The sequence below is a fragment of the Caloramator sp. mosi_1 genome (assembly GCF_028622835.1).
Classification (GTDB): Bacteria; Bacillota; Clostridia; order Clostridiales; family Caloramatoraceae; genus Thermobrachium.
The window spans coordinates 1,867,231-2,097,916 of record NZ_CP117677.1; the positions used below are offsets into that span (position 1 = coordinate 1,867,231).

At 31.2% G+C, this 230,686-nt stretch carries 233 protein-coding genes, 1 tRNA gene, 1 other RNA gene, 97 pseudogenes, 2 riboswitches and 2 other annotated features (2 of these 336 running past the window's edge); of the genes and pseudogenes, 208 read left to right on the plus strand and 124 right to left on the minus strand.

The window, feature by feature from the left end; genetic code table 11:
- From PL321_RS13225 to PL321_RS21560, 14 genes and pseudogenes are all read left to right on the plus strand, one after another.
- Window positions 1-483, plus strand: a pseudogene (locus PL321_RS13225) (flavodoxin family protein) (it extends 148 nt beyond the left edge of the window).
- 133 nt (window positions 484-616) lie between these two features.
- A pseudogene (locus PL321_RS13230) lies at window positions 617-1,242 on the plus strand (acetate uptake transporter).
- Window positions 1,243-1,799: 557 nt separating this feature from the next.
- The gene (locus tag PL321_RS13235; protein WP_273962354.1) at window positions 1,800-2,993 is read left to right on the plus strand and encodes a carboxylate--amine ligase; all 1,194 of its coding nucleotides are present in this window, start codon (window positions 1,800-1,802) and stop codon (window positions 2,991-2,993) included.
- 26 nt (window positions 2,994-3,019) lie between these two features.
- Window positions 3,020-3,328 (plus strand): Mur ligase domain-containing protein, encoded by a 309-nt coding sequence (locus PL321_RS13240; RefSeq protein WP_273962355.1) that lies wholly within the window; start codon window positions 3,020-3,022, stop codon window positions 3,326-3,328.
- Window positions 3,325-3,969 carry a Mur ligase family protein gene (locus tag PL321_RS13245; protein WP_273962356.1) on the plus strand — a complete coding sequence of 215 codons (645 nt, stop codon included), beginning with the start codon at window positions 3,325-3,327 and terminating at the stop codon, window positions 3,967-3,969. Before PL321_RS13240 ends, PL321_RS13245 begins: the two co-directional genes overlap by 4 nt.
- 82 nt (window positions 3,970-4,051) lie before the next feature.
- A complete protein-coding gene (locus tag PL321_RS13250) occupies window positions 4,052-4,546 on the plus strand; it encodes a glutamate ligase domain-containing protein (protein WP_443110790.1) in 495 nt (164 codons plus the stop codon).
- A 395-nt stretch (window positions 4,547-4,941) separates the two neighbouring features.
- Window positions 4,942-5,307, plus strand: a complete 366-nt coding sequence (locus tag PL321_RS13255) for an aspartate/glutamate racemase family protein (protein ID WP_273962358.1) — start codon at window positions 4,942-4,944, stop codon at window positions 5,305-5,307.
- A gap of 102 nt (window positions 5,308-5,409) precedes the next feature.
- Window positions 5,410-5,580 carry a Spo0E family sporulation regulatory protein-aspartic acid phosphatase gene (locus tag PL321_RS13260; protein WP_273962359.1) on the plus strand — a complete coding sequence of 57 codons (171 nt, stop codon included), beginning with the start codon at window positions 5,410-5,412 and terminating at the stop codon, window positions 5,578-5,580.
- An 8-nt stretch (window positions 5,581-5,588) separates the two neighbouring features.
- Window positions 5,589-5,903: an NUDIX domain-containing protein gene (locus PL321_RS13265; RefSeq protein WP_273962360.1), complete on the plus strand. Its 315-nt coding sequence runs from the start codon at window positions 5,589-5,591 to the stop codon at window positions 5,901-5,903.
- A gap of 817 nt (window positions 5,904-6,720) precedes the next feature.
- Window positions 6,721-7,263, plus strand: a complete 543-nt coding sequence (locus PL321_RS20175; RefSeq protein WP_337960829.1) for a hypothetical protein — start codon at window positions 6,721-6,723, stop codon at window positions 7,261-7,263.
- The gene (locus PL321_RS20180) at window positions 7,260-7,460 is read left to right on the plus strand and encodes a hypothetical protein (RefSeq protein ID WP_337960830.1); all 201 of its coding nucleotides are present in this window, start codon (window positions 7,260-7,262) and stop codon (window positions 7,458-7,460) included. The genes PL321_RS20175 and PL321_RS20180 overlap by 4 nt, the downstream gene beginning before the upstream one ends.
- On the plus strand, window positions 7,457-8,155 hold the full coding sequence (locus PL321_RS20185) for a hypothetical protein (protein WP_337961169.1): 699 nt from the start codon (window positions 7,457-7,459) through the stop codon (window positions 8,153-8,155). The genes PL321_RS20180 and PL321_RS20185 overlap by 4 nt, the downstream gene beginning before the upstream one ends.
- A 140-nt stretch (window positions 8,156-8,295) precedes the next feature.
- Window positions 8,296-8,644: pseudogene (locus PL321_RS13275) on the plus strand (ArsR/SmtB family transcription factor).
- Window positions 8,641-10,719 (plus strand): annotated as a pseudogene (locus PL321_RS21560) (heavy metal translocating P-type ATPase). The pseudogenes PL321_RS13275 and PL321_RS21560 overlap by 4 nt, the downstream one beginning before the upstream one ends.
- A 56-nt stretch (window positions 10,720-10,775) precedes the next feature.
- Here PL321_RS21560 and PL321_RS13285 read toward each other — a convergent pair.
- Window positions 10,776-12,234 (minus strand): annotated as a pseudogene (locus tag PL321_RS13285) (aminoacyl-histidine dipeptidase).
- A gap of 198 nt (window positions 12,235-12,432) precedes the next feature.
- Between PL321_RS13285 and PL321_RS13290 the strand changes: the two are divergent.
- The 7 genes and pseudogenes from PL321_RS13290 to PL321_RS13320 all read left to right on the plus strand — a co-directional run bounded on the left by PL321_RS13290 (window position 12,433) and on the right by PL321_RS13320 (window position 16,208).
- Complete coding sequence (locus PL321_RS13290; RefSeq protein WP_273962361.1) at window positions 12,433-12,690, plus strand: HPr family phosphocarrier protein; 258 nt, start codon at window positions 12,433-12,435, stop codon at window positions 12,688-12,690.
- Between the two features lie 47 nt (window positions 12,691-12,737).
- Window positions 12,738-13,453 (plus strand): annotated as a pseudogene (locus PL321_RS13295) (DeoR/GlpR family DNA-binding transcription regulator).
- Between the two features lie 14 nt (window positions 13,454-13,467).
- A complete protein-coding gene (locus PL321_RS13300) occupies window positions 13,468-13,923 on the plus strand; it encodes a 1-phosphofructokinase family hexose kinase (protein WP_273962362.1) in 456 nt (151 codons plus the stop codon).
- Entirely contained in the window at window positions 13,893-14,390 is a 498-nt protein-coding gene (locus tag PL321_RS13305) for a 1-phosphofructokinase family hexose kinase (RefSeq protein WP_273964562.1), read from the plus strand. Before PL321_RS13300 ends, PL321_RS13305 begins: the two co-directional genes overlap by 31 nt.
- Window positions 14,391-14,395: 5 nt before the next feature.
- Complete coding sequence (locus PL321_RS13310) at window positions 14,396-14,599, plus strand: PTS sugar transporter subunit IIA (protein ID WP_273962363.1); 204 nt, start codon at window positions 14,396-14,398, stop codon at window positions 14,597-14,599.
- Window positions 14,586-14,840, plus strand: a complete 255-nt coding sequence (locus PL321_RS13315; protein ID WP_273964563.1) for a PTS sugar transporter subunit IIA — start codon at window positions 14,586-14,588, stop codon at window positions 14,838-14,840. Before PL321_RS13310 ends, PL321_RS13315 begins: the two co-directional genes overlap by 14 nt.
- A 14-nt stretch (window positions 14,841-14,854) precedes the next feature.
- Window positions 14,855-16,208 (plus strand): annotated as a pseudogene (locus tag PL321_RS13320) (PTS fructose transporter subunit IIC).
- A 24-nt stretch (window positions 16,209-16,232) separates the two neighbouring features.
- Here PL321_RS13320 and PL321_RS13325 read toward each other — a convergent pair.
- Complete coding sequence (locus tag PL321_RS13325; protein WP_273962364.1) at window positions 16,233-16,388, minus strand: DUF1540 domain-containing protein; 156 nt, start codon at window positions 16,386-16,388, stop codon at window positions 16,233-16,235.
- A gap of 131 nt (window positions 16,389-16,519) precedes the next feature.
- Here PL321_RS13325 and PL321_RS21565 point away from each other — a divergent pair, with 131 nt between their 5' ends.
- The 23 genes and pseudogenes from PL321_RS21565 (at window position 16,520) to PL321_RS13430 (ending at window position 32,444) form a co-directional block, all read left to right on the plus strand.
- Entirely contained in the window at window positions 16,520-16,666 is a 147-nt protein-coding gene (locus tag PL321_RS21565; protein ID WP_443110661.1) for a hypothetical protein, read from the plus strand.
- Window positions 16,667-16,668: 2 nt separating this feature from the next.
- Window positions 16,669-17,154 carry a L,D-transpeptidase family protein gene (locus PL321_RS13330; RefSeq protein ID WP_443110791.1) on the plus strand — a complete coding sequence of 162 codons (486 nt, stop codon included), beginning with the start codon at window positions 16,669-16,671 and terminating at the stop codon, window positions 17,152-17,154.
- Window positions 17,155-17,313: 159 nt separating this feature from the next.
- A complete protein-coding gene (gene cdaA / locus PL321_RS13335) occupies window positions 17,314-18,156 on the plus strand; it encodes a diadenylate cyclase CdaA (protein WP_273962365.1) in 843 nt (280 codons plus the stop codon).
- On the plus strand, window positions 18,129-18,500 hold the full coding sequence (locus tag PL321_RS13340; protein WP_273962366.1) for a hypothetical protein: 372 nt from the start codon (window positions 18,129-18,131) through the stop codon (window positions 18,498-18,500). Before cdaA ends, PL321_RS13340 begins: the two co-directional genes overlap by 28 nt.
- A 44-nt stretch (window positions 18,501-18,544) precedes the next feature.
- The gene (locus PL321_RS13345; RefSeq protein WP_273964564.1) at window positions 18,545-18,859 is read left to right on the plus strand and encodes a CdaR family protein; all 315 of its coding nucleotides are present in this window, start codon (window positions 18,545-18,547) and stop codon (window positions 18,857-18,859) included.
- A gap of 26 nt (window positions 18,860-18,885) precedes the next feature.
- Window positions 18,886-19,023, plus strand: coding sequence for a hypothetical protein (locus tag PL321_RS13350; protein ID WP_273964565.1), 138 nt, complete (start codon window positions 18,886-18,888; stop codon window positions 19,021-19,023).
- On the plus strand, window positions 18,995-19,333 hold the full coding sequence (locus PL321_RS13355; protein ID WP_273962367.1) for a CdaR family protein: 339 nt from the start codon (window positions 18,995-18,997) through the stop codon (window positions 19,331-19,333). The genes PL321_RS13350 and PL321_RS13355 overlap by 29 nt, the downstream gene beginning before the upstream one ends.
- 12 nt (window positions 19,334-19,345) lie before the next feature.
- A pseudogene (locus PL321_RS13360) lies at window positions 19,346-20,946 on the plus strand (NAD(P)/FAD-dependent oxidoreductase).
- A gap of 140 nt (window positions 20,947-21,086) precedes the next feature.
- Window positions 21,087-22,165: pseudogene (buk, locus tag PL321_RS13365) on the plus strand (butyrate kinase).
- A pseudogene (gene ptb, locus PL321_RS13370) lies at window positions 22,162-23,062 on the plus strand (phosphate butyryltransferase). Before buk (PL321_RS13365) ends, ptb begins: the two co-directional pseudogenes overlap by 4 nt.
- 19 nt (window positions 23,063-23,081) lie before the next feature.
- A pseudogene (gene buk / locus PL321_RS13375) lies at window positions 23,082-24,144 on the plus strand (butyrate kinase).
- Window positions 24,145-24,155: 11 nt separating this feature from the next.
- A complete protein-coding gene (locus PL321_RS13380; protein WP_273962368.1) occupies window positions 24,156-24,836 on the plus strand; it encodes a nucleotide-binding protein in 681 nt (226 codons plus the stop codon).
- A 24-nt stretch (window positions 24,837-24,860) separates the two neighbouring features.
- The gene (locus PL321_RS13385) at window positions 24,861-25,070 is read left to right on the plus strand and encodes a 4Fe-4S binding protein (protein WP_018661041.1); all 210 of its coding nucleotides are present in this window, start codon (window positions 24,861-24,863) and stop codon (window positions 25,068-25,070) included.
- A 23-nt stretch (window positions 25,071-25,093) separates the two neighbouring features.
- Window positions 25,094-26,161, plus strand: a pseudogene (locus PL321_RS13390) (3-methyl-2-oxobutanoate dehydrogenase subunit VorB).
- Window positions 26,161-26,913: a thiamine pyrophosphate-dependent enzyme gene (locus tag PL321_RS13395; protein ID WP_273962369.1), complete on the plus strand. Its 753-nt coding sequence runs from the start codon at window positions 26,161-26,163 to the stop codon at window positions 26,911-26,913. The pseudogene PL321_RS13390 and the gene PL321_RS13395 overlap by 1 nt, the downstream one beginning before the upstream one ends.
- 1 nt (window position 26,914) lies before the next feature.
- Window positions 26,915-27,444: pseudogene (locus PL321_RS13400) on the plus strand (2-oxoacid:acceptor oxidoreductase family protein).
- A gap of 300 nt (window positions 27,445-27,744) precedes the next feature.
- Complete coding sequence (locus PL321_RS21570; RefSeq protein ID WP_443110716.1) at window positions 27,745-27,906, plus strand: transposase family protein; 162 nt, start codon at window positions 27,745-27,747, stop codon at window positions 27,904-27,906.
- Window positions 27,903-28,816, plus strand: a pseudogene (locus PL321_RS13410) (ISL3 family transposase). The gene PL321_RS21570 and the pseudogene PL321_RS13410 overlap by 4 nt, the downstream one beginning before the upstream one ends.
- A gap of 398 nt (window positions 28,817-29,214) precedes the next feature.
- Window positions 29,215-30,093, plus strand: coding sequence for an ABC transporter substrate-binding protein (locus PL321_RS13415; RefSeq protein ID WP_273964566.1), 879 nt, complete (start codon window positions 29,215-29,217; stop codon window positions 30,091-30,093).
- 155 nt (window positions 30,094-30,248) lie between these two features.
- Window positions 30,249-30,866 carry an ABC transporter ATP-binding protein gene (locus PL321_RS21575; RefSeq protein WP_443110662.1) on the plus strand — a complete coding sequence of 206 codons (618 nt, stop codon included), beginning with the start codon at window positions 30,249-30,251 and terminating at the stop codon, window positions 30,864-30,866.
- Window positions 30,863-31,066 (plus strand): hypothetical protein, encoded by a 204-nt coding sequence (locus tag PL321_RS21580; protein ID WP_443110663.1) that lies wholly within the window; start codon window positions 30,863-30,865, stop codon window positions 31,064-31,066. The genes PL321_RS21575 and PL321_RS21580 overlap by 4 nt, the downstream gene beginning before the upstream one ends.
- A 272-nt stretch (window positions 31,067-31,338) precedes the next feature.
- A complete protein-coding gene (locus PL321_RS13425) occupies window positions 31,339-31,782 on the plus strand; it encodes an ABC transporter permease (RefSeq protein ID WP_273962370.1) in 444 nt (147 codons plus the stop codon).
- A complete protein-coding gene (locus tag PL321_RS13430) occupies window positions 31,782-32,444 on the plus strand; it encodes an ABC transporter permease (RefSeq protein ID WP_273964567.1) in 663 nt (220 codons plus the stop codon). Before PL321_RS13425 ends, PL321_RS13430 begins: the two co-directional genes overlap by 1 nt.
- Before the next feature lie 106 nt (window positions 32,445-32,550).
- On the opposite strand, the gene PL321_RS13435 is transcribed toward PL321_RS13430, so the two are convergent.
- Window positions 32,551-33,624, minus strand: a complete 1,074-nt coding sequence (locus PL321_RS13435; RefSeq protein ID WP_273964333.1) for an ISL3 family transposase — start codon at window positions 33,622-33,624, stop codon at window positions 32,551-32,553.
- Between the two features lie 239 nt (window positions 33,625-33,863).
- Here PL321_RS13435 and PL321_RS13440 point away from each other — a divergent pair.
- From PL321_RS13440 to PL321_RS13455, 5 genes and pseudogenes are all read left to right on the plus strand, one after another.
- Window positions 33,864-34,390 (plus strand): annotated as a pseudogene (locus PL321_RS13440) (ABC transporter permease); the annotation flags it as partial.
- Window positions 34,391-34,405: 15 nt separating this feature from the next.
- Window positions 34,406-34,534 (plus strand): HAD hydrolase family protein, encoded by a 129-nt coding sequence (locus PL321_RS13445; RefSeq protein WP_273962371.1) that lies wholly within the window; start codon window positions 34,406-34,408, stop codon window positions 34,532-34,534.
- A complete protein-coding gene (locus PL321_RS21585; RefSeq protein WP_443110792.1) occupies window positions 34,507-34,650 on the plus strand; it encodes an HAD family hydrolase in 144 nt (47 codons plus the stop codon). Before PL321_RS13445 ends, PL321_RS21585 begins: the two co-directional genes overlap by 28 nt.
- 98 nt (window positions 34,651-34,748) lie before the next feature.
- Window positions 34,749-34,916, plus strand: a complete 168-nt coding sequence (locus PL321_RS13450; RefSeq protein ID WP_273962372.1) for a hypothetical protein — start codon at window positions 34,749-34,751, stop codon at window positions 34,914-34,916.
- Between the two features lie 14 nt (window positions 34,917-34,930).
- Complete coding sequence (locus tag PL321_RS13455) at window positions 34,931-35,152, plus strand: HAD family hydrolase (RefSeq protein ID WP_273962373.1); 222 nt, start codon at window positions 34,931-34,933, stop codon at window positions 35,150-35,152.
- Between the two features lie 308 nt (window positions 35,153-35,460).
- Here the strand turns inward: PL321_RS13455 and PL321_RS20205 are convergent, their stop codons facing one another.
- From PL321_RS20205 to PL321_RS13475, 5 genes and pseudogenes are all read right to left on the minus strand, one after another.
- Window positions 35,461-35,718, minus strand: coding sequence for a helix-turn-helix domain-containing protein (locus PL321_RS20205; protein WP_337960831.1), 258 nt, complete (start codon window positions 35,716-35,718; stop codon window positions 35,461-35,463).
- Window positions 35,719-36,029: 311 nt separating this feature from the next.
- On the minus strand, window positions 36,030-36,242 hold the full coding sequence (locus PL321_RS20210; protein ID WP_337960832.1) for a response regulator: 213 nt from the start codon (window positions 36,240-36,242) through the stop codon (window positions 36,030-36,032).
- Between the two features lies 1 nt (window position 36,243).
- Window positions 36,244-37,377, minus strand: a complete 1,134-nt coding sequence (locus PL321_RS13465; RefSeq protein WP_273962374.1) for a sensor histidine kinase — start codon at window positions 37,375-37,377, stop codon at window positions 36,244-36,246.
- Window positions 37,378-37,537: 160 nt separating this feature from the next.
- On the minus strand, window positions 37,538-37,666 hold the full coding sequence (locus PL321_RS13470) for a hypothetical protein (RefSeq protein WP_273962375.1): 129 nt from the start codon (window positions 37,664-37,666) through the stop codon (window positions 37,538-37,540).
- 561 nt (window positions 37,667-38,227) lie between these two features.
- Window positions 38,228-39,562: pseudogene (locus PL321_RS13475) on the minus strand (IS1380 family transposase).
- 325 nt (window positions 39,563-39,887) lie between these two features.
- On the opposite strand from PL321_RS13475, the pseudogene PL321_RS13480 reads away from it, so the two are divergent.
- Window positions 39,888-40,959 (plus strand): annotated as a pseudogene (locus PL321_RS13480) (ISL3 family transposase).
- A gap of 196 nt (window positions 40,960-41,155) precedes the next feature.
- Here PL321_RS13480 and glyA read toward each other — a convergent pair.
- From glyA to PL321_RS13520, 9 genes and pseudogenes are all read right to left on the minus strand, one after another.
- Window positions 41,156-42,333, minus strand: a pseudogene (gene glyA / locus PL321_RS13485) (serine hydroxymethyltransferase).
- 164 nt (window positions 42,334-42,497) lie between these two features.
- A pseudogene (locus tag PL321_RS13490) lies at window positions 42,498-42,760 on the minus strand (metal-sensitive transcriptional regulator).
- Window positions 42,714-43,519 (minus strand): annotated as a pseudogene (locus PL321_RS13495) (tRNA threonylcarbamoyladenosine dehydratase). Before PL321_RS13495 ends, PL321_RS13490 begins: the two co-directional pseudogenes overlap by 47 nt.
- A 21-nt stretch (window positions 43,520-43,540) precedes the next feature.
- A non-coding RNA gene (gene ssrS, locus PL321_RS13500) (6S RNA) lies at window positions 43,541-43,725 on the minus strand.
- Window positions 43,726-43,855: 130 nt separating this feature from the next.
- A pseudogene (gene aspS, locus PL321_RS13505) lies at window positions 43,856-45,641 on the minus strand (aspartate--tRNA ligase).
- Between the two features lie 16 nt (window positions 45,642-45,657).
- Window positions 45,658-46,902, minus strand: a pseudogene (hisS, locus tag PL321_RS13510) (histidine--tRNA ligase).
- A 47-nt stretch (window positions 46,903-46,949) separates the two neighbouring features.
- Window positions 46,950-47,156 (minus strand) — a binding site (T-box leader).
- A 149-nt stretch (window positions 47,157-47,305) separates the two neighbouring features.
- Window positions 47,306-47,952 (minus strand): annotated as a pseudogene (locus tag PL321_RS20220) (DNA recombination protein RmuC).
- A 20-nt stretch (window positions 47,953-47,972) separates the two neighbouring features.
- Window positions 47,973-48,557 (minus strand): hypothetical protein, encoded by a 585-nt coding sequence (locus PL321_RS20225; protein ID WP_337960833.1) that lies wholly within the window; start codon window positions 48,555-48,557, stop codon window positions 47,973-47,975.
- A 405-nt stretch (window positions 48,558-48,962) separates the two neighbouring features.
- Window positions 48,963-49,094, minus strand: coding sequence for a hypothetical protein (locus PL321_RS13520; RefSeq protein ID WP_273962376.1), 132 nt, complete (start codon window positions 49,092-49,094; stop codon window positions 48,963-48,965).
- Between the two features lie 141 nt (window positions 49,095-49,235).
- Here PL321_RS13520 and lgt point away from each other — a divergent pair.
- Window positions 49,236-49,997: pseudogene (gene lgt, locus PL321_RS13525) on the plus strand (prolipoprotein diacylglyceryl transferase).
- Window positions 49,998-50,090: 93 nt separating this feature from the next.
- Here the strand turns inward: lgt and PL321_RS13530 are convergent.
- The 33 genes and pseudogenes from PL321_RS13530 to PL321_RS13690 all read right to left on the minus strand — a co-directional run bounded on the left by PL321_RS13530 (window position 50,091) and on the right by PL321_RS13690 (window position 70,795).
- Window positions 50,091-50,264 (minus strand): hypothetical protein, encoded by a 174-nt coding sequence (locus PL321_RS13530; protein ID WP_273962377.1) that lies wholly within the window; start codon window positions 50,262-50,264, stop codon window positions 50,091-50,093.
- Window positions 50,261-50,821 (minus strand): radical SAM protein, encoded by a 561-nt coding sequence (locus PL321_RS13535; protein ID WP_273962378.1) that lies wholly within the window; start codon window positions 50,819-50,821, stop codon window positions 50,261-50,263. Before PL321_RS13535 ends, PL321_RS13530 begins: the two co-directional genes overlap by 4 nt.
- A 331-nt stretch (window positions 50,822-51,152) precedes the next feature.
- Window positions 51,153-51,356, minus strand: coding sequence for a hypothetical protein (locus tag PL321_RS13540; protein ID WP_273962379.1), 204 nt, complete (start codon window positions 51,354-51,356; stop codon window positions 51,153-51,155).
- 146 nt (window positions 51,357-51,502) lie between these two features.
- The gene (locus PL321_RS13545; RefSeq protein WP_273962380.1) at window positions 51,503-51,685 is read right to left on the minus strand and encodes a hypothetical protein; all 183 of its coding nucleotides are present in this window, start codon (window positions 51,683-51,685) and stop codon (window positions 51,503-51,505) included.
- Window positions 51,686-51,862: 177 nt separating this feature from the next.
- Complete coding sequence (locus PL321_RS13550) at window positions 51,863-52,162, minus strand: hypothetical protein (RefSeq protein WP_273962381.1); 300 nt, start codon at window positions 52,160-52,162, stop codon at window positions 51,863-51,865.
- Window positions 52,159-52,362, minus strand: a complete 204-nt coding sequence (locus tag PL321_RS13555) for an MBL fold metallo-hydrolase (RefSeq protein WP_273962382.1) — start codon at window positions 52,360-52,362, stop codon at window positions 52,159-52,161. Before PL321_RS13555 ends, PL321_RS13550 begins: the two co-directional genes overlap by 4 nt.
- A gap of 11 nt (window positions 52,363-52,373) precedes the next feature.
- Window positions 52,374-52,822, minus strand: a pseudogene (gene dtd, locus PL321_RS13560) (D-aminoacyl-tRNA deacylase).
- 10 nt (window positions 52,823-52,832) lie between these two features.
- A pseudogene (locus PL321_RS13565) lies at window positions 52,833-55,002 on the minus strand (RelA/SpoT family protein).
- A 106-nt stretch (window positions 55,003-55,108) separates the two neighbouring features.
- On the minus strand, window positions 55,109-55,627 hold the full coding sequence (locus tag PL321_RS13570; RefSeq protein WP_273962383.1) for an adenine phosphoribosyltransferase: 519 nt from the start codon (window positions 55,625-55,627) through the stop codon (window positions 55,109-55,111).
- Between the two features lie 2 nt (window positions 55,628-55,629).
- The gene (locus PL321_RS13575) at window positions 55,630-55,899 is read right to left on the minus strand and encodes a hypothetical protein (protein WP_273962384.1); all 270 of its coding nucleotides are present in this window, start codon (window positions 55,897-55,899) and stop codon (window positions 55,630-55,632) included.
- Window positions 55,900-55,907: 8 nt separating this feature from the next.
- Window positions 55,908-56,051: a hypothetical protein gene (locus tag PL321_RS13580; protein ID WP_273962385.1), complete on the minus strand. Its 144-nt coding sequence runs from the start codon at window positions 56,049-56,051 to the stop codon at window positions 55,908-55,910.
- Window positions 56,052-56,153: 102 nt separating this feature from the next.
- The gene (locus PL321_RS13585) at window positions 56,154-56,564 is read right to left on the minus strand and encodes a hypothetical protein (protein ID WP_273962386.1); all 411 of its coding nucleotides are present in this window, start codon (window positions 56,562-56,564) and stop codon (window positions 56,154-56,156) included.
- 38 nt (window positions 56,565-56,602) lie between these two features.
- The gene (gene recJ, locus PL321_RS13590) at window positions 56,603-57,778 is read right to left on the minus strand and encodes a single-stranded-DNA-specific exonuclease RecJ (protein WP_337961172.1); all 1,176 of its coding nucleotides are present in this window, start codon (window positions 57,776-57,778) and stop codon (window positions 56,603-56,605) included.
- On the minus strand, window positions 57,742-57,987 hold the full coding sequence (locus PL321_RS13595) for a hypothetical protein (protein ID WP_273962387.1): 246 nt from the start codon (window positions 57,985-57,987) through the stop codon (window positions 57,742-57,744). The genes recJ and PL321_RS13595 overlap by 37 nt, the downstream gene beginning before the upstream one ends.
- A 111-nt stretch (window positions 57,988-58,098) precedes the next feature.
- A complete protein-coding gene (locus PL321_RS13600) occupies window positions 58,099-58,332 on the minus strand; it encodes a hypothetical protein (RefSeq protein ID WP_337961173.1) in 234 nt (77 codons plus the stop codon).
- Window positions 58,281-58,961, minus strand: coding sequence for a protein translocase subunit SecF (gene secF / locus PL321_RS13605; RefSeq protein WP_273962388.1), 681 nt, complete (start codon window positions 58,959-58,961; stop codon window positions 58,281-58,283). Before secF ends, PL321_RS13600 begins: the two co-directional genes overlap by 52 nt.
- Window positions 58,876-60,213 (minus strand): protein translocase subunit SecD, encoded by a 1,338-nt coding sequence (gene secD / locus PL321_RS13610; protein WP_273962389.1) that lies wholly within the window; start codon window positions 60,211-60,213, stop codon window positions 58,876-58,878. Before secD ends, secF begins: the two co-directional genes overlap by 86 nt.
- An 18-nt stretch (window positions 60,214-60,231) precedes the next feature.
- Window positions 60,232-60,890, minus strand: a pseudogene (locus PL321_RS13615) (HD domain-containing protein).
- 99 nt (window positions 60,891-60,989) lie between these two features.
- Window positions 60,990-61,490, minus strand: a complete 501-nt coding sequence (locus PL321_RS13620; RefSeq protein WP_273962390.1) for a gamma carbonic anhydrase family protein — start codon at window positions 61,488-61,490, stop codon at window positions 60,990-60,992.
- Window positions 61,491-61,492: 2 nt separating this feature from the next.
- A pseudogene (scfB, locus tag PL321_RS13625) lies at window positions 61,493-62,826 on the minus strand (thioether cross-link-forming SCIFF peptide maturase).
- Between the two features lie 81 nt (window positions 62,827-62,907).
- Window positions 62,908-63,048 carry a six-cysteine ranthipeptide SCIFF gene (gene scfA, locus PL321_RS13630; protein WP_018662320.1) on the minus strand — a complete coding sequence of 47 codons (141 nt, stop codon included), beginning with the start codon at window positions 63,046-63,048 and terminating at the stop codon, window positions 62,908-62,910.
- 197 nt (window positions 63,049-63,245) lie between these two features.
- Window positions 63,246-63,560 carry a TIGR04086 family membrane protein gene (locus PL321_RS13635; protein ID WP_273962391.1) on the minus strand — a complete coding sequence of 105 codons (315 nt, stop codon included), beginning with the start codon at window positions 63,558-63,560 and terminating at the stop codon, window positions 63,246-63,248.
- 48 nt (window positions 63,561-63,608) lie between these two features.
- Entirely contained in the window at window positions 63,609-64,745 is a 1,137-nt protein-coding gene (tgt, locus tag PL321_RS13640; RefSeq protein WP_273962392.1) for a tRNA guanosine(34) transglycosylase Tgt, read from the minus strand.
- 10 nt (window positions 64,746-64,755) lie between these two features.
- Window positions 64,756-65,778, minus strand: a pseudogene (gene queA / locus PL321_RS13645) (tRNA preQ1(34) S-adenosylmethionine ribosyltransferase-isomerase QueA).
- A gap of 22 nt (window positions 65,779-65,800) precedes the next feature.
- Window positions 65,801-66,819 (minus strand): annotated as a pseudogene (gene ruvB, locus PL321_RS13650) (Holliday junction branch migration DNA helicase RuvB).
- A 10-nt stretch (window positions 66,820-66,829) separates the two neighbouring features.
- The gene (locus tag PL321_RS13655; RefSeq protein ID WP_273962393.1) at window positions 66,830-67,048 is read right to left on the minus strand and encodes a RuvA C-terminal domain-containing protein; all 219 of its coding nucleotides are present in this window, start codon (window positions 67,046-67,048) and stop codon (window positions 66,830-66,832) included.
- An 8-nt stretch (window positions 67,049-67,056) separates the two neighbouring features.
- Complete coding sequence (ruvA, locus tag PL321_RS13660) at window positions 67,057-67,428, minus strand: Holliday junction branch migration protein RuvA (protein WP_273962394.1); 372 nt, start codon at window positions 67,426-67,428, stop codon at window positions 67,057-67,059.
- 18 nt (window positions 67,429-67,446) lie between these two features.
- Window positions 67,447-67,931, minus strand: a pseudogene (gene ruvC / locus PL321_RS13665) (crossover junction endodeoxyribonuclease RuvC).
- 72 nt (window positions 67,932-68,003) lie between these two features.
- Complete coding sequence (locus PL321_RS13670) at window positions 68,004-68,492, minus strand: BofC C-terminal domain-containing protein (protein ID WP_273962395.1); 489 nt, start codon at window positions 68,490-68,492, stop codon at window positions 68,004-68,006.
- Window positions 68,493-68,633: 141 nt separating this feature from the next.
- A pseudogene (locus PL321_RS13675) lies at window positions 68,634-69,373 on the minus strand (YebC/PmpR family DNA-binding transcriptional regulator).
- 124 nt (window positions 69,374-69,497) lie between these two features.
- Window positions 69,498-69,665 (minus strand): CoA-binding protein, encoded by a 168-nt coding sequence (locus PL321_RS13680; protein WP_273962396.1) that lies wholly within the window; start codon window positions 69,663-69,665, stop codon window positions 69,498-69,500.
- A gap of 198 nt (window positions 69,666-69,863) precedes the next feature.
- Window positions 69,864-70,499, minus strand: a pseudogene (locus PL321_RS13685) (YigZ family protein); the annotation flags it as partial.
- Between the two features lie 98 nt (window positions 70,500-70,597).
- The gene (locus PL321_RS13690; RefSeq protein WP_273962397.1) at window positions 70,598-70,795 is read right to left on the minus strand and encodes a HEAT repeat domain-containing protein; all 198 of its coding nucleotides are present in this window, start codon (window positions 70,793-70,795) and stop codon (window positions 70,598-70,600) included.
- Between the two features lie 470 nt (window positions 70,796-71,265).
- Here PL321_RS13690 and PL321_RS13695 point away from each other — a divergent pair, with 470 nt between their 5' ends.
- Window positions 71,266-71,460: a DUF1858 domain-containing protein gene (locus PL321_RS13695; protein ID WP_273962398.1), complete on the plus strand. Its 195-nt coding sequence runs from the start codon at window positions 71,266-71,268 to the stop codon at window positions 71,458-71,460.
- 1 nt (window position 71,461) lies between these two features.
- Here the strand turns inward: PL321_RS13695 and PL321_RS13700 are convergent, their stop codons facing one another.
- From PL321_RS13700 to PL321_RS13740, 8 genes and pseudogenes are all read right to left on the minus strand, one after another.
- On the minus strand, window positions 71,462-72,595 hold the full coding sequence (locus PL321_RS13700) for an aminotransferase-like domain-containing protein (RefSeq protein WP_273962399.1): 1,134 nt from the start codon (window positions 72,593-72,595) through the stop codon (window positions 71,462-71,464).
- A 14-nt stretch (window positions 72,596-72,609) separates the two neighbouring features.
- Window positions 72,610-72,735: a hypothetical protein gene (locus tag PL321_RS13705; protein WP_273962400.1), complete on the minus strand. Its 126-nt coding sequence runs from the start codon at window positions 72,733-72,735 to the stop codon at window positions 72,610-72,612.
- A 35-nt stretch (window positions 72,736-72,770) separates the two neighbouring features.
- Entirely contained in the window at window positions 72,771-72,920 is a 150-nt protein-coding gene (locus PL321_RS13710; protein WP_273962401.1) for a hypothetical protein, read from the minus strand.
- Window positions 72,921-72,937: 17 nt separating this feature from the next.
- Window positions 72,938-73,580 (minus strand): annotated as a pseudogene (locus tag PL321_RS21590) (DegV family protein).
- The gene (locus tag PL321_RS13725) at window positions 73,538-73,771 is read right to left on the minus strand and encodes a DegV family protein (RefSeq protein ID WP_273962402.1); all 234 of its coding nucleotides are present in this window, start codon (window positions 73,769-73,771) and stop codon (window positions 73,538-73,540) included. Before PL321_RS13725 ends, PL321_RS21590 begins: the two are co-directional and overlap by 43 nt.
- Window positions 73,772-73,817: 46 nt before the next feature.
- A complete protein-coding gene (locus tag PL321_RS13730) occupies window positions 73,818-74,690 on the minus strand; it encodes a nucleotidyltransferase domain-containing protein (RefSeq protein WP_337961174.1) in 873 nt (290 codons plus the stop codon).
- A 451-nt stretch (window positions 74,691-75,141) separates the two neighbouring features.
- Window positions 75,142-75,447 (minus strand): hypothetical protein, encoded by a 306-nt coding sequence (locus tag PL321_RS13735; RefSeq protein WP_273962403.1) that lies wholly within the window; start codon window positions 75,445-75,447, stop codon window positions 75,142-75,144.
- 315 nt (window positions 75,448-75,762) lie between these two features.
- Window positions 75,763-76,431 (minus strand): hydrolase, encoded by a 669-nt coding sequence (locus tag PL321_RS13740; RefSeq protein WP_273962404.1) that lies wholly within the window; start codon window positions 76,429-76,431, stop codon window positions 75,763-75,765.
- A 107-nt stretch (window positions 76,432-76,538) separates the two neighbouring features.
- Here PL321_RS13740 and PL321_RS13745 point away from each other — a divergent pair, with 107 nt between their 5' ends.
- Both PL321_RS13745 and PL321_RS21595 read left to right on the plus strand, forming a co-directional pair.
- The gene (locus PL321_RS13745) at window positions 76,539-77,132 is read left to right on the plus strand and encodes an alkaline phosphatase family protein (RefSeq protein ID WP_273962405.1); all 594 of its coding nucleotides are present in this window, start codon (window positions 76,539-76,541) and stop codon (window positions 77,130-77,132) included.
- A gap of 56 nt (window positions 77,133-77,188) precedes the next feature.
- Window positions 77,189-77,551 carry a hypothetical protein gene (locus PL321_RS21595; protein WP_443110793.1) on the plus strand — a complete coding sequence of 121 codons (363 nt, stop codon included), beginning with the start codon at window positions 77,189-77,191 and terminating at the stop codon, window positions 77,549-77,551.
- A 109-nt stretch (window positions 77,552-77,660) separates the two neighbouring features.
- Here the strand turns inward: PL321_RS21595 and PL321_RS13750 are convergent.
- Both PL321_RS13750 and hflX read right to left on the minus strand, forming a co-directional pair.
- Window positions 77,661-77,735 (minus strand) — tRNA-Gln (locus PL321_RS13750).
- Between the two features lie 53 nt (window positions 77,736-77,788).
- Window positions 77,789-79,595: pseudogene (hflX, locus tag PL321_RS13755) on the minus strand (GTPase HflX).
- Between the two features lie 288 nt (window positions 79,596-79,883).
- On the opposite strand from hflX, the pseudogene hpt reads away from it, so the two are divergent.
- Window positions 79,884-80,389 (plus strand): annotated as a pseudogene (hpt, locus tag PL321_RS13760) (hypoxanthine phosphoribosyltransferase).
- Between the two features lie 18 nt (window positions 80,390-80,407).
- Here hpt and yunB read toward each other — a convergent pair.
- Together yunB and PL321_RS13770 are read right to left on the minus strand one after the other, a co-directional pair.
- Window positions 80,408-81,046 (minus strand): sporulation protein YunB, encoded by a 639-nt coding sequence (gene yunB, locus PL321_RS13765; protein ID WP_273962406.1) that lies wholly within the window; start codon window positions 81,044-81,046, stop codon window positions 80,408-80,410.
- Window positions 81,047-81,115: 69 nt separating this feature from the next.
- Window positions 81,116-82,536: pseudogene (locus tag PL321_RS13770) on the minus strand (glycosyltransferase family 2 protein).
- 314 nt (window positions 82,537-82,850) lie between these two features.
- Here PL321_RS13770 and PL321_RS13775 point away from each other — a divergent pair.
- The 4 genes and pseudogenes from PL321_RS13775 (at window position 82,851) to PL321_RS13790 (ending at window position 85,094) form a co-directional block, all read left to right on the plus strand.
- Window positions 82,851-83,476, plus strand: a pseudogene (locus PL321_RS13775) (transglycosylase domain-containing protein).
- 24 nt (window positions 83,477-83,500) lie between these two features.
- Window positions 83,501-83,704 carry a hypothetical protein gene (locus PL321_RS13780; RefSeq protein WP_273962407.1) on the plus strand — a complete coding sequence of 68 codons (204 nt, stop codon included), beginning with the start codon at window positions 83,501-83,503 and terminating at the stop codon, window positions 83,702-83,704.
- Entirely contained in the window at window positions 83,674-84,600 is a 927-nt protein-coding gene (locus PL321_RS13785; protein WP_273962408.1) for a transglycosylase domain-containing protein, read from the plus strand. Before PL321_RS13780 ends, PL321_RS13785 begins: the two co-directional genes overlap by 31 nt.
- 110 nt (window positions 84,601-84,710) lie before the next feature.
- Window positions 84,711-85,094 carry a hypothetical protein gene (locus tag PL321_RS13790; RefSeq protein ID WP_273962409.1) on the plus strand — a complete coding sequence of 128 codons (384 nt, stop codon included), beginning with the start codon at window positions 84,711-84,713 and terminating at the stop codon, window positions 85,092-85,094.
- A 49-nt stretch (window positions 85,095-85,143) separates the two neighbouring features.
- On the opposite strand, the gene PL321_RS13795 is transcribed toward PL321_RS13790, so the two are convergent.
- The 9 genes and pseudogenes from PL321_RS13795 to PL321_RS13835 form a co-directional block, all read right to left on the minus strand.
- Window positions 85,144-85,641, minus strand: a complete 498-nt coding sequence (locus PL321_RS13795; RefSeq protein WP_337961175.1) for a stage V sporulation protein AE — start codon at window positions 85,639-85,641, stop codon at window positions 85,144-85,146.
- Between the two features lie 84 nt (window positions 85,642-85,725).
- A pseudogene (spoVAE, locus tag PL321_RS13800) lies at window positions 85,726-86,081 on the minus strand (stage V sporulation protein AE).
- A gap of 12 nt (window positions 86,082-86,093) precedes the next feature.
- Window positions 86,094-87,099: pseudogene (gene spoVAD, locus PL321_RS13805) on the minus strand (stage V sporulation protein AD); the annotation flags it as partial.
- Window positions 87,100-87,114: 15 nt separating this feature from the next.
- A pseudogene (gene spoVAC / locus PL321_RS13810) lies at window positions 87,115-87,572 on the minus strand (stage V sporulation protein AC).
- 136 nt (window positions 87,573-87,708) lie between these two features.
- The gene (sigF, locus tag PL321_RS13815; protein WP_273962410.1) at window positions 87,709-88,539 is read right to left on the minus strand and encodes an RNA polymerase sporulation sigma factor SigF; all 831 of its coding nucleotides are present in this window, start codon (window positions 88,537-88,539) and stop codon (window positions 87,709-87,711) included.
- A gap of 15 nt (window positions 88,540-88,554) precedes the next feature.
- On the minus strand, window positions 88,555-88,980 hold the full coding sequence (gene spoIIAB, locus PL321_RS13820; RefSeq protein WP_273962411.1) for an anti-sigma F factor: 426 nt from the start codon (window positions 88,978-88,980) through the stop codon (window positions 88,555-88,557).
- A gap of 12 nt (window positions 88,981-88,992) precedes the next feature.
- Window positions 88,993-89,327, minus strand: a pseudogene (gene spoIIAA, locus PL321_RS13825) (anti-sigma F factor antagonist).
- 120 nt (window positions 89,328-89,447) lie between these two features.
- The gene (locus tag PL321_RS13830; RefSeq protein ID WP_273962412.1) at window positions 89,448-90,125 is read right to left on the minus strand and encodes a TMEM165/GDT1 family protein; all 678 of its coding nucleotides are present in this window, start codon (window positions 90,123-90,125) and stop codon (window positions 89,448-89,450) included.
- Window positions 90,126-90,329: 204 nt separating this feature from the next.
- Complete coding sequence (locus tag PL321_RS13835) at window positions 90,330-90,722, minus strand: secondary thiamine-phosphate synthase enzyme YjbQ (RefSeq protein WP_273962413.1); 393 nt, start codon at window positions 90,720-90,722, stop codon at window positions 90,330-90,332.
- A gap of 155 nt (window positions 90,723-90,877) precedes the next feature.
- Here PL321_RS13835 and speE point away from each other — a divergent pair.
- A pseudogene (gene speE, locus PL321_RS13840) lies at window positions 90,878-91,713 on the plus strand (polyamine aminopropyltransferase).
- Window positions 91,714-91,727: 14 nt separating this feature from the next.
- Here speE and PL321_RS13845 read toward each other — a convergent pair.
- The 15 genes and pseudogenes from PL321_RS13845 to PL321_RS13910 all read right to left on the minus strand — a co-directional run bounded on the left by PL321_RS13845 (window position 91,728) and on the right by PL321_RS13910 (window position 98,160).
- The gene (locus PL321_RS13845; RefSeq protein WP_273962414.1) at window positions 91,728-91,919 is read right to left on the minus strand and encodes a hypothetical protein; all 192 of its coding nucleotides are present in this window, start codon (window positions 91,917-91,919) and stop codon (window positions 91,728-91,730) included.
- Window positions 91,920-91,965: 46 nt separating this feature from the next.
- Window positions 91,966-92,202, minus strand: a complete 237-nt coding sequence (locus PL321_RS13850) for a hypothetical protein (protein ID WP_273962415.1) — start codon at window positions 92,200-92,202, stop codon at window positions 91,966-91,968.
- A 91-nt stretch (window positions 92,203-92,293) separates the two neighbouring features.
- Window positions 92,294-92,590, minus strand: a complete 297-nt coding sequence (locus tag PL321_RS13855; protein ID WP_337961176.1) for a nucleoside recognition domain-containing protein — start codon at window positions 92,588-92,590, stop codon at window positions 92,294-92,296.
- Between the two features lie 104 nt (window positions 92,591-92,694).
- On the minus strand, window positions 92,695-92,934 hold the full coding sequence (locus PL321_RS13860) for a hypothetical protein (RefSeq protein WP_273962416.1): 240 nt from the start codon (window positions 92,932-92,934) through the stop codon (window positions 92,695-92,697).
- 386 nt (window positions 92,935-93,320) lie between these two features.
- Entirely contained in the window at window positions 93,321-94,181 is an 861-nt protein-coding gene (dinB, locus tag PL321_RS13865) for a DNA polymerase IV (RefSeq protein ID WP_273962417.1), read from the minus strand.
- 145 nt (window positions 94,182-94,326) lie between these two features.
- Complete coding sequence (locus tag PL321_RS20240) at window positions 94,327-94,521, minus strand: SDR family oxidoreductase (protein ID WP_337960837.1); 195 nt, start codon at window positions 94,519-94,521, stop codon at window positions 94,327-94,329.
- Window positions 94,522-94,554: 33 nt separating this feature from the next.
- Entirely contained in the window at window positions 94,555-95,082 is a 528-nt protein-coding gene (locus PL321_RS13870) for an SDR family NAD(P)-dependent oxidoreductase (RefSeq protein WP_337960838.1), read from the minus strand.
- Window positions 95,083-95,151: 69 nt separating this feature from the next.
- Window positions 95,152-95,502 (minus strand): TaqI-like C-terminal specificity domain-containing protein, encoded by a 351-nt coding sequence (locus PL321_RS13875; protein WP_337961177.1) that lies wholly within the window; start codon window positions 95,500-95,502, stop codon window positions 95,152-95,154.
- A gap of 55 nt (window positions 95,503-95,557) precedes the next feature.
- Window positions 95,558-96,220: a hypothetical protein gene (locus tag PL321_RS13880; protein WP_273962418.1), complete on the minus strand. Its 663-nt coding sequence runs from the start codon at window positions 96,218-96,220 to the stop codon at window positions 95,558-95,560.
- Window positions 96,213-96,383 (minus strand): Eco57I restriction-modification methylase domain-containing protein, encoded by a 171-nt coding sequence (locus tag PL321_RS13885; RefSeq protein WP_273962419.1) that lies wholly within the window; start codon window positions 96,381-96,383, stop codon window positions 96,213-96,215. The genes PL321_RS13880 and PL321_RS13885 overlap by 8 nt, the downstream gene beginning before the upstream one ends.
- Window positions 96,365-96,538, minus strand: a complete 174-nt coding sequence (locus tag PL321_RS13890) for a hypothetical protein (RefSeq protein ID WP_273962420.1) — start codon at window positions 96,536-96,538, stop codon at window positions 96,365-96,367. The genes PL321_RS13885 and PL321_RS13890 overlap by 19 nt, the downstream gene beginning before the upstream one ends.
- Window positions 96,539-96,543: 5 nt before the next feature.
- A complete protein-coding gene (locus tag PL321_RS13895) occupies window positions 96,544-96,819 on the minus strand; it encodes an N-6 DNA methylase (RefSeq protein ID WP_273962421.1) in 276 nt (91 codons plus the stop codon).
- A gap of 13 nt (window positions 96,820-96,832) precedes the next feature.
- The gene (locus PL321_RS13900) at window positions 96,833-97,363 is read right to left on the minus strand and encodes a DUF445 family protein (RefSeq protein ID WP_273962422.1); all 531 of its coding nucleotides are present in this window, start codon (window positions 97,361-97,363) and stop codon (window positions 96,833-96,835) included.
- A gap of 53 nt (window positions 97,364-97,416) precedes the next feature.
- Entirely contained in the window at window positions 97,417-97,695 is a 279-nt protein-coding gene (locus tag PL321_RS13905) for a hypothetical protein (RefSeq protein ID WP_273962423.1), read from the minus strand.
- A gap of 73 nt (window positions 97,696-97,768) precedes the next feature.
- Window positions 97,769-98,160: pseudogene (locus PL321_RS13910) on the minus strand (DUF445 domain-containing protein).
- A gap of 110 nt (window positions 98,161-98,270) precedes the next feature.
- Between PL321_RS13910 and uvsE the strand changes: the two are divergent.
- From uvsE to PL321_RS13950, 7 genes and pseudogenes are all read left to right on the plus strand, one after another.
- Window positions 98,271-99,382: pseudogene (uvsE, locus tag PL321_RS13920) on the plus strand (UV DNA damage repair endonuclease UvsE).
- A complete protein-coding gene (locus PL321_RS13925; protein ID WP_273962424.1) occupies window positions 99,337-99,510 on the plus strand; it encodes a DUF1722 domain-containing protein in 174 nt (57 codons plus the stop codon). The pseudogene uvsE and the gene PL321_RS13925 overlap by 46 nt, the downstream one beginning before the upstream one ends.
- 172 nt (window positions 99,511-99,682) lie before the next feature.
- Window positions 99,683-99,847, plus strand: coding sequence for a hypothetical protein (locus PL321_RS13930; protein ID WP_273962425.1), 165 nt, complete (start codon window positions 99,683-99,685; stop codon window positions 99,845-99,847).
- Window positions 99,848-99,900: 53 nt separating this feature from the next.
- Window positions 99,901-100,416 carry an NAD(P)/FAD-dependent oxidoreductase gene (locus PL321_RS13935; RefSeq protein WP_273964577.1) on the plus strand — a complete coding sequence of 172 codons (516 nt, stop codon included), beginning with the start codon at window positions 99,901-99,903 and terminating at the stop codon, window positions 100,414-100,416.
- An 11-nt stretch (window positions 100,417-100,427) separates the two neighbouring features.
- Window positions 100,428-100,886, plus strand: coding sequence for an NAD(P)/FAD-dependent oxidoreductase (locus PL321_RS13940; protein ID WP_337961179.1), 459 nt, complete (start codon window positions 100,428-100,430; stop codon window positions 100,884-100,886).
- A gap of 105 nt (window positions 100,887-100,991) precedes the next feature.
- Entirely contained in the window at window positions 100,992-101,255 is a 264-nt protein-coding gene (locus PL321_RS13945) for a hypothetical protein (protein ID WP_273962426.1), read from the plus strand.
- Between the two features lie 248 nt (window positions 101,256-101,503).
- Window positions 101,504-101,791: a hypothetical protein gene (locus PL321_RS13950; RefSeq protein ID WP_273962427.1), complete on the plus strand. Its 288-nt coding sequence runs from the start codon at window positions 101,504-101,506 to the stop codon at window positions 101,789-101,791.
- An 11-nt stretch (window positions 101,792-101,802) separates the two neighbouring features.
- On the opposite strand, the gene PL321_RS13955 is transcribed toward PL321_RS13950, so the two are convergent.
- From PL321_RS13955 to PL321_RS14005, 11 genes and pseudogenes are all read right to left on the minus strand, one after another.
- Window positions 101,803-102,159 (minus strand): DUF1667 domain-containing protein, encoded by a 357-nt coding sequence (locus PL321_RS13955; protein ID WP_273962428.1) that lies wholly within the window; start codon window positions 102,157-102,159, stop codon window positions 101,803-101,805.
- The gene (locus tag PL321_RS13960) at window positions 102,156-103,418 is read right to left on the minus strand and encodes an NAD(P)/FAD-dependent oxidoreductase (RefSeq protein WP_273962429.1); all 1,263 of its coding nucleotides are present in this window, start codon (window positions 103,416-103,418) and stop codon (window positions 102,156-102,158) included. Before PL321_RS13960 ends, PL321_RS13955 begins: the two co-directional genes overlap by 4 nt.
- A gap of 14 nt (window positions 103,419-103,432) precedes the next feature.
- Window positions 103,433-104,855, minus strand: a pseudogene (locus PL321_RS13965) (NAD(P)/FAD-dependent oxidoreductase).
- 128 nt (window positions 104,856-104,983) lie between these two features.
- Window positions 104,984-106,477, minus strand: a pseudogene (glpK, locus tag PL321_RS13970) (glycerol kinase GlpK).
- 180 nt (window positions 106,478-106,657) lie between these two features.
- Complete coding sequence (locus PL321_RS13975) at window positions 106,658-106,897, minus strand: thioredoxin family protein (RefSeq protein WP_273962430.1); 240 nt, start codon at window positions 106,895-106,897, stop codon at window positions 106,658-106,660.
- A 192-nt stretch (window positions 106,898-107,089) separates the two neighbouring features.
- Window positions 107,090-108,083 (minus strand): annotated as a pseudogene (gene arsB / locus PL321_RS13980) (ACR3 family arsenite efflux transporter).
- A gap of 136 nt (window positions 108,084-108,219) precedes the next feature.
- The gene (locus PL321_RS13985; protein ID WP_273962431.1) at window positions 108,220-108,504 is read right to left on the minus strand and encodes an ArsR/SmtB family transcription factor; all 285 of its coding nucleotides are present in this window, start codon (window positions 108,502-108,504) and stop codon (window positions 108,220-108,222) included.
- Between the two features lie 9 nt (window positions 108,505-108,513).
- Entirely contained in the window at window positions 108,514-108,825 is a 312-nt protein-coding gene (locus PL321_RS13990; RefSeq protein WP_273962432.1) for a thioredoxin family protein, read from the minus strand.
- Between the two features lie 180 nt (window positions 108,826-109,005).
- A pseudogene (locus PL321_RS13995) lies at window positions 109,006-110,195 on the minus strand (aspartate kinase).
- A gap of 70 nt (window positions 110,196-110,265) precedes the next feature.
- Window positions 110,266-110,433, minus strand: a riboswitch (Lysine riboswitch).
- Window positions 110,434-110,547: 114 nt separating this feature from the next.
- The gene (locus PL321_RS14000) at window positions 110,548-110,742 is read right to left on the minus strand and encodes a hypothetical protein (RefSeq protein WP_273962433.1); all 195 of its coding nucleotides are present in this window, start codon (window positions 110,740-110,742) and stop codon (window positions 110,548-110,550) included.
- Window positions 110,743-110,978: 236 nt separating this feature from the next.
- Window positions 110,979-111,185 carry a hypothetical protein gene (locus tag PL321_RS14005; RefSeq protein ID WP_273962434.1) on the minus strand — a complete coding sequence of 69 codons (207 nt, stop codon included), beginning with the start codon at window positions 111,183-111,185 and terminating at the stop codon, window positions 110,979-110,981.
- Between PL321_RS14005 and PL321_RS14010 the strand changes: the two genes are divergently transcribed.
- The 3 genes and pseudogenes from PL321_RS14010 to tyrS all read left to right on the plus strand — a co-directional run bounded on the left by PL321_RS14010 (window position 111,109) and on the right by tyrS (window position 113,418).
- Window positions 111,109-111,519, plus strand: a complete 411-nt coding sequence (locus tag PL321_RS14010; RefSeq protein WP_273964579.1) for a cation diffusion facilitator family transporter — start codon at window positions 111,109-111,111, stop codon at window positions 111,517-111,519. The genes PL321_RS14005 and PL321_RS14010 overlap by 77 nt on opposite strands.
- A 339-nt stretch (window positions 111,520-111,858) precedes the next feature.
- Window positions 111,859-112,062: a hypothetical protein gene (locus tag PL321_RS14015; protein ID WP_273962435.1), complete on the plus strand. Its 204-nt coding sequence runs from the start codon at window positions 111,859-111,861 to the stop codon at window positions 112,060-112,062.
- 136 nt (window positions 112,063-112,198) lie between these two features.
- Window positions 112,199-113,418 (plus strand): annotated as a pseudogene (gene tyrS / locus PL321_RS14020) (tyrosine--tRNA ligase).
- A 29-nt stretch (window positions 113,419-113,447) separates the two neighbouring features.
- On the opposite strand, the gene PL321_RS14025 reads toward tyrS, so the two are convergent.
- Genes PL321_RS14025 through PL321_RS14035 form a run of 3 tightly spaced genes read right to left on the minus strand, consistent with a single transcriptional unit; the run spans window position 113,448 to window position 115,034 of the window.
- The gene (locus tag PL321_RS14025) at window positions 113,448-113,711 is read right to left on the minus strand and encodes an amidohydrolase family protein (RefSeq protein ID WP_273962436.1); all 264 of its coding nucleotides are present in this window, start codon (window positions 113,709-113,711) and stop codon (window positions 113,448-113,450) included.
- A complete protein-coding gene (locus PL321_RS14030) occupies window positions 113,678-114,217 on the minus strand; it encodes an amidohydrolase family protein (protein ID WP_273964580.1) in 540 nt (179 codons plus the stop codon). Before PL321_RS14030 ends, PL321_RS14025 begins: the two co-directional genes overlap by 34 nt.
- Complete coding sequence (locus PL321_RS14035) at window positions 114,201-115,034, minus strand: amidohydrolase family protein (RefSeq protein WP_273962437.1); 834 nt, start codon at window positions 115,032-115,034, stop codon at window positions 114,201-114,203. Before PL321_RS14035 ends, PL321_RS14030 begins: the two co-directional genes overlap by 17 nt.
- Window positions 115,035-115,157: 123 nt before the next feature.
- On the opposite strand from PL321_RS14035, the gene PL321_RS14040 reads away from it, so the two are divergent.
- The 3 genes from PL321_RS14040 to PL321_RS14050 are packed head-to-tail and all read left to right on the plus strand — an operon-like array spanning window position 115,158 to window position 116,328.
- Entirely contained in the window at window positions 115,158-115,349 is a 192-nt protein-coding gene (locus PL321_RS14040; RefSeq protein ID WP_273962438.1) for a hypothetical protein, read from the plus strand.
- Window positions 115,346-115,747, plus strand: coding sequence for a flavin monoamine oxidase family protein (locus PL321_RS14045; protein ID WP_273964581.1), 402 nt, complete (start codon window positions 115,346-115,348; stop codon window positions 115,745-115,747). The genes PL321_RS14040 and PL321_RS14045 overlap by 4 nt, the downstream gene beginning before the upstream one ends.
- Window positions 115,720-116,328 (plus strand): FAD-dependent oxidoreductase, encoded by a 609-nt coding sequence (locus tag PL321_RS14050; RefSeq protein WP_273962439.1) that lies wholly within the window; start codon window positions 115,720-115,722, stop codon window positions 116,326-116,328. The genes PL321_RS14045 and PL321_RS14050 overlap by 28 nt, the downstream gene beginning before the upstream one ends.
- A gap of 559 nt (window positions 116,329-116,887) precedes the next feature.
- On the opposite strand, the pseudogene PL321_RS21600 reads toward PL321_RS14050, so the two are convergent.
- From PL321_RS21600 to PL321_RS14120, 11 genes and pseudogenes are all read right to left on the minus strand, one after another.
- Window positions 116,888-117,729 (minus strand): annotated as a pseudogene (locus PL321_RS21600) (LTA synthase family protein).
- 26 nt (window positions 117,730-117,755) lie between these two features.
- A complete protein-coding gene (locus PL321_RS14065; RefSeq protein ID WP_273962440.1) occupies window positions 117,756-118,022 on the minus strand; it encodes a hypothetical protein in 267 nt (88 codons plus the stop codon).
- A gap of 62 nt (window positions 118,023-118,084) precedes the next feature.
- A complete protein-coding gene (locus PL321_RS14070) occupies window positions 118,085-118,477 on the minus strand; it encodes a hypothetical protein (RefSeq protein WP_273962441.1) in 393 nt (130 codons plus the stop codon).
- A 722-nt stretch (window positions 118,478-119,199) separates the two neighbouring features.
- Window positions 119,200-119,661: a 2-amino-4-hydroxy-6-hydroxymethyldihydropteridine diphosphokinase gene (gene folK / locus PL321_RS14075; RefSeq protein ID WP_273962442.1), complete on the minus strand. Its 462-nt coding sequence runs from the start codon at window positions 119,659-119,661 to the stop codon at window positions 119,200-119,202.
- A pseudogene (gene folP, locus PL321_RS21605) lies at window positions 119,658-120,492 on the minus strand (dihydropteroate synthase). The gene folK and the pseudogene folP overlap by 4 nt, the downstream one beginning before the upstream one ends.
- Entirely contained in the window at window positions 120,489-121,259 is a 771-nt protein-coding gene (gene folE2 / locus PL321_RS14095; protein WP_273962445.1) for a GTP cyclohydrolase FolE2, read from the minus strand. Before folE2 ends, folP begins: the two are co-directional and overlap by 4 nt.
- Before the next feature lie 47 nt (window positions 121,260-121,306).
- On the minus strand, window positions 121,307-121,615 hold the full coding sequence (gene queD, locus PL321_RS14100; RefSeq protein WP_273962446.1) for a 6-carboxytetrahydropterin synthase QueD: 309 nt from the start codon (window positions 121,613-121,615) through the stop codon (window positions 121,307-121,309).
- Between the two features lie 122 nt (window positions 121,616-121,737).
- Window positions 121,738-121,989, minus strand: a complete 252-nt coding sequence (locus tag PL321_RS14105; protein ID WP_273962447.1) for an amidohydrolase family protein — start codon at window positions 121,987-121,989, stop codon at window positions 121,738-121,740.
- A gap of 8 nt (window positions 121,990-121,997) precedes the next feature.
- Window positions 121,998-122,885, minus strand: coding sequence for an amidohydrolase (locus tag PL321_RS14110; RefSeq protein ID WP_273962448.1), 888 nt, complete (start codon window positions 122,883-122,885; stop codon window positions 121,998-122,000).
- A gap of 37 nt (window positions 122,886-122,922) precedes the next feature.
- A pseudogene (locus PL321_RS14115) lies at window positions 122,923-123,963 on the minus strand (PTS sugar transporter subunit IIC).
- A 76-nt stretch (window positions 123,964-124,039) separates the two neighbouring features.
- Window positions 124,040-124,138, minus strand: a riboswitch (glycine riboswitch).
- Window positions 124,139-124,304: 166 nt separating this feature from the next.
- Complete coding sequence (locus tag PL321_RS14120) at window positions 124,305-124,904, minus strand: NUDIX hydrolase (protein WP_273962449.1); 600 nt, start codon at window positions 124,902-124,904, stop codon at window positions 124,305-124,307.
- Window positions 124,905-125,111: 207 nt separating this feature from the next.
- Here PL321_RS14120 and PL321_RS14125 point away from each other — a divergent pair.
- A pseudogene (locus tag PL321_RS14125) lies at window positions 125,112-125,255 on the plus strand (zinc-ribbon domain-containing protein); the annotation flags it as partial.
- 106 nt (window positions 125,256-125,361) lie between these two features.
- On the opposite strand, the gene PL321_RS14130 reads toward PL321_RS14125, so the two are convergent.
- Window positions 125,362-125,802, minus strand: a complete 441-nt coding sequence (locus PL321_RS14130; RefSeq protein WP_273964584.1) for a M15 family metallopeptidase — start codon at window positions 125,800-125,802, stop codon at window positions 125,362-125,364.
- Window positions 125,803-125,963: 161 nt separating this feature from the next.
- On the opposite strand from PL321_RS14130, the pseudogene PL321_RS14135 reads away from it, so the two are divergent.
- Both PL321_RS14135 and PL321_RS14140 read left to right on the plus strand, forming a co-directional pair.
- Window positions 125,964-126,406: pseudogene (locus tag PL321_RS14135) on the plus strand (DMT family transporter).
- Window positions 126,407-126,477: 71 nt separating this feature from the next.
- The gene (locus tag PL321_RS14140) at window positions 126,478-127,431 is read left to right on the plus strand and encodes an NDP-sugar synthase (protein WP_273962450.1); all 954 of its coding nucleotides are present in this window, start codon (window positions 126,478-126,480) and stop codon (window positions 127,429-127,431) included.
- Window positions 127,432-127,500: 69 nt separating this feature from the next.
- Here the strand turns inward: PL321_RS14140 and PL321_RS14145 are convergent, their stop codons facing one another.
- Window positions 127,501-127,776, minus strand: coding sequence for a hypothetical protein (locus tag PL321_RS14145; protein ID WP_273962451.1), 276 nt, complete (start codon window positions 127,774-127,776; stop codon window positions 127,501-127,503).
- On the opposite strand from PL321_RS14145, the gene PL321_RS14150 reads away from it, so the two are divergent.
- From PL321_RS14150 to PL321_RS14205, 12 genes and pseudogenes are all read left to right on the plus strand, one after another.
- Complete coding sequence (locus PL321_RS14150; protein ID WP_273964585.1) at window positions 127,670-128,920, plus strand: hypothetical protein; 1,251 nt, start codon at window positions 127,670-127,672, stop codon at window positions 128,918-128,920. The genes PL321_RS14145 and PL321_RS14150 overlap by 107 nt on opposite strands.
- A 17-nt stretch (window positions 128,921-128,937) precedes the next feature.
- Window positions 128,938-129,900: a hypothetical protein gene (locus PL321_RS14155; protein WP_273962452.1), complete on the plus strand. Its 963-nt coding sequence runs from the start codon at window positions 128,938-128,940 to the stop codon at window positions 129,898-129,900.
- Window positions 129,900-130,331 (plus strand): hypothetical protein, encoded by a 432-nt coding sequence (locus tag PL321_RS14160; RefSeq protein ID WP_273962453.1) that lies wholly within the window; start codon window positions 129,900-129,902, stop codon window positions 130,329-130,331. Before PL321_RS14155 ends, PL321_RS14160 begins: the two co-directional genes overlap by 1 nt.
- A gap of 116 nt (window positions 130,332-130,447) precedes the next feature.
- The gene (locus tag PL321_RS14165; RefSeq protein ID WP_273962454.1) at window positions 130,448-131,464 is read left to right on the plus strand and encodes a hypothetical protein; all 1,017 of its coding nucleotides are present in this window, start codon (window positions 130,448-130,450) and stop codon (window positions 131,462-131,464) included.
- A gap of 221 nt (window positions 131,465-131,685) precedes the next feature.
- Window positions 131,686-132,405 carry a hypothetical protein gene (locus PL321_RS14170; RefSeq protein ID WP_273962455.1) on the plus strand — a complete coding sequence of 240 codons (720 nt, stop codon included), beginning with the start codon at window positions 131,686-131,688 and terminating at the stop codon, window positions 132,403-132,405.
- Between the two features lie 35 nt (window positions 132,406-132,440).
- Window positions 132,441-133,745, plus strand: coding sequence for a glucoamylase family protein (locus PL321_RS14175; RefSeq protein WP_273962456.1), 1,305 nt, complete (start codon window positions 132,441-132,443; stop codon window positions 133,743-133,745).
- A pseudogene (locus tag PL321_RS14180) lies at window positions 133,730-135,201 on the plus strand (hypothetical protein). Before PL321_RS14175 ends, PL321_RS14180 begins: the two are co-directional and overlap by 16 nt.
- Window positions 135,153-135,920: a hypothetical protein gene (locus tag PL321_RS14185; protein WP_273962457.1), complete on the plus strand. Its 768-nt coding sequence runs from the start codon at window positions 135,153-135,155 to the stop codon at window positions 135,918-135,920. The pseudogene PL321_RS14180 and the gene PL321_RS14185 overlap by 49 nt, the downstream one beginning before the upstream one ends.
- Window positions 135,875-136,870, plus strand: a complete 996-nt coding sequence (locus tag PL321_RS14190) for a GH36-type glycosyl hydrolase domain-containing protein (protein WP_273962458.1) — start codon at window positions 135,875-135,877, stop codon at window positions 136,868-136,870. The genes PL321_RS14185 and PL321_RS14190 overlap by 46 nt, the downstream gene beginning before the upstream one ends.
- A gap of 32 nt (window positions 136,871-136,902) precedes the next feature.
- Window positions 136,903-137,412 carry a GH36-type glycosyl hydrolase domain-containing protein gene (locus tag PL321_RS14195; RefSeq protein WP_273962459.1) on the plus strand — a complete coding sequence of 170 codons (510 nt, stop codon included), beginning with the start codon at window positions 136,903-136,905 and terminating at the stop codon, window positions 137,410-137,412.
- A gap of 102 nt (window positions 137,413-137,514) precedes the next feature.
- A complete protein-coding gene (locus tag PL321_RS14200) occupies window positions 137,515-138,159 on the plus strand; it encodes a deoxynucleoside kinase (protein ID WP_273962460.1) in 645 nt (214 codons plus the stop codon).
- Window positions 138,160-138,369: 210 nt separating this feature from the next.
- Entirely contained in the window at window positions 138,370-139,143 is a 774-nt protein-coding gene (locus PL321_RS14205) for a histidinol phosphate phosphatase (protein WP_337960841.1), read from the plus strand.
- A gap of 58 nt (window positions 139,144-139,201) precedes the next feature.
- On the opposite strand, the pseudogene PL321_RS14210 reads toward PL321_RS14205, so the two are convergent.
- Window positions 139,202-140,907: pseudogene (locus PL321_RS14210) on the minus strand (proline--tRNA ligase).
- A 16-nt stretch (window positions 140,908-140,923) separates the two neighbouring features.
- Window positions 140,924-141,607: pseudogene (locus PL321_RS14215) on the minus strand (DUF554 domain-containing protein).
- Window positions 141,608-141,968: 361 nt separating this feature from the next.
- Between PL321_RS14215 and PL321_RS21610 the strand changes: the two are divergent.
- Together PL321_RS21610 and PL321_RS14220 are read left to right on the plus strand one after the other, a co-directional pair.
- A complete protein-coding gene (locus PL321_RS21610) occupies window positions 141,969-142,130 on the plus strand; it encodes a transposase family protein (protein WP_443110794.1) in 162 nt (53 codons plus the stop codon).
- A complete protein-coding gene (locus PL321_RS14220; protein ID WP_337961182.1) occupies window positions 142,127-142,861 on the plus strand; it encodes a transposase in 735 nt (244 codons plus the stop codon). The genes PL321_RS21610 and PL321_RS14220 overlap by 4 nt, the downstream gene beginning before the upstream one ends.
- On the opposite strand, the pseudogene PL321_RS14225 reads toward PL321_RS14220, so the two are convergent.
- The 6 genes and pseudogenes from PL321_RS14225 to PL321_RS14250 all read right to left on the minus strand — a co-directional run bounded on the left by PL321_RS14225 (window position 142,817) and on the right by PL321_RS14250 (window position 150,745).
- A pseudogene (locus PL321_RS14225) lies at window positions 142,817-143,831 on the minus strand (EamA family transporter). The gene PL321_RS14220 and the pseudogene PL321_RS14225 sit on opposite strands and share 45 nt — an antisense overlap.
- Before the next feature lie 53 nt (window positions 143,832-143,884).
- Complete coding sequence (locus PL321_RS14230; protein WP_273962462.1) at window positions 143,885-144,166, minus strand: metal-sensing transcriptional repressor; 282 nt, start codon at window positions 144,164-144,166, stop codon at window positions 143,885-143,887.
- Between the two features lie 641 nt (window positions 144,167-144,807).
- Window positions 144,808-146,637 carry a glutamine--fructose-6-phosphate transaminase (isomerizing) gene (gene glmS, locus PL321_RS14235; protein WP_273962463.1) on the minus strand — a complete coding sequence of 610 codons (1,830 nt, stop codon included), beginning with the start codon at window positions 146,635-146,637 and terminating at the stop codon, window positions 144,808-144,810.
- A 312-nt stretch (window positions 146,638-146,949) separates the two neighbouring features.
- Window positions 146,950-148,295: pseudogene (glmM, locus tag PL321_RS14240) on the minus strand (phosphoglucosamine mutase).
- A gap of 294 nt (window positions 148,296-148,589) precedes the next feature.
- Window positions 148,590-150,228 (minus strand): annotated as a pseudogene (locus PL321_RS14245) (carbon starvation CstA family protein).
- A complete protein-coding gene (locus PL321_RS14250; RefSeq protein WP_273962464.1) occupies window positions 150,134-150,745 on the minus strand; it encodes a hypothetical protein in 612 nt (203 codons plus the stop codon). Before PL321_RS14250 ends, PL321_RS14245 begins: the two are co-directional and overlap by 95 nt.
- 161 nt (window positions 150,746-150,906) lie before the next feature.
- Here PL321_RS14250 and PL321_RS14255 point away from each other — a divergent pair.
- From PL321_RS14255 to PL321_RS14465, 49 genes and pseudogenes are all read left to right on the plus strand, one after another.
- A pseudogene (locus PL321_RS14255) lies at window positions 150,907-152,285 on the plus strand (IS1380 family transposase).
- Window positions 152,286-152,568: 283 nt separating this feature from the next.
- Window positions 152,569-152,838, plus strand: a complete 270-nt coding sequence (locus PL321_RS14260; RefSeq protein WP_273962465.1) for a PAS domain S-box protein — start codon at window positions 152,569-152,571, stop codon at window positions 152,836-152,838.
- 265 nt (window positions 152,839-153,103) lie between these two features.
- Window positions 153,104-153,576, plus strand: a pseudogene (locus tag PL321_RS14265) (sigma 54-interacting transcriptional regulator); the annotation flags it as partial.
- An 85-nt stretch (window positions 153,577-153,661) separates the two neighbouring features.
- Window positions 153,662-153,829: a hypothetical protein gene (locus tag PL321_RS14270; protein WP_443110795.1), complete on the plus strand. Its 168-nt coding sequence runs from the start codon at window positions 153,662-153,664 to the stop codon at window positions 153,827-153,829.
- Between the two features lie 32 nt (window positions 153,830-153,861).
- Entirely contained in the window at window positions 153,862-153,945 is an 84-nt protein-coding gene (locus tag PL321_RS14275) for a hypothetical protein (protein ID WP_273964587.1), read from the plus strand.
- A 468-nt stretch (window positions 153,946-154,413) separates the two neighbouring features.
- Window positions 154,414-155,451: a 2,4-diaminopentanoate dehydrogenase gene (gene ord / locus PL321_RS14280; protein ID WP_273962467.1), complete on the plus strand. Its 1,038-nt coding sequence runs from the start codon at window positions 154,414-154,416 to the stop codon at window positions 155,449-155,451.
- A 52-nt stretch (window positions 155,452-155,503) separates the two neighbouring features.
- Window positions 155,504-155,763, plus strand: a pseudogene (gene ortA / locus PL321_RS14285) (2-amino-4-oxopentanoate thiolase subunit OrtA).
- Between the two features lie 121 nt (window positions 155,764-155,884).
- A pseudogene (locus PL321_RS21615) lies at window positions 155,885-156,327 on the plus strand (pyridoxal-phosphate dependent enzyme).
- On the plus strand, window positions 156,324-156,848 hold the full coding sequence (locus PL321_RS20260; RefSeq protein ID WP_337960844.1) for a pyridoxal-phosphate dependent enzyme: 525 nt from the start codon (window positions 156,324-156,326) through the stop codon (window positions 156,846-156,848). Before PL321_RS21615 ends, PL321_RS20260 begins: the two are co-directional and overlap by 4 nt.
- Window positions 156,830-157,180, plus strand: coding sequence for a hypothetical protein (locus PL321_RS20265; RefSeq protein ID WP_337960845.1), 351 nt, complete (start codon window positions 156,830-156,832; stop codon window positions 157,178-157,180). The genes PL321_RS20260 and PL321_RS20265 overlap by 19 nt, the downstream gene beginning before the upstream one ends.
- A 15-nt stretch (window positions 157,181-157,195) precedes the next feature.
- Entirely contained in the window at window positions 157,196-157,300 is a 105-nt protein-coding gene (oraS, locus tag PL321_RS20270) for a D-ornithine 4,5-aminomutase subunit OraS (RefSeq protein ID WP_337960846.1), read from the plus strand.
- Window positions 157,265-157,551 (plus strand): annotated as a pseudogene (locus PL321_RS14295) (ornithine aminomutase subunit alpha); the annotation flags it as partial. The gene oraS and the pseudogene PL321_RS14295, both read left to right, overlap by 36 nt.
- An 11-nt stretch (window positions 157,552-157,562) precedes the next feature.
- Window positions 157,563-157,778 (plus strand): hypothetical protein, encoded by a 216-nt coding sequence (locus tag PL321_RS20275; protein WP_337960847.1) that lies wholly within the window; start codon window positions 157,563-157,565, stop codon window positions 157,776-157,778.
- Window positions 157,779-157,816: 38 nt separating this feature from the next.
- Window positions 157,817-158,667: pseudogene (locus tag PL321_RS20285) on the plus strand (lysine 5,6-aminomutase subunit alpha TIM-barrel domain-containing protein).
- A gap of 41 nt (window positions 158,668-158,708) precedes the next feature.
- Window positions 158,709-159,758 (plus strand): OAM dimerization domain-containing protein, encoded by a 1,050-nt coding sequence (locus PL321_RS20290; RefSeq protein WP_337960849.1) that lies wholly within the window; start codon window positions 158,709-158,711, stop codon window positions 159,756-159,758.
- Window positions 159,748-159,978 (plus strand): glutamate mutase L, encoded by a 231-nt coding sequence (locus PL321_RS20295; protein WP_337960850.1) that lies wholly within the window; start codon window positions 159,748-159,750, stop codon window positions 159,976-159,978. Before PL321_RS20290 ends, PL321_RS20295 begins: the two co-directional genes overlap by 11 nt.
- A 29-nt stretch (window positions 159,979-160,007) precedes the next feature.
- A pseudogene (locus PL321_RS14305) lies at window positions 160,008-161,092 on the plus strand (glutamate mutase L).
- A gap of 11 nt (window positions 161,093-161,103) precedes the next feature.
- Window positions 161,104-162,158: pseudogene (orr, locus tag PL321_RS14310) on the plus strand (ornithine racemase Orr).
- Between the two features lie 340 nt (window positions 162,159-162,498).
- A complete protein-coding gene (locus tag PL321_RS14315) occupies window positions 162,499-163,536 on the plus strand; it encodes a S41 family peptidase (RefSeq protein ID WP_273962468.1) in 1,038 nt (345 codons plus the stop codon).
- A gap of 63 nt (window positions 163,537-163,599) precedes the next feature.
- Window positions 163,600-164,865 (plus strand): PDZ domain-containing protein, encoded by a 1,266-nt coding sequence (locus PL321_RS14320; protein ID WP_273962469.1) that lies wholly within the window; start codon window positions 163,600-163,602, stop codon window positions 164,863-164,865.
- A 103-nt stretch (window positions 164,866-164,968) separates the two neighbouring features.
- Window positions 164,969-165,859 (plus strand): annotated as a pseudogene (locus PL321_RS14325) (MFS transporter).
- A gap of 14 nt (window positions 165,860-165,873) precedes the next feature.
- Window positions 165,874-166,182, plus strand: coding sequence for an MFS transporter (locus tag PL321_RS14330; RefSeq protein ID WP_273962470.1), 309 nt, complete (start codon window positions 165,874-165,876; stop codon window positions 166,180-166,182).
- 373 nt (window positions 166,183-166,555) lie between these two features.
- Window positions 166,556-166,840, plus strand: a complete 285-nt coding sequence (locus tag PL321_RS14335; RefSeq protein ID WP_273962471.1) for a hypothetical protein — start codon at window positions 166,556-166,558, stop codon at window positions 166,838-166,840.
- 71 nt (window positions 166,841-166,911) lie between these two features.
- Window positions 166,912-167,604 carry a hypothetical protein gene (locus PL321_RS14340; protein ID WP_273962472.1) on the plus strand — a complete coding sequence of 231 codons (693 nt, stop codon included), beginning with the start codon at window positions 166,912-166,914 and terminating at the stop codon, window positions 167,602-167,604.
- Window positions 167,605-167,767: 163 nt separating this feature from the next.
- Window positions 167,768-168,049 carry an ATPase gene (locus PL321_RS14345; protein ID WP_273962473.1) on the plus strand — a complete coding sequence of 94 codons (282 nt, stop codon included), beginning with the start codon at window positions 167,768-167,770 and terminating at the stop codon, window positions 168,047-168,049.
- A gap of 513 nt (window positions 168,050-168,562) precedes the next feature.
- A pseudogene (locus tag PL321_RS14350) lies at window positions 168,563-169,005 on the plus strand (type I restriction-modification system subunit M N-terminal domain-containing protein).
- Window positions 168,987-169,769 carry an HsdM family class I SAM-dependent methyltransferase gene (locus PL321_RS14355; RefSeq protein ID WP_273962474.1) on the plus strand — a complete coding sequence of 261 codons (783 nt, stop codon included), beginning with the start codon at window positions 168,987-168,989 and terminating at the stop codon, window positions 169,767-169,769. The pseudogene PL321_RS14350 and the gene PL321_RS14355 overlap by 19 nt, the downstream one beginning before the upstream one ends.
- A gap of 17 nt (window positions 169,770-169,786) precedes the next feature.
- The gene (locus PL321_RS14360) at window positions 169,787-170,077 is read left to right on the plus strand and encodes an N-6 DNA methylase (protein WP_273964588.1); all 291 of its coding nucleotides are present in this window, start codon (window positions 169,787-169,789) and stop codon (window positions 170,075-170,077) included.
- 14 nt (window positions 170,078-170,091) lie between these two features.
- On the plus strand, window positions 170,092-170,262 hold the full coding sequence (locus PL321_RS14365) for a restriction endonuclease subunit S (RefSeq protein WP_273962475.1): 171 nt from the start codon (window positions 170,092-170,094) through the stop codon (window positions 170,260-170,262).
- A complete protein-coding gene (locus PL321_RS14370; RefSeq protein ID WP_273962476.1) occupies window positions 170,241-170,678 on the plus strand; it encodes a restriction endonuclease subunit S in 438 nt (145 codons plus the stop codon). Before PL321_RS14365 ends, PL321_RS14370 begins: the two co-directional genes overlap by 22 nt.
- 73 nt (window positions 170,679-170,751) lie before the next feature.
- A complete protein-coding gene (locus PL321_RS14375; RefSeq protein WP_273962477.1) occupies window positions 170,752-170,877 on the plus strand; it encodes a hypothetical protein in 126 nt (41 codons plus the stop codon).
- Between the two features lie 142 nt (window positions 170,878-171,019).
- Window positions 171,020-171,307, plus strand: a pseudogene (locus tag PL321_RS14380) (restriction endonuclease subunit S); the annotation flags it as partial.
- Window positions 171,308-171,342: 35 nt separating this feature from the next.
- The gene (locus PL321_RS14385; protein WP_273964589.1) at window positions 171,343-171,894 is read left to right on the plus strand and encodes a DUF6155 family protein; all 552 of its coding nucleotides are present in this window, start codon (window positions 171,343-171,345) and stop codon (window positions 171,892-171,894) included.
- 20 nt (window positions 171,895-171,914) lie between these two features.
- Entirely contained in the window at window positions 171,915-172,082 is a 168-nt protein-coding gene (locus PL321_RS14390; protein WP_273962478.1) for a hypothetical protein, read from the plus strand.
- Window positions 172,079-172,276 (plus strand): hypothetical protein, encoded by a 198-nt coding sequence (locus tag PL321_RS14395; RefSeq protein WP_273962479.1) that lies wholly within the window; start codon window positions 172,079-172,081, stop codon window positions 172,274-172,276. Before PL321_RS14390 ends, PL321_RS14395 begins: the two co-directional genes overlap by 4 nt.
- A 35-nt stretch (window positions 172,277-172,311) precedes the next feature.
- Entirely contained in the window at window positions 172,312-172,422 is a 111-nt protein-coding gene (locus tag PL321_RS14400) for a type I restriction endonuclease (RefSeq protein WP_273964590.1), read from the plus strand.
- A gap of 123 nt (window positions 172,423-172,545) precedes the next feature.
- Window positions 172,546-172,800 carry a hypothetical protein gene (locus PL321_RS14405; protein ID WP_273962480.1) on the plus strand — a complete coding sequence of 85 codons (255 nt, stop codon included), beginning with the start codon at window positions 172,546-172,548 and terminating at the stop codon, window positions 172,798-172,800.
- Window positions 172,797-173,003 (plus strand): DEAD/DEAH box helicase family protein, encoded by a 207-nt coding sequence (locus PL321_RS14410; protein WP_273962481.1) that lies wholly within the window; start codon window positions 172,797-172,799, stop codon window positions 173,001-173,003. The genes PL321_RS14405 and PL321_RS14410 overlap by 4 nt, the downstream gene beginning before the upstream one ends.
- Before the next feature lie 88 nt (window positions 173,004-173,091).
- Window positions 173,092-173,865: a DEAD/DEAH box helicase family protein gene (locus PL321_RS14415; protein ID WP_273962482.1), complete on the plus strand. Its 774-nt coding sequence runs from the start codon at window positions 173,092-173,094 to the stop codon at window positions 173,863-173,865.
- A 5-nt stretch (window positions 173,866-173,870) separates the two neighbouring features.
- Complete coding sequence (locus tag PL321_RS14420) at window positions 173,871-174,083, plus strand: type I restriction enzyme subunit R domain-containing protein (RefSeq protein ID WP_273962483.1); 213 nt, start codon at window positions 173,871-173,873, stop codon at window positions 174,081-174,083.
- A 228-nt stretch (window positions 174,084-174,311) separates the two neighbouring features.
- Window positions 174,312-174,623 (plus strand): hypothetical protein, encoded by a 312-nt coding sequence (locus PL321_RS14425; RefSeq protein WP_273962484.1) that lies wholly within the window; start codon window positions 174,312-174,314, stop codon window positions 174,621-174,623.
- Window positions 174,624-174,885: 262 nt separating this feature from the next.
- Window positions 174,886-175,080, plus strand: coding sequence for a hypothetical protein (locus tag PL321_RS14430; RefSeq protein WP_273962485.1), 195 nt, complete (start codon window positions 174,886-174,888; stop codon window positions 175,078-175,080).
- A gap of 9 nt (window positions 175,081-175,089) precedes the next feature.
- Window positions 175,090-175,284, plus strand: a complete 195-nt coding sequence (locus PL321_RS14435) for a hypothetical protein (RefSeq protein WP_273962486.1) — start codon at window positions 175,090-175,092, stop codon at window positions 175,282-175,284.
- Window positions 175,263-175,331, plus strand: a pseudogene (locus PL321_RS14440) (hypothetical protein); the annotation flags it as partial. The gene PL321_RS14435 and the pseudogene PL321_RS14440, both read left to right, overlap by 22 nt.
- Window positions 175,332-175,610: 279 nt before the next feature.
- Window positions 175,611-175,799: a M48 metallopeptidase family protein gene (locus PL321_RS14445; RefSeq protein ID WP_337961185.1), complete on the plus strand. Its 189-nt coding sequence runs from the start codon at window positions 175,611-175,613 to the stop codon at window positions 175,797-175,799.
- 31 nt (window positions 175,800-175,830) lie between these two features.
- Window positions 175,831-176,163 carry a DUF262 domain-containing protein gene (locus PL321_RS14450; RefSeq protein WP_273962488.1) on the plus strand — a complete coding sequence of 111 codons (333 nt, stop codon included), beginning with the start codon at window positions 175,831-175,833 and terminating at the stop codon, window positions 176,161-176,163.
- A gap of 28 nt (window positions 176,164-176,191) precedes the next feature.
- Window positions 176,192-176,623, plus strand: a complete 432-nt coding sequence (locus tag PL321_RS14455; protein WP_273962489.1) for a hypothetical protein — start codon at window positions 176,192-176,194, stop codon at window positions 176,621-176,623.
- Complete coding sequence (locus tag PL321_RS14460; RefSeq protein ID WP_273962490.1) at window positions 176,610-176,813, plus strand: hypothetical protein; 204 nt, start codon at window positions 176,610-176,612, stop codon at window positions 176,811-176,813. The genes PL321_RS14455 and PL321_RS14460 overlap by 14 nt, the downstream gene beginning before the upstream one ends.
- Before the next feature lie 259 nt (window positions 176,814-177,072).
- The gene (locus tag PL321_RS14465) at window positions 177,073-177,621 is read left to right on the plus strand and encodes a hypothetical protein (protein ID WP_273962491.1); all 549 of its coding nucleotides are present in this window, start codon (window positions 177,073-177,075) and stop codon (window positions 177,619-177,621) included.
- Between the two features lie 238 nt (window positions 177,622-177,859).
- Here PL321_RS14465 and PL321_RS14470 read toward each other — a convergent pair whose 3' ends face one another.
- On the minus strand, window positions 177,860-178,165 hold the full coding sequence (locus PL321_RS14470; protein WP_273962492.1) for a helix-turn-helix domain-containing protein: 306 nt from the start codon (window positions 178,163-178,165) through the stop codon (window positions 177,860-177,862).
- 174 nt (window positions 178,166-178,339) lie between these two features.
- On the opposite strand from PL321_RS14470, the gene PL321_RS14475 reads away from it, so the two are divergent.
- From PL321_RS14475 to PL321_RS14595, 24 genes and pseudogenes are all read left to right on the plus strand, one after another.
- The gene (locus PL321_RS14475; RefSeq protein WP_273962493.1) at window positions 178,340-178,498 is read left to right on the plus strand and encodes a hypothetical protein; all 159 of its coding nucleotides are present in this window, start codon (window positions 178,340-178,342) and stop codon (window positions 178,496-178,498) included.
- A gap of 54 nt (window positions 178,499-178,552) precedes the next feature.
- Window positions 178,553-178,930: a recombinase family protein gene (locus PL321_RS14480; protein WP_273962494.1), complete on the plus strand. Its 378-nt coding sequence runs from the start codon at window positions 178,553-178,555 to the stop codon at window positions 178,928-178,930.
- Window positions 178,931-179,108: 178 nt separating this feature from the next.
- Window positions 179,109-179,357 carry a recombinase family protein gene (locus PL321_RS14485; protein WP_273964592.1) on the plus strand — a complete coding sequence of 83 codons (249 nt, stop codon included), beginning with the start codon at window positions 179,109-179,111 and terminating at the stop codon, window positions 179,355-179,357.
- Window positions 179,358-179,377: 20 nt separating this feature from the next.
- Window positions 179,378-179,458, plus strand: a complete 81-nt coding sequence (locus tag PL321_RS14490) for a recombinase family protein (RefSeq protein ID WP_273964593.1) — start codon at window positions 179,378-179,380, stop codon at window positions 179,456-179,458.
- A gap of 5 nt (window positions 179,459-179,463) precedes the next feature.
- Window positions 179,464-179,889 carry a zinc ribbon domain-containing protein gene (locus PL321_RS14495; protein ID WP_273962495.1) on the plus strand — a complete coding sequence of 142 codons (426 nt, stop codon included), beginning with the start codon at window positions 179,464-179,466 and terminating at the stop codon, window positions 179,887-179,889.
- Complete coding sequence (locus tag PL321_RS14500) at window positions 179,889-180,098, plus strand: DUF4368 domain-containing protein (protein WP_273962496.1); 210 nt, start codon at window positions 179,889-179,891, stop codon at window positions 180,096-180,098. The genes PL321_RS14495 and PL321_RS14500 overlap by 1 nt, the downstream gene beginning before the upstream one ends.
- A gap of 63 nt (window positions 180,099-180,161) precedes the next feature.
- Entirely contained in the window at window positions 180,162-180,926 is a 765-nt protein-coding gene (locus PL321_RS14505; protein WP_273962497.1) for a hypothetical protein, read from the plus strand.
- A 209-nt stretch (window positions 180,927-181,135) separates the two neighbouring features.
- Window positions 181,136-183,081 (plus strand): annotated as a pseudogene (gene uvrB / locus PL321_RS14510) (excinuclease ABC subunit UvrB).
- A gap of 67 nt (window positions 183,082-183,148) precedes the next feature.
- Window positions 183,149-186,044, plus strand: a pseudogene (gene uvrA, locus PL321_RS14515) (excinuclease ABC subunit UvrA).
- 54 nt (window positions 186,045-186,098) lie between these two features.
- A complete protein-coding gene (locus PL321_RS14520; RefSeq protein WP_273962498.1) occupies window positions 186,099-186,281 on the plus strand; it encodes a hypothetical protein in 183 nt (60 codons plus the stop codon).
- Between the two features lie 222 nt (window positions 186,282-186,503).
- Entirely contained in the window at window positions 186,504-187,703 is a 1,200-nt protein-coding gene (locus PL321_RS14525; RefSeq protein ID WP_273962499.1) for a tetratricopeptide repeat protein, read from the plus strand.
- 23 nt (window positions 187,704-187,726) lie between these two features.
- Window positions 187,727-188,347, plus strand: a complete 621-nt coding sequence (locus tag PL321_RS14530; protein WP_273962500.1) for a GGDEF domain-containing protein — start codon at window positions 187,727-187,729, stop codon at window positions 188,345-188,347.
- Entirely contained in the window at window positions 188,344-188,514 is a 171-nt protein-coding gene (locus PL321_RS14535; RefSeq protein WP_273962501.1) for a hypothetical protein, read from the plus strand. Before PL321_RS14530 ends, PL321_RS14535 begins: the two co-directional genes overlap by 4 nt.
- Window positions 188,515-188,643: 129 nt before the next feature.
- Window positions 188,644-189,063 (plus strand): FHA domain-containing protein, encoded by a 420-nt coding sequence (locus PL321_RS14540; protein ID WP_273962502.1) that lies wholly within the window; start codon window positions 188,644-188,646, stop codon window positions 189,061-189,063.
- Between the two features lie 29 nt (window positions 189,064-189,092).
- Window positions 189,093-190,286 (plus strand): annotated as a pseudogene (locus tag PL321_RS21620) (FtsW/RodA/SpoVE family cell cycle protein).
- A gap of 444 nt (window positions 190,287-190,730) precedes the next feature.
- Complete coding sequence (locus PL321_RS21625; protein WP_443110796.1) at window positions 190,731-190,889, plus strand: penicillin-binding transpeptidase domain-containing protein; 159 nt, start codon at window positions 190,731-190,733, stop codon at window positions 190,887-190,889.
- A 5-nt stretch (window positions 190,890-190,894) separates the two neighbouring features.
- A pseudogene (locus PL321_RS14560) lies at window positions 190,895-191,707 on the plus strand (penicillin-binding transpeptidase domain-containing protein); the annotation flags it as partial.
- A 72-nt stretch (window positions 191,708-191,779) separates the two neighbouring features.
- The gene (locus PL321_RS14565) at window positions 191,780-192,316 is read left to right on the plus strand and encodes a metal-dependent hydrolase (protein ID WP_273962505.1); all 537 of its coding nucleotides are present in this window, start codon (window positions 191,780-191,782) and stop codon (window positions 192,314-192,316) included.
- Window positions 192,317-192,403: 87 nt separating this feature from the next.
- A pseudogene (gene uvrC / locus PL321_RS14570) lies at window positions 192,404-194,249 on the plus strand (excinuclease ABC subunit UvrC).
- A 56-nt stretch (window positions 194,250-194,305) separates the two neighbouring features.
- A pseudogene (locus tag PL321_RS14575) lies at window positions 194,306-195,020 on the plus strand (phosphatase).
- A 207-nt stretch (window positions 195,021-195,227) separates the two neighbouring features.
- Window positions 195,228-196,140, plus strand: a pseudogene (gene murB / locus PL321_RS14580) (UDP-N-acetylmuramate dehydrogenase).
- A 125-nt stretch (window positions 196,141-196,265) separates the two neighbouring features.
- A complete protein-coding gene (locus PL321_RS14585; protein WP_273962506.1) occupies window positions 196,266-196,430 on the plus strand; it encodes a hypothetical protein in 165 nt (54 codons plus the stop codon).
- 91 nt (window positions 196,431-196,521) lie between these two features.
- Window positions 196,522-197,025 carry a pyridoxal phosphate-dependent aminotransferase gene (locus PL321_RS14590; RefSeq protein WP_273962507.1) on the plus strand — a complete coding sequence of 168 codons (504 nt, stop codon included), beginning with the start codon at window positions 196,522-196,524 and terminating at the stop codon, window positions 197,023-197,025.
- Between the two features lie 11 nt (window positions 197,026-197,036).
- Complete coding sequence (locus PL321_RS14595) at window positions 197,037-197,237, plus strand: aminotransferase class I/II-fold pyridoxal phosphate-dependent enzyme (RefSeq protein ID WP_273964597.1); 201 nt, start codon at window positions 197,037-197,039, stop codon at window positions 197,235-197,237.
- Between the two features lie 12 nt (window positions 197,238-197,249).
- Here PL321_RS14595 and gltS read toward each other — a convergent pair.
- A pseudogene (gene gltS / locus PL321_RS14600) lies at window positions 197,250-198,433 on the minus strand (sodium/glutamate symporter).
- Between the two features lie 356 nt (window positions 198,434-198,789).
- Between gltS and PL321_RS14605 the strand changes: the two are divergent.
- Window positions 198,790-198,990: a 4Fe-4S binding protein gene (locus PL321_RS14605; RefSeq protein ID WP_273962508.1), complete on the plus strand. Its 201-nt coding sequence runs from the start codon at window positions 198,790-198,792 to the stop codon at window positions 198,988-198,990.
- 85 nt (window positions 198,991-199,075) lie between these two features.
- Here the strand turns inward: PL321_RS14605 and PL321_RS14610 are convergent, their stop codons facing one another.
- Entirely contained in the window at window positions 199,076-199,840 is a 765-nt protein-coding gene (locus tag PL321_RS14610; RefSeq protein ID WP_273962509.1) for a putative ABC transporter permease, read from the minus strand.
- 216 nt (window positions 199,841-200,056) lie between these two features.
- Between PL321_RS14610 and PL321_RS14615 the strand changes: the two are divergent.
- From PL321_RS14615 to PL321_RS14785, 44 genes and pseudogenes are all read left to right on the plus strand, one after another.
- Window positions 200,057-201,249 (plus strand): annotated as a pseudogene (locus tag PL321_RS14615) (replication-associated recombination protein A).
- 138 nt (window positions 201,250-201,387) lie between these two features.
- On the plus strand, window positions 201,388-201,831 hold the full coding sequence (locus tag PL321_RS14620) for an RrF2 family transcriptional regulator (protein WP_273962510.1): 444 nt from the start codon (window positions 201,388-201,390) through the stop codon (window positions 201,829-201,831).
- Between the two features lie 2 nt (window positions 201,832-201,833).
- Window positions 201,834-203,019: pseudogene (gene nifS, locus PL321_RS14625) on the plus strand (cysteine desulfurase NifS).
- A 2-nt stretch (window positions 203,020-203,021) separates the two neighbouring features.
- Window positions 203,022-203,444 (plus strand): Fe-S cluster assembly scaffold protein NifU, encoded by a 423-nt coding sequence (gene nifU / locus PL321_RS14630; RefSeq protein ID WP_273962511.1) that lies wholly within the window; start codon window positions 203,022-203,024, stop codon window positions 203,442-203,444.
- Between the two features lie 15 nt (window positions 203,445-203,459).
- Window positions 203,460-204,528, plus strand: a pseudogene (mnmA, locus tag PL321_RS14635) (tRNA 2-thiouridine(34) synthase MnmA).
- A 95-nt stretch (window positions 204,529-204,623) separates the two neighbouring features.
- The gene (locus PL321_RS14640) at window positions 204,624-204,884 is read left to right on the plus strand and encodes a PRC-barrel domain-containing protein (protein ID WP_273962513.1); all 261 of its coding nucleotides are present in this window, start codon (window positions 204,624-204,626) and stop codon (window positions 204,882-204,884) included.
- A 20-nt stretch (window positions 204,885-204,904) separates the two neighbouring features.
- Window positions 204,905-205,135 carry a hypothetical protein gene (locus PL321_RS21630; RefSeq protein WP_443110797.1) on the plus strand — a complete coding sequence of 77 codons (231 nt, stop codon included), beginning with the start codon at window positions 204,905-204,907 and terminating at the stop codon, window positions 205,133-205,135.
- Window positions 205,136-205,600: 465 nt separating this feature from the next.
- A pseudogene (locus tag PL321_RS21635) lies at window positions 205,601-206,100 on the plus strand (AI-2E family transporter).
- A gap of 35 nt (window positions 206,101-206,135) precedes the next feature.
- Window positions 206,136-206,340: a binding site (T-box leader), on the plus strand.
- 80 nt (window positions 206,341-206,420) lie between these two features.
- Window positions 206,421-209,054, plus strand: a pseudogene (alaS, locus tag PL321_RS14645) (alanine--tRNA ligase).
- A gap of 42 nt (window positions 209,055-209,096) precedes the next feature.
- Window positions 209,097-209,351, plus strand: coding sequence for an IreB family regulatory phosphoprotein (locus PL321_RS14650; RefSeq protein ID WP_027308317.1), 255 nt, complete (start codon window positions 209,097-209,099; stop codon window positions 209,349-209,351).
- A gap of 53 nt (window positions 209,352-209,404) precedes the next feature.
- Window positions 209,405-210,351 (plus strand): annotated as a pseudogene (locus PL321_RS21640) (aldo/keto reductase).
- A 9-nt stretch (window positions 210,352-210,360) separates the two neighbouring features.
- Window positions 210,361-210,772, plus strand: a pseudogene (gene ruvX, locus PL321_RS14660) (Holliday junction resolvase RuvX).
- Between the two features lie 64 nt (window positions 210,773-210,836).
- On the plus strand, window positions 210,837-211,115 hold the full coding sequence (locus PL321_RS14665; protein ID WP_273962514.1) for a DUF1292 domain-containing protein: 279 nt from the start codon (window positions 210,837-210,839) through the stop codon (window positions 211,113-211,115).
- A gap of 85 nt (window positions 211,116-211,200) precedes the next feature.
- Entirely contained in the window at window positions 211,201-211,404 is a 204-nt protein-coding gene (locus tag PL321_RS21645) for a hypothetical protein (protein WP_443110798.1), read from the plus strand.
- Entirely contained in the window at window positions 211,400-211,774 is a 375-nt protein-coding gene (locus tag PL321_RS14670) for a DNA/RNA nuclease SfsA (RefSeq protein ID WP_273964599.1), read from the plus strand. The genes PL321_RS21645 and PL321_RS14670 overlap by 5 nt, the downstream gene beginning before the upstream one ends.
- Before the next feature lie 229 nt (window positions 211,775-212,003).
- Window positions 212,004-212,150, plus strand: a complete 147-nt coding sequence (locus PL321_RS20315) for a FeoA domain-containing protein (protein ID WP_337960855.1) — start codon at window positions 212,004-212,006, stop codon at window positions 212,148-212,150.
- Window positions 212,151-212,259: 109 nt separating this feature from the next.
- The gene (locus PL321_RS20320; RefSeq protein ID WP_337960856.1) at window positions 212,260-212,658 is read left to right on the plus strand and encodes a FeoB small GTPase domain-containing protein; all 399 of its coding nucleotides are present in this window, start codon (window positions 212,260-212,262) and stop codon (window positions 212,656-212,658) included.
- A gap of 47 nt (window positions 212,659-212,705) precedes the next feature.
- A complete protein-coding gene (locus PL321_RS20325; RefSeq protein WP_337960857.1) occupies window positions 212,706-212,900 on the plus strand; it encodes a hypothetical protein in 195 nt (64 codons plus the stop codon).
- Between the two features lie 86 nt (window positions 212,901-212,986).
- Complete coding sequence (locus tag PL321_RS20330; RefSeq protein ID WP_337960858.1) at window positions 212,987-213,352, plus strand: nucleoside recognition domain-containing protein; 366 nt, start codon at window positions 212,987-212,989, stop codon at window positions 213,350-213,352.
- 11 nt (window positions 213,353-213,363) lie between these two features.
- Window positions 213,364-213,603, plus strand: coding sequence for a hypothetical protein (locus PL321_RS20335; RefSeq protein WP_337960859.1), 240 nt, complete (start codon window positions 213,364-213,366; stop codon window positions 213,601-213,603).
- The gene (locus PL321_RS20340; protein WP_337960860.1) at window positions 213,603-213,986 is read left to right on the plus strand and encodes a nucleoside recognition domain-containing protein; all 384 of its coding nucleotides are present in this window, start codon (window positions 213,603-213,605) and stop codon (window positions 213,984-213,986) included. Before PL321_RS20335 ends, PL321_RS20340 begins: the two co-directional genes overlap by 1 nt.
- A 458-nt stretch (window positions 213,987-214,444) precedes the next feature.
- A pseudogene (locus tag PL321_RS14685) lies at window positions 214,445-214,896 on the plus strand (Fur family transcriptional regulator).
- 230 nt (window positions 214,897-215,126) lie between these two features.
- Window positions 215,127-216,727 (plus strand): annotated as a pseudogene (locus tag PL321_RS14690) (ribonuclease J).
- 17 nt (window positions 216,728-216,744) lie between these two features.
- Window positions 216,745-216,861 (plus strand): YlbF family regulator, encoded by a 117-nt coding sequence (locus PL321_RS14695; protein ID WP_273962515.1) that lies wholly within the window; start codon window positions 216,745-216,747, stop codon window positions 216,859-216,861.
- A 16-nt stretch (window positions 216,862-216,877) separates the two neighbouring features.
- Window positions 216,878-217,084, plus strand: a pseudogene (locus tag PL321_RS14700) (YlbF family regulator); the annotation flags it as partial.
- A gap of 13 nt (window positions 217,085-217,097) precedes the next feature.
- Complete coding sequence (locus PL321_RS14705; protein ID WP_273962516.1) at window positions 217,098-217,607, plus strand: QueT transporter family protein; 510 nt, start codon at window positions 217,098-217,100, stop codon at window positions 217,605-217,607.
- A 45-nt stretch (window positions 217,608-217,652) separates the two neighbouring features.
- Window positions 217,653-219,508, plus strand: a pseudogene (gene typA / locus PL321_RS14710) (translational GTPase TypA).
- Complete coding sequence (locus tag PL321_RS14715) at window positions 219,487-219,720, plus strand: hypothetical protein (protein ID WP_273962517.1); 234 nt, start codon at window positions 219,487-219,489, stop codon at window positions 219,718-219,720. Before typA ends, PL321_RS14715 begins: the two are co-directional and overlap by 22 nt.
- Entirely contained in the window at window positions 219,663-220,472 is an 810-nt protein-coding gene (mltG, locus tag PL321_RS14720; RefSeq protein WP_273962518.1) for an endolytic transglycosylase MltG, read from the plus strand. Before PL321_RS14715 ends, mltG begins: the two co-directional genes overlap by 58 nt.
- Before the next feature lie 48 nt (window positions 220,473-220,520).
- Window positions 220,521-221,179, plus strand: a pseudogene (locus PL321_RS14725) (O-methyltransferase).
- A complete protein-coding gene (locus PL321_RS14730; protein ID WP_273962519.1) occupies window positions 221,176-222,399 on the plus strand; it encodes a peptidase U32 family protein in 1,224 nt (407 codons plus the stop codon). The pseudogene PL321_RS14725 and the gene PL321_RS14730 overlap by 4 nt, the downstream one beginning before the upstream one ends.
- 1 nt (window position 222,400) lies before the next feature.
- Window positions 222,401-223,035: pseudogene (gene udk, locus PL321_RS14735) on the plus strand (uridine kinase).
- Window positions 223,036-223,213: 178 nt separating this feature from the next.
- A complete protein-coding gene (locus PL321_RS21650) occupies window positions 223,214-223,372 on the plus strand; it encodes a hypothetical protein (RefSeq protein WP_443110665.1) in 159 nt (52 codons plus the stop codon).
- A 32-nt stretch (window positions 223,373-223,404) separates the two neighbouring features.
- A complete protein-coding gene (locus PL321_RS21655) occupies window positions 223,405-223,644 on the plus strand; it encodes a sigma factor (protein ID WP_443110799.1) in 240 nt (79 codons plus the stop codon).
- Entirely contained in the window at window positions 223,644-223,877 is a 234-nt protein-coding gene (locus PL321_RS21660; protein WP_443110666.1) for a sigma factor-like helix-turn-helix DNA-binding protein, read from the plus strand. The genes PL321_RS21655 and PL321_RS21660 overlap by 1 nt, the downstream gene beginning before the upstream one ends.
- 132 nt (window positions 223,878-224,009) lie before the next feature.
- Window positions 224,010-224,471: a YqeG family HAD IIIA-type phosphatase gene (locus tag PL321_RS14745; RefSeq protein WP_337961187.1), complete on the plus strand. Its 462-nt coding sequence runs from the start codon at window positions 224,010-224,012 to the stop codon at window positions 224,469-224,471.
- A gap of 135 nt (window positions 224,472-224,606) precedes the next feature.
- Window positions 224,607-226,252 (plus strand): annotated as a pseudogene (locus PL321_RS14750) (GspE/PulE family protein).
- Window positions 226,253-226,273: 21 nt separating this feature from the next.
- A pseudogene (locus PL321_RS14755) lies at window positions 226,274-227,328 on the plus strand (type IV pilus twitching motility protein PilT).
- 21 nt (window positions 227,329-227,349) lie between these two features.
- Window positions 227,350-228,537: a type II secretion system F family protein gene (locus tag PL321_RS14760; RefSeq protein ID WP_273962521.1), complete on the plus strand. Its 1,188-nt coding sequence runs from the start codon at window positions 227,350-227,352 to the stop codon at window positions 228,535-228,537.
- A gap of 63 nt (window positions 228,538-228,600) precedes the next feature.
- A complete protein-coding gene (locus PL321_RS14765) occupies window positions 228,601-228,981 on the plus strand; it encodes a prepilin-type N-terminal cleavage/methylation domain-containing protein (RefSeq protein ID WP_273962522.1) in 381 nt (126 codons plus the stop codon).
- A gap of 74 nt (window positions 228,982-229,055) precedes the next feature.
- Window positions 229,056-229,813, plus strand: a pseudogene (locus PL321_RS14770) (prepilin peptidase).
- Window positions 229,792-230,112: a prepilin-type N-terminal cleavage/methylation domain-containing protein gene (locus tag PL321_RS14775; RefSeq protein WP_273962523.1), complete on the plus strand. Its 321-nt coding sequence runs from the start codon at window positions 229,792-229,794 to the stop codon at window positions 230,110-230,112. Before PL321_RS14770 ends, PL321_RS14775 begins: the two are co-directional and overlap by 22 nt.
- Before the next feature lie 178 nt (window positions 230,113-230,290).
- A complete protein-coding gene (locus PL321_RS14780; protein WP_273962524.1) occupies window positions 230,291-230,515 on the plus strand; it encodes a type II secretion system protein in 225 nt (74 codons plus the stop codon).
- A gap of 17 nt (window positions 230,516-230,532) precedes the next feature.
- A protein-coding gene (locus PL321_RS14785) for a hypothetical protein (RefSeq protein ID WP_273962525.1) crosses the window boundary here: on the plus strand, window positions 230,533-230,686 show its 5' portion. Its footprint extends 11 nt past the window's final position; 154 of the gene's 165 nt are visible here — the first part of the coding sequence; its start codon is at window positions 230,533-230,535; the stop codon falls past the right edge of the window.

Consider the following 230,686-nt stretch of genomic DNA (forward strand, 5'->3'; position numbering starts at 1 on the left):
GTGGGATGTGTTATAAAAATAAAAATGAAAAATGTATTATAGATGATGAAGTTAACGAATGGATTCAAAAATGAAACAGGCAGATGGAATAATACTTGGCTCCCCAGTACATTATTCTTCGATATCTGCTACAATGAAAGCTTTTTAGATAGAGCTTTTTATGTTGCTTCAGCAAATGGAGGATTTTTAAGACACAAGGTTGGAGCAGCAATTGTTGCTGTTAGACGTTCAGGTGGAGTAGCTACATTTAACCAATTAAATAATTATATAAACTATGCAGAAATGATTATACCGTCATCAAATTATTGGAATGTAATTCACGGAACAAAACCTGGTGAGGCTTTGCAGGATGAAGAGGGTGTACAAATAATGAGGGTTTTAGGAAAAAATATGGCCTATACATTAAGACTAATAGAAAATGGTAAAGGGAAAGTTGAAGTGCCAGAAAAAGAAAAGAAGATATACACTAATTTCATAAGATAGGTTAAAAAGTGGCATCTATTTTAAAGATGCCACTTTTTAATTAAATTTAATATTAGTGAATCTAAATAGTTGTTGAACATAAATGTTATCCGTGGTAGAATTATGTCGTATTTTGTTAAAAAGGAGGATTGTTATGAATAGTAATCAAACACAAAATGTAAAAATTGCTGTTTCAGAACCAGCTGGCTTAGGTTTATTTGGACTTGCTATGGTTACATTAGTAGCTTCATCACAAAAACTTGGTTGGACAGAAGGATTATCATTTGTTATTCCTTGGGCAATATTTTTAGGAGCCTTTGCACAACTTTATGCTTGTTTAATTGATACAAAGAGAAATAATATTTTTGGTGCAACGGCCTTCGGAGGATATGCATTTTTCTGGTTTGCTGTTGCAATGTCTTGGCTTATAAAGTTGGGCTTTTTGGACAAAGCTTAGCACAAAATGTTGATGGAAAACAATTAGGATTTGCATTTTTAGGATATTTAATATTTACAATGTATATGACAATAGGTTCTATCGAAACCAATAAAGTGCTATTATTCATATTTATTTTTATAGACTTTTTATTTATAGGACTTACTTTAAACGCCTTTGGAATTGCAGCAGAGTTTTCACATAAACTTGCTGCTTGGTCAGAGCTTATTATATCATTACTTGCATTCTATGGTTCTGCAGCAACAGTTTTAAATCATCATTTTGGACGTGAATTTTTACCAACAGGCAAACCATTAGGAATATTTAAGAAAAATTCTTTATAATGAGTATGATTTATAGAAAATTACAGTTTAATATCCATTTAAAAATATTTTAATCTAATTTATGGTTTAAGTCGACCACTTCTATAAGTGGAGGCAGTTCACATTAAATACAATAAAGTAGAATTAAAGAATCCTTTACAAATGAAAGTAGAGGATTCTTTTTCATTCATTTTATAGAAATACTATTTACACTTGATTTTATTTTTGTATAAATATTTATTGTAATAATCTACAATCAAGCTTAATAATATGTTATAATACCCTTAAAAAAGGTTATATTTTAAATATCAGGGGAGTAAAAATGGAAGGTGATAGAATTAAGAAATTTGAAGAGTTTTTACGAGTTCCTTTAGGGATGGGAAAACAGTAAGTGAATTGAGGTTATCTTCTGAAGAAGTAGAATTTATAAAAAAGATATCCAAACGTTACTGTTTCTAAGTTAAGTGGGTTTGAAAATAATAAAGAAAAAAATTGGTATATTGTAAAATTAGGATTATAATTTTTATATTTATGCAATTCAAGATTTTAAAAAATTTCATTAGAAAGTAGGTTGAAATATGGAACATAAGAATAAAGCAGTTGTACTTGGTGCAAATTATTATATTGGACTTAGTGTGATAAGATGTCTTGGAAGTGAAGGAGTTAAGGTTGCAGCAGTTGATTATTCCAAAAAGGGTACATATGGATTTTACTCAAAGTATTGCTCAGAAATATTAATAGGACCTCATTACAAGGAACAGCCAAAGGAGTTTCTTGAATTTTTAATAGATTATGCAAAGAAGCAGGAACATCCTCCTGTTTTATTTCCTTGTGCAGACCCATACGTAGAGTTTGTTGATGAACACTTAGATGTTTTAAGACAATATTTTTTAATTCATAAAATAGAACAAGGTCTATACACAAAGTTGATGAATAAAGGTACCCTTAGAGACTTAGCATTAGAACACGGTGTAAGGGTTCCTGAGACTATAAGCGTGGATGAAGAAAACTTCATCCAAAAGGTAGAGGAACAAATAAAGTATCCCTGTTTAGTAAAACCTGTTGATTCCCATACCTTTGTTGCTAAGTTTAGAAGAAAGCTATTTAAAGTTTACAATAGAGAAGAATTGCTATCTTGTGTTCAAATGGCAAAGGATGCAAAGACTGAAGTTATAATTCAAAGGATAATAAAGGGTTTTGATGATTGTATGCATACTTTTGATGCCTATTTAAATCAGGATTCAAAGGTAACTCATTGGGTTACTTGTCAAAAGATGCGTCAATATCCTATAAACTATGGTGCTTCAGTTTACACTAAACAAAAATATGTACCAGAACTTTATGATATTGGAGCAAAATTTTTAGAAGGAGTTAAGTTTAAGGGTTTTGCTGAAATTGAATTTAAAAAGGATGAAGAGACTGGCAATTTTTATTTAATAGAAGTAAATGTTAGAACAACAAATCTAAATAATCTTTTATATAAAGTTGGAATCAATATGCCATATATAGCCTATAGAGATCTAACAGGTAATCCACTTCCACCAGATGCTGTTACAAAGGATACAGAAAGAGCCTTTTGGTATGCATATGAAGATATATTGGCTATAAAAGAATATATACGTACTAAACAATTAACATTATCACAGGTTATTAGGTCATTTTTTAGACCAAAGGCCTATGCAATATGGGATATTAGTGACCCAAAGCCATTCTTTGTGTTTTTAAATTCTAAAATATCAAGGATTTTTGATAAAATATTTAAAAGAGGTTAAGAATTATTGTTTGAGAGGAGAGAAAAATGGTTAAATTACACGATTTAATAAAATGCCTTGATGAATTTGAAATAATAAATGACAACAATGTTGATATTGAGGGAGTTGCTTATAATTCTAAACAAGTTCAATACGGTGATTTATTTGTATGCATAAAGGGTTATAAGACAGATGGACATAAATACATTTTAGATGCTGTTACAAATGGAGCGGTTGCAATAGTAGTTGAAGAGTTTCAAGAGGGATGGAAAATACCTCAAATTAAAGTAAAGAACAGCAGAGTAGCCTTATCAAGATTAAGTGACTACTTTTATAATAGACCTTCTAAAAAATGAAGGTTATAGGTGTTACTGCAACTAATGGTAAGACAAGTACTACATTTATGACTAATGCTGTCTTAGAAGGAAATGGTTTTAAAACAGGTTTAATTGGTACTGTTGCTGTAAAGTATGGAGATACTCTAATACCTGCAAGTTTAACAACTCCAGAATCCTTAGACCTACATAGATACTTTAATAAGATGTATAAAGAAGGCGTTACTCACGTAACTATGGAAGTGTCTTCATCAGCACTTGATTTAAAACGTGTAAATGATGTGGACTTTGATATAGTTGTTTTTAATAATGTAAGTAGAGAACACATTGATCTTCACGGTTCCTTTGAGGAATACTTTAGAGTAAAATCAAGCTTAATTACAAATGCAAAGGAAAATCAGTTTGCTATACTTAACTTAGATTGTCCCTATGTTGCCTCACTTGTTGACAAAACTAAGGCAAAGGTAATAACCTATGGAGTTGAAAATGCAAATGGACATTTATGGTGTAAAAACCTTGATCTTTCAACAGGAAGAGCAAAGTTTACAGTAGAAATAAAAAAGAGTTTAGAGGCGAAGATATTTTATATACTCCAACATCCTTTGATGTTGAACTTAAAACACCTGGATATCATTCAGTTTACAATGCAATGGTTGCAATAACAGTTGGGTTAATTTGTGGTGTTCCGATAGAAGTTATTAAGGATTCTCTTTTGAAATTTGGGGAGTAGAAAGACGATTTGAAATAATATATGAAGAGGACTTTAAAATTATAGATGATCATTTTGCAAATCCAGGTAACATTGATGTAACTTTAGAAACACTACAAAAGATGAAGTATAATAACCTAAAATTAGTTTATGCTATAAGGGGTAATAGAGGCCCTATAGTAAACAGAGAAAATGCAGAAACTATAGTAAAATGGGCAGATAAGATTGGTTTAAAGGAGATAATTGCAACCTTAAGCAGATCACATACAACTGAAAAAGATAGAGTAAAAGAGGAAGAAGTAAAGGTATTTAAGGAAGTTATGCAAAATGCAGGTATAAATGTTGTTATATACGATGAATTATATGATGCAATAAAGAAGGCAATAAGAGAAGTAGGCAAAGATGATGTGATTCTTCTTGCTGGTTGTCAAGGAATGGATTATGGAGCAAAGGTTGCCCTTGAGATTATAAGGGAATTAAATCCTGATATAGATACAAAAAGCTATTTAAACCACTACAAAATAGAGTAGCAGGTGTATAAAATACGCAGTTAAGAAAGAAGGGAAAATAGATGAATGATAAGGTTATAGGAATAATCGGAGGAATGGGACCAGAAGCTACTGCAGATTTGTTTATGAAGATTATACAAAAACAAAGGTAGAAAAGGACCAAGATCACTTTAGAGTTATTATAGACAACAATCCAAAAATACCAGATAGAACAAAGGCTATTTTGTATGGTGGAGAAAGTCCTGTTGAGGAGCTTATAAAAACTGCAAAAATTTAGAAAAAGCTGGAGTTGATGTTGCGTGTATTCCTTGTATGACATCCCATTATTTTATAGATGAAGTTCAAAAGAGCGTTAAATATCCAATTATAATGCCTTTGATGTTGTTAGAAGACATATATTTAAGCATCACAAAAATGTGAAAAACATAGGAGTCTTAGCTACTACTGGTACAGTTAAAACAGGTATATTCCAAAGACATCTTGAATTTGCCAACGTAATATACCCTTCTTCACAAGTCCAAGAGGAGAAGGTTATGGAGGCAATATATGGGGAAATGGGTATAAAAAGAGGCGTAAAAAATGAAATACCTTTAAATTTATTAAGAGATGCTTCAAATCATTTAATTTCAGCAGGAGCAGAACTAATAATACTTGGTTGTACAGAGATAGGGTTGGTTTTAAAACAGGAACACGTAGAAGTTCCTGTGATTGACCCAATGGATGTTTTAGCCTGTGAACTTGTAAGTGCCACCCAGGTGAAATGTGACATTAACCAATTATAACCAAACAAAAGTATTACACAAACAATTAAAAAACGACAACATATTGTAGCAACAATCCCCATCTTAATTGTGATAAAATACAATTGAGATGGGGTGATTTGTATGGACAGAAGTAGACTAATGAAGGAAGTAGAAAAATTAAATCGAATGGTAGAAAATACAGAATGTAATAAATTGCAAAATAATGAACTTATAAAGCAAAGTCAAGTTGTCGATAAACTAATAGTGGCATATATGAAGCAAATACATAACAAAATAAACATTATAAAGTAGGTGAATATATGAAGCACCATAGGGCAGTAGCAGTATATATTTTAAATTCTAAAAATCAGATTTTATTGCTGTATCACAAGAAACTAAATAAATATCTTCCGCCAGGAGGACACGTTGAGGAAGGAGAATTAACTCATATTGCAGCAGAAAGAGAAGCTTATGAAGAGGCAGGTGTAAACATAGATTTTTATTATGTCAAAAATGAACTTGGAGATGAAAGAGCAAACCCTCTCCCAACTCCTCTTTTAGTACAACTTGAAGATATAGGGGATCATTACCACGAGGACTTTGTATATTTGGCACGAGCAAAAATGATAGGGTAATAAATAATGAAGGTCACGAGGACATTGGGTGGTTTTGCTTTGAGGAGGCACTAAAATTAGATTTGTTTGAAAATGTTAGAAAGCAAATTATGTATATCAAAAATATAATCAGTAAAAAGGGTTGAGTTTTGAATATGTTTTAATAATTTAAGACATTTTGTGTACAGAACTATCTAAAGTATCAAGAGGATATAAATACTCTCTTCAGGCTGTTGAAAAAGTGAATATAAGATAAGCCCCTTGAATGATTTCTTTGGCATTCCTTCATTTCGCTAAGCAAGTCTAAGCTTTTCTTTGTTTGAAAAAGTCCTACCCTCGCGATGCCCTCGTCCTTGAGGGCTGCTCGGCACATCGTGTGCCGAATTACGGACTTTTTCAAAGTCGAAAAGCAAGACTTGCTAAAGCTTATGAAAAGCCTACCGAAATCATTTCAAGGGGTAATTTCATAACCATAGCATCTTTTATGTTTGTCAACAATCTGAAGAGAATATAAATACTCCCTTGATATTTTTTATTGTATGTAAAGATTATATAATCATAGATGTTACATATATTAGAAGTTAAATACAAATAAACTAATCTTATGATATTAATGGTTATTTATGGATAATAATATAAATGATTTATTATCCAATTCCAAGTACAAATCATTAGTAACATAAAAATATTTTGGCATTCATTTTGCATATATTAAAATAAGAAAATTAAGGGGGATTTATATGTCACAAAACCTACAGGTTGAAACTTCGACTGTAAAGAATAAGACGGTAAAGGTACCACATACCTATGTAATTATTTTTATGGTTGTGCTACTTGCTTGGCTTCTTACTTTTTAGTTCCTGTTGGGAAATTTGAGACTCAAGAAGTAACATACAAACAGGGAGAAAAGGAAAAGAAAAAGACGGTAGTTAAAGCAGACAGTTTCCAATATGAAGTTGATGAATCAGGAAATGTAGTAAGAAAGCCAGCAAAGCTTTGGGGAACAGAGGATACCGGTGGTTATGGTATGTTAAACTATGTATTTGAAGGTCTTGTAACAGGAGATAAATGGGGTTCAGCAGTAGGTATAGTAGCATTTATACTTGTTATAGGTGGTGTTTTTGGAATTATATTAAGAACAGGTGCAGTAGACTCAGGAATTATGTCAATGATAAAGGTTACAAAAGGAAAAGAGTTCCTTATAATACCAGTTCTCTTTGTTTTGTTCTCATTAGGTGGAGCAGTATTTGGAATGGGTGAAGAGACTATTCCATTTGCAATGATAGTGGTACCTCTTGTAATTGCTTTAGGATACGATGCAGTTGTTGGTGTACTTATAACATATGTAGCAAGTCAAATTGATTTGCAACTTCTTGGATGAATCCATTTAGCCTTGCTGTTGCACAAGGTGTTTCTGGAGTTCCTGTATTCTCAGGTGCAACCTTTAGAATAGTTATGTGGTTTGTATTTACATTAGCAGGATTAGTTTATACAATGATATATGCTAATAAGGTTAAGAGAAATCCAGAGTATTCTGTATCAAAGGAAGCAAATGAATACTTCAAAAAGAGGCAATAAAAGAAGAAGGAAAGCACGAATTCAATTTAGGACATAAGCTTGTTCTTTTGACAATATTATTAGGAATAATTTGGGTTGTATGGGGTGTAACAAAGAAGGGTTACTATATACCAGAGATAGCATCTCAATTCTTTGTTATGGGACTTGTTGCAGGTATAATAGGTGTTGTATTCAAACTAAATAATATGAAGGTAGATGATATCGCATCATCCTTCCAAAGGGGAGCAGCAGACTTAGTTGGTGCAGCACTTGTTGTTGGTATGGCAAAGGGAATACTAATAATTCTTGGTGGTTCTGATCCATCAACCCCAACTGTATTAAATACAATTTTAAATGGAATGGGTAAAACGGTAGGACAAATAGGTGGAGGATTTGCAGCTTGGTTTATGTATCTATTCCAATCAATATTTAACTTCTTTGTTGTTTCAGGTTCAGGTCAAGCAGCTTTGACAATGCCAATAATGGCACCTCTTTCAGATCTTGTTGGAGTATCAAGACAAACTGCGGTACTTGCCTTCCAACTTGGTGATGGATTAACAAATGTAATTGTACCAACATCAGCTTGTTTAATGGGTGTTTTAGGAGTAGCAAGAATAGATTGGGGTAAATGGGCAAAATGGCAAATTAAAATGCAAGGTTTCTTATTCTTGCTTGGAACAATATTTATAATAATTGCACATATTATAGGATTCTAATAGAGTGTTATTAAATAAGTTAACAAAAGGTATACTTGCCTTTTGTTAACTTATTTTTGTTGCATTTTTACTTATTAGTCATATAATAATATATGAACAATTATTCATATATTCAAGTGAGGTGGTTAGATGGATAAAAAATAGATACGTGTTCCTGTAATGTAATACACGAAGAAGTAGTTAATAAAGTTAAAGAACAAATGCCAGAAGAAGAAGTACTTTTGATTTAGCAGAGTTTTTAAGGTTTTTGGTGATAGCACAAGAATAAAAATAATGTATGCACTTTTTGAACACGAAATGTGTGTATGTGATATTGCAGCTTTACTTAATATGACTCAATCGGCGGTATCGCATCAGCTTAGGGTATTAAAACAGGCAAGACTTGTTAAGTATAGAAAAGAAGGAAAGGTTGTTTATTATTCCCTTGATGATGAACATATAAAGGACATCGTTAAAGAGGGTCTTGAGCATATAAATGAAGGGAGATGAGGTGTTTGAAGTATCAATTTTATTTAGATGGGTTAGGCTGTGCAAACTGTGCGGCTAAGATGGAAAAAGAATAAAAGAAATTAAAGGAGTAGAATTTGCAACTATTGACTTTGTTAATAAAAAACTTGTTATTGTAACAGAGAATTTAGATACTGTATCAAAAGAAGCAGAGAATATTATAAAGAGCATTGAATCCCACGTAAATATGGTAAGTCTAAATGAAGCTAATAACGAAATTGAAGAACAAAAGGAACTTAAGACACCATTTATTAAGTATTTAATTGGAGTAGGACTTTTTATAGTTATGCTTTTTACTAAAAATATAAATATAAAATTTGGTGTTGCTTTATTTTCATATATTTTAATTGGAGGAGATATTGTTTATAAAGCTTTTAAAAATGTTATTAAAGGACAAATTTTTGATGAGAACTTTTTAATGACAGTTGCAACGTTTGGAGCCTTCTTAATAGGTGAATATCCTGAGGCAATTTCTGTTATGTTATTTTATAAAATAGGTGAAACTTTACAGGATATGGCTGTTGATAAATCAAGAAAATCAATAAAAAACTTATTAAAGCTTAAGGCTGAATTTGCAAATCTATTAAAGGACAACAATACTATTATGGTAAAGCCTGAGGAATTAAACGTAGGTGATATTATAGTTGTAAAACCAGGAGAAAGAATACCTGTAGATGGGATAGTATTAGAAGGTGTAAGTTCTATTGATACATCAGCATTAACGGGAGAAGCGATGCCAGTTTTTGTTGAAGGGGAAAGGAAGTTTTATCAGGAAGTATAAACATAGATGGTATATTAAAGGTTAAGGTAACAAAAACCTATAAAGATTCTACAGTAAAAAGAATATTAGATTTAGTCGAAAATGCAGCTTCTAATAAAGCAAAAACAGAAAACTTTATAACTAAGTTTGCAAGATATTATACTCCAATAGTTGTTGGTTTATCATTTTTATTAGCAGTACTTCCTCCGGTTTTAGGTTATGGTAATTTTAGAGATTGGATTTACAGAGCGTTAATATTTTTAGTTGTATCTTGCCCCTGTGCACTTGTAATATCAATTCCGCTTAGTTTCTTTAGTGGAATAGGGCTTGCATCTAAATGCGGAATCTTAATTAAAGGAAGTAATTATATTGAAGCACTTTGCGAGCTTGATACAGTTGTTTTTGATAAGACAGGAACTTTAACTTCAGGAAATTTTAAAGTATCTGATATTGTACCAATGAATGCATTTAAAAAGAAGATATACTAAAATATGCAGCATATGTTGAAGCCTTTTCTAATCATCCAATTGCTGCCTCTATAGTAAAGGAATTTGGCGAAGAAATTGATAAATCGAAAGTAAGTGATTTAAAGGAAATAGCAGGTCAAGGAATAACTGCAACAGTAGAGGATAAAAAGATAATAGCGGGGAACTCAAAACTACTTGAATCAAATGGAATAGAAACTCCAAAGGAATTAAAAGGTACAGTTGTTTTTGTTGCCGTCAACGGACTTTTAGCAGGATATATAACTATTTCAGATACAATAAAAAATACAAGTAAACAAGTTGTAGAACAATTAAAGAGTTTAAATATAAATTCAGTAATGTTAACAGGTGATAATAAAGTGGCAGCAGAAGAAACTGCAATACAAATTGGTATAAATGAGTTCTATTATGGACTTCTGCCACAGGATAAAGTAGAAAAATTTAACCAAATTAGACAGCGAACTAATGGAAGGGTTGCCTTTGTAGGAGATGGAATAAATGATGCTCCAGTTCTTAAGCTTTCAGATGTGGGTATTGCAATGGGGGCATTAGGTCAGGATGCTGCGATTGAAGCAGCAGATGTAATAATAACAACCGATGAAATAGAAAAAGTTTACGAAGCAATTGCAATTTCAAAGACTACAAGAAGAGTAGTTGTCCAAAACATTGTTTTAGCCCTTTCTATAAAAATAATGGTATTAATTATGGCTTCAGCAGGCCTATCTAATATGTGGGAGGCTGTTTTTGCAGATGTTGGAGTTGCACTACTTGCAGTATTAAATTCCCGAAGAATATTAAAAATCAAAAGGTAAAGTTTGTAAAATACCCCATAAAGTATAGTTAAAACTTTATGGGGTATAATTTTTATCTATTTAATTTCCTTTAGAACTGCAAGTAGATAGTCCCACATTCTCTTTACAGAAGATATACTTATATGTTCATCTGGAGTATGAACATCATATAAATTTGGACCAAAGGATATCATATCAACATCTTCTCCAAGTTTTTCTTTAAATAGACCACATTCAACTCCAGCGTGTATTGCAACTATTTCAGCATCCTTATCAAACATCTTCTTGTATACATCCATAAATAGCTGTCTTAGTTTTGAATCAGGGTCATATTGCCATTCAGGATAATCAGAATCGGCTATAAGTTCTGCACCTATAACTTCGGCAACTTTTTAGCTTGATTTAGTATATTGTATTTTAAACTTCTAACTGAACTTCTAACTGCAGATTGGAAAAGAACTTCATCACCCTTTGTTTCTACAACACCAAGGTTTGTTGAGCTTTCAACAAGTCCTTCTATTGCCATACTCATAGTTTGTATTCCGTTTGGAATTAAAACAAGTGATGCAATTACCTTTTTCTTTGTTTCTTCATCAAAACATTTTGCAATACTATTTTCAAGCTTAGTGATAAATACATTTACATTTGCATCTGAACTTCTTAGCTCGTTTTTAAGAGTTTTATCCCATTCATTTATCTTATCTTGAAGTTTTTGAAGGTCAGTTGCATTTATTAAAATAGTAGCATCACATTCTCTTGGAATGGCATTCATTTTAGAACCGCCATTTACTTCAACTAAATCAAAACAAATAGTAGCTAAAAGGTCATCTAAAATTCTTCCCATTATTTTGTTTGCATTTCCTCTTCCTTTGTCTATTTCCATTCCAGAGTGTCCGCCTTTTAGGCCTCTTATACTAATTGTATAAGCAGCTTTATTTTTATCAGCATCTACAAAATTAGCCTTAACTTTATGAGTCGTTCTAACACCACCTGCACAGCTAACAAGAAGTTTACCTTCTTCTTCTGAGTCTATATTTATCAACATTTTTCCTTTAAGATTGCTTCCATCAAGTGCCATTGCACCACCCATACCTGTTTCTTCTTCAACAGTTAGCAATACTTCAATTGGTGGGTGTGGGATATCCTTTGATGCAAGAATTGCAAGTGCATAGGCCATCGCAATGCCATTGTCTGCACCAAGAGTTGTTCCATTTGCATATATGTAATCGCCCTCTAATCTAAGTTGTATTGGGTCCTCTTCAAAATTATGTCTTGTGTCCTTATTCTTTTCACAAACCATATCCATATGACCTTGTATAATTACAGTTGGAGCATTTTCATATCCCTGTGTGCCAGGCTTTTTATTATTACATTAAGTGCTTTATCTTGAATAACCTCAAGGTTATGTTTTTTAGCAAAATCAACAAGATAATCACTTATAGCCTTTTCATTTCCTGAACCTCTTGGAATTTTGGATATTTCTTCGAAATAATCAAATACTAATTGTGGTTCTAATCCTCTTAAAACGTCAACCATTTTATTACCTCCCTATAGGTTTTATTACATAAATATTATATGAAAATAAAATATATTAATCAATCTTATTATTTAGAAAAATTATAAAAATATATTGACTTAAAAATTCAGATAATTTATAATAAAATCAAACATAAACGAACACAAACAAATATAAAATAATATTAAAACAAACACAAATGCACAAGAGGTGTTGAAATGAAAACAATAGAATATACGTTTAGGAGCGATATGGCACTACACGCAAGACCAACAACAATGATAATAGGGGAGGCAAATAAATTTAAATCAGATATAAAAATAGAAAAGGGTAATATAGTTGTTAATGCTAAGAGTTTAATAAGCGTTTTAAGTCTTGTAGTAAATAAAGGAGATACTATAAAGATAGTGGTAGACGGACCAGATGAAGAGGAGGCAGTTTTAGCGTTAAAAAATATACTAACAAATTTAGAATGATAGGTGATTTTATGTTTGCAGAAGAAAGAAAAGCCAAAATACTTGAAATGATAAATTCGGGTAATAGCGTTAGAGTTTCAGAACTTTCCAGGCTATTTAATGTATCTGAGGCAACAATAAGAAGAGATTTGATTGAACTTGAACAGGCTGGTTGTATTGTAAGAACTCACGGAGGGGCTGTATCAAGTACAAGTACAAATTTTGAGCCTTCCTTTAGGGAAAAGCAGGATAAATTTTTAAAGGAAAAGGAATTAATTGCTAAAAAGGCAGCCTCGCTTATAAAGGATGGAGATACAGTTACTATTGATTCGGGAACTACTACTCAATTTATTTCAAAATACATTAATGCTAAGAATGTAACAGTTGTTACAAACTCTGTTAATCTTGCGGATGAGCTATCTGACAGGGAGGATATAGAGGTAATAGTAACAGGCGGACTTCTTAGAACAAAAACAAAGGCAATGGTAGGACCAGTTGCTGAGGATACATTAAAACAACTTAAGGTTGATAAGCTTTTTTAGGTGCAAATGGAATTTCCATAAAGTCAGGTGTAACTACTCCAAATATTGTTGAAGCTAACACAAAAAGAACAATGATAGAAGGTGCCAAAGAGGTATTCTTGTTAATAGATAGTTCTAAATTTGATGAGGTTAATTTTTCGCTAATATGCCCAGTTTCAAAGATAGATTACATTATAACAGATAAACTACCAAAGGACTATGAAAGATATGAACATTTAGGAATAAAATTCATATTAGCATAAGAAGGTGATAGATAGTGATTTATACAGTAACATTAAATCCAGCAATTGATAAAACCATTGTACTTGATAAACTTTCCTTAGGACAAGTCAACAGAAGCATATATTCAAGAGATGATATTGGTGGAAAAGGTATAAATGTTGCAAAGGTCATAAAAAATTTAGGGCATAATGTATGTGCTTTAGGATTTATAGGGAAAGAAAATAGTGATTATATATATAGAAAGTTAAATAAATGTGGCCTTTGTCATGATTTTATTGAGGTGGATGGCGAAACAAGAACAAATATTAAGATTGTTGAAAGGGAAGAGGGAATTTTTACAGATATAAATCAATGTGGTTTTAGTGTAGATAATTTAGATTTAGAAAAACTTATAAAAAGCTTAAAAATAAAGTTGATGAGGATGATGTTGTTGTACTTTCTGGAAGTCTACCAAAGGGAATTGGTAATGATGTATACAAAATTATCATAGAGCAACTAAAGGAAAAAAACGCAAAAGTAATACTTGATGCAGAAGGACAAGCACTGAAATATGGAATTGAGTCACTACCATATTTAATTAAACCTAATATAAATGAGCTAAAAACAATTGTTGATTGTAGTGAAAATTTAGAAGACATAAAGGAGGCAGTTAGGGAATTTGTAGAAAAGGGAATAATAGTTGCAGTATCGATGGGTGAAAATGGAGCACTGTTATTTTCTAAGGAACAATGTCTATATTCAAAACCTATAAAAATAAATGTTAAAAGTACTGTTGGTGCAGGAGATTCAATGGTTGCAGCTTTTGCAATAGGTATTCACGAAAATATGTCTATAGAGGATACCTTTAGGCTTTCAATTGCATCTTCAACTGCAAAGGTGACCAAAGAAGGTAGCCAAGCACCAGACAGAAAAGAAATTTTAAAATATATAGAAGAAGTAGAAATACAGAGGAGGTAGCAATAATGGAACTACAAAAGATTTTATCATCAGAAAGAGTAGAATTTGATCTAAAATCAAAATCTAAAATGGAGGTAATAGAAGAACTAATAGACATTTTATATAAAGACGGAAAAATAACAGATAAAGATAAATTTAAAGGGGTGGTGATAAAAGAGAAGAGGAATTTACAACTGGAATTGGAATGGGGTTGCAATACCTCACGGTAAGTCAGAGTGTGTAACAGAACCAGCCTTAGTTTTTGGTTTGTCTAAAGAAGGTATTGATTACGATTCGATGGACGGAAAACCGGCACATATATTCTTTTTAATTGCAGTACCTAATAATGCAAACAATGAACATTTGACAATTTTAAGTATGCTTTCAAGAAAGTTAATGTATGAAGACGTAAGAAATAAACTTATAAATTCAAAATGTTATGAAGATGTAATAAATGCATTTAAAGATTGATGGGGGAAGTAAATATGAAAATTTTAGCAGTAACATCCTGTCCAACAGGAATTGCCCATACCTATATGGCTGCTGAAGCATTAAAGATAGCAGCAAAAGAATTAAATGTTGACATTAAAATAGAAACAAGAGGTTCTGTAGGTGTTGAAAACGAAATAACTGAAAAAGATGTAAAAGAAGCACACGCAGTTATAATCGCTGCGGATACAAAAATAGATAAAACTAAATTTAATGGTCTTCCAATGATTGAAGTTTCAGTTAAGGATGCAATAAAGGATGCAAAGGGATTAATTGAATCTGCTATGAAGCTTGAAAAGAAGAATAATTATGTTGATAAAGTATTTGAAGCAAAGAGAGAGGAAAAGAAAAAATAACAGGTGCATATAAACATTTAATGACTGGTGTATCATTTATGATTCCTTTTGTAGTTGCGGGTGGTATATTAATAGCCCTATCCTTTGCTTTTGGTATAAAAGCCTTTGAGCAAAAGGGAACACTTGCAGCAGCATTAATGGATATAGGTGGTGGAGGAGCATTTTCACTTATTGTTCCAATATTAGCGGGATATATAGCATATTCAATTGCAGATAGACCAGGTCTTGTACCAGGTATGATAGGTGGTGTTCTTTCAAGTAAACTTGGGGCAGGCTTTTTAGGTGGTATTATTGCAGGTTTTGCAGCAGGTTATGTTGTTGAATTTTTAAAGAAAACTATTAAATTACCTAAAACTATGGAGGGCCTAATGCCAGTTTTAGTACTTCCTTTACTATCAACATTGATAGTTGGTCTTGGTATGATTTATGTTGTAGGTACTCCTGTTGCTTCAATAAACAAGGCAATGGAGGGCTGGCTAAATAGTTTAAGTGGAGGAAGTGCAATTACTCTTGGAATAGTATTAGGACTTATGATGGCCTTCGATATGGGTGGCCCAGTAAATAAAGCAGCATACACCTTTGCAGTTGGTACATTAGCAGCAGGACAACCTTCAACTGTTATGGCAGCAGTTATGGCTGCTGGTATGGTTCCACCACTTGGAGTATTTTTAGCAACGAGAATAGCAAAAATAAATTTACAACAGATGAAATAGAGGCAGGTAAAGCAGCGTTTTTCCTTGGAATATCATTCATAACTGAAGGTGCTATACCATTTGCAGCAGCAGATCCTTTAAGAGTTATACCTTCAATTATGATAGGTTCAGCAGTAACAGGAGCCCTTTCAATGGCGTTTAAGTGTACACTTGCTGTTCCACACGGAGGAATCTTTGTACTTCCAATACCAAATGCAGTTGGTGGATTACTGTTATATACAGTTTCAATAGTTATTGGTACTATAGTATCTGGTGTAATGATAGCAACTCTTAAGAAATAAAAATGGGACCCATCGGTCCCATTTTTATTTGCATTCAAAACTTCCACAGTCAGTTGCTTCTTTATCCTTTGCGGGATTGTGGTGATTTACAATTTGTATTGAATTAAGTGTGCAGTAGTTTTGAGTTCCAGCGTGGTGTTTACAGTCGCTAACTGTACAAGAAATGTTTTTGTTTAACATATAGATACCTCCTTTGAAACGCCATAGGTTTTATTATTACAGGTTTATTTTTAGTTAAATACTAATAAAATATTCATTATTTTTTGTTATTTTTCATATTTTATAACTAAGTGATTGTGTGGAGGGAGAAGATGAAAAGGAGGTATATTGCACTTTTTATAATTATACTTATGTGTATTATAGTTGCAGTTGGTGGAACGTTAATATTTGTAAGAAGTGATAGTGTTTTTAAGAGAACAAAAATTCAAATTCAAGGTATTATATTTTTGTTGATATAACAATAAATAAACTTTATCTATATAAAGATAATGAACTTGTAAAAACATATCCTATAGCTTCAGGCCGTCCAAATACACCTTCACCTATAGGTGTTTGGAAAATTATAAATAAGGATACTTGGGGTGAAGGATTTGGAGGGAGATGGATGGGTTTTAATGTTCCTTGGGGAAAATATGGTATACACGGTACGAACGAGCCTTGGTCAATTGGACACGATGAATCAGAAGGGTGTATAAGAATGTATAATAAAGACGTTAAAGAACTATATAAAATAGTTCCAATAGGTACAACTGTTAGAATATATGGAGGACCATATGGTCCCTTTGGAGAAGGATTTAGAATTTTAAGGCCGGGAGATAGAGGTTCTGATGTTTATGAGGTACAAAGAATTTTAAAGGAGAAGGGATATTTTAAAGGGTATGTTAATGGAATTTATGGTGAGGATATGAAACAGGCTGTGTTTAATTTTCAAAAAAGAATGGCCTAAAAATGAGTAATGAAATTGGTTATAGTTTTTATGAAAAATTAGGTATTAAGCTAATGGATTGAAGGGCATGCTTTTTATATGCATGCCTAAATTAATTATTCACATAGGATAATTTTGTATTATAATTAGTATATAAATACTTTTAAGGGGTTGTCTGCTATGTTTGATTTAAACAGTATGATTTCAATTATTAAACACATAACAGTCTTAAATGTAATTGACATTTTGATTGTAGCCTATATATTTTACAAGTTGTTTTCGCTAATTAGAAAAACAAGAGCTGAACAATTAGTTAAGGGCCTTGTATTTATACTTTTAGTTATGAAGGCCAGTGAAATATTAGGACTTATAACTCTTCATTGGCTAATTCAAAATACATTAACAGTAGGTTTGATTGCACTTATAATCATTTTTCAACCTGAACTTAGAAAGGCTCTTGAACATCTTGGAAGAAGTAAAATACTAAATAGAAGGATTTTTGATAGCGACGAGGAAGTGGAAAAAGTAGTAAATGAAATTGTAATTGCAGCAGATAATCTTTCAAAGAGTAAAACAGGTGCACTAATTGTGATAGAACAGGATACAGGTCTTAATGATTATGTAGAAAGTGGTACAGTCATTGATGGCATAGTGTCATCACAACTATTAGAAAATATATTTGTTGAAAATACGCCTCTTCACGATGGGGCAGTGATTATTAGAAAAGATAGAATTATAGCAGCCTCTTGTGTATTGCCGCTTACAGAACAGTTTGTATCAAAGGAGCTTGGTACAAGACATAGGGCAGCAATTGGTATTACAGAAACCTGTGATGCATTGGCAGTTGTTGTATCGGAAGAGACAGGTATAATTTCAATATCAATTAATGGTAAACTTGTTAGGGGTTATAATGCAGAGAGGTTAAAAAAGGTTTTATATGGAGTATTGAAGAAAAATATTGAAATAGATACAACTTTATTTAAGAGGGTGAAAGTATGGCTGTCAAAGATAAACAGCAAATAATGGCCGTAACGGCTTCTATTTTTATAGCTTTTATACTTTGGCTTTATGTTATGGGGGAGAAAAATCCAGTTTTAGTTAGAACAATCGAGGATATACCGGTTACGCTTTATAATACAGAAAATGTAGTACGCTCTAATTTAGTTATGTTACCTGAACAGAACTTTACAATAAACCTTACTATAAAGGGAAGAGCACTTGATGTTTTTAAAGTTACTAAGGATGATTTTAAGGTAGAGGCTGATATGGGAGGATATTTAAAAAGGGGCGACAACAATATTCCAGTTGAGATAAAAGAAAGCCCCAAGGTATTGAAGTTGTCAGTGAAGGCATTTTCCCGTATATAAGGGTAAAACTTGATAATCTTGTTACAAAAGCTTTTCCTGTTAATATTAATATAACGGGGATACCAAAACAAGGGTATGACAATTTAGAACCAGTTGTTAAACCATCTGAAGTATTAGTAATTGGGCCTGAGGAATATATAAATAAGGTTGCTTATGTTGAGGGGCAGGTGGATGTAACTGGTGCATTTTCAGATATAAATAATTCAATAGTAATAAAACCCTTTGACAGAGAAAGAAAGCAAGTATCATATTTAGAAACAGATCCAAGATATGTTGATGTGTTTGTAAGCATAAAATCTGCAAAGGAAGTTCCTATAAAGGTAGTTACAAAAACAATTTACCAAAGGGAAAGGTTATAAAGTCAATTAATTTAGCTGAACCTAAGATATATATATTGGGTGAATCAAATATTTTAAATAATATAAAGGAAATAGAAACAAAACCTATAGAATTACAAGACATCTATCAAACTACAATAAAACAGGTGGAACTTGATGTGCCAAAGGGAATTTTTGAAAAATAAAGAAAAAAGTATACAAGTTGAATTAGTTGTAGAAAATGTTATACAAAAGGAAATAAAAGTTCCTATAAATATGCAAAATCAAAATGGGGAATATATATATAATATTGATTTTGATGATGTAACTTTATTAATAAGAGGAATTGAAAGTCAAATTAATCAAATAGATTTAAAACAATTTATAGCTACAGTAGATGTTGCAGGACTGACAGAAGGAGAACACGTTATTCCTGTCAGAGTTTCAAAACCAGAAAATTTTGAATTAGTAGTTATTGAACCAGAAAAAATAAAAGTAAAAATAAGCAAAAGATAATGGAGGTATTTTATGACAATAAGAGTAAACAATATTAGAATATCATTAGATGATAGCTTAGATAGGGTTTTAGATATGGCCTGCAAGATGGCACAGGTTAGTAAAAAGGATATTTGGGACTACAAAATACTAAAAGAGTCTATTGATGCCAGAAGAAAAAACAAGATAGATTTAGTATATCAAGTTGAGTTTAAATGCAATAATGAGTCAAGGGTAGTAGCAAGGGCAAATTCAAAGGATGTTTTATTAGATAGTACAAATATTGATGAAAATTTTAACTTTGGTAATGAAAAACTATCAAAGAGACCAATAATAGTTGGAACAGGACCGGCAGGGCTTTTTGCCGGTCTTGTTTTGGCAAAAACGGTTACAGACCAATTATTTTGGAAAGAGGTTCAAGTGTTGAAAAAGAACTAAAGATATACAAAATTTCTGGAATACAGGAGAATTAAACTTAGAGAGCAATGTACAGTTTGGTGAGGGTGGAGCAGGAACCTTTTCAGATGGTAAATTAACGACAAGAATTAAAGATACAAGAATAACCTATGTGCTTGAGGAGTTTGTAGAGGCGGGAGCTCCACCAGAAATAATGTATTCAGGAAAGCCCCATATAGGAACTGATATACTTCAAACAGTAGTAAAGAATATTAGGGAAAAAATTAAGTCATTTGGAGGAGAAGTTAAATTTGATTCAAAGGTAACAGATATTAAGGTTAAGGACAATAAAATTCAGAGTGTTGTTGTCAACAATGAATATGAAATAGAAAGCGATGTTGTTATATTTGCAATAGGACATAGTGCAAGGGATACCTATGAAATGCTTTTAAATAGAGGAGTAGAATTTGAACAAAAACCCTTTGCTATTGGCGTAAGAATAGAACATCTACAAAGTATGATAGATGAAAATCAATATGGTAAATTTGCAAAACATCCAAGGCTTAAAGCTGCAGATTATAGGCTAACATACACAAGTAAAATCAATGGAAGACCTTGTTATAGCTTTTGTATGTGCCCAGGAGGGACAGTTGTTGCAGCAGCATCAGAGGAAAATAGACTTGTAACGAATGGGATGAGTGAATATAAAAGAGATAGGGATAATGCAAATAGTGCAATAGTTGTTGGGGTAGGTTCAGAAGATTTTTCAAGTTCTCATCCACTTGCTGGAATGGAGTTTCAAAGGTATTATGAACATCTTGCATATAAAGTTGGTGGAGGAGGATATATAGCACCTATACAACTTGTTGGGGATTTTTAAAGGATGAGGTTTCAAAAAGCTTGGTAAAGTAAAACCAAGTTATACAAGAGGGTATAACTTTGCAAATATCAGTGATTGTTTGCCCAGCTATGTTGTTAGTGTATTAAGGGAGGCACTATTGGATTTTGATAAAAAAATAAAGGGATTTGCAAGTTATGATGCAGTTTTAACAGGAATTGAAACAAGAACTTCAGCTCCAGTTAAAATTATAAGAATGGAAAATTTCGAATCAAGTACAATAAAAGGCCTTTATCCTTCAGGTGAAGGAGCTGGATATGCTGGTGGTATAATGTCTGCAGCTGTTGATGGAATAAAAACAGCTGAAAAAATAATGCAAAAATATGCTCCAATTGAATAAAAAGGTATGCTAATTTGTTAAATATGCATAATAAATTTTAAATATTTTTGTTGCAAACATAGGGTAATATACTGTAAAATAAGAATAGATAAAGTATTTAGAAAATTATAAGTTAAATATCAAATAGGGGTGGAGTTTTTATGAGGGGATTAATTCTTGCAATAAATCCAGGGTCAACATCCACAAAAATTGCAGTATTTGAAAAAGAAATGAAATTAAAACAAACAAATATTACACACGATGCAACAGAACTTGCAAAATATGAAAAAATTGCAGATCAATTTGACTATAGAAAAAACAAATTTTGGAATACCTTGATAAGGAAGGCTTTAAGATAGAAGAGTTTGATTGTGTAGTGGGACGTGGTGGACTTTTAAGACCTATGCCATCTGGTACATATAGGGTTACAGAAAAAATGATTGAAGACTTGAAGATAGGATTTCAAGGGGAACACGCTTCAAATTTAGGGGTATTATTTCAAAGTCAATAGCAGATGAGATAGAAAAGGAAGCTTATATAGTTGACCCTGTTGCAGTTGATGAATTTGAGGATATAGCAAGGATTTCAGGTATACCAGAAATAAAAGAAGATCACTTGTTCACGCTTTGAATATCAAAGCTGTATCAAGAAGGGTTGCAAAGGATTTAGGAAAGTCCTTGGATGAATGTAATTTTATTGTAGCACATTTAGGAGGAGGAATATCCGTAGCACCTTTAAAAAAGGTAAAATAGTTGACGTAAATAATGCAAATGAAAGTGGACCGTTTTCACCTGAAAGGTGCGGACAAGTGCCTGTTGGTGATTTAGTTAGACTTGCATTTTCAGGGAAATACACTCAAAAGGAAATGAAAAAGAAGATGGTAGGTCAGGCAGGCCTTGTGGGTTATTTGGGGACAAATGATGCACGAGTTGTTGAAGAAATGATTAAAAATGGGGATAAAAAGGCAAAACTAATATTTGAGGCAATGTGTTATCAAATAGCAAAAGAAATTGGTGCTGTAAGTACAGTTTTATTTGGAAAAGTCGACAAGATTATACTTACAGGAGGGCTTGCATATTCAGAAAGACTTGTAAACTATGTAACAGAAATGGTTAAGTTTATTGCAGATGTTGTTGTTATTCCAGGAGAAGATGAAATGCAGGCCTTAGCAGAGGGTGCCTATAGAGTTTTAGTAGGTGAAGAAAAGGCTAAAATATATGAAGAAGAGGTGGGAATATGATAAGAACCTTTGATGAAATTTTAAACAAAGTAAAATGTGGAGATAGAAAAAGATAGCTGTTGCAGTTGCACAGGATGAACCTGTGTTAGAGGCAGTAAGAGATGCAAAGGCTATGGGACTTGCAGATGCTGTTTTAGTAGGTGATAGAGAAAAAATTCAAGAAATAGCAAATACATTGGGAATTAACTTAGATGACTTTGAAGTTATTGATGAAAAGGACAACTCAAAGGCTGCAATGAAGGCGGTTGAGCTTGTTTCTACTAAAAAGGCAGATATGTTAATGAAGGGACTAATAGATACAGCGACTTTCTTGAGAGCTGTTCTTGATAAAGAAAAGGGTTTAAGAACAGGAAGAGTTTTATCCCACGTTGCTGTTTTTGAAGTTCCAGCACTTCAGAGAATTCTTCTTGTTACAGATGCTGCAATGAATATAGCTCCAGATTTAAATACCAAAAACAAATATTAGAAAATGCTGTAAAGGTAGCTCACGCAATTGGAATAGAAGTTCCAAAGGTTGCTCCTGTATGTGCAGTTGAAGTTGTAAACCCAGATATGCAACCAACTCTTGATGCGGCTGCTCTTTCAAAAATGAATGACAGAGGACAAATAAAAGGATGCATAGTAGATGGACCACTTGCAATAGATAATGCTCTATCAGAGGAGGCTGCAAAACATAAGGGAATTAAGAGTCCAGTTGCAGGTAACGCAGATATTATTCTTGTTCCAAATATTGAAACAGGAAATGTTATGTATAAGACTTTAACATATACTGCTAATGCAAAGAACGGAGGTATACTTGTTGGAGCAGCAGCACCAGTAATTTTAACTTCAAGAGCCGATAGCAATGAAAGTAAGCTTTATTCAATAGCTCTTGCGTGTCTTGTTGCGTGCCTATAATTTAAAAGGAGGATGTACTATGTTTAGAATGCTAATTATAAATCCAGGTTCTACATCAACTAAAATAGCAGTTTATGATGATTTAAATCCTGTATTTGTAGAGACACTAAGACATTCAGCAGAAGAGTTAGCTCCTTATTCAACAATATTTGATCAATATGAATTTAGAAAAAATGTAATTATAAAGGCTGTTGAAGATAAAGGAATTGAGTTGAGTACATTAAATGCGGTAGTTGGACGTGGTGGATTATTAAAACCAATAGAAGGTGGTACATATTCAGTTAACGAAAAGATGCTTGAGGATTTAAAAATAGGCGTTCAAGGACAGCACGCTTCTAATCTTGGTGGAGTGATAGCTTTTGAAATAGCAAAAATATAATATACCATCCTTCATAGTAGATCCTGTTGTGGTAGATGAGATGCAAGATGTTGCAAGAATATCAGGTATGCCAGAAATAGAGAGAAAGAGCATATTCCACGCATTAAACCAAAAGGCTGTTGCAAAAAGATATGCAAAGGAAAAGGGCGTAAAATATGAAGATTTAAATTTAATAGTCGCTCATATGGGTGGTGGGATTTCAGTTGGAGCCCACAAAAAGGAAGAGTTGTTGATGTAAACAACGCTTTAGATGGTGAAGGACCTTTCTCACCAGAAAGATCTGGAGGACTTCCTGTTGGAGATCTTGTTAAGATGTGCTTTTCAGGTAAGTACACACAAGATGAAATAAAAAGAAAATTACAGGTAAAGGCGGACTTGTTGCTTATCTTGGAACAAATGATGGAAGAGAAGTAAAAAGATGATGGATGAAGGCAATAAGGAAGCAGAACTTATATATAAGGCTATGGCATATCAAGTTGCAAAGGAAATAGGCAGCTGTGCTGCAGTATTGAAGGGAGAGGTAGATGCCATCATATTAACAGGAGGACTTGCATACGGAGAAGAATATGTAAGTTGGATTAAAGAAAGAATAAGTTTCATTGCACCTGTTGTTGTATACCCAGGTGAGGATGAAATGTTAGCTTTAGCAGAAGGTGGACTTAGAGTATTAAAGGGAGAAGAAGCAGCTAAGGAATATAAATAGGATGTGATTATATGGAGTCAAGAATAAGAATATTTACAGGACACTTTGGAAGTGGTAAAACAGAAATTTCAATAAATTATGCAATTAAACTTAGGGATGAAGGGAAAAAGGTATGTATAGCAGACCTTGATATAGTAAATCCATATTTTTGCACAAGGGATGAAAAGGAATACTTAGAAAGTTTGGGGATAAGAGTTATAGCAACCCCTAAGGAAATGGCTAATGCTGAACTTGGAACAATTCCTCTCGAAACATTGTCAGTGTTTAATGACAAAAGCTATGATGTAGTTTTAGATGTAGGTGGAGATGACCAAGGGGCGGTTGCCCTTGGTCAATACAATAGATACTTTAAGATGGAAGAATATGATATGTACTTTGTAATTAATACTACAAGGCCCTTTACTAAAGATGTTGAGGGGATTTTAGAGTATATAAGGGACATAGAAGCTGCATCAAGGCTTAAAGTAAAGTACTTAATTAATAATTCTAACTTGTCCTATGAGAACAAGGATAGAAGATATTTTAAATGGTCAGAATATTGTGGAAGAGGTATCAAAAGAATTAATATACCAATTAGATATACAGTTGTTAGAGAAGATTTAGCAGACCAAGTAAAGGATAAAATTTCTAATGAGATATTCCCAATCAAGATATTTATGCTTCCACCTTGGAGAAAATATCTTGATGAATAAATAATAAAAAATAGGAGGTAGAATATGGGAAAGGTAACTTTTAGAGAAGAAAGATGCAAAGGCTGTGGACTTTGTATCGAAGTTTGCCCAGTAAAAATAATTGAATTTGATGAAAAACTAAACACTAAGGGGTATCACCCAGCAACTGTAAAGGGAGATAATATGCAAAAGTGTATTGCTTGTGCATCTTGTGCAAGAATTTGTCCAGATGTAGTAATAAAGGTTGAAAAATAAAGGGTTTAAGGAGGTAAGCTTAGATGGCTGATAAAGTTTTAATGAAGGGAAATGAAGCAATAGGTGAAGCTGCCATTCACGCAGGATGCCAATGTTTTTGGATATCCTATAACACCACAAACTGAAGTTGCAGCTTATATGTCAAGAAGAATGCCAAAGGTAGGAAGAGTATTCCTACAAGCAGAAAGTGAAGTAGCAGCAATCAATATGGTTTATGGTGCTGCAGGTGCAGGAGTTAGGGTTATGACTTCTTCATCAAGCCCTGGTATAAGCTTAAAGGCAGAAGGTATTTCATATATAGCAGGTGCAGAACTTCCTTGTGTAATTATAAATATAGTTCGTGGAGGTCCAGGACTTGGAGGTATACAACCAGCACAATCAGACTACTTCCAAGCAACAAAGGGTGGTGGACACGGAGACTACAGATTAGTAGTATTTGCTCCAGCATCAGTTCAAGAGATGGTTGACCTTGTTCAAGATGCCTTTGATGTTGCGGATAAGTATAGAAACCCAGTAATGGTAATGGGAGATGGTATGCTTGGACAAATGATGGAACCTGTTGAATTTAAAGAAAGACCAAAAAGGAACTTCCAGAGAAAACTTGGGCAGCAAATGGTTTAAAGGGTAGAGAAAAGCATAATGTTATAAATTCACTTTTCCTAAAGCCAGAAGAACTTGAAGCTCATAACAATAAACTTCAAGAAAAATACAAAGAAATAGAAAAGAATGAAGTAAGATATGAATTATATAACTGTGATGAAGAAATGGACCTTGTAATTGTATCTTATGGTACATTATCAAGAATATGTAAGAATGCAATTAAGATGCTAAAGAAGGAAGGTATAAATGTTGGTTTAATTAGACCAATAACATTATGGCCATATCCAACTGAAGCATTTGATAAAGTTATAGATAAAACAAAGAATGGATTTATATCTGTTGAAATGAGCTGTGGACAAATGCTTGAAGATGTTCAACTTGCCGTAAGTGGTAGAAAGCCAGTTCACTTCTATGGTAGAAGTGGTGGTATGGTTCCAACTCCAGCAGAAATAGCTAACAAGATAAAGGGAATTGTAGGAGGTGCTAAATAATGACAGTAGTATTTGATAGACCAAAGGCATTACTTGATGTGCCAACTCACTATTGTCCAGGATGTACTCACGGTGTTATTCATAGATTAGTTGCAGAAGTAATTGATGAACTTGGAATACTTGATAAAACAATAGGTGTTGCACCTGTTGGTTGTTCAGTTCTTGCATACGATTATTTTGCTTGTGATATGTATGAAGCAGCACACGGTAGAGCACCAGCTGTTGCAACAGGAATAAAAAGAGCAGTACCAGATAGCGTTGTATTTACATACCAAGGAGATGGTGACCTTGCAGCTATAGGTACAGCAGAAATAGTTCACGCAGCTGCAAGAGGAGAAAGAATTACAACAATATTTGTAAATAACGCTATATATGGTATGACTGGTGGACAAATGGCACCTACTACACTTCCAGGTCAAGTTACTGAAACTTCACCCTATGGAAGAGATGTAAAGACTGCAGGATACCCAATTAGAATTTCAGAAATGATTTCAACTTTAGACGGTGCAGTATATGTTGAAAGAGTTTCGGTTGATAGCGTTCCAAATATAATAAAAGCTAAAAAGGCTATTAAGAAGGCATTTGAAATACAACTTCAAGGTTTAGGATTCTCCCTTGTAGAAGTATTATCAATATGTCCAACAAACTGGGGATTATCACCTAATGAATCTGTAAAATGGCTAAGAGACAATATGATTCCATACTATCCACTTGGAGTTAAGAAGGATGCAACTACAGGGGAGGTGAAGTAATATGGCAAATCAAGAAATTATTTTTGCAGGATTTGGAGGACAAGGAATTCTTTCAATGGGTAAATTCTTAGCATATGCAGGACTTGAAGAAAATCTAAATGTTTCTTGGTTCCCATCCTATGGACCAGAAATGCGTGGAGGTACTTCAAACTGTTCAGTTATACTTTCAGATGAACCAGTAGGTTCACCACTTGTTGTTGATGCAACAACAGTAGTTGTTATGAATAGACCATCCCTTGATAAATTTGAAAGTCACGTTGTAAAGGGTGGTTTACTAATAATAGATAGTGACCTTGTAAACAGAGAACCAGAAAGAACAGATATAGAAATTATAAAGATACCTGCTCAAAAGATAGCAGAGGAAGTTGGTTCAAAAAGATTGCTAATATGGTTCTACTTGGAGCACTTGTTGAAAAGACAAAGATAGTTAAGATGGAGTCACTTCTTAAAGCTCTAAAGGAACACGGAAAAGAACAATTCTATGAACTTAATAAAAAGGCTCTTGAAAGAGGAGCAGAGTTTGGAAGATAAAGAAGGCTGCATTTTGCGGCCTTCTTTATCTTTATTTAGGTCAAAATTTTGGATATTTTTATAGGTTCTATAATAAATGTTGGGGCGTAGACCCAGCATATTTTTTACAAAAAATATGTGCACCTGATTAGACACCTGGTAAAATTAAAATAACCAAACAAAAACCTTACCTGAAAGGAGGCATCCATCAAGTGCACACTAATAATTCTATCAAAAATTTATTAGGTTTTAAAGATGTTATTATAAAAAGATTATTCATAATGACACGTACATTGAGATATACTTAGAAACTAAGAAAAAATTTGTACTTGCCCTAATTGTAATTCCAAAGTTACAAGAGTTCACGATTATAGAATTCAGCGTATTAAAGACATACCCTTATTCTTTAAACATACTTTTATCATTCTTAAAAAACGTAGATATCGTTGTAATGCCTGCGGCAAAAATTTTATGAACATATAGAATTTTTACCTCGTTATCATAGAATAACTAATAGATTAGCTATGTTTGTAATTTATGAATTATCTAATGAATATAGTATGACATCAGTTGCTAGAAAAACTAATCTATCTATCGATACTATAAAACGTATTTTTGATAATGTATCTTACTCTTCTCCTACTAATTTACCTAAAATAATATCTATAGATGAATTTAAAGGTAACTCTGGTGGTTCTAAATATCATTGTGCAATAGTCGATCCTGTTAATCATAAAATACTAGACATTATTAAAGATAGAAAAGAGCATATTCTTATAGATTATTTTAGAAAAATTAAAAATCGCGATAGCGTTACACACTTTATTTGTGATATGTGGCAACCCTATATTGATTTAGCTAAAACTTATTTCAAAAATGCTGTAATTGTTATAGATAAATTTCACTATATTAGACAAGTCATATGGGCAGTAGAAGCGGTAAGAAAACGTATCCAAAGAGAACTATCAATTAAATTAAGAAAATACTTTAAAAGAAGTAAAAGCTTATTTTAAAAAGATATGGCTTACTTGATACAGATTCAAAGTTAGCTTTACAAGTTATGTTTTCTTATAATAGTGAATTAGCAATTGCCCACACTTTAAAGGAAAAGTTATTGAGTATTATTGATGCTTCACCTTCTTCTAACGAAGCTCGTGTCCTCTTAAAAGATTGGATTAAACTTGCACAAAATAGTGGTATCAATGAATTGAAAAGATGTGCAAATACCTATATCAGATATTTTAATGAGATTTGTAATTCTTTTGATATTCCTTATACAAATGCTTGTATAGAAGGATTTAATAATAAAATCAAAGTTATTAAAAGAATAGCCTTCGGCTATAGAAATTTTGATAGATTCAGGAATAGAATTCTTCATTGTTGTAATAAATAATCTGTTAAATATTGTATTTTAGGAAATCCAACTATCGTTGGTCTTTTTGTCGTGCAATTTTTTAAGGGTAAACTCCCCTCATCCTATCTATCTTGCTAAAATCATTATCAAATAAGAAAGGACAGGCATTCTAATCTAATGCCCGCCCCAACTATTGACAAAGAGCCTTTTTATAGTATATTGGATTGTTCAGAAAATTCAAACTTGTTAATATAAAATTAAGAAAAATAAAAAGGGGAGTTAAAAGTGAAACGTATTTTGAGTTTAGCTGTAAGTGTTTTAATGGTGGCTTCATTAGCATCTTGTTCTAACTCAAAGACACAGACAACAAGTAGTACAGATAATACATCAAAAAAGTTGTAATTTATTGTCCACATCCAGTAGAGTTTATAAACCCAATTGTTGCAGAATTTGAGAAGAGTACAGGTATAACTGCAGAAGTAGTTACAGCTGGAACAGGAGAACTTTTAAAGAGAATTGAAGCTGAAAAGGACAATCCATTAGGGGACGTTTTATGGGGAGGTTCATTATCTACAGTAAAACCAAAGAAGGATTTATTCCAAGAATATAAGAGTAAAAATGAAGACTCAGTATTTGATGATTGTAAAAATTCAGAGGGAATGATTACAAGGTTTACAATGATACCAAGTGTTATTATGATAAATAAAAATTTAATTGGAAACATTAAAATTGAAGGATATCAAGATTTACTAAATCCAGCATTAAAGGGTAAGATTGCATTTGCAGATCCATCTAAATCTTCTTCATCTTTTGAACACCTTGTAAATATGCTCTATGCAATGGGACAAGGAGACCCAAATAAGGGATGGGATTATGTTGGACAACTTTGTAAGAATTTAGATGGTAAACTTTTAAGTGGTTCATCAGCAGTATACAAGGGAGTAGCAGATGGCGAATACACAGTAGGTCTTACATTTGAAGAAGCAGCTGCAAAATATGTAAAAGATGGAGCTCCAGTTGAAGTTATATATATGAAGGAGGGAGTAATAGCAAAACCTGATACTGTACAAATAATAAAAGGAGCAAAGAATTTAGAAAATGCAAAGAAGTTTATAGACTTTGTAACAAGTAAAGAAGCTCAAACTTTAATTGCTAATCAGTTATGTAGGCGTTCAGTAAGAAAGGATGTTCCAGCAGCATCAGGACTAAAAGCTTTAAATGAAATGAATTTAATTAAGGATGATGAAGCAACTGTAAATAAGAGTAAACAAGAATGGTTAGATAAGTTTAAAGATATTTTTACAAGTAGTAAATAGTACTATAAGGGCCTGCGACATTTGTTGTGGGCCTAATTATTAAAGGGGTATAGATGTGAGTGTTGCGATTAAAATTGAAAATGTTGTAAAAAGTATGAGAAAATTACGGTTATTCCTAATTTATCTTTAGAAATTAAAAATGGTGAATTTTTACCTTGCTTGGACCATCAGGATGCGGAAAAACAACACTATTAAGAATGATAGCAGGTTTTAATACAATAGATGGAGGTTATATAAAGTTTGACAATGAGATAATTAATGAGATACCTGCATATAAAAGGAATATAGGTATGGTATTTCAAAATTATGCTATTTTTCCACATTTGACAGTTAAAGAAAATGTTGAATATGGATTGAAGCTTAGGAAAATATCTAAAACTGAAAGCGAAAAAAGAGTTGAAGAGATATTAAAGACTGTTAAGATGTATGATTATAAAGATAGACTTCCTGATAAATTATCAGGTGGTCAACAACAAAGGGTTGCTCTTGCACGTGCTATAGTTATACGTCCAAATGTTCTGTTAATGGATGAGCCCCTTTCAAATTTAGATGCAAAATTAAGAATTGAGATGAGAAGTGTTATAAGAGATATTCAAAAACATATAGGGATAACAACTGTATATGTAACCCACGATCAGGAAGAAGCACTTGCAATTTCAGATAGAATAGCTGTAATGAAGGAGGGGTTGTTCAACAGGTTGGTACACCTTGTGAAATATATAAAAGGCCTACAAATACATTCGTTGCAACCTTTATTGGTAGTTCAAATTTGATTAAAGCAAAAGTAAAGATAGAAAAAGGTGATAAATATATAGTATTTAATGATGAATATAGTTTAAAAGTGAATAATTTAAATAGCAATGTTAAGGATGGTCAAAATGTTGTTGTATCAGTAAGACCAGAGGAATTTAAAGTATCAAATAAGGGACTTAAAGTAAAAATTTTAAAAGGAACATTTTTGGTAAGTTTATAAATTATGAATTTAAATTATGTAATGGAATTTTATTTGACGAAAATAGTGTTTGTGAATTTGTTCAGGATATTTCAGGTATGAATAAATTTCTAAAAGAAGATGAAACAGTCTTTTTAGATGTAGATTCAGAAAGAATAAATGTTTTTAGCGAAGATGGTAGCGTAAATTTGGTGGAGGATGTGAGTTACAATGAATAAAAAATTAAGTTTGATTTTTGGAATATAGTTACTGTTGTTATATTAGTTATATTTGTACTATTTTTAATATATCCATTGACAACTCTTTTTGTTGATGCATTTAAGGAACCTTTAACATCTAAATTTACTGTAGATAACTTTAGAAAGTTTTTTAGTAAAAAGTATTATTACCAAGCATTGATTAATAGTATCATTTCTGCTTTAAGTGTTACAGTATTATCAATTGCTATAGGTCTTCCTATTGCATATCTTATGACTGCATATAAAATAAAGGGTAAAAAGCTACTTGAAGTTTTAATAATAATATCAATGCTTTCTCCACCTTTAATTGGTGCTTATTCTTGGGTTTTGTTATGTGGTCGAAGTGGTGTTATAACTAAGTTTTTTAAACAATATTTGGGAGTTAATATACCTACAATATATGGATATGCGGGGATCCTTTTAGTACTAACTTTGAAGCTTTATCCATTTATTTACTTGTATGTATCTGGTGCTTTAAAAAAATCGACTCGTCTTTAATTGAAGCTGCAGAAAGTTTAGGAACAAAACCATCAAGAAAACTTGTTTTTGTTATAATTCCATTAATACTACCTACATTACTTGCAGGAGCACTTCTGGTTTTTATGAATGCAATTGCTGATTTTGGAACACCTGTTTTAATTGGAGAGGGTTATAATGTTATGCCAACTTTGATTTATTCTGAATTTATAAGTGAAGTTGGTGGCCAAGCAAATTTTGCTGCTGCAATGGCAACAGTTATGGTATTTATAACTTCGCTTATGTTTTTGCTGCAGAGATATATCATAAATAAGAAATCCTATATTATGAGTTCTCTTCGACCAATTCAGGTAGGAAACCTGAAGGGTATATCAAATAATTTAGCACATATATTTATCTACATTATTGTAATTTTATCGATTATACCTCAACTAACAGTAATATACACATCATTTTTAAATACAAAGGGTGCTATGTTCTTAAATGAATTTTCTCTAAAGAGTTATAAAACTGTTTTCAGTAGACTTGGTAAGTCCATTACTAATACCTATATCTATGGATTGATTGCTATTTTTATAATAATTCTTATTGGTATGCTAACAGCCTATATTTCAACAAGAAGAGGCTCTTTGTCAATAGTTGGGGCGGGCATTAGATTAGAATGCCTGTCCTTTCTTATTTGATAATGATTTTAGCAAGATAGATAGGATGAGGGAGTTTACCCTTAAAAAATTGCACGACAAAAAGACCAACGATAGTTGGATTTCCTAAAATACAATATTTAACAGATTATTTATTACAACAATGAAGAATTCTATTCCTGAATCTATCAAAATTTCTATAGCCGAAGGCTATTCTTTTAATAACTTTGATTTTATTATTAAATCCTTCTATACAAGCATTTGTATAAGGAATATCAAAAGAATTACAAATCTCATTAAAATATCTGATATAGGTATTTGCACATCTTTTCAATTCATTGATACCACTATTTTGTGCAAGTTTAATCCAATCTTTTAAGAGGACACGAGCTTCGTTAGAAGAAGGTGAAGCATCAATAATACTCAATAACTTTTCCTTTAAAGTGTGGGCAATTGCTAATTCACTATTATAAGAAAACATAACTTGTAAAGCTAACTTTGAATCTGTATCAAGTAAGCCATATCTTTTTAAAATAAGCTTTTTACTTCTTTTAAAGTATTTTCTTAATTTAATTGATAGTTCTCTTTGGATACGTTTTCTTACCGCTTCTACTGCCCATATGACTTGTCTAATATAGTGAAATTTATCTATAACAATTACAGCATTTTTGAAATAAGTTTTAGCTAAATCAATATAGGGTTGCCACATATCACAAATAAAGTGTGTAACGCTATCGCGATTTTTAATTTTTCTAAAATAATCTATAAGAATATGCTCTTTTCTATCTTTAATAATGTCTAGTATTTTATGATTAACAGGATCGACTATTGCACAATGATATTTAGAACCACCAGAGTTACCTTTAAATTCATCTATAGATATTATTTTAGGTAAATTAGTAGGAGAAGAGTAAGATACATTATCAAAAATACGTTTTATAGTATCGATAGATAGATTAGTTTTTCTAGCAACTGATGTCATACTATATTCATTAGATAATTCATAAATTACAAACATAGCTAATCTATTAGTTATTCTATGATAACGAGGTAAAAATTCTATATGTTCATAAAATTTTTTGCCGCAGGCATTACAACGATATCTACGTTTTTTAAGAATGATAAAAGTATGTTTAAAGAATAAGGGTATGTCTTTAATACGCTGAATTCTATAATCGTGAACTCTTGTAACTTTGGAATTACAATTAGGGCAAGTACAAATTTTTTCTTAGTTTCTAAGTATATCTCAATGTACGTGTCATTATGAATAATCTTTTTATAATAACATCTTTAAAACCTAATAAATTTTTGATAGAATTATTAGTGTGCACTTGATGGATGCCTCCTTTCAGGTAAGGTTTTTGTTTGGTTATTTTAATTTTACCAGGTGTCTAATCAGGTGCACATATTTTTTGTAAAAAATATGCTGGGTCTACGCCCCAACATTTATTATAGAACCCAAGAAGAAAAAGTACAATTACTACTATTATAGATACTGTGACAATGTTCCCATATATAATACCAGGTTCTGTGTTAGGAATTACACTTTTACTTGCATTCAATAAAGGGGCTATCATTTTGAGTGGCACAGCAACTATTATTATAATTGCTTTTGTAATAAGAAGACTGCCCTATACATTAAGGTCAAGTGCCGCTATACTGTATCAGATAAGTCCAAGTATAGAAGAGGCATCGATAAGTCTTGGTTGTTCTCCTGTTAAAACCTTTTTAAAGTTACAGCAAAAATGATGTTACCTGGGGTTCTTTCGGGAGCTATCTTGAGCTGGATTACAGTAATTAATGAACTTAGTGCATCTGTTATTTTATATACTTCAAATACAAGAACGATGTCGGTAACAATATATACAGAAGTTGTAAGGGCAAGTTACGGTACAGCAGCAGCACTTTCGACAATATTGACTGCAACAACCGTTGTTTCATTGATTATATTTTTTAAGCTAACTGGAAGCAAGAATATTACTGTATAGTTGGGAGGAAAAATTATGAATTTTAGTGGCATTTTAGTTGTATCAGATATGGATGGAACGTTGATGGATTCAAACAAAAATATCTCAAAAAGAATATTGAAACACTACAATATTTTATTAATAATGGAGGATTATTTACAGTAGCTACTGGTAGAACAGAATTAAACATAAAACCTTTTTTAAAGGAGTTACCGATAAATTGTCCTGCAATTTTATATAATGGTGCCGCAATTTATGATTTAAAAAAGAAAAATTTATAAGGTATTCCTATTTAGATAACAGTATTTTATCTTATTTAATTAGAGATATTATAAGGGAGTACAATGAAATATGTATTCAAATTTTTACAGCAGGAAAGATGTATATTGTAACAGGAGATAAATATATTGATCCCTATGTTATTAACGAAAAACAGCCATATGAGTTAGCTGATGTTATGGAAATAGTTAATAAGAATTGGTTAAAAGTTATTTTTAATGGAGAAAATAAAATTCTTAAATCAATATTACAAAAATTGAGAATTTAATCCCTAAAAACAAGTTGAATTATATGTTCTCAACAGACAGATATCTTGAAATTTTATCCTATGGTGTTTCTAAAGGTAGTGCTTTAAGAGAATTAGTTAAGTTATTAAATATTAAAGAAAATAAAGTTGTTGCAATTGGAGATTATTGTAATGATATAGAAATGATAAAAGTAGCATTTTTAGGTGTGGCAACTAAAAATGCACATAGTGAATTAAAAGAGCAGCCAGATGCATAACAGTTAGCAATGATGATAATGCAGTGGCAACTTTAATAAATGAGATTATACCAGAGTTTATTAGTGTGTAATAAAAAGTTTTTATAAACAGTTAAAAGTTTGTAAATCAGTAATGGCTATAGGGCTTATAAACTAACTTTATAAAAAATTAAAACATAAAAGGTGTTTAGATTTAAAAGGTGCCCCTTTAAAGGATTTGAAAAAGGAATACATTATAAGCTTACACCTGTTTAAGCTATATAATATATGCAGAAGAAATCCTTAAAGGGGTTAATTTATATAGATTTTTTAACAGGCTCAATAAATTTTTATTTACTATGTAGCTTTTTATCTTCTTGTTTTATAAATTCCGTTGGAGAAATACTAAGGTACTTTTTAAATGTATTAAAAAAGTTTTTATAGTCCCCAAATCCAACTATATCTGAAACTTCATATAGTCTATATTTTCCTGATAATAATAAATCAATGGATTTTTTAATTCGGTATTGATTTAATATGTCCATAAATGTTTGTTGTGTTATGGATTTAAATTTTCTACTTAAATAACTTGGGCTAATACCCAGCATATCAGATATACTTTCAAGAGATATCTTTTTATCATAGTTATTTTTTATGTATAATAAAGTTTGATTTACATAATAATTATCTTTACTGTTGATTATATATGTATCTATATCAATGACGTTTTGATTGTTAGAAAGTATTTTATATTTTATATCTTTTTTAATTTCAACTTTGATTTTGTTTATTGTGCTTATTAATTCTTCTTCATCTATTGGTTTTAATAGATATTCATAAACTTTAAGAGAAATTGCTTGTCTTGCATATTCGAATTCAGAATAACTTGTTAATATTATACTATAAAAGAAAGTCTCTTCTATTGCTTTTTTAGCATTTCTATTCCATCCATAATAGGCATTTTTATATCAGTAATTACTATATCAGGTTTTTGACTTCTTATTATGTTAAGTCCCTCTAATCCATTAGAAGCTGTTCCGACAATTGTACAGTCAATAGAAAGCCAGTCTACAGTTAATAGTAGTCCATTTCTAATTATATCTTCATCTTCAACTATTATAACCTTAAACATACTAACACTCCTCTTCATAAGTTAAAGGTAAACTTATTGTAACCTTAGTTCCAACATTTTCAATGCTATCTATTTTAACACCATATTCAGCCCCATATAAGAGTTGAATTCTTCTATGTACGTTATAAATTCCTAAGTGATTGCCTTGACTTTGATTATTTTTTAATATCTCATTTAATTCAGATAGTCTGCTTTTACTTATACCAACTCCATTATCTTCAATGGTTATTATTAAATTATCAACTACCTTTTTGATTGTGATTTTAACTAAAAGTACATTTTCTCCTTTATATCCGTGTTCAACACAATTTTCTATTATAGGTTGAAATATAAGCTTTGGCACTATGCAATTAATTATGTTATTTTCAACATCTATTGTATAATCAAATTTTTCTTTAAAACGAGATTTAATTATTTCTAAATAATTTTTTGTATAATTTAATTCGTTTGATAAATTAGTTTTTGATGAATTGATATCAATACTATATCTTAAAAGTCTTGATAAGTTTAAAATCATTTTTACAGCTTCTTGTGAATCTATTTTTATCATATATTTTATTACTTCGAGGGTATTAAAAAGAAAATGAGGGTTAAATTGTGATTCTAATTGCTTTATTTCAGATATTATGCTATGTTTAGCTTCTTCTTTGTTAAGTTCGATTAAATTTTTTATATCATCAAGCATTTTGTTATATGCTTCTGATATTGTTTTAAACTCAATGTTTGTTTTTATGTCAAGTCTGGTTTCAAGATTACCATTTTGTACATTTTCCAGTGCCTTTAAAATTTTATCTAAATCTTTGGTTTTATTTTTAGAAACCTTTGATGAGGAATACATTAAAAAAATTACCAGTATGATTATAAATACGATAAGAAGTATACCAATAATTTTAAAAACAGTTATCATATTAGCTAAAGAACTAACTGTATATACTGTAAATAAATTATTATAAATATTACTTTGAGAAATATAATAATAACTTTTCAAATGCTTAGTAAAACCACTATTACTTTTTATATATTTTTCAAGCTTTCCTTGTTTTGTTATTGGTAATGTATTTGTTGTAAAAAGAACATTACCGTATTGATCTGTTAGAGTGGTTATTAGAGAGTAATCGGATAAGAAGTGTTTCATAAGTGAGTCAGTACATATATCAAAGGTTAAAAAGCCAATTTTTTGTTATTTTCTTTTATTACTGTTCCTATTGTTATTGTATTTTGAAAATTAATAGAATCATCGATGTTGCATTCAATTAAAAAAATGTCTTCATTTGTTTCTAAACGTGATAAAATACCTAAGTTGTATATGCTTTTTCTATATAGGAGGGTATCTTACTTGTATTAGATATTATAATATTTTTATGTTCATCAAAAACATAAAAATATGTTTTTATACCAGTAGAGTTTATATATTTATATAACATTTGATAAGTTTCAACAGTGGGTTTTTTAGATTTTATGTCATTTAATAATAGAGGACTTTTAGAGGCTATGTTTAGGTATTGCTCATAACTTTTAAAAAAGTTATATAAATGATCTGAGACTAATTTGTTTTCAGTTAGGTTATAAGTTGATGTATTACTGATGAATATTGAAATTGATATAAAGTATGTTAAAAAGTTAAAGCTATTATAGGTAGAATGGTATATAACATAAAAGTTTTTTTATGTCATATTTAAAACTGTTCTTATATTGCAATTCTATCCCCCTTATTATTATAGCATTTTTAAAATGAAGGATATAATATTTTACAATGTTAATTTAAGAAATAAATAAAGTGGTTTTAGAAGGAAGTAATAAATTTATATAGAACTTGAATTCGGCAAGTAAATTTTAAAAAAGTTTCTACTTGCCATTTTTGTTTTCTTTATGAATAAATTTACATTTATTATGATATTTTATACCGTTAGGTCTTTTTTGAGTATACTTAATAAACCCAAATAACATTTGGATTTTTAAGGGAATTTATTGTTTTTATTTTACTATTAAGTATAAACTGTTATCATTTTTCTACTAAAAATATGTATTTGTTTTTGAATATGAGTAATGATTTTTTCTAATAAGCAATTATTTGAAAAACTTAAATATCTATAATATTTGCTGCCGCAAACATTACCACAAACTCTATAAAATATTCTTCTTAATGTACTAATTTCATGATGTTGTACTTCCTTAGGCATGATTGCTTGTTTAAACCAGTTATGAATGTTATATGCTATCATTTTTATTAAAAGGTACAATTCATTGCATTTATGATTTACTAAACTATTTTCGCTAAAGGCATAGCCTTCTTTTATTTCATCTATATTATTTTCAACATCACATCGTTGATTATAATCTTGAAATATTTCTTCAGGTGTTAAATAATTTATATTTGTTACTATTGCTTGATATTTATATTTACATTCTTCGAACATTAACTGATTCATATTTTTTGGAATAATTTTTTCTCTTATAATCACAAATCTTCTTGCTCTTTGCCATTTAGGCAATGGAACTGTAATTTCTGTAACAGATAAAGTAGAACTTATATCGTGCCATATATAATCCTTTGGATTATTATTTATAAAATCTATTATCATTTTAACAGTAGAATACATTTTACATTTAACAACATATTCTATTCCATTATCTTCAAAATATAAAAAGTTTTCTTCATCAAAAACCTCTATCAAGTCTAACTCTTTTAAGAATATATCTTGAAGGAAGCTGGTTTACACAACTCTTAAAGAAATCTAAAAATTTATAATTACTATGGTGTCTACCATTTTCAAGAGTAATGTTAAGTAATTCATCAGTTCCTGAAATAAACCCAACTTTTTCTTTAAATGATGGTCTTCCATTGTACCTTGGATTATATCCTATTCCTGATTTTTCTTGATTACCAAAGATAGTTATAACAGTATCATCAATATTAATACAAACCTCGCGTACATCTTCAGTTGAAGACTTTAAGTCAAGTATTTTTTATTTATAGTTCTTAATTCTTCTAAAGTTTCTGTTGGTAAAGCTTTTAAGAGATCTCTACATACTTTTTCACTGGGTAATTTATCTACACCTTTAAACTTTTTATATCCTTCATCATTTCTTAATGTTTCAATGTGCATAAATCTTGAGAAACCAAGAATATTTGCATCAATCATGTATTCTATAATTTCTGCAGTATTAAAAGTAGAATTAGCGGCCTTCTTATAGGTTACGCCTTTTTCTAAAATAGTTGGTAATCCTATTATTTGTTTAAAGGATTCCACATAAGAAAAAGTTGCTACAGAAGTAACTTTGGTATCATTAAATTTTGCTTTCATGTTCAAAAATCTAATTTTCTTCTTTAAATTTTTTGATTTTGTTGTAAACTATCCATAGAAATCACCCTTTTGTGTTTTAGTTTTGCAATTATATTTTAACACTTAAAAGGGATGATTTCTTTTAATTTTTTGAACAAAAATCCTTTAATTCCAATGTCTTTCGGCATTACTTGCCGAATACAAGTTAAAATAACCAAACAAAAACCTTACCTGAAAGGAGGCATCCATCAAGTGCACACTAATAATTCTATCAAAAATTTATTAGGTTTTAAAGATGTTATTATAAAAAGATTATTCATAATGACACGTACATTGAGATATACTTAGAAACTAAGAAAAAATTTGTACTTGCCCTAATTGTAATTCCAAAGTTACAAGAGTTCACGATTATAGAATTCAGCGTATTAAAGACATACCCTTATTCTTTAAACATACTTTTATCATTCTTAAAAAACGTAGATATCGTTGTAATGCCTGCGGCAAAAAATTTTATGAACATATAGAATTTTTACCTCGTTATCATAGAATAACTAATAGATTAGCTATGTTTGTAATTTATGAATTATCTAATGAATATAGTATGACATCAGTTGCTAGAAAAACTAATCTATCTATCGATACTATAAAACGTATTTTTGATAATGTATCTTACTCTTCTCCTACTAATTTACCTAAAATAATATCTATAGATGAATTTAAAGGTAACTCTGGTGGTTCTAAATATCATTGTGCAATAGTCGATCCTGTTAATCATAAAATACTAGACATTATTAAAGATAGAAAAGAGCATATTCTTATAGATTATTTTAGAAAAATTAAAAATCGCGATAGCGTTACACACTTTATTTGTGATATGTGGCAACCCTATATTGATTTAGCTAAAACTTATTTCAAAAATGCTGTAATTGTTATAGATAAATTTCACTATATTAGACAAGTCATATGGGCAGTAGAAGCGGTAAGAAAACGTATCCAAAGAGAACTATCAATTAAATTAAGAAAATACTTTAAAAGAAGTAAAAGCTTATTTTAAAAGATATGGCTTACTTGATACAGATTCAAAGTTAGCTTTACAAGTTATGTTTTCTTATAATAGTGAATTAGCAATTGCCCACACTTTAAAGGAAAAGTTATTGAGTATTATTGATGCTTCACCTTCTTCTAACGAAGCTCGTGTCCTCTTAAAAGATTGGATTAAACTTGCACAAAATAGTGGTATCAATGAATTGAAAAGATGTGCAAATACCTATATCAGATATTTTAATGAGATTTGTAATTCTTTTGATATTCCTTATACAAATGCTTGTATAGAAGGATTTAATAATAAAATCAAAGTTATTAAAAGAATAGCCTTCGGCTATAGAAATTTTGATAGATTCAGGAATAGAATTCTTCATTGTTGTAATAAATAATCTGTTAAATATTGTATTTTAGGAAATCCAACTATCGTTGGTCTTTTTGTCGTGCAATTTTTTAAGGGTAAACTCCCCTCATCCTATCTATCTTGCTAAAATCATTATCAAATAAGAAAGGACAGGCATTCTAATCTAATGCCCGCCCCAACTATTGACAAAGAGCCAATAATTAATGGGCCTTAGAGCCCATTAATTATTTTTGTGAATAAAGTGGAAACTTATCGCAAAGAGCTTTTACTCTTTCCTTTGCTGGTGTTATTCCCTTTTCTCTATTTTCTATAGTCCAAGCTATTATATCAGCAATTGCAATCATTTCCTCTTTTCCAAAACCTCTTGTTGTTACTGCTGGAGTACCAATTCTTATACCACTTGTAACCATAGGTCCTTGTGGATCAAAAGGTATGGTATTTTTATTTACTGTTATACCTACTTCATCAAGAAGGTGTTCAGCCTCTTTACCAGTTATATTTTTGTTTCTTAAATCAACAAGCATTAAATGATTATCTGTTCCACCAGAAACCAAATTAAATCCTCTATCCATTAATGCTTTAGCAAGGTGTTTAGCATTTTCAACAACCTTTTTTGATATTCTTTAAACTCATCGCTCATTGCTTCCTTAAAACATACAGCCTTTGCTGCAATAACGTGTTCGAGTGGTCCTCCTTGAATTCCAGGAAATATTGTTTTGTCTATAATCTTTGCATATTCTTCTTTACAAAGTATAGCACCACCTCTTGGGCCACGTAATGTCTTGTGGGTTGTTGTTGTAACAAAATCTGCATACTCTACAGGGTTTGGATGAAGTCCTGCTGCCACAAGTCCTGCAATATGTGCCATATCCACCATCATATATGCACCAATCTCATCACATATCTCTCTTATCCTCTTAAAGTCAATTATCCTTGGATATGCACTAGCACCTGCTACAACCATCTTTGGTTTTTCCTTATGTGCTATTTTTCTTAGTTCTTCATAGTCTATGTATCCATCTTCATTTACACCATAGGATATAAAATTAAATAACTTACCCGAAAAATTTACAGAGCTACCGTGGGTCAAATGTCCACCGTGTGCTAAATTCATACCTAATACTTTGTCTCCTACTTCAAGCACAGATAGATAAACCGCCATATTTGCTTGTGAGCCTGAGTGTGGCTGAACATTTGCGTGTTCTGCACCAAATAATTTTTTCAATCTTTCTCTTGCTAAATCTTCAACCACATCAACATATTCACATCCACCATAGTACCTTTTTCCAGGGTAACCTTCAGCATATTTATTAGTAAGCTGAGAACCTTGTGCCTCCATAACAGCCTTACTTGTAAAATTTTCTGATGCTATAAGTTCAATTTTATTTTGCTGCCTTTCCATTTCCTTTAAAATAGCCTCATATATCTCAGGGTCTACTTTTTAACTTGTTCTAAACTCATTATACCCTCTCCTTTAAAATATCTTCTATAATAAATTATAGAATTATTAGACTATTTTTACAAGAATGAATTAAATCTAATATACTATTTACCTTAATCTGTAATTTATTTTATAAATTTAACAATTGTATCTATAAGGTCCTCTCTTCCTGTTCTGAAACACTATCTTCTGAAGCCTTTAAAATACAAGACTTTGAGTAGTTTTCCAAAACAAGTGCACCTACTTTACTTATAGCTGCTCTAACTGCCGCAACCTGTACTAAAATATCTCTGCAGTCAGCATTGTTTTCTATCATCTTTTCAATTCCTTTTACTTGACCTTCAATTCTCCTTAGTCTTTTTACTAAATCTTCCTTTGTACAATTCATTTTTTACCCCCTTAATAATATCTTTTATTACCTCACCTGCAATTATAAGTCCAACAACCGATGGAACAAAGGATATGCTACCAGGTATTTGTCTTCTTGCACTGCAAGTCCTTTGAGCCGTTGGAGGACATATACAGTTTGTTTTACAAGAATGTTCACTGTTATTATTTATTTTTATAGGAGCTTCCTTTGAATAAACAACCTTTAAATCCTTAACCCCTCGCTTTTTTAGTTCAGTACGCATAACCTTTGCAAGAGGACAAACAGAAGTTTTGTATATATCTGCTACTTCAAATTTAGTTGGATCTAATTTGTTTCCCGCCCCCATACTACTAATAATTGGTATATTTTTTCTTTGCACCTTACAACCAAATCAATTTTAGATGATACAGTATCTATAGCATCTATTACATAATCATAATCATCTTTCAAGAGCTCTTCTGCTGTATCTTTATTATAAAACATTTTATATGTAATTACTTCACACTTTGGATTTATATCCTTAATTCTTTCTGCCATAACCTCAACCTTTGGTTTTCCAACTGTTTTAGTTGTTGCGTGTATTTGTCTATTAATATTAGTTAAACACACATCATCATCATCTACTAAAACTAAACAGCCTATTCCACTTCTTGCAAGTGCTTCAACTGCAAAGGAACCTACCCCTCCTACTCCAAACACCGCAACCTTACTGTTTCTCAGCATTTCTAAGGCTTCCTGTCCAATTAAAAGTTCTGTTCTTGAAAATGGTCCTAACATTTTTTACCTCCTTAGACGTAAGAAAAACCCACCGTATCGGTTGATGGACAGATTGAACCTGCTCTCAGCAGGTGGGTGTCCTCCCTAAAGATTCACGCTTCCTGCTACTATTGTGCAGGCCTGCAATCCACTTTAGGAGACCGGACTCCCTTTGTATTGATGTTGGCTCAATACTTAATCCATCTTAACGAATACGGCAGGCTATATTCAATTAGATTACTTGTATTATACAACAGAAATTTTGTTTTGTAAACTTTATTACTACCTCATCGGTATATTTAATATATCATTTTATCTTAACTTCATCAATCCACACTTTTAGGTTGTGTTGCATTTTTATCTTTCATTTTCTATTATTTGTATACCCAGCTCATCTAATTGTTTTTTATCAACTACATTTGGTGCATTTGATAAAGGGCAAGCTGCATTTTGGTTCTTTGGGAATGCTATAACATCCTTTATATTTTCAGTACCTGCAAGGAACATTATTAATCTGTCAAATCCGTATGCTATTCCACCGTGTGGAGGAGGCCCGAATTTGAAGGCTTCAAGTAAAAATCCAAATCTATCCCAAGCATCCTCCATTGTAAATCCTAAAGCCTTAAACATTCTCTCTTGAGTTTAGTGTCGTGGATTCTTATACTTCCTCCTCCAATTTCTTCACCATTTAATACAATATCATAGGCCTTTGCTCTTACACTTCCCGGATCCTTTTCCAAAAGCTCAATATCCTCATCCATAGGTGACGTAAATGGATGGTGTACTGCTACATATCTTCCCTCTTCCTCGTCATATTCAAGTAGTGGAAACTCTGTAACCCATAGGAACTTATATTCTTTATTTTCTGGACCTATAAGACCAAGCTTTCTTGCAAGTTCAAGTCTTAGGGCACCTAATGAAGCAAAAACAACCTTTGGTTTATCAGCAACTATTAATATTAAGTCTCCATCCTTTGCTTCAGTCTTTTCTATTATTGCATTTATTTCTTCTTCCTTTAGGAACTTTGCAATTTGTGATTTTATCTCTCCGTCCTTAAGTGCTATCCAAGCAAGACCCTTTGCACCATAAGTCTTAACAAATTCAGTTAATCTATCTATCTCTTTTCTTCCAAAATCGGCACAACCTTCAGCATTTATCGCCCTTACATTACCACCTGCTAAAACAGTATCCTTAAATACCTTAAACTCTGAATCCTTAACAATGTCTGTTAAATCCTTTAGCTCCATACCAAATCTAATATCTGGTTTGTCTGAACCATATCTTTCCATAGCCTCTTTGTATGGCATTCTTATAAATGGAACTTCTATATCAATTCCCTTAACTTCTTTAAATAGTCTTTGTATAAATTTTTCATTTATTGATATAACATCATCTACATCAACAAAGGACATCTCAATATCTATTTGAGTAAATTCTGGCTGTCTATTAGCTCTTAAGTCTTCATCTCTAAAACATCTTACTATCTGAAAATATCTGTCATATCCTGAAATCATAAGTAATTGCTTAAATATTTGTGGTGATTGAGGAAGTGCATAAAACTTTCCTGGAAAATTTCTACTTGGAACTAAGTAGTCTCTTGCACCTTCTGGAGTACTTTTTGTTAAATATGGAGTTTCTATTTCTAAGAATCCATTTTCATCAAAAAGTCACGTACTACCTTTGCTGCCTTATGTCTTATCATTAGATTTCTTTGTAAATCCGGTCTTCTTAAGTCCAAATATCTATATTTTAATCTTATTGCTTCTGATGCATCAAGATTTTCCTTTATATATATTGGTGGGGTTTCTGATTCTGAAAGAATCTTTAATGCTTCTGCCTTTATCTCTACTTTACCAGTTGGCATATTTAAATTTGGAGATTCTCTTAATACAACTTCTCCTGTTACTGCAAGAACATACTCACTTCTTATAGAATGTGCCTTTTCAAAGGCTTCTTTATTTATTTCGTCACCAAATACAACCTGAACAATCCCTGTTCTATCTCTTAAGTCTACAAATATTAGTCCACCTAAATCTCTTCTTCTTTGAACCCATCCCATTACTGTTACTTTGCTTCCCACTTTGTCTTCTGTTACTTCTCCACACATACAGGTTCTCTTTAAGCCATTTAATGCTTCTGCCATTTTTTACCCTCCTTAATTATAAATTAAACTTAATTTCCTCTATGGAAGTTTCTTTTTCTTCGCCAGTTGCCATATTTTTGATTTTAACTATTCCTTTATCTAATTCATCATCACCAATTATAATTACATAATTTGCACCTATCTTGTTTGCATATTTCATTTGAGCTTTTAAACTTCTGTTCATCAAGTCCTTTTCTACACTTATGCCCTCTCTCCTCAAGTCAAAAGCTATCTTTGATGATGCCTTTTTGCTCTTTCACCTAAACTTGCAATATATATTAAATTAGGTTTTATATTTGGTATCTCGATTCCCTTTGATTCAAGCATAAGTATCAATCTTTCAATACCAAGGCCAAATCCAACTGCTGGTGTTTTTGATCCACCTATTTCTTCAATTAAATTGTCATATCTTCCGCCACCACAAACTGTACTCTTTGCACCTATGTCCTCTGATATTATTTCAAAAACTGTTTTTGTATAATAATCTAATCCTCTAACTATATATGGGTCAACAACATAATTTATTTTTAGTGCATCTAATTCTGATTTTAAATCTTCAAAGTGAGTCTTACATTCATCACATATATAGTCAATTACAACAGGTGCACCTTCTGCAATTTTTTGCAGGTATCGTTTTTACAATCAAGTACTCTTAATGGATTTCTTTCATATCTTTCTTTGCAAGTTGGACAGAGATTATTAAAGTTCTCCTTTAAATATTCCTTAAGAGCATTGTTATAATTTGGTCTACAATTTGGACATCCAATGTTATTAATATTGACTGTTAAATCCATTAGTCCAAGGTTATTGAAAAACGTAAATGCAAGTGATATTACCTCTGCATCTGCTGATGCATCACCAGAACCAAACAGTTCAACACCAAATTGATGGTGTTCCCTTAATCTTCCCTTTTGTACCTGTTCATATCTAAATACTGGTGTTATATAAAAAAGCTTTGTAGGTTGTACTTCTGAGTAAAGGCCATTCTCTAAAAGGCTCTTGCTGCTGGGGCAGTTCCTTCTGGTTTTAATGTTATACTTCTTCCTGCCTTATCTAAGAATGTGTACATTTCCTTTTGGAAGATATCTGTAGTCTCTCCAACTCCTCTTTGAACAAGTTCTGTATGTTCAAAGGTTGGTGTTCTTATTTCTGAAAATCCAAAATAAGAACAGACTTCCCTGACCTTTTGTTCTATGTACTGCCACTTATGAACATCCTTAGGTAAAACGTCTCTTGTTCCCTTTGGTGCCTTTGTTAACAACATAATATCCCTCCTTAAATCTTTTTATCAAAGAAACCGTCCCTAAAGCAAGGGACGGGTATTATTCCCGCGGTGCCACCCTAATTGGCATAGCCCACTTAACTCTTTAACGCCGACAGCGTGTATCCCTACTTAATTCAGGTACAAACTCCAGGGTGTCCTTCATCTCCCTTAACTTTAAAACTGCTCTCAATCTAAGGCAGTTTCTCCCTGTAAAGTGTTTGGAAACTACTCCTCCCCTTCATAGTATTTAAATATAAATTTTAGATTAATTATACAAATTCAGATATAAACTGTCAAGTGATATACTTTATTTTACACCTTAATTGAATGATTTTTTATTTTTCATCATCCTCTATTAAAATTCTTTCACTTTCTTCTATAGGCAGTTCCTGAACCGTCTTTAGCTTTTTTCAATTGTCTTTGTCCTCTTTGCTGCTGTTTCAATAGTATTGCTTGCCTCCTGCAATTTCTTTTGCGTCTTTTCTAATATATCTCCAAACTTTGTAAACTCTGTTTTTACAGCCCCAAGTAGTGCCCAAACTTCACTTGACCTTTTTCAATTGCTAAGGTTCTAAATCCCATTTGAAGGCTATTTAAAAGAGCCGAAATAGTTGTTGGCCCTGTTATTATAACCTTATATTCCCTCTGCAATGTTTCGATCAATCCAACATTTCTAATTACCTCTGCAAATAAGCTTTCAGTTGGAAGAAACATTATTGCAAAATCTGTGGTATTAGGTGGATCAATATATTTTTCATATATGTTCTTTGCTTCTTGTTTTATTCTATTTTCAAGTTGTTTTCTTGCAGATTCAACACCTTCTTTGTTGCCCTCTTCCTGAGCATCAAGAAGCCTCTGATAGTCCTCCTGCGGAAATTTTGCATCTATCGGAAGATAAACACATCTATTAAAATCGTCTTTGCCTGGTAATTTTACAGCAAATTCTACTCTATCTGAGCTACCCTTTTTAGTTACAACATTTTCATCATATTGTTCCTTTGTTAGTATTTCTGAAATAATATTGGCAAGTTGAACTTCTCCCCATATACCTCTTGTTTTTACATTAGTTAATGCCCTTTTAGATCGTTTACTCCTGTAGTTAAACTTTGGATTTCTCCAAGCTGCTTATAGAGGGCTTCAAGTCTTTCACTTATATTTTGAAAGGATTGAGACAATCTATTTTCTAATGTTGAATGAAGCTTTTCATCAACTGTCCTTCTCATCTCCTCCAGTTTAATGTTATTATCATTTTGTATCTGCGTTAGTTTTTCCTCTACACTCTGTCTTATTCTATCAAGACCATCTTGATTTTTCTTTAAAAAATCAATTAGCTGATTACTTACAACTTCAATCTGTTTATTTTGCATATTACCTATGTTTGTTATCTGTGTATTTAAACTATCTGTTAGGCTTTTTATGCTTTGTGCTATTTCTATTCTGTTTTGACTTGAATTTTTATTTAATTCTTCTCTATTTCTAAGCATCTCATCCTTTATAATGTTATTTACTCTATCTTCTAAGGATTGTGATAAATTTCTTAAAGGCTTTTCTAAATCTACAGAATTTTTTGTTTTAGAATGATGATTATCTGCAACACTACTATTGCTATTAATAAAATTACAATTACTGTATCCATAAAACCATCCCCTCATACATTTTGTCATTAAAGTAAATAAGGTGCCATAACTATAATTATATTATAGCACCATAAAAACTAAAACTATAAACTTATTTTACCTTAAAATAATCAGGCTGTTGAAAAAGTCAATATAAGATAAGCCCCTTGAAGGATTTCCTTGGCATTCCTTCATTTCGCTAAGCAAGTCTAAGCTTTTCTTTGTTTGAAAAGTCCTACCCTCGCGATGCCCTCATCCTTGAGGGCCGCTCGGCTCGGCACATCGTGTACCGAATTACGGACCTTTTTCAAAGTCGAAAAGCAACACTTGCTAAAGCTTATGAAATATGCCTATTTGAAATCCTTTCAAGGGGCAATTTCATAATCAGAGCATCTTTTATGTTTGTCAACAATCTGCTTATTTTACCTTAAAATAATGCTATTATTTATTTTTGTTTATATAAATATCTAATGCCTTTATGGCCTTTAATAATAATTGAATAGTAAGAACAGAAATAACAATACCAAGCACAAACATTACTATCCAAATTATTAATCCCCTCATCAAATACATTACAAAATCACCTCCAACCCTATTTTTATTATAGAGTATTAAGTCAAAAGTGTAAATTAAACTTATACAATAAAATTTTTATTCTTCCTTTTAGTGAAATATGTGATAAAATAAAAATATCATCAATAAGGAGTGATGCGATTGAATCCAATAGCCTTTTACATTTTTGGAGTTGCTATAAGATGGTACGGCATTTTAATAGCCTTAGGAATGCTTATAGCTTTTGTTGTTGCTAAAATTAATTCAAAGTATTTAAATGTTAATTACGAACAATTTGTAGATTGTGCTTTAGTATCTCTTCCCTTTGGAATAATTGGTGCACGCCTATACTATGTAATATTCAATTACAGTTTGTATATAAAAATCCAATAGAAATTCTAAACATAAGACAGGGTGGACTTGCTATCCACGGAGGAATAATATTTGGAATACTTGCTGCTTACATATATTCAAAGAAAAAGAGAATTAACCTGTTAACCTACCTTGATTTAGCTGCACCTTCAATTGTTCTTGCACAATCTGTAGGTAGGTGGGGTAACTTTTTAATCAAGAAGCCCACGGCAGTGAGGTATCTAAAGAATTTATAAGCAAGTTCCCTGAATTTATTCAAAGGGAATGCTTATTGAAGGAAAATACTATCACCCAACCTTTCTATATGAATCTCTATGGAATCTTATAATTTTTATAATTTTAATCCTTTTTGTAAGAAATGTTATAACAAAACGTGGAAACATATTCTTTTTATATGTTCTTTTGTATTCTATCGGAAGATATTTTATAGAAGGATTAAGAACAGACAGCCTAATGATAGGTCCTTTTAGAACAGCACAATTAGTCAGCATTATTGGAATTGTAGTTTCAATTGTTTTTATAATTTTAAATAAAAATAGTGAACTGTACTAATTTTGTTTAATTTTTACATACTTTAATTTAAAAACCAAAGGCAAAATAAACGACATCCATAACCTAAAAACTTAGTTATGAATGTCGTTTATTTTATGTATCACTTAATGCCTTTAACTTTTTATAGATCATCTCATCGATTCTACTAATATATTCCCTAACATCCTTTACATTTGCCACTCTTTCTATTCTATTTTCATCTTCATAAACAATCTTTGTAATAGCATCTGCACCTAAGGATATTATAGAAATATTTTCCGCAATCATTTGTATGTTATATATACATTCTTTTCCCTTTTACTGTATCCTACATTTTCTAACGGACTCACCATATTCTTCTGTCTATACATATAGTAAGGAATCATCCCAATTTCTCTACAGCATTGAGAAGCATAGTTATACATTGATACTGCACTATCTGTTTTACTTTTATAATCTATCTCATTTAATATTGATGCCCTCTTTATTGCCATAGTATGTATTGTAATGCTTTCAGGCGAAAGCTTTTTAAGTTCTGACATAGTTTTGTCTATAGAACTTAAATCTTCATCAGGCAGCCCTATTATAATATCCATATTTATATTATCAAATCCTATATCACGTGCCATATAAAATTTATCTATAATATCTTTTGTTGTGTGTCTTCTTCCAATTTTGACAAGCGTCTCCTCATTCATTGTCTGTGGATTTATGCTAATCCTTGTCACACCATAGCTTTTAAGTATCTTCAGTTTCTGTCTATTAATTGAATCTGGTCTTCCTGCCTCAAAGGTAAATTCCCTAATAGAATGTAGGTTTACATAACCTTCTAACCTGTTAAGCAACCTATCTATCTGTTCAGCTGTTAAAGATGAGGGCGTACCCCTCCAAAATATAAAGTATCGATTGATATATTATTATTCTTCAAATATCCTAAGACTGCATCAAATTCCCTAATAAGTGCATCTACATATTTTTCTGCTAAATTTTCATTTCCATATATTGAATTAGATGCAAAGGAACAGTATACACATCTTGTTGGACAAAATGGAATGCCAACATATAAGCTAACCGCATTTTTATTTTTATCTAAAAATCTTGCTTCGTTTTCTGCAACCTCTATGGTTAAATTAGCCTTGTCCTTGCTTAAAAGATAGTACTCTATTAAATACTTTTTTATTTCTTCAGAAGTATACCCTCTTTTTTAAGTTCGTGTACTATCTTTGTTGGTCTTATTCCAACCAATATTCCCCAGGGAATATTTTTATTAAAATATCTACTAAGTGCCCTAAGAGCAGTTCTTTTTAAGGAGTTTTTTATTGATTTTATATCATTTTTATCTATACAATCTTTTTCAATAATTTCTCCTATTTTAAACAAAACCTTGTCTTCATCTAAAATACTTATTATATCATAATTGTCTTGGCAAAATTCTATTTCTTCCTTTTCATAAAAAGATTCAGTATTTGAAATACTTCATACCTGTAATCGTGTCCTATAAGTCCTACTCTTATCATCCTATACACCTACAAATACTTTTTAGTCTCCTGTCTTAGTCTTTTTACAAACTTTTCACTAACTTTAAGCTCTTTTGCTATATCTCTATCAGTATAGCCATTTTCCATCATCTCTGAATATCTTTCATAGTCTAATTCATCAAGTGGGTTAACATAGGATTCTGAATAACCATTTACTCTCTTTTTCTTCATATTAACCTCTCCTTTTATAAATTCAAATACATTGTTCCCACTTTGATGTCCATATATTCAAATTATCTTAAAAAGGGTTAAACCTTTTTTCAAGTCCAATAGTTGTATATATTCCGTGTCCTGGATAAACCTTTATCTTATCATCTAAAACAAGTAGATTTTCTTTAATTGAATTTATTAGCTCCTCTCTATCTCCCTTTGGAAAATCAGTTCTTCCAATAGAACCCCTAAAAGTGCATCTCCAGTAAATACAGAATCATTTACTAATACTGAAATTCCTCCTGGTGTATGTCCTGGAGTTTCTAATATCTTAAGTTCTAAATCTCCAACCTTTAATATATCTTTGTGTTTAACATATAAATCAACATCAAATAGTTTCATATTTGAGTATATTGGTATTAGCTCAATTGTACCACCATTAATTAAATAACTATCCTTTTCGTGGGCAACTACTAAAGCTCCCGTCTCATCCTTCAATTTTTTACCCCAGCTATATGATCAGCGTGCCCGTGAGTTAAAATTATATATTTTAAACTGAAATTCATAGACTTTATATCTTCTATAAGTTCTGTTGTGTCTCCACCTGGGTCAACACAAAATGCTTCATTTGTTTTATCATCAATAACTAAATAACAATTAGTCTGAAAATATCCCATTTCATATGTTTTAACTATCATTTAAATCACTCCTAAAAGTTTTTCTTGCTGTCTAAAAGTAATGTTACTGGGCCATCATTCTCAAGTCTTACCTTCATATATGCTTGAAACTGCCCTTTTTCTACTTTTTTAATATATTTTTACATTCCTCTACAAAATTTAGATACATCTTTTCTGCATAGTCAGGTTTTGCAGCCATCATATAATTTGGTCTTCTTCCCTTTCTACAGTCCCCATAGAGTGTAAATTGAGAAACAACTAATAGTTCACCGTCAACATCCACAAGGGACAAATTCATCTTGCCCTCTTCATCATCAAATATTCTTAAATTACAAACCTTTTCTGCTAAGTATTTTATATCTTCTTCTGTATCTAATTCTTCTACTCCTAACAGTACTAATATACCCCTATCAATATTTCCTACAATATTACCCTCTACTTCAACACTTGCGTTATTTACTCTTTGGACAACAGCTCTCATATAATCACCCCTAATTTCTATTTCTATAAACATCTAATACACCAGACAATTTTCTAAAATCTCTCATTATCTTTTCAAGCTGTTCTGTATTTAAAACTTCTAAAGATAGATGTATTGTTGCTGTATTTTTTCTGCTTGTTCTGGCGTTTATTGCTTTAACTGAAACCTTTGAATTTACAATTGTATTTGTAATATCTGCAAGAAGTCCTGTTCTATCTGTTGCCTCAATTTGTATATCTGCAACAAAGGAGGATGTATGTTCTCCAGTCCATCTTGCTTCAATAACTCTTTCTGGTTCAGCTTCAGATAAGTGTTTAAAATTTGTACAATCCATTCTATGAATAGAAACTCCTCTACCCTTTGTTATAAAACCTACAATTTCATCTCCTGGTACAGGGTTGCAACACTTTGCAAATCGTACTAATAAATCCTTTTCTCCATTTACCTCTATTCCCTGCTTTACACCTTCTCGTCTTCTTTCACTTTTTGTTTGTTTCTTTTGCTCAAATTCAATAGTATTTTTAGCTTCTTCCTTGTCCTTATCCTTAAACAGTTCTTCTTTTATTTTTCCTACAACAAGTGAAGCTGAAAGAGCACCGCTGCCTATTGTAGCATAAAGGTCGTCTAACTGAGCATAGTTAAACCTTTTTAAAACAACGTCTATTATGTCAGACTTCATTGCATCTGCATAAGATATTTTCTGTCTCCTAAGTTCTTTTTCTATTAATTCTTTTCCCTTTTCAATGTTCTCTTCTTTATAAATTCTCTTAAAATACTGTTTGATTTTATTTTTTGCCTGTGAACTTTTTGCTATATTTAACCAATCCCTGCTGGGTCCCTTAGATGTACTTGATGTAATTATTTCTACTATATCACCAGTTTTTAACTTATAATCAAGCGGAACCATCTTACCATTTACCTTAGCTCCCACACATTTATTGCCTATATCTGTATGTATTCTATAGGCAAAATCTATCGGCGTAGAATCAATTGGTAAATCAATTACTGTTCCTTTTGGCGTAAACACAAACACTTCATCAGAAAATAAATCTATTTTTACAGTCTCCATAAATTCCTTTGCATCACTTGTTTGTTTCTGGAATTCGATAATTTCCCTCAACCACTTTAATCTGTCTCCTAAATCATCGCTGTTTATACCCTCTTTGTATTTCCAGTGAGCTGCGATACCGTATTCAGCAGTCCTATGCATTTCCCAGGTTCTTATCTGAATTTCAAAGGGCTGGCCACCAGGGCCTATAACTGTTGTATGCAGCGACTGATACATATTTGGTTTTGGCATTGCAATATAATCTTTAAACCTTCCTGGTATTGGTTTCCATAAAGTATGAACAATTCCAAGGGCTGCATAACAATCCCTGACTGTATCAACTATAACTCTAACTGCTAATAGGTCAAATATTTGATCAAAGGTTTTATTCTTAAATACCATCTTTCTGTAAATGCTATAAAAATGTTTTGGACGACCTTCTATATCGGCAACTATTCCTGATTGTGATAATTTATTTTTTAATATATCTATTATTTCGTTTAATTCCTTTTCACGTTCTACTCTCTTTTTTGAACTTTATTAACCAAATCATAATATTCATCTGGTTTTAGATACCTTAAACATAAATCCTCAAGTTCCCACTTTATTTTAGAGATACCTAATCTGTGGGCAAGCGGTGCAAATATATCTAAAGTCTCTTGGGCCTTTTCCTTTTGCTTGTGTGGTGGAAGATATTTTAATGTTCTCATATTATGAAGTCTATCTGCAAGTTTAATAAGAATAACCCTAACATCATTTGCCATTGCTACAAGCATCTTTCTAATATTTTCTGCCTGCTGTTCTTCCTTAGATTTATATTCTATCTTACCAAGTTTGGTAACACCTTCAACTAAAAATGCAATCTGAGGGTTAAACATATTTTTTATATCTTCATAAGTATATTCAGTATCTTCAACCACATCGTGTAAAAGAGCAGCACAAATAGTATCAGTATCAAGCCCAAGTTCTATAGTAATTAATGCAACTTCTACTGGATGCATTAAATAAGGCTCCCCTGACTCCCTATATTGGTCTTTATGTGCCTTTTCAGCCAAATAGTAAGCTCTCTTTATTAAATCTATATCAACGTCTAATTTTTGTTTTTTATTTTATCAACAATTACATCAAGCATAGTCGCCCTCACTTCTCTTGTTTATAATATAAGGCTGGTATACATACCAGCCATACTTTTTAATAATTATATATCAAATTTAGTTTATTTGCAATTTTTTTCGACATTAAAATTCATATTTTATAAGTGACTCAACGTTATATTTTGCAAGCTTTTCTCTACCGTTTAATCCTGTCAATTCAATTAAGAAACACATTCCAACTACTTCGCCACCTAATTGTTCAACTAAATTTGCAACTGATGCAATTGTCCCACCTGTAGCAAGTAAATCATCAACAATTAGAACCCTTTGTCCTGGTTTTATTGCGTCCTTATGTATTTCTAAACAGTCACTTCCATATTCTAAATCGTATTCGTATTTAAGTGTATCTGCTGGAAGCTTACCAGGCTTTCTTACTGGAACAAAACCAACACCTAATCCATATGCAACAGGTGTCCCAAAAACAAAGCCTCTTGCTTCAGGTCCAACAACTAAATCTATATTCTTATCCTTAGCATATTCAATCATTTTATCTACTGCATACTTAAATGCTTCTCCATCCTTTAATAGTGTTGTAACATCCTTGAAACTTATACCTTTCTTTGGAAAATCTTCTATTATTCTTATTTTTTCTACTAAATTCATTTTTATACCTCCCATTTAAAATTATTGAATAAGTTTTTTAACTCCTGAATTTTCCTGCTATAGTCTTCAAGTTCTATAGATTCTAAATCAGCCTTAAATTTAATTAACTTTAACAAATCATTTTTTATAAATACCTTGGCAACTTCACTATTTTTTAAAGTCATAATAATCTTGTACATCTGATAGGGATTAACATTATAATTTACAGATAATTCATCAACAGTGCCTATAATTTCATTATATAATAAATCACTATATACTTTAAATAGCATTTCTTTATTTATTTTAATATCTTCAAAAATTCATCTATTAAAACAAGTGTTTCCTCTTCATAAAAATTATATACTTTCTTTGCACTATTTAAAACCCTTTCATATTCATATGTGCCTGGCAAGAAATCATATATAAGTACCTCTGAATTCATAAAATCTATTTCATCTATATTAGGACAAACAATGATTTGTGCATCATAACCATCGTTTTTGAAAAATTAACTTTGTAGAAATCCAAAAATATTTTAGTTCATCTAAGGATTTTTAGAGGAAACCAGAATATATCCCTTTTTAAAATAAACAAATTCCTTTAGGAAGTTTTCATTCTTAGGAATGAAATTTATACCACCAGCAAAATTAGATGCTGTCTTATTATTATCAACAAATTTTAAATATCTATAATAATTACTCTTAAAATACTCTGTTACCCATTTAGAATGAGGCCTTACTGCTTTTATTAATAATTGAAGATTTTTAGTATTATTCCATTCGTTAATATCCAGATTAAAAACTACATCTATATTTTCCCATTCCTTGTCTTTTAACTCTTCATACCCATTAAAGTATACACCATCATAGGTTATGCTATCTTTATCCAATAATAGTTTTAGATGTTTATTATTGCTTCCTACAGCCCTTTTAGAAACTACCTTTAAATTTTCCATATAAAATACCGGTGATGGATTACCAAAACCGTAGGGCTCTAATTTTTTATTTCCTCTGCTGTCTCAAAGGTTATATCTTCAGTAGTCATCTCTAAATCAATATATAACTTTGGTAAGAACATCTCAACGTCCATCTCTTTTGCATATTCATTAAGTCTTTCTATGAGCTCATTAATCTTTGACTTTTCTATTGTTAAACCTGCCGCTAATTCGTGTCCTCCAAATTTGACTAATATATCTTCACATTTTAACAGATTTTCAAATAGATTAAATCCTTCTATACTTCTACCTGAGCCTTTACAAAAACCTTCCTTATCTTCACAAAGTAGAATTACTGGTCTATGAAAACGTTCTACCAATCTTGATGCAACTATTCCAACGACACCAACGTGCCAAAATGGTGAGGAAAGAACAATTACTCTATCGTTTGATAAATCAAAATTATTTTGTATCATAATTAAAGCTTCGTTTAATATTTCTTCTTCTATCTTTTGTCGACTTCTATTTTCTTGGTCAAGATATTTTGCAATTTGCATTGCTTTATCCTCATCAGTTGTTGTAAATAGTTCAACTGCTATTCTTGCATCACTTAATCTTCCAACTGCATTAATTCTTGGTGCAATTTGAAAGGCTATGCTATATGATGTAACATCTGTTATACCAGCTACATTCTTTAATGCCTTTATGCCACATTTTTCACTGTTTTGTAGCTTTTTAAGACCTTGACTTACAATAATCCTATTTTCTCCTGTAATTTCAACAATATCTGCAATTGTACCTATTGCACATATATCTAAAAGTTCTTCAAATCCAGACAAATTATACTTCATCCAAAGTGCTTGAACTAATTTAAAGGCAACTCCGCATCCAGCTAAATTTTTATTTGGATATGTACAGTCGTGTCTTTTAGGATTAATAACATATGTATCTGGTATTATCTCCTTACACTCGTGATGATCAGTAATTATAATATCCATTCCAAGTTCCCTTGCATACTTAACTTCTTCTACTGCAGTAATTCCACAGTCAACAGTTATAATTAAATCTGTTGCAAGCTGTTTAATGTAATCTATTGCATCTTTATTTATTCCATATCCTTCGTTTAATCTATCAGGAATATAAAAGGACACATCTACCCCTAATTTTCTTAAGGCTCTTATAAGTATTGATGTACTGGTTATACCGTCAACATCATAGTCTCCGTATATAACAATCTTTTCTCCCTTTTTATTGCAGTATCAATTCTTTCAACTGCCCTATCCATATCCTTCAATAGATATGGATTTAAAAGGTTTTCTATTTTAGGGTTTAAAAAATCAAGAGCCTCTTTGGATAGACTTATTCCTCTTGAATTCAATAGAGCGTTAATTATTCTGTTTTTGTGAAGATTCTGGTTAACGTGTTCTACTTTTTTATAACCCACTTCTTCATAACACTTTTCCCCTCATTTTAGTTGAAACATATATATTATAAATTAGATATGAAACTATTTCAATGGGGGAAAGAAAAAATAGTCAGGATAAACCTGACTGTTTTATGCCATTTTCTTTTCATTCCATATATACCAAATTGGGCTTGCTATAAAAATTGATGAATATGTTCCACTTAATATACCAACAATAAGTGGAAGAGCAAATTCTTTTATTGAAGATACACCAAGAATATAAAGTGCAGTTATAGTAAATAGAGTTGTTAAAACTGTATTTATAGATCTTGTTATTGATTGAGATATACTTGCATTAACAAGTTCTCTTCTACTACTATAAATACCTTTTTACTGTTTTCTCTTATTCTGTCAAAAACAACTATTGTATCATTTATAGAATAACCTAACACCGTAAGAATAGCAGCTATAAAACTACTATTTACAGGAATTTGTAAGAATACATAAATAGCTATAGTTATTAAAAGGTCGTGCACTAAGGCAATTACTGCTGCTACACCAAACTTAAATTCAAATCTTAATGATATATATATAAGCATTAATGCAACTGCCACTATTGATGAATATATTGCATTTTTTCTTAATTCTTTTCCTATTGATGGACCTATTCTGTCTGTATATCTTGGCTTTTCTTCCTTTAGGTTTAATGATTCTTTTATTTCTTTATAAAGCTTTGGAATTTGTTCATCTGTTATAGCATTCCCTCTTATGTTTACTTCATCAGTACCTACCTTTTGCACCTGAGCTGATGGATCGTACTTTGCAGATATTTTTCTTATCTCTTCTAAAGTACTATTATCTGGTTCTTTATCCATTTTTACTACAACTACAGTTCCGCCTTTAAAATCTATACCTAAATTTAGACCCTTAAAGGCCCACATTAACATTCCAACAATTATTATTGAAAGTGATATAGAAATCCAAACTTTTGATCTCTCTACTACCTTTATCATCTAAATCCCTCCCCTTATGCTCCATACATTTTTTGTTGTCTATCCAATTTGAATTAACAAAGTTTTTCAATAGGAACTTTGTTACAGTAATTGCTGTAAATAGTGAACATACTACACCTGTCACAAGGGTAAGGGCAAAACCTTTAACTTGACCTGCACCAAGCCACATTAAAACTAAACCTGCAATAATTGTTGTTATGTTTGAATCTAATATTGATGGTAATGCTCTGCTAAAACCTGCATCAACTGCAGTTCTTAATGATCTTCCAAGTTTTAATTCTTCCTTTATTCTTTCAAATATTAAAACGTTAGCATCAACAGCCATACCTATTGATAGTAATAAACCTGCAATACCTGGTAAAGTAAGTGTTGCTTTTAAAACAGTCGTAAATATAAGCATTGTAAGCATTATATAAACTGTAAGTGCAAGGTCTGCAATTATTCCTGGAATTCTGTAGTATATTGCCATAAATATCATTACTAATAATATACCTATTACGGCTGCCTTTTTACTTGTTGGAATTGCATCTGCACCAAGTGAAGGTCCTATTGTTTTTACTGTAGCAGGAACAAGTTCTACAGGCAGTGCTCCTGACTTGATTATTCCTGCAAGTCTCTTTGCCTCTTCAATATCTTTACTTCCTTCTATTATTGCCTCTCCTGTTGTTATTACACTCTTAACAACTGGGGCTGATACAAGCTCATCATCCATATAGATTGATATAACTTGACCTACGTATTTTTCTGTTGCTTCTGCAAACTTCTTTGTTCCCTTTTCATTTAACTTTAGCTGTACAACAGGTTGATTTGTTTGTTGATTAACACCAACTGTCGCATCCTTTATATCTTCTCCTGTTATAACTACATCATTATTTGGGCCTTTAAATGTCAATTTACCTGTTTTTCCTATTTGCTTAAGTGCATTTTCTGCATCATATACACCTGGAATTTCTATTCTTATTCTATTTTGTTGTGTTATTGTTACAACTGATTCATTTACACCTAATGCATTAACTCTTAACTCAATTAGTTCTTTTGTTCTTTCTATAGTTTCCTTTGAAACATTATCTCCCTTTATTTCCTCTTCAATATAGACTCCACCTTTAAGATCAAGTCCTAATTTTGTTATTTCTCCTATTGAACTTATCTTATAATCACCTACTATAAGTCCTGATGATAGTATGTAGGCAAAAAGAACAATCAACACAGCTGAAATTAAAAACTTTAATCTGCTTTTTGTCTTTACTTGCATTTAGAATCCCCTTTCAGATTACAACAATCTTGCATCATTAATTACAAGTTGAAAGTTTGTGTTTAAGAATGCAGCAGCCTTTCTACACATCATCATTCTGGCTAAGAAAATCTCAAAATACTCCATAACAGGACATATTTCTATATTTATCTTAAGATTTAATCTTATAATTCTTTCATCTTTAATAATTTCAACCTCTGACTTTTCTGCTGCATAGTTAACTCTGTCGTGTATATCAAATGTAGCAAATTCCTTATTTCTCACCCTCCCTCTATGTACGTCTGTTTTATCTGCTATAATTAGTGCAGCCGCAATATCATTTACAGGATGACCATACTCTTCTTCGTGATTACCTATTGCCGATGCAATATATGCAATTTCATTATAGTCCATTCCCATTTCCTTTAAAATTCTCATTGCAAGAATTGCACCGGTTTGTCCGTGATCGTGTCTGCTTACCACATTACCAATGTCGTGCAAAAACCTGCAATTGCTGCAAGTTCAACTTCTCTATCTGAATATCCTAATTTTTTTAAGATATTCGAAGCAATGTTAGATACTATTGTCGAATGTCTTAAACTATGTTCGGTAAAGCCCATTGAACCTAAAAATTTGTCACCCTGTTCCATATAGGTCTTAACTTCTTCATTATTTTTTACATCAATTAATGTAACCATAGCTCCACCTCTTATATTTATTCTACGTAAAATTTAAAATTCCTGCTAATTTTAGTAAAAGAATTTTAAATTATAAAAGGGATAGACCCCCTTTTATTCTTACTTATAGTCTTGAGCAAGGTTCATATAATTTATTGCTGACTGCTTTATATGTTCAACCTCTTCTTCAGTAAGCTGTCTTACAACCTTTGCTGGAGTTCCCATTACCAAACTTTTAGGAGGTATTTCTTTCCCTTGAGTAACTACTGAACCTGCTGCTACTATTGAGTCTTCACCAATAATTGCACCATTTAATATAACTGCTCCCATACCTATAAGGCATCTATCCTTTACCTGTGCACCGTGAACTATTGCATTATGTCCTATAGTTACATAGTCACCAATTATAGTTGGGGCATTTTTATCCGAATGAAGTACACATCCGTCCTGTATATTAACACATTTTCCTATAGAGATTTTATTTATATCTCCTCTTAGAACCGCCCTATACCATATACTACTTCCTTCTTTTACTTCAACATCACCAATAACATCTGCCGATTCTGCTACAAATACATCCTGTGCAATTTTAGGAAGTTTTTCAAAATAGTTTCTTATCATAATTATTCCTCCATAAGTTTAGCTTTTATAGCTATTGCACATTCAACTCTCTTCTTCATCATTTGGCATCCAAGTTCGTATGGAACGTGTATATCTTTATTAAAGCTGTAGTTGTTTGCTTGACATCCTCCAGAACAATAAAATCTCGCCCAACATTCCATACATTTAGGCTTATTATATATATGTCCATTTTTAAAGGTTTTTATTAGTTCTTTATTTGATATTCCATCAAATACATTACCTAACTTAAATTCTTCATTTCCAACAAACTGATGGCAAGGATATATATCTCCATCTGGAGTTACTGCAACATACTCATATCCTGCACCACAACCAGAAATTCTTTTATATACACAAGGACCTCCATTAACATCTATGTTGAAATGATAGAATTTAAATCCTTTTCCTTGTTTTTGTCTATTAACTATTTCATCTGCCAATTTATCGTATTGTTCAAATATTGTATCTAAATCCTCTTCTCTTAAAGAAAGGGGTGCTTGTCTTCAAGAACAACAGGTTCGATTGATATTTCCTTAAAGCCTTCGTCTGCAAGCATCATAACATCATTATAAAAATCTAAGTTTTCTCTTGTAAAGGTACCTCTTACATAATATTGTTTTCCATCTTTTCTCTTCTCTACCATTGCCTTTATCTTGGGTAAAATGTCGTCAAAGGTTCCTGTACCATCATATCTTATTCTAATATTATCATTAACTTCCTTTCTTCCATCTATACTTAAAACTACATTGCCCATATTTTCATCTATAAAATCCATTATTTCATCATTTAACAATGTAGCATTTGTAGTTATAGTAAATCTTATGTTTTTCCCTGTTTCCTTTTCTCTTTTTCTTGCATATTCAACGATTTCTTTTACAGTCTTAAAATTCATCAGGGGTTCTCCACCAAACAAATCAATTTCTACGTTTTTTCTTGGGCCTGCATTTTCTATAACAAAATCTACCGCTCTTTTACCTACTTCTGGTGACATAAGCTTTCTTTCACCTTTATAATCTCCCTCTGAAGCAAAGCAGTATTTACATTTTAAATTACAGTCGTGTGCTATATTTAAACACATAGCTTTTATATAGGATGGTCCATTATCATTCAATATTATATTTTTATATGGATCTTCTGTATATAATAATCCTTCTTCCTCTAACTGCATTATTTCATCATATGCTTCCTTTATTTGTTCCTTTGAATATTTATTTTGTAAATTTATTATGATTTCATCTAAAGTATTTGATTTATAGTGATCTAATACATCATAAACTATATCATCTACAACGTGAATTGCTCCACTATTTACGTCTATTACTATATTCATTCCCATTTGTCTAAATTTGTGTAATTTCAACGTTTTTTCCTCCTTATATTATAGTTAAAAAGCAGTAACATAAGTTACTGCTACAGATTATCTATTCTCGCATTCAAGGTTTGCAACTGTACAAGAAGTTTTACAAGCTGATTGGCATGAGTTTGCACACTCTTTGCATCCTGGTTTTGCTATGCTGTTCTTAAGAGCACCCATGTTTATTGTCTTTATATGCTTCATGTCTACTCCTCCTTTTATTATGCTTTACACTTTTATGATTATAACACAATAAAATACTATACTCAAGAGTAAAAAGTATTTTGTGCATAAATTGTTAATATTAGCTTGGCTAAACATATTTTATTTATCTGTCTGACAATATTATACCAATAAGCCCTGAAAAATACCAATAGCTAAAGACATAATTAACATTATTATTAATCCTTTAAAATGAATATTTCCTTTTGTACAAACAAAGATACCATCCCAACTACAACCATATAAAGTATTCCAATTACTCCTCCGTGTAAATATCCCTTTGTCTTAATCTTAAAACATCCATATAAAGATGCATAAACAATACTAAGTACTGTTATTATGAAAGTTACTGTATCAATATGTTTGGGATCTAAATTAGAATAATGGAATACAATAGCTGTAATTAAAAGCAATAGAATTGATAAAATAATTCCCCTTATAATTGATTTTAAATAAATCATTGTAATGTTTTCTTTTATATCTTGCTTTGACATTAAACCACCCCCATATTAATTATATGAGGGTAGTTTTATTATTTATGATTAAAATGTCCACTTACCTTCGTTATATCCATACTTTTCAAAGAATTCCTCTTTAAAATCAAGAAGCCTATCCTCCATAATTGCCTGTCTTACATCTTCCATAAGCTTTAACAAGAATCTTAAATTATGTATTGTTGTTAATCTTGCACCAAGTATTTCTTTTGCCTTAAACAAATGTCTTATATATGCTCTTGAATAATTTCTACAAGCATAACAATCGCATTCTTCATCTAATGGTCTAAAATCCTCTGCATATTCTGCATTTCTTACAACAAGCTTACCCTTACTTGTAAATACAGTTCCGTTTCTTGCAATTCTTGTTGGCAGAACACAATCAAACATATCTACTCCTCTTATAACACCCTCTAATAGAGCATCTGGACTTCCTACACCCATAAGGTATCTTGGCTTATTTTCTGGAAGCAGATGAACTGTCCAATCAAGAACCTCATACATTATATCCTTTGGTTCTCCAATACTTAGTCCTCCAACAGCATATCCAGGGAAATCTAATTTTATCATTTCTCTTACACTTTCTTCTCTTAAATCTCTATACATTCCACCTTGTATTATTCCAAATAAAGCTTGCTTTTCAGTATTATTGTGAGCCTTCAGACATCTTTCTGCCCATCTTATAGTTCTGTAAAGTGAATTTTTAGCATAATCATAATCACAAGGATAAGGCAGACACTCGTCAAAGGCCATAATAATATCAGCCCCTAATGCATTTTCAATCTCTATTGCCTTTTCTGGTGAAATAAAATGTTTTGATCCATCAATATGAGATCTAAAGGTAACACCTTCTTCTGTTATATCCCTTAGCTGGCTTAAGCTAAATACTTGAAATCCTCCACTATCTGTAAGTATTGGTCTATCCCAGTTCATAAATTTATGTAGTCCGCCAGCTTTTTCAACCAATTTTTCACCAGGCCTCATATAAAGATGATATGTATTACTTAAAATTATTTGTGCTCCTATCTCCTTTAATTCCTCTGGAGTCATTGTTTTTACTGTAGCTTGCGTTCCTACAGGCATAAATATAGGTGTCTCAATAACTCCGTGTGGTGTATGTAATCTTCCTAATCTTGCTCCAGACTGTTTACAAGTTTTAATAAGTTCATATCTTATTGCTCCCATATTTCTCCTCCTACTTTATAAACATTGCATCTCCAAAACTAAAGAATCTGTATTTTTCTTTAACTGCAGTATTATAGGCATTTAATATGTTTTTGCGGCCTGCCAATGCACTTACAAGCATAATAAGTGTTGATTCTGGTAAATGGAAGTTAGTTATAAGAGCATCTACACATTTAAATGTGTAACCAGGATAAATAAAAATATCAGTCCAACCGCTTTGTGGCTTTATTAATCCATTTTCATCAGCTGCCGTCTCTAACGTTCTACAGGATGTAGTTCCTACTGCGATTATTCTTTTTCCATTCTTTTTTGTAGTATTTATAATTTGTGCATTTTCATCATCAATCATATAAAATTCAGAATGCATTTTATGCTCTAATATATTTTCCACCTTAACTGGCCTGAAGGTTCCAAGTCCTACGTGTAAGGTTAAATATGCAATTTTAACGCCTTTATTCTTTATTTTTTCTAAAAGTTCGTGTGTAAAATGCAACCCAGCAGTTGGTGCCGCAGCCGAACCCTCAACCTTTGAATAAACGGTTTGATATCTTTCCCTATCCTTAAGTTCTGCCTTTATATAAGGCGGAAGTGGCATATTTCCTAATCTATCAAGTATTTGTTCAAAAATACCGTCATATTTAAACTCTATAATTCTTCCACCTGATTCGGTATTTTCTAAGACCTCACAGCGTAATTCTCCATCACCAAAAACAAACTTTGAGCCAATTTTTGCTTTTTCCCTGGTTTTACTAACGTTTCCCATTTATCCTTATCTATTCTTTTAAAAGAACAAATTCTACGTTTGCCCCTGTATCTTCCTTTACTCCAAACAATCTTGCTGGAATTACTCTACTATTATTTAAAACTAAGCAGTCACCTTCATTTAAAAAATCTATAATATCTCTAAAAATTCTATGCTCAATCTCACCTGTTTTTTATCTAAAACCATTAGCCTTGACATATCTCTTGGCTCAATTGGTGTTTGTGCAATAAGTTCCTCTGGCAAATCAAAATAAAAGTCCTTTACATTCATCAAATCACCTCTAAATATAAAGTTAGTAATTAGTACAATTATTATTCATCATTTTTTGTATATTTAAGTGTTTGTATGCTGCTTCTGTGGCTATTCTTCCCCTTGGGGTTCTGCTTATAAAACCAATCTGTAATAAATAGGGCTCATATACATCCTCTATAGTATCGCTTGATTCGCCTATGCAGTAGGATAACGTTTCAAGCCCAACTGGTCCTCCACCAAATTTATTTATTATTGTTAAAAGCATCTTCCTATCTAAATTATCTAAACCTAATGAATCTACATCTAACATATCTAATGCCTTAACGGCAATTTCATAATTTATAACACCATCACCTTTAACCTCTGCAAAATCTCTAACCCTCTTTAATAATCTATTTGCTATTCTTGGTGTTCCTCTTGATCTTTTTGCTATTTCAGCTGCTCCCTCTAAAGTAATTTCAGTTTTTAATATCTTTGAGGAACGCATAATTATTTGTGTTAAATCCTCAACATTGTAATACTCAAGCCTGCATATTACCCCAAATCTATCTCTAAGCGGTGAAGTAAGCATACCTGCCCTTGTTGTTGCACCAATTAATGTAAACCTTGGTAAATCAATTCTTATTGAACGAGCACTGGGCCCCTTTCCAATTATTATATCAAGTGCAAAATCCTCCATAGCAGGATATAATATTTCTTCTACACTCCTATTTATTCTATGTATTTCATCAATAAAAGCACATCATTCTCACCTAAATTGGTAAGAATAGCTGCCAAGTCTCCCGCCTTTTCTATTGCAGGTCCAGACGTAATTCTAAGCCCTGCTCCCATCTCATTTGCAATTATTGCAGCAAGAGTTGTCTTACCTAATCCTGGAGGACCATATAATAATACGTGATCTAAGGATTCTCTTCTATTTTTAGCCGCCTTTATAAAAATGTCAAGTTTTTCTTTAACTTCACTTTGTCCTATATACTCACTCAATGTTTTAGGTCTTAAACTTCCCTCAATATCTATATCTTCATATTTAAGGTTTGAAGCTACTATTCTATCCTCCAACTATATTCACCTAACCTTTCATTAACACCTTAAGCGAAAGCTTTATTATTTCCTCAATTGAATTAGCTTGATTTAATACCTTTGAAACTGCATAAAAAGCCTCTTTTCTTGAATAACCTAAGGCCATAAGTGCACCAATTGCCTCATTTTCATCCAGACCGCTTAAATTTATAGGTTCCTCATCCTGGTCTCTTTGTGTTAAATCAACATCTTTAAACTTATCCTTCAACTCTAAAATTATTCTTTGAGCAGTTTTTTACCTACTCCCTGTGCCTTTACAATCATTTTTTCATTGTTTGTAACTACTGCTAAAATAAAATCAGAAGCAGTAACTGTTGATAAAATTGAAATTGCAGCCTTTGGTCCTACTCCAGATACCGAAATTAGCATTTTAAATATATTCAATTCTTCTTTATTTAAAAAACCAAAGAGTACATTTTCGTCCTCTTTAATTTGCTGATAGGTATATATTTTAACTTTTTCCATTTTGTTATGTAGTTTTTGAATGTCTCTATTGGTCATACAAATTTTATACCCGATATCATTGCAATCTAAAACAACTCCATCCTCAAGAATTTCATCTATCATTCCCTTTATGTAGTATATCATATATTTCACCTCATCTCATTATAAAAAATTGCTCATATTGTTTGTATGTGCGTGACAAATTGCAATAGCAAGTGCATCTGCAACATCATCTGGTTTTGGTATTTCCTTTAAATTTAATAATATCTTTACCATCTGTTGTATTTGCTTTTTATCAGCTCGTCCATATCCTACAACTGCTTGTTTAACCTGAAGAGGAGTATATTCGTAAATAGGTATTTTATTTTTTGTGCTGCTAAAACAGCCACTCCTCTTGCTTGCCCTACAACAATTGCTGTTTTTGCGTTTTGATTAAAAAATAGTTCTTCTAAAGCAAATGCATCTGGTCTATAAGTATTTATTATTTCATTTAGCTCATCATATATTATTTCAAGCCTTTGAGGCACAGTATTCTTTGTTGTAGTAGTAATTGCTCTATATTCTAAAACATTAAATTTATTTTGTTTATGTTCTATAATACCTATTCCAACAATTGCAATACCTGGATCTACACCTAATATTATCATATAATCCTCCTGTACGAAAATTTGTTCGAATTTGATTATAGCAGAAAAAAGAGGATGCAAAGTCTTTGCATCCTATGAATCTAAATCTTCAAGTATAAAGTCCTCCATCTCCTCATAAGTTCGTTTTATTACTCCTCTTTTCAAATCTTCTTGCTCCTGTTGAGGCAAGCTTTCTATATTTATTTCTGTTTCTTCCTTTAACTTTAAATTTCCATATTCATCTGTTTGATAGATATATACCTTTCCTTCGTTTGCAAGTGCTATAAAAACATTTGGTGGCCAAGTATTATCAATATTCTTAGAAATAACAACCCTTTCTGAAGTAAAATATTCAACATTATATCCTTGTCGTCTAAAATAGTTTTCTGCATATTCCTTGTTAGCACCAAGTAGTTCTTCATTAGGAACAATTATTTCTTCAAGAGAAAAATAACCTGCCTTTGTATAAACATCCTTTTTTATAATCTTTGTCTTTTCATTTATTATATTTTCAGGCAATTGAAGGGTTGTTTTTGCGACAACATTATCCTTCTTGGTTTGTTTTTCAACATACCTTTGCATTGTGTAATAACCTGTAAAAAACTTGCTATAGATAATAATATAATAGCTATGAATATGTAAACTCTTCTATAAAGCATAATATCCCTCCTTAGAGGGATATTATAACCAATAACATACTATTTTATTCATATTTATCCAAAATTATTCTCCCCATCCTTCAGGGAACTCTGCATTGTGCCATACATTTTGAACATCGTCATTTTCTTCAAGCTTATCAAGCATTTTTTCAAACTTTTCTGCAGCTTCTCCACTTATGCTTGCATATGTTGTTGGAACCATTGACACTTCCGCTGATGCAAATTCTATTCCATTCTTTTCCAATGCTTCTCTTACAGTAGAGAAATCCTCTGGAGATGTTAATATTTCATAAACATCTTCCTCTGATGAAAAGTCTTCTGCACCAGAATCAAGTGCCATCATCATTAGTTCATCTTCATCAATATCTTCCTTCTTCTCCACTATAAGTACTCCCTTCTTTTCAAATAAGAAGGAAACACACCCTGTTGTACCTAAATTTCCACCATACTTTTCAAATGTATGTCTTACTTCACTTGCTGTTCTATTTCTGTTGTCAGTAAGTGCCTGCACAATAACTGCAACACCGTTTGGACCATATCCTTCGTAAACTATCTCCTCATAGTTTACATTTCCTAATTCTCCTGAAGCTTTTTTATGGCTCTTTCTATATTATCCATAGGCATATTATTTGCCTTAGCCTTTGCTATTGCATCTCTTAGTCTTGAATTTGCTTCAGGATTTGCTCCACCTTCCTTAACTGCAACAGCTATTTCTTTTCCCAGCTTTGTAAATATTTTGGCTCTTATTGCATCTTGTTTACCTTTTCTATGCTTTATGTTAGCCCATTTTGAATGACCAGCCATTTTCTTTGCCCCCTTAACTTAAAATCCGAATATATATTTTACCACGTTAGTTACATATTTTCAAGATATGAGGGCTCTAAGGTGAACTGCCACCATTTATAAAATAGTTGACTACTATGGCAAATTAAAATTCAACCAAAACACATTTACTATGAACAACTTGCATTCCATAATTCTTTGCCTTTTCAATTACCTCAAAGCTTTCAGCACCTGGCTGAAACCAAACATATTTAATTCCAACTTCCGCTGCCTCGTCAATATATTTTTCACCTCTTACAGGATTTATAACCATATTTATAGCCTCTGGACTTTCTGGTAAATCCTTAAGAGAAACATAGGTTTTTGTCCATCAACTTCCTTTCCAGAAGGATCTACTGGATAAACATCATATCCTTTGTTCTTTAAAAATTATATATCTTGTAAGCAAATTTTTCTTTATTTGAAACACTTCCTATTACAGCCCAAATCTTTTTATTTTTAAATTCATCTATCATACTGGCACCTCCATAATCTTACCCTCTTCATCAATAAAGCAGGTAACACCTTCTTCTTTTAATTTTATTATATCATTACCATTAAACATTTCAATCAAATCTTGTCGAATTTTCTGAAATTCATTGTTAAATGCCATTATTTCTAAAGTTACTATTTCAGTAAACTCTGTATTTTTTATTATTATATTTCTTTTACTTAAGTAGTTACTTAGTTTCCCATATTTATCATAATCACAAGCAATTTCAAATACCACTGCTTCTGATTCCCTAACTTTACCTGCTGCATCCACACCCTGCTTGCAGGATGCCCCATAGGCTCTTACAAGTCCACCAGCACCTAAGAGAATTCCACCAAAATATCGCGTTACGACAACTGCAACATTATTCAAATTTTCTCTCTTTAAAACCTCAAGCACTGGCGGCCCTGCAGTACCCTGTGGTTCTCCATCATCAGAATATCTCATTGAAATTCCATTGTTAGTGATATAGGCATAAACATTGTGGGTTGCATCCTTATATTTTGTTTTTATTTCATTTATAAAGCTCATTGCTTCATCTTCATTTAAAACCCTTTTTATGTTACAGATAAAAATAGAACGTCTTTCCTCCATCTCTACTTCTACTTGTCTTTTTACCGTAAAAAATCCTTAGCCATTACAATTACTCCCTTCAATTTCCTTTATAGCTGTCTCTGCTGCTTTTATAACATATTCCTTTTCATTTTTATCCTTCAATATATTTTGTAAATATTTGACTGACTTTTACTTTTTATTTTTCCAAGTGCCTTTATTGCATATTGTTTAACCTGAGGTCTTTTATCTGTCAGAACAGAAATCAAGGCGTCCTCTGATTCCTTAGCCTCTATTTTACCTAAGGATGAACAACATATTCTTTTTATATTACCATCGGTGCATTTTAAAAAGGTCATAATAGACTGAATAGCTCTTTTGGATTTCAATTCTCCAAGTAACCATATAAGGAAAAGACATTCATCTCTTGTGACTGAAAAAGATTTTCAATAGCATACTTTTCAATAGCCCTTCTTTTTCATCATCTAACTCCTCAAGAAGAAGAACTCTTTCTTTTTATTACACTTAAATAAGTTGTTAATTATCTTCTGTGGATTTTCGCCTAATTCCTGTGTTCTATATTTAATTCTACATTCTATTATTTGTCTTTCAACTGTAATTTTATCAATCCCCTGATTTTTGATATGACATTAATACTTTTTCCTTCTTTATAAAGAAGATAGCTAATATCAGCATCACTTAATAAATCAATATTATCCCAAGATAAATTCTTCATAATATCACCTAATTTTACATAAACATATTTGTAATTATCAATTTAATATGATAATATATTTAAAGAAATTTATCAATGTTGGAGGTGTAAACAATGATAACTAAGGATATGGGAATAATAGAAATAGTTAACAAGTATCCTGAAACAGCTGATGTATTCTTCAAGTATGGAATGCACTGCTTAGGTTGTATGGCTGCAAGATTCGAAACCCTTGAACAAGGTGCTCTTGCTCACGGTATCGATGTTGAAGCTATGGTAAAGGACTTAAATGAAGCAATAAAGAAGTAATTTAATACATAAAAAGTGCCAAGAACTTTGTTTCAAGGCACTTTTTATTATATAAATTTAAAAATATTACCTTTTTACATTTAAAATAAACTTCCTTCATTTTCTCTATTGCAAACTTCAATTCTTCCTTACTACAAGTACCAAAACTCATCCTAAAGTAATTGGTATTTATATCATCTAAATAAAATGCACTGCCTGGTGCAATTGTTATCCCTTCATCCTTTAATAGACTTGCATATATAGATGAATCCATATCAATTTTGCACCACAGGTTTATACCTCCATTAGGTTCTACAAAATCTATAAAATTAGCATTTTCTTTAATGTATTTAACTACAAAATCGTATTTATCTTTATATTTACCTATTAAAAAGTTTATATGTTTATGCCATAATCTTTTTCTTAAATATAAATCGAAGGCCCTCTGCATAAGGCCAGAAGTTGATATATCTGTTGAATACTTTACACTTTGTATATCCATACTCATATTATTAGGAGATATTATGTATCCCAATCTTATACCAGGCATAAAAATCTTTGAAAAACTTTTTAAATAGATAACTCTATTGTTTTTGTCAATAGATTTTATGGGAAGGGTACTTTCTCCATAAAACCTTAATTCAGACATATAATCATCTTCAATTATATAAAAACCATATTTGTTTGCTAAATAAATAAGATTGAGTTTTGTATCCTCTGAGTATGTATAGCCAGTAGGGTTTTGAAAATTTGTCATTATGTATAACAATTTTATTTTATTCTTTTTAGCAACATCCTCTAAAATACCTAAATTAATCCCATCTTGCTCAATTGGTACTTCTATAACATTGGCTCCTCTTGACCTGAACACAGCAACAGCTCCAGTATAAGTTGGGCATTCGACAACAACATTATCACCAAACTTTAAAAGGGTTTTTGAAATAATATCTATACCCTGCTGTGCTCCAGATATAATACTTATATCGTTTATATTTGCTTCTATCCCCATCTCCTTTGAATATTCACGCAAACTCTCTCTAAGGGGAAGATATCCCTTGGGTTCTTGATATGTAAAGGCAAACCCACCATCTCTATCTAATACCTCATTTATAACATTTTTAAATTCTTCTACAGGAAAATAGTTTGGATTTGGCATTGAATTGGATAGATTTACCTTTGTATCTTCATTTTTTTATATTCTATTTTTGTATGAGTTTCTTGTTTTGAAATTTTATTGCCTCTAACAAAGGTTCCACTTCCAACCTTTGAATAAACTAAACCTTCCTGTTCAAGCATTCTATAAGCATTAACAATTGTAACATTATTAACTCCTATACTTTTGAAAGTTCCCTTATAGATGGAAGTTTTTCATCTGCCTTTAAAGTTCCTATCTCTATTAATTTTTTAAATTCCTCAAAAACCTGTACATATAGAGGTTCTACGCTATTTTTATTTACCGATATAGGATAGTGCTTCTTCATATAATCCCTCTACTTTCTTAAAAGAAAACTGATGTTGTCCCTTCTCCAACGTGGCTTCCTATTGCTGCACCGATTTCATATATTACAAATTCCTTAATGTTAAACTCCTTTTGTATTTCATCCCTAAGTTGCATACAAAAATCAATATTGTTAGAAAAGTTCATACCTATTACTTGGTTTTCTAAGTCGTATCCTCTTTCCTTCATTGTTTCAATAACCTTTTTAATTATACCCTTCTCCCCCTTACCTTATCATAAGGGATTATGTATCCATCACTAAATTGTAGAATTGGCTTTACATTCAAAAGAGTTCCAATTGCCGCCTGTGCTGTTGAAATTCTTCCTCCTCTTTTAACATATCAAGATTTCCAACCGCAAAAATATGTTCCATTCTATCCCTCATATATATTACCCTGTCTACAATCTCCTGCAATGTTTTACCTTGTTTAACCATTAAAGCTGCTTCTCTTACGATTAAACCTAAACCAACAGAGGCTCCCTTTGAATCAATAACTGTAATGTCCTCGGTTTCAAGCATATCCTTTGCAATGCACGCTGATTGATACGTACCACTTAATCTTGAAGAAAATGCTATATATAGAATATGATATCCCTTTTCTAAATACTCTTTAAAAGCTTCAACAAATCTTGAAGGAGGTATCTGAGATGTTTTAGGTAAATCCTTTTAGTCCTTAACTTTTCATAAAACTCCTTTGTTGTAATTGTAACTCTATCTTCATATATTTCATCCCCAAAGGCTACAGTCATAGGTATCATTTCAACATCTAATTCCTTTAGATAATCCAAGTCCAAATCACAGGCACTATCTGCAAATATTTTTATACTTTTCATAATATTACCTCCTGTTTATTAGTAACAAGTATTATTATACATCAACCTATGCTGTATATACAATCTCATCTATTAGGTATTCTTCACCATAAGTTGTATATTTTCTTGTTATCTCATTAATTATTCCTTTTTCAGCCAACTTGTTTAGAACCTTACTTAAGTCTCCATCAATTTGCTTAAATAGTGGTAAACTCCTTATTTCTTGAACAGATAAAGGTCTTTGTGTTGTTTTTAAAACTTCTATAATTGGAGTACATAAAACTTCTATATTATCTTCAATAAAATCTTCCGCCATCCTTAAAACTTTTTCTACTCTTTGTTTAATATCTCCGCCTTCTGTCAATTCATCAAACATATCCTTAACTGATAAGTCCATATTCACTGCAAAGGATAGTATATCTTTATCTGTCATATGTCCCTTTACACTCATTAAAAGACGGGCATAATATTTTATAAGGTCTACACACCATTGATAGGCTGTTTCATATTTATGTGTTATTAAGTATTTATTTACGTAATGAATTGAATTTAACAGATTTGATAGTATTTCTATATTTCTTATATTTCTTTCTCTATCTGTATAAAATTTTATTTCATTTAATACCATCATTAATTCATTATCTAAGCAAAACAATATCTTTCCACTAAAAACCGCTTTATGGAAAGTTCCACCCTTTAAATAATTGTTGTACTCTTCTATAAATATATCCCTTGATACATATTGAATATTAATCTTTATATTTGCATACCTTGTTTGTATTATTTCATTCTTATTTTGTTCCTTTGTAATAACGAAAAAGTCAATATCCGATTTCTCCCATATATCACCATTTACCAAGCTCCCATATATCATCGCACACAATATATTTGAGTTTGACTTTAACTTTTTTCTACACTTAAATACGCCTCTTGATATAATCTTATGTTCATCACTCCACCCCCAACTTTAATAGTTTAAACTAAAAAATTTTATATAATTATAGCAAAAAAATAGAAACAAACAATTTATTCTTTAACTTTATCTACTTTAACTATAATAGTTTTATTACAACCTTCACAAAAACAATAGTGATTGCAATATATATCCTTTGCTTCCTCTAATGTTTTTGTTCAAGATTTAAAGCATAATCATCATAATAATATTCAACCTTATCCAATATCTTCATAGGTTTTTGCAACTTGGACATATAGCCACATAATCAATAATACCATTGCATACTGGACATACAAACATTTTATCATCTCCTAAATCTTTTGATTCGAATTAACCCAACTATGAATATTACAATAGAAGCCAAACCTAATGATGTAAATACAGGGCTAAAAAGTACTTTACTTTAAAATAAACATAGGGAAAAGTAAAAAATCCTTTAGCCCAAAATTTTCTTTTTACCAATGGCAAGAGTGTATTTTCCACCCTTTGTAGTAGAATATACCGCAATTATATACTTACCACTTTTGTTTATAATACCATTTATAGATTGTGCCTTAATATATTTTGTCTGAGTAAACTTCTCATAAAACTCATTGTTGTAGTCCTTAGGGTATACAACATTTATTACTCCATAACCTTTAGGAACATTAAAAGGCACGTCGTGTTTTACTGAAAATTCTTTGCTTATTATTGCAAAATTAGGTTCAAACCCTATATTCTTTTTTATTTTGGGAACAAGCATTTCTATATAAAAGTTTTCCCCTTCCTTCCCTTCAAATTCATAAAAATCTACATCATTTTTATCATCAAGTGAAACATAGATAGCATATGAAATGGTATGATTATCAATTGTTATTGGAGATGTAATTGTTGTATCCCTTTTTTCAAATATTGGTTTATGGGCTGTTACTATTGTTATTGTGCTAAATATTAATAAAAAGAGTAATACACATATTTTCTTTTCATTTTTTACTCCTCCTTTCCTTTAATTAAATATATTCATTATTTTATTTTTTATACAACATTAAATAAAAAACACCATACTGGTGTTTTTTATTTAAAAAGTCTCTCTATATCTATCCATTATCTTACCAAAAATTTCAACAGTTGTAGGTGGAGTATATGATATAGCATTTGCTCCTGCAAGTATAGTTTCTCTTATTGTTTCTTCTGTCGGTCCACCTGTTGCAATTATTGGTACAGTTGGGAACTGTTCTCTTATTCTTCTTACAATGTTTGCAGTATTCTTTGCACCTGAAACATTAAATATAGTTGCACCTGCCTCAAGTCTTTCCTTAAAGTTTTCCCTTTCTGAGACTACAGTAACAACAATAGGTATGTCTATAGTTTCTCTCATCAATTTTATTGTTTCATTTGAAGTTGGTGCATTAACAACAACTCCTATTGCACCTTGAAATTCAGCGTCAAGGGCTAAATTGACAACTCTTTTACCTGTTGTTATTCCTCCACCTACACCGCAAAACACAGGAACATCAGCCGACTGCATTATTGCGTGAGTAATTACAGGCTGTGGAGTAAAGGGATAAACAGCAATAACAGCATCTGCATTTGTATTTCTTATTATTGCAACATCGGTTGTAAAAACCAATGATTTTATTCTTTTCCCAAAAATAACTATACCACTTGCTTCTCTAATAACTGGAGGAACTTCAATCAAATGACTTCTTAACGAACCCTTAATTTCAGGTATAAATTTACCATTCATTATAATACCTCCCTTTTTAAATATCTTAAGCAAATAAGCCTTTAAATCTATAAAATAAAATATTTACTTTTACAAAAATTAATATTAAACAAACAGGAGATGATTTTATGCCTAACAATATAAAATTAACTTTATTATTATATATATTAATAATAAATTCTACAATATCTTTGTTTAAATATACCTTTTATGATATAACATCAAATTCAAAACCTACTAATAAAAAAGTTTGTTTAATTATTGTAGACGGTCTAAGATTAGATGCTATTAGCAATATGCCTTTTGTCGAAGGGTTAATAAAAAATAATAATGCTCAATTTACTGTTTCTATTTCTGACAAACCAACCTTATCAAGGGCTGGCTATATGCGAATTTTAACTGGTGCTCCTACCAACATTAGTGGTATTTCATCAAATAATCAACATATGCCTTCACCAATATTATCTGTATCGGATTTAGCAATAAAACAAAACCTAAAAACTGCTCTCTGTGGATATTTTTGGATAGATGAACTTTTCCCCTTTACATTTTACTATAAAAGAACATATTTTATTAGAGATGGTACTACCTTCCAAGATGCAATTTATTTAATTAAGAGTTATAGACCTGATTTTTTAATAGTTCACCCTATGTCAGTAGATAATTCTGGACATTCTTATGGAGGGAATTCTATACAATATAGAGAAACTTCAAAAAGATAGACTCTGATATATATAATCTATATACACTATTAAATACAAATAATTATGATATTATAATAACCTCTGACCACGGACATCAAAATTTTGGAGGACACACTAATTATGAAGAAAATACATTTCTAACTCCTTTTATTTTTATAAGCAACAACACCAAACTAAAATTACCAAAGTATATAAAACAAATAGATATTGCACCTACCCTATGCGATTTATTAGGAATTCCTAAAACTATATATATGACAGGAAATTCTCTTATTGAAAATGACAATATATTTCCAATAAGAAAAGCACACATTATAAACCCTATGCTCTCCTTTGAATACAATTTAAATTTATCCCTTTTTATAACAAATATACTACTTACAGTTCAACTTATCATTTATTTTTATTTTATTCATTTACTAAAACTTAAATTTTAATAAAAATATATCGAACTTTCAGATAATTAATTAATTAAATTTTACCATATAAATAATAAAAAAGGTAGAGATTTTCATAAAATTAACAATCTCTACCCAAATTTCTAAATGGCTGCCGAGGTAGGACTCGAACCCACACGTGCCTGATCCAGAGTCAGGTGCCTTACCATTTGGCGACTCGGCATTAACCTTACATAAATTATTATATATAAGATTTGTAAATTTTTCAATATGCAACTAATCAATTTGTAAATATTTCTTATATCTATTAATTATATCCTCTGTGGCCTCTACTAATATCTCAATCCCCTCTTCTTTGTATTCCTCTCTTTTAATACAATTTAAAGAATGTAGTTCTGATACAATTCTTGCATCTTTATAAGGTACAAGTATTGTTTCTTGAATAATAGAAGAAAATATTCTTTTCTCTACTTCTTTTAAAAACAAATCTAAATTAATCTCCTTAAGTGCCGAAATTTCAACAGTGTTTTGATATTTTGCCTTAATTGCACATAAATTTTCTTCCTTAGCAGCATCTATTTTATTGATAGCTAAAATCATTTCTTTATTTTGTGCTCCAATTTCCTTTAAAACTCTATTTACTGTTTCTATTTGAACCATTGCGTTTTCATTTGAACCATCAACCACGTGAACTATTAAATCACTTTCCACAACCTCTTCAAGTGTTGATTTAAAGGCTTCAACTAAATCGTGAGGAAGTTTTCTAATAAAACCTACAGTATCTGAAAAAAGTACATCTCTGCCACTTGGTAATGTAATAATTCTTGTTGTTGTATCAAGTGTTGCAAAAAGCATATTTGCTTCAAGAACCTTCTCTTTGTCTTTTCCATAAAGCTCACAAAGTTTATTTCTTAGCGTCGACTTTCCAACATTTGTGTAACCAACAAAGGCAACAACAGGTATTTCATTTTGTTTTCTTCTTTCTCTTTGAACACTTCTTATTTTTTTAACTCTTTCTAATTCGTTTTCTAAGTCGTAAATTCTTTCACGTATATGTCTTTTATCTATCTCCAATTTTTTCTCTCCTGGGCCTCTTGTTCCAATTCCACCACCGGTTCTCGATAAAACGTGACCTAACCCTATAAGTCTTGGTAATCTGTATTTTAACTGTGCAAGTTCAACCTGAAGTTTTCCCTCCATTGATTTTGCACGCTGTGCAAATATATCTAATATCAATGTTGTTCTATCTATGACTTTACAGCCAATAACCTCTTCAAGATTTCTTGTCTGAACTCCATTTAATTCATCATCAAATATAATAGTATCTGCCATTAAACTTTGTCTTAGAAGTGCTATTTCCCTTGCTTTACCAGAACCTATATAATAGGCTGGATCTATTTTAGCTTTATTTTGAATAACCTTATGAACAACGAAAGCTCCAGCAGTCTCTGCAAGTTCCTGCAATTCATCTAATGATTCTTCAACAGAATATCCGTCTTCTGATCTACAGCCCACCAAAATTACCCTTTCTTTTTCACTCTTTTGTACTTCGTGAGCTATATTTTCTATTTGTTTTCTATTTCATTTACAATATCTGAAAAACGTATATTTTCCATATCTTCTATACTATATGGTCCTTCCACAAAGGCCTCATTTTTTATCAACCCATCCTCTACCTTTAAATAGCCAAAGGAAAAACTTTTGGGGTTTCCATCTACTACGGCAACTGCTACCATTGTATCAAATTTCATTTCAATTAAAGCTGTAACATCAGGTACTGATAATCTTGAATCATCTGATAAATGAGTATGTATGCAACGTATTCCGTTTAACCCTCTTTCGCTTCTTTTTCGCTCATAAACTCAAGTGGTGCAGTAAAATTATCACCTACTAAAACATTTACTATTTTCCCTCTTCTATTTATGTATACTGCCACTTCACGACCTATTGCTTGTGATATTTCACAAACTATTTCCAAAATATTGGATGAAATTAAAATATCTTTTTCACAATTTAATTCATATAGTTCCTCAAGTCTATTTATATATTGTTTCTTTAAACCTTCTGTGTTTCCATATATCATATAATCATCCCCTTTTAAGATGTACTAAGTATTAATTATATCATCAACCCTTTAACCTCTCAAGATATAACAAATTTGTTGTTCATAAGTGTTTCTTCATAATCAGAGCTTCTTTAATGTTTGTAAGCAATCAATAAAAATTTATTATTTTTGCATAATAATAAAAACATTATAGATTAGTCTGATTAAATTTTACCCTTGAATTCTTGACTTTTTTAAACAATATTTTATATTATCTTTAATATACAAATTTAATGGAGGGAAAGTGATGGAAAATAAAAGGAAAACATATTAATAACAGCAGATGAAATTCAATCAAAGGTTGCTGAACTTGGTGCTATTATTTCAAATGATTATAAAGATAAAAAACTTTATGTTCTATCACTACTTAGAGGAAGTTTTATTTTCACTGCCGATTTAGTAAGACACATATCAGTTCCTGTTAAAATAGGATTTATGACCACATCAAGCTATGGACATAGTGAAGAATCATCAGGAAATGTTAAAGTAGTACACGAAATTGCAGATAATATAGAAGGCTTTGATGTTCTTGTTGTTGATGACATTGTGGATACTGGTATAACAATGAAGTTTGTTATGGAATATCTAAAAAATATAATCCTGCAAGTATCAAATCCTGTGTTCTCTTAGATAAGCCAGAAAGAAGAAAAGTTGAATTAACGCCTGATTATAAATGCTTTACGATTCCTGACGTTTTTGTAGTAGGATATGGTCTAAACTATGGAGATTATTATAGAAATAAACCATATATATTCAATTGGGAAAATAAATAAGTCTGCAATTTTGCAGACTTATTTTGTTATATCCTTCATAAAATCTAAATTTGCATAGGTCTCTGGAACTTTACCTACTATTATACTTTCTGATATTGGTACACTTGTAATAACTGATACATTGTTTCTTGCAAAGGGTACAATAACTTGAACGCTTGCCTTAATATCAAGATATATAATATGTCGTGTTTGGTTTATTCCTGCTGCTTGAAATTCTGATCTATAATTTGTATTAACTGAACCTACAGGTTTCATTTTAAAGGGAATTTTAGGTCCGTAGTTTGCAAGAATGTCATTTTTTAAAACTACTCCTAATGGTATTGAACCCTTTCTTCCTTCAATATTTCTTATCCTATCCTGAACAGAAAGTGAAATTTCAGAACCTATCCTATTAAGTTCAACTGAATTTGCCTGTATCATAACTATATTCCCATCTTTATCTGTTTTTACTGTTATAATGTCATCATAGGATATTTTGTTTTTAAACTCAGTTCTTATAGTTTCATTTATTGTTTCAAGAGCAATAGCCCTTGCCTCTGCATCACAATATGCTAAAACTATTGGTTTTAATGCCCTATCTAAAAAATAGATATTTATAAGAAATAAAATAAATAATATTAATAATATTAAAGATACCCTTTTAAAAAACTTCATCATTTCCTCCTAAATTCATTTCTATTAAAATTTATGTATATAATATAAAAAAGAAGTTGCAATCGCAACTTCTTATGCAGCTGTTGAACCATCAATTCCTTCTATTTCATTAATACTGATTTGTCTTGTATGTTTAGTATGGCTCCATTCTTTTTGTTTTTATCTATTATACCTTGTACTGTTATTGGTATCCAAGTTATTGTATAAATACCATACAACAAATACCATACATACACCTTAAATCCTTTGAGTCCTTCAACACTTAATATAGCAGCTGACACTATACCTATATACGCTAAATTTAATAATGATATTTTTATTATGTTATCTCCTCTTGTAATTACTCTATCCATTAAAAATACATTTAGTGAATAAAGTCCTAAAAACGCCAACATCTTTTTAGATAGCTTTCTTTCAAGTGCCATTACAATTGGTGTAAACATAAATTGAAATACACTAAACAGCTTCCATACTATCGGTGTAAATAAATACTGAATTATAAATATATTTAATCCCTTCTCTGAATGAGTTTGTAAATAAGTTAGTATCAAAGACATACCTAATAAAAGAATTATAAAAGGTTGAACTGTGTATAGTGCACAGTCAAAGGCAACAAAATCTTTATCTTTAATTGCCTTTTTCATAAGTTTAGTAAAGTACCTTGTTGCTACATCTGCAAATCCCTGCATCCATCTTTTTCTCTGGTTCCAAGATTGTTTTAAAGTCAAAGGTTTTTCATCATATATAACAGCAGTATGTGCCCATCCAACCTTATATCCATTTAAAACAAGTTTGCAGGTAAACTCTAAGTCTTCTGTTAAACAAGTTGCTCCCCAACCAAATCTCTTAAGAAGTTCTGTGTCTACACAAAATCCTGTTCCACCTATTTGATTAGAAAGTCCTAATTTCCATCTTGCAGCTTGGAAAAGTCTATTTGCACTCCAGAAGGCTATTGAATATGAATGTGTAATCCAAGAGTCATTTGGATTTTTACTATCTATATATCCTTGAACAACCTTATATCCTGAAACAAGTTTTTTATTCATTTCCTTTAAGAAGTTTCTTGAAGCTAAGTTATCTGCATCAAATACAACTACCGCATCATATTTTTTATCCATTTCAAATATATTGTTAAACATCCACTCAAGTGCATATCCCTTACCACGTTTTGTAGAATCAAACCTCTCAAACACCTGAGCCCCGTGTTCCCTGGCTATTTTTGCTGTATTGTCTGTACAATTATCTGCTATTACAAAAATATCGTATAGCTCCTTTGGATAATCTAAATTTTTTAAACTCTCCACTATTTGTGCTATAACCATCTCTTCATTATGGGCTGCTACTATTAATGCAAAGGACTTTTGTGGCTCTACCTCATTATTATCTTCCTTTTTTAGCCTTAACCCATAAAAGGAGATTATCATATAGTATGATGAAATTATAAAAACTATTATTTGAAACACAAACGTTGCATTAAAAATAAATTCCTTCATTGTCGACTCCTCCAATTATTTTGCTTTAATTCAATATCACTCTAAAATTAGGTTTAACAATTAATATTGTTATTATTCTTAGCACCTATTAGATTATAATGCTATTTATCTTTTAAATAAAGGCACTTAAAATATTATTAATAATTCTTTTACATTTAAAAAAACATCAATATGTTTATATTGTAGAATTAAATATTGTATAATGATATAATGTAAGTAAGTTGACTCTAAAGGAGGTTTACTATGGCTAAAAAGAAACGAAAAAAGGAAGCATTCTAAAGAATATATTGTTAATTTTTATTATTGTAGCTCTTATGTTAAGTGCAGCTGCAATAGGAGCTGTAATTAAAATAGTTAGTGAAGTACCTGAAATCGACGTTAATATACTTGATAATTTAAAACAATCTATTGAGTTTTATGATAAGGATGGAAATCCTATTGCTAACTGGCATAGTGGTGAAAACAGAAAGATAGTATCAATTAAACAAATACCTAAACATTTACAATATGCTTATGTTTCTATCGAAGATGAGCGTTTTTTTAAACACCACGGAATAGATGTAAAAGAATTTTTGGAGCAATGTTAGCAAATTTAAAGTCAAAGTCAAAATCGCAGGGTGGTTCAACCATTACTCAACAGCTGGTTAGAAATTATGCTTTAACACAAAAGAAAAGCTACGTAAGAAAAATACAAGAGATGTATCTTGCAGTTCAAATTGAAAGAAAACTGAGTAAAGACCAGATTTTAGAGGCATATTTAAATACAATATACCTTGGTCCTAATATATATGGAGTTCAGGAAGCTTCAAGGTATTACTTTGATAAGGATGTAGAAGATGTTACAATTGCTGAAGCTGCTTTTATTGCAGCAATAACACAAAATCCAGGTATCTATAACCCATATAGTAAAAAAATAAAGAAAATCCTGATAACTATTTAAGCCGTCAAAAACTGTATTAAAAAGATGTATGAAAATGGCTATATTTCTAATGAAGAATATCAAAATGCTTTAAATGAAGACATTGTATCAAGTTTAAATAAAGAAAAAACAAAACTAACCAGTAACTATTCAAAATACCATTGGTTTATAGAAGCTGCATTAGATGAAATAGCTGAAGACTTTGCAAAAAGTATGATATGGATGAAAAGGATGCGAAACAAAAACTAAAAAACGGCGGATACAAGGTTTATTTAACAATTGACACTCGACTTCAAGAAAAGGCTCAAGAAATAATAAATAATGAAAAATTTTATAAAAACATACCTGTAAAAATAGACAAACAAAAACTAAAAGAAAATGAAAATGCAAAACCAAATCCTCAAGCTGCTGCGGTTATAATGGATTTAAATGGAGAGGTTAGAGCTTTAATTGGTGGCCGTGGACTTAGTGCTGGTTCCTTTAACTATGCAGCAGGTGAAAACGCAAAAATGCCTCCAGGTTCTTCAATTAAACCATTAACAGTTTACACACCTGCTATAGAAAATAAAATTATAACACCTTCAACAATAATAAATGATTCGAGAGATGATGAAGAAGCTATTGAAATTTATAATGCTACTGGAAAAAATTGGTTTCCGAATAACTATGATAATAAATGCGTTGGGCCTGTAACTGTAAGATATGCACTTGAACAATCTAAAAATACAATTGCAACTAAAATACTATATAGGCTCGGAAAAGATATTAGCTTTAATTATGCAACTAAAAAATTTGGATTAACTACACTTGTTAAGGATGATAAAAGCTACGCTACTCTTGCACTGGGCCAATTAACCTATGGAGCAAGGCCTATCGAAATGGCAGCTGCCTATACTGCCTTTGCAAACAATGGAATAATTTCCTCTCCTATTTTATATACAAAGGTTGAAGATAGAAACGGTAATGTTATACTTGAAAAGGAAGCAGTGCAAAGACGAGCTATATCCCAAGATACTGCCTTTGTAATGAATCAGTTACTTCAAAGTGTTGTTAAAAATGGTCTTGCTAAAAGTGCAGATTTAGGTGCTATGCCAACAGGTGGAAAAACAGGTACAACCGAAAAAATCTGGATGGATGGTTTGTAGGATTTACACCCTATTATAGTTGTGCTGTATGGGTAGGTTCAACAAGGGAGCCTGAAGTTAGCTATATTAAAGTATCAAGTGCAAACGTAACTCCTATATGGAAGGCTATTATGCTTGAGGCCCACAGAGGTCTTCCTATTAAACAGTTCAACAGACCAGATAACGTTGTTGAGGCTGTTATTTGTGCTCAAAGCGGAAAGCTTGCTACAGAAACTTGCCCAAACAAATACGTTGAATATTATTTAAGTGGAACGGAACCTACTGAATATTGTGATATACATTTATCACCAATTCCTGTACCTAATGATGAACAAAATAATGATGGTATAAATGATGAGAATAATAATGAAAATATAAATAATGAAGGTTCAAATAATGAAAATACAGAACAAAATACTCAAGACCAACAAGGTCAAACATATAATCAAGGCGGTAACCAAGAAAATAATAATAACAATAATAATGCAAATACAACTCCTCCGCCTACACGATAGTATTAAATTTACTCCAAAAGCTAAAGAAACCTTACGGTTTCTTTAGCTTTTACATCCTCTTTGAATCAGCTCTATCACTTCTTCTTATAATCTCTTCCATAGCCTTTGTTATAATAGGTGCCCCTATTTCAACATTGTCAAATCCATCCATTTTACCTATGTCTCCAACCCCAATTATTATAGGAGCTCTTTTATCATTTAATACATCTACCGTATCTCCTTTAACTATTTTATCCTCTTTTGCAAGTCCACTTTTGTCTACACCCTTTTTAACTATATTTCCGTTTCTGTCTATTGAATAATCAACCTTTATTCCTCTTACACCATTTGTATTAGATGCTACAGCAATAACACCTAATACATCTACTTCTCCACAATTTAGTATATATTCCATCGCCTCTTCTCCATCACCCTTATGGGTATCGCCTCTATCATCTACCATAACAACTACAGGATCATACTTTGCCTGTTTTATATATTCTACAATTTCTCTACCCGATATGGGTGTTGGATTTCCTGCTGACCTTGATATACATCTACCACCTATATTTTTGCAGCAGCCTCTACTGCCCTCTGTGCAACCAAATCTCCGTCTGTCACAATAATAACCTTCTTTTTCAAAGTATCACTCCTAACTTTTAGCCTTTGGATTAAATATTATTGCCATTAAATATCCAAAAATATGGCTGCTGCTATACCTGCAGAGGTTGCTTTTATTCCTCCTGTAAATGCACCTATTAAACCATATTTTTCAACTTCCTTAATAGTTCCCTTTGCAAGAGAGTATCCAAAACCAGGCAGTGGTACTGTAGCACCAGCCTTACCGTATTCAACTATAGGTTCATATATGCCTATGGCTCCAAGTATTACTCCAGCTGTAACAAAACTTACCAATATCCTTGCTGGAGTTAAACTTGTTTTATCCATTAATATTTGTCCTATTAAGCATATTGTTCCTCCAACTATAAATGCCCTTAAATAATCCATCTTACACTCCCTTTCTATTGCAACAGCGTGTGCAATACCAGGAATTGATTCACCCTGCATTGTACTTGTTGGACTCAAAAGTGCACCTGTTGAAATTAATAGTATTCTATTCAAATTCCCTCTACAATCTGTTTATAAAGGTATCCACAAAATACAATAGCAGAACAACCACATCCACTTCCGCCTGAGTGTACATCCTGTTGTGTTAAATCAAACACCTTTACACCACAGTCAGAGTAGTTTGTACTCATATCAAACCCCTGCTTTTTAACTATTTCTAAAGTAAGTTCCATTCCTACTTTTCCTAAGTCTCCAGTTATAATCAAATCATAATCCCTATTTGTTCTGCCTGTATCCTTAAAATGTCTTAAAATAGTATCAGCTGCTGCTGGTGCCATAGCTGCTCCCATATTATTTGCATCCTTTATTCCAAAATCTACAACTCTTCCTGTTGTAACGTGGGTAATAAAGGGTCCATTACCTTTACTTGATATAACAGCAGCTCCTGCACCTGTAACAGTCCATTGGGATGTAGGAGGCCTTTGATTTCCGTGTTCTAATGGAAACCTAAATTGCCTTTCTGCAGAACAAAAGTGACTTGAGGTTGAAGCTATTACATAATCTGCATAACCTCCATCTACTGCCATAGATGCAAGGCTCATTGACTCTGTAAGGGTCGAACACGCACCATAAAGCCCAAAAATGGAATTTTATAATCTCTTGCCGCAAGACTGGAGGCCATAAGCTGATTAAGTAAATCACCAGCAAATATATAATCTATGTCCTTTTCGTCTATTTTTAGCTTTTCTAAAGCTAATCTAACTGCCTCCTTCTGCATTTTACTTTCTGCCTTTTCCCAAGTTTCTTCACCAAATAAATCATCATCTAAAATAACGTCATAATAATCTCTAAGTGGTCCTTCTCCCTCCTTTGGCCCTGCAATTGCTGCTGTTGATATAATAGATGGAGGATTTTTAAAGGCAATAGTTTGCTCTCCTATTCTCTTATTTTCCCCCATAATTTCATCTCCTCCTTATTTAAACAAATTTATTATGTAGTATATAATTCCTACTATTACAGAACTTGAAATGCCGTACACCAAAACAGGCCCTGCAATAACAAACATTTTTGCACCAACGCCAAAGACAAACCCTTCTCTTTTAAACTCCATAGCTGGTGCAACAATTGAGTTTGAAAATCCTGTTATAGGAACTATTGAACCTGCCCCTGCAAACTTTCCAATATTATCGTAAACACCAATTCCTGTTAAAAATGCACCTAAAAAACCATTATAGTAGCTACATAATATCCTACATCCTCTTTAGGAATTCCAATACCAATAAAAAGTTCATAACAAATTGACCTATAACGCAAATAAATCCTCCTACAACAAAGGCTGCCAAGCAATCCTTTACAAAATTTGAACTTGGAGCACTTTTTTGACCATATCCTGAAATTCTTTTTCAATCTTTCTTCGTTTGTATGTTCCATAAAATCACCTGCCATCCTTTATGTTTTCACCTTGTCCTCTTAATGCTGCCATCATATTAAAGGATGTGTTATTATAATCAAATCGATGTTCTTTATCCTCAGGTTGTTTAAAATTAATAACGTCTACTTTTTTGCCTTATAATACATTCTCTACACCTCCATTAATATTTTCTCCAAAAGTTATAAAATTAAAACAAAAGGCAATGGAATATAGCTTATTCCATTGCCTTTTTAAATAGGTTAAAACTCTTTTTTCAATTCTTGAAACCTGAACCTGTGATATACCTAATATTTCAGCAATTTGACTTTGAGTTAAATCCTTAAAATACCTTAAAAAGATTACCTGCCTATCTCTTGGTTCTAAATTTTGTATAAGTTCCTTTAATGCCACTTTGTCAACTATATCTTCACCATAGTCCTTATCTTCACTCACTCTATCTATCAAAAGAACCGCTGCACCATCATCTTGGTGTACTGTATCATATAGGTATTCAGGTGAATTCATACTATCCATACTGAGTATAACTTCTTCTGTTGTTATACTCAGCTCATTTGCAATCTCTTCAATTGTAGCTTCTCTCCCATACTCTTTTGCTAACTTATCCTTTGCCAATTTAACTTTTCTTGCAGTTTCCTTCACACTTCTACTTACCTTTATTATACCGTCATCACGCATAAACCTTTTTATTTCACCGAGTATCATAGGTACAGCATATGTAGAAAACTTTACATCATAGGAAATATCAAACTTTTTAATAGCCTTTATTAGACCTATACATCCAATCTGAAATAAATCCTCATATTCATATCCTCTATTTAAAAATCTTTTTACTATACTTGTTACAAGTCCAATATTACTCTTTACTAACTTTTCCTCCGCCTCTTTATCCCCTGCTTGGCTTTTTAATATGAGCTCCCTAAAGTCCTCTTGAGAATTAACTTTTACATCCTCCAAACCCTCTTTCATATTTTCCCCCATACATCAGGCCGATTTAAAAGTTTTTGTCATAATTACTTTAGTTCCCTTCCCAGGTTCCGAATGCACTTCTACACTGTCCATAAATGTTTCCATAACCGTAAAGCCCATACCTGACCTTTCAAGCTCAGGCCTTGAAGTATAAAGAGGCTGCCTTGCAAGTTCAACATTTTCAATTCCTTTACCATTGTCTTCAACTTCTATAACCAATTTATTATCTTCTATTTTACATCTTAAAGTTACAATACCCTCTGTATCCTCATAACCGTGAATTATCGCATTGGTAACAGCCTCAGATACTGCTGTTTTTACATCTGAAAGCTCCTCTAAAGTAGGGTCAAGCTGTGATGCAAAAGCTGCTACTACAACTCTTGCAAAGGACTCATTAACTGATTTACTTGGGAATTCAAGTTTCATTTCATTTCTAAACATAATATCCCCCCATCATAGATTTAAAAGAGCCTCTTTTGTTGTTTCAAACTCACGTAAAATTTTAAACAAACCACTCAATTCAAATATCTTTTTATCTGAGGCTTTAAATTTACAACAGCTACCTTTCCATCATAGTCCTTTAATTTTTTATATCTTCCAATTATAACCCCTATGCCTGAACTATCCATAAAATTAACCCCTGAAAAATCAAATATTAATTTATTAATGCCAAGCTCTTCAATTTTATTATCAATTTTTATTCTTGCCCCTTCTGCTGAGTGGTGGTCAAGCTCACCGTGCATCTCAACAATCAAGCAACCTTCTTCAACATTAAATTTAAGTTGCATACCCATCCCCCAAAAATTGATTATTTTTAATTTATAGGCATCAAACCTTTCTATACACCATTTTCCACTTTGTTTAAGTTGCTTATCTATATAATTCTACAGAAGATAAATTTTTCCTTCTTAAACCAGATTACTTTTCTTTTTTCTTCTAAAACCTATTAAGTAAACAAGTAAAATTAAAATAGCATAAAAAATAATCTGATATAACGCTGTTAAATATTTAGCTGGTAAAGCTTCATAAAGGGTTAATACACCAAAAACAATAAATATAACAGCTGCTCCTAACTTTATAAACTTTTCAGGAAGATATTTAGAGATTAGCGTTCCTCCCACTATTCCTAAAGTATCTGCCACCATCATCCCTAAGCTGGCACCTATAAGAACTAATATCGGTGCCTTTTCCTGTGCTGCAAAGGTTAAAGTCATTATCTGAGTTTTATCTCCAAGTTCTGCCAAGAAAAATGTTGTTGCAACTGTTATAATTGGACCGAATCTATCCTCCTTCAAGCTACAAGCTTCTTCTTCAATATTCTCTTCTTCCTCTTTCTCCTTTAATCCCCAAAGTCCAAAACCTATAAATAAAAGGGCTGCTGCTAATTTTACATACTCAAATTTAATATAACTTCCAAGGTATGTTCCAACAAGCACAGCAAGAGCATTTAAAAGTAATATTGCTGTAAATACACCAGCAATAACCTGCTTAAGTTTATATTTGCTTGCACAGGCCATTGCAAGGAGTTGGGTTTTATCTCCCATCTCTGCTACAAGTACAAATAAAAATGCTTTAAGTAATGCCATAAACATTCCTCCTTCTTTTTTTATTTTATACAAAATTAAAGACCTTTAACACAATGCAAAGCATTGTGTTAAAGGTCTCACTTGACAAACGTCCGATAAAGCCAGGCCAAAGGCCAGTATGTTGACTTTATCAACCCAAAATGGGCAGCTACTCCCTTTACCACTCATATTATATAATATATTCTTTAATAGATATTGTCAACACTATCCATTCAATATTTTTACATAAAATTTTCTTGTTCTTGGTCCATCAAACTCACAGAAATATACTCCCTGCCAAGTACCAAGTTTCAAATTACCATCTTCAACAATTATACTACAGGAAGAACCCATAAGTGATGCCTTAATATGTGCGTGGGAATTACCCTCTATATGCCAATAATCACCCTTAATAGGATATACCTTATCAAGCGTAACTAACATATCTCTAACAACATCCGGATCTGCATTCTCATTTATTGTTACACCTGCAGTTGTATGAGGAACAAATACAACTGCCAATCCATTCTTTACACCACTTTTACTTACAGCCTCCCTAATAAAACTGGTTATGTTAATAAACTCCTCCATCTTTGATGTTTTTAAACTAAATTCCATAAGGACACCTCCGAATATTTTACTATATTTTACATAACATATTTGTGTATATTAATTGTACTATATTTTTTTGATATGAATATTGTAATTAATCCTAATTAATGCTAAAATGCTATTTGTATCTAAAATCCCAAAAGGAGGCGATTTTAATGGCAATGGATATGTGGCTTAAAGAAATGCAGCTTGAGGGCGAAGGCGTAGCTATGTCCTACAAAATCAAAGAAACTCTACTTAGAAAACAAACTCAATATCAAGATATGGCTATAGTTGATTCAGAAGTATTTGGAAGAATGCTTATACTTGACGGTATAGTTCAAACAACTGTTAAAGACGAATTTGTTTATCACGAAATGATTTCACACATCCCACTATTTACACACCCAAATCCAAAAAGGTTCTTGTTGTTGGTGGTGGAGACGGTGGTGCAATAAGAGAAATACTAAAGCATAAGTCTGTAGAAAAGGCTGTTCTTTGCGAAATAGATAAGGACGTTGTTGATGCTTGTAAAAAGTATCTTCCAGAAATAAGCTGTGCACTTGACGACCCAAGATGTGAAGTATTTATAGGCGATGGAATAAAATACGTTAAAGAGCACAAAAATGAATTTGATGTAATTATAGTTGACTCAACTGACCCATTCAGCATTGCTGAAGGTCTGTTTGGTGGAAACTTCTATAAGGATATATATGAAGCCCTAACAGAGGATGGAATATTTGTTGCTCAAACAGAAACTCCATTCTTCTTACCTGATACAGTAAGAAAGGTATTTAGTGACGCAAAGGCTATATTCCCTGTTACTAAGCTATTTATGGCTGCAATTCCAACTTATCCAGGTGGATATTGGAGCTTTACAGTAGGTTCAAAGAAATATGATCCAACTCAAGTAGATATTACTAAAATTCCAGAGATGGATACTAAATACTATACTCCTGAAATACATAAAGCTTGCTTTGTACTTCCAAAATACATAAAAGAAGTTATAGGAGAATAGAAATAGCAGGTTTTCTAACCTGCTATTTCTTTATTCATAATTCTTTTAGCCGTAGTTGATTTTTCAAATACAAAACCAAAAATATATGTTATTATAAAGGCTGCAACTAAACGAACAATAAATATAATCCATCCATTGGCACCTATTTGAACAAATATAAGCGTATCCTCTATAATTGCGTGACACGCTCCTAAAAATACCGCCACAAGATACATATCCTTTTTGTTATATTTCCCTCTTCTGCAGCATCTATTATAAGTCCTGCACCATATACCAAACCAAAAAAAGACCTGAAAATAGGGGTAAAATTGTGGTTTCTGATACCTTTAAAAGCCGTGTCAGCGGTTTAAATATGCCGCAAATTTTACTTAATAGGTTTAACTCCTTTATTATTTCAATTGCTATCATAAGAGGAATCACTATCTTAATAACTGTCCACATTGATGACATACTTCCTAAAAAGGCTTCTTTCAAAATATCAATAATCAAAAACTCACCTCTTATAAAATAATATTCAATACAATCCCTGCTATGAACGCAAGTATTTGTCTTAATACTACCATAAATGTAGCAGATACACCTATTTTTTACATAGGGCAGTTTCTAAAAATAGGCTATGGGAAAAGCAAAGCATAACTGATATAATTGTTATCTCCTTTGGAGTTAAGCTTAAGGCTAAAATAGCTCCTATTCCTGCGTATAAATTAATTGCATTCCCAACAACAAATGGTAATGCTGCCTCGCCTGGAAGTCCAACTAAATGCATAATTGGTTTAAACACAATTGCAATATAATTTATTATAGGAGTGTATTTTATAAACGTAACTATAAAATATATAGGAACTAATATTTTACCTATTTTTAATGTTGTTTCTATACCTTTTTTGCTCCCCTTATTGTTCCTGCCTTTATCGCCTCTATCATACCTTCACCCCCTCTAAGTTAATTATAATTATTACTTTTAGTTTTGTTAACTATTTTTTAGAATTTTTCTAAAAACCATATATTTCCTTCTATATCCCACCTAAGTTCTAAAGGCTCTTCTCTGCCTTCAATAGAGCATAAAAATATATAACAATCCCTTAGGTATCTACGTTCCTTATTAATACTTATTACCCTATTTACTTTAAACACACCCATACTACACATTATCATAATAGGATTCATTATAGTATCTTGAAACAATACTAAAACATTTGCCTTTTCTCGTAAAAGCTTCATATTCGGCCACCACCTTTATTAAAGGAGTTCATCGGTATCCACTCATCCTTGTCTAAGACCCTTATCATCTTATTACTATCATTTTGCATTGTTATAGCCCGAAAAACAGAGTATTTACCATATTTTTCTCTTATTGTATCTAAACACATATCTAATTTTTCTCTCTTTTTCTTTGACTCATCTTTAAATAAACTTATTTGTTCAAACTTTTGTTTTTCCCTAAGACCTGTTACCCTAACTCCAAGAAGCCTTATTTTACTTCTTCTATCCCAATTTTTAAGAATAACTCAACTGCATACCTATGTATATCAATTGTTGTATCTATATACTCATTTATCTTATGCCTTCTTACCACTGTTTCAAAATTACTATTTCTAAATATTACTTCAACTACATTCCCTTCTGAATCCCATTTTTCTTAATCTCATACCTACGCTTTCTGCCAAAACCATAAACACTTCTGATACTTCATTAATATCAACTAAATCCTTAGGTGTTGTTATGGAATTACCTACTCCCTTTATACAATCATAATTACTCTCTACCTTTGAAAAATCAATTCCATTTGCATAATTCCAATAATATCTTCCAACCTTTCCAAACCTATTTGTCAAAAGTGTTAAAGGAGTATTTGCCAGATCACCTATTGTAAAAATACCTAAATCATTTAGCCTCTTTTTCATCCTTCTTCCAACACCAAACAGTTCCTCAACAGGCATAGGCCAAATAACTTTCTGTACATCCTCCTCATCAATTATACTTGTTGCATCAGGCTTTTTTAAATCCGAAGCCATCTTTGCCATAAGTTTACAGTATGAAACTCCAACACTTGCTGTAATATTGAGTTCTTCTCTTATTCTTCTTCTTATTAAATCAGCTATCTCTACACCATCACCAAATAGTCCTCCACATCCTGATACATCAAGCCAGGCCTCATCTATACTAAAAACTTCAACATCTGGTGTGAAACTTCTTAAGATGTCCATAACACGATTAGAATATTCTACATATTTTCTAAAATTGGGTTTAACTAAAATCAAATCCTTACACAATTTAAGTGAATCCCCTATTGTCATACCTGTTTTTACTCCGTATTTTCTTGCCTCATAGGAGGCTGTAAGTATTATTCCTGTCCTCTTTTCTTTATCTCCAGCAACTGCAATAGGCCTTCCTTGTAGGCTCTTATCCTCTGCCTGTTCGACAGAAGCATAAAAAGCATTTAAGTCTACGTGTAAAATATTTCTCACAACACCGCCTCCCGAACATTTGTTCGTATATTATATTATACTACTTTTATCAAAAATCAAACAAAAAAAGTGCCACCCAAGTGAAATGTGACATTTCCATATTATAGGCAATGACACACCAACTTGTTAGCACATCTCCATTCTTTTAAACATATATCATCTTTCTGGTCATTCCACCATCCACAATGAAGTTCGCACCTGTTATAAAGGAATTTTTATCATCTATCAAAAATAAAATCATAGATGCAATGTCATCAACATTTCCAACTCTTCCTGCGGGATGCTGTTTATTATCTAATTCACTTAAAATAGGCGTTTTTCTTTCTCCTTCTTTTTCCATTCACTAACCTCTATCCATCCAGGACTTATACAATTAACCCTTACATCTGGTCCTAAGCTTATAGCAAGTGAATGTGTTAATGCAAAAATTCCCCTTTGAAGCAGAATATGCCTCAGTATCTCTCTCTGACATAAACGCTCTTGTAGAAGCTATATTAACTATAGAACCTTTATTCAATTTAAGATATGGTGCACAATATTTAGAACATAAAAATGCACCTGTTAAATTTATAGAAATCACTCTATTCCATTCCTCAAGGCTTAATTCTGTAATTGGTTTATTTATAGATATTGCTGCATTATTTACAAGTACATCTACTCCTCCGTATATATTAATTGTTTCGTTTACTAAATTTTTTACATCCTCTTCTTTTGATACATCACAATGAATAAACTTTATATCCCCTAATTTCTTTAGTTCTTCTTCTGTTTCTTTTCCTGCCTCTTTATCAATTTCAGCAATTACAACATTATAATTTTCCATAAGAAACCTTTTTGCTGTACCCTTCCCTATACCTTGTCCTCCTCCTGTTATGATAACAGTTTTCTTACCATTCTTCATAGAATTCACCTCTAACTTTTTTAAATAAGACTATATAAATTAATTCCATATTATGGTTCAGTTCACCTTTCACCTGGGTGGCACTCCAAAATGCCTGCACAATATGTTGTCTATAGTTTCTATCTTCTCTTTAACATCCATACTGCTCTTTACAACATCCTCAACTTCCTTAATATAGTTTGGAATCTTTAGCTTTAAAATCTTATTAGGATAGTATTCATAGAGGTCATCCCCCAACTTTTTTGCCATTGTCTTAATATAAAATTCATATATAGAACTATTTAATACCCCAACAATGAATTCATAGGAGAAAATATCTTTAAACATATCATTTATTTTTAAGCTATATACATCTGCACTGTAGAAACTTCCTTCATCTATAGCAAACCTATTTGAATTTGATTTATAGGGATATATTATTTTTTCCCCTCAAAATCCTCTCTGTTTCTACCCCACTGTAGTTCAAACCACCTTCTTACTCCCTTTTACATTCTCTTCTTTGACAAAGCCTCTCTTTATACCTTGATATATACTCTATTGCATTTTTATATTCCTCTTCATTTTTTATCATATCACTATAGATTATAAACTCATCGGTAGAGTCTACTTTAAATTTATCTATATGGCTACTTTTAATCCACCTTCTAATAACCTTTTTCTCTATGTTGTATTTTTCTATATCTTCTTTACTTAAAATGAAGGCCTTATCACAACCTGTTATTATTCCTTGAAAACTGCTGCATATTGTTCCAAGCTCTACTCCCTTTATTTTATTTAATATATTTAATCCCTCTTCATCTAAAAAATCCATCCATCTTTTTAAGATTACTTTTATCAACTTTAAAAAGAAATGATATTTCTTTTCACCCCTTTTTATATCATCAAAAACCTTCTGCCCCATATTCTTTGCATCTTGGTTCAGTCTAAAATAATTTATGCTATCATAAGCAGAAGATTTTACAAAACTTAAAATTATATTGTCTACCCCCACACCCTTTATAAACCTTACTCCATAAAAATCCAATATGAACTCTATAGAACCATATTTTAATATGTATTCCCTTATACCTTCACCATAAAGTGCCTCAAGCATATATCTTGAAGTAAAAATACAAGCCTTCCATCTTCTTTTAAACAATCAACTGATTTTTTATAAAACAATAGCTTAAATCTGCTTTATCTGAAAAAACATCTGCATATTTTCCCTTCAATCTTGCCCTATAATCCTTATCTATCATTTTATGTCCAACATAGGGAGGATTTCCTATTATATATTCATAACTTAAACTATCTTCAAACAAAAATCCTTTTTAATTATATTCTTTGGAACAATTCCACTTAATCTATAAAGTTCAAGGCTTGTAATCATAACTGCATTTTCATCTATGTCATATCCGTATAATGAGTTTATTATATTATCTTTGCTAAATCCCTTTTCTAATAGGGCATTATACATCCCTATTAGAAAATATCCCCTCCACAGGAGGGGTCTAATATTTTAATATCTGTTAAGTTTTCAATTTTATGTGATAAATCCTTTGCAATAAAATCTACTATTTCCTTAGGAGTATAGAAGCTTCCCGTTGTTTTTCGTTCCTCTTTGTTTTTAATCCTTTCATAAAATTCTCCAATATATCCATCTATCGACCATTTATCTATAAACTTAAATACTTTATCCTCTCCATTTAAAATTGTTTCATAGGTATCCTTTAAATCATCCAAAAATTCCCTTAACATAATCTCCTCCATACTATAGTGCTTGAAGTAGTGGTGATATTATACCCATAATCGCACCTAAAAGAGCACCAAGCCAAGTAATTGCAGAAAGTTCTTTACTTGCCACCTCTAATATAATCTTTTCTGCAAAAGCAACATCGAAGCTGTTTATTCTATCCTCAACAAGCTTTGAAACATCAATTAAACCTATTATCTTCGATGCTTTATCCTTAATAAATTCCTCAAACACTTCATCTAATGCATTAAATATAGAATTAAGTTCACCTTCTTCTACGTTATTTAATAGTCTTGATAATTCCATATTAACAAAACCGTCTACAGCGTATGAAACAATAGAATTTACAACCTTATGCACCTCATCTTTGTAAACTATCTTTGACAATTCATCTTCTATATCAATCCCACAAAGTAAATCCCTTGCATAATCACTAAACATATTAGAAAGCTTATCTGCAATATCCCTCTTTGAGTCTTCTGAAAAGGACATAAAAACATCATTAACCTTTGTTTCCATTAATCTTTCATAAAGAGCAATTACCGTCATTGCTATATCGTGATGATTTTCCTCACTGCTTACATATTCCTGTATAGAAGATATTATTTTTTCCCTATAAGTTCAGAACTTAAAAACATCATCGCAAATTTACCTAATGTATTTTCCACCATTTTTGATGCAGAATGGGATATTTTCTCCTTAACACTATCCTTAGAAAGAACCTCTATAAGTCCCTTTGCAATTTTATCCTTATTTGAATATATATATATCTTTATTGAACCATCTATTGAACTTGGTATTACTTCCCTTAAGGTTTGATTGTTGTCTGATGCTTTATCTATAATATCATTAATTTTAGCCTTTACATCTAAACTATTCAATATTGATAACAATACATCCCTTAATTCTATTTGTTCGTTTATAACCTGAAGTATATTTTTATTTTGCTTTTTATTAATTCAATAACATACTCTGAAAAACTTCTTTTATACTATCAATAAATTTATCTCTTTTATCTCCTAATATACCAATTAAATCATAAATTGTACTTGAAGAATTTTTTAGAGAATAAAATTTAATTTTCAACCATTCTACAACCTGCTCCTTAACTTGATTGCTACAAAGAGCATCTACAAACACATCTGTTGATAAAAGATGTGTCCCTACTGCCTCTCCTACACTTTTTGCTATTCTATCCTTCTCCTTCGGTATAAGCCCCGGCGTAAAGGGAATCTTAATACCAAATATTCTTTTTCATAATGAGGTCTAAAAAGCATTTTTATAGCAAGATAGTTGGTTATGTATCCTATCAGGGCACCTACAACCATTGGAACTAAAAACTTCATTTTATCAACTCCCTCCTTTACACATAATTAATTATACCAAGTAGTCAAATAATATCAATACAACTATTCTATATTTTATGATAAAATTCTACTAAGAAGGGAGGCATACTATGAAAATAGGATATGCGTGTATTACTCTTGGAGTTAAATATAGAACCAATAGAGGGTTTGTTATTAAAAATTTTTCAAAAGAAAAACTATACGAAGCCATTGAACAAAACCTTATAGATTTACTTAAAATACTTGAATACAACGTTTCAAAGGGAATCTATCTCTATAGAATAAGCTCCGACATAATTCCCTTTGGTGGGCACGAGATAAATACATATACTTGGAATGTGGATTTTAAGGATATACTATTTAAGATAGGTACATATATAAAAAATAATAACATAAGAGTATCTATGCATCCTGGACAATATACAATAATAAATTCACCAGATAATTCAATTGTAGAAAACTCCATCAGAGAAATAGAATATCATACACGCTTTTTAGATAGCCTTGAACTTGATTATACCCACAAGGTTGTTTTACATATTGGAGGCGTATATAAAGATAAAAATTCTGCGTTAGATAGATTTTGTATTAATTTCAATAAACTTAGCTCATCATCTAAAAAAGACTTGTAATAGAAAACGATGAAAAAAACTTTAATATAGATGAAGTCTTAGAAATATCAAATAGAATTAAAGTGCCTGTTGTATTTGACGTACTTCATCATAGTATAAACCCTACTAATGATGATATTAAAACAATATTGGAAAAATGCTCAAATACTTGGAAACAAGAAGATGGACCAATGAAATTACATTATTCAGACCAATCTCCTACAAAGCAAAAAGGAGCCCATTCTGATTATGTATATATTGAAAACTTTTTAGAGTTTTATAAAATAGCAAATAATTTTGACTGTGATATTATGCTTGAAACAAAGGATAAGGATATATCTGCCATAAAATGCATAAACACAGTCTTTCCTACAAAGAAATCAGTAATGTATGATGAATGGGCAAAGTATAAATACGTTGTTATGGAAAAGGATTATGCCCTTTATAAAAAATGTAGTAGCATAATAAATTCCGCTGAAGGTAATATGTTTGAATTCTATAAAACCATAGATTATGCTTTATCCCTCTCCTTTAATGAAGGTGCAATAAAAACACACTTCAACACGTGTGGGGATACTTTAAGGATAGAGCAACAGATAAAGAGTTTGTAAAATTCCATCAGCTTTTATCCTCTAAAGATTACTCAAAGGCTAAGATGTTCTTAAATAAACTTGCAGAAAAATATAAACAGGAATATCTTTTAAACTCATACTATTTTGTTATCAACACTTTAATGTAAGCTACTAAAAAATATAATTTAATTAGCCACTTGAAAAATTTTTCTGTTATTTTATTAAGTTGCAATTTCATAAACAGAGAATCTTTTATGTTTATAAACAATCTTACTCTAAATTAGGTTAAATGAATAATTTAGTATGATAGGTATAAAAATATAGGAGAAGGGAGTTGATATGATGAAGCTCGTCTCCTATAATCCTATCTGGACTAATAAAAATTCTATTATAAACAAATATACATACCTTAGTAAAAATGAAGAATGTGATATTTTAATTATAGGTGCAGGAATTACAGGAGCTATTTTAAGCTATTATCTTTCTTTTTTAGGCAAAAAATAATACTTGTTGATAAAAACATAATAGGATATGGAAGCACAAGTGCATCTACTTCAATTCTTCAATATGAAGTTGACTTCGATATATTAGAGCTTGAGAAGAAAATAGGAGTAGTAAATGCTCTAAAGGCCTATAAGGCAAATGAGTCTGCTGTTTATGAAATTGAAAGAATTATAAAAACACTAAAGGATAAATGTGACTTTACAAGAAGAGAAAGCCTATATTATACGCAGGATAAAACAAAAATACAAAGGTTTAAAGAAGAATATAAAATACGCAAAGCCGTTGACTTTGACATTGAATTTTTAGACAAAAACTCTACTAAAGATAAGTTTTCCTTCCCAATTGAAGCAGCAATATATTCAAAGTGCGGCGGTGCAGAAATTGACCCCTATAGGTTTGCCCACGAGCTTATAAAGGATAGCCAAACAAGAGGTCTTATTGTATTTGAAAATACAGCTATTTTGAAATATCAACATAAAGACAATAAAGTAATTCTTTATACAGACAAACATAAAAAGATAACTGCACAAAAGGTAGTTGTTGCAACAGGATATCAGGCAAAAAATTAATAAAACAGAATATAGTTACCCTAAATACAAGTTTTACAATCGCAACAAAACCTGTTAAAAGCTTTGATGGTTGGTACAATAGGTGCATAATCAGAAATGATTGTACACCCTATAACTACCTTAGAACAACGCAGGACAATAGAATTATAATAGGCGGAGAAGATATAGCACTAAATAATCCTCCATATATCATAGCTAAAAACAAATATGAAAGGCTTGAGGAAAAACTACGACAGATGTTCCCTAACATAGATTTTGAAGTAGAATTTAGATTCCACGGTCTCTTTGGAGACACAAAAGATGGCCTTCCTTATATAGGTCAACATCCAAAATTTAAAAACTTTTATTTTGCATTAGGTTACGGCTCAAATGGGATACTGTATTCAATAATTGCTGGTCAAATAATAAGAGATATGATTGCAGAAGGAAAAGTGCATCCAGATATAAATTTATATAGTTTTATGAGATAGCATAAAAGCTATCTCTTTTATATATGTTAATAAAACTTTACTCACAACTTTAATATTTACTGCATCAAATAAATTAGATAAGTATACAGAAGGGGGTAAAGTGGTATGACAAATATAAACTGGCCTTGTGATTTTTACGATTCTAAGCTTTCAGTTGTATCAACTAATATAACAACAGCTATAGTAAATGGACAAGTGAAAGGATATCTTACTGGCTTTAGATATGGAGAAAGAAATAATATAAGCTTAACACAAATGCAAACATTAGACGATGGTTCAAGTCCACCACAGGGTCCAACTGGTGCAAGAGTTGTATCAACAAGCAATTTTGATAGAATAGATGGAACTGGTGCCAAAAAGTTAGGGTAATTTATTTAGATGAAGAGTGGAACTTAAAATCAGAAACTGTTGAACTTAATGGTACAACTCCCGTTAATTTAAACGCACAGGACATCTATCATATAGAAAACTTTTATGTTATTGATGTTGGTCTAAATGGTTGTTCTTCTGGAACTATAACACTTCAAAATCCTTCAGGAACAATAACCTTTGCAACTATAAATGCTGGATTTAATCAAAGCTTTAGAGCTGTAGCACACGTACCAAAGGGATACACAATGCTTGTAAATGAACTTATGGTTTCTTGTAATGGTGGTTACTGTAAATTTTATCTATGTGTATACAAAAATTTTGAACACATAAACGAAGGAAAAAATGTTCTATTTATTGCAGATGTAATAGGTATAACCAATATAAACTCTAGTCAACACTACTTTGTACCTGTAGTAGTTACTGAAAAACATTCTGTTAAAATAACAGCTATTGCTGGAAAAAATGGGGTTAGTGGGCAGGGAAGATTTTGTTTCTACCTTCAACCTAAAGCTATTAAAGAAAACTTTTATTAAAAATGGAGCCGTTAGGCTCCATTTATCTTGGCTGTTGCAACTACATTGGCACCTGTTCCTAAAACATTCTCTATAATAACATCCCCAATTTGAATGGGTGCTACAGCCTTTATCTTATTTATCTCCTTCATTATTTCAAATATCATATCCTTTGGAATCTCTCTATCTGTTTTAACTGACACAAGAGGTTTATCTCCACCCTCAACTTTTACAGTTGAAGTTATTATTCTTTTAGGATTTGTTATTTCATTTTTAGCATATTCTTCTCCTCTTTTGCATTTATTTCCAGACACCTTTATATTTTCTCCAACTTCAACCTCAAGCTGACATCCTAAGGGGCAGCTTATACAAGTCATCTTTTTAATCATTTTGCCACCTCCTCTAAAGCAAATACCAGTTCACAGGATTTTACTTCCCTTAAAACATCCTTTGAAAGTTTAACACTTTCCATCTCTCCTGGTGAAACGTGATTTCTTCTAACTTTATAGATAATTTTATCTCCATCTCTTACAACCAAATCAACATTATGATATACATCGTTTACCCTCATATAAAAGTTTACTTTATCCTTAACATTTTGGGGATTTATTCTATTTGGAACTACATATCTAATACCAAAACCTGTTTTTGTGAAAAATCCTTTTTCATTCTTGATATATTCTCCCTTAATATACTTTGCAGCACCATAACCTGCAAGAAAGCTTTCTTCTGTAACATAATCTACTAAATCGTGGACGTGAACAACATTTCCACAGGCAAAAATTCCATCCACACTTGTTTCCATTAGTTCATTTACATAGGCTCCAGAGGTTACAGAATTTAAATTTATATTTGCCTCTCTTGATAGTTCATTTTCTGGTATTAATCCTACAGATAATAAAAGGGTATCACACTCAATATATTGTTCTGTTCCCTCAATCGGTCTTCTATTTTCATCTACCTTTGCAATTGTAACTCCTTCTAACCTTTCCCTTCCGTGTATTCTTGTAACTGTGTGGTTAAATAAAAGGGGTATGTCAAAGTCTTCGAGGCACTGAACAATATTCCTCTTAAGTCCAGTTGAATAGGGCATAAGTTCTACAACCATCTTAACTTCAGCACCCTCAAGGGTCATTCTTCTTGCCATTATAAGCCCAATATCTCCCGAACCTAAAATTACAACCTTTTTACCAACCATATAGCCTTCCATATTTACAAACCTTTGGGCTGCACCTGCAGTAAAGACTCCAGCCGGCCTACTTCCTGGTATATTTAAGGCTCCTCTCGTCCTTTCTCTACATCCCATTGCAAGTATAACTGCCTTTGCATCAATTTCAATAATTCCGTCCTTTGGGTTTAATGCAGTTATATGCTTATTTTCTGATAAATGTAATACCATTGTATCTAATTTATACTCAATTCCCAACTTTTCAACCTCATCTATAAATCTTTGAGCGTATTCTGGTCCTGTAAGCTGTTCTTTAAATATATGAAGTCCAAAGCCATTGTGTATACACTGCTGAAGTATACCTCCAAGTCTTTTATCCCTCTCTAATATTAAAATATCATCTATTCCATTCTTCTTTGCCTCAATTGCTGCTGCAAGACCTGCAGGTCCACCGCCTATTACAACCAAATCCCTCTTCATTTTTTCTCCTCCCATCACTTTGTCTTACCAGTTAAAATAAAGCTGCCTTCATCTGACTTTTTAACTTCAGTCGGAGGTATATTAAGTTCCCTTGCAAGTATTTCAACAACTCTTGGCATACAGAAACCTCCCTGGCATCTTCCCATACCTGCTCTTACCCTTCTCTTAACTCCATCTACACTTCTTGCCCCAAGGGGTCTTCTTATCGCACTAACTATATCTCCTTCTGTTATGTGCTCACATCTACAAATTATTCTTCCATAAATTGGATTTATCTTTAATACCTCTCTCTTTTCATTCTCTGACATATTTATAAAAAGTTTTGTATTTTCCCTTGTTGATATAAAATTCTTCTTTTTAATTAGTCTAAGTCCTCTTCTTCAAGAAGTGATACTACATAGGGAGCAATTGCTACTGATGCTGTAAGTCCTGGCGATTCTATTCCTGCTGCATTTACTGCATTTTTGTAGGTATATTTATTATAAAATCTCTCTTATCAGGTGTTGCTCTTATACCTGTAAAGGAGGTTATTATATCCCTTGGATTTAAACCCTTTACACTCCTGCTTCCACCCCTTAATATCTCTTCAAGTCCTTCTTTTGTTGTTGAAACATCATCCTTTTTATCCATCTCAACTGCATTTGGGCCAACAAATAGATTGCCGTGTACTGTTGGAGATACTAATATACCTTTTCCCTTGTTTGTAGGTGTTTGAAATATTGTCCTTGTAACCATTCCTCCAACTAATTTATCAAATAAACAATATTCTCCTCTTCTTGGTATTATCCTAAACCGTTCTCCTCCAAGCATATCATTTATGTCATCTGCAAAAAGACCTGCTGCATTGACTAAATATCTTGATTCTACTTTTCCCTTACTTGTTTCTATTGTAAATACTTCCTTATCCTTGTAAACCCTAAAAACTTTAGTTGAAAGCATAAATTCTACACCATTTTGATTTGCATTTTCTGCAAGAGCAATAGCAAGCTCAAAGGGCGATACAATTGCTCCAGTTTTTGCATAAAGAGCACCTACTACATTTCTTTGAATGTTTGGTTCTAATGATAAAACCTTATTTTTATCTATTACCTCAAGTTCTCTGACCCCATTTATTAGTCCTCTTTTATAAAGCATCTCTATATGCTTCAAATCCTCATCATTAAAAGCAAGCACAAGTGAACCATTTCTCTTATAAGGCACATCTAATTCCCTACATATATCTTCGTACATCTCACTCCCTAAAACATTAAATTTTGCCTTTAAGGTACCTTCCTTAGCATCATAACCTGCGTGTACTATTCCACTATTTGCCTTGGTAGAACCATTTGCTATATCACTACTTTTTTCTATGACTACTACCTTCAAATCGTATCTTGATAATTCCCTTGCTATACTTGTGCCAATTATTCCAGCACCAATTACTGCAACATCATACATAAAATAACCCCCTCTTAAAAATTAAGCCACAAAAACAGGACCACCTTTGTGGCCTATTTTTGTGGCTCTCATTTCTCGCCAAAATATTCTATTATTTATATTTTATCACATTATTATTCAAAAATCAATTACTCTTCCTTATCCCATTCTAATGCTCTCTTTACTGCCTTATGCCATCCCTTAATAAGTTTAATTCTCTTTTCTTCTTCCATACTTGGTTTAAACTTTCTATCTACAGCCCAGTTGCTAATTATTTCTTCTTTATTTTCCCAGTATCCAACTGCTAATCCCGCAAGGTATGCAGCACCTAAAGCTGTTGTTTCTATAACCTTTGGTCTATAAACATCAACATTTAAAATGTCCGATTGGAATTGCATTAAAAAGTTATTTGCAACTGCACCTCCATCTACTTTAAGTGCTGAAAGATTTATTCCTGAATCATCTTCCATAGCCTTAAGAACATCCATTGTTTGGTATGCCATAGATTCAAGGGCTGCCCTTATAATGTGCTCCTTTTTACTCCTCTTGTCAATCCTACGATACTTCCTCTTGCATACATATCCCAATATGGTGCACCCATACCAACAAATGCAGGAACAACATAAACTCCATTTGAATCTTCCACAGAGGTTGCATACTCTTCGCTTTCTGCTGCTGATTTTATCATCCTTAACTCATCTCTCAGCCACTGAATTACTGCACCTGCTATAAATATACTTCCTTCCAGCGCATATTCAACCTTTCCATCTACACCCCAAGCTATTGTGGTTAAAAGTCCATTCTTTGACTTTACAGGCTTTTCACCAGTATTCATAAGCATAAAACATCCTGTACCATAAGTATTTTTAGCCATTCCTTCTCTATAGCATCCCTGACCAAATAGTGCAGCCTGCTGATCACCTGCATCACCTGCTATTGGAATTTCTCCCCTATTACATCAACAGTTGTATAACCATATACACAGCTTGATGGTTTAACCTCTGGAAGCATTGATTTAGGAATGTTTAATATCTCAAGTATCTCATCATCCCATTTCAATTCATATATGTTATATAGCATTGTTCTTGAGGCATTTGAATAGTCGGTGGTATGCACCCTTCCACCTGTTAAATTCCATATTAGCCAAGTGTCAATGTTACCAAATAGAAGTTCTCCTCTTTCTGCCTTTTCCCTTGCACCCTCAACATTATCAAGTATCCATTTTATCTTTGTTCCTGAAAAATACGCATCAACTACAAGTCCCGTCTTATTTCTTATTATTTCTGCATATCCTTTATTTCTTAAATCATCGCATATGTCTGCTGTTCTTCTACACTGCCATACTATTGCATTGTATATTGGCTTTCCTGTTTTTTGTCCCAAACAACTGTAGTCTCTCTTTGATTAGTAATTCCGATTGCCGCAATATCCTGGGCAGTAAGTCCTGCCTTTGCTAAGGCTTCATTTGCAACACCTATTTGAGTTGCCCAAATTTCCATTGCATTATGCTCAACCCAACCAGCCTTTGGATATATTTGTGTAAATTCCTTTTGAGCAACAGATATAATTTGTCCACCCTTATCAAATATTATTGCTCTTGAACTTGTTGTACCTTGGTCAAGTGCTAAAATATACTTTGACATTTTAATATCCCCTCATTCATAAAAAGTAAAATATACATAAGATATTCAAAAGCCACAACACCCATTTTTGTGTTGTGGCTCTCTACACTCTGCCTATGTTTATTTTAACAGATATCAATAAGATATTTCAATATTTTTTGAAAAGTTAATATATTAACATATTTTATATCGAATAGTTTTTTACATCTCGTCCTTTATATAGCTCTTAATTTCCTCAACAGTACAAACCTTACCAAACATCTTGACCTTTTCATTTATTACTATTGCAGGAGTTCTCATAACACCATACTTCATAATTTCTTTAAAATCTTCAACCTTTATAACTTCTGCCTCTACTCCAAGTTCCTTTACAGCTTCTTTTGCATTTGCCTCAAGCTTTTTACAGTTTGCACAACCTGAACCAAGTATCTTAATTTGCATAAAAGCATCTCCCTTCAATAATATTATAACTATATTATAAAATAATTAATTAATTACGTCAACTTATATGAGTTTCATTATTAAACATACGCAATATAAAAAGCCCTTAGAAGAGGCATATCTAAAAGTTATGCACAAATACTTCTAAGAGCTTTAATCCAAAGCTAATATTCAGTTTTTATTTATTATAACTTATTTTGCAAACCAACTTCTTGTATTATTTGCAATCCTAACAAGTGTTAACATTATTGGAACCTCAGTTAAAACACCTACAACTGTTGCAAGAGCAGCCCCTGATTTTAAACCAAATAGCGATATTGCAACTGCAACAGCAAGTTCAAAGAAATTACTTGCACCAATTAATGAAGCAGGTGCTGCAATGTTATGTGGAAGTTTCCAAATCTTTGCCCACACATAGGCAAATCCAAATATAAAGAAAGTTTGAATTGTAAGTGGTACTGCAATTAATATAATGTGGAATGGATTATTTATTATTATTTCTCCTTGGAAAGAGAATATAATAACAAGTGTTAAAAGAAGTCCTACTATTGTTACATTATTAAATTTCTTTAAAAATACATTTTCAAAATAATCAATTCCCTTGTTCTTGATAACACTTCTTCTTGTTAGATAACCAAATGTAAGTGGAATAACTACAAATAAAATAGTTGATAGGAAAAGTGTATTATATGGAACTTTAACATTGCTTACACCAAGTAAAAATGCAACAATTGGTGTAAATGCAATAAGAATTATTAAATCATTTACAGCAACTTGTACAAGTGTATATCCTGCATCTCCATCTGTTAAATAACTCCAGACAAATACCATTGCTGTACAAGGTGCTGCACCAAGAAGAACAGCTCCAGCTATATATTCAGTTGCAAGATTATCCGGAATAAAGCTATTGAATACTATTTTGATAAAAAGTAAGCAAATAAATACATAGTAAATGGCTTTATTAGCCAGTTTGTTACACAAGTAACTATAAGTCCCTTTGGTTTTTAGTAGCATTAACTACGCTTGAAAAATCAATTTTTAGCATCATAGGATAAATCATAAGCCAAATCAAAATTGCAACAGGTATTGAAACATTTGCATACTCAAATTTACTTAATGTTTTTGGTATTATAGGAATGTATTTTCCTATTAGAATACCAACAATTATACATAGAGCAACCCAAATAGATAAATATCTTTCAAAAAACCTAAACCCTTTTTCTTTTCCATTTCATTACCTCCTTTAAAATTTTAATTTACCTTCCTTTAAATCTTCACAGGACATACCACTCATAATATATTTATTTAGGTTTTTTTATCTTCTAATAATATATCATATTTGTTAAAATTTTGTCTAAGTGTTTCATACAAACTTTGATATTTTTTATAAAATCCGAGTTTATAAAATAATATACATATTGTCCCTTTTTATAGCTCTTTAAAATATCAGCAGATGAAAGCTTATTTAAGTGTCGAGAGGCATTGGACTGGTTGAGTCCAAGAAGTGCCTCTATTTCACAAACACAAAGTTCCTTAACCATAAGAAGATTTATTATTCTTAATCTTGTTTCATCTGATAATGCCTTTAATATATTTACAATTTCCATAGGTTTCACCTAAAAATGTTTTTGTATTATTTGCTTAAGTTCTTCTTTGTTTTTAAATCCAATGATTTTTTCTGCAACTTCACCATTTTTGAGAATAAGTGTAGTTGGTACACTCATTACCTTAAACTTTCTTGCAACTGACATATTTTCCTGTGCGTTTATTGTATAAAAATTAATATTATCAAACTCCTGTGCTACTTCTTCAAGTACAGGTTTTAATTGAACACATACAGGACAAGTTGTTGTATAAAGCTCTAAAACTCCTGTTATACTATTCTCCATTCCTTCAAAATTTACTTTATTAATTTCCTGTAATTTCATAATATCACCTTCCATATAAAGTATATGATTCTTTAATCATATAATAATACTTTTATACATTTTTTCAATAAAAAATCATATATATTTGTTAACTTTAAGTTAAATTAACAAATAAAATTACAAATATTCCTGTTTAATAAAAAAACTATAGAAAGTTTTCTTTCTATAGTATCTGCATTATCATAGATTAAATTCCTTTGCTACAAGTTCCACAGCCTTTAATTTATCTTCCCTATTTATAGTACAGGTAATTCTTATCTCTGACGTAGTAATCATTTTAACCTGTATATTATTCTCCTTAAAAACTTTAAAAAGCCTTGCTGCAACACCTGATGTGTTCTTCATTCCAATTCCTACAATAGAAAATTTAGTTATATTCTCATCTATAAGAGGTTTCTTAAATGTATATAATCTAATAACCTTTAAACATTCATTTAAATCTGCCTTTGGTATAGTAAAGGATATATTTACACTTCCGTTTTGTGGTGCAGTCTGACTTATCATATCTACATTTATATTTCTTAAGGCTATTGACTCAAATATACTTGAAAGAACACAGATATCATATTCTATATCAAGTAGAGTTATTGATACATCTTCGTCTGAAACCGCAAGCCCTGTAACTGGTTTTGTTTCCATATTTTCTACCTCCCTTATATATGTTCCCTTTATATCACTACAGCTTAATCCAACATAAATAGGTATATTAAACTTTTGAGCAAGTTCTACAGACCTTGAATGCATTACCTGTGCACCAAGACTTGATAGCTCAAGCATCTCCTCATAGCTTATATTTTCTATCTTTTTGCGTTTTTATAAAGGCGTGGATCTACACTATATATTCCATCAACATCTGTATATATCTCACACTCTGCATCTAATTTAACTGCAAGTGCTACAGCAGTTGTATCTGAACCTCCTCGCCCTAATGTTGTAATGTCCCCATAATCCGTTACTCCCTGAAACCCAGCTACAACAACTATTTTGCCTAATTCCAATGCATTTTTTATTGGAGCTATGTTGATGTCTTCAATTAATGATTTTCCATATACACCATTTGTTCTTAATTGAATTTGAAAAGCATTAAAGGATATTGCGTCATATCCTAAATCCTTTATAGCCATTGCTAATAGTGAACTTGAAATCATTTCACCCGTTGCAAGCAGTGCATCCAACTCTCTTTTATCTGGTGTTTTGGAAATTTTATTTGCAAGTTCAATTAAGTCATCTGTAGTATCTCCCATAGCTGAAATTACAACAACTACTTGATTCCCTTTATTTTTCTTATCAATTACACATTCTGCAACTTTTTTTATCTTTTCAGTTGTAGCTACTGAACTTCCACCATATTTTTGTACAACTATTGCCATTAACCACTCCTCCTTTATAAAAAATAAAAGCAGCAAGGTTTGTTCAAGCTGCTTTTGCATACCCAAACAAAACCTTTGTAGCTCTCCACCTTAAGGTGACAGCTGAGTGCATATTCTGCAAACAGCCAGGCAAATAGCTCGGCGACTATTCCCTTCGGCCTAAAGCCCCTTTCCTAAAGTATCTTTGCTTGCCAAGCTCCACTTTAGTACTCTTGACTTAGGCACCTCTACACAAGGCATTGTTGTTTTTTATTTAACTTTATTGGGAATATATTACCACAAATATTTATGCGATTCAACTGTATATTTATTAATTTTCCGAAATAAATTAAGAGGGGTATACCCCTCTTAATCACTGTTGCCTTAGTGTATTTGCAATGTTTTGGCAAGCATTTAATGTATTTTGTAGACTTTGAATTTGTTGCTCAATTTGAGCTTTGGTATTTTGATTTTCTACTGTTGTTGCTGCCTGTCTTAAGCTGTTTAGTGTATTTTGTAGATTTTGTACACTTTCTTCTACATTTTGTCTTGCATTCTTTTGTAACATACCTAATACCTCCATTTTAATTTTTTCACAGTAATATTTTTACCTATAATCTAACTAAAATTCGTGGAAATTTGTTGATATTTATTATAAATTAAATTATAATTACAATAATTAACATTTAACATAATTCAATAATACTCAATTAAATTAGTTTAATACTATACATTAACACTCTCATTTCTATTTTTTAAAATTAGGTTAAAATATATCTATACTCTAAAAAAGGAGACGAAAAGCTATGACACGAAGGCTAATTGAAGCGTATTTAAAAATAAAACAGATAGAAAATATGTTGGATATCTATCAGGTGGAGTAGGTATTTTCATCAATATACTTCTTTTTATATTTAAATTTATAGTTGGTACGATTAGTGGAAGTATTGCAATAACAGCTGATGCCTTTAACAATTTATCAGATGTAGGCTCCTCTGTAGTAACAATCATTGGTTTTATGATAGCTGACAAACCTGCTGACAAGGAACATCCCTTTGGACACGGTAGAGGTGAATACATCGCAGGCCTTATTGTATCTATACTTGTACTATTAGTTGGGTTTGAGTTTTTAAAATCCTCCTTCGAAAAAGTTTTACATCCTTCTCCACTTACCTTCAACGTTTACACTATTATAATTCTTGCTGTTTCTATAATAATAAAGCTTTGGCTTGGTTATTTTAACAAAGTTTTATCACAGGTATCTTCATCAGGTGCAATAAATGCAACATCCTTTGACAGCTTTAGTGATGTGATAATAACATCTACGGTTCTAATTAGTTTTTAGTTGCTAAATTTTTTAATATAACTATTGATGGTTATATAGGATTAATAGTTTCGCTTTTTATACTCTATGCTGGGTATAGCCTTATAAAAGAAACAATAAGCCCTCTTCTTGGTGAAGCTGCTGACCCAGAGCTTGTAAAAAAATAGTTGAAAATGTAAAATCCTATGAAGGTATAATTGGCGTTCACGATCTTATTGTTCATACATATGGTGCTCAAAAACAATTGCATCTCTTCACGCAGAAATTGATTATAGAACTGATATATTAGAGGCACACGAGTTAATTGATAAAATTGAAAATGAGGTATCTAAAAAATTAAATATTGTTTTAATACTGCATATGGATCCTGTTGTTCTTGATAACAAAGAATTAGAAATAATAAGATTTAAAATTAAAGACGTACTTTCTAAATATGACTATATACTTGATATTCACGACATTAGATTGGTTGATGGAAAGCATAAAAAGAATATAATATTTGATGTTGTATTTTCAAATGATGTTAAAAAGGATGAAATAAATAAAAAGTATTTGAAATCATAAATGATTTAAGCAAAGTTCTTACTAACTATGAAATAATTATTCACGTCGATAATATCTATGCAGATTTTTAATTTTATTTGAAATTATACTTCTACTTTGGTAAAATATATGCAAGCTTATTTTAAGGAGGGTTTTAATAATGTCAGCTTTTGATGTGCTAATGGAACGTGGCTTTATTGAACAGCTTACCCACGAAGATGAAATAAAAGAATTATTAGAAAAAGAAAAGATAACATTCTATATTGGTTTTGACCCAACTGCAGATAGTCTTCACGTAGGTCACTTTATCGCTTTGATGGCAATGGCTCATATGCAAAGAGCAGGACATAGACCAATTGCCCTAATTGGTGGCGGTACTGCTATGATTGGAGACCCGAGCGGTAAAACTGATATGAGAAAAATGTTAACAAAGGAAGAAATACAATATAACTCAGAATGTCTGAAAAAACAAATGGAAAGATTTATTGATTTTTCTGATGGAAAGGCTATAATGGTTAACAACGCTGATTGGCTTTGGAATTTAAATTACATTGAATTTTTAAGAGATGTAGGTGTACATTTTTCAGTAAATAAAATGCTTACTGCAGAATGTTTTAAACTTAGAATGGAAAAGGGATTATCCTTCCTTGAATTTAACTATATGTTAATGCAGGCATATGATTTCTTAGAACTACATAAAAGGTTTGGATGTGTAATGGAACTTGGCGGAAATGACCAGTGGTCCAATATACTTGCTGGTGCAGACCTAATTAGAAGAAAAGAAGGAAAACCAGCCTATGGATTAACTTTTAAACTTTTAACTAACAGCGAAGGAAAGAAGATGGGCAAAACTGAAAAGGGAGCATTATGGCTTGACGCAAATAAAACAACTCCATTTGAGTTCTATCAATACTGGAGAAACGTAAACGATGCAGACGTTGAAAAATGCCTTGCTCTTTTAACCTTCCTCCCAATGGATGAGGTTAGAAGATTAGGTGCACTTAAGGATAAAGAAATAAATGAAGCAAAAAGGTACTTGCCTACGAAGTAACAAAGCTTGTCCACGGTGAAGAAGAAGCTAAAAAGGCTGAACAAGCAGCAATAGCACTATTTGAATCTGGTGGAGATTTAAGTAATGCTCCAACCTTTGAAATGCCATCTAATCTATTAGGTCAAAAGGTTATTGATGTATTAGTAGAAATTAAGGCTATACCTTCTAAGAGCGAAGGAAGAAGACTTATACAACAAGGCGGTTTATATATAAACAATGAAAAAGTTTCAGATATGGATTTTGTAATAGATTCATCTCTATTTAAAGATGGAGAAATGCTTGTAAGAAAAGGTAAAAAGACCTTCTATAGAGTTGTACTTGTTTAAAGATAAATATAGGGACTAGTAATTATTTACTAGTCCCTTTTATATACTACTTCACCATCTATAACAGTCATATAAACTTCAACATCCTTAATCTTTAGGGAGTCAATATTAAATATATCCTCCTCAAGAACTACAAAATCTGCATATTTACCCTTCTCTAAAGTTCCATAAACATCTTCTATATAGTTTGCATAGGCTGAATTTTTGGTATAACATTCTACAGCCTGTTTCACAGTTACCCTTTCCTGAATATTTAAATTTAATTTATTAACCGAACAGTATATACCAAGCATTGGTTCAAAGCCTTTAAAAAGGTTCCGTCCTTCTTTTGCACATACTCTGCACCAAAGGGAGTATCACTATTAAATATTGTTGTTATGCCCTTATCAATAAATGTTCTATATCTATAAGTATCCCTTATTCTTCTAAAACCAAGTCTTGTCAAGGTTAAATTACTTTCTAAGTTAAATATAGGCTGAAAGGATGCTATAAGGTTTAACCTTTTAAATCTTTCTATATCTTCCTCCTTTATTATCTGAATATGTTCAACCCTATTTCTGACTTTATTATTTGGATAAATCTTATATACCCTTTCATATATATCTAAAAACTTTTTCATTGCTAAATCCCCAATAATATGAACAGCTATTGGAATATCATTCTTTAGGGATTTTTCGATAATATTATATATTTCTTCATCACTTAAATTTTGACATCCATAGTTATTTGTATCATCTTCATAGGGTTCACTTAGTAAAGCCGTCCTTGAACCAAAGCTGCCATCAACAAAATACTTTATAGGACCTTTTTAAGCTTTTTGTCTCAGAAAGTTTTATAAATTCATCATACTCCTTAGAATTACCTAAACTTCCTGCTATAATTCTAACCTTTATTTTTCCTTCACTTTGAAGTCTTTTATAAGTGTTATAATATCTTGGGTATTGAGTCATAATGTCGTTTACTAATGTAACTCCATTTTTTATAAGCTCACTATCTACTCTAAGTAACGCTATTTCGTAATATATGTCGGGCATCATTTCCATTATCTTTCCTACTATCTCAAATACCCAACTTTCATAAAATAAACCTGTTAAACCAAACTCATCCTTTCCAACTGTTTCCGATTCAATTACCTTCTCATCATCTTTAAGATTAAGTACCTCTAATGCCTTGGTATTAAGTATGAGGGAGTGTCCATCCTGCCTTATTAAACATACTGGCTTATCACTAACTACTTTATCAATATCATATCTATGGGGCATAATACCGCCAAATACTATTTCACTCCAACCTGATCCCATAATCCAAGAATCTTGTTCTTTTGATTTACTAAAGGAATACAATGCGTGCTCAAAATCCTCTCTATTTTTCACATTTTTAAAATCCATTTCAACCATACTTCTTGCAGCCTCTATAAGGTGCATATGACTTTCTATAAAGCCAGGCAAAACTGCTCTACCATTTAAATCAATAATATCGCAGTTTGAAAATTTTTCTATTAAGTTTTGATTTGATAATTCAACTATTTTTCCATCTTCTATATACATAGATGAAAAGATACTGTCGTTTTCATCCATTGTATATATTTTAGCATTGGTTATTAAAATTCCTGACATACTCACTCCCCTTACCTATATAGTTCTATAACAAAACATTACTTCCTTTCAACTTAAATTAATTTAACATTTTATTTTAAAATCGTTCATATAAATTATTAAAAGCATTATAGGTGGTTATTTATGCAACAAACAATACCTCTTCACACTATTAATCCTACTGATGAAGAAAGGTATAAGATGCTAAAATTTCTACTAAAGCTTGATAATAGAGTAGGTGACTTTGATGAAATTATAAAACTTATGTCTCCTCCTGAAGATATCGAAACTATATGTTCTAAGCTTCAGGGAAAGGCATCAAAGTCGCTGTTATAGGTGCTGGCTGTGCAGGACTTTGTGCCAGCTATGAATTAAACAAAATTGGGTGTGATATTACAATATTTGAAGCTTCTAAACGAATAGGAGGTAGAATAAAAACACATTATTTTGATAAAGAATCAAATCAATATGCTGAACTTGGTGCAATGCGTATAGGTATTTCCCACGAAACTGTATGGCACTATATTAAAAAATTTAAACTAAAAACACGACCCTTTATAAGCAAAAGCTACTCGTCCCTCTTTTATATACGTGGAAGTTACGCTTTAAACGAACCAAGCGGAAAAAGTGTTATGGATAATATTTACCCCAAGTTCAAACTTTCTAAACTTGAAAAAAACTCCCTCCAAACAAGCTTATTTTACAAATGTATAACAAATACTTTTATAACCTAACCTCAAATGAAAAAACTGAATTAATTAAAATAAAACAAAACTACTCCCATAAAATAAGAGAAATTCAAAACTTATCCTTAAGACAGGCATATGAAAATACAAACCTGTCACAGGATGCCATATCTATGATTAGCTATCTTTCATCCCTTGAAGCCGATTTACTACACATTAGCTTGTTTGAGATATTAGGTGAGCTTTATACCGTTGACTTTGCTTATAACTATACTATAGAAGGTGGTATGACAAACCTCCCACTTGCCTTTTATAACCAACTCATCTCTTCAGATGGACCTGGTAAGGTGCAATTTAAATTTGGGCATTTAGTAAACTCAATTATAAAATCTCCATATAGAGATAAAATTATACTTGAAGTATCTGATCTAAATGATAAAAATGTTTATTATAAAGAATTTGATTATGTAGTATGCTGTATACCCTTTTCGAGTCTAAGGAGAATAAAAATATCACCTAATTTCTCTACACTTAAGATGCAGGCAATAAATGAATTAAATTATGAAATAGGTCAAAAACCTTTTTATATCTTAAAGAGCGTTTTTGGGAGAAAGATGAAAGCAATCTAATCTTAGGAACCACTTTAACAGATTTAATCACAATCTCTACCCTCTATGGTACCGACCATATAGAGGCTGTCCCAAATAGACTTTTTGAATATAAACTCACCGAAAATACTTCCTATAAAACACCTGGAGTTCTTCTTGCATCATATAATTGGCATCAAAATGCTCTTCGTTTAGGTAATCAACCCGACTTAATAAGAATTAAGGAAGTTTCAAGCTGTATTGAAACTATCCATAAGCTTCCTAGAAATTATATAGAGGATAACATTATTGATTATTCCACAATACTATGGTCAAATATTCCATTTATTTGGGGTGGTGTAGCCCTATTGACACCAGGCCAAAAAGAGTTATTCCTTTATGAAGCAACTTTACCTGAAATGAATAACAGAGTATTTTTGCAGGCGAACACGTTTCTACAAAACACGGATGGCAACAAGGTTCATATCAATCTGCAATGCTTTGTGCCAACAATATTGCAAAATTGATAAGGCAGAGAGATTAATTCTCTGCCTTAAAATGTTTTTTAAAATAGCTTTAACCTTAACTGAAGCTAAAAGGTTTACTTTATTTCTTCTAATTTTTGTATTAAATCATATTCTATTATACTATCTGAATACTTTAAAAATCTGTAAGCTCTCTCAAATTTGTCCAAATAATCCTCTTTGTTTAATTTCTTTCCTGTTTTTCTATCAACAACCTTATCAGCAAAATTTAAATAAGCTACATCATCTGCTATCCACGTTCCATTTCTTAATACAACAAAGCCTTCCTGTGTATTTAAAACATCTCTACCAAGTGTATATTTAACATCTATACCAAATAAATTGGCTAAAGTTGGATAAAAATCATATTGTCCCGTTACCTCTTTTATATGTCCCTTTATCTGTTCTTTTGGAAAGTGTATCATTGCAACTATCTTTTGTGCCTCTTGCCATTCAATTTCCGATATATTCTCTCTACCATAGAGTAGTTTTCCCATAATATCCTTCTTATCATATGGTATAGCATAATGGTCACCATAAAAAACAACTACAGAATTATCCCATAGCCCCTCTTTTTTAGCATATCTATAAAATCACCTATTGCTTCATCGGTATACTTAGCAGATTTTATATAATCTCCTATTATAGTTCCTTCAAATTCACCTGTATTTATTATATTATTTAGTCTATTTTGCGAGTCTTTATATGGGTAATGGCTGGATAAAGTAATTAAAAAAGAATAAAATGGCTTATCATACTCCTTCATCTTTGCTACTGCCTGTTTAAAGAAGGATTTATCACTTAACCCAAGTCCTTGAATGTCATCAATATTGAATGTATTTTCATTTTCATATATATCAAAACCTAAACTTTTATACATATTGACCCTATTCCAAAAGCCCGGTCTATTTGCGTGCATAACTGATGTAAAATATCCTATTTCCTTTATTTTTCAGGCAAAGCTTCATAATTATTACCTGCATATTGATAATATACTGCACCTTCCCTGATTGGAAGAAGGGAATTATTCATCAAAAACTCTGCATCAGACGTACCGCCATAGGCCGTTTGATAAAAACAATTATCAAATACTAAACTTTCTTTAGCAAGTTTGTTTAAATTAGGTGTTATCTCTATTCCATCAATTTTTTTATTTAATAAAAATCCTTGAAAAGCTTCAAGTTGAACTACAATTAAGTTTTTACCCTTCATACTTCCATAATACTTAGTTCCCTTTGATAGATTCTTTTCTTGAATCCATTTATTTATTTCATTTATTTCCTGTTCAGATATATTTCCTTTTTTAATACATTCGAAGTTATATACCTATAGAAATCAACTGCGTGAAAGTTAACATTACCTATTCTTCTAACAATATATTTTTTATCGTACATTGTTCTTGTTATTCCTGGTTGTTCCTTTTCAAGTGCCTTAACACTTGTGACAGAAAAAATCAACCCCAATGCTAATATAGATGCAAATTTTATAGTTTTTAAAGTAAACTTTGGTTTTTTACTATCTAATAAATTCTTGTATTTTATATATATTATAGAAAAAATAATTACGTCTATAAAAAATAAAAGGTCCTTTAATTTTATAAGAGATGTCACGCTATCTTTAACCTCAGCAGCTAATCTTGCTTGTTTAATTAATGCAACTGAAGTCACATCACAAAAATACCTATTATAAACAACATCTGTAAATAATATTAAACTTATAATAAAATCAACTATAATAAAACACTTTACTCTTTTGTTTTGTCTTATGAAGCTAAAAATAGATGCAATTATTAATGCTGACCCAAAACAACCTATGATTAAACTGTTTTTTGAAAATCAATTAAATTTAAAACATAATTAAAGGCTACCAGTTTAGAAAAAACAACTATTATAAAAATCAAAATATCCAAATCTTTAAATAACTTTTTCTTATCATAAAATCACTCCATTATTTTTTTGCACAACAATTAATATAATACTTTTAAAACCCTTTATAAATAGTTTTTGCATTATTAATAAAATATTAATAATGTTACTATATTAAGCCAAATTTAAATTCAGCACAAAAAAGAATCACGTTTAAAAAACGTCAGATTGTTGACAAACATAAAAGATGCTCTGATTGTGAAACTGCCCCTTGAAAGGATTTCAAATTGGCATATTTCATAAGCTTTAGCAAGTGCATCTTTAGACTTTGAAAAAGTCCGTAATTCGGCACACGATGTGCCGAGCCGAGCGGCCCTCAAGGATGAGGGCATCGCGAGGGTAGGACTTTTTCAAACAAAGAAAAGCTTAGACTTGCTTAGCTAAATGAAGGAATGCCAAGGGAATCCTTCAAGGGGCCAGACATATTATAGCTTTTTCAACAGCCTCACGTTTAAAAAAGTGATTTATTTTTCTTTTAACATTGCATACAGTTCTCTAACACTTTTATTTATAATAGGATGAACATAATCAGGATCTATGTCACATAAAGGCTTTAAAACAAATTCCCTATTATGCATATCTGGATGTGGAACCTTTAAATCTTCTTCGCTGTATATATCATCATTAAAGAAAATTATATCTAAATCAATTGTTCTTGGTCCCCACCTTATTATTCTCTCTCTTCCTAACTTCTTTTCTATATCCAATAACCTTTCTAATGTTTCTCTGCAGGTTAACTCAGTTTCTACTAAAATTACTCCATTTATAAATGGAGGCTGTTCCTTATATCCATAGGGCTCAGTTTCATAAATCTCTGATTTTTTTATTATTTTCATATCATTTTTTTCTATAAGCTCAAATGCTTTGCTAACAGTTTCATATCTATCTCCTATATTACTTCCAAAGGCAATAAATACCCTATTCATTTTAATGCCTCCATCATCATAATTGCTCTTTTATTTTCTAATACATCGTGAACCCTAATAATATCAACATTTTTCATACTTGCATAGCAGGTAACTGCAATTGTTCCTTCAAGTCTTTCCTCTGGTGGTACATTCCCAAGTGCAACACCAATACTTGATTTTCTGGATACTGCAAGAAGTATTGGAACTTCTAAGTCATTAAAATAATCAATGTGTTTTATAAGCTCTATATTGTGTTCATAGGTTTTACCAAACCCTATGCCTGGGTCAATTATAATCTTATCCTTTGAGATTCCATTTTTATTTGCATATTCTATTCTTTCTATAAAATAATTTTTTACTTCTTTTAATACATCTTTATACTGAGGATTTTGTTGCATATCCTTAGGAGTTCCTTTAATGTGCATTATAATTATCGGCACATTATACTCCTTTACAACCTTTGCCATATCATTATCAAAGGTCATACCGCTTATGTCATTTATTATATCTGCTCCAACCTCAATTGCCTTTTTGCAGTTTCTGCTCTATATGTATCAACCGAAATTAATATCTGTTTATTTTCTTTTCTTATAGCCTCAATAACTGGTATTACTCTATTTATTTCTTCCTCTACTCCAACAGGTTCAGAACCTGGTCTTGTTGATTCTCCCCTACATCTATTATATCTGCACCGCTTTTTATCATTTCCATAGCTCTTTTTACTGCTTGTTCTACTCCACTTACCCTTGAATTTGAATAAAATGAATCTGGTGTTGCATTGAGTATTCCCATTATCTTCATTCTATCGAATTCATATACTCTACCGTCCCTTAGTGTTATATACCTCATTCCATCATCCCCTTTTCTGTATAAGCAAAGGCGTTATGATTATGTATACTTTCAATGCTTTCTACACATACACTGTACCACTTTATTTCTTTTATTCCTTCTAATCTAATTGCAACTTCCCTTGCTACATCCTCAACAAATCTTGGGTTTAAATATGCCTTTTCTGTAACCCATTTTTCGTCCTTTCTCTTTAAAAGTGAAAATACAGGTGTACTCGCACTCTCTTCAGCAACATTTACAATATCCTCAATCCATATCATTTTATCTGTTTTAATCTTTATATCAACTGTTGCCCTTTGATTGTGTGCTCCAAATTCGCTTATCTCCTTTGAACAAGGACATAATGTTGTAACTGGTACCTTAACCTCTAATATAAAATCAAACTCACTATTTTTCGTTGCCTCAAAAGCACATTGAACATCATAGGGAGATTCTATCTGAGTCACCGGAGAAGGTTTTGAAATGAAATAATCAAATTCCATTCTACAATGAGCAACCTGTGCATCTAATTTTTCCTTTAAATCAGTTAACATTGCTTCAATGTCCTTTGGTGACACAGACTTAAGCTCTTTAATAACTTCCACAAACCTACTCATATGAGTTCCTCTTTGAAAATGTGGCAAGTCAACAGATAATGCTACCTTAGCTATAGTGTTTTGTGTTCCGTTTCTTTTATCTTTTACAACTACTGGCCACTTTAAATTATTTATTCCAACGTGCTTTAATGGTATATTTCTAAAATCTCTTTCATTTTGTACATCCTTCATAAACTACCTCCTGTAAACTATACCACTTGTCTTTGTTTCCCAAACTTCTACTTCATATAATCTGCAGTTATCTCTTTTAATACATCGTACAGCTCATCCCAGACATATACTGCAATATTTTCAGCAGTGGGTTGTTCTATTATCTCATTAAGATATGTATGATCAAACTTATCAATAACTCTTTCCTTTACTATTCTTTTCAATTCAACAAAATCAAAAACCATTCCTTCACTGTCTGGCTCACCCTCTAATTTAACTACAAGTTTATACGTATGTCCGTGTAGTCTTTCGCATTTTCCGTGATAATGTATTAAATTATGTGCTGCATCAAATTCAAATTCCTTTATAAGAATCATACCTTCACTCCATTCTTAAGATTTTATCAAGATTATAGCACAAAGAACAACATTTCTCAATTCAACATATTAGCAAATATAATTTTAAAAGTCCCCTATTTTAATAGAGGACTTTCTCGTATCTATAAACAATTCTCTCCATCAATATAAACCTTTTCAACCTTAGCTCTTAAATCAAAGGGATGATGACTCCAGATTACAATATCAGCATCTTTACCTTTCTTTATACTTCCAACCCTATCATCAATCCCTAAAATCTTTGCTGGGTTTATAGTAAGCATCTCTAATAATTTTTGTTCGTCAGCACCATACCTTAGAGCAACTCCTGCGTGGATATTAGCATTTTCTAATGGTATAACCGGATGATCACACATTATTGCTGTTAATATATTTTTTCACTAAGTATCCTAACTGATTCATAGGTTTTATCCTTTAGTTCTAATTTCGTTCTAAAACCAAACAAAGGACCTATAACCAGCGGTATATCATTTTCCTTAATATAATCAGCTATTTTATAGCCTTCTGTTGCGTGTTCTAATACAAGTTTAAATCCAAACTCCTTTGCTATTCTTATTGCTGTTAATATGTCATCCCTTCTATGGCAGTGTATTCTTGCAGGTATTTCACCCTTTAGAACTCTCTCTCCTATTTCTAATTTAATATCCCTATCAATAAACTCTTTATTTTCCTTTTCACATTGTTTCTTTTTATTTATATAATCTTGTACCTTTATAAAATATCCTCTAATTAGTGCTGCTGTTCCCAGCCTTGTTGAAGGAGTTTGATTTTTACTGCTGTATACCCTCTTTGGATTTTCCCCCAATGCCATCTTTAAACCTGCAGGCTCCTTTAATATCATTTTATCAACTATGTTTCCCTTTAGTTTTAAAATTGCACCTTGGCCTCCTATTGCATTTGCACTCCCAGGAAGTATCATAACAGTTGTTACTCCACCCTCTAAGGCTCTTTTAATTGCAACATCATCAGGATTAAAGGCATCTATTGCCCTAACTTCAGGTGTTAATGGATTTGTTGCTTCGTTACCATCCTGATAACCTGCCCCTACTCCTTCCTCAAATAGTCCTATATGACTATGTGCATCAATAAATCCAGGAAGTATATATTTCCCTTCGGCATCTATAACAGTTGTATCTTTCTCCTCAATACTTTCTGCAACATCTATAATTTTACCATTTTCAATCAATATATCTCCCTTAAAGGGTTTTCCCTCAATAGGATAAAGAAAACCAGATTTAATAAGTATTTTCAAAATTACCACCCCTTCTTTTATTATACATCAATCCCTATTAACTAACACTAAGTTTTTGTTCTTTTTCTCCTTGTTTTATCTTTTTCTTTAATTTATTATATACAATAATAATTTGTGTTCCTATTAAACCTCCAATTACCCCACCTACCGCTCCAAAGAATAAAGAAAGTAAAACTTTAGTAGCAGGATTAAAGGCAAAAGGTGCAAGCATACCTGGAATTGGAGATGCTGTACCTGGAGCATTATTAACTATTTTAAAATATGCTGCCCCAATACCAGCAAGCCCTCCACCTATAAAATCAGACAAATATATAGCAAAAGCATTTTTGGTAACAAGATCCGCCTGTGTAAGTGGTTCCAACATTACTGCTATTAAATTACCTCTATCTCCTATTTTAAATCTTTTAAATACAACTCCATTAGTAAAGGAGCCTCCAAAACAAGCTATGGCTGATATTCCCATAGCAAGCCCCTTTAAATTTAACATAGCTGTTAATGCCATTGAACTAAGTGGAGATGTACATATTATTTTAATTATTCCACCAAGCAACATACCCATTAGATATGGTGATTGTTCGGATGCTAACTTTATAACTTCTCCAATAGCTGATAGCGTATTACTTACAACAGGCTGAGTAATAACCCCTATAATTCTTGAAAAGGGAGCAATTATGATAGCTCCAAGAATTATTTCTAATCCACTTGGGATTTTTTCTTCTAATTTTTTGAAAAGAGTCCTACTATATATCCAGCAACAAAACCAGATAATATTGGCAGTTTATAACATACTGCACCAGCAACAACAGCATAAATAGGATTTACTCCCATATTAATTGAGAACTAAAATAGCTGCAATTGGCCCTCCCATACTTCCTGCTGCTTCTCCAACTTCTCCTAAAAATTTAATTCCTATAAAATCTCCAAGTATATATTTAAATATTGCTTCAATGAAAAATGTGGCTACTGCTGCTCCTGCAAGTCCAGACATTGCATTTTCACCCTTAGGTGCCTTAAATGTAAATAATGAAAATGCTGTAAGCACTAACATTAGTAAAAATATTCCCTTAATAATAGTCATAACAAACCCTCCTTAAATTTTTATGTAAAAATTAATAAATAACAAAGGACAAGGGAAAAGAAGCACGATAAAAAGCTTCTCTTCCCCTGTCCTTTATCTGAAAGCTTCTTGCAAAACAAAAGTTTGCAAGTTACTCCTTCGATGCCTAAATTTAGGTCTCTCCAGGGTTGTGTCCAGCTATTGTACATAACCTGAAAGTTTCAGAGTATCTCGAGAAAAATACTCCTTGCTCCTTCGGTCACCAAAAATTGATGTCTCCAATAGCCTTCATTCACCAATATTAAGTTCTACTATTATGATATGCTATATATGTTGAATTTTCAATATTTGTATAATTTAAATTATTTAAACATTTGCTTAATAAAATTGTAAATTATTTTTGCGGTAATTCCCCAAATAATTCTGCCACTATATTCATAAAAATAGATGGGACTTCTGTATGATAAGAGTCTATTATTCATCTTTTTGTACTTAATCTCTTTTTCAAAATTGGCTTTTATTATTGCAAAGTACATATCTGGAGTATTTTCTTTAAAATATTTTATTGGAACCTGAAAGATTTCTTCAACCTCGTCCGTTGATAAGTTAAAATTTAATTCTTTTAAAAATACAGTAAATACATAAATAATCCTTCCGTGATATGTCACTAACGTATCGAACTGACCAATATATTCAAAGCTGTCTTCACTAATTCCTAATTCTTCCATTAACTCCCTAAGAGCAGCTTCCTTTGGGCTTTCTCCTTCTTCCACTTTACCTCCTGGCAATGATATGTCACCAGGCTGAAATTTCAATTTATGAGACCTAACCTCAAATAATATTTTATATTCACCGTCATAGACAATTGGAATTACGACCGAATATGTTTTATATTCTTCATCTTGTCCCATTATTTTTACTTCTCTCTCCTTAAATAAATCCTTTAAAAAATCTATGTCCATTTAAAAACTTCCTCCTATTAAACTTAATTTTTTTAAATTTTATGTATAATTTTAAAATATACGATTCATAATATTATTGTCAAATATAATTATAAATGTTATAATTATCTAAGAAAAAGATTTAACCATCAAGACCCACTGCCCTATAAATTGGTAGGGTTGTGTCTTTGAGTCGTTAAATCCTATCATTTATAGGAGGTGTATTCAATGGCTGATAAGACACTTGTTTGCCAAGACTGTGGCAAGGAGTTCGTTTTCACAGAAGGCGAACAAAAATTTTATGCAGAAAAAGGCTTTGAAAACGAACCAAAGAGATGTCCAGAATGCAGAAAGACAAGAAAGCAACAAAAAGAAGCTTTGAAAGAAGATAAAGGAGAGTTTACTCTCCTTTTCTTTATTTTATATATAAATTTCATTGCAGTACTTTTCTATATACCTTTTTCTACATCCTAATTTTTTATAATATATCATATTTTTCAAATTCTTCATCATTAAAGTGCCACCATTCGCTTTTTATTCTTCTAAATCCATTCTTTATCATTGCTTCTGCTAAAAGTTCCCTATTTTTAATAGATTCAATTGAACAGCAATTATAATTTATTTTAGCCCTTTCAGAAAAATCATCAAAATCCGAAGGCATTTCCAAATCATTTCCTTTCAAATCTACCAATGTTAAATCAACTGCAGCTCCTCTATTGTGAATTGACCCTCTCCAGGGTGGTGCAATAAAATCTTCATCTTTAACAAATTCCCACATTATTTTCTGAACAGACAATGGTCTGTATGCATCCCAAACCTTAAGTTTAAAACCTAAATTTAATAAATATTCATTAGCTCTAATTAATTTTTTAGCAGTACCATATCTTAATAAGCATCTATTATCTTCATAAAATTTTATTTTAAAAAATTTCTATCTGTCGCATATCTGATATCAATTAATATTTTATCTGTTAGCATTGAAACATCAATTAAATCATAATCACAAAACATATAACCACCTCTTAAATTATTATAAATAAATTACAAATCATTGGGAATAATATATTTTGAGGTGACGTTATGCAAAACAATTTAATTGGTATAGTTTTTTCAATATTAGCAGGCTTTTTAATGAGCATACAAGGTGTATTTAACACACGATGCAGCGAAAAAATAGGCCTTTGGGAAACAAATATTGTAGTACAGATAACAGGATTTATTTTTACGCTTATTATACTTCTAATTGTAGGAAATGGAGATTTTAAAAAATTACACAGGTCAATAAGCTCTACTTGCTTGGTGGTGTTATTGGCGTTCTCATTATTTATTTTGTAATGAGGGGTATATCTGAACTTAGTCCAACATATTCAGTCTCTACAATACTTATTGCTCAACTTGTAACAGCTGCCGCAATAGACTTTTTCGGACTTTTTGGTACAGACAAAGTACCCTTTCATTATACTAAGATTTTCGGAGTTATTCTAATGGTAGCAGGAATAATAATTTTTAAATTAAAGGGGTAATGAATAATTTACCCCTTTAATTTAAAAACTAATATATAGACATTATTTTACAAAACTGCGAGGTGACTTTAATGAAAGCTGTAATAATGGCTGGTGGTGAAGGAACAAGACTTAGACCACTAACTTGTCATATACCTAAGCCTATGGTGCCTATAGCAAATACACCAGTAATGGAACATATTATAAACCTTCTTAAACAACATAATATAAATGAAATCGCTGCTACATTGTACTATATGCCAAACATTATCGTTGACTATTTCCAAGATGGCTCAAAATTTGGAGTAAACCTTCAGTATTTTATAGAAGAAACTCCTCTTGGTACTGGAGGTAGTGTTTTAAATACAGATACATTTTTAGATGGAACATTTATAGTAATAAGTGGTGATGCATATACAACCATAGACTTAACTAAAGCTGTTGAATATCATAAATCAAAAAATTCAAAGGCTACACTTATACTTAAAAAACAAAATATACCTATAGAATATGGAATAGTTATTACAGATAAAGAAGGAAGAATAGTTAGATTTTTAGAAAAGCCATCCTGGGGAGAAGTTTTTAGTGATACAGTAAATACAGGTATTTATATACTTGAACCTGAAGTGTTTAATTACTATAAGAAAGGAGAAAATTTTGATTTTAGTAAAGACCTTTTTCCAAGACTTCTCAAGGATAATATACCTATGTATGGATACATAACAGATGAATATTGGTGTGATATAGGAGATATAAACTCCTATAGACAGACAAACTTTGATGTTATAGAAAACTTTTCATCTAATAAATATACAAAAATAAAAGATGGAGTATATATAGGTCAAAATACATTTATACCTGAAGGAGTTGTATTAAAAGCTCCCTGTATAATAGGCGACAATACATATGTTTCAGAAGGTTGTAAAATCGACTCTTATACTATAATAGGTAATAACTGCCATATTGATGCCTTTTCTTCTTTAAAAGAAGTATACTTTGGAATAATATTAAGTTGGGTAAATCTATTGAATGTCGAGGTAGCATAATATGTGATTTTACTAAAATACAGGATTCAGTACACATATATGAAGCAACAGTAATTGGAAAAGATACACTTATTGAAAAAATTCAACCATAAAACCTGGTATAAAAATTTGGCCTGAAAAATTAATTCCATCATCTTCTATTGTAAATAGAAATATAATTTGGGGAACTAAACCACAAAGGATTAAATTCACTGAAAACGGTATTGAAGGTGAATTTAATATAGAAATAACACCAGAAATTGCATCTTTAATTGGTTCTGCCTTTGCTTCAACTTGTAAAAAACATTTACCAATATTAATTTGTACAAATGGTTCCAGATCATCTGTTGCAATTAAACAATCCATAGTTGCTGGAATAATTGCTTCAGGATATAAAGTTTTAGATTTAGACCACGAGCCATTAAATGTACTAAGATATGCAGTTAGATTTTATAAAGGCAGTGCAGGAATATATATATCATCTAAAAATACTGATAACTTGATAAACATACAATTTATAAATGAATTTGGAGCAAATATTGATAGAAAATCTGAAAAGAAAATAGACCAAATATTTGTTCGTGAGGATTTTCAAAGATGTAGTGCATACAACATAGGTAGTATTATAAATATTAAAAACTTTTATGAGTTATATATACAAAACTGTTTAAACAATATTAAAGATATAGAAAAAATAAGAGTAAAAGCTCCAAAAATACTTATTTCTTCTTTAGACGAAAGAGGTGCCCTCATCACTTCACTCCTATTAGAATCAATCGGTTGTAAAGTATCTATGGATTACAACATAAACAAATTTTCAAATATAGAAGGTTACATAAACTATTTTTCAGAACAAGTTAAAAGTGGTTTTTTATTTGGAGTAATAATCAACAATAGCTGTGAAAACTTTATTTTATTTGATGAAAATGGAGTATTAGTTAAGCAAGACATATATAAACTTTTGACTTATTTAATTTCAATTAAATACGGAGAAAATGAATTAATCGTTCCATATACAACATCCTATGCTGTTGAAGACATAGCTAATAAATATAAGGTTAAGGTTTCAAGAGTAAAATCAAATAATGCTGAAATATTGAATCAAATGCTAAGTAAAACTGATAATCTCTATTTAAATGTTCAATACATATTGAACTTCGATGCTATTTTATCTACTGCATATATTACAGCATTTTTAATTAATAACAATATCACTTTAAGTGAAGCCATTAATACTTTACCAAAATTTTACACAAAACAGCACGAACTAAAATGTGCATTTTCAGATAGGGGAAGAATTATAAGACAGATAATTGAACAAAACAAACAAAACAACTTAGAACTCTATGAAGGAGTAAAACTTATTACAGAAAAAGGATATGCAATAATCCTACCCGATGACCACAAGCCAATACTTAAAATATACATTGAGGGATACAATCAAGAATTTGCAGACGATATTGCTGATAATGTAATTAACAAATTGAATAGAATGCTCAAAAATCCATAATGGAAAGGAGCGATAGTGTGGCTTTATATCTTGACAAAACTCAACCACTATCCACAAAGGGAGGAACATTGTCCTCAGATGAACTTAATAGACACGCAACTGATATTGCTAAAGAGCATAAAATAACTGCAAATCACAATGATATACTTTTAACAAGACTAAACAATAATTTCAAAAATATAACCGATGTTTACAAATACTTTTATGAGAAATCTAATAATAATGTTCCTATTTGTTCCGCTTCAGAATGGCTTTTAGATAATTATTACATAATAGAAGAACAATATAAAATACTAACACACCAACTGGACAAAAATTTTTTCAAGCAACTTATGTATTTAAAAAATAGTATTTTTAAAGGATTACCCAGAATATTTGCAGTTTGTTATGAATTAATAAGTCATACCGATGGAAGATTAGACAAAGAAAACTTAACGGCTTTTATTGAGTCTTATCAAAAAGTAGCACCACTAACTATGCAGGAGCTTTGGTGCCTTGAACCAATTTTAAAGCTTTCTCTATTAGAGTATATATCTTCATTGTGCATCAAACTTTACACTATTCAAAATACCTGGGATAAGGTTCTTAGTTTTAATAATCTTGATGGCGACGAAATAGCCAAAATTGTACAAGAACATCTTGAAAATATGGAAAGTATTGATTATCACTTTTTAGAAAGAGTTTTTGTTTACATAAAGAAATCTAACAAAACATATGAAAATATAATGAATATTATAAATGATAAGTTATTTGAGTACGACATAACAGTTGATGATGTTATACACCACGAACATCAAGAACAAGCAAAACTACAAATGTCAATTGGTAATTCAATAAGTAGCCTAAGATTTGTTATTGCACTAAATTTTGAAGATTTATTTGAAGAATTATCCTATGTTGAAAGAATATTAAGACAAGACCCTTCAGGTTTTTATTCTAAACAGGATTTTGAAACCAGAAGTTACTACCGTAAAAAATAATGCAGATTTCAAAGAAATATAATCTTGCTGAAACCTTTATTGCAAAAACTGCCCTTGAATGCTGTGAAAATGGAAATGATAATATTAAACATAAACACATAGGTTACTACTTAATAGATGAAGGTTTAAAAGAATTATTGGATAGATTAGGTAAATCAGAGAAAACAACAAAACTTAGCTTAACCTCCTATGTGCTCCCGATTTTTTCTTTATCGTTACTAATATCTATTTTATATTTAAAGTTTGCATACAACAACTCACCTATAGGTTTTGAAAACTTATTTTTAATAATAACACTCTTAATAACAATACCAATTGCATTAAATCTTTCCATTAACATTGTAAATAGATATGTTTTAAATAACATTGAAACAAGTTTTTACCAAAAATCGATTTTTCTGAAGGGATACCAGCGGATTGTAAAACAGTAATAATAGTTCCAACCCTTATACCAAATGTTAAAAGGGTTAAGGAACTTATAAAAAATCTTGAAATTACGTATGTGTCTAATAATAGCAAAAATATATATTTTGTCCTACTCGGAGATTTGAAGGATAGTGATAAAGAGGTTGAAGAAACTGACAAAGAAATAATTGATACTGCTGTTCAACTTATAAATAGCCTCAAAGAAAAATATAAAGAAAATAAATTTTTATTTCTCTGTAGAAAAAGAGTATATAATACCTCTCAAAATAGGTATATGGGATATGAAAGAAAAAGAGGAGCAATATGTGAATTTAACAGGTTAATAAGAGGTTTTAAAGATACAACCTTTGATGTTGTTGCTGGTGATATTGAAAGTATTATGGATTCAAAATATGTAATAACTCTTGATGCAGATACAAAACTTCCAATTAATGCTGCACAGAAACTTATTGGAACTATATATCATCCTCTTAATAGAGCCTTTGTTGATCACGAAAGAAATGTTGTTATAGAAGGCTATGGTTTGATTCAACCAAGAATAGGAATTGATATAGAAAGTAGTATTAAATCCAAATTTACTCGCATATATGCCTCTGAGGGTGGTATTGATACTTATAGTGGTGCAATATCAGATGTATATATGGATTTGTTTAAAGAAGGTATATTTACTGGAAAAGGAATATACGACGTAGATGCCTTTATGGAAACACTGGATACATCTATTCCAGAAAACACATTATTAAGCCACGATTTAATCGAAGGAAGCTACCTTAGAGTAGGACTTGCAACAGATATTGAGCTTATTGATGGTTTCCCACAAAAATTTAACTCATACATATTAAGAATGCATAGATGGATAAGGGGAGATTGGCAAACAATTCTATGGCTAAATAGATTTATAAGAAACGCCTATGGTAATAAGGTTTTAAACCCTATAAACTCAGTATCAAAATGGAAAATATTTGATAACCTAAGAAGAAGCTTGCTCCCCATCAACTACATTTTATATATTATTACATCTTTATATCTTTTGGTAATGAATCTGTTTATTTTATTTTACTTGTACTATTTGATATATTCCTTCCAGTTGTATTCAACTCCTTTGATTACATTAAACTTAAATACTACAAAAATATAAATAGAAGATTAAATAATAACATTATATATGGATTTAAAAACATTTTATGTCAATCAATATTAACAATTATCTTTTTACCCTACGTCGCATATATATCACTTGATGCTGTTTTAAAAACAATTTATAGGGTATTTATATCACATAAAAACCTGCTTGAATGGGTTACTGCTGCAGATGTAGAAAGAAATACTAAAAACACTTTAGAAAGTTATACTAAAACAATGTTTCCTTCTGCTGCAGTTTTAAGTTTAATTACAATACTTAGCATATTATTTAATACTTATAACACAACAATTGCTTTACCTTTTGCAATACTTTGGTTAATTTCACCTATTGTTGCCTTTAAAATCAGTCAACCTGATGATAAACCAATATACAAAGCACCTGATGAAGACATTGAATTAATAAGGAAGATTGCTATAAAAACCTGGAAGTTCTATGAAGATATATTTAATGAAGAAAATAACTACTTACCTGTAGATAATATTCAAGAAGTTCCAACAAATAAAGTAGCACATAGAACTTCTCCAACAAATATAGGATTTTTGATTTTATCTATGTGCAGTGCTGTTGACCTTGGATATATATCTTTAAAGAAATTTGCCTATATGTTAGATAAAACAATGTCTACTTTAGAAAAGCTTGATAAATGGAATGGACACCTATACAACTGGTACGATACAAGAACACTGCAGGTGCTTCATCCTAAATATGTTTCAACAGTAGACAGTGGAAACCTTGTTGCATACCTTATGGTTGCATCCTCTTCAATTGAAGAGTTTTTAAATAAAAACCCTATGTCCTTTGATTTTTATAATGGATTAAAGGATATACTCTATTACTACGATTACAACAGTGAAATATCTGAGGATTTAGATATTTTTACTCTATTAAACGAACTAAATAAAAACGTTAAAGAAAAAATCTATTATCCTCTATAAATGATTTTGTTGAATATACTAAAATCTACCCAAGCTTGATAAACACAAACAAACTTGAATTTTTAAATCACAAAAATGAATATGAAAAATTATTAAATCTTATTGAAGATATTAAAAGAGCAAAACTTATTGATTTACCAAAACTTTATAAAAATATTTCATATGAAATAACAACATTAAAAGACAAAATCAGTAATATTGAATATGAAATACTTAAACTACTTGATGATGAGATAAAAGTATGTATAGAGGATATAGATACTTTAACAAACTCATTATTTAATTTAAAGAATAGACTAAATGAATTTGTTAATAACACTAAATTTACTCCTTTATACGATAAAAAACGTGGTCTGTTTTCTATCGGATTTGATATAGATAATAATAGGCTTACTAATTCCTACTATGACCTACTTGCATCAGAAGCAAGAATAGCAAGTTATCTTGCAGTAATAAACCGTGAAGTTCCAGTTAGCCATTGGTTTAAACTTGGAAGGTCACTTACAGAAATTGAAGGTTATCTAAGTTTAGTTTCTTGGACTGGAACTATGTTTGAATATTTTATGCCTGCCATAATTATGAAAAATTACACAAATAGCTTAATCGATGAAACTTATAAAACTGTAATAAGAGCTCAAATAAATTATGGTAGGGATAGAAAAGTTCCTTGGGGAACTTCAGAATCAGGATTCTATGGTTTTGATATATTACTCAATTTCCAATATAAAGCCTTTGGTGTACCAGCCCTTGGTTTAAAACGTGGTTTATCTAAAGATATGGTTATATCACCCTACTCTACTATACTTGTTCTACCCTTTAAACCACGTGTTGCCATAGAAAATATAAAGGAACTTATGAAATATAATCTTTTAGGCAAATACGGATTATATGAAGCAATAGATTTTACACCGGATAGAACAGATAAAGCCTCAAACTATGGTATAGTTCAAAGCTTTATGGCACACCACCAAGGTATGATACTTACATCTATAAACAATTATTTGAACAAAAATATTTTAATTGAAAGATTCCACTCTAATCCTAAAGTAATCTCTGGTGAGTTTTTATTACAAGAAAAAATACCTGTTAGAACAATAATAACTAAGAATATTAAAGAAGAAATAAAGCCACTTGAAAAACCTCAATTTATGCACGTAGATTTTTCTAAAAAACTTGGTATACCAGAAACCTTAGTACCTAACTGTCACTTAATAACAAACGGAGACCTTTCAGCAATGATCAGTGACTATGGGTGTAACTTCATAAAATATAAAGACGTATATTTAAATCGTTGGAGAGACAGCTTAACAAACAAAAATATGGATTGTTTATTTATTTAAGAGATGTAAATGAAAACATCGTATGGTCAAATACTATTGAACCTACTTCAAAAATACCTGATAGATATGAAGTAGTATTTAATGATGATAAAGTAAAAATTTCAAGAACTGACAAGGATATCGAAACAACAACAGAAGTATGTATAAGTGCTGAAGATAATTGCCAAGTAGAAAAAATTATTATAAGCAACTTATCAGACAGCGAAAAAATAATTGAATTAACAAGCTATATGGAGATTACACTATCTGGCTTAATGGCAGATATAGCACACCCAACCTTTAACAATTTATTTATTAGAACTGAATATTTAGAACAATATAATAGCATTATTGCCTCAAGAAGACCAAGAGAACACGGTAAAAAACAGTTTGGGCGTTCCATACACTGTGTACAGAAGAATTCTCAGAAAATATTGAGATTGAAACCGACCGTTCTAAATTCATTGGAAGAGGAAACTCTCTTTTAAATCCAAAAGCATTAAATATGCCTCTTTCAAATACAACTGGTGCTGTATTAGATCCTATATTTAGCATTAGAAAAAGAGTTGTTTTAAAACCAAATTCTTCTGTTACACTTGCATATATAACTGGGATAGCCGATAGTAAAGAACAGTGCATAGAGCTATGTCAAAAGTACTCAGAATTCTACAACATTGACAGGAGCTTTAGTTCTGCATACCTAAGAGCACAAATGGAGGATAAATATCTATCTTTAACATTAAATGAAAAGGAGATTTTCTCTGAAATATTAAATCACATACTTTTTGTAACAGATATAAGAAGAAAGTATTCAGAAAATATAAAAAACAATTATAAAGGTCAATCTTCTCTCTGGGCATATGGAATTTCTGGAGATTTACCAGTAATGCTTGTAAAAGTAAGTAAATCTGACTACTTAGACATTGTTGAAACATTAGTAAAATGCCACGAATATTTTAGAGTCAGAGGTCTTCTAACCGACCTTGTAATTTTAGTAAAAGAAGAAGGTGGCTACCTACAGCCTCTTCAATCTCAAATAAGAGATTTAATCAGATATAACAACAATTTAGATAAGCTTGATAGGTTTGGTGGAATATTTATAAGAAGCATAAATACGATGCCAAAGGAAGATATAGACCTTTTGTATTCTGTTGCAAGAGTATCTTTAGATGCAGATATTGGCAACATACAAAAGCAACTAAGTTTAGAAGAAAGCTCAATAAACTTAGTAAAACTTAATAAGATTAATAGGGCTTATGATTTTAAGGAATTACCTATTTATAACGAACCACTACAAATATTCAATGGTTACGGTGGGTTTACTACAAATGGACGTGAGTATGTAATTAAGTTAAACGACAATATATACACTCCTATGCCTTGGATAAATGTTGTAGCAAACAATAGATTTGGGTTTATTTCAAGTGAATGTGGAGGGGATATATTTTCTCTGAAAATAGCCGAGAAAATAAGTTAACTCCTTGGAGTAATGACCCTGTAATTGACCCTATATACGAAACCATTTTTATACGTGATGACGAAACAGGCGATATATTTACTGTGACCCCAAAACCCATAAGACACCAAAGTGAATATGTTATCACCTATGGAACAGGATATGTAAGATATAAGCATCAGCATAATGGATTAATCGGTGAACTAAACTGTTTTGTTCCAAAGGATGATATGTTAAAGATTTCTTTGCTTAATTTAAAAAATACAAGCAATACAAGGCGAAAACTATCTATATTCTACTACATAAAACCTGTTATGGGGGTAACTAACTTTTTAACTAATCAATTTATTGTAAGCCAATTTGATAGTAAGCTTAACTCATTTATATTTAAAAATAGTTACAACACAGATTTTCCAAATAGATTGATGTTTATTACATCTTCAGAAAAAATAGTAAGCTATACTGGTAATTTAAACGAATTTCTCCAGGATGAAAATAGACTTGATACTCCAGAAGGACTAAATTATGAAACCTTAAGCAACACCGTAGGTGCTGGATTTAATCCTTGTTCTATTGTTCAAATAAAACTTACTATCGAAGAAAATCAAGAAAAAGAGATATCCTTACTTTTAGGTAGTTGCTTAAACTATGAAGATTTAAATAATATCATTGAAAATTATAAAGATGTTGGCAATTGCAGAAAAAACTTAATGAAGCTATATCTATGTGGAATAAACTAATGGATACTATAAAAATTACGACTCCAAGCAAACCCTTTAACATACTAATGAACACTTGGCTACTGTATCAAACATTGTGCTGTAGAATTTGGGCAAGGTCAGCCTTCTATCAATCTGGTGGTGCATACGGCTTTAGAGATCAGCTTCAAGATGTTTTAAGCTTTATAAACATTAAACCTGAAATAGCTAAATCACAAATCATACTACACTGTGCACATCAATTTATTGAAGGTGATGTGCAGCACTGGTGGCATCCTGGAAGCCACGATAAAGGTATTAGAACCAAATTTTCAGATGATTTACTATGGCTTCCTTACGTTACAGCAGAATATATATATAAGACTGGTGATTACGATATTTTAAACATTGAGGTTAACTATCTTGAGGATGAACCACTTGATGAGAAGACAGACGAAAGATACGGCATTCCAAGGACATCAGAAATAAAGGGAAGCGTTTATGAACACTGCATTAAGGCAATAGAAAGGGGCTTAAAATACGGTGAACGCGGTATACCTCTAATGGGATGCGGAGATTGGAATGACGGAATGAATACAGTTGGAAACAAAGGAAAAGGAGAAAGTGTTTGGCTTGGGTGGTTTTTAATCGATATATTAAATAGGTTCATACCTATTTGTGAAAAGTTAAATGATTTTGATAGAGCTACAAAATACAAAGAGCATATGAAAAAGATATTAAATTCAATCGAAGAAAATGCTTGGGACGGAGAATGGTATAGACGTGCATATTTCGATGATGGAACTCCTTTAGGCTCAAGCATAAATCAAGAGTGCAAAATTGATTCACTTGCACAATCTTGGTCCTTAATTTCAAATGCTGGAGACAAAGAAAGAGCACTTAAAGCAATGGATGCAGTTGAAAAATATCTCGTATCCTATGATGATGCTTTGATAAAACTTTTACACCAGCCTTTGATAAAAGTGATTTAAACCCAGGCTATATTAAAGGCTATGTCCCTGGAGTGCGTGAAAACGGAGGTCAATATACTCACGCTGCCACTTGGGTTATTCTTGCTTATACAAAGCTTGGTTTAGGTGATAAAGCATTTAAACTATTTGATATGATTAACCCTATAAACCATACTACTACTCAACTTGAATGTTCAAAATATAAAGTAGAACCCTATGTTATGGCAGCAGATGTATATGCCGTTGAACCCCATATTGGACGTGGTGGATGGACTTGGTATACTGGTTCTTCTGGTTGGATGTATAAAGTAGGTCTTGAGGGTATACTGGGCTTTAATAAGCTAAGCGATAGAATTATTATAAATCCTTGTATACCTAAATCCTGGAAAGAATACACCATATCCTACACCTATAACGATACTATATATAACATAAAAGTTATTAATAATAATGGAAAATGTACAGGTATTGAAAAAATTGAGCTTGATGGAGAGACTCTAAAAGAAAAGTATATTCCTCTGTTTAATGATAATAAAGAACACAAAATCATTGTTTATATGTAAGGGGCAAATGCCCCTTAATTTTGTAAAATTCTACCCCTTGAAATATGTATATTGTTTAATTTATACTATATAAGACTGACTAAATTTAAAGGGGAGAATAATATGTTTTATCAACAGGCCCTCAGCAAGATAGACAAAGGAGGATTTTGGAATATGTTAGTAATAGATGGAGTTGTAGGTGCAGGAAAAACTACCTTGATGAATATATTAAAGTCTGAAGGATTTATACCCTTTGAAGAACCAGTATATAACAATCCAATTCTTGAAAAATTCTACTATGATAGACATAGATACAGTTTCCCTCTTCAAATTTTCTTTTTAAACAAAAGATTTAAGCATATTAAGGAAGCAAGTCTTATTGAAAATGCTGTTATGGATAGAAGCATTTATGGAGATGTAATATTTGCAAAGATGTTAATGGAAAGTGGAGAGATGTCAAAGGAAGAATTTGATCTTTACATAGAGCTATTCGAAAATATGCTTGAACATTGTCATCCTCCTAAACTAATGGTTTATTTAGAAATATCAGTAGATGAAGCTATTAGAAGAATAAATCTAAGAGGAAGAGAATATGAAAAGGTTGTTGAAAGAGCTTATTGGGAAAGACTAAATAAAAATTATCAAGAGTATTTTGAGCAATATTCTATTTCACCTATTCTTAAAATAAATGTAGACAAGCTTGATTTTGAAAATAATTTAAAAGATAGGGAGTACATTATAAACTTAATAAAGGAGAATTTAAGATAAGCTGAGGATTCCTCAACTTATGATGTTTAAAAAGCTATAATATGCTGTGCCCCTTGAAGGATTTCCTTGGCATTCCTTCAAGGGGCAATTCAGTAATTAGAGCACCTTTTATGTTATCAACAATCTGATCTGTGCAATCCTCAGTTTTTTAATTTTTAGAGAAATATGGTATAATAGAATTGTTGTATTACATTTTAGGGGTTAATTAATATGATTTTTGACTGTCATATACACTCAACATTTTCAACAGATTCCAATATGAAAATAGAAGAAGCATTACAAAGGGCAAAGGATTTTGGAATGGGACTTATCGTAACAGACCATATGGATATTAATTATCCTATAGAGGGAAGCTTTATATTTGACTGCAATAAATACTTTTTAGAATATGAAAAATATCGTTCAAGTGACTTTTTAATTGGAATTGAACTTGGACTTAGAGATGATTGTACTTTTAAAAATAAAGATTTGGTTGAAAAATATTCATTCGATTATGTAATAGGTTCAATTCACGTAGTTGATGGAGTTGATATATTCCAACCAAGTTTTTACGAAAACAGAACAAAATCTGAGTCATACCTTCATTATTTAAATTTTATGTATAAATGTATCAAAGACTGCGACTTTATTGATAGTTTAGGACATATAAATTATGTAACACGCTATGCAAGATATAAAGATTCTGAATTATACTATAATGATTTTAAAGAAATCATAGATGAAATTTTAAAGGTTATTGCACATCGTGAAAAGGCCATAGAAATAAATACAAGAAGACTCGAAAATAAAACAGTTGCAATTAATATGCTTGAAATTTTAAAAAGGTTTAAAGAACTTGGTGGAAAATACATTACTATTGGTTCTGATGCCCATAATATTGAATCAATAGGTGCAAATTTTGATATAGCAATTGAAATAGCTAATGAATCCGATTTGGATATAGTTTATTTTAAAAACAGACAACCAATAGTTTGTAAATACTAAAAACTTCTTAATAAAGATAACGCCTTAACTTCAGGTCAAACCCCTAAAACTAAGGCGTTTAATTATTATCTTTTTCAACTGCCTCTATTACTCTATCTATTACTTCCTCCAGCTTAATATCATATACTTCAGATGAACTTCTTAATTTAAATTCAACAATTCCATCCTTAATCTTCTTTCCAACGGTTATTCTAACAGGAATACCTATAAGGTCAGCATCATTGAATTTCACTCCTGCTCTTTCATCTCTATCATCTATTAATACCTCTATTCCCATATTTAAAAGCTTATTATATATTTCCTCTGCAACTTTGACCTGCTCCTCATCCTTCATAACAACAGGAACAACTATAACTTTATAAGGTGCTATCTCCATAGGCCAAATTATACCCTTTTCATCGTGGTTTTGTTCGATTACAGCAGCCATTGTTCTATTTATTCCTATTCCATAACACCCCATAATAATAGGCTTCTCTTCTCCTTTTCATCTATAAATGTTGCTCTCATTTTCTCTGAATATTTAGTTCCAAGTTTAAAAATATGTCCAACCTCTATACCTCTATCTATCGTGATTTCTCCTCCACATTTTGGACATCTGTCCTTAACAGTTATATTTCTAAAATCTCCAACAGTTCCTTCAAAATCTCTGCCATAGTTTACATTAATAAGGTGATAATCTGTTTCATTTGCTCCTACAATAATATTTTTAGTATTTTTAACTTCATAGTCAATTAATAATTCATCCACTTTAATTCCAACTGGTCCAGCAAAACCTACATTAGCACCTGTAACCCTTTTTACTGTCTCTTCATCTGCCATTTCTAAATTTGTACATTTTAAATAATTAATAACCTTTGTTTCGTTTACATCCCTATCTCCTCTAACCATAACAGCAACTACTTTATCATCTGCTCTATAGATTAATGTTTTAGCAAACTTATCAGAGGTTGTATTGAAAAACTTTATTAATTCCTCTATTGTTCTTGAATGAGGAGTTTCAACCTTTTCAACCTCTTTTAATTCCTCATTGTTTTCTAACTTTATATCAAAGGTCGGTGCCTTTTCTATATTTGCTGCATAATCACAGAAAGTACAAAATACAACTTCTGCTTCGCCTATATCTGATTTTACCATAAACTCCATTGAACCTGTTCCACCCATTGCACCTGTATCTGCCTCAACAGCCTTAAATTCAAGTCCACACCTTTTAAATATTCTATTATATGCCCTATACATCTTATTAAAGGCTTCATCAAGTCCTTCAAAAGTTGTATCGAAGCTGTATGCATCCTTCATTATAAATTCCCTACTTCTTATTACTCCAAATCTTGGTCTTCTTTCATCTCTATATTTTGTTTGAATTTGATAAAGGTTTAAGGGCATATCTTTGTAGGATTTAATTTCACTTCTTATTAAATCTGTAAAAATTTCCTCGTGCGTTGGTCCTAAACAAAATTCTCTATCATTCCTATCTTTTAGTTTAAACATCTCGGGACCAAATACATCCCATCTTCCTGACTCTTTCCACAATTCCGAAGGTAAAAGAGCAGAACACAATATCTCCTGTGCTCCTTCTTTATTCATTTCCTGCCTTACTATCTCCTCTATTTTTCTTATTACTCTAAGTCCAAGAGGTAAATAATTATATACACCTGATGCTAATTTTCTTATAAGAGCTGCTCTTAACATCAATTGGTGGCTTACTATCTCCGCTTCCGATGGCACTTCTCTTAAGGTTGGTATAAACAGCTTACTTATTCTCATTTTTATCCTCCTCTATTTATATTAAAAACAATTGATATAATATTGGTATAAAAACTGCTGGCAAAAGATTTGCTACTTTTATCTTTGTAATATTCAACATATTTAAACCCAAACCTATTATAAGCAAACTTCCAATTGAAGTCATATTTGAAATAACAGATTCTAATAATATTCCCTTTAAAAAAGTTGCACAAATTGTTATTAAACCTTGATAAACGAAAACCGCAACAGATGAAAAAATAACTCCAATTCCTAAAGTTGACGAAAATATAATTGAACTTACTCCATCCAATATTGATTTAGCGTAAAGCATTTGGTGATTACCTGTTAAACCGCTTTCTAATGAACCAACAATAGCCATAGAACCTACACAAAAAGTAGACTTGATGCAACAAAACCTTGGGAAATCCTACTTTCTTTTTCCTTAAACTTGGATTCTATTTTATCTCCAAGTGCTGCTATTGTCCTATCAATATCAATTAATTCTCCAATAACCCCACCTATAACAATACTTAAAATTATTAAAAGTGAATTATTTCCCTTTAGTGTACCTGAAAAACCGATATACAATACACATAGTGCAAGCCCCTTCATAACTGTTTCCTTTATTTTATCAGGAATTCCCTTTTATATAAATTCCTACCAAGCTACCAACAATAATTGCAATTGCATTTACTATAGTACCCCATAAACTTTTCATTTTATCCCTCCTAAAAGTAATATACATACAAATAAAAAGCTCTATTATATTAATGGTAATTATACCATAGTTTATCATAACAAACTACTATCCTTTTTAAACTAATAGCTACAATACAAAAAAGGGTTCTATAATAAATGTTGGGGCGTAGACCCAGCATATTTTTTACAAAAAATATGTGCACCTGATTAGACACCTGGTAAAATTAAAATAACCAAACAAAAACCTTACCTGAAAGGAGGCATCCATCAAGTGCACACTAATAATTCTATCAAAAATTTATTAGGTTTTAAAGATGTTATTATAAAAAGATTATTCATAATGACACGTACATTGAGATATACTTAGAAACTAAGAAAAAATTTGTACTTGCCCTAATTGTAATTCCAAAGTTACAAGAGTTCACGATTATAGAATTCAGCGTATTAAAGACATACCCTTATTCTTTAAACATACTTTTATCATTCTTAAAAAACGTATATATCGTTGTAATGCCTGCGGCAAAAATTTTATGAACATATAGAATTTTTACCTCGTTATCATAGAATAACTAATAGATTAGCTATGTTTGTAATTAATGAATTATCTAATGAATATAGTATGACATCAGTTGCTAGAAAAACTAATCTATCTATCGATACTATAAAACGTATTTTTGATAATGTATCTTACTCTTCTCCTACTAATTTACCTAAAATAATATCTATAGATGAATTTAAAGGTAACTCTGGTGGTTCTAAATATCATTGTGCAATAGTCGATCCTGTTAATCATAAAATACTAGACATTATTAAAGATAGAAAAGAGCATATTCTTATAGATTATTTTAGAAAAATTAAAAATCGCGATAGCGTTACACACTTTATTTGTGATATGTGGCAACCCTATATTGATTTAGCTAAAACTTATTTCAAAAATGCTGTAATTGTTATAGATAAATTTCACTATATTAGACAAGTCATATGGGCAGTAGAAGCGGTAAGAAAACGTATCCAAAGAGAACTATCAATTAAATTAAGAAAATACTTTAAAAGAAGTAAAAAGCTTATTTTAAAAAGATATGGCTTACTTGATACAGATTCAAAGTTAGCTTTACAAGTTATGTTTTCTTATAATAGTGAATTAGCAATTGCCCACACTTTAAAGGAAAAGTTATTGAGTATTATTGATGCTTCACCTTCTTCTAACGAAGCTCGTGTCCTCTTTAGTTTAATGAGCATGACTATGATGAATATCTTGAGTGTGTCTATGTGAATGGGTGCATTCTTCATGAGTATGAATGTGAGTATGTCTACCGATAATAGTTTCATTATGGCTATGATTATGATGACCATCATTATGACTATGGCTATGCTCATGAGTTATTACAGTATGATGATGCTTATGATTGTGTTCTTCTGTGGACGCAAAATACATACCTGCAATCATAATAAATAATGCAATAATAAATGAGGATGTTGGTAGTTCTCTAAAAATTATCAGTGATAACCCTACGCCAATAAATGGAGATACTGCGTAATAAGCACTTGTCTTTGCTGCTCCTAAGTATCTTTGGGCATAAATATAAAAGAATATACTTAAGCCATAAGCAAAAATCCTAATATTAAGGCTACTATTAGATAAGATATATTATTTATTTTTTCTCCTAATGTCAGTGCAATTAGTAAAGAACCTATTCCAGAACCAAATCCTTTTATTATAACAACTTGTATTGGGTCTTTTAAAGATAATTTTCTTGTGCAGTTATTTTCAAGTCCCCAACAGATAGTTGCCAGCAATACAAAAATAGAACCAAATGAAAATGAAAAACTACTTATGTCTTCTACAGACAAAATCATACTTGACACAGTAATCAAAATTATAGCACTCCATAGTCTTTTACTTATGGGTTCCTTAAATACTTTTAAAGCGATTAAAGATGTAGTAACAATTTCAAAATTATTAAGTAATGAAACATTAGCAGCAGATGTCATTGTAAGTCCAATAATTAAAAAATAGGTGCTGCAATATCTAACATAACCATGCCAATAGTATATGGAAGTTCTTGTTTTGTAAATCTTGGCTCAGTCTTTTCCTTATATTTCTTATGTTTAATTAGGTCAGCAATAGACATTCCTAACCCTGCACCAAGATATAGAAAAGATGCCATTAATGTAGGTGGTATTTCCTTTAACAAAAGTTTGGATACAGGTGAACTAATAGCGTATAATGCTGCTGCCAGTATAGCAAAAAAATTGCTTTATATTGTTTATCTTCCATTCTAAATACCTCCCAAATCTATTTTATAAACTGTTCTATGGCTTTATTTAAATCCTCTATTACCTTTTTATCTCCAGTTTCTACTGCATTTACTACGCAGTTATTGATATGTTCCTGTAAAATAATTTTTCCTATATTATTAACGGCAGATTTTACTGCTGCAATTTGAATAAGAACCTCACTACATTCTCTTCCATCCTCTACCATTTTCTTAACAGATTCTAAATGCCCTATTGCTCTAGATAATCTATTAATAACTGCTTTAGTATTTTCATGATTTTGCTTATGTACTTCATTCATATACAATCCTCCCATAAATATCCCACATGGGGGTTATAAAAATTATATCATTATTTCATTCAGATTTCAATATTATTATTAAACTCTTAATGACATCTATGATGATATTTACTATCTATGTTTTTGAGAATAAGGTTCATGGGCTAAGGTTAAAGATTTTATTCCACCTTTTAAGTTGTTATATCAATATTATCTTCAATATAGTAGTCAATACCTCTCTCAATTCCTTTAAATAAAATCAGTAGTTTCAAATTTCTAAGCAATATATCGCTCTAATCAAAACTCTAATGAAAAATCTAATCCCTTAACCCTTCCCCCAAAAATAAAAAACTCCGCAGTAAAACAGGAGTTATACCGCATATACTGCGAGGTTTTTGAATTTATTATTCAGATGTAACTTAACTTTATTATCTATTTGACACGACTTTATTATTTTCAACACAAGTTTTTTATCTCTGACACAACTTTTTTATTTTTCCCCTTATACCTTACCCCTTTACCCTACTCATCCTAAAACAAAATCATGGCTCCAATAAGACTTTCTGCCCTATTTTCACCATGACTTTTAATACAACTTTTTATTCGTGACACGAGTTTTTGGGGTATATACCACCTTGGCTAATCCAAAGTGGAACTTTTTATTATTCAACTGTTACTGATTTTGCTAAGTTTCTTGGTTTATCTACGTCACAACCTCTTTCAACTGCTGCATAGTATGATAGAAGTTGTAATGGTATTACTGATAAAACTGGTGCAAGTAGAGGAAGCGTCTTTGGTACATAAACTGCTTGGTCAACTACCTTTAGAATATCTTCGTGTCCATCAAAGGCAATTCCTAACACCTTTGCTCCTCTTGTTACGACTTCCTTAATATTGCTTACCATCTTGTCGTATAAGTCTTCTTGTGTTGCAAGTGCTATAACTGGAACTCCCTTGTCTATTAAAGCAATTGGTCCGTGTTTTAATTCACCTGCAGCATAAGCCTCTGCGTGAATATATGATATTTCCTTTATCTTTAATGCACCTTCAAGTGCTACTGCAAAATCAAGCCCACGTCCAAGATAGAATATATCCTTGTGGTTATAGTTCTTTGCAGCAAACTTTTGTATTTCTTCCTTTCTCTTTAAAACCTCTTCAGCCTTTTCAGGAAGATTTAACAGTTCATCTCTTATCACTCTATATTCTTCAACTGACATTCTGCCATTTAGTCTTGCAAGGTATAGTGCAACTATATAAATTGCAATTAGTTGAGTCACATAAGCTTTTGTTGAAGCAACTGCAATTTCTGGTCCTGCCCAAGTGTAAAGAATGTCATCTGCTTCTCTTGCAACTGAACTTCCAACAACATTTGTTATAGCTATAACTCTTGCTCCCCTATTCTTTGCTTCTCTAAGTGCTGCAAGTGTATCTGCAGTTTCACCAGATTGTGATATAACCATCATAAGTGTTCTTTCATTTAAAATTGGATCTCTATATCTAAACTCAGATGCAATATCAACTTCAACTGGAATTCTTGCAAGCTTTTCTATTACATATTTTCCAACAAGTCCTGCGTGATATGCTGTACCACAGGCTACTATATAAATCTTATCTATATTCTTTAGGTCTTCTGCAGTAAGCTTTATATCATCTAAAACTATCTCATCAGAATTATGAGCTATTCTTCTTGTTAGCGTATCTCTTATCGCCTTTGGTTGTTCGTGGATTTCCTTAATCATAAAGTGTTCATATCCACCCTTTTCAGCAGCTTCTGCATCCCAAGTAACGTGGAATATTTCCTTTTGAATTGGCAGACCTTCCTTTGTCATTATTTCAACTTTATCTCTTGTTAAAACAACTATTTCTTTATCATTTAATAGATATACATCCCTTGTATATGCTAAAATCGCTGGTATATCTGAAGCAATAAAGTTTTCGCCTTCACCAAGTCCTACTATAAGTGGGCTGTCCTTTCTTACTGCTACCATCTTATCAGGCTCAAAGCTACATACAACTCCAAGAGCATAGGAACCTTCTATCTTATCAAGTGCCTTCATTACAGCCTTTACAATATCTCCCTCATAGAAATAGTCAATAAGGTGTGGAACAACCTCAGTATCAGTTTCTGATTTAAACTCATATCCTAAAGTTTGAAGCCATTCTCTAAGCTCAAGATAGTTTTCAATAATTCCATTGTGAACTACACCTATTGTCATATCCTTGTTGTAATGTGGGTGTGAATTTACATCTGATGGTTCTCCGTGAGTTGCCCATCTTGTATGGCCTATTCCTATTGTACCTTCAATTGGATTTTGATTTAGTTTATCTTCAAGATTTTTTAGTCTTCCTTTACACTTTTCTATATTAATTCCCTTTTCATTTATAATAGCAACACCTGCTGAATCATATCCTCTATATTCAAGTTTTGATAAACACTCAACTAAGAGTGGCGCCGCTTGTCTTTTACCAATATATCCTACTATTCCACACATATTTAGTCTCCTTCCATTAAGTTATAATACATTGACCTGGCCCCTTTGTCCCTAAAATTGCTTTTAGGTTTTGTCTGGCCGTTTTCGGTGGTCAGCCGCAGGGCATCCGCCGATAACTCGATAAACCCTGTCCTCGTCAACTTGCACTGTGCAAGTCCCGGCGCTTTATATTATTAAAAAATATTATTTATACTTTTCCTCACCTCCTTTTAGATTTCAAAAACTGCCTCAAAAGAGGCAGTTTTAATTTCATTATACATAATTTATTAAATAAGTAAAATGTTTTTTCATTTAATTAACAATTTATTTAAATTATTTACTTCTCTCTTCTATAAGTTTTGCTAAGTTCTTTGCAAGCATATCAATTTCCTCTTGATTTTCACCCTCAAGCATCACTCTAACAAGAGGTTCTGTTCCAGATGGTCTAATTAAAACTCTTCCTCTTCCCTCAAGGGCCTTTTCTAATTTTTGAATTTCATTAAGTATAACCTCATCTTCAGTATATGCATATTTCTTTTCATTTGTCACCTTTGCATTAACTAACACCTGTGGAAGCTCCTTCATAATTGAAGCAAGTTCTGACATCTTTTTTCCACTCTTTTTAGTGTTGTAGCTATTTTTAATGCTGTTACAAGTCCATCCCCTGTTGTATTATAATCAAGGAATATTATATGACCAGACTGTTCTCCACCAATTTTATAACCACCCTTTATCATCTCTTCTAAAACATATCTATCTCCAACCTTTGTCTTTATTGTCTTTATACCTTCCCTATTACAAGCAATATCAAGTCCCATATTACTCATAACAGTAACTACAAGGGTATCCTTGTCAAGTTTACCTTGCTTTTTCATTTCACTTGCTATAATTGTCATTATAAAATCACCATTTATAATATTTCCCTTTTCATCTACAGCAAGGCATCTATCTGCATCTCCGTCAAAGGCAAGTCCTAAATCACATCCCATTTTTACAGTAAACTCTTTAAGTTCATTCATATGTGTAGAACCGCAATTTTTATTAATATTTTTTCCATCTGGGTTGTTATGTATTACAAAAACCTCTGCACCTAATTCTCTAAATACCTTAGGTGCTATATAGTAGGATGCTCCTTCTGCACAATCTAAAGCAACTTTTATACCATCAAGTCTTATTCCTGCAACTTCCTTTAAAAATTCTACATAATATTCAACTGCATCTTCTCTATGTTCTCTTACACCTAAATCTTCTCCTATTGGTGAAGGTACGTCTAAGAGACCATTATTTATTATCTCTTCTATCTTATCCTCAACTTCATCTGGAAGCTTATATCCATCTTTATTAAAGAACTTTATACCATTGTATTCAACTGGGTTGTGGGATGCTGAAATTACAACCCCTGCATCTGCACCAAGTTTTCTTGTTAAATATGCAACTGCTGGAGTTGGAACAACACCAACACAAATAGCGTGGGCACCAACTGACATTATCCCTGCAACAAGTGCACTTTCAAGCATATCACCTGATATTCTTGTATCCTTACCAACTATTATAGTAGGCTTGTGGGCCCCTTCTGTTAAAACAAAGGCTCCAGCTCTTCCTAATTTATATGCAAGTTCTGCAGTAAGTTCTGTATTTGCAATGCCTCTTACTCCATCTGTACCAAACATTCTTCCCATAGTTATCCTCCCAACCTGTATTAAATTGTAACCTTAACTATAATATCATATTATCATACATTGTAAAAGAGGAAAATTTCATTAGTTAGTTTTACATTTTTTAATGGTATAGTAATAATCACCATTTTATAGAATACCTGTATATTACATCTTAAGGGTAGGACTTTTTAAAACAAAGAAAAAATGATGAATGTTAAAGGAATCCTTAAAAGGTAAATTCAATAGGATAATTGAATTTACCTTTTTAAAAGTCTGTGCCGTGGCTTATAACCACGGCACACATTAATTAATTCTTTATGCCTTTACATCAGTTCCCTTTGATGTTTTAGCTCCACTTAAAACCCTGTATGTTTCTACTATTAGCTCAATTGCAAATATAAATAGCAATATAGCAATTACAAACAATACATAGTTTTTAGCTTTAAAGAAGTTTACTGTTAACAATACAAGTGCAGTTAAAGTCACCGCAAACATAAATATCATTGGAATTATAGTCATTATATTCTTCTTCTTATTTCTTGCAAGCCAAGCTGTAACAGCAAGAAGTGCAAGTGCTGAAAGTAGTTGGTTTGCTGTTCCAAATATTGGCCATATCTTTTGGTAACCAAACATTAATAAAAGTGCTGATATTAAAACAGTTAAAAGAGTTGATATATACATATTATTGAGCTTAGATTCTTTACCAAATACTGTTTCAACATATTCTTGGAAAATATATCTTCCAAGTCTTGTAGCTGTATCTAAGCTTGTTAATGCAAAGGCTGTAAATGCAAGAGTTATAAATACTTTACCAACTTCAAATGGAATACCTATTTTACTCATAAATGTTGCAACACCTGATGCAAATATAGCAGCTGGTGCTCCTTCTGCCTTAGCAACATATGCAACAGAAATTAATGCGATTATAGCAAGAAAACCTTCTATTAGCATTGCACCATATCCAACAAGGGGTGCATCGCTTTCATTATCTATTTGCTTTGCAGATGTTCCTGAACTTACAAGTGAATGGAACCCAGAAATTGCACCACAGGCAACTGTAACAAAAAGTATTGGGAATAGGTATTGAACACCTGCCTTTGTTGTTACAGTAAATCCTTTAAAGGCTTCAAGTTGAAGACTTGGCCTCATTACAAGTATTCCTAAGAATCCACCAATTAGCATTGCATAAAGTAGGAATGAATTTAGATAATCTCTTGGTTGAAGAAGTAGCCATACTGGAAGTGTTGATGCTAAAAGATGTATATTAAAAGTACAACATACCAAGCTTTTTTAGAAAGAGCAATAAATGGGAACTTATAACCTATATATATTGCCAAGAAAATAAGTATAACACCTACTACAGTTGATACAGCTAAATTATATCCTTTTCTATAAACTAAGAATCCAAATAAAATCGCTAACACTATAAATAGTACCGACGATGTTCCAGCTGCTGGACCTGCTTGGAATCCGCTAATCTCTGGATTATATGCAAAGGCTGAAGCTACAATATCTGTAAATGCAGCTACAACAAGTATTAATGTAAGCCAAGCAAAGGTATTAAATAGCTTTTTACCCTTTTACCTACATTAACTTCAATTATTTCTCCTATTGATTTTCCACCGTGTCTTATTGATGCAAGTAGTGAACCAAAATCGTGTACTGCACCAAAGAAAATACTTCCTATTACAATCCACAAAAATACTGGAAGCCATCCAAACATTGCTGCTTGAATTGGTCCTGCAATTGGTCCAGCACCAGCAATTGAAGCAAAGTGGTGTCCTAAAAGTACCTTTGAATTGGTTGGAACATAATCTACATTGTCAAAATTTGTGTGGGATGGTGTAGGTCTCTTTGGGTCAATTCCCCACTGCTTTGTAAGATAAGCACCGTAGGTCACATAGGCTACTAAGAAAACTATGATGCCAATAAAAATGAGCCACAATGAATTCATAAAACCCCTCCTTTTTTATTTTAAGGTGTAATTTGATACACCTTTTTAACCCTTTACCCTCCCTGTTACATATAATATCTTGTCCATTCAAATTAACTGCCAACAGCCTTGTATCAAACCAACCCCTGATTCCAAATAAGAATGTTTTTGAATGTTTAAACTTTATTAATTTATCAATTGAATTACTTTTTACTTCATCAAATAAAATAATACCATTTAAATATGTAGACATATGATTCTTGGTTGGCTTTACAAACTCCTTTGATGTTTCCTTTAAAAAATTAATAAAATTTTCAGCTATGTATTCATCTAAACAGCTATAATATTTTACAAAAACATATTCATAATTTTCAAAGCTATCAATAATATCCTTCTTCGTTAAAAAGGTTCTACCATTTAAACTATAATGTTTAGCAAACATATCAAGTTCTAATCCTAATATCTCTTTGTTATATTCTATTTCAAAATGTCTTTCAAATTTCTTTGCTAATAAACTAATATACTGAATTTTATTCAAAAAATCCCCCTACTTTTTATATATTTATTTCTATCTTGTATTCGGCAAGTAATGCCGAAAGACATTGGAATTAAAGGATTTTTGTTCAAAAATTAAAAGAAATCATCCCTTTTAAGTGTTAAAATATAATTGCAAAACTAAAACACAAAAGGGTGATTTCTATGGATAGTTTACAACAAAATCAAAAAAATTTAAAGAAGAAAATTAGATTTTTGAACATGAAAGCAAAATTTAATGATACCAAAGTTACTTCTGTAGCAACTTTTTCTTATGTGGAATCCTTTAAACAAATAATAGGATTACCAACTATTTTAGAAAAAGGCGTAACCTATAAGAAGGCCGCTAATTCTACTTTTAATACTGCAGAAATTATAGAATACATGATTGATGCAAATATTCTTGGTTTCTCAAGATTTATGCACATTGAAACATTAAGAAATGATGAAGGATATAAAAAGTTTAAAGGTGTAGATAAATTACCCAGTGAAAAAGTATGTAGAGATCTCTTAAAAGCTTTACCAACAGAAACTTTAGAAGAATTAAGAACTATAAATAAAAAAATACTTGACTTAAAGTCTTCAACTGAAGATGTACGCGAGGTTTGTATTAATATTGATGATACTGTTATAACTATCTTTGGTAATCAAGAAAAATCAGGAATAGGATATAATCCAAGGTACAATGGAAGACCATCATTTAAAGAAAAAGTTGGGTTTATTTCAGGAACTGATGAATTACTTAACATTACTCTTGAAAATGGTAGACACCATAGTAATTATAAATTTTTAGATTTCTTTAAGAGTTGTGTAAACCAGCTTCCTTCAAGATATATTCTTAAAAGAGTTAGACTTGATAGAGGTTTTTTGATGAAGAAAACTTTTTATATTTTGAAGATAATGGAATAGAATATGTTGTTAAATGTAAAATGTATTCTACTGTTAAAATGATAATAGATTTTATAAATAATAATCCAAAGGATTATATATGGCACGATATAAGTTCTACTTTATCTGTTACAGAAATTACAGTTCCATTGCCTAAATGGCAAAGAGCAAGAAGATTTGTGATTATAAGAGAAAAAATTATTCCAAAAAATATGAATCAGTTAATGTTCGAAGAATGTAAATATAAATATCAAGCAATAGTAACAAATATAAATTATTTAACACCTGAAGAAATATTTCAAGATTATAATCAACGATGTGATGTTGAAAATAATATAGATGAAATAAAAGAAGGCTATGCCTTTAGCGAAAATAGTTTAGTAAATCATAAATGCAATGAATTGTACCTTTTAATAAAAATGATAGCATATAACATTCATAACTGGTTTAAACAAGCAATCATGCCTAAGGAAGTACAACATCATGAAATTAGTACATTAAGAAGAATATTTTATAGAGTTTGTGGTAATGTTTGCGGCAGCAAATATTATAGATATTTAAGTTTTTCAAATAATTGCTTATTAGAAAAAATCATTACTCATATTCAAAAACAAATACATATTTTTAGTAGAAAAATGATAACAGTTTATACTTAATAGTAAAATAAAAACAATAAATTCCCTTAAAAATCCAAATGTTATTTGGGTTTATTAAGTATACTCAAAAAAGACCTAACGGTATAAAATATCATAATAAATGTAAATTTATTCATAAAGAAAACAAAAATGGCAAGTAGAAACTTTTTTAAAATTTACTTGCCGAATTCAAGTTTAATTTTACCAGGTGTCTAATCAGGTGCACATATTTTTTGTAAAAAATATGCTGGGTCTACGCCCCAACATTTATTATAGAACCTAATTATTTAGATAGGGGATTTAAATGAATTTTGAGCAAAAACTGCTTGAGATTATTTTAAGCAATATTGATGAGGGGATTCACGTTGTAGATAGTGAAGGAAATACAGTAATATATAATAAAGCTATGGAGCAGATTGAAGGGTTAAATTCAAGTGAAGTTATAGGAAAAAATTTAAAGGACCTTTTCCCAAATTTAAATGAAACAACAAGTACGCTATTATCAGCATTAAAAACAGGACAACCTGCCCTTGAAAGATATCAAACATATCTTAATAAAAGGGGTACAATATAACTACAGTAAACACAACTTTCCCAATCATCTGTGAAGATAAAATATGTGGAGCAGTAGAGATATCTAAAAATTTTACTAAGATAAAAGAACTATATGATAGAATACTTGAGCTTAAAAATAGTCAACAGGAAAAAAAGGATAATTATAATTTTGACGATATTATAGGTGCAAGTCCAGATTTTTTGAAAACTATCGAACTTGCTAAAAAGCAAGCAGAAGTAACTCTACTGTTTTAATCATTGGAGAAACAGGTACAGGCAAAGAGGTTATAGCAAGATGTATACATTACGCAAGCTCAAGAAATAAAGAACCATTTATAGCTGTAAACTGTGCTGCACTTCCTGAGAGCTTGCTTGAAGGTATATTATTTGGTACAGTAAAGGGAGTTTTACAGGAGCAATTAACAGACCAGGATTATTTGAACAGGCAAATGGAGGAACACTTCTTTTAGATGAAATAAATTCAATGCCTATAAATTTACAAGCAAAGTTATTGAGGGTTTTGCAGGAGGGATACATAAGACGAATAGGAGATGTCAAGGATATTCCAATAGATGTTAGAATAATAGCAACTATTAATGAGGATCCTTATACCTCAATAATACAGGGTAATTTAAGAAAGGATTTGTATTATAGGCTAAGTGTAATTAATATAAATATTCCTCCGTTACGAGAAAGAAAAGAGGACATACCTGTATTTGTAAATGAGTTTATAAAAAATATAATATGGAATTTATAAAGGATGTATGGGAAGTCTCGGATGATGTTTATGATGGTTTTTAAGCTATGATTGGCCAGGAAATGTACGAGAACTTAAGAACTATATTGAAGGTGCAATGAATATTGTAACAGGTCACGTACTAAGACGTGAGCACTTTGCACCTAATGTTCAGGAGATTATATTTAAAAGGTTTTATACAGAAATATCGGATATAAAATATGATTTTAAAATTCCTTTAGATGATTATTTAGATGATATTGAAAAAAGATAATACTATCAGCACTTGAAAAAACAAATTTTAATATATCAAAGGCAGCAAATATGTTAAAGATAAAAAGACAGAACCTACAACATAAAATGAATAAATATGGTATAAAAAAGGAATGATATTTTTCAGCAACCCCTATGCAAAATATTTTGCATAGGGGTTTTGTAGTATTTCGTATGTTTTTAAACAATGCAAAAATATTGCACATCAAACTTTCTAATATAAAATTACTGAATATTTAAACATTTTATTTTTTAACAAAAACAACTACTCTTTCTCTCTAAAATGAATATACCTGGATATCCTCCTTTTGCTAAATAATTTCAGATTTTTGTTTTAAAGGTAATTGCTTTGCTTAGATTGTTTTGTACTGATTTACGCATCCTTTTAAGTTATAAATTAAGATTTGCTAAAGAGTATGAAAAATACCTTAAATTTTTTATAGTTTTTTATACATTGAGCTTTTTGCTTATTTTTAAAAAGATAATAAATATAACTTTGTTAATTTTATGTAATTAAGATATTAATATAAACTTGGCATTATCTTTGCTTTATTAATATAAAAAAGTTTAGGGAGGAGAAATAAAATGGATAAAATTAAGGTTATTCAATGGGGCGTAGGAAATATGGGCAGTGGTATGGTCAAGATGATTTTAGAAAAGGAAGGAATTGAAGTAGTTGGTGCTATCGACAGAAAAGAAAATGAAGGAAAGGATTTAGGAGAACATATTGGACTTGGAAGAAAATTAGGTATAACAATATCATCAGATCCAGAAAAGACATTAAGTCAGGTAAAGGCAGATGTTGTTTTGCTGGCTATAGATTCATTTGTTAAGGGAGTAGAAAAACAAATTAAACTAATATGCAGTCATAAAATGAATTGTATAACTATTGCAGAAGAAATGGCTTATCCTTATATAGCTGAACCAGAATTATCAAAGGAAATAGATGAAATTGCAAAGGCAAATGGAGTAACTGTTCTTGGAACAGGTGTAAACCCAGGATTTGTGTTAGATACATTAATAATAACATTAAGTGCAGTATGCAGAAGTGTAAAGAAGATAAGAGCAGCAAGAATAAATGACCTTTCACCCTTTGGAAAGACAGTTATGAGGGAACAGGGTGTTGGGCTTACAGTTGAGGAGTTTGTGAGGGGAATTGAGGACGGCTCTGTATATGGTCACGTAGGTTTTGAAGAATCAATACCTATGATTGCAGATGCTCTTGGAATTGAAATAGATGAAGTAAAACAGACAAAGGAACCTATAATATCAAATACTCACAGAGAAACAAAGGATGTTGTTGTTGAACCAGGTATGGTATGCGGATGCAATCATTGTGGTTATGGTTTAAAAAATGGTGAAGTGGTAATTGCACTTGAACATCCACAACAAATACATCCAGAGATTGAAAACATAGAAACTGGTGATTATATATGGATTGAAGGAGATCCAAACATAAGCCTATGCATAAAGCCAGAAGTTCCAGGCGGAATAGGTACTATAGCAACAGCTGTTAATATGATACCACACGTATTAAATTCAAAACCTGGTCTTGTAACAATGAAGGATTTACCACTTCCACACGCTATAATGAATGATTTTAGAATGCATCTTACTAAATAGAGGTGAGAAATTTGGAAGTAATTAAAAAGGAACTTACGTACAGATACATCAAATTGTATTAAATCCTGAAGATAGAGCAGTAAACCTTCCAGAGGAGACAAGAAAAGTCCCCTTGAAATGTGGGTAAAGGGATTCTTAAGTTTTGATGCACAGCTTGGAGATGAAGTTGAGATAATAACTCTAACTAATAGGAAGGTTAAGGGAGTGTTAGTTGAAGTTAATCCAAGCTATAACCACGATTTTGGTAAATTTGTTCCTGAAATATTAAAAATAGGACAAGATTTAAGAAGCATATTAAAGGACGGTGAATAAAGTGGCAGATTATAGCTATAATGCCGTTATGTCAAGAAAAAATGAAATAATGAAAAGAGCTGTAGGAATAGATTATTCAAAATTTCAAACATCAAGAATTGCCTTTGATTATGAAAAGATGATGCGGGAAACAGGATATACGCTTCAGGAGGTACAAAATATACAAAAGGATGCTGGGGTTGGCAATACTCCACTTATTGAACTTAAAAATTTAACAGCACTTGTTAGAAAGATATCTCCAAAGGGCAAGGGAGCAAGAATATTTATAAAGGATGAAGCCTGCAATCCGTCGGGTAGTTTTAAGGATAGACGTGCAGCTGTTTCGGTATATCACGCAAAAAATTAGGCTATAAGGGTGTAGTTGCAGCTACCAGTGGAAATTATGGTGCTGCGGTTGCATCACAGGCAGCAATGAGGAATTTAAATTGTATTATAGTTCAAGAATGTTATGATTCAAGAAAAATTGGACAGCCTGAGATATTAGAAAAACAGAGAAAATGTGAATGCTACGGTGCGGAGGTAGTTCAGCTAACAGTAGGACCAGAACTTTTTATACATTTTTGAGAATTCTTGAAGAAACTGGATATTTTAATGCATCCCTTTACTCTCCATATGGTATTGCAGGAGTTGAGACCTTAGGTTATGAAGTTGCTATACAGTGCAGAGAACAACTTGGTAAAGACCCTGATGTTGTTGTTATAACTCACGCTGGAGGAGGAAATGTTACAGGAACAGCAAGGGGACTTATAAAGGCTGGAGCACTTAATACAAAGGTTGTAGGAGCAAGTGTTGATTTAACAGGACTTCATATGGCATCGGATAAGGACTTTAATAGGAAATCCTTTACTACTGGACATACAGGTTTTGGAATACCTTTTGCAACTTGGCCTGATAGGTCTGATGTTCCAAGAAGTGCAGCAAGGCCTTTAAGATATCTTGATAGGTATGTAACTATAAAACAGGGTGAAGTATTTTACATTACGGAAGCTTTAGCACAGCTTGAGGGATTAGAAAGGGGCCAGCTGGAAATACATCTCTTACGGCAGCCTTTTACATTGCACAGGAGATGGATGAAGACCAAATAATTGTAGTTCAAGAAACAGAATATACTGGAGCGGGAAAACATCATATGGCACAGTTATCCTTTGCAAAAGAAAATGGAATAGAAGTCAAGTTTGGTAATCCTGAAGAAGAAAGGGCAGGATGCAACATTATTCTTCCTGAACACCCAAGTTTAATAAAGGCAAGAGATGTTGACTTAAATAAATTAAAGAAGTCATACATTAAAAATTGCATTGATAATTATAAAGTAGATGAAGTAAGTCGAAAGGATGTAGAGTTTTTAGCAGAAGATACAAAACTTTCAATAGAGGAAGTAGAAAAGGTACTTTCAGAAATAAATGTAAGCATTGTTTAATAAGGAGGGGTTTAAATGGCATTAAAAAGGCCTGATGATTTTGAAGTAAGAAGACAACATTTAAAGGATTTAACAGATGAAGAGTTAGAAAAAGGTTTTGGCAGCTTGCAGAAGAAATAGTAAAACCTTTAGTGGAAATAGCATATACCCATACATCACCAGCTGTTGAAAGATCAGTTCTTTTAAGAATGGGCTTTTCCAGCATAGAAGCAAAGGCAATTGTTGAAGGAGTTCAAAACTTAGGACTTCTTGGAAAAGGGGCAGGTAATGTAGTGTATAGGCTTGCTAAAAAGAAGAATATACCAATAAGAGAAGCAGGTTTATTACTTGTTGAAGGAAAAGCGTGGGATGAAGTGCCAGCACTATTTTAAGGGGGTAAAGTATGTTAGAAAAGAATGAAAAATTAAACATAGAAGAAATTTTACAGAATCTTGAAAACTACAGGCCAAAACGAAAAGGTTGGCATTGGAGGGAAGAGCAGGGCAATCAAGTTTATGGTGAATTTGAATATCATCAAGCATCAAAACCATTAAAGAATAGCTGTCCACTTCCAGCTGCAAAAGTTTTGGATATATTGACCCACAACCAGACTGTGTAATAACAACAGAAATAGCTTCAGGAAGATTTGAAGATGATATAAGAAGAATGAGAATGGCTGCTTGGCACGGTGCAGACCATATAATGGTAATAAGAACAGCAGGACAAAGTCACTATGATGGACTTATAGAGGGTACTCAGAAGGTGTAGGTGGAGTTCCTATATCAAGAAAACAAGTTAGAGCTACAAGAAAAGCATTGGATATAATTGAAGAAGAGGTTGGAAGGCCAATAAATTTTCATTCCTATGTATCTGGCGTAGCTGGCCCTGATATAGCAGTTATGTTTGCAGAAGAAGGAGTAAATGGTGCACACCAAGACCCTCAATATAATGTGCTTTATAGAAATATAAATATGGTAAGATCCTTTGTGGATGCAGCAGTTGCAAAGAAAATAATGGCCTTTGCTGATATGGTACAAATAGATGGTGCACATAATGCAAATGCAACAGCTATGAAGGGGTACAAGGTAATGCCTGAGCTAATGGTACAGCACGCACTTAATTGTGCATATTCAAAGATGGTTGGAATGAAGCCACAAAATATAGCACTTTCAACAGTTCCTCCAACTGCACCACCAGCACCTTGTCTAAGAATAGACCTTCCTTATGCAGTTGCTTTAAGACAGTTGTTTAAAGAATATAAAATGAGAGCCCAGATGAATACAAAGTATATGGAAAGTTGTACAAGAGAAGCTACTGTAACACACGTATTAAATCTACTCATTTCAAGATTAACAAGGGCAGACATTCAATCAACAATTACACCAGATGAGGGAAGAAATGTTCCTTGGCATTATAACAATATTCACGCCATAAATACAGCAAAACAAGCCTTAATAGGTATGGATGGACTTCTTGAAATGGTAGAACTTAAAAGGATGGATATTTAGTAGAAAAGGTAAGGGAACTTAAGGAAAGAGCAGTACTATTTATGGAGGAAATACTTGAAGTTGGCGGATATTTTAAGGCTGTTGAAATGGGATTCTTTGTTGATTCTGGTATGTATCCAGAAAGAAATGGAGATGGCATAGCAAGGCAAATAAATGGAGGAATAGGTGCAGGTACAGTTGTTGAAAGAGATAAGGATTATATGGCACCTGTTTGTGAACATTTTGGATATAACAATCTACCAGAAGGAATTACAAAGGCGTGTGACTTAATTGATGGATGTACCTTCTGTAAGCCTGAAAAGATAATATTTATAGATGAACTTGATGAAAATGATAATGTAAATAGAAGATTAAAGGAAACTGAAACTTTAAGGCATTCAAATGAAATTAAGCCAGAGGTCGAATGGTGTGGAGATGGTATAGTTTCAACAACAATCTTCTTACCTGTTGAAGAAAGAGTTGCAGAATTTGCAGCAATGGAAATAGGAAAGAAGATGGGACTTGAGGATGTTGTTGTAATTCATAAACAAGTAATGCAACCTGCAGAAGGAACGCTTGTTGAAATAAAAGGAAGGGTTCCATTTACAATAGATATTTCAAAGCTTGAGATACCAAAGAAGCCCGAGATATTATCGGATGAAGAAATAAGAAAGGATATAGAAAGAAAACCAATGAAGGTTGTTGCTGCTACAGTTGGCGAAGATGAACACTCAGTTGGATTAAGAGAGGTAATAGATATTAAGCACGGAGGAATTGAAAAATACGGAATAGAATGTCTATATCTTGGTACATCCTGCCCAGTTGAAAAATTAGTAGATGCAGCAATAGAATTTAATGCAGATGCAATACTTGCAAGTACAATAATTACGCATAATGATGTTCATATAAAAAATATGAAGAAGATACACGAACTTTGCATTGAAAAGGGTGTAAGAGATAGGCTGATTGTTTGTGCGGGAGGAACTCAAGTAACTGATGAAATAGCAAAATCTGCAGGAATGGATGCAGGATTTGGACGTGGAACTAAGGGAAATGATGTTGCTTCATTCTTAGTAAAGAGAAGAAGGGAAATGGAGAATTATGAAGGTTGATGTATTGGTTGCTGAAATAGGCAGCACTACAACGGTTGTAAATGCCTTTGACTTAAAAAAGGCTGAATTTATAGGACAGGGCCAGGGACCAACTACGGTATTAGATGGAGATGTTACAATAGGCCTTAATATGGCTTTAGAGGATTTAAAAACAAATATAGGGGTTAACACTATCGAATATGATGATTTTTGGCAACAAGTAGTGCGGCAGGTGGACTAAGAATGACTGTGCACGGCCTTGTTTTTGATATGACTGCAAGGGCAGCAAGGGAGGCTGCCCTTGGGGCTGGTGCCATCATAAAATTAGTTACTGCAGGAAAGCTAAGAAGAAGTGATTTAAATAAGATAAAGGAAATTAAGCCCAACATAATACTTGTTGCAGGCGGACTTGATTATGGAGAAAGAGATACTGCACTTAATAATGCTGAGGAGATAGCAAAATTAAAATTAGATGTTCCGGTTATATATGCAGGAAATATAGAAAACCACGAAGATGTAAAAATAATATTTGAGGAATATGGACAAAAACTTTATATAGTTGAAAACGTGTATCCACGAATAGATGAGTTAAACGTTGAACCTACAAGAAAGGTAATACAAAGTGTCTTTGAGGAGCATATAACAGGTGCACCGGGGATGCATAAGGTTAGGCAGATGGTAAAGGGGCCTATCATTCCAACACCAGGTGCAGTTATGGAATGTGCAATTATGCTTAAGGATGAAATTGGAGATTTGATGGTGTTGGATGTTGGTGGAGCAACAACAGATGTTCATTCAGTTACGGAGGGAAGCGATGAAATCCAAAGAATAATGATAAGTCCAGAACCAGTGGCTAAAAGAACGGTAGAGGGAGACCTTGGAGTATATGTAAATTTACCACATATAGTGGAAAAGATAGGGATTGAAAATGTTAAGAAGGTATTCAAAGATGCAGATGATTTAATAGCAAATAGAAAGCCAATTCCAAAAACAGAAAGGGAGATAAAATTTATAGAGTATATGACACAAGAGGCTGTACTAACTGCAGTGAGGCGTCACGTTGGTTCTATAAGATATATCTATGGCCCGAGTGGTAAAAAACAATTGCAGAGGGTAAAGACTTAACAAATGTTAAGTGGATTATTGGAACGGGTGGAGCGTTAACAAGGCTTCCAGAACGAGTAAATATATTAAAAAAGATAACACAGGATAATACAGGCGGTATGTTTCTTTATCCTAAAGAGGGCATAGATGTTTTAATAGATAATTATTATATAATGGCGTCGCTTGGAGTGCTTTCGAAAAAATACAGGGATGCAGCCTTAAAGATATTGAAAAAGAGCTTGGGGATTTAGGGGTGATTTATTTGTACCCACAGGTAGTTATTAATATAAATAAATATAAACAAAACATAAAATATTTGGTTGATAAATGTACAAGGAGAGGAGTTAAGGTTTGGATTGTAACAAAAAGTTTTTGTGCATATCCTGATATTGTAAAACACATTGTTGACTGTGGGATTGATGGCTTGGCAGATTCAAGAATACAAAATCTAAAAAAATGAAGGATATTAATTCAAAAAAATACTTTTAAGAATACCAATGTTAGATGAAGCTGAGGACGTTGTCTTATGGTCAGATTATAGCTTAAACTCTGAAATTGAAACAGTACGAGCATTAGGTGAAAAGGCAATAAAATACGGTAAAAAGCATAAAATAATAATTATGCTGGATATGGGTGATTTGAGGGAAGGTGTTTGGCCCGATGATATTGATGATTTTATAAAAGAAGTCCTAAAGATAGAGGGAGTTGAAATAAAAGGATTTGGTACAAATTTAACTTGCTATGGTGGAGTAATACCAGATGAAGCTAATTTAGGACGATTAACAAGTATTGCTATGGATATGGCAAATAAATATTCTTTAGATATTGAATATATATCTGGTGGTAACTCCAGCAGCTATTATTTATTAGAGGATGGCAGATTGCCAAATGGAATAAATAACCTAAGACTTGGTGAAGTTGCAATACTTGGAAGAGAAACAGCCTTTGGTAAAAAGTAGATACCTTATCGGATGATATTTTTATTCTAAAGGCAGAAATTGTAGAGATAAAAAATAAACCTTCTGTTCCTATTGGGAATATAGGTATGGATGCCTTTGGTAAAAACCTTACTATGAAGATAGGGGCATAATAAAGAGGGCGATAATTGCGATAGGAAGGCAGGATATTAACCCAGATGGATTGATTCCAATAGATCCAAACATAGATATATTAGGTGCAAGTTCTGACCATACAATAATAGATGTTACAAAGTCAGGAAGAAACTATAAAGTAGGGGACATTATTGAATTTAAAATGGACTATGGTAGTCTTTTAAAGGCAATGACTTCAGAATTTGTAGATAAAGTGGTTATATAATAAAGGCTGTCTTAAAACATCTATATGTTTTAAGACAGCCTTTGCTTTTATAAGAAGTAAAGTTTAGTAAAATTTAATTAAATTTCAAATTTTATACGTGGAAAAAATTTAAATAAATGATATAATGTAATAGTGTAAAAAATAAAATATAATATAAGATTATAGATTTGGGGTGTTACTTAATGAGCAAAAGGCAGATTACAATTAAAAAGGCAATAGCGATAATATTAATCACAAATTTAATAACAGCATCCATACTTATTTTTGCACCTATTCCCTTTGTAGGAGGCAAAAATTAGTAAGCAAAGCTGAGTATGATTTTGTAAAACAGTTTGGAAAGATGATTTCAATTAAATCAAAGCTTCAAGAGAAATATGTTGATAAGATAGATGAAGATAAACTTGTTGAGGGTGCCGTTAGGGGAATGGTAGATGGAATCGGAGACCCTTATACAGTTTTTATGAATAAAAAGGAGTTTGAAGACTTTTTAACACATACACAGGGTTCCTATGCAGGTGTAGGATTGTATGTTGGAAACAAAGATGGTAAGATTGTCGTGGTTGCACCAATTGAAGATACTCCAGCCTATAAAGCAGGTATTATATCTGGTGATATAATAGTTAAGGTAAATGATCAGGAAGTTTCGGGAAAAGAGTTGGAAAAGGCAACTTCAATGATGAAGGGACCTGAAGGAACAAAGGTTAAATTAACAATATATAGAGAAGGAAAGGGCTTAATAGATTTTGAACTTGTAAGAGCAAGAATTATTATAAAATCTGTAAAGAGTGATGTTATTGATGACAACATAGGATATATTAGAATAACAAGTTTTGATGAAAATACTGCAGAAGCCTTTAACAAGGCACTTGATAATTTATTAAACAAAGGAATTAAGGGATTAGTTATTGACTTAAGGGATAATCCAGGAGGTTTATTAGATCAGTGTGCAAAAATAGCAGATAGACTTCTTGGAGAAGGAACTATTGTTTATACAATAGATAACAAGGGTAAAAAGGAAGTATGGTCTTCAGATTCTAATAAACTTGATCTTCCTTTAGTTATTCTTGTAAATGGAGGCTCAGCAAGTGCATCAGAAATTTTAACGGGAGCTGTTCGTGATTTTAAAGCTGGAACATTGATTGGTACAAGAACCTTTGGAAAAGGATTGGTTCAAGAAATAATAACTCTTCCAAATAATGAAGCATTGAAGGTTACAATCTCTAAATACTATACACCATCTGGTGAATGTATACAAGGAAAGGGAATTGAGCCAGATATTGTTTTAGATATACCAGAAAAGGATAAAGAGAGAGAACTAAGCTACAAGGAAGATATACAAATACAAAAGGCAATAGAAGTAATAAGAAGCAAGGAATAGTATATGTTGGCCCCCAAGACTACTTGGGGGCTAAAAATCTAATTGATTAAGTGGAGGGTTTGTATGATATCAAAACTAATATGGGAATCTATAAGGAATTATGCACAGGTTGTTTTATCCTTTTTATTTGAACCTATATTTTGGATAATGTTTTTTATTTTGTTTTTTCAATATAAAAGATTAGAGACAATCCAAAAGGATGTATATGGAGTTGTAAAGTATAAGAAGATGGAGATGATGGCATCTTCAATTCTTGCAGGAATATTAAGTGGAATGCTTATAAGCATTTTTATTACCGTTTTTGGTATAACCTTTGGTAAACTTGAGGGGGCAATATTTATAATAATTTTATCCCTGCTGTTGGTTATGTTATTTGATTCCCATTTTATATGTTTATCCTACTCAGGTGGAATCGTTAGCCTACTTAGTCTTATATTAAGCCTTTTAAATTCAAAAGGTATAGTTAATATAAGTGAAGTTCCAATATTAAGGAATCTTTTGAATATAGATATAACTGCAATTTTAATACTTGTTTCACTTTTACATCTTGTTGAATCAATACTTATGTATTTTGATGGTGCAAGATATCCTGTGCCAATGTTTTTTAAGAAGGATGATAAGATTGTTGGAGGATTTATATTAACAAGGTTTTGGATAATACCATTAATGATACTGATTCTACTATCATTAACACCTATGAGCGGCGATACAATACCAACTCCAGATTGGTGGCCTCTAATTCGACCAGAGGGATTGCCTAAAGATTTAAGTGATGCTGTATTTACTTTAACACCTTTGTTTGCAATACTTGGTTATGGTGATTTTACAATAAGCAGAATGCCAAAACAAAAGGCAAAGGAGTCATCTATACATTTATTTCTATTTAGCATAACACTATTTATTCTTGTTATTATATCAATGAAAATATACGTGTTTAAGTTTATTGCTGCAATATTTTCTCCTGTTTTTCACGAACTTATAATTATTCTAAATAGAAAGAAAGAAAAGACTTTAGATGCATTGTGGGAAAATACCTACGATGGAATAAAGATATTAGATGTTGTTCCTAATTCACCAGCAGAAAAAATGGGAATAGAGACAGGGGATAAGATAATTTCTATAAACAACATAAGAGTTAATACTCTTTACGATGCTAAGGTTGTTTTAGACGAGGCAGATAGATATCTATGGATTGATGTTGTAAAGTTAGATGGAAGGGTTAAAAGTCTTGAATATTATAATTATCGTACAGAAATAGGTTCGTTAGGCATAATTACAATTCCTGAGGATGAGGGATATATACCTGTGATGGATTTAGAGAATAAATAAAGGAGATAAGAAAATGTTTCTTATCTCCTTTTTCTATAGTATTTTTGTAAAATAAATGTTAAAATTATTAAGAAAATAATAATGGTAATAGGGGATGATGGTGTTGAGGTATATAATTAGAGAATATTTTCCAGCATTCACGCATAGAAACTATAAATTATTTTGGATTGGACAAGTTATATCCTTAATTGGAACTTGGATGCAAAATGCGGCATTAAGTTGGTTAGTATATTCTATTACAAGAGATGGTTTCCTTTCTGGGCTTATGACAGCAGTTCAATTTATTCCTCTACTTATATTTTCTCTTTTTCAGGTTTAATAATAGAAAGGTTTCCAAAGCGAAAAATATTAATTTTTACACAAAGTGCATTGTTAATTATTGCCCTATTTTTTACATATTAATGTACTTTAATCTATTATCCTATCCTATCATCCTAATACTTTTATTTTTGTAGGTACTATACAATCCCTTGATAATCCAACACGTCAAGCCTTTGTAGTTGAACTTGTTGAAGGCAAAAAGCATTTGATGAATGCAATAGCTTTAAATTCAGCGGCATTTAACTCAGCACGATTAATCGGGCCAGCAATAGCAGGTAAGATTATGGCAGACCTTGGTGCAAAGTGGTGCTTTTTATTAAATGCAATGAGTTTTTTAGCAGTATTGCTGGGATTGTTATCAATGAGAATGAAAGATATACCTTCTAAAGGCGAATTAAAGGATCCAAAGAAGGAAATTATAGATGGATTAAAATATATTAGGGTAAATCCCAAATTGTTTTATACTATAATCGCATTAGTTATTATCCCTACATTTTGTATGAATTTTAATGTATTAATTCCAATTTATACAAAAGATTATTTGATGCTAAATGAAAAGGCATATGGAATACTTTTATCTTCAATTGGGTTTGGAGCCTTAATTGGTGCTGTTATAGTAGCGGTAAAGGGAGTAAACAAAGAGCGGTTTATCTACAGCTGTTTGGGGCTTTAGGACTATCAATTTTTATGATGGTAATGGGTTTAATGAGAAGTTATACTTTGTCAGTTGTGGTTTTAATATTAATAGGACTATTTATGATATTGTTTAGTACAACCTCTAATAGCATATTGCAGTTTAATTCTCCTGATGATATGAGAGGTAGAATAATGAGTGTATATTCTCTGGTTTTTGGAGGGTTAACACCAATCGGAAGTATATACGCTGGGACATTGGCAAAGTATTTTGGTGCTAATAACGTGTTTATAATAAGTGGAGTGATTGGCTTTATTGGCTTTTTAATACTTTTCAAAAGGCGAAGGGAATTAATTAAATAAAAATTTATGTATAGACAAAAATGTAATTAAAATTCTTTTAATTTTCTTTAAATAAATTTACAAAGAATAAACTAAAATATGCTATGTATAAATGTTAAGATGTTATAGATTGATTGTATTAAGATGTTATATTTTAAGTTCAACTGTTAAATTAAAAAATTATATAAACATTATGTTGAATTTGTTCATATAGTAATTGGCATAGATATAATTTATGTTATATGATTTTATTTTATAAATTATAAGTTGTATAAATTTTAATACAATTTTTGGTGGTATATCTTAATATTAACATTAATTTATATTTAGAATATTATATCTTAGGAAAAAAGTTATTATAAAAATTTTAAATTTATTTAAGGAGTGAATATTTATGTCTATGCCAGTTATAAATCCATCTGATACTACAACTTGCCAAGCAGTTGTAGATTTACTCGAATCAATAGCACTTCAAGAAGCAGGTCTTGCTCATATAATTAATGCAGAAGGAGAGAAAATACAAGCGGCTCTGCAGGCAGAAAACGTTTCAATTCAAGAATTAATATCTGTAAACGAATCTGTTTTAGATGTTTTAACAAAGGTTATTAAATTGGAAATAGTTTTAGAACTAAAATTGGAAGAGGTAATTAAACTTTACTGTTGTGATTGTCACGATTAATAATTTAAATGTTAAGTTGTTTACGGCACATAAGAATATTAAATTTGTGAAATATTTGTGGGGTGAATTCTATGCTTGTATGTTCTCAAAGTGTAACCTTCTTAGTACCTCCTGAGCAACCTACCGCAGTTTATACAATTAATTTTGATGGTGTAAAGGTTGAAAATGGTAATTCAATTTGGTGTTATAGCGTTTCAGTTGCAGGAAATCCTGGACTTAGTAATTGGATACTTGGTGCCTTTGAAGCCTGCGAGGAGCTTTTAGAAGAAAAATTAATATCAGTTACAAGAAATGGTGTTGAGCTTATAAAAGATGTAGAGTATGAAATAGGTAATTTCTTAGGCTTTTTCGGAATTAAGTTTGATGTTGGAGTAGAAAAAGAAGAGAGTCCAGTTTTATATTGCATAACTTTAGAAGGGATATATAAATCAACAGAGGTTGATGTAGCGGCAAAGGGAGGACCAACACCAGCACAAGTAAAGGAAAAGGCAATTTGTGGACCTTCTTGTGAAGTTGTACCAAAAACATTGCCTATTGGAGATTTGATAGAGTCAATAGCACTTCAAGAAGCAGGTCTTGCTCATATAATTAATGCAGAAGGAGAGAAGATACAGAAGGTGTTAGAACTAAACAATGTTAAAACAGAAGATATAATTGAAGTAAATAAATCTGTTTCAAAGGTATTAAGTAGAGTTATTGAACTTGAAGTTGTATTAGAGTCTAAATTAGAAGATATAAACAAATTGATATGTGGTGAATGTTAAAAGGTAGTTAAACACCTTTTAAGTGTAAAACTTACAAAGGTATTTAACTTTTAAAAGTGGAGTAGCTGCTGCGAAAATAAAAAATTAAAAAATGTAAAGGGAGGCACTAATTTGAGCCTCTCTTCATATTATAGTTTATGTAAGAATATCTATGGAGGTTTATATGGGTAAAAAATACTTTGCCTCTGCTAATACTTCAGCAGGATTTGTTTCCTATTTTGACTATGTACTTAAGGGAAGGGATAAAATATACATCATCAAAGGTGGGCCAGGATGTGGAAAATCAAGCTTTATGCATAAAATAGGGTATGAACTTGAAGCAAAGGGTTTTGATGTAGATTATGTTTATTGTTCTGCCGATATGGATTCATTAGATGGTATAGTAATTAATGATTTAAACATTGCAATTGTTGATGGAACAGCACCACACGTTAATGCTTCATAAACACACTAAGAAGTATATACATACCTGCTTTATAAGTATAATGGTAGTTCAGTAGGCTGAAGACCTGCTGAACTACCATTATTTTATATCCTTTTATTCTTTTCCGTAAGAAGTGCTATTAAGAGAGCAGTATTTATTAATTTAGAATCGTTATTTTTAATTTTGTAGTTTTGCTCAAGCAGTGTTTTTAGTTCTTGTTTAATCTTTTATTTAAGTTAAGAGTAACTTTGACATTATCGCTGCTATATATGCCTACAAAATCTTCTATCTGACGGCTGTAATTGTTAAGTAAGGAGTTAATTTTGTCATTTAGCGACTTTAATGGTCTTTTCAATTTCCTTTGTTTGACTTTCTATTAAGATGTTAATCCTACAAATAGAGTAACTATTTATTACAAATTTTTCTAAAAATATTATAGGCAAGAAGTCTGTTGTGGTATATGTTAATTTTTTAATTTATGTTAAAATATTTATGGGAAGAAAATAATTTTTTATATAGATGGAGGTTATACCTATGGCAAAACTTACTTTACAGGAATTAGAATCAATACTTTGGCAGTGTGCAGATATATTAAGAGGAGAGCTTTCTGCTCCAGAATACAAGGATTACATATTTGGTATGCTTTTTTAAAACGAATAAATGATGAATTTAATGAAGAAAGAGAAAAGCTTAAAAATGAATTTAAAGAACAGAGAATACCTGATGAGGAAATAGAGGTACTCCTTGATGACCCAACATTATATGAAACATTTTATGTTCCAAAAGAGGCAAGATGGGAAAAACTAAGGGATTTAAACCTAAATATAGGGCCTGAACTTGATAAGGCATTTAAGGCAATAGAAGATTGCCCTAAAAATACTGAACTTGTTGGAGTTCTTACAACAGCAAACTATAATGACAAGGAAAGGGTACCAGATAAAAACTTTCACAATTACTTTTGTTATTTGATAGTGTAAATCTTGCTAACTCAAATTTAGAGTCAGAGGATGTTTTAGGTGATGCTTATCAATATCTAATTAAAGAATTTGCAGACAAAAGTGGGAAAAAGGGAGGAGAATTCTATACTCCTGCTGAAGTTGTAAAGGTTATGGTAAACATCGTTAAACCTAAGGAAAGGGAAAGAATATATGACCCAACCTGTGGTAGTGGAGGTATGCTTATTCAATCTATTCAATATATAAAGGAACAGGGAGGAAATCCTAAAAATGTTTCTTTATTTGGACAGGAGATAAACCTTTCAACTTGGGCAATATGTAAAATGAATATGCTATTCCACGGTGCAAAGGGTGCAGATATTCAAAAGGGAGATACAATAAGAAATCCAATGCACACTGAGGCAGGGCACTTAAAAACCTTTGATAAAATACTTGCAAACCCACCATTTAGTTTAAAGAATTGGGGATATGAAGAGGCACAGAATGATAAGTTTGGAAGATTCAACTATGGTGTTCCTCCAAAATCCTATGGAGATTTAGCCTTTGTATCTCATATGGTGGCAAGTTTAAATGATAAGGGAATGATGGCAACTGTTGTACCACATGGAGTTTTATTTAGAAGTGGTGCAGAACAAAAGATAAGACAGGGATTTATTGATGATGATTTAGTAGAAGCAGTAATTGGACTTCCAGCAAATATATTCTATGGAACTGGTATTCCTGCTGCAATACTTGTTATAAATAAGAATAAGACAGTTGAGAGAAAAATAAGGTTTTATTTATAGATGCAAGTGCAGGATTTATTAAAGATGGCAACAAGAATAGGCTAAGAGATGAGGATATACAAAGAATAGCTGAAACCTTTGATAAGTTTGAAGATATAGAAAAATATGCCTCTGTTGTAGATAAGCAGGATATAATAGACAATGACTACAACCTAAACATAAGTAGATATGTAGACACAACAGAAGAAGAGGAAGAAATAGATATAGACTATGTTTTAAAGGAAATTAAGGAGCTAAAAACAAAAATTAAAGAAACAGAAAATAAATTAAACGATTACTTAAAGGAGTTAGGATTTGAAGAAATATAAGGCAGGTGAGACAGGTGAAGAAGGCAAGAGAAGGATACAAAATGACGGAGATAGGTGAGATACCTAAGGAGTGGGAACTTTTAAAACTAAAAGAAATTGGAGAAATAATCACAGGTAATACACCTACAACGTCAGATAAAGAGAACTTTGGTGAAGAATATTTATGGGTTTCCCTATTGATTTAGGTTACAAAAAATATATTTACAATACAAATAAAAAATTATCTAAAATTGGTTTTAGTAAAACAAGAAAATTGCCTAGTGGTAGTATATTAGTAACATGCATTGGTTCAACTATTGGTAAAATTGGTATTGCAGGTAAAGAACTAAGTACAAATCAACAAATAAATTCTTTGGTTTGCAAAAATGATATTGATAATGAATACATATATTATTCTTTAAGTTACTATTTTAGAAAATATGAAAATTTTATTTCTACTCAGGCAGTACCAATTATAAATAAGTCGATTTTTTCGGAATTTGAGTTACCCATTCCCCCTTCCAGAACAACAAAAATCGTTGACATTTTATCAACAGTAGATGAACAGATTGAAAATGTTGATAAGCTTATTGAAAAAACAAAAGAACTTAAAAAGGCTTAATGCAAAGGCTTTTAACAAAAGGAATAGGGCATAAGGAATTTAAGAAGACAGAGATAGGGGTTATACCTAAGGAGTGGGAAGTGAAGAAGCTGGGGAAGTGTGTGAGATTTTAATAGGAGGAACACCGAGTAGAAATAACTTAGAATATTGGGATATAAATAAAAAACTAAGAATATATGGGTATCAATTAAAGATTTAACATCAGTAAATAGATATATTGATGATAGCACAGAATATATAACTGATTTCGGTGTGAAAAATTCAAATGTTAAGCTTGTTCCTCAAAATACTGTTATTATGAGTTTTAAGTTAACTATTGGGAAAACAGCTATTACCAAAAAAGTATATACACAAATGAGGCAATAGCAGCCTTTATTGAAAATAAAGACAAAATATATAATAAGTTTTTATTCTATATGTTACCTATGTTAAATTATAATATCGATATTGCAGTAAAAGGAGCAACTTTAAATAAAGAAAAATTATATAACACATTAATTCCTCTTCCCCCTTTCAGAACAACAAAAATTGCTGACATTCTATTTACAGTAGATGACCAGCTTGAAGAATACCAAGGAAAGAAGGAAAAACTTGAAACACTTAAAAAGGACTTATGCAAGAATTGTTAACAGGAAAAATTAGAGTTAAGATATAAATTATACATATTAGGAGGTTTTATGGCAAATTTAAAGATTACAGACTTAAAAAATACCTAAAAACATTAACTAATGAAGAATTGCAAAATGAAATTTTAAACCTTATAAAAAATTTTAAAGAAGTTAAAGAATACTACACAACAAAGATAAATCCAGAGAGTGAAATAGAGTTGCTTGAAAAGTATAAGAAGATTGTTAAAAACGAATTCCTACCTGATAGAGGTTTTGGGAAAATGAGATATAATCTTGTAAATAAAGCAATAGCAGATTTTAAAAAGATAGCAAAGGATGCAAGAAATATAGCAGATTTAATGTTGTATTATGTTGAAGTGGGCGTTGAATTTACAAATACATTTGGAGATATAGATGAAAAATTCTATGGGAACATAGAGAAGGCATATAATAAAGCTTTAGAACAAATTTTTGAAACAAATTTAGAACAAGAATTTAAAGAAAGAGCAGCAAAAATAATGGATGAGTCTTCAGGTATTGGATGGGGATTTGCTTATAATATACAAGATATTTATTTTTGGTATTATTCAGATGATGATGAAGAATAACATTAGTTGGGAGGGGCTTTATGTCCTATTTAGGTAACGAAGCAAGTTTAGTTGAAAATCCTGCTGTAAGGTATATAAATGAAAAGTTAGGCTATGAGTTTGTTAAAGGAGAAGAACTATCAGTATTAAACGGTGAAAGAGAGTCTTTATCAGATGTAGTTTTAGTAAACAGACTAAAAAGGCATTGAAGAGGCTAAATCCCTGGATAGATGAAAATAACCTAAATAAAGCAGTAAGATATATAACAAATGCAAATTTATTGGGGGCTTCATTACTTGAAATAAACGAAAAAATATATAATGCATTGGTTGAACTAAATTTTGCAGTAGAGCAGGATTTAGATGGAAGTGGTAAAAGAGATTTCATACAGTCCACTTTATAGATTTTGAAAATCCAGAAAACAACGATTTTTTAGTAATAAGGCAGTTTGAAGTTCAAACACTATCAGGAGGTAAAATTATACCTGACATTGTAGTCTTTATAAATGGAATGCCTGTTGTTGTAATTGAATGCAAATCTCCTTTTTAGAAAAAAGCAGTAGTGAAAACATAGGCAAAAAGAGGCCTATGAGCAGCTTAGAAGATATATGAACGAACGAGAGCCTTCAATTGGCGAGGGAAATCCAAAGCTTTTTATACAAACTTCTTTACAATGATTCTAAACAAGTATCACGGATATATTGGAACAATAAGCTCTAAGTATGACCATTATCTTGAATGGAAGGACCCATATCCATTTGAAAAGAACGAAATAGAAGATGTAGAAAACTTTGGGCAAAATATACTTTTGCAAGGAGTTTTAGAGAAAAGAAATCTTTTGGATTTAATGAGAAACTTTGTCCTATTTGAAACAGACAATGGAGTAACAATAAAAAGGTTTGTAGATATCAGCAGTTTAGAGCTGTGAATAAGGCAATTGAAAGAATTTTAAATGGAAAAGATAAACTTCAAAAGGGCGGAGTTATTTGGCACACCCAAGGTTCAGGAAAGTCCTTAACAATGGTATTTTTAGCAAGAAAGATAAGAAGAATAGAAAAACTAAAGGATTCAACTATTGTGGTGGTAACGGATAGAATAGATTTAGACAAGCAGATATATAACACTTTTTAAGGGCATTATCTAAAACTACAACTCCAGTTAGGGCAGAAACAATAGATGAAATGAAGGAACTTCTAAAAAAGCACAACCACAAATTATTATGACTACAATACAAAAGTTTGAAAATGAAACCGAGGATAGGGAAGTAGTTGAAGGTGGTATTAAAGTTACAAAGAAGTTTATAAAAGAGTATGATGTTTTAACAAATAAATCAAATGTAATAGTTCTTGCAGATGAGGCTCATAGAAGCCAATATAAAGATACAGCAGCAAATTTAAGAAGGGCTCTTCCTAATGCTGTATTTATAGGTTTTACAGGAACACCAATAGATAAAGAGGATAAGTCAACCATAAGGACCTTTGGTAGCTATATAGATAAATATTCAATTCATCAAGCGGTTGAAGATGGTGCAACTGTAAAGATAGTTTATGAAGGAAGAAAGGGAGAACTTCAGATTAAGGGAGATAATTTAGAGGATATATTTATGGAGGCCTTTGAGGACAAAACTGATGAAGAAAAGGAAGAAATAAAGAAAAAGTACGCAAATAAAAGGGCTATAATAGAAGCAGAGTCAAGAATTGAGGATATAGCAAAGGATATATTATTTCACTATAAGGAAAATGTGCTTCCTAATGGATTTAAGGCTCAAATTGTTTGTATAAGTAGAGAAGCTTGTGTAAAATATTACAACGCATTAAATAAGCATATGAAGGATATTTTAGGGGAAGGTTTTGAGGCAAAGGTGATTTTTTCAGGAAGTCAAAATGACCCTGTGCATTTAAAGGAACATTTTACAACAAAACAGCAACAGGAGGAGATTATAAATAGGTTTAAAAACCAGTTGAAAAGGATAAACTATGCTTTATTATTGTAAAAGATATGCTTTTAACGGGTTTTGATGCTCCAATTGAACAGGTTATGTATTTAGATAGACCACTAAAAGAACACAACCTTCTACAAGCAATTGCAAGGGTAAACAGAACAAGTGTAAGAGAGGTTGAAAGGCACGTTGAAGATGGAAAGATAGAAAAGGTAACAATAACAAAGCAATGTGGCTATGTAGTTGATTACTATGGAATAACAAACTTTTAGAAGAGGCACTTTCTATATTTGATAAAGATGAACTTGGAACTCCTATGTATTCTATGGATGAAATATATAAAGAAATGCTTTCTATAAGGGAAGCAGTTATGAGGATGTTTAGGGAGTAGATAAAAATAATTTAGATGAACTTGTTAATGCGTTAAAGATGGAGGATAAAAGAGCAGAGTTTGAGATAGCTTATAAAAGTTTTCTTCCTACGTTGAGGCACTTTTACCTTTGCACGTAGGAAGCGACATATTAAATGATTTAAAATGGTTATCATATATAAGGGCTGCTTGTAAAGCTAAATATTCACCAGAGAAGAATTTAGATATATCTGATTGTGGAGAAAAGGTAAGAAAAATTATAGAAGAGCATTTGATTTCAAAGGGAATAGTTCAGTGGATAAAACCAATTACTTTATTTGAAGATGATTTTAAAAACAAGGTGGATACTTTAAATTCAGATAAGGCAAAGGCTTCGGCAATGGAGCATGCAATAAAACACGTTATAAGCGTAAAAAGGACGAAAACCCAGTTTACTATATAAGCCTACTTAAAAACTTCAAAAGATACTTGATGAAACAGAAAACAGCTGGATTGAAAGAAAGAAAAAATTAGAGGAATTTATAGAAAGAGAAGTTAAGAAGGGACTTGAGAGTGAGGCGGAAAAATTAGGTTTAAATAAAAAGCAATACGCACTATACCAAACTATTAAAAAGATTACTTTAGATGATGACATAGATAAGGTAAAAGAAGAAACAGCAGTTTATATTGCTTCAAATACAGAAGATGTTGTAAAAAATATTACTATGGAAATGGACGAGATTTTATTAGATTCACCAATTGATTGGGCTGTAAATCCAACTAAAACAAGTGATGTACAAAGAAGTATTAGAATGCATTTAATTAAAAGATATTTTAAAACTCTTGGTAAGGAAAAAATAGATAAGCTGACAGTAGAATTATTAAACTTAGCAAAGGTGCATTACTCTACAAAGGAATAGAGGGATTATATGAGGCTAAATTTTCAGTACGGAACAAGAAGGATAGAGTTTAATGTTGAGTATAGAAAAAGAAAAACAGTTGAAATATCAGTAGAGCCACCTGAAATTATAAATGTTGTAGCACCAAGTGATATGAGCCAAGATGAAGTGTTAGAGATAGTAAAAAGAAGGCCAGTTGGATTATTCAAAAGCTTTTCTTATTAAATAGTGTTGAAACTACTCCAATAAAGAGGGAGTATGTTAATGGTGAGTCCTTTATGTATTTTGGAAGAAACTACTCCCTCCAGATTATTTTAGATGAAAATGTAAAAAGCCAGAGGTTAGGCTCTTTAGAGGTAAGTTTTATGTAACGGTAAATAAAAAGGACGAAGAATTAATTAAAAAGGCAATGGAGGAGTGGTACAGACAAAGGACTTTAGAAAAAATAAAAGAAAGGCTAAAGTATTATCAAAAGTTTTTTAGCAAAAACCAACTGACATAAGGGTTAAAGAGCAGAAAAAAGATGGGCAAGTTGCACATCAAAGGATGAGCTGCTATTTAATTGGAGATGTGCTATGGCAAGGGCAGATGCCTTTGATTATATTCTTGTTCACGAAATGTGTCATCTATATTACAAAAACCATTCAAAGGATTTTTGGAACCTAGTTTCAAAAATTATGCCAGACTATGAGAAAAGAAGAGAATGGCTAAGAAGGTATGGGGTAAGGATGGACTTATAGAATAATAAAGATAAAAAGGAGAAGTGGAGTTATGAAATATGATGATAGTGATTTAAAATTTGAAGATAATGATAGTGTTATAAATAATGACGAATGTAATATGCCAAAGGAGAGAAGGAAATTAAGGACGCAAGCGTATGATAAAAGTGTTGCAGATTTAATACGAATGATAAATGATGAAGAGATAATATTTAATCCAGAATATCAAAGAAATTATATATGGGATAATAAAAAGGCTTCTTTATTAATAGAGTCAATATTATTAAATATACCTATACCAGTTATTTATGCATCTGAAGATGAAAATAGTACTTGGAATATAGTAGATGGATTACAGAGATTGAATTCTTTAAAAGATTTTTGATAATGAATTTAAATTAACAGGGCTATCAGTGTTAACAGAATTAAACAATCTAAAATATAAAGATTTGGATTCCAAAGTTAGGAGAATTTTAAACAATGGAATATTAAGAGTTATTTTAATTTTAAGTGATTCTGATTCAGAAATTAAGTATGATATTTTCATGAGATTAAATCAAGGTTCTGTAAAGCTAAATGAACAAGAATTAAGAAATTGTTTATATAGAGGAAAATTAAATAATTTAATTAAGGATTTAGCAAATAATCAAAAATTAATGAAAATATTAGGTTTAAAAGCACCTCATAAAAGAATGAATGATAGGGAATTAATATTAAGGTATTTTGCATTATCTGATAACTATGATAAACAAACATATAAGTTAAATAACTATAAAGGAAAGATTAAAACATTTTTAAATTATTATATGGAGAAGAATAAAAATATAGAAGATGAACATGTTTGAAAATTTAAGAAAAAAGTTTAATGATGTAATAAACAAAACATATTTAGTATTTGGAGATAAAGCATTCAGAAGGTATGATAATAAATCTAAAAACTTTGAACATATGGTTAACAGAGCTATTTTAGATTTTATATTGATAGGATTTGAATGTTACTCTATAGAAAAGATAGAAAATAAAAAGAAGATATAATTAATTTATTTAAGCAAAAATGTAATGATGAAAAATTTAGAGATTCAATAACAAAAGGTACATCTGATAAAAGGAATATTGAATTCAGATTAGAAGAGTGGATTAGAGGGTTAGAGGGGATTATAAATGAATAAATGTTGCATGGATTTTAAATTTGAGAATGATGACATTAGTTGTAAATTTTCAGAGATAGAAGAATTAATTACTCTTGCTAAAACTAATGTGAAAAATCATGAGGTTATATAATATTTATAACAAAATGGCATTAATTTTATTAACAATTAAGTTTGAATTTTTAATAGAAGAAATTTTATCAGATTATATTGATGAAATTAATAATTTGTTTAAACAAAACAGTATTAATTCATTTTATATGCCTAATGAACTAAAACATCAATATTGTTTAGATTTATTAAATGAAAATATTGATAATATAAAAAATAAGAAGGTAGAAAAAATGCAAAACATATATAAACAGGTAATAAATTTTTGGAGTAATACAGGAGAATTTTCTCCATTAGATTTAAAAATAAAGTTTAATTATGGCAAACATGGAAGTAAAGAAATAATAAAAATATTTAATAAGGTTTGCATTCAAAATATTTTTGATAACATAAAATATTACGAAAATAGCGATAGTTTATTAGAAGAAAGAAGTGAAATTGACATAAAAGGAAAATTAGATAGTATGATAAGTATAAGAAATAATGTGATTCATGAAGATACAAACCCCAATATTACTCCAGAGCAAATATCAGAATATAAAGAGATTGTAGTGTATTTTCTGAATGAATCAAAAAATTATTGAATAACAAATTTCAAGAAATTAAAAACGAAATTGCAGTAAATAATAAAACTATGGCAGAAGTAGCTGTACAATAATTAAAATAAGGAATTAGGCAATGGTATTAATTGTCTAATTCCTTGTTATTTATAAATTTATTAATTATATCTAATTGTTGTTCAAATAATAATGTAATTAATTCAATTTGGTAATAAGAACAATCATTATTATTAATAAAATATATGAAGGAAGAAATTATTTTTTAAGGAAAAAGTAATTTCATTTTGATTGTTAGAATCAAAAAGTATCTGATGTTAAATGTTGAAAAGGTAGCATTAAATTCAAAAGATTTATAAAATATATTTAAAAATTCTAGTATAGGAATATTCAATTGGTAAAAAATTTGAGATAATACCTCAAGTTTAAACACATCACTCTTCCCATTTTCAATATTATTTAAAAGTCCAACGCTTATGCCTAAAAGTTCAGCTAACTTTTGGGTTGAGTATCCCTTTTCTTTTCTATATTTTCTAACCATATTTCCAAATTCTTTTTGTATGTTATCCATAGTAATCACCCTTTCAGATTAGATTATTGACAATGTTGGACAAGTTTATACTTGTCTATAAAAATTCATAATAATGAAAAATACATAAAAATGAACATAGATGCCAAATATATAAGTAATATCAGTAAATTTAGTTGAATAAAATGATAAGTGAATTAAGTTAAGGAGTTATATGTGGGGGATAGGTTTTCTGAAAAAATAACTATAACTGAAGTTTTTGTTACAAAGGACGGTGAAGAGAGAAAGAAGAAACTAAAGGAGAAGGTTGTTAAACTAATAAATAAAAAGAAAATAGAAACAGCAGATAAAGCTATCTGCTTAATTATAAAGTAGGTAGTTATACTTCTTAGCCAGTGAGTAAGGTGAAGGAGGTATAGCTTGGAGGTTGTGGCTATATATGTAAGGCTAAGTGATGAAGATAGGGATAAGGCAAATAAAATGGATGAGAGCGAAAGTATACAAAACCAAAAGGATATGTTAATTAGGTATGCCAATGAAAAGGGATGGAAGATATATAAAATATATTGCGATGAAGATTACTCGGGACTTGATAAGGATAGACCAGAGTTTAACCAAATGATAAAAGATGCTAAAGAGGGTAAATTTAATATTATACTTTGCAAACACCAATCAAGATTTTCAAGGGATATGGAGCTTATTGAAAAATATCTTCATAACAAGTTTATTGAATGGAATATTCGTTTTGTAAGTGTGGTAGATGGGGTGGACACAAAGGATAAACACAATAAAAAAGTAGGCAGGTAAATGCATTAATTAATGAATGGTATTGTGAAGATATTAGTGAATCTATAAAGGCGGTATTTAGAGTAAAACAAAGAACAGGTAAATTCATAGGGTCTTTTCCTGCTTTGGCTATAAAAAGGATGAAAAGGATAAAAATAAATTAGTAATAGATGAAGAGGCTGCTAATATAGTCAGGGATATTTTTACTTGGTATTTAGAGGGATATGGTACTCAAAAGATTGCAGATATGCTAAATGAAAAAAATATTCCAAACCCAAGCAAATACAAATTGTTAAAGGGTATGAATGTTAATAATAGCTTTGTAAATAAAAGCAGAGGGTATTGGAATAAAACAACAGTTAAAAGGATTTTAAAAAATAGAATGTACATTGGTGATATGGTTCAGCACGTATATGAAAAGTTAAATTATAAATCTAAAAAACAGTAAAACTTAAAGAGAGTGATTGGATTGTAGTTGAAAATACACACGAAGCTATAATAGACAAAGAAACTTTTTATAAAGTACAAAAAGGCTTAAAAGCAATGTAAGAAGTATGGGAACAGGTAAATCTCATATATTTGCTGGAAAGGTTAGATGTTTAGATTGTAAAAGCACAATGCAAAAGACAACAAACAATGCTAAAAAGTCATATTTAAGATGCAAACTATATTGTATTTTAAAGGGTAATCTTTGTTCAAAGCATACAATACGGCTTGATAGGTTGGAGGAAATCGTATCTTTAAGGATAAAGGAACATTTTAAATTATTAAATGAAAAGGAAATTTCAGATGAATTAGAAGATACAATGTTTAAAGTAGATGTAAAGAACTTAGAAAAGGAATTAGCAAAGGTAAATGATGAAATTAAAACAAGGGATACTGTTTTAAAAAACATCTATATTGATAAGATTAAAGGGACGATTACAGAAGAGCAATTTATGGCACTAAATAAAGAGTTTATAGGTGAAAAAATAGTTTAGTGGCGAGGAAACAATATTTAGAGGCACAAATAGAGAGTCTAAAGCTCTCAAAGGAAAAGCAAAATAGGATATTGGAAAAGGTAAAAATGTTTTTAGATTTTGATAAACTAACCCACGATATGGTAAATGAGCTTATCGACTATATAGAAATAGGTGAAAAGGATAAAAGGACAAATGAACAGGAAATAATAATTCACTGGCTGTTTTAGTGTGTTTAGGGAAAATTATCACACGTTATTGACCCTAAATATCCAGGTGCAGTTGAGAGAATTTTGAATTTTGGGGATTATTGGGATATCGACTTGATAAGAAAATACAAAAAGCCAATTATTTATTATACAGATAAAATAAGTGAGCAATACTTAATTTTCTTTTCAATTTTGAGGGAAGCAAAAGCTATTCACGATGAGTGGGAAAAGGAATATTTAAAGGGAATGGATTTTGAGATGGCAGATAAAATTACAAGGGATTTGATTGATGAGTTGGGATTAAAGCCTCTTGATATTAAGGGTAATGAGATTCATAGATTTGCTGGTGCTATGACTCCTCAAGGACAACAATGCTTCTACGAGAATTTAATTAAGGGATTGAGAAACAAAATTATAATTAAGGGTAGGCCAGGTACAGGTAAATCAACAATGGTTAAAAAGGTTGCAAGGGCAGCACTTGAGGCAGGCTTAGATGTAGAATTTTATCATTGTGCCTTTGACCCTTCAAGTATAGATATGATAATTATACCTTCCCTTAGTTTTACAATGCTGGATGGAACAGCACCCCACGTTTTTGATGTAAATGAGAATGAGAGAGTCATAGATATGTTTGAATGCATTGATAAAAATATTGTAAAAGAAGATGAGGATCCAATAAAAACAATAGAGTTAAGATATAAAAATAAAATTAACGAAGCAAAGGAAGTTTATTCATTAATTAAGAATTTACACGACGAACTTGAAAAATACTATATACAAGCAACTGATTTTAGTGAGGTAGATGCCTTAAGGAGACGATTAGTAGATTATTTTATTTCTCTAAAATAAATGCAGATTTGAGTGGTCCGCAAACTCTTGCCTATTTGATTCAGGTTAATATCTGGCTTAAGGAATATAATGTCGATATAAAAATATAATTTAATCCCCAGCTTAAAATTATATTTAGATTTTAGGCTGGGGTTTTTGATTAATAATAGACATTTTAAATATAAAGATATATAATTATTATAGCGAACATATGTTCAGAGGTGAAGCAGATGGGAGAATTTAAAATAGTATCAAATTTTAAACCAACTGGAGACCAACCACAAGCGATAGATAAGCTTGTTGAGGGCATAAAAAGAGGAGATAGATGTCAAACTTTACTTGGTGTAACGGGTTCAGGGAAAACCTTTACAATGGCAAATATTATAGAAAGGGTTCAAAAACCTACCCTTGTTATAGCTCATAATAAAACGCTTGCAGCTCAGCTCTGCAGTGAGTTTAAGGAGTTTTTCCCTGATAACGCAGTTGAATACTTTGTAAGTTACTACGATTACTATCAACCTGAGGCCTATGTACCCCATACAGATACTTATATAGAAAAGGATGCATCAATAAATGATGAAATAGATAAATTAAGACACTCGGCTACTGCAGCCCTATTTGAAAGAAGGGATGTAATAATAGTTGCAAGTGTTTCTTGTATATATGGTTTAGGTGACCCAAATGAGTATAGAGACCTTGTTGTATCTTTAAGGGTTGGTATGGAAAGGGACAGAGATGAAATAATACGAAGACTTGTTGATATACAGTATCAAAGAAATGATATAAACTTTGTAAGAGGTACATTTAGGGTTAGGGAGATGTACTTGAAATATTTCCAGCTTCCCAATCAGAGAGGGCAATAAGGGTTGAGTTTTTGGAGATGAGATTGATAGAATAACTGAAATTGATGTACTAACAGGAGAAATATTAGAGAGAGAAAACACATTTCTATATTTCCTGCATCCCACTATGCAGCATCAAGAGAAAAGATAGAAAGGGCAATAGAGGGTATAGAAAAGGAGTTAGATGAAAGATATAATGAGCTAATTAAACAGGGAAGGTTGCTTGAGGCACAAAGATTAAAGCAAAGAACTAATTATGATATAGAAATGCTTAGAGAAGTTGGTTATTGTAATGGAATAGAAAACTATTCAAGGCACTTTGATGGAAGACAAAAAGGAGAACCACCCTATATATTACTTGACTACTTTCCAGACGATTATTTAATTTTTATAGATGAATCCCACGTTACACTTCCTCAACTTAGAGCTATGTATGCTGGTGATAAATCAAGAAAGGATAATCTTGTTGAGTATGGTTTTAGACTTCCTTGTGCCTATGATAACAGACCACTTAAGTTTGAGGAATTTGAGAAGAAAATAAATCAAGTTTTATTTGTAAGTGCAACACCATCCCAGTATGAGATAGAAAATTCAACACAAGTTGTGGAACAGATTATAAGACCTACTGGCCTATTAGATCCTGAAATTGTTGTAAAACCAATAAAAGGACAAATAGATGACCTAATAGGAGAAATTAAATCTACAATTTCAAGGGGATTTAGAATTTTAGTCACTACTTTAACTAAAAAAATGGCAGAGGATTTAACTGAATATCTAAAGGATGTAGGTATAAAGGTAAGATATTTACATTCGGATATCGATACTCTTGAGAGAATGCGAATTATTAGAGACTTAAGAAAAGGCGAATTTGATGTTTTAGTAGGCATAAACCTTTTAAGAGAAGGTCTTGATATTCCAGAGGTTGCCCTTGTTGCAATACTTGATGCAGATAAAGAAGGCTTTTAAGATCTGAAACATCACTTATACAAACAATAGGTAGAGCAGCAAGGAATGCAGAGAGTAAGGTTATAATGTATGCAGATAAAATGACAGATTCTATGAAAAGAGCAATAGACGAAACAAATAGAAGAAGAAAGATACAAATGGAGTATAATAATAAATATGGAATAGTACCAAAAACTGTTGTTAAGCCTGTTCACGAAATAATTGAGGCAACAAAGGCAGCAGAGGATAAGGAGATATACAAAGCAGAGGATAAGGATCTACTAATTAGAACATTAGAAGAAATGATGCTGGAGGCAGCTAAGAACCTTGAGTTTGAAAGAGCAGCTGAGCTTAGAGATAAGATTTATAAACTTAAGGGTATGGTATAATATATAATAAAAAATTACAATCTTTAGTAAAAATATATTATTTATAGATTTAACAAGAGGTGAAAAAATGGCAGTAGATAAAATTATTATAAAGGGTGCAAGAGAACATAACCTAAAAACATAGATGTTGAAATACCAAGAAATAAATTTGTTGTGTTAACTGGTCTTTCAGGTTCTGGTAAGTCCTCCCTTGCTTTTGACACTATTTATGCAGAGGGGCAAAGAAGATATGTTGAGTCTTTATCTGCCTATGCAAGGCAATTTTTAGGTCAGATGAATAAGCCAGATGTTGATTATATTGAGGGATTATCGCCTGCTATATCAATAGATCAAAAGACAACCAGCAAAAACCCTCGTTCAACTGTTGGAACTGTTACAGAAATATACGACTATTTAAGGCTTTTATATGCAAGGATAGGTATACCTCACTGCCCAAAATGTGGCAGAGAAATAACAAAAATGAGCTTAGACCAAATAGTAGAGAGGGTTTTAAAGCTTGAAGATAGAACCAAAATACAGGTTTTATCTCCTGTTGTTAGAGGAAGAAAGGGTGAACACACAAAGCTTTTGAAAAGATAAAGAAGGATGGTTTTGTTAGAGTAAGAGTAGATGGAACAGTTTATGACATAAACGATGAAATTAAGCTTGAAAAAATAAAAAGCACAATATAGAAGTAGTTGTTGATAGAATAGTGATAAAGGAAGGAATAAAATCAAGGCTTGCGGATTCAATTGAAACTGCCCTTAAACTTTCAGAGGGATTGGTAATCATAGATGTTATTGATAGGGAAGAGATGCTCTTTAGTGAAAACTTTGCCTGTCCTGATTGTAATATCAGTTTAGGAGAGATAGCACCAAGAATGTTCTCCTTTAATAGTCCCTTTGGTAAGTGTGATGTATGTGATGGGTTAGGCTCACTTATGGAGATAAGTCCAAATCTTGTTATTAGGGATATGGATCTTTCAATAAACGAAGGAGCAATTAAACCTTGGGGAGAGCTAAGGGAAGATACTTGGACGTATTCAATATTAGAAGGACTATCTAAACAATATGATTTTAGCTTAGATGAACCTCTTAGAAATTTACCAAAGGATATTTTAAATATTCTTTTATATGGAAACAATGGTGAGAAGTTTAAGGTTAGTTTTGAGAGGGAGTATGGTAAAGGAGAAATGATGTATAGTTTTGAGGGTGTGATTCCAAACCTTCAAAGAAGATATAAAGAAACTAATTCAGAATACATTAGAAATGAAATAGAGGGTTATATGGAGTTTAAAACTTGTCCAAAATGTAAAGGGGCAAGACTTAAGGAGGAGAGCTTGTCTGTAACAATAGGTGGGCTTTCTATAGATAAATTTTGTGACCTATCAATAAAGAAGGAACTTGAGTTTATAGAAAATTTAAATCTTACAGAGAAGGAAGAAAAGATAGCCCATCAAATCTTAAAGGAGATAAAATCCAGATTATCCTTTCTAATAAATGTTGGGTTGGATTATTTAACTTTATCAAGGTCAGCCTCTACGTTGTCAGGTGGTGAGTCTCAAAGAATAAGACTTGCAACCCAGATAGGTTCAAGTCTTGTTGGAGTTTTATATATACTTGATGAACCAAGTATTGGACTACATCAAAGAGATAACGATAGACTTCTTGCCACATTAAAGCATTTAAGGGATTTAGGTAATACGTTAATAGTTGTAGAGCACGATGAAGATACAATAAGAGCTGCAGACCATATAATTGATATTGGACCTGGGGCAGGAACTCACGGTGGAAGAATTGTAGCACAGGGTACACCTGATGAGATAGCAGCAGATGAAGATTCTATAACAGGTCAATATCTATCAGGAAGAAAAAAGATTCAAGTTCCAGAGCAAAGAAGACAATCAAGGGGATATATTGAAGTTTTAGGTGCAGCAGAAAATAACCTTAAAAATATTAACGTTAAGTTTCCTTTAGGTGTATTTACCTGTGTTACAGGTGTGTCAGGTTCAGGTAAAAGTACACTTGTAAATGAAATTCTTTATAAAGGTGCGGCAAAGAGAATTTCAAATATTAAAGATACACCAGGAAAACACAAGGATATATTAGGGCTTGAACAGATAGATAAAATAATAGATATAGATCAATCACCTATAGGAAGAACTCCGCGTTCAAATCCAGCAACCTATACAGGAGTATTTGATTATATAAGGGAAGTTTTTGCACAAACTCCTGAAGCAAAAATGAGGGGGTATAAGCCTGGTAGGTTTAGTTTTAATGTAAAGGGTGGACGATGTGAGGCCTGCTCAGGTGATGGTATAATAAAGATAGAAATGCAGTTTTTATCTGATGTTTATATACCTTGTGAAGTTTGTAAGGGTAAAAGATATAATAGTGAAACGTTGGAAGTAAAATATAAGGGTAAAAATATAGCAGAAGTTTTAGATATGACAGTTGAAGAAGCTCTTGAGTTTTTGAAAATATACCAAGAATTAAGAATAAACTTCAAACGCTTTATGATGTAGGATTATCCTATATTAAACTTGGTCAACCGTCAACACAGCTTTCAGGTGGAGAGGCACAAAGAATTAAGCTTGCCTATGAGCTTTCAAAAAGAAGCACAGGCAGAACATTATATATTTTAGATGAGCCAACCACAGGGCTTCATATTGAAGATGTAAGGAGACTTATTGAAATAATACAAAGGTTGACTGATGCAGGTAATACGGTTGTTGTAATTGAGCATAATTTAGATGTAATTAAATGTGCTGATTATATAATAGATTTAGGCCCAGAGGGAGGCGACTTAGGTGGTACAATTATTGCAGAGGGTACACCTGAGGAGATAGTTAAAGTTAAAAATCCTATACTGGTATGTATTTAAAAAGTATTTATAAGAGGAAGTGCTCTTCCTCTTTAATTTTGTTAAAATATTTAAGGGAATCATTAGATTTGATTTCATATTTTGTAAAATTATATATTTAAAAAAATTAAAAAATTTATTATAATTAAGTTAAGGAAGCTGTTTGGGGAAGTGTTATGAGTATTTTAAATGAAATTTATGTTTTATCTAAAGAACCTATATTTTTTATATCTCCTAATATTGATATTAAATTTCACATAATGAAACAAAACAAAGATGCTTTAAATGTAAAATATAAAGGCTTACGAGAGGATAGTAATTCCTATAAAAAACTTCTATTTATGATGTTGAGTATTTAATTAAACAGATGATGTTATATTTAGAAAACAGGGAATCATCTTACAATTATTTTGATGAGATAGAAAAAACATTGAAAATTTTGAGGGTAAGCATTTGTTTTATGTAAATGCGTTTTTGTCCTTCTATTATTTTGATACAAACAACTATGAAATGTCAGAGCAATATTTAAAATATGCCCTTAATTATATTAAAAAGTATGAATGTACAAACTATGAAAAAATGTGTATTTACTCATTAACGGCAAATTTTCTTCAAAAACAAAGGATATTTTTATAAGTGGTTCGGAGGCGTATTTTTTAAAGGCGTTAAAACTTGTTAAGGGAGTGGACAAGCTCGCAGAAATTGCTATATTAAATGCAGTTTCTTATCACTACCATAATATTGAAAGAATAGAAGAGGCAATCAAATATATAAATAAAGCCTTGGTTATAGCAGATGAAATAAATATTCCTGATGTTGTTTTTTCAACATATAAAAATGCCGGTATTATTTATGTTACAAAGGGACATTTTGAAAGGGCATCATATTATTTTGAAAAAGCAATTTCTTGTATTGAAAACATAGAAGATAGGATGGAATATATCAAATTACTAAATACTTTAGGTTATGTTGAGTTTTTAAAAGGTGATTTTAAGTCTTCCCTTGAAAGTTTTAAAAGAGCTATTAATAATCTAACTAATCTTAACAATGTAACAAAGCTATTGGATGAATCGGTAAAGACCTTTGATAATATAGCTTTAACTTGTAAGTTTTTGGGAGATGTAGATGCTTCAATATATATGCAGGAGTTAAGTAAAGAGATACTTGAGAATATAAATTATATTAACAGGGTTAATGAAGTACATAATTTAAGTAAGGTTTATACTGATTTAGGTATTGACTATCTAATCTATAGGAACGATTTGAATAAAGCAGAGCAATATTTAAAATTGGCATATAGGTATACTGATGAAAATGAACATTATATAAAAAGAAGTAAAAAGTTACTTTTAGAATCACTTTTAAATTACCATAAAAATCAAGTTGGATTAGATGTATTTAATAAGACAATTGAATTGTTAATTGAAAAGGGTAATGATAACTTATATGTTCAGATTATATTAATAGAGTTCTTGGTTTATTATAATTATATATTAAAGGATGAAACTAAACTAAAAATAGCTGAAAATATAGCTGAAAAATACTGTTTATCAAGACACCTTCAATCAATTAAAAAGTGTATAACAGAAAATTACAGAGTTAAAGAGTTTGATGTTTCATTATATCCGTTTAACTTTTTTAAGTTATTATCTTTACAGAGAAAACAGATATTGCTTGAAACTAAAAAAGTAGAGATTATGAAATTTTTGAAGAAATGTCCTTTAGTATTTCTGCTTGTCAAAATGCAGAAGACTTATTTAAAACAGCTTCTGATGTGCTAAGCAAATTTTTTCTCTCTAAATATTTGCTTGTTTTTTCTTACAACACAGAGGATATATCTATTGTTTATTGTGATAATGATTTAAAGCAAAATAAAAAGAGCTTTATTGCAAATTTAATCAATAAATTTAAACAGGATAGTGGAATTATAAATTTGGATAATGATTGTTTTAAGTCCTGTATTGTTTCTAAGATTATGGATGATGATGGGCTTTTCTATTTTATTTTGTGTAATGATTCGAAAAGTGATTGGTATTTTAATTCAGAGCAGATAAATACATTTAATCTCTTAGTTAATAATATGTTTTTAAAATATAAGAATATATGCCAACTTGAAACAATAAAACTTAGCGTAGAGACTGATTATATGACAGGTTTAAAAAACGCAGCATATTACAATAAAAGGATTAAGCAATTAATAGAAAAATATAATAAAAATAATATTGACTTTGGTATGGCAATTCTTGATTTAAATAAATTTAAACAGATAAATGATAGATTTGGGCACGAGGCGGGGGATAATGCTATAAAACATTTTGCTAAAATATTAAAAAGTGAAATGCAAAATACAGCTGAAATAATACGCTATGGAGGAGATGAATTTATATTACTTTTTGAAGATGATTATAAAAAATCGAAGCATTGATTTATAAGATTAAGTTAACTTTAAAAAGCAATCCGCTTTTTATTGATGATGTAAAAGTAGTTTTGGATTTTTCCTATGGTATAGAAATGTATCACGGTCAAGGAGAGGCAAATTTATTTAAAAATACAGATATTAAAATGTATAAAAATAAGAATAAGGTTTCATAGTTTTAAAAGTAAACAAAAGGTTTTATTATCTTTTGTTTACTTTTTTAATTTTTATTCAATAAACATTTGTTTTGTTTTAAAAAGATAATATATGGTATAATATTTAAAAAATGATTTTGGGGTGTTGATATGGTAAAGTATGTTTCAACAGCATTAAAATTTATAATAATAGCAATAATATACATAATCATTTTTAGAATTATTAGATTAATGTATATAGATTTAAAAAGGAAGGGCCAGATAAAGGAGGATATGGATTTAGCCCTTGAGGTACTCGATGCACCAGATAATATAAATATTTCCAGAGGGAGTGTATATCCAATAAGGGATAGCATTACAATTGGTAGAAAAGATGATAATTCAATTGTAATTGAAGATGTTTATGTGTCAAACTATCACGCAAAAATTTTATTAGAGGATGACATTTATATAAAGGATTTAGATAGTACAAATGGTACCTATGTAAATGGGAAAAGGATAGTTAGGCTTACAAAAATATCAGAGGGCGATTTGATAGAGATTGGTAGAGTTACATTTAAGGTAATATAGAGGTGTTGAAGGATGGAACTTGAAAAAAAGTGCTTAATGGTGTTTATTTAGTAACTTTCTTTTTATTTTTAAATCTATGCTTTATTACAGAAAAAATAGATTTAATTCCTTTTGTGTTTTGTTTGTCATCTATAATGTTAATTGCATATTCAAATTTTATAATACGAAAATTTTATCCAAAAGGAGATAAATTTTTGTTTTTAATTTCTGTTTTGCTTTGTCAAATAGGAATTGTAATGATTTACAGACTTGATACAAACACAAAAACTTTGAGATACCACGTTTTGCCTTAAAACAGATGACTTGGTTTACAATTGGAATTACGGTTTTTATGTTAATTCTTTTTATTACACCTAAAATGATTAGAATATCAAGATATAAATATATATATGTTTTTACTGCACTTTCACTTCTCATATCAACTCTATTTATTGGAAAGGAAATCAAAGGTTCAAAAACTGGATAGTAATAGGTTCCTTTAGCTTTCAACCTTCTGAGATAGCAAAATTTTTTATAATTTTATATTTAGCCTCTGCACTATCTAAACAGATGGATAAAAAGATTTAATAGAAACAGTAGTATTTATGCTGTTTGCAATAGGTTTTTTAGTTTTAGAGAAGGATTTAGGAGCTGCATTGATTTTCTTTGGGATATATATTGTGATGTTGTACATATCAACTTCTAAACTGGGGTATGTAGGGTTAGGGCTTTTAGGTTTTGGCTTAGGTGGTGTTATAAGTTACTTTTTATTTAATCACGTTAGGATTAGAGTTGAAATATGGCTAAATCCTTGGAAATATAAGCTGGATAAGGGATATCAAATTTGTCAGTCTCTATTTGCAATAGCATCAGGAGGATTATTTGGTAGGGGACTTGGTCTTGGTTATCCATATTTAATTCCTCTTGCAATTAATGATTTTATTTTTTCAGCAATTGCAGAGGAATTAGGTTTAATAGGTGCATCTGCCATTATAATTCTATATTTTCTACTTGTATATAGAGGTCTTAGAACAGCAATTTATTCCAAGGACTATTTTTCTCAACTTGTAGCTGTAGGTATTTCAAGTTTGTTGGCCTTTCAAGTTTTTGTAGTGATTGGTGGAGTAACTAAGATGATACCAATGACAGGTATTACATTACCTTTTGTAAGCTATGGTGGAAGTTCAATGCTTTTAAATTTTATTTCTTTAGGAGTTTTATATAAAATATCTGAAGGGAGATAAAAATGAAGGATAGAGAAGAAAATATAAAAAAGGTTATTGTATTTTTGTAATCTGTTTTTGTCAATAATAACATACTTAATATATTTTAATTTATATACTGCAGATAAAATAAAATATGATAGTTCTAATCCAAGAGCAGTAGAAGAAGAAAAAATACAATACGAGGTATGATATTAGATAGATATGGTGAGGTTTTAGCACAATCCGATAAAAAGGCATAAGGAAATATCCCTATGGTAGTTCCTTTGGAAATATTACAGGATATATGAGCAATAAATATGGCAAAACCGGAGCTGAGGCTTTTACAACAATATACTGCTTGGTAGAGAGCAATTTTTAGGTGATATAGTCGATGTATTTGGTAGCCTTAGACAGTCTGTTTTAGGTCTAAAGAAAAAAGGTGATAGTGTTGTTTTAACAATCGATTCAAAATTACAAAACAGTATCTACAACAGTTTCGGTAATGATAAAGGAGCAGCAGTTTGTATTAATCCAAAAACTGGTGAAATATTAGCGATGGTTTCAAAGCCGTCAGTTAATCCTAATAAAATTGATGAAAATTTTGAGGAATATTCTAACGATAAAGTGGGTAAACCTTTTTAAACAGGGCAATACAAGAATATTACCCTCCTGGTTCTGTTTTTAAGATAGTAACAGCAGCTGCTGCACTTGAGAATATAGATGATATAGATGATTATAAAAATAACTGCGATGGTATTTTGAAACTTGGAGAAAAGAACATAAAGGACTTTAAAGAAGAAAAACACGGAAAAGTAAATATCAAAAATGCCTTTAAAGTATCCTGCAACAACACATTTGCTAAGTTGGGTTTAAAACTTGGATATGATGTGTTAAAAAATCAAGCAGAAAAGTTTTTATTTAATAAAGAAATATATATAAAGGATGATTATGCAAAGATAAAAATAAAACCAGCTGTATATGAATTTAAAGAGAGGGATGATTTTTCAATAGGTATAAGTGCAATAGGTCAACACGAGGTTAAAGTAAATCCGATGACAATGGCACTTATGACCTGTGCAATTGCAAATAAAGGTACAATAATGCAACCGTATATTTTAGATTCAATTGTTAATTATAGAGGTAACTTAAAATATAAAACAAAACCAGAAAAATTATCAGAATCTATAGATGTAAAAACTGCAGAAAAAATAAAGGATTATATGATATTAACAGTAAAAGAGGGAACAGCAAAAAGGGCAAGACACAATATAAAAATAGCAGCTAAAACAGGTACGGCTGAAAATGTATCTGGAAAGGAACCTCATTCTTGGTTTGTTGCCTTTGCACCTGCCGATAATCCTCAAATTGTAATTGCAGTTGTAGTTGAAAATGGTGGTGCTGGTTCAGGAAGAGCTTTGGATATAGCAAAGGAGGCTATATTAAACTTTTTAAACAGGTAACAAAACACTTGTTCGGATGCTTCTTTTGTAATATACTAATATTGAGATTATGTAAACAAAAGGAGCAAACAAATGACTGGCAAAACGCACTTAGGTATTGGAGTTATGTTTACTATAATACTATCAGAATACTTTAAACTATCTTTGACAACAGGGGCTTTAGTTGCGTGTGCGTTAGCTTCACTTTTGCCTGATATAGATCATCCAAAAAGTTTTATAAATCAGTATATACTTCCCTTTAAAAATAAACTAACAAAAACAACCTTCTATATTACTTTAGGTGTTGTTATTTATCTTATAAATACGTTTTATTTCGATTATACCTATTTTAAACTTTTGTCATTTTTTAGTATTTTAATAGGTTTATCAACACATAGAAATGGATTAACCCACAGCCTATTTGGTTTTATATGTTTTGTTTCATTATTTGGGTATGCATCTTTGCAGTATGGTTTTCGAGAGTGCATTCTTCCTTTTTCAATAGGATATATAATGCATTTAGTAGCTGATATGTTTACAAATAAGGGAATTCCTATAATGTATCCTTTTAAGAAAAAAAGTTTAAAATGCCTTTTACCTTTAAAGTGGGTTCTTGGCTTGGTAATTTAATTGAATCTGCTATTATACTAACTTTTTGATTTATGTTGCTTGGAGATTGCCCTTTATCTTAACTAATTATAAGTAGGAGCTGATTTAATGTTTGAAGAAAGATTAAAAAATTTGCCTGAACAACCAGGTGTATACTTGATGAAAAATGAGCTTGGAGAGATTATTTATGTTGGTAAGGCGGTAAATCTTAAAAATAGAGTTAGGCAGTATTTTAAAGGGAGCAATCATCCTCCTAAGGTTAGAGTTATGATATCAAACATATCGGACTTTGAGTATATTATAACCAATTCAGAGTTAGAGGCGTTAATTTTGGAGTGTAATCTAATTAAAAAATATAAACCCAGATACAATATTTTGCTTAAGGATGATAAGCAGTATCCCTATATAAAGGTTACTATTAATGAGGAATACCCAAGGGTTTTTATAACAAGAAGATACGAAAAAGACGGTGCTAAGTATTTTGGACCCTATACTGATGTTTCAGCAGTAAGGGAGACTATAAATCTTATACGAAAGTTGTTTAAATTGAGAACTTGTAGGAAAACTTTAAAGTATGGCGTAGAGGTTGATAGACCTTGTTTAAATTATCATATTAGCAGATGCTTAGCACCCTGTACAGGAAAGGTTGATATAAAAGAGTATAGGCAGATAGTAGATGAAGTTATAAAGTTGCTTCAAGGTAAATATGATGAATTAATTAAAATTTTAGAAGAAAAGATGTATATTGAATCAAGTAAATTGAATTTTGAAAAGGCAGCAGAGTATAGAGATCAAATAAACTCTATAAGGAAAATACAAGAAAAACAAAGAGTTATATCAAGTTATCTTGAGGATGAGGATGTTGTTGCCTATGCTAAAGATGATGAAGGGATGTCCTTTGAAGTGTTTTTCATACGCAATGGTAAGTTGCTTGGAAGAGAAAATTTCTATTTTGAAGATTTAAGTGAAGATACGGTATCTCAATTTTTAGTTCAGTTTTATGAAGAGAGAGAATTTATACCAAAGGAAATACTATTATCAGATGAAATACCAGAAATAAATATAATTGAATCATATTTAACAAGCAAAAGAGGTAGCAAAGTAACTTTAAAGGTTCCTAAAAGAGGAGAAAAGAGTGAATTAATTGAGCTTGCCAAAAGAATGCCTATGAGACCTTAAAGAATATAAGAAATAAAATTCAAGAGGAAAAGCTAAAGACAGAATTTGTTCTTTATGAATTAAAAAGAATACTTAACTTAGATATACTTCCTAAAAGAATTGAAGCCTATGACATCTCAAATATTCAAGGAACAGATAGTGTTGGTGGAATGGTTGTATTTGAAAATGGTAAACCAAATAAAAAACAGTATAGAAGATTTAAAATTAAAACTGTTATAGGTGCAGATGATTTTAGTAGTATGGCTGAAATAGTTCAAAGAAGATTTAATAGAGGATTAGAAGAAATAAAAATCTTTAGATGAAGAGAGAGTACTTGAAGATGGAAAGTTTTCGATTTTACCTGACTTAATATTGGTTGATGGAGGAGAACTTCAGGTAAAAGCTGTAAAAGGGCAGTAGATGAAGTAGGATTATTAATACCTATATGTGGAATGGTTAAGGATGACAAACATAAAACAAGAGCTCTTTTTATGAGGGTAAAGAAATAGTTATAGATAAGCACTCTTATTTATATAGATTTATCTCATCAGTTCAGGAGGAAGTTCACAGATTTGCAATAAGCTATCACAGAGGATTAAAAACTAAAAATACTTTAACTTCTATATTAGATGAAATACCTGAGGTGGGAAAAAAGAGAAAAAGAGCATTATTAAAACATTTTAACAACATCGATGAAATTAAAAAAGCCAGCATTGATGAACTTTTAGAAGTAGAAGGAATGAATGAAAAAGCTGCATTGTCAGTTTATAATTATTTTAAAAATAATAATCTTTAATAATATGTAACAATATTGTATAATGTTAGTGAAATCAATTGTTGGGAGTGATATAGATGAAGATACTTGTTGATACCCATACACATACTATAGCCAGTGGGCACGCCTACAGTACTCTTCTTGAAAACTGTCAAGAAGCAAATAAAAGGGGCTGAAACTAATTGCCTTAACAGACCACGGACCAGCTATGCCAGGAGGACCACACATTTTTATTTTGGAAATCTAAAGGCACTTCCTGATGAAATAAATGGTGTTGAGGTTTTAAAAGGTGTTGAAGCTAACATTATAGATTACGACGGCAGATTGGATTTAGACGAAGAAAGGTTAGCAAGGCTTGATATAGTAGTTGCCAGTTTACACGATGTATGTATAACACCAGGAAGTAAAAAGGATAATACAAGAGCAATTATTGGTGCAATAAAGAGTGGATTGGTTGATATTATTGCACACCCAGGTAATCCAGCCTTTGAGATTGATAAAAGGGAAGTTTTAAAGGCGGCAAAGGATTATAATGTTTTGATAGAGATAAACAATAGTTCTTTAGGTTTATCAAGACCAGGCAGCTATCAAAATTGCAGTGAGATAGCAAGAATGGCTGTTGAAATGGGAAACCTTTTAACTTTAGGTAGCGACGCACATATATGCTATCACATAGGCGAGTTCAAAGAAGCATTGAATATGCTAAAAGAGTGCGGTGTAACTGAAGAAAACATAATAAGTACTGATGTTGATAGACTAAAGAGATTTCTTAAATTAAGGAGAAATAGATAATTAATTCTAAGCTCTATGAAGATGGTTATGGCATCTGTATAATTTCTGGGTGCTCTATAATCTAATCATAGGGCATTTTTATTTTTATATAAAAAGAAACATAAAGTAAAAAAATACATTAAATGTTTTAGATTGTAACATTATGCTTGATTTCTGCATTAATTATATATATACTTAAAATTGCTTAAAAAATAAAAAGGAGTTGAAATGATGAATATAGATGAGCTTAAAATAGACTTAAAATCCTTTTTAGATGAAAATGAGATAAAGTTTGATGAATCTATGAAAAATCATACCTCCTTTAGAGTGGGTGGACCCTGTGATATAATGATAATACCTAATTCTAAAGAAAAACTAATAAAGTCTTTAGAATTGATAAAAAAATATAATGTTCCTTATTTTATTATAGGTAAAGGAAGTAATTTAATAGTTAAAGATGGTGGTTTTAGAGGAGTTATTCTAAAATTAACTGGACTTGATTATATTATAGTAAAGGAAAATAAAATAATTGCAGGAGGGGTGCTTCACTCTCAAATACTGCAAGGGAGCCCTGCTAAACTCATTAAAGGGTATGGAATTTGCCTCTGGAATTCCAGGTACGGTTGGAGGTGCCGTTGCTATGAATGCAGGGGCATACGGAGGCGAAATTAAGGATGTTATTGAATGGGCTGAATGTTTAAATGATAAATTAGAATTAATTAAACTAACGAAGGATGAGTTGAATTTAGCATATAGACATAGCAGGGTTCAGGAGGAAAACCTTGTGGTAGTTGAGGCGTGCTTTAATCTTGAAAAGGGTAATTACGATGAGATTAAAGGCTATATGGAGGAACTAAATAGACGTAGAATAGAAAAACAGCCTTTAAATTACCCAAGTGCAGGAAGTACCTTTAAGAGACCAACGGGATATTTCGCAGGAAAGCTTATTGAAGATTCAGGACTTAAGGGATATAGATTTGGTGGTGCAATGGTATCAGAAAAACACGCAGGATTTGTAATAAATTATGATAATGCAACTGCTAAGGATGTTCTTGAGGTAATTAAACACGTTCAAGAGGTTGTATTTGAAAAGTTTGGAGTTAAGTTAGAGACAGAAGTTAAAATAATAGGCGAGGATTAATCCTCGCCTATTATTTTAACAATATACATAAGAATATTCAAAAAATTCATAACAAATCATTGAGAAGATATAAAAAATTAGTTATTATAATAGTAGGCAGTATTATTTAATTTAGGAGGGGTAACGTGAAAATTAGAGAGGCTATAAGAGGGGTTAGGCCTTATCAGGCTGGTAAACCAATTAGTGAAGTAAAAAGACAATTGGGTTTAGATGACATAATAAAACTTGCATCAAATGAAAATCCATATGGTTGTTCAGAAAAAGTAAAAAAGCAATGGTTAATGCCGTAGACACAATTAACCTTTATCCAGATGCATCAAACTATGAATTAAAGAGAGCTCTTGCAGAACATATCAAAGATATGAGGATTCTGCAAAAATAATGGGTGGAAAAGTTATAAAGGTGAAAATGAAGGACTATAGATTAGACGTTGAAGGTATGGTTAAGGCTATAAACGAAAAAACAAAAATTATATGGTTTGCAACACCAAATAACCCTATTGGAACAATAGTTAAACGGGATGAATTAATGTGGGCTCTAAAGAATATACCAAGCAATATAATTGTTGTAATAGATGAGGCATATAGAGAGTATGTAAATGATAAGGATTATCCAGATACAATTCCACTTCTTAATGAATATGAAAATATAGTTATTTTAAGAACTTTTTCAAAGGCCTATGGTCTTGCAGGTTTAAGATTAGGGTATGGTATAGCAAGTGAAGAAATTACACAATATATGAATTCAGTTATTGGGCCCTTTGATACAAATTTAATTGCACAGGAGGCAGGTATAGCAGCTCTTGAGGATGAGGATTTTTTAAAATTTGTAGTTAAAAAAATGAAGACGGAAGACAATATTATTACAATGAATGCAGAAGATTAGGTTTAAATTTCATAGAAAGCCAAGCAAATTTTGTAATGATTGATACTGGAAAGGACGATATGGATGTATTTAATAAACTATTAAGAATGGGAGTTATTGTGAGACCGGGTTCTTTGTTTGATATGCCAGGTTGGCTTAGAGTTACAGTAGGTACTATGGAACAGTGTCAAAGATTTATAAAATCACTTGAGGAAATATTAAGGGGCGAATAATCGCCCCTATAGTTATTTTATGAAGTTTGCGAAGGTTGTTATTATTATTGAGTTTGTAAAGTCAATTAGGAAAGCACCAACTATTGGTATTACGAAGAATGCCTTAGGTGCAGGACCATATTTTTCAGAAATTGCTGTCATATTAGCCATTGCATTTGGAGTTGCTCCCATACCAAATCCACAAGTTCCTGCTGCCATAACGGCTGCATCATAGTCTTTACCATTGAATCTAAATATGATGAAATATGCAAATAGAGCCATAAGTACTGTTTGTACAATTAGTATTGCAAGCATTGGACCAGCAACTTCCTTAAGTTCCCAAAGTTTAAGTCCAATTAAAGCCATTGATAAGAAAACATTTAATCCTATTGAGCCTAAAATGTCAGCACATTTTTGATTAATATGATATTTTCCTGTAGATTCACCAATATTTAAGATAATTGCTGCAATTATCATAGCGTTTATGTATGAAGGCAATGTGATGTTTTTACTCTTGAACCATAATTCAAGTACAGCACCTAATGACATTGATATTATGATTACAGTAAATGTTTTAAACATTTCTTCATAATTTACATTATCTGATGTAATTGCAACTTCATCTAAATAGTCTGATGCGTGGGATTTTAGGTTATGCTTAACAATAAGCTTTCTTCCGAGTGGTCCACCAATTAAGCTTCCCATAATAAGTCCAAATGTAGCAGCTGCCATAGCAGCAGTTACAGCTCCATTAAATCCGTAAGATTTTTCAAATAGTTCACCAAAAGCTGCACCTGTACCGTGACCACCAACCATTGTTACTGAACCAGCTATAAGTCCAAGTAATGGATTTGCCCCAACAGCCTTTGCAACAAGTACTCCTAATGTATCTTGAAGAAGTACAAGAACTACAGTACAAAGGAAAAACACCAATACAGCGAGTCCACCTTTTTAAGTAGCTTAAGGCTGGCAGTTAAACCTATTGTTGTAAAGAATACCAACATAAAAGGTTTTTGAAGAGTTGTGTCAAGAGATAGCTTTAAAATACCATTTTCTCTTAGGATAAGATTTACAATTGCAAATAAAAGTCCACCAACAACTGGTGCAGGTATACAGAACTTTTCAAGTACTTTTACTTTTGAGCGAATGAATACACCCAAATAGTAAATTACTACGGCAAGTCCGACCGTTTGAATCATGTCGAGTTTTAGTTCCATAATAATCCCCTTATGCAAAAATTTTGTCATATATTTTTATAATTACAGAAAATTCGAAAAAAGTCAACAATATTTTTAATAATTTATTAATGGAATTAAGAAAATAGCAAAAAATTAGGCATTTTTTATAATAAAATTATACATTTTTAAAATAGATTAACAATAAACTGCCAAAATAGTTGCACAAACTGCAGGAGTATCAATAGTATAGTGAAAATCAGTTGGCATACTATCACCCTTATAATTGTTTATTATATATACTATGCACAAGATAAGTGAAATGCATATACTTGATAATTTTGAATCTATATATTATAATTAATTATACCCCATACAGGTATAAAGGAGGAGTTAGAATGAAAAAGGCATATATTGATCCACAAAAGTGTGATAGATCACCATTTTGCCCAGCTAAGAGGGTTTGTCCAGTTGGGGCAATAACTCAAGATAGGGCAGGAATTTTTGGTGGTGGTATATCTAAGGTTGATGAGGACAAGTGTGTTGGATGTGGTAAGTGCGTTAATTATTGTCCTGCCAGAGCGATTACAATGAAGTAGAAGGTATTATAAATCTCTTTAAAAATAAAGAGTTCCATCTTTGGATTAAAATAGTTAATTTAAAAATCCAGATGGAACTCTTCTTTTAACCATTTAATTTATATCTTTCTTTTATGTGTTGAAGTGCATTTTCGAATTTATTGGATTTTATTTTGGGATAAGAACGTAGAAGTAATTTTTGTTTAAAGCTCAATTTGCTTAGAATTTTTTCCTTTACATAGCTTAGAGTTTCAATTCTGCTTTCAAGCTTTAATCTTGCTTCTATACTTACTGTTTCACTTAATTTTTCTATTGTACTTTTAATTTCTGTTAAAATATCCTGTAATTCAATATATATTGATTTTAATTTAAAAAGGTTGTTTATTGTTAAAAGGGCATCTAATAAAATACAAGTTAGCAAAACGTTATAGATCCATATATTAAATTTTTCATTAATGCATAAAATCAATTTATCTATTTTTGGATGAATAAGATTCATAAATATAACTGCAAAGACACCCCAGTAAACTGAAAATTTTAGACAGACATACCCTTTAATATTAAATCTTTCATTAGAATAATCCCACCATTTTGAATGAAATAAAACTTCAAGTAAATATCCAGTTAAATATTCAATAATACTTGCAATCACTAAACCGATTAGAAATACTATTAGAGGATTATTTTTAAATGGAGCTAAAGTTATAATAAAAACTACTGCTGAAAAACCGTATATAGGACATATTGGCCCATACAAAAATCCTCTATTAATAAAACGTTTATCTTTATAAATATGGTATAATACTTCTATAATCCAACCAAAAAATGCGTAGATTAGAAAAGATAGAAATATATAATAAAATTTATTCAAAGTTATTCCCTCCCCCAAAAGATAGATATTATTGTTTGTTTGATGACAATAAATAATTATACCACTTAGTACAAAAAATCAATTTGAGGTGAATTTTAAATGGATATGTTTGATTTACTTAATAGTAACAAAGATAATAGACCACTGGCTGAAAGAATGAGACCAGAGACATTGGATGAGTTTGTTGGACAAAAACATATACTTGGGAAAAATAAAATGCTGTATAGAGCAATTATGACAGATAATTTGTCCTCTATAATATTATATGGTCCTCCTGGTACAGGTAAAACTACTCTTGCTATGATTATAGCAAATACAACAAAATCGGAATTTAGACAAATAAATGCAGTTTCATCTGGAGTATCTGATATTAAAAAAATTGTTGAAGAGGCACAAAATAATTTAAAATATAATTCCAGAAGAACTATTCTTTTTATAGATGAGATTCATAGGTTTAATAAACTGCAGCAGGATGCATTATTGCCCTATGTTGAAAGAGGAATAGTTATTTTAATTGGTGCTACAACAGAAAATCCATATTTTGAAGTTAACAAAGCTTTGTTATCCAGATCTATGATATTTGAACTTAAAGAATTATCGGATGAAGAAATTATAGAAGTTTTAAAGAAAGCATTAGTTAGCCCAAAAGGTCTAAAAGAGTATGATGTTGAAGTAGATGAAGATGCATTAAAATATATCATAACTAATTCTGGAGGAGATGTAAGACGTGCGTTGAATGCACTGGAGATGGCGGTAAAAACATCTGAAAGTATTGAAGGTAAAATTAAGGTTACTTTAGAGGATGCTTATGAATGCATTCAAAAGAGAATTATCTTATACGATAAAAATGGAGACTACCACTATGATTTAATTTCTGCCTTCATTAAAAGTATGAGGGGTACAGATCCAGATGCTGCAATATATTATCTTGCAAAACTTATAGAATCAGGGGAAGATCCAATGTTTATAGCAAGAAGAATTATGATATGTGCAAGTGAAGATGTAGGAAATGCAGATCCTATGGCATTAGTTGTAGCAACTAACGCAGCAACAGCTGTAAATATGATTGGACTTCCTGAGGCAAGGATTATATTAGCACAGGCCGCTGCATATGTTGCCTGTGCACCAAAGAGTAATGCTTGTTATGTAGCCATTGACAGTGCATTAGAGGATGTAAAAAGAAATAATGATTCTGGAGTCCCCCTTATTTAAGAGATGCACATTATAAAGGTGCAAATAAATTAAATAGAGGAATAGGATATAAATATCCCCACGACTACAATGGCTATGTTAAACAGGATTATTTACCTGCTTCTCATATTGGTAAAAAGTATTATATACCTAAAAATATAGGATATGAATCAAAAATAAAAGAGAGGCTTAACAAATTAAAGGAAATAAGTGAATAATATAGATGTAATGTAGAAATAATACTTAATGCAAAATTTAATAATTTTAAATTTAAAGTTGACAAAATTACTCGGCTATGATAATCTGAAGATGAAAATCCTATTAATTTACTCGGAAATAAATTTGAGGTGATCAATTTGAAACTATCAACAAGAGGACGGTATGGAGTTAAAGCGATGTTTGAGCTTGCTCTTAATTATGGTAGTGAGCCTTTATCTATAAAAACAATATCAGAAAAACAAAATATATCTGAATATTATCTTGAACAATTGTTTGGATCCTTAAGAAAAGCAGGACTTGTAAAAAGTATAAGAGGTGCACAGGGTGGATATGTATTAAGCAGACCACCTTCAGAGATAACGGTGGGAGATGTATTAGATGTATTAGAGGGTCCTATTGAGATTTCTGAGTGTATAGAAGATGAAGATAATTGTTCACGAGTAGAGTATTGTGCAACAAGACTTTTATGGATAAAAATAAGGGATAGTGTCAATCAAGTTACCCATTCAATAACCTTAGAAGATATGGTTAATGACTATAAATCAATGAATATTATAACAAGTATCAAAAGGGGAGAATAAATATGGAAAAAAGGTTTGTTTATATGGACCACGCAGCTACAACATATACTAAGCCAGAAGTTATAGAGGCTATGATGCCTTACTTTACTGAACAGTTTGGAAATGCTTCCTCTATTTATACCTTTGGTAGAAGGTCAAAGGCAGCTATAGAAGAAGCACGAGAAAAGGTTGCAAAGGCACTAAATGCATTACCTGATGAAATATATTTTACAGGTGGAGGTTCAGAAGCTGACAACTGGGCAATAAAGGGGTAGCCTTTGCTAATAAAGATAAAGGAAATCACATTATTACAACTAAAATAGAGCACCACGCTGTTTTACATACCTGTGAATACCTTGAAAAACAAGGTTTTGAGGTAACTTACCTTGATGTTGATGAATATGGTTTAATTAATCTTGAGGATTTAAAGAATGCAATAACAGATAAAACAATTTTAATAACAATAATGTTCGCTAATAATGAAATAGGAACTATTCAACCAATAGCAGAAATAGGGAAGATTGCAAGGGAAAAAGGAATATATTTCCACACTGATGCAGTTCAAGCTGTTGGCAATGTTGAGATTGATGTTAGAGGGATGAATATAGATATGCTTTCTCTTGCTGGACATAAATTTTATGGACCAAAGGGAGTTGGAGCACTTTATATAAGAAAAGGTGTAAAGATAGATAATTTAATTCACGGTGGAGGACAAGAAAGAAAAAGAAGAGCAGGTACAGAGAATCTTCCTGGAATAGTTGGTTTAGCAAAGGCAATAGAGCTTGCAACAACAAATATTGAAGAACATAACAAAAAATAAAGTCAATGAGGGATAGACTTCTTAAAGGAATTATGGAAAAAATTCCTTATACAAAACTAAATGGACATCCAGAGAAGAGACTTCCAGGAAACATTAATGTTAGCTTCCATTTCATAGAGGGAGAATCTTTACTACTATTACTTGATCATTATGGAATATGTGCTTCAACAGGAAGTGCTTGTTCTTCTGGCTCATTAGATCCGTCACACGTACTTATGGCGATAGGCCTACCACACGAAATAGCACATGGTTCCTTAAGACTTAGTCTTGGAGATCTAAATAAAGAGGAAGATGTTGACTATGTTTTAGACGTATTGCCTCAAATTGTACAAAGATTAAGAGATATGTCACCATTATACGAATCATTTATTAAAGAAGGGGGAAAATAATAATGTATAGTGATAAAGTTATGGACCATTTTATGAATCCAAGAAATGTTGGAGAAATTGAAAATGCTGATGGCATTGGTGAAGTTGGTAATGCTAAATGTGGAGATATAATGAAAATATATCTTAAGGTAGAAGACAATAGAATAGTGGATGTGAAGTTTAAGACCTTTGGATGTGGATCTGCAATTGCTTCAAGCTCAATGGCAACAGAATTAATAAAGGGAAAGACCTTAGAAGAAGCTTGGGAACTTACAAATGTTGCGGTTGCAGAAGCTTTAGATGGACTGCCACCTGCTAAGATGCACTGCTCAGTTTTAGCAGAGCAAGCAATCCATAGAGCAATTAATGATTATAGAATAAAACAAGGATTAGAACCTTGGGAAGACAGATTTAGTGGCGATGACGACCATCATCATCACGAATAATAAGTAGGTGAAGGTATGAAGGAAAAAGTTGTGATAGGTATGAGCGGCGGAGTAGATAGCTCCGTCGCTGCATATTTGCTAAAGGAACAAGGATATGATGTTATTGGTATAACTATGGAGGTTATACCAAGAAATGTAGAGTTTGAAGAGAGAGAAGGAGGATGCTGTTCTCTTTCTGCAGTTAATGATGCTACAAGAGTTGCAGCAAAACTTGATATACCCTACTATGTTTTAAATTTTAAAGATGTATTTGAATCAAAGGTTATTAATTACTTTATTGATGAGTATTTAGCAGGTAAAACACCGAACCCTTGTATTGCCTGCAATAAATACATTAAATTTGATGAATTTTTAAAAGGGCAGAAGTGCTTGGTGCTAAGTATATTGCTACTGGTCACTATGCTATAATTGAAAAGGATGAAAAAACAGGAAGATATCTTTTAAAAGATCTAAAGATGATAAGAAGGACCAGACCTATGTTCTATACAATATGACTCAATATCAGCTTGAACATACACTTATGCCTCTTGGTGGATATACAAAGGATAAGGTAAGGGAAATAGCAAGAGAAATAGGACTGTCTGTTGCAAATAAAAAGGATAGCGAGGAAATATGTTTCGTTCCTGATAATGATTATGCAGGGTTTATAAAAGAAAGAAGACCAGATGAAATTAAATCTGGATATTTTGTAGATGTTAATGGAAATAGATTAGGAAGACATAAGGGTATAGTGCATTATACAATCGGACAAAGAAAGGGACTGGGACTATCATTAGGAAAGCCTGTTTATGTTATTGATATAATACCAGAGAAGAATTTAGTTGTTATTGGAGATGAAAAGGATATATTTAAAGATACTTTATATGCTGAAGATGTTAACTTTATTCCTTTTGAGAAACTTGAAGGTGAAATGAAGGTTACAGCAAAAATCAGGTATTCAGCAAAAGAAGCAAATGCAACAATAAAGCCCTATGAAAATGGTGTTTTAGTGAAATTTGAAACACCTCAAAGGGCAATAACTAAGGGGCAATCTGTTGTATTCTATGATGGAGATATAGTTGTAGGTGGAGGAATTATAAAATAAGTAGGAAGAAGGTGTTACCCTTTTTCCTACTTATTTTTGTTTTTGCTGGGTATTTTTTAGATGTTTTGCAAAAATATCTAAAAAGGGGTGATAGTATGAAAAAGTTAACAGATATTCTTAACAAAAGGGTTGTTTCATATTCGGGAGATTATATAGGAAAAGTAATAGATGTTCTATTTGATTTTAAAAAACTACATGTAACAGGATATATAATTTCAAAAAGAAGAGGAATATTAAATAGGTTTTATTTAATAACACCTAAACAGATTAATATTGTATCAGAAGTTATAATTATCTCAAACCTTGATAAAGCGTTAAGTAGAATAAAGTATAATCTTTTAAAAAAATTAGCTTAGCAGACAGATTAGGATGTAGCATTTTTTCAAAAAATACAACTTATTTAGGTAGCTTAAAGGATGTAATATTTGATGAATACACTGGTGAAATAAAAGCTCTTTGTATAACAAACGGATTAATAAATGATTTGATAAATGGAAGAAATATTATTTTAGTTGATGGAGACACCAAATTTAAATCTAAATTTATTGTAGTAAATGATGACATTAGAATTTTAAAAAGAGCATCGTTAAATAAATTACTAAGGTAGTGTTTAATTATGAATAGGGAAAATAAATGGTTAATTTATTTATTATTTTTTATTTTCTTTGTTGCAGTTTTATTTATAATAAGAGATTTAATAGAACCAATTCTTATTTCTATTATATTTGCTTATGTATTAAATCCTATAAAAAACATTTAGAGAAAAGGGGTTTTTCATCTAAATTAGCTTCTTTTGTTTCGCTTATATTTATTTTTATCTTTTTTATGTTCATTTTTTTGTAATAATACCAAGTATAATTAAAGAACTTTTTATAATAGCCTCAAGCATAGATATAATAGAAGAAACACTTAAAAGATACTTTTTATTTCTAAATAGAATGCCAACATATTTAAAGGGTAATATTGAAATTTTACTAAACAAAGCAAAAAGCAGTACTACTTTGTATTTAGATAAACTATTTGTAAATACAATTCTTGTATCAAAAAAGTACCATTATATCTTTTAACTCCTATTTTTACCTACTATTTCTTAATAGATACATCATATTTTAAAAAGCAGATAATAAATTTAATACCATCTAAATTTAGAGATTCAATTTTTGAATTAGCAAAGGATATAGATGAAATTATAGGAAGATATATAAAGGGACAGCTTATCCTATCATTGATTATTTCTATTTTTACATTTATAGGACTTGTTATCTTTAAAATTAGATTTCCACTTTTATTACTATTATTAATGGATTTACCAATATTATACCTTACTTTGGGCCTGTATTAGGTTTTGTTCCAGCCTTTGTTATTGCTTTAACTCAGTCAGTAAATAAAGCAATTTTTGTTTCTGTTTTTTTCTTTATTATTCAGGAGGTAGAAAGTAGTATTATTGCACCTAAAATTTTAGGAGATAGCCTTGGAATACACCCAATTTATGTTATTATTATATTAATAGTTGGTGGAAAATTTTTGGAGGAATTGGACTTTTATTATCAGTACCTATTGCAGGAATTATAAAAGTAACTTATAATTATTTAATGAAAAAAATATTTTAAAAGGCAATGAAGGGAAGGAGTACATACTAATTCTGTTTTAGAGAGAAGGTGGTTGGTGCAAACCTTTACAGATAGGTATGGAAGCAGTCCCTAAGCTGTGTGCTGAAAATTTAGTAGGCATAACCGTTGGCTGGCGTTAAGGCCTTAAGTGACCATAATGGTAAATAGGGTGGTACCGCGGAAGTAATCTTTCGTCCCTAATTTTGAGGGATGAAGGATTTTTATTTCATTTATTTTCGTGTTAATTTACTTAAGATTATATATATTAAGGAGGTTAGATGAATGAACTATATGGGTTTAAATGAGATTAGAGAAAAATATTTATCTTTTTTGAAAGCAAAGCACATTTAAGATTACCAAGCTTTTCGCTTGTACCTCAAAATGATAAAAGTTTATTGCTTATAAATGCCGGTATGGCTCCACTTAAGCCTTATTTTACAGGACAGGAAATTCCGCCAAGTAAGAGAGTTACAACTTGTCAAAAGTGTATAAGAACTGGAGATATTGAGAGAGTTGGTAAAACAGCAAGACACGGTACTTTCTTTGAGATGTTGGGTAATTTTTCCTTCGGAGATTATTTTAAAGAAGAGGCAACACAATGGGCGTGGGAGTTTGCAACAGAGGTTTTAAAACTTCCAAAGGACAGATTATATGTAACTATTTATGAAAATGATGATGAAGCCTTTGAAATATGGACAAAGAAGGTTGGTGTACCTGCTGATAGAATTTATAGAATGGGTAAGGAGGATAACTTCTGGGAAATAGGTCAAGGACCTTGTGGACCTTGTTCAGAACTTTACTTTGACAGAGGAGAAGATAAAGGATGTGGCAAACCAGATTGTAAAGTAGGTTGCGATTGTGATAGATTTATTGAATTTTGGAATCTTGTATTCACACAATTTAATAAAGAAGAAGATGGTACATATTCAAAACTTGAAAATCCAAATATAGACACTGGAATGGGATTAGAAAGAATAGCAACTATTATGCAGGGAGTAGATTCAATATTTGAGGTAGACACAATAAAAGCTATTTTAGATAAGGTGTGTGAAGTTGCTAACTATAAGTATAATTCAGATGATAAAAAGGATGTTTCAATAAGAGTTATTACAGACCATATAAGAAGTGTTACTTTTATGGTAAGTGATGGAATACTTCCTTCTAATGAGGGACGTGGATATGTTCTAAGAAGGCTTTTAAGAAGAGCGGCAAGACACGGTAAACTTCTTGGAATAAATAATGCCTTTTATATGAAATTTGTGATGTTGTTATTGAAAATTCAAAGAAGGCTTATCCTGAATTAGAAGAAAAGAGAGATTTTATAAAGAAGGTAATTAAGCTTGAAGAGGAAAGATTTGATGAAACAATAGATCAAGGATTAAGTATTTTAAATGGATATATTGAGGATTTAAAAGCTAAGAATCAAAATATATTAGATGGGGAAAGTGCATTTAAATTATATGATACATATGGTTTCCCTATCGAACTTACAATAGAAATTTTAGAAGAACAAAATATGACTGTTGACTTAGAAGGCTTTGAAAAGGAAATGAAGATTCAAAAGGATAGAGCTCGTTCTGCAAGAGAAGAAACTAACTATATGGGAACAGATTTAGATATATATTCTACTCTTCCAGCAGACATTACTACTGAGTTTATAGGGTATTCCACTTTAGAAACTAATGCAAGAATACTTTACATAATCAAAGATGGACAATTTGTTGATAGAGCAGAGCAAAATGATGAAGTTACATTAATACTTGATAAGACAACCTTCTATCCAGAAATGGGTGGCCAAATAGGAGATACAGGTGTAATAGTTGGAGATAGTTTTGAAGTAAAGGTTTTAGATTGTAAAAAGACGCATAATAACAAAATAATACACATATGTAAGGTAAATAAGGGTGAATTAAATAAAGATATTGATGTAACTACAAAGGTTGATGTACAAAGACGTTATGATATTGCAAGAAACCATACTGCAACCCATCTATTACACAAGGCATTAAGAGAAGTTTTAGGAAGTCACGTTGAACAATCAGGTTCTTTAGTTGCTGGCGATAGGCTAAGATTTGACTTTACACATTTTGAAGCAATGTCAAGTGAAGAGTTAAAGAGGGTAGAAGCATTAGTTAATGAAAAGATATTGGAGGCCCTTTGTGTTGAGACAATAGAAACTTCATTAGATGAAGCTAAAAAATGGGAGCTACTGCATTGTTTGGTGAGAAGTATGGAAGCAAAGTCAGGGTTGTTAGAATAGGCAACTTTAGTATGGAACTTTGTGGAGGTACCCACGTAACAAATACATCATCAATTGGTATGTTTAAAATAATTTCAGAAGGTGGAGTTGCAGCAGGTATAAGAAGAGTTGAAGCTGTAACAGGTAGAGGAGCCCTTGAATTTGTTAATTCAGTTGAAGCTACATTATATGAAGTTTCAAAGGTTTTAAAGAGTACAACTAAGGAAGTAGTAAGAAAGGCAGAAGGACTTGTTAATGAGCTTAAGGAAAAAGAAAGAGAGATTGAAGTATTAAAGAGTAAGATGGCAAGCAGTGTTGCAGATGAAATTGTAAATTCTGCAAAGGAGATAAAGGGAGTAAAGGTTGCTACTGCAAAGGTAGATTTGGATGCTGATGGATTAAGAACATTAGGAGATAGGTTAAAGGAAAAGTTAGGTGCCTGCGTAGTTGTGCTTGCAAGTAGTAAGGATGGAAAAGTAGTTTTTGTTTCAATGGCAAGTAAAGATGCAGTACAAATGGGTGCTCACGCAGGAAATATTATTAGGGAAGTTGCTAAAATAGCAGGTGGTGGAGGCGGAGGAAGACCAGATATTGCACAAGCTGGTGGACGAGATGCCTTAAAGATAGATGAAGCTTTAAATAAAGTAATTGATATTGTTGAAACAATGTTAAAATAATGGTATATTATGTATAAAGAATAAACAAAGGAAGGTGTTATTATGGCAGAGCACCATGAAACAATGAAGTTTAATTTTGAGTTTGAACCTAATCAAAAGGTTAGAGAAGTATTAGATGAGGTTTATCAAGCATTAAAGGAAAAGGGATATAATCCAATAAATCAACTTGTGGGATACATATTATCTGGTGATCCAACATATATAACAAGTCATAAAAGTGCAAGAACTATAATTAGAAGAGTTGAACGTGATGAAATTTTAGAAGAATTGTTTAAAGTATATCTTGAAAACAAGTAAAGGGTTGCATTGGGATTTTCCCAATGCAACTTAGTTTTAAAAGGGTGATAATTATGAAATACTATTATTTAGGTAAAACAAATTTAAAGGTATCAAAGCTATGTTTTGGTAGTTTAACTGTAGGACCGCTTCAGGCAAATTTACCTGTAGAGGATGGGGCCAGAATTATTGCCTATGCCTTTGATAAAGGAGTAAATTTTATAGATACTGCTAAATTATATAAGACTTATCCATATATTAAAAGGGCATTAGAAATTACAAAAATAAAAATATAATAGTCTCGTCAAAATCCTATGATTATACCTATGAGGGTATGAAGGAAAGTGTTCAAGAAGCCTTAGAATGTATGGGGTTAAAAAAGATTGGTATATTTATGTTACACGAACAAGAGAGTAGATTAACACTAAAGGGGCATTGGGAGGCTTTAAGATATTTATTAGATGCAAAAACAGGGTATTGTAGAAGCAGTTGGTGTTTCAACTCACGCTGTAGAGGTTGTTGAGGCGGCTGCTACTATTCCTGAAATTGAGGTTATACATCCAATTGTTAACATTAAAGGATTAGGGATAATTGACGGTACCATTGATGATATGTTAAGGGCTGTAAAATTAGCCTACGAAAATGGTAAGGGAATTTTTGCTATGAAACCCTTAGGAGGAGGAAATTTAATTAACTCCTATGATGAATGTTTAAATTTTGTCTTAAATATTCCTCACATACATTCTATAGCTTTAGGTATGCAAAGTATAGAAGAGGTAGAAGCCAATATTTCAAAATTTGAAGGTCGTTCAATAGATGAAAATTTAAAATTAAAATTAAAAAATAAAAAAAGAGACTTTTGATTGAGGAATGGTGTTCAGGATGTGGTAAATGTGTAGATGTTTGTTCAAATAATGCTTTAGAAATAAAAGACAACAGGGCAAATGTTAATTTAGAAAAATGTCTTTTATGTGGTTATTGTTCACAATATTGCAGAGATTTTTGCATAAAAATTGTATAGGAGGATAAAATGAGAATATTAGGTTTAGATGTAGGAGATAAAACTATAGGAGTTGCAGTTAGTGATCCATTAGGTTGGACTGCACAGGGTGTAAAAACAATAAAAAGAATAGGTATTAAAAAGATTTGCAAGAGATACTAAATATTATAAAAGAATATAATGTAGAAAAGATAGTTGTTGGTTTGCCAAAGAATATGAATGGTACATTAGGGCCTCAAAGTGAAAAAGTTTTAAATTTTTGTGATAAATTAAAGGAAGTATGCAGTTTAGAAATAGTATTAGAGGATGAAAGGCTTACAACAGTTGCTGCAGAAAGAATGTTGATAGAGGCTGATATGCATTGGTCAAAAAGAAAAAAGTAATAGATACAATTGCAGCAACATATATTTTACAAGGATACCTTGACAAAATAAAGAAATAATTTAGTTGACAATTTTTAAAATAAAACTTACAATCTAATTATAAACAAGAAAGAGGTGAATTTTATGGAAAATATGGATAACGTAATCGTTTTAACAGATGAAAATGGTCAAGAAACATCTTTTGAATTCATAACTGATCTTGAAGTTGATGGTAATGTTTATTATGTACTTTATCCAGTTGATTCAGAAGAAGAAGATGCTGTAGTATTTAAGGTTGAAGTTGATGAGGATGGCCAAGAAGTACTTTCAGTTATAGAAGATGATGAAGAATTTGAAAAGGTTGCTGAAGCATATCAAGAATGGTTAGATAGCGACGAAGATTTCGAATTTGATGAAGAATAAAAAGGATGTACCTTCGGGTATATCCTTTTTTATGCAAAAGGAGGAGTACTATGGGTTTTAAGATATTAGGCAATAAAAAGAAGCGATATTTAAAAGAAGGCTAAACAGGTTTGAAGCTATTGTTGAATTAGATGGTTGCGAAGAGTTAGTTCACGTACCAAATACAGGAAGATTAAAGGAGTTGCTTATACCCAATGTAAGGGTATACCTGTTGGAAAGTAAAAGTGCTAAACGTAAAACAAAGTATTCTTTAATGTTTGTAGAAAAAAGGGAGACTAATATGTATTAACTCAAGCTTAGCAAATAGAGTTTTTGAGGAGGCGATAAAAAGTAAAATGGTATATTTAGGTGATGGTGACTTGAAAAGGGAGGTAACCTATGGTAATAGTAAATTTGATTTTTGCATAATTGGAGAAAGAAATATATTTATAGAAGTTAAATGTGCTACTTATGAATTAGATGGAATAGCAAGATTTCCAGATGCTCCTACAGAAAGAGGACGAAGACACGTAGAAGAACTTATTGAATTAAAGAGATTAGGCTATGAAAGTAAAATAATATTTGTTGCTTTTATGGATTATGCAAGTTGCTTTATTCCTTATAAAGAGATAGATGAAAAATTTTACAAATCGCTTATAAAGGCAAAGGAAATGGGGTAGATATAATGTGTTATCGTTGCAATGTAACTTTGGATGAAATTAGTATTTCAGATGAAATTCCTGTAAAATTAGATATTGACAATCATTATCAATAGGATTATAATATAATTGAAAATGAATTTCAATACTAAGAAGGGGATGTTATTATGACCCTTGATATGGCAAAAAAGGGACAAAAAATTTATATAAAAAAATAAATGATGAAAATATAAAAATCCAAGCTATAAGGTTGGGAATTTATGAAGGTGCAAAGGTAGATTGTTCTTTAAAAATCCCCTTTGGACCAGTAATTTTAAGTAATAGAATGCAAGAAATAGCTGTAGGAAGAACTTTGGCCAGAAAAATAGAAATAGACGTTATAAAGGAGGGGGCATAATGGAATGCTGTGGAGGTATAAAAATTGACATTCCTAAGGGTTATAAGAAGCTTGTTTTAGCAGGTAATCCTAATGTAGGGAAGTCAGTTTTTTTAATGCTTTAACAGGAATGTATGTAGATGTATCTAATTTTCCAGGTACAACTGTAGATATTTCTCACGGAAAATATCAAGATTATGTTGTACTTGATACTCCAGGTGTTTATGGAGTATCATCCTTTAATGATGAAGAAAGAGTTGCACGGGATGTAATTCTTTATGGGGATGTTATTCTAAATGTAGTAGATGCACTCCACCTAGAGAGAGATTTATTTCTTACTCTACAAATTATTGATATGGGCAAACCGGTTATTGTCGCTCTAAATATGATGGATGATGTAGAAAGAAATGGTATAAAAATTGATATAGATAAGTTAAGTCAACTTTTAGGTGTACCAGTAATTCCTACTGTAGCAGTCAAGGGAAAGGGAATTGAGGAAGTAAAAAACAACATAAAAATGCAAGAGTAGGGAATATAGATGGTAGGATTAGGGAATATCTTGAAGAATTTAAAAATATGGTTAAACACCAAAGTGAAGCACTAATGCTTCTTGAAGATGATGAAGCAACCTCACAAAGATTAAACATTAAAACCTTAGGTAAAAGAGAAGAAGTTTATAGATTAAGAAGAGAACGAGTAGATAAAATAGTTGAAAACGTAATAATTAAAGAAGGTAAAGGTAATATATTAAGACAAAAATTAGTACCTTAACTTTAAACCCATTAACAGGAATACCAATATTAATATTAGTACTCTATTTAATATTTAAGGTGATTGGTGTATGGGTCGCAGGGGATGTGGTTGGAGTTACTGAGGAAACAATAATGGCAGGATACTATGAACCTTTTATAAGAAGTATTGTTTTAAAATTCTTTAATGAAAGCAGTTTTATGTATAGGCTTTTAGCTGGTGAGTTTGGGATAATGACATTAACTCCAACTTATGTAATTGGATTATTAATGCCACTTGTAATTGCTTTTTATTTCTTTATGTCTATTATGGAGGATTCTGGTTATTTACCTCGAATAGCAGCTTTGGTTGATAGAATTTTATCCTTCTTCGGCTTAAATGGAAGGGCAATCATACCAATTATATTAGGGTTTGGTTGTATAACAATGGCAACTATTACAACAAGACTTCTGGGAACAAAGAGGGAAAAATAATAGCAACTATATTGTTAGGATTTACAATCCCTTGTTCTGCTCAGCTTGGTGTAATTGCTGGAATGATTGCACCGCTTGGAGTTAAGTATATACTTATTTATGCATTTACAATACTAATAGTATTTGCATTAACTGGTACAGTTTTAAATAAAACATTGCCTGGTGAATCATCCGAACTGTTTATAGATCTTCCACCTATGAGATTACCTAAACTATCTAACGTATTAAAAAGACGTGGACAAAGACTGTAATGTTTTTAAAGGAAGCAACGCCTTTATTTGCGTTAGGTGCTCTTATTATAACTTTATTAGAAGAAACAAAAATAATATATAAAATACAAGATTTATTTAAACCAATAACAGAAAGCTTTTTAAGACTTCCAAAGGAAACTGCAAATGCCTTTATTATGGGTATAATAAGAAGAGATTTTGGGGCAGCAGGTCTTACTGAATTAAGTTTATCACCTGAGCAGACAGTTGTTGCTTTGGTTACTATTACATTGTTTGTACCTTGTATTGCTTCAATAATAGTAATTTTCAAAGAGCGCTCTAAAAAGGAAGCGGCTTTAATATGGTTAGGTAGTTTTGTACTGGCATTTTTAGTTGGAGGAATTTTGGCCTTCTTGATTGTATAAGGAGATGATTAAATGGAAATTAAGTGTCCAACCTGCGGTATGTTGGTAAAAAATTCTACAATATGTCCAAGATGTAGAACGGAATTAAATTCTTGTTTGAAGTGTTCAGGTAATTGCCTTAAGTGTAAACTTAAGAAAAGTTGATTTTGTATAAAATAATAGACTATGTAAAGTATTTAATATGTTTGTCCCCTTGAAGGATTTCTTATGTATTAATTTATTTTAAATCCATTCGAGGGGTAATTTTTTATAACCTTTTATATTATTTTAACTATTTATTTAAATGAAATTTTATGATTTTTAGTAATACATTGTAGAATATTTTATATAGATCACATATGTAATAAAGATTTATAATTTATGAATATAAATTTTATTTTCAATTGGATATCACTTGACAATAAAACGATTAGAGTGTACACTCAAATTAACATATATTAGAAGTTGAGGTGCTATTTATGTTTAAAGAGGATGCTGAAAAACTAAAGCAAGATTTAAAAAGCCAAGGATATAAATTGACACCACAAAGAAGAGCTGTTCTTGATGTAATTATTGAAAATGAAGGTAAACATTTATCACCTGAAGAAATATATGACATTGTTAAACAAAATTGTCCTGATATAGGGCTTGCAACAGTATATAGAACACTTAATTTATTAGAGAAGATGGGTGTAATTTGTAAGATTAATTTTGATGATGGATGTAATAGATACGAATTAGTACACGATGAAGAGGATCATCAGCATCATCATTTAGTATGCAAAGGTTGTGGAAAAGTTGAAGAGGTTGAAGATGATCTTCTTGAGGTTTTAGAAGAAAAATAGAGGAAAAATATAATTTTAAAATAAATGACCACAACGTAAAATTTTATGGATATTGCAGTGAATGTAGGAAAAACTTAAGGCAGTAAATGCTGCCTTTTTATAATTTATAAATTTATGCAATGGTTAAGTATTGTTTTTACAAAATGTAAAAAATAAAAAAGAATGAAATATTTGAGTTGATTAACTATGTTAATATAAAGTATAATAGCAGTATTGGTAATGTTCGGCTATAAAATAAAAAGGAGGGAAATTTTTGACAAGAAAAGAAAAGGTAAAAGTAATTCCTCTTGGAGGAGTTAATGAAATTGGAAAAAATATGACTGTTGTAGAATATAAAAATGAGATTATTGTGATTGATTGCGGTATGATGTTCCCCGAGGAAGAGATGTTTGGTATAGATATAGTAATACCAGATATATCATATCTAATCAAAAATAAAAGTAAAGTAAAGGGTATAGTTTTAACCCACGGGCACGAAGACCATATTGGAGCGTTACCATATGTTTTAAAACAGTTGAATGTACCAGTTTATGGTACTCGTTTAACTCTTGGAATAGTTGAAACAAAACTAAAGGAGCACGGCCTATTAAGTGATTGTACATTAAAGGTTGTAAAGCATAATGATGTTATAACTTTCAATAACATAAGTGTGGAGTTTATAAAAAATAGCCATAGTATTGCTGATTCCTGCTCTCTTGCTATACACACACCATTAGGTACTATCTTACATACAGGTGATTTTAAAGTAGATTATACTCCAATTGATGGTGTGGTTATGGACTTTGCAAGATTAGCAGAATTAGGTAGACAAGGCGTAGTATTACTTCTTGCTGATAGTACTAATGTTGAAAGACCTGGCTATACAATGTCAGAGAGAACAGTTGGTGAAACATTCCAAAAGATTTTCAATGAAACAAGAGGTAGAATAATCGTTGCAACCTTTGCATCAAACGTTCACAGAATTCAACAGATTATTGATGCTGCAATGAAGTATAAAAGAAAGGTTGCTATTTCAGGAAGAAGTATAGAAAATATTGTTGAGGTTGCCTCAAACCTTGGATATTTAAAAATTCCAGAAGATTTATTCATAAGTATAGATGACATTAATAAATATCCAGATCATAAAATAGTTATTATAACAACAGGAAGCCAAGGAGAACCAATGTCTGCTTTAGCAAGGATGTCTGTATCAGAACATAAGAAAGTAGAAATACAAAAGGGAGATTTAGTTATAATATCAGCAACGCCTATTCCAGGTAATGAAAAGTTTATATCAAGAGTAATCAATCAGCTGTTTAAGAAGGGTGCAAACGTAGTTTATGAGTCACTTGCTGATATACACGTTTCAGGACACGCTTGCCAAGAAGAGCTTAAATTAATACATACTTTAGTTAAACCAAAATATTTTATGCCGGTCCACGGTGAATACAGACATCTAAAGCAACATTCACTTTTAGCACAAAAATTAGGTATGGATGAAGATAACATATTTATTGCAGATATAGGTCAGGTATTAGAAATAACACACGAAGATGCTAAAATAAATGGAAATGTTGCAGCTGGACAGGTGCTTGTAGATGGACTTGGAGTAGGTGATGTAGGTAATATTGTTTTAAGAGACAGAAAACATCTTTCACAGGATGGAATTTTAACTGTTGTAGTTACAATAGAAAAGGAAACTGGCAAAGTAATAGCTGGACCTGATATTATATCAAGAGGATTTGTATATGTTAGAGAATCTGAGGATTTGATAGAAGAATCTAAGAAGATTGTAAAAAGGTCTTAGATAATTGTGTAATAAACCAAATAAAGGATTGGGCTACAATTAAGTCAAATATTAAGGATGAGCTTAAAACTTATCTATATGAAAAAACTAAGCGTAATCCAATGATTCTTCCAATAATTATGGAAATATAAAATACAGGGGGATTAGGATGAATATTTATGATAAGGCCCACGAACTTGCAAGATTACTTAAAAATTCACAGGAAGTAATTGAGTACAAAAGGTTAATGGAAAAAGTTAAAGAAAATGAAGAAAACAAAAAATAATTGAAGATTTAAGAAAAAAGAATTTGAAGTTTATTCAAAACAGCTTCAGGGAGTTCAAATAACAAAGGAAGAGATGGAGGCTATCAACAATCTATATAGCATTGTACAGCATAATTCAGTAATTAGAGAATATTTAGAAGCTGAGAGAAGATTCTCTATTTTGTGGCAGGATATAATAAGAATTTTAGGTGAAGCTGTGGATATTGATTTAAACAATATTTAGAAGGGGGTAAAATATGAAAAAGCCTACTATATTTTATGTAAAGGCTGGACTAATAGCAGCACTTTATGTTGTATTAACGCTACCCTTTGCCAGTTTTTCTTATGGTCCTATACAATTTAGAGTGGCTGAAGCTTTAACTATAATACCACTTTATGAGACAGCAGCTATACCCGGGCTTTTTATTGGATGTATGTTTGCTAATATTTTTGGTGGTTTTGGTTTAGTAGATATTGTTTTTGGAAGTTTAACAACATTATTAGCAGCTTATCTAACTTCAAAAGCTCCTAATATGTATATAGGTGTTTTACCACCAATTCTTTTAAATGCACTTATTATACCAATATGGGTTAGCAAAATGTCTTATACTCCATATTTAGCTACAGTTGGTACAATTGGATTTGGACAATTTTTATCAGCTGGTATTTTAGGAGTTATCCTTGCGACTGCAATTGAGATTTTGACAAAAACACACACGTTGACAATCATATTCATTTTTCGTAAAATAGATATGATTATTATATAGGATATCGTTATGATATCCTATTTATTTTGTTATGGAGGGACTTAAATGAATAATTTAAACATAAGAAACGTAGCAATAATTGCACACGTAGACCACGGAAAAACTACACTTGTGGATGCAATGCTAAAACAAAGCGGAATATTTAGAAGTAATGAAAAGGTCGAAGAAAGAATAATGGATTCTAATGATTTAGAAAGAGAAAGAGGTATTACAATTCTTGCTAAAAACACTTCAGTATATTACAATGACATAAAGATAAATATCGTGGATACGCCAGGACACGCTGATTTTGGTGGAGAAGTAGAAAGAGTTTTAAAAATGGTTGATGGAGTTCTTTTACTTGTTGATGCCTTTGAAGGGGTAATGCCTCAGACAAGATTTGTATTAAGGAAGGCACTTGAACTAAAACTTAAACCAATAGTTGTTGTAAATAAGATAGACAGGCCTGACGCAAGACCAACAGAGGTTGTAGATGAAGTTTTAGATTTATTTATTGAACTTGGTGCAGATGATGAACAGTTAGAATTCCCTGTAGTATATTGTTCAGCAAAAGAGGGAATTGCAAAATATTCACTTGATGAAGAATCAAGTAATCTAAAAGCTTTATTTGAAACACTTGTTGAAAATATCCCATCTCCAGAGGGAGACATTAATCTTCCATTGCAAATGCTTGTAACCACTATAGATTCAAATGAGTATGTAGGAAGAATAGGAATAGGAAAGGTTTATAGAGGTAAAATAAGAAAAAATCAGCAGGTTTCAGTTATAGGTAAAGATGGTAGTATAAGAAATGCAAAGGTTGTTACATTATATACATTTAATGGACTAAAGAGGGAAGAAATAGAAGAGGGAGTAGTTGGAGATATAGTTGCAGTTGCTGGTATAAGTGATATAAATATAGGTGAAACAGTTTCAGATATAGAAAACGTTGAGGCACTTCCTTTTGTTGAGATTGATGAACCAACTTTATCTATGACATTCTGTGTTAATGATAGTCCTTTTGCAGGAAAAGAAGGTGAATATGTAACAACAAGACATCTTAGAGATAGATTATTTAAGGAACTTGAAACTAATGTTGCACTTAGGGTTAAGGAGACAGATTCTCCAGATGCCTTTGAAGTTTCAGGAAGAGGAGAGTTACATTTATCTATATTGATTGAAACTATGAGGCGTGAAGGTTATGAGTTCCAAGTTTCTAAACCACAGGTTATATATAAAGAGATAAATGGAATTCTACACGAACCAATAGAATATTTAACAATTGATGTACCTGAGGAATTTATGGGAGCTGTTATGGAGAAATTGGGTGTTAGAAAAGCTGAAATGGTGAATATGACATCAGCAATTAATGGATATGTTAGATTGGAGTTTAAAATACCTGCAAGAGGATTGATAGGATATAGAAATGAGTTTTTAACTGATACAAAAGGAAATGGAATTATGAATCACGTTTTCAATGGTTATGAGCCATACAAGGGGGATATACAAGAAAGAAGTAGAGGAATGCTTGTTGCCTTTGAAACAGGAGAGGCTGTAACTTATGGACTATATAATGCACAGGAGAGGGGAACGTTATTTATAACACCAGGTACACCTGTATATCAAGGTATGATTGTTGGAATGTGCTCAAGAAATGAAGATATAGATGTTAATGTATGCAAGAAAAAGCACGTAACTAATATGAGAGCAGCAGGTTCTGACGAAGCTTTAAAGTTATCACCTCCAATGGAATTAACATTAGAAAAGTGCATAGAACTTATTTCATCAGATGAGCTTATTGAAGTTACTCCACAAAGTATAAGGATGAGAAAAAAGTATTAGATCCAACAATGAGAAAGAGGGAAGCTGCCAGAAAAAACAATAGGAGGTTTATGGGTTTATGGGTAACTATAAAAAAATAACTATATTATTTATTTTTGTTGTGGCAGTTATTTTAGGTGGTATCTACTATTTGATAAACGTTCCAATTTCACAAACAAATAATAAAGGAGTAGATTTTAGAATTGGAACAAAGGCAGACATAGATTTTGTTGCTAAAAACTTAAAAAGAAGGGCTTGGTCAGAAGTTATATTTTTACTAAGTATTATTTTAAATTTAATAATATCAAATTGAATGTTGGACCCTATGAATTTAATCAGACTATGTCCCTTAAGCAAATATTTAATATGATAAATAATGGGGAAACAGATAAAAATATTATTATGGTGACTATACCTGAGGGATTTACTGTAAAACAAATTGCAGAAAAACTAAAAAGTTTAGATGTAATAAAGGATTCTGATTCATTTTTAAAAGAAGCTCAGGAAGGAAATTTTAACTATGAATTTTTAGTAGGGATAAAGGATAGACCTTCAAGGTTAGAAGGCTATCTTTTCCCTGATACATATGAAATTAAAAAGGGTATGTCTAATTATGAAATTATAAATATAATGCTAAAAAGATTTGATGATGTTTATAAAAAGAATATTAAAGGAAAAATAAAAAATGAAAGTATGACTTTAGATGATGTAATAAGATTAGCTTCTATTGTTGAAAGAGAGGCTAAGGTTAAGGAAGAAAGACCTATTATTGCGGCAGTTTTTTATAACAGATTACAAAAGGATATTAAATTAGAGTCCTGTGCAACTGTTCAATATGCTTTAGGTAGAACAAAAGAAAAACTAACCTTTGACGATTTAAAGATAAACTCACCATATAATACATATATTTACAAAGGATTGCCTATTGGACCTATTTGCAATCCAGGTTTAGCTTCAATAGAAGCAGCATTGAATCCAGCAGATGTTGACTATTTGTATTTTTTAGTTGATGAAAATAAAAAGGATGGTAGTCATTTTTTACGAATTCTTATAATGAGTTTTTAAGAAAAAAGCACAGCAATAAATGATTATCTTCTGTTTATGGAGGAGATTATGAGTAAAATAGTGCACGATTATGTTGAAGACTATATAAGAGGTTTAATAGTAGAAAGAAATGAATTTCTAAATGAATTAAGGCTATATGCAGAGGAAAATAATGTTCCGATTGTTCATAAGGAAGTAGCACAGTTTCTTAAGGTTTTAATTAAAGCAAACAATATAAAAAGAATTCTTGAGGTTGGGACTGCAATTGGATATTCAGCTCTTTTGATGGCTGATGCTGCAGGATGTGACTGTGAAATTGTTACTATTGAAAGAGATGAGAAAATGTACAGCATTGCTTTAGATAACATAAAAAAGCAAATGCTGAGGATAATATAAAGATAATTAAAGGAGATGCACTTGAGGTATTAGATAGCATAGAAGGTAGTTTTGATATGATTTTTATTGATGGGGCAAAGGGACACTATAGTGAAATGCTAAACAAGATAAATAGGCTTTTGAAGTTAAATGGAATTGTATTTGCAGATAATGTTTTATTTAGAGGTATGGTTTGCTCAAATGAATTACTTATAAGAAGAAAAATAACAATTGTAAAAAGAATGCGTAAGTATCTTAAGGAAATTTCTGATTCAACATCATTTGAAACAGTTGTTCTTCCTGTTGGAGATGGGGTAGCCTTGAGCACCAAAATAAAGGAGGAATTGCAATGAAGAGGGTTGAACTTTTAGCACCTGCTGGTAATTTAGAAAAGTTGAAAACGGCATTTATATATGGTGCTGATGCAGTATATATTGGAGGAGAAAACTTTAGCTTAAGAGCTATGGCTGATAATTTTACTATTGAAGAAATGAAGGAAGGAATAGATTTTGCTCATAATTTAGGAAAAAAGGTTTATGTTACTATAAATATATTTCCGCATAATAATGACTTAATAGGTCTTCCAGAATATATAAAAGCTCTAAAGGAAATAAATGTTGATGCAGTAATTGTTTCTGATTTAGGGATCTTCTCAATAGTTAAGGAAGTTGCTCCTGATTTAGAGATACATATAAGTACTCAAGCCAATAATACAAATTATAAGTCTGCAGAAACTTGGTATAAATTAGGAGCAAGTAGAGTTGTTTTAGCAAGAGAACTAACTCTTGATGAAATAAGAGAAATTAGAGATAAAGTACCAGAGGAATTAGAACTTGAGGCATTTGTACACGGAGCTATGTGTATATCCTATTCAGGTAGATGTCTACTTTCAAACTATATGACAAATAGAGATTCAAACAGAGGAATGTGTGCACATCCTTGTAGGTATAAATATTATTTAGTTGAAGAAAAAAGACCAGGACAGTATTTCCCTATTTTAGAGGACGAAAGAGGAACTTATATTATGAACTCTCAGGATTTGTGTATGATAGAATATATACCAGAGCTTATTAAAGCAGGTATTTCAAGCTTTAAGATTGAGGGGCGTATGAAAAGTTCCTATTATGTTGCCTCAGTTGTTAAAGCCTATAGAGAAGCAATAGATTCCTATTATGAATTAGGAGATAATTATAAATTTAATCCTAAGTGGCTTGAAGATGTGTCAAAATCAAGCCATAGGGAGTTTTCTACTGGTTTTTACTTTGGTAAACCGCAAAAACAAATATATGATAGCTCCTCTTATATTAGAACGCACGACATAGTTGGGCTTGTTTTAGATTATGATAAAGATACAAAAATAGCAACAATAGAGCAGAGAAATAGAGTTTTTAAAGGTGAAAAGGTTGAAATATTAACATCAAAGGGGCCAAATTTTGAGTTAATATTAGATGATATGTGGAACGAGGAAGGACAAGAAATTGAAGTTGCACCTCATCCACAGATGATATATAAAATTAAATCAGAAAAAGAACTAAAGCCATACGATATGTTGGTAAAAGAGAAAGGGGATTGAAATGAGTAGACCTATAATTATTGGTATTGCAGGAGGAACAGGTTCTGGTAAAAGTACAGTTGCACAGGAGATCTATAGCAGTCTTCCAGAAGAGAGTATAGCAGTTATTGAACAGGATAACTACTATAAGGATCAAAGTCATCTTTCATTTGAAGAAAGAACAAAAACAAATTACGACCATCCAGATGCCTTTGATACAGCATTATTGCTTGAGCATCTTAAAAAATTATCAATGGGTGAGGCAATAGACAAGCCTATATATGATTTTTCAAATCATACAAGAAAAAGGAAACTGTTAGAGTAGAACCTAAGGATATAATTGTTTTAGAAGGAATAATGATTTTAGTTGAACCAGAGATTAGAAATATGCTGGATATAAAGATTTTTGTTGATACTGATGCTGATGTTAGAATTATAAGAAGAATTAAGAGAGATATCAAAGAAAGAGGAAGAACATTAGATTCAGTTATTGACCAATATATAAATGTTGTAAGACCTATGCATTTACAATTTGTAGAACCAACAAAGAGATATGCTGATATAATAATACCAGAAGGTGGATATAACAAAGTTGCCATAGACATAATGATAGCAAAAGTTAATGAGATTGTTAGAAGAAAACAGGGTTTAAGATAATTATAAAGCTCTATAGAAGGTGTGTTAAACCATCTATAGAGCTTTATGTTTGAAATGTTTAAAAATGTATTTTTATTTTAAATTATTTGTGGTATAATTAAAATATACATAGGATAAAGAGTAACAAAACCCTCCTGAGATGCATATAATGTACATAGGCCTATCAGGGGGTGTTTAATTGATAATTGAAACTATATGTAGCTTTTTAGATGGACTATTTCTACTTGCAGGGTATATAACAAATGGCAGCTCATTCCCAAAACCCCTCACTGAAGAAGAAGAAAAAAATTATTCAGTGAATATAAAAATGGCAACCAAGAAGCAAAGGCAGAATTAATTACAAGGAATTTAAGATTAGTTGCCCATATAATTAAAAAATTTGGACCTATAGGGAAGGATTCAGATGATTTAATATCAATAGGTACTGTTGGTTTGATTAAAGCTATTGAAAGCTTTGATTATGATAAGGGAAATAGACTTGCAACGTATGCTGCAAGATGTATTGAAAATGAGATACTGATGTATATGCGATCTGTAAAAAGGTTAAAACTGAAGTCTATTTACAGGATCCAATTGGTGTTGATAAAGAAGGAAATGAAATTTGTTTAATGGATGTTTTAGGTACTGAAAGTGATAAAATATTAGATGAAGTTGAAAGTAAAATTTCTATAAGAAAGCTTTATAGAATCATTGATAAAGTTTTAGAGGAAAAAGAGAAAATAATAATAAAGCTTAGGTATGGTTTAACTGGTGAACCTAAGACACAGATGGAAATTGCACAGATGTTAGGTATATCAAGAAGTTATGTATCAAGGATAGAAAAAGAGCCCTTAAGAAATTAGCTAAGGAAATGCAAAGATAGTTGAATATAAGTTTATAAAGTGCCAAGAACATATTGTTCAAGGCACTTTTTCTATGATTTTCTTAGACATTTAGTTAATAATTTGATAAAATATAGAAAAATAAGGATTAAGGTGGTAAGTATGAAGAATTTATTAAAGCCAGACTATTATTTTAAAAGTTTATATGATATAGACATAAATTGGCTAAAGGAATTAAATATAAAAAATTTAATATTAGATATTGATAATACATTAGTTAGTTGGGGTACTAAGCAAATTGACGAGAGAGGCCAAATGTTTATTAATAATCTTTTAAAAGAGGGTTTTAGAGTATGCCTGCTTTCAAATAGTTCATCTAAACGAGTCAAAAATTTTATTAATAATGAATTGATTTTATACTATACAGGGTTTGGTATAAAACCTATGAAGATAAAATTTTTAGGAGCCCTAAAACTCTTTGATAATAAAATAGATGAAACTTGTGTTATTGGTGATCAAATATTTACTGATATATTAGGTGGAAAAAGAGTCGGTATAAAAACAATTCTTGTTGATCCTATAGATTCAAAGGAATTTTTACAACTAAGTTTTTAGAAGATTAGAAAAAAAATAAAAAGAAATTTAATGTATTATGAGTTTTAGAAGTTTGACTTATAGAATTCCTGTGCATAATTTATATAGTTTGTTTTGGGAGGCGATATTTTGAATAGCACAGGAGTTTTATATAATGTGGAAAATAAAATTATAAAAGATAGAAATAAACTTGAAGAGCTAAAAGTATACAAGCAAATTAATGGCTGTTCTACGGAAGATGCACTTTTAGACTTGGGTTTTATTCTCGAAGAGGAGCTATTAGAAGAAATTAAATTTAATTTAGATATTAAAGTAATAGATTTACATAAAACATTTATTAATGAAAAAGCAATTGATTTAGTGCCCTATAAATTAGTTTTTGAACATTCTATTTTTCCCTTTAATGAAGAGGCTGAAAATATTTGCATTGCAATATATAAGCATATTAATGATAATGTAATTGAAACGATTAAAGAAGTGACAAAAAGGAAGGTTAATTTATATTTATGCAAAAGAAGTGATATTAGATACCATATTGATAAGTATTATAAGACCAGAAAGATTTTATATTTAGCAGATAAAGTTAAGGAGTCTACAGGTAAATTAAACAACTATTCCTATGATCAACAAATTAAGATTAACAATTCACCTGTCATCAATTTAATTGATGATATTCTACGCATAGCAGTTAATTTTAATGCCAGTGATATTCATATTGAACCTATGGTTGATAGCCTAAAAATACGGCTTAGAATAGATGGAGAACTGGTTGAAATGTATAGTTTATCTTTATCTATAGCTCAACCTATAATAGGTAGGATAAAGGTATTATCAAATATGGATATTTCTGAAAAGAGATTGCCTCAAGATGGAAGAATTGTAGTTAATATAGACTCGAATCTTATTGATTTTAGAGTAAGTTCAATACCAACAATTCACGGAGAGAAAATTGTAATTAGAGTTTTAAGAAAGAATAATTTATACTTGAATAGAACAGAATTGGGTTTTAATAAGTATGAAGAAGAAATTGTAAGTAGATTGATTCTTCAGGATAGTGGTTTGATTTTAATATGTGGCCCAACAGGTAGTGGAAAGACAACAACTCTATATTCAATTTTAAATGATTTAAATAAAAAAGTAAAAACATTATTACTATAGAGGACCCTGTTGAATATATGATTGATGGAATAAATCAAATAAATATAAATTCTAAGATAGGTTTGGACTTTTATAATTGCCTTAAGGCAGTTTTAAGACAGGATCCTGATATAATAATGGTTGGAGAAATTAGAGAGTTAGATACAGCAAGAATTGCACTAAGAGCAGCAATAACAGGACATTTAGTTTTAAGTACTATACATACTTATGATGCTCCTTCTGCAATTTTAAGATTTGTTGATATGGGAGTTGAACCATATTTAGTTTCCTGTGCATTAAAGGGAATAATTGCACAAAGATTGGTTAGAAAAATTTGTCCCTATTGCAGGGTTGAATATACAGCAACAGATTATGAAAAGAAAATATTAGAAATTGATAATAAGGAAGATATTTTGTTAAGCAAAGGGATGGGGTGTAGGAAGTGCAACAACAGTGGATATATAGGAAGAATAGGTGTATTTGAAATAGTTGAAGTTGATAAAGATATTAGAAATATGATAATTAAAAATCATAATATTGACATATTAAGGGATTTGTGTATTAATAAAGGTATGAAAACTTTGAAAAATTCTTGTAGGGAATTGGTTTTATCAAGAATAACCACTGTAGCAGAAATGGTTAAAGTAATTTCAAATCTTGATTAGGGGTACAAAGGGAGGATAGATATGCTTAAATTTCAGGATTTATTAGAAAAAGTAGTAGAAATGGGAGCATCAGATTTACATATTACAGTTGGAATTCCACCAACCGCAAGAGTAAATGGCTCATTAGTACAAATAACAGAAGAAAGACTTACAACAGAAATGGCAGAACAATATGTTAAGGAGGTTTTAAGTGAAGAACAATATGAAAAATATAAAGAGGCTGGAGAATTAGATTTTTCATATTCAATACAGGGAGTTGGCAGATTTAGAGTAAATGCTTTTAGACAAAGAGGTAGTGATGCAATGGCTCTTAGATTAGTTGCAGCTCAAGTTCCAACTTTAGAAAAGCTAAATATGCCACCTGTACTTAAGGAGCTTACTAATAAGACGCGTGGACTTATATTAGTTACAGGCCCTACAGGTAGTGGTAAATCTACAACACTTGCTGCAATGATAAATGAAATTAATCAAAATAGAAGTTGCCATATAATAACACTTGAAGATCCAATAGAATATCTTCATAAGCATAAAAAAGTATAGTCAATCAAAGAGAGATTGGACACGATTCTAAATCCTATGCTAATGCTTTACGTGCTGCATTAAGGGAGGACCCAGATGTAATATTAGTTGGTGAGATGAGAGATTTAGAAACCATTTCAATCGCGATAACAGCTGCTGAAACAGGACATTTAGTTTTATCAACTTTACATACAATAGGTGCATCAAAAACAGTTGATAGAATAGTGGATGTATTCCCACCATACCAACAGCAGCAGATAAAAGTTCAGCTTTCTGCAGTTTTAGAGGGGTAATTTCTCAGCAACTTATAAAAAAACAGATGGTAATGGGCGTGTTTGTGCTATGGAGATAATGGTTGCAACTCCAGCTATAAGAAATTTAATTAGAGAAGGAAAAACCCATCAAATAGATTCAGCAGTTCAAACTGGTGCTAAGTATGGAATGAAAACTATGGATATGTCATTGGTTGAGCTTTATAAAAAGGGTTAATATCCTATGATGATGCACTTAACTATTCAGTTGATAGTGATATTGTTATGAGATTGCTTAATTTATAGTTTTGGCTGTGGGGTGTTTGTATGCCAAAATACTTTAGTAGAGTAAAAACAATACGGGGTAAAACGGCAGATAGATTATTTAAAATTGAAGTTGGTAAATATCAAGACACTGTTTTAAGTAGAAACAGTGTCTATCCTATTTTTATAATAAAAAATAAAAGTTTTAAATTTCAAAGGAAATTAAGCAATAGAGATTTTTATTTTATTAGTAAACAGTTTTATATTGCTTGCCAATCAGGTTTAGATATTTTAAGAACCATAGAACTTTTGATTGAACAATCTGATAATAATTTAAAAGAAATCTTTGAAGGTATTTATAAGAAGATACAGTCAGGATCAAACTTATCTGAGGCCTTTGAGGATACTAAGAGGTTCCCCAATTTTTTTATTAATATGATTAGGGTTGGTGAACTAAGTGGCAATTTAGAGGAGACCTTTAGAATGCTTTCAGATTACTATTTTAGGCAATATACAATTATTAAAAGTATAAGACAGGCAACAGCATATCCTAAGTTAGTATTTATTTTAACATTAACTATTTTGATTCTTATTTTTAATAAAATAATACCAATGTTTGCAAATATAATACTTCAATTTAATAAAGAGCAGATACCTTTAGCAACTCAAATAATAATTAATACTTCTAATTTTATAAGAGAAAGGCAGAAATTAATTTTATTTTCTTTGCTTTTACTTATTTTTATAGCAAGTTTTTATAAAAAAATTGATTTATTAAAAAAGACTAAGGACTTATTATATATTAAACTTCCTATTTTAAAGAAAATAAACATACTTAACACATCGGTGCAGTTTACATCAATTTTGTGGATGCTAACAAGAAGTGGAGTGCCAATTATAAAGGGTATAGATATATTAGTAGATATAATAGAAAATAGATTTATAAAGGAAAGGTTAAAGGAAATAGTTTTAAAGCTTCAAATGGGAGTTAGCTTAAGTGAATCTGTACGAGAAGTTGAATTTCTTCCAAGAATGCTGGTAAATGTATTAAGGACTTCGGAGGAAGCGGGAACTTTAGAAAAGACATTAAAAAATATGTCTGAGTACTACTATCTTGAGTTGGATGAGTATATTAAAAGGGTTTTAATTTATGTTGAACCAGTATTAATATTATCTTTAGCAGTATTTATAGGTTTTATAGTTATGGCATTAATGTTACCAATATTTAAAATTTATAGAAGTATCATTTAAAGTTTAATAAATATAAAACCTGTCAATAATTATCATTGAAATTATTGACAGGGAGGTATGTATATGAAAAAGAAAAAAGGTTTTACACTAATTGAAGTAATTGTGGCTATAGCTATTATTGGTATTTTAGCAGCAACTTTAATACCAGAAGTTACAAGCTATACTGTAAGTGCAAATAATACTAAGCTTAGAGCAGAGGCAAGAATGCTTCTAAATGCGATTGAGCTATATAATGCTTCTGTTCAGGGGACAGATTTAGTATTAAGTGATGAGTTAACGATTGAAAATATTAAAGAAAGAGATTTAAATAATGGTGAGGGGTTAAAAGAGATAATAAATAAATTAAAGAGTGAAGAACTAAAGAAATATACAATAGCTGAATTGAAAAAATTAGTTGAAGAGGGAACTATAAAACCTTCTCAAGAATCATCCTCAAACCCATAAGGGGAAGAAGATTAAAAGGTATGTAGTAGTTTAAAAAATAATTTAATAATATAGAACACTTTCGGAGGGAGTTTATGGAAACTACATTTTTAATTTTCTCATTTATTTTTGGTTTGGTTATAGGTAGCTTTTTAAATGTATGTATTTATAGAATACCACGGGAAGAATCAATAGCCTATCCACCATCCCACTGTACAAATTGTGGATATAGACTAAGATGGTACGATTTGATTCCTGTAATAAGCTATACTTTATTAAAGGGAAGATGTAGAAGCTGCGGCCAAAAATTTCAATTATTTATCCTCTTATTGAGGTTGCTACAGCTATTTTATTTGGAATATTGTTTTTAAAGTTTGGTGTTAGTATTGCCTTCTTTAAATATGCTGTATTATTTTGTTTTTTAATTGTTATAGGTGTTATTGATTTATTAACTACAGATGTTTATTTTAATACAACTATAACTGGTATAATATTTGGTATTTGTTTTGCCGTTATAGAAAAATACTATTTAAATATTCCAATAAAAAACAGTTTGCTTGGAGGTTTGCTTGGAGGATTATTTATAGGGGTGATTGTATTTTTAACAAAGGCAATGGGTGAAGGGGATATTGAAATATGTCTACTCTCAGGAATTTATTTAGGTTTTGTAAATACATTTTTAATGCTCCTTTTATCCTTTATAATTGGAGGAATTGTAGGAGGTTTGCTTATTTTACTTAAAATTAAAGAGAGAAAGGATTATATTCCCTTTGGACCATTTATAGCTGTAGCTACAATGATTGTTGTGTTATTTGGAGATTCAATTATTAATTGGTATATATCACTATTTTAAAGAAGGGATATATTGAAAAAAGAGGATATACATTAATTGAAATAATTTGTACTATAGCAATTATAGTCATATCCTTAAGTATAATAAGTTTAGATATCGATTCATTTAATAGAAAATTTTTAGACAGTACAATTGATACTATAATTGCTGATATGCAGGAGGCAAAAATGTTAGCAATTAATAGTAGAGTAGACGAAGTCAAGGTTTATTTTACATTAGATGAAGCTATGCACGATTATAATGGATATGAAGTATACATTGGAGGACAAAATGGCAAGGTGTTGAAAAAAGAAAACTAAATAATGATTTTATTATAAGCAGAGTAAAAAGTACTATACCTGAAAATGGGGTAGTCATTTTTAAACCAAATGGAAGTATATATCCACACGCCTGTACTATATCTATTTATGATAAGAAAGCGAATAAATACAGAAATATTACATTAACAATAGGATATACAAGGATTATGGAGGTAAAATGATAAAGATTAAAAAGAAGGGATTTACCCTAATAGAAGTATTAGCTGTATTATTTTCTATAGCCCTTTTAATTCCAGTTATTGCTGATATTAATACGAATAATGTAATGTTACAAAGAAAGAGTAAGGATAATTATAATATGTATTTAATTGCAATGTCCCTTTGTGAGATGTATAAAAAGAACAGTGAATTTTATAAAGATGTTAACTATACTATTTTTTAGATTCTTCAAATGAACTATTGAATTCACTTGAAGAAAATATAACAAATTTAGATAAGGACAATAATAAAAGATTTATGGTTAACCTTGAGTTTAGGTGCTTAGATACTAATCTATATAGAGTAAATGTTAAGGTTACTGATAGGACAACTGGGTATTATATAGAACTTAATA

Excerpts from the sequence above, each read along its gene's own strand:
- PL321_RS13235 (WP_273962354.1), top strand. The coding sequence starts at position 1,800 with ATGGAACATAAGAATAAAGCAGTTGTACTTGGTGCAAATTATTATATT.
- PL321_RS13240 (WP_273962355.1), top strand. The coding sequence starts at position 3,020 with ATGGTTAAATTACACGATTTAATAAAATGCCTTGATGAATTTGAAATA.
- PL321_RS13245 (WP_273962356.1), top strand. The coding sequence starts at position 3,325 with ATGAAGGTTATAGGTGTTACTGCAACTAATGGTAAGACAAGTACTACA.
- PL321_RS13260 (WP_273962359.1), top strand. The coding sequence starts at position 5,410 with ATGGACAGAAGTAGACTAATGAAGGAAGTAGAAAAATTAAATCGAATG.
- PL321_RS13265 (WP_273962360.1), top strand. The coding sequence starts at position 5,589 with ATGAAGCACCATAGGGCAGTAGCAGTATATATTTTAAATTCTAAAAAT.
- PL321_RS20180 (WP_337960830.1), top strand. The coding sequence starts at position 7,260 with ATGAATCCATTTAGCCTTGCTGTTGCACAAGGTGTTTCTGGAGTTCCT.
- PL321_RS13290 (WP_273962361.1), top strand. The coding sequence starts at position 12,433 with ATGAAAACAATAGAATATACGTTTAGGAGCGATATGGCACTACACGCA.
- PL321_RS13310 (WP_273962363.1), top strand. The coding sequence starts at position 14,396 with ATGGAACTACAAAAGATTTTATCATCAGAAAGAGTAGAATTTGATCTA.
- PL321_RS13325 (WP_273962364.1), bottom strand. The coding sequence starts at position 16,388 with ATGTTAAACAAAAACATTTCTTGTACAGTTAGCGACTGTAAACACCAC.
- PL321_RS21565 (WP_443110661.1), top strand. The coding sequence starts at position 16,520 with ATGAAAAGGAGGTATATTGCACTTTTTATAATTATACTTATGTGTATT.
- cdaA (WP_273962365.1), top strand. The coding sequence starts at position 17,314 with ATGTTTGATTTAAACAGTATGATTTCAATTATTAAACACATAACAGTC.
- PL321_RS13340 (WP_273962366.1), top strand. The coding sequence starts at position 18,129 with ATGGCTGTCAAAGATAAACAGCAAATAATGGCCGTAACGGCTTCTATT.
- PL321_RS13355 (WP_273962367.1), top strand. The coding sequence starts at position 18,995 with ATGTGCCAAAGGGAATTTTTGAAAAATAAAGAAAAAAGTATACAAGTT.
- PL321_RS13380 (WP_273962368.1), top strand. The coding sequence starts at position 24,156 with ATGGAGTCAAGAATAAGAATATTTACAGGACACTTTGGAAGTGGTAAA.
- PL321_RS13385 (WP_018661041.1), top strand. The coding sequence starts at position 24,861 with ATGGGAAAGGTAACTTTTAGAGAAGAAAGATGCAAAGGCTGTGGACTT.
- PL321_RS13395 (WP_273962369.1), top strand. The coding sequence starts at position 26,161 with ATGACAGTAGTATTTGATAGACCAAAGGCATTACTTGATGTGCCAACT.
- PL321_RS13445 (WP_273962371.1), top strand. The coding sequence starts at position 34,406 with ATGAATTTTAGTGGCATTTTAGTTGTATCAGATATGGATGGAACGTTG.
- PL321_RS13450 (WP_273962372.1), top strand. The coding sequence starts at position 34,749 with ATGTATATTGTAACAGGAGATAAATATATTGATCCCTATGTTATTAAC.
- PL321_RS20205 (WP_337960831.1), bottom strand. The coding sequence starts at position 35,718 with ATGCTGGGTATTAGCCCAAGTTATTTAAGTAGAAAATTTAAATCCATA.
- PL321_RS20210 (WP_337960832.1), bottom strand. The coding sequence starts at position 36,242 with ATGTTTAAGGTTATAATAGTTGAAGATGAAGATATAATTAGAAATGGA.
- PL321_RS13465 (WP_273962374.1), bottom strand. The coding sequence starts at position 37,377 with ATGAAACACTTCTTATCCGATTACTCTCTAATAACCACTCTAACAGAT.
- PL321_RS13470 (WP_273962375.1), bottom strand. The coding sequence starts at position 37,666 with ATGTTATATAAATATATAAACTCTACTGGTATAAAAACATATTTTTAT.
- PL321_RS20225 (WP_337960833.1), bottom strand. The coding sequence starts at position 48,557 with ATGAGGGGATGGTTTTATGGATACAGTAATTGTAATTTTATTAATAGC.
- PL321_RS13520 (WP_273962376.1), bottom strand. The coding sequence starts at position 49,094 with ATGTATTTGATGAGGGGATTAATAATTTGGATAGTAATGTTTGTGCTT.
- PL321_RS13530 (WP_273962377.1), bottom strand. The coding sequence starts at position 50,264 with ATGATTGCGGAAAATATTTCTATAATATCCTTAGGTGCAGATGCTATT.
- PL321_RS13545 (WP_273962380.1), bottom strand. The coding sequence starts at position 51,685 with ATGAAGAAAAAGAGAGTAAATGGTTATTCAGAATCCTATGTTAACCCA.
- PL321_RS13555 (WP_273962382.1), bottom strand. The coding sequence starts at position 52,362 with ATGATAGTTAAAACATATGAAATGGGATATTTTCAGACTAATTGTTAT.
- PL321_RS13570 (WP_273962383.1), bottom strand. The coding sequence starts at position 55,627 with ATGAATTTAGTAGAAAAAATAAGAATAATAGAAGATTTTCCAAAGAAA.
- PL321_RS13575 (WP_273962384.1), bottom strand. The coding sequence starts at position 55,899 with ATGCTATTTAAAGTATATAGTGATTTATTATATAATGAAATTATAGGC.
- PL321_RS13580 (WP_273962385.1), bottom strand. The coding sequence starts at position 56,051 with ATGAATTCAGAGGTACTTATATATGATTTCTTGCCAGGCACATATGAA.
- PL321_RS13585 (WP_273962386.1), bottom strand. The coding sequence starts at position 56,564 with ATGGAAAATTTAAAGGTAGTTTCTAAAAGGGCTGTAGGAAGCAATAAT.
- secF (WP_273962388.1), bottom strand. The coding sequence starts at position 58,961 with ATGATAAAGGTAGTAGAGAGATCAAAAGTTTGGATTTCTATATCACTT.
- secD (WP_273962389.1), bottom strand. The coding sequence starts at position 60,213 with ATGCAAGTAAAGACAAAAAGCAGATTAAAGTTTTTAATTTCAGCTGTG.
- PL321_RS13620 (WP_273962390.1), bottom strand. The coding sequence starts at position 61,490 with ATGATAAGAAACTATTTTGAAAAACTTCCTAAAATTGCACAGGATGTA.
- scfA (WP_018662320.1), bottom strand. The coding sequence starts at position 63,048 with ATGAAGCATATAAAGACAATAAACATGGGTGCTCTTAAGAACAGCATA.
- PL321_RS13635 (WP_273962391.1), bottom strand. The coding sequence starts at position 63,560 with ATGTCAAAGCAAGATATAAAAGAAAACATTACAATGATTTATTTAAAA.
- tgt (WP_273962392.1), bottom strand. The coding sequence starts at position 64,745 with ATGGGAGCAATAAGATATGAACTTATTAAAACTTGTAAACAGTCTGGA.
- ruvA (WP_273962394.1), bottom strand. The coding sequence starts at position 67,428 with ATGATATACTACATAAAGGGAATGATAGATGAAATTCTTGAGGATGGA.
- PL321_RS13670 (WP_273962395.1), bottom strand. The coding sequence starts at position 68,492 with ATGCAAAGGTATGTTGAAAAACAAACCAAGAAGGATAATGTTGTCGCA.
- PL321_RS13680 (WP_273962396.1), bottom strand. The coding sequence starts at position 69,665 with ATGGTTATAAATCCTGTAAGAGGTGAAAAATATATTGACGAGGCAGCG.
- PL321_RS13690 (WP_273962397.1), bottom strand. The coding sequence starts at position 70,795 with ATGACCTTTTTAAAATGCACCGATGGTAATATAAAAAGAATATGTTGT.
- PL321_RS13695 (WP_273962398.1), top strand. The coding sequence starts at position 71,266 with ATGATAACTAAGGATATGGGAATAATAGAAATAGTTAACAAGTATCCT.
- PL321_RS13700 (WP_273962399.1), bottom strand. The coding sequence starts at position 72,595 with ATGCCAAATCCAAACTATTTTCCTGTAGAAGAATTTAAAAATGTTATA.
- PL321_RS13705 (WP_273962400.1), bottom strand. The coding sequence starts at position 72,735 with ATGCTTGAACAGGAAGGTTTAGTTTATTCAAAGGTTGGAAGTGGAACC.
- PL321_RS13710 (WP_273962401.1), bottom strand. The coding sequence starts at position 72,920 with ATGAAGAAGCACTATCCTATATCGGTAAATAAAAATAGCGTAGAACCT.
- PL321_RS13725 (WP_273962402.1), bottom strand. The coding sequence starts at position 73,771 with ATGAAAAGTATAAAAATATTTGCAGATAGTGCCTGTGATTTGGACTTG.
- PL321_RS13735 (WP_273962403.1), bottom strand. The coding sequence starts at position 75,447 with ATGCTTGTTCCCAAAATAAAAAAGAATATAGGGTTTGAACCTAATTTT.
- PL321_RS13740 (WP_273962404.1), bottom strand. The coding sequence starts at position 76,431 with ATGAATGGTAAATTTATACCTGAAATTAAGGGTTCGTTAAGAAGTCAT.
- PL321_RS13745 (WP_273962405.1), top strand. The coding sequence starts at position 76,539 with ATGCCTAACAATATAAAATTAACTTTATTATTATATATATTAATAATA.
- yunB (WP_273962406.1), bottom strand. The coding sequence starts at position 81,046 with ATGATGAAGTTTTTTAAAAGGGTATCTTTAATATTATTAATATTATTT.
- PL321_RS13780 (WP_273962407.1), top strand. The coding sequence starts at position 83,501 with ATGTATGAAAATGGCTATATTTCTAATGAAGAATATCAAAATGCTTTA.
- PL321_RS13785 (WP_273962408.1), top strand. The coding sequence starts at position 83,674 with ATGGATGAAAAGGATGCGAAACAAAAACTAAAAAACGGCGGATACAAG.
- PL321_RS13790 (WP_273962409.1), top strand. The coding sequence starts at position 84,711 with ATGCTTGAGGCCCACAGAGGTCTTCCTATTAAACAGTTCAACAGACCA.
- sigF (WP_273962410.1), bottom strand. The coding sequence starts at position 88,539 with ATGAAAGAGGGTTTGGAGGATGTAAAAGTTAATTCTCAAGAGGACTTT.
- spoIIAB (WP_273962411.1), bottom strand. The coding sequence starts at position 88,980 with ATGTTTAGAAATGAAATGAAACTTGAATTCCCAAGTAAATCAGTTAAT.
- PL321_RS13830 (WP_273962412.1), bottom strand. The coding sequence starts at position 90,125 with ATGGCATTACTTAAAGCATTTTTATTTGTACTTGTAGCAGAGATGGGA.
- PL321_RS13835 (WP_273962413.1), bottom strand. The coding sequence starts at position 90,722 with ATGGAATTTAGTTTAAAAACATCAAAGATGGAGGAGTTTATTAACATA.
- PL321_RS13860 (WP_273962416.1), bottom strand. The coding sequence starts at position 92,934 with ATGAAGCTTTTACGAGAAAAGGCAAATGTTTTAGTATTGTTTCAAGAT.
- PL321_RS20240 (WP_337960837.1), bottom strand. The coding sequence starts at position 94,521 with ATGGAAAAAGAAGGAGAAAGAAAAACGCCTATTTTAAGTGAATTAGAT.
- PL321_RS13870 (WP_337960838.1), bottom strand. The coding sequence starts at position 95,082 with ATGAAGAATGGTAAGAAAACTGTTATCATAACAGGAGGAGGACAAGGT.
- PL321_RS13890 (WP_273962420.1), bottom strand. The coding sequence starts at position 96,538 with ATGTATAATGCCCTATTAGAAAAGGGATTTAGCAAAGATAATATAATA.
- PL321_RS13895 (WP_273962421.1), bottom strand. The coding sequence starts at position 96,819 with ATGTTAAGGGAATTTTTGGATGATTTAAAGGATACCTATGAAACAATT.
- PL321_RS13900 (WP_273962422.1), bottom strand. The coding sequence starts at position 97,363 with ATGACGGTAATTGCTCTTTATGAAAGATTAATGGAAACAAAGGTTAAT.
- PL321_RS13930 (WP_273962425.1), top strand. The coding sequence starts at position 99,683 with ATGATGAAGCTCGTCTCCTATAATCCTATCTGGACTAATAAAAATTCT.
- PL321_RS13945 (WP_273962426.1), top strand. The coding sequence starts at position 100,992 with ATGACAAATATAAACTGGCCTTGTGATTTTTACGATTCTAAGCTTTCA.
- PL321_RS13950 (WP_273962427.1), top strand. The coding sequence starts at position 101,504 with ATGCTTGTAAATGAACTTATGGTTTCTTGTAATGGTGGTTACTGTAAA.
- PL321_RS13955 (WP_273962428.1), bottom strand. The coding sequence starts at position 102,159 with ATGATTAAAAAGATGACTTGTATAAGCTGCCCCTTAGGATGTCAGCTT.
- PL321_RS13960 (WP_273962429.1), bottom strand. The coding sequence starts at position 103,418 with ATGAAGAGGGATTTGGTTGTAATAGGCGGTGGACCTGCAGGTCTTGCA.
- PL321_RS13975 (WP_273962430.1), bottom strand. The coding sequence starts at position 106,897 with ATGCAAATTAAGATACTTGGTTCAGGTTGTGCAAACTGTAAAAAGCTT.
- PL321_RS13985 (WP_273962431.1), bottom strand. The coding sequence starts at position 108,504 with ATGGAAATTGTAAATATATTAAAGGCATTATCAGATGAAACAAGATTA.
- PL321_RS13990 (WP_273962432.1), bottom strand. The coding sequence starts at position 108,825 with ATGAAATTACAGGAAATTAATAAAGTAAATTTTGAAGGAATGGAGAAT.
- PL321_RS14000 (WP_273962433.1), bottom strand. The coding sequence starts at position 110,742 with ATGTTACAAAAGAATGCAAGACAAAATGTAGAAGAAAGTGTACAAAAT.
- PL321_RS14005 (WP_273962434.1), bottom strand. The coding sequence starts at position 111,185 with ATGATTGTTACTACAGAGGAGCCTACATCTGATAAATTGTTAAAGGCA.
- PL321_RS14015 (WP_273962435.1), top strand. The coding sequence starts at position 111,859 with ATGGATCCTGTTGTTCTTGATAACAAAGAATTAGAAATAATAAGATTT.
- PL321_RS14025 (WP_273962436.1), bottom strand. The coding sequence starts at position 113,711 with ATGCTTGGTATATACTGTTCGGTTAATAAATTAAATTTAAATATTCAG.
- PL321_RS14035 (WP_273962437.1), bottom strand. The coding sequence starts at position 115,034 with ATGTCAGGAATTTTAATAACCAATGCTAAAATATATACAATGGATGAA.
- PL321_RS14040 (WP_273962438.1), top strand. The coding sequence starts at position 115,158 with ATGCAACAAACAATACCTCTTCACACTATTAATCCTACTGATGAAGAA.
- PL321_RS14050 (WP_273962439.1), top strand. The coding sequence starts at position 115,720 with ATGTATAACAAATACTTTTATAACCTAACCTCAAATGAAAAAACTGAA.
- PL321_RS14065 (WP_273962440.1), bottom strand. The coding sequence starts at position 118,022 with ATGAAGGGTAAAAACTTAATTGTAGTTCAACTTGAAGCTTTTCAAGGA.
- folK (WP_273962442.1), bottom strand. The coding sequence starts at position 119,661 with ATGAATAGGGTATTTATTGCCTTTGGAAGTAATATAGGAGATAGATAT.
- folE2 (WP_273962445.1), bottom strand. The coding sequence starts at position 121,259 with ATGAAGGATGTACAAAATGAAAGAGATTTTAGAAATATACCATTAAAG.
- queD (WP_273962446.1), bottom strand. The coding sequence starts at position 121,615 with ATGATTCTTATAAAGGAATTTGAATTTGATGCAGCACATAATTTAATA.
- PL321_RS14105 (WP_273962447.1), bottom strand. The coding sequence starts at position 121,989 with ATGTGTGATCATCCGGTTATACCATTAGAAAATGCTAATATCCACGCA.
- PL321_RS14120 (WP_273962449.1), bottom strand. The coding sequence starts at position 124,904 with ATGGACATAGATTTTTTAAAGGATTTATTTAAGGAGAGAGAAGTAAAA.
- PL321_RS14140 (WP_273962450.1), top strand. The coding sequence starts at position 126,478 with ATGAAAGCTGTAATAATGGCTGGTGGTGAAGGAACAAGACTTAGACCA.
- PL321_RS14145 (WP_273962451.1), bottom strand. The coding sequence starts at position 127,776 with ATGGATTGTTTAATTGCAACAGATGATCTGGAACCATTTGTACAAATT.
- PL321_RS14160 (WP_273962453.1), top strand. The coding sequence starts at position 129,900 with ATGCAGATTTCAAAGAAATATAATCTTGCTGAAACCTTTATTGCAAAA.
- PL321_RS14170 (WP_273962455.1), top strand. The coding sequence starts at position 131,686 with ATGTTTCCTTCTGCTGCAGTTTTAAGTTTAATTACAATACTTAGCATA.
- PL321_RS14185 (WP_273962457.1), top strand. The coding sequence starts at position 135,153 with ATGTGGAGGGGATATATTTTCTCTGAAAATAGCCGAGAAAATAAGTTA.
- PL321_RS14200 (WP_273962460.1), top strand. The coding sequence starts at position 137,515 with ATGTTTTATCAACAGGCCCTCAGCAAGATAGACAAAGGAGGATTTTGG.
- PL321_RS14205 (WP_337960841.1), top strand. The coding sequence starts at position 138,370 with ATGATTTTTGACTGTCATATACACTCAACATTTTCAACAGATTCCAAT.
- PL321_RS14230 (WP_273962462.1), bottom strand. The coding sequence starts at position 144,166 with ATGAATGAAGTACATAAGCAAAATCATGAAAATACTAAAGCAGTTATT.
- glmS (WP_273962463.1), bottom strand. The coding sequence starts at position 146,637 with ATGTGTGGAATAGTAGGATATATTGGTAAAAGACAAGCGGCGCCACTC.
- PL321_RS14260 (WP_273962465.1), top strand. The coding sequence starts at position 152,569 with ATGAATTTTGAGCAAAAACTGCTTGAGATTATTTTAAGCAATATTGAT.
- ord (WP_273962467.1), top strand. The coding sequence starts at position 154,414 with ATGGATAAAATTAAGGTTATTCAATGGGGCGTAGGAAATATGGGCAGT.
- PL321_RS20265 (WP_337960845.1), top strand. The coding sequence starts at position 156,830 with ATGGATGAAGACCAAATAATTGTAGTTCAAGAAACAGAATATACTGGA.
- oraS (WP_337960846.1), top strand. The coding sequence starts at position 157,196 with ATGGCATTAAAAAGGCCTGATGATTTTGAAGTAAGAAGACAACATTTA.
- PL321_RS20275 (WP_337960847.1), top strand. The coding sequence starts at position 157,563 with ATGTTAGAAAAGAATGAAAAATTAAACATAGAAGAAATTTTACAGAAT.
- PL321_RS20290 (WP_337960849.1), top strand. The coding sequence starts at position 158,709 with ATGGAGGAAATACTTGAAGTTGGCGGATATTTTAAGGCTGTTGAAATG.
- PL321_RS20295 (WP_337960850.1), top strand. The coding sequence starts at position 159,748 with ATGAAGGTTGATGTATTGGTTGCTGAAATAGGCAGCACTACAACGGTT.
- PL321_RS14315 (WP_273962468.1), top strand. The coding sequence starts at position 162,499 with ATGATTTCAATTAAATCAAAGCTTCAAGAGAAATATGTTGATAAGATA.
- PL321_RS14320 (WP_273962469.1), top strand. The coding sequence starts at position 163,600 with ATGATATCAAAACTAATATGGGAATCTATAAGGAATTATGCACAGGTT.
- PL321_RS14330 (WP_273962470.1), top strand. The coding sequence starts at position 165,874 with ATGATGGTAATGGGTTTAATGAGAAGTTATACTTTGTCAGTTGTGGTT.
- PL321_RS14335 (WP_273962471.1), top strand. The coding sequence starts at position 166,556 with ATGTCTATGCCAGTTATAAATCCATCTGATACTACAACTTGCCAAGCA.
- PL321_RS14340 (WP_273962472.1), top strand. The coding sequence starts at position 166,912 with ATGCTTGTATGTTCTCAAAGTGTAACCTTCTTAGTACCTCCTGAGCAA.
- PL321_RS14345 (WP_273962473.1), top strand. The coding sequence starts at position 167,768 with ATGGGTAAAAAATACTTTGCCTCTGCTAATACTTCAGCAGGATTTGTT.
- PL321_RS14370 (WP_273962476.1), top strand. The coding sequence starts at position 170,241 with ATGGGTTTCCCTATTGATTTAGGTTACAAAAAATATATTTACAATACA.
- PL321_RS14390 (WP_273962478.1), top strand. The coding sequence starts at position 171,915 with ATGTCCTATTTAGGTAACGAAGCAAGTTTAGTTGAAAATCCTGCTGTA.
- PL321_RS14405 (WP_273962480.1), top strand. The coding sequence starts at position 172,546 with ATGATTCTAAACAAGTATCACGGATATATTGGAACAATAAGCTCTAAG.
- PL321_RS14415 (WP_273962482.1), top strand. The coding sequence starts at position 173,092 with ATGACTACAATACAAAAGTTTGAAAATGAAACCGAGGATAGGGAAGTA.
- PL321_RS14420 (WP_273962483.1), top strand. The coding sequence starts at position 173,871 with ATGCTTTTAACGGGTTTTGATGCTCCAATTGAACAGGTTATGTATTTA.
- PL321_RS14430 (WP_273962485.1), top strand. The coding sequence starts at position 174,886 with ATGGAAATGGACGAGATTTTATTAGATTCACCAATTGATTGGGCTGTA.
- PL321_RS14435 (WP_273962486.1), top strand. The coding sequence starts at position 175,090 with ATGAGGCTAAATTTTCAGTACGGAACAAGAAGGATAGAGTTTAATGTT.
- PL321_RS14450 (WP_273962488.1), top strand. The coding sequence starts at position 175,831 with ATGAAATATGATGATAGTGATTTAAAATTTGAAGATAATGATAGTGTT.
- PL321_RS14460 (WP_273962490.1), top strand. The coding sequence starts at position 176,610 with ATGAACATGTTTGAAAATTTAAGAAAAAAGTTTAATGATGTAATAAAC.
- PL321_RS14465 (WP_273962491.1), top strand. The coding sequence starts at position 177,073 with ATGGCATTAATTTTATTAACAATTAAGTTTGAATTTTTAATAGAAGAA.
- PL321_RS14470 (WP_273962492.1), bottom strand. The coding sequence starts at position 178,165 with ATGGATAACATACAAAAAGAATTTGGAAATATGGTTAGAAAATATAGA.
- PL321_RS14495 (WP_273962495.1), top strand. The coding sequence starts at position 179,464 with ATGGGAACAGGTAAATCTCATATATTTGCTGGAAAGGTTAGATGTTTA.
- PL321_RS14520 (WP_273962498.1), top strand. The coding sequence starts at position 186,099 with ATGAGTATTTTAAATGAAATTTATGTTTTATCTAAAGAACCTATATTT.
- PL321_RS14540 (WP_273962502.1), top strand. The coding sequence starts at position 188,644 with ATGGTAAAGTATGTTTCAACAGCATTAAAATTTATAATAATAGCAATA.
- PL321_RS14565 (WP_273962505.1), top strand. The coding sequence starts at position 191,780 with ATGACTGGCAAAACGCACTTAGGTATTGGAGTTATGTTTACTATAATA.
- PL321_RS14590 (WP_273962507.1), top strand. The coding sequence starts at position 196,522 with ATGGGTGGAAAAGTTATAAAGGTGAAAATGAAGGACTATAGATTAGAC.
- PL321_RS14605 (WP_273962508.1), top strand. The coding sequence starts at position 198,790 with ATGAAAAAGGCATATATTGATCCACAAAAGTGTGATAGATCACCATTT.
- nifU (WP_273962511.1), top strand. The coding sequence starts at position 203,022 with ATGTATAGTGATAAAGTTATGGACCATTTTATGAATCCAAGAAATGTT.
- PL321_RS14640 (WP_273962513.1), top strand. The coding sequence starts at position 204,624 with ATGAAAAAGTTAACAGATATTCTTAACAAAAGGGTTGTTTCATATTCG.
- PL321_RS14650 (WP_027308317.1), top strand. The coding sequence starts at position 209,097 with ATGGCAGAGCACCATGAAACAATGAAGTTTAATTTTGAGTTTGAACCT.
- PL321_RS14665 (WP_273962514.1), top strand. The coding sequence starts at position 210,837 with ATGGAAAATATGGATAACGTAATCGTTTTAACAGATGAAAATGGTCAA.
- PL321_RS20320 (WP_337960856.1), top strand. The coding sequence starts at position 212,260 with ATGTATGTAGATGTATCTAATTTTCCAGGTACAACTGTAGATATTTCT.
- PL321_RS20325 (WP_337960857.1), top strand. The coding sequence starts at position 212,706 with ATGGTTAAACACCAAAGTGAAGCACTAATGCTTCTTGAAGATGATGAA.
- PL321_RS20340 (WP_337960860.1), top strand. The coding sequence starts at position 213,603 with ATGTTTTTAAAGGAAGCAACGCCTTTATTTGCGTTAGGTGCTCTTATT.
- PL321_RS14695 (WP_273962515.1), top strand. The coding sequence starts at position 216,745 with ATGAATATTTATGATAAGGCCCACGAACTTGCAAGATTACTTAAAAAT.
- PL321_RS14705 (WP_273962516.1), top strand. The coding sequence starts at position 217,098 with ATGAAAAAGCCTACTATATTTTATGTAAAGGCTGGACTAATAGCAGCA.
- PL321_RS14715 (WP_273962517.1), top strand. The coding sequence starts at position 219,487 with ATGGGTAACTATAAAAAAATAACTATATTATTTATTTTTGTTGTGGCA.
- PL321_RS14730 (WP_273962519.1), top strand. The coding sequence starts at position 221,176 with ATGAAGAGGGTTGAACTTTTAGCACCTGCTGGTAATTTAGAAAAGTTG.
- PL321_RS21660 (WP_443110666.1), top strand. The coding sequence starts at position 223,644 with ATGGATGTTTTAGGTACTGAAAGTGATAAAATATTAGATGAAGTTGAA.
- PL321_RS14760 (WP_273962521.1), top strand. The coding sequence starts at position 227,350 with ATGCCAAAATACTTTAGTAGAGTAAAAACAATACGGGGTAAAACGGCA.
- PL321_RS14765 (WP_273962522.1), top strand. The coding sequence starts at position 228,601 with ATGAAAAAGAAAAAAGGTTTTACACTAATTGAAGTAATTGTGGCTATA.
- PL321_RS14780 (WP_273962524.1), top strand. The coding sequence starts at position 230,291 with ATGATAAAGATTAAAAAGAAGGGATTTACCCTAATAGAAGTATTAGCT.